General features: G+C 39.6%; 193 protein-coding genes, 1 other RNA gene, 10 pseudogenes and 1 riboswitch. Of the genes and pseudogenes, 48 read left to right on the top strand and 156 right to left on the bottom strand.

Features of this window, described 5'->3' with window-relative positions; translation table 11 throughout:
• From G593_RS21710 to G593_RS0104705, 5 genes and pseudogenes are all read right to left on the bottom strand, one after another.
• A pseudogene (locus G593_RS21710) lies at nucleotides 1–95 on the bottom strand (IS200/IS605 family transposase); the annotation flags it as partial.
• Nucleotides 96–171: 76 nt separating this feature from the next.
• A pseudogene (locus G593_RS20055) lies at nucleotides 172–362 on the bottom strand (hypothetical protein); the annotation flags it as partial.
• A gap of 40 nt (nucleotides 363–402) precedes the next feature.
• Nucleotides 403–882, bottom strand: coding sequence for a GNAT family N-acetyltransferase (locus tag G593_RS0104715; protein ID WP_022279769.1), 480 nt, complete (start codon nucleotides 880–882; stop codon nucleotides 403–405).
• Between the two features lie 62 nt (nucleotides 883–944).
• Nucleotides 945–1,436 (bottom strand): HD domain-containing protein, encoded by a 492-nt coding sequence (locus G593_RS0104710; protein WP_029730942.1) that lies wholly within the window; start codon nucleotides 1,434–1,436, stop codon nucleotides 945–947.
• Nucleotides 1,437–1,503: 67 nt separating this feature from the next.
• Nucleotides 1,504–2,196, bottom strand: a complete 693-nt coding sequence (locus G593_RS0104705; RefSeq protein ID WP_005341358.1) for a Crp/Fnr family transcriptional regulator — start codon at nucleotides 2,194–2,196, stop codon at nucleotides 1,504–1,506.
• 98 nt (nucleotides 2,197–2,294) lie between these two features.
• Between G593_RS0104705 and G593_RS0104700 the strand changes: the two genes are divergently transcribed.
• The 3 genes from G593_RS0104700 (at nucleotide 2,295) to G593_RS0104690 (ending at nucleotide 5,353) form a co-directional block, all read left to right on the top strand.
• The gene (locus G593_RS0104700; RefSeq protein WP_029730941.1) at nucleotides 2,295–3,014 is read left to right on the top strand and encodes a 4Fe-4S binding protein; all 720 of its coding nucleotides are present in this window, start codon (nucleotides 2,295–2,297) and stop codon (nucleotides 3,012–3,014) included.
• Between the two features lie 17 nt (nucleotides 3,015–3,031).
• Nucleotides 3,032–4,636 carry a hydroxylamine reductase gene (gene hcp, locus G593_RS0104695; RefSeq protein WP_029730940.1) on the top strand — a complete coding sequence of 535 codons (1,605 nt, stop codon included), beginning with the start codon at nucleotides 3,032–3,034 and terminating at the stop codon, nucleotides 4,634–4,636.
• 342 nt (nucleotides 4,637–4,978) lie between these two features.
• Complete coding sequence (locus G593_RS0104690; RefSeq protein WP_029730939.1) at nucleotides 4,979–5,353, top strand: metal-dependent transcriptional regulator; 375 nt, start codon at nucleotides 4,979–4,981, stop codon at nucleotides 5,351–5,353.
• A gap of 134 nt (nucleotides 5,354–5,487) precedes the next feature.
• Here G593_RS0104690 and G593_RS0104685 read toward each other — a convergent pair whose 3' ends face one another.
• The 3 genes from G593_RS0104685 to G593_RS0104675 all read right to left on the bottom strand — a co-directional run bounded on the left by G593_RS0104685 (nucleotide 5,488) and on the right by G593_RS0104675 (nucleotide 9,752).
• Complete coding sequence (locus G593_RS0104685; RefSeq protein WP_005330927.1) at nucleotides 5,488–5,733, bottom strand: hypothetical protein; 246 nt, start codon at nucleotides 5,731–5,733, stop codon at nucleotides 5,488–5,490.
• 184 nt (nucleotides 5,734–5,917) lie between these two features.
• A complete protein-coding gene (locus G593_RS0104680) occupies nucleotides 5,918–8,737 on the bottom strand; it encodes a YfhO family protein (protein ID WP_049946459.1) in 2,820 nt (939 codons plus the stop codon).
• Nucleotides 8,706–9,752, bottom strand: coding sequence for a glycosyltransferase family 2 protein (locus tag G593_RS0104675; RefSeq protein ID WP_044994039.1), 1,047 nt, complete (start codon nucleotides 9,750–9,752; stop codon nucleotides 8,706–8,708). Before G593_RS0104675 ends, G593_RS0104680 begins: the two co-directional genes overlap by 32 nt.
• A 190-nt stretch (nucleotides 9,753–9,942) precedes the next feature.
• Between G593_RS0104675 and G593_RS0104670 the strand changes: the two genes are divergently transcribed.
• From G593_RS0104670 to G593_RS0104660, 3 genes are all read left to right on the top strand, one after another.
• Entirely contained in the window at nucleotides 9,943–10,716 is a 774-nt protein-coding gene (locus G593_RS0104670) for a response regulator transcription factor (protein ID WP_005341346.1), read from the top strand.
• A gap of 32 nt (nucleotides 10,717–10,748) precedes the next feature.
• Nucleotides 10,749–12,176, top strand: a complete 1,428-nt coding sequence (locus tag G593_RS0104665; RefSeq protein WP_029730936.1) for a HAMP domain-containing sensor histidine kinase — start codon at nucleotides 10,749–10,751, stop codon at nucleotides 12,174–12,176.
• Nucleotides 12,177–12,432: 256 nt separating this feature from the next.
• Complete coding sequence (locus G593_RS0104660) at nucleotides 12,433–13,296, top strand: phosphoribosylaminoimidazolesuccinocarboxamide synthase (protein WP_005341341.1); 864 nt, start codon at nucleotides 12,433–12,435, stop codon at nucleotides 13,294–13,296.
• Between the two features lie 44 nt (nucleotides 13,297–13,340).
• Here the strand turns inward: G593_RS0104660 and G593_RS0104655 are convergent, their stop codons facing one another.
• Together G593_RS0104655 and G593_RS0104650 are read right to left on the bottom strand one after the other, a co-directional pair.
• Nucleotides 13,341–13,592 carry a hypothetical protein gene (locus G593_RS0104655; protein WP_029730935.1) on the bottom strand — a complete coding sequence of 84 codons (252 nt, stop codon included), beginning with the start codon at nucleotides 13,590–13,592 and terminating at the stop codon, nucleotides 13,341–13,343.
• 210 nt (nucleotides 13,593–13,802) lie between these two features.
• Nucleotides 13,803–15,179 carry a sodium-dependent transporter gene (locus G593_RS0104650; protein ID WP_022279731.1) on the bottom strand — a complete coding sequence of 459 codons (1,377 nt, stop codon included), beginning with the start codon at nucleotides 15,177–15,179 and terminating at the stop codon, nucleotides 13,803–13,805.
• A gap of 713 nt (nucleotides 15,180–15,892) precedes the next feature.
• On the opposite strand from G593_RS0104650, the gene G593_RS0104645 reads away from it, so the two are divergent.
• The 14 genes from G593_RS0104645 (at nucleotide 15,893) to G593_RS0104580 (ending at nucleotide 28,742) form a co-directional block, all read left to right on the top strand.
• On the top strand, nucleotides 15,893–18,901 hold the full coding sequence (locus tag G593_RS0104645) for an SrtB-anchored collagen-binding adhesin (RefSeq protein WP_044994036.1): 3,009 nt from the start codon (nucleotides 15,893–15,895) through the stop codon (nucleotides 18,899–18,901).
• Between the two features lie 83 nt (nucleotides 18,902–18,984).
• Nucleotides 18,985–19,131: a hypothetical protein gene (locus tag G593_RS20710; RefSeq protein WP_242827032.1), complete on the top strand. Its 147-nt coding sequence runs from the start codon at nucleotides 18,985–18,987 to the stop codon at nucleotides 19,129–19,131.
• A 58-nt stretch (nucleotides 19,132–19,189) separates the two neighbouring features.
• On the top strand, nucleotides 19,190–19,615 hold the full coding sequence (locus G593_RS0104635; protein WP_029730932.1) for a hypothetical protein: 426 nt from the start codon (nucleotides 19,190–19,192) through the stop codon (nucleotides 19,613–19,615).
• Between the two features lie 31 nt (nucleotides 19,616–19,646).
• Nucleotides 19,647–19,877 (top strand): hypothetical protein, encoded by a 231-nt coding sequence (locus tag G593_RS0104630; protein ID WP_029730931.1) that lies wholly within the window; start codon nucleotides 19,647–19,649, stop codon nucleotides 19,875–19,877.
• Nucleotides 19,878–20,043: 166 nt separating this feature from the next.
• Entirely contained in the window at nucleotides 20,044–20,814 is a 771-nt protein-coding gene (locus G593_RS0104625; protein ID WP_029730930.1) for an ABC transporter ATP-binding protein, read from the top strand.
• Complete coding sequence (locus G593_RS0104620) at nucleotides 20,804–22,780, top strand: ABC transporter permease (protein WP_029730929.1); 1,977 nt, start codon at nucleotides 20,804–20,806, stop codon at nucleotides 22,778–22,780. The genes G593_RS0104625 and G593_RS0104620 overlap by 11 nt, the downstream gene beginning before the upstream one ends.
• A 58-nt stretch (nucleotides 22,781–22,838) precedes the next feature.
• Nucleotides 22,839–23,498: a response regulator transcription factor gene (locus tag G593_RS0104615; protein WP_009261831.1), complete on the top strand. Its 660-nt coding sequence runs from the start codon at nucleotides 22,839–22,841 to the stop codon at nucleotides 23,496–23,498.
• Nucleotides 23,495–24,499, top strand: coding sequence for a sensor histidine kinase (locus G593_RS0104610; protein ID WP_029730928.1), 1,005 nt, complete (start codon nucleotides 23,495–23,497; stop codon nucleotides 24,497–24,499). Before G593_RS0104615 ends, G593_RS0104610 begins: the two co-directional genes overlap by 4 nt.
• Before the next feature lie 293 nt (nucleotides 24,500–24,792).
• The gene (locus G593_RS0104605; protein WP_009261829.1) at nucleotides 24,793–25,212 is read left to right on the top strand and encodes an RNA polymerase sigma factor; all 420 of its coding nucleotides are present in this window, start codon (nucleotides 24,793–24,795) and stop codon (nucleotides 25,210–25,212) included.
• A 1-nt stretch (nucleotide 25,213) separates the two neighbouring features.
• On the top strand, nucleotides 25,214–25,462 hold the full coding sequence (locus tag G593_RS0104600) for a helix-turn-helix domain-containing protein (RefSeq protein ID WP_029730927.1): 249 nt from the start codon (nucleotides 25,214–25,216) through the stop codon (nucleotides 25,460–25,462).
• Between the two features lie 435 nt (nucleotides 25,463–25,897).
• Complete coding sequence (locus tag G593_RS0104595) at nucleotides 25,898–26,092, top strand: hypothetical protein (RefSeq protein ID WP_004614488.1); 195 nt, start codon at nucleotides 25,898–25,900, stop codon at nucleotides 26,090–26,092.
• A 104-nt stretch (nucleotides 26,093–26,196) separates the two neighbouring features.
• Nucleotides 26,197–27,417 (top strand): tyrosine-type recombinase/integrase, encoded by a 1,221-nt coding sequence (locus G593_RS0104590; protein WP_009243513.1) that lies wholly within the window; start codon nucleotides 26,197–26,199, stop codon nucleotides 27,415–27,417.
• A 300-nt stretch (nucleotides 27,418–27,717) separates the two neighbouring features.
• On the top strand, nucleotides 27,718–28,140 hold the full coding sequence (locus tag G593_RS0104585; protein ID WP_005330910.1) for an Hsp20/alpha crystallin family protein: 423 nt from the start codon (nucleotides 27,718–27,720) through the stop codon (nucleotides 28,138–28,140).
• A 143-nt stretch (nucleotides 28,141–28,283) separates the two neighbouring features.
• Nucleotides 28,284–28,742: an Hsp20/alpha crystallin family protein gene (locus G593_RS0104580; protein WP_005330909.1), complete on the top strand. Its 459-nt coding sequence runs from the start codon at nucleotides 28,284–28,286 to the stop codon at nucleotides 28,740–28,742.
• A 187-nt stretch (nucleotides 28,743–28,929) separates the two neighbouring features.
• On the opposite strand, the gene G593_RS0104575 is transcribed toward G593_RS0104580, so the two are convergent.
• The 5 genes and pseudogenes from G593_RS0104575 to G593_RS0104555 all read right to left on the bottom strand — a co-directional run bounded on the left by G593_RS0104575 (nucleotide 28,930) and on the right by G593_RS0104555 (nucleotide 32,021).
• Nucleotides 28,930–29,562: an HD domain-containing protein gene (locus tag G593_RS0104575; RefSeq protein ID WP_005330907.1), complete on the bottom strand. Its 633-nt coding sequence runs from the start codon at nucleotides 29,560–29,562 to the stop codon at nucleotides 28,930–28,932.
• A 57-nt stretch (nucleotides 29,563–29,619) separates the two neighbouring features.
• On the bottom strand, nucleotides 29,620–30,990 hold the full coding sequence (locus G593_RS0104570) for a PhoH family protein (RefSeq protein WP_029730926.1): 1,371 nt from the start codon (nucleotides 30,988–30,990) through the stop codon (nucleotides 29,620–29,622).
• A gap of 116 nt (nucleotides 30,991–31,106) precedes the next feature.
• Nucleotides 31,107–31,406 (bottom strand): annotated as a pseudogene (locus G593_RS0104565) (peptide deformylase); the annotation flags it as partial.
• Complete coding sequence (locus G593_RS0104560) at nucleotides 31,378–31,689, bottom strand: winged helix-turn-helix transcriptional regulator (RefSeq protein WP_029730924.1); 312 nt, start codon at nucleotides 31,687–31,689, stop codon at nucleotides 31,378–31,380. The gene G593_RS0104560 and the pseudogene G593_RS0104565, both read right to left, overlap by 29 nt.
• Before the next feature lie 2 nt (nucleotides 31,690–31,691).
• Nucleotides 31,692–32,021, bottom strand: coding sequence for a cytochrome c biogenesis protein (locus G593_RS0104555; protein ID WP_029730923.1), 330 nt, complete (start codon nucleotides 32,019–32,021; stop codon nucleotides 31,692–31,694).
• 611 nt (nucleotides 32,022–32,632) lie between these two features.
• Here G593_RS0104555 and G593_RS0104545 point away from each other — a divergent pair.
• Nucleotides 32,633–33,961: an MATE family efflux transporter gene (locus tag G593_RS0104545; RefSeq protein ID WP_005341312.1), complete on the top strand. Its 1,329-nt coding sequence runs from the start codon at nucleotides 32,633–32,635 to the stop codon at nucleotides 33,959–33,961.
• Between the two features lie 66 nt (nucleotides 33,962–34,027).
• On the opposite strand, the gene G593_RS0104540 is transcribed toward G593_RS0104545, so the two are convergent.
• The 10 genes from G593_RS0104540 to G593_RS0104485 form a co-directional block, all read right to left on the bottom strand.
• The gene (locus G593_RS0104540; protein WP_005341311.1) at nucleotides 34,028–34,642 is read right to left on the bottom strand and encodes an AAA family ATPase; all 615 of its coding nucleotides are present in this window, start codon (nucleotides 34,640–34,642) and stop codon (nucleotides 34,028–34,030) included.
• 139 nt (nucleotides 34,643–34,781) lie between these two features.
• On the bottom strand, nucleotides 34,782–35,492 hold the full coding sequence (locus tag G593_RS0104535) for an ABC transporter ATP-binding protein (protein WP_005330898.1): 711 nt from the start codon (nucleotides 35,490–35,492) through the stop codon (nucleotides 34,782–34,784).
• A gap of 50 nt (nucleotides 35,493–35,542) precedes the next feature.
• Nucleotides 35,543–36,304, bottom strand: coding sequence for an ABC transporter ATP-binding protein (locus G593_RS0104530; RefSeq protein ID WP_005330896.1), 762 nt, complete (start codon nucleotides 36,302–36,304; stop codon nucleotides 35,543–35,545).
• A gap of 1 nt (nucleotide 36,305) precedes the next feature.
• Nucleotides 36,306–37,373, bottom strand: coding sequence for a branched-chain amino acid ABC transporter permease (locus G593_RS0104525; protein ID WP_029730922.1), 1,068 nt, complete (start codon nucleotides 37,371–37,373; stop codon nucleotides 36,306–36,308).
• Between the two features lie 9 nt (nucleotides 37,374–37,382).
• The gene (locus tag G593_RS0104520) at nucleotides 37,383–38,267 is read right to left on the bottom strand and encodes a branched-chain amino acid ABC transporter permease (protein WP_022278793.1); all 885 of its coding nucleotides are present in this window, start codon (nucleotides 38,265–38,267) and stop codon (nucleotides 37,383–37,385) included.
• A 150-nt stretch (nucleotides 38,268–38,417) separates the two neighbouring features.
• Nucleotides 38,418–39,590, bottom strand: a complete 1,173-nt coding sequence (locus G593_RS0104515) for an ABC transporter substrate-binding protein (protein WP_022278792.1) — start codon at nucleotides 39,588–39,590, stop codon at nucleotides 38,418–38,420.
• A gap of 302 nt (nucleotides 39,591–39,892) precedes the next feature.
• Nucleotides 39,893–40,525: an ECF transporter S component gene (locus G593_RS0104505; RefSeq protein ID WP_022278791.1), complete on the bottom strand. Its 633-nt coding sequence runs from the start codon at nucleotides 40,523–40,525 to the stop codon at nucleotides 39,893–39,895.
• Between the two features lie 217 nt (nucleotides 40,526–40,742).
• Nucleotides 40,743–40,872: riboswitch (FMN riboswitch) on the bottom strand.
• 64 nt (nucleotides 40,873–40,936) lie between these two features.
• Entirely contained in the window at nucleotides 40,937–44,374 is a 3,438-nt protein-coding gene (locus G593_RS0104500) for a pyruvate carboxylase (protein ID WP_029730921.1), read from the bottom strand.
• 620 nt (nucleotides 44,375–44,994) lie between these two features.
• Entirely contained in the window at nucleotides 44,995–46,008 is a 1,014-nt protein-coding gene (locus G593_RS0104490) for a DUF3878 family protein (RefSeq protein WP_005335732.1), read from the bottom strand.
• The gene (locus G593_RS0104485; RefSeq protein WP_044994028.1) at nucleotides 45,956–47,119 is read right to left on the bottom strand and encodes a transglutaminase domain-containing protein; all 1,164 of its coding nucleotides are present in this window, start codon (nucleotides 47,117–47,119) and stop codon (nucleotides 45,956–45,958) included. Before G593_RS0104485 ends, G593_RS0104490 begins: the two co-directional genes overlap by 53 nt.
• A gap of 248 nt (nucleotides 47,120–47,367) precedes the next feature.
• On the opposite strand from G593_RS0104485, the gene G593_RS0104480 reads away from it, so the two are divergent.
• Together G593_RS0104480 and G593_RS0104475 are read left to right on the top strand one after the other, a co-directional pair.
• Nucleotides 47,368–48,042: a thiamine phosphate synthase gene (locus G593_RS0104480; RefSeq protein WP_029730918.1), complete on the top strand. Its 675-nt coding sequence runs from the start codon at nucleotides 47,368–47,370 to the stop codon at nucleotides 48,040–48,042.
• Between the two features lie 239 nt (nucleotides 48,043–48,281).
• The gene (locus G593_RS0104475) at nucleotides 48,282–49,289 is read left to right on the top strand and encodes a PD-(D/E)XK nuclease family transposase (protein ID WP_005341298.1); all 1,008 of its coding nucleotides are present in this window, start codon (nucleotides 48,282–48,284) and stop codon (nucleotides 49,287–49,289) included.
• A 128-nt stretch (nucleotides 49,290–49,417) separates the two neighbouring features.
• On the opposite strand, the gene G593_RS0104470 is transcribed toward G593_RS0104475, so the two are convergent.
• A complete protein-coding gene (locus G593_RS0104470) occupies nucleotides 49,418–50,080 on the bottom strand; it encodes a VanZ family protein (RefSeq protein ID WP_005341296.1) in 663 nt (220 codons plus the stop codon).
• A 457-nt stretch (nucleotides 50,081–50,537) separates the two neighbouring features.
• Here G593_RS0104470 and G593_RS0104465 point away from each other — a divergent pair, with 457 nt between their 5' ends.
• Together G593_RS0104465 and G593_RS0104460 are read left to right on the top strand one after the other, a co-directional pair.
• A complete protein-coding gene (locus G593_RS0104465; protein WP_029730916.1) occupies nucleotides 50,538–51,917 on the top strand; it encodes an aldehyde dehydrogenase in 1,380 nt (459 codons plus the stop codon).
• A 160-nt stretch (nucleotides 51,918–52,077) separates the two neighbouring features.
• Complete coding sequence (locus tag G593_RS0104460) at nucleotides 52,078–52,602, top strand: ECF transporter S component (protein ID WP_005335742.1); 525 nt, start codon at nucleotides 52,078–52,080, stop codon at nucleotides 52,600–52,602.
• Nucleotides 52,603–52,673: 71 nt separating this feature from the next.
• On the opposite strand, the pseudogene G593_RS0104455 reads toward G593_RS0104460, so the two are convergent.
• From G593_RS0104455 to G593_RS0104445, 3 genes and pseudogenes are all read right to left on the bottom strand, one after another.
• Nucleotides 52,674–53,186: pseudogene (locus G593_RS0104455) on the bottom strand (ATP-binding cassette domain-containing protein); the annotation flags it as partial.
• A 113-nt stretch (nucleotides 53,187–53,299) separates the two neighbouring features.
• A complete protein-coding gene (locus tag G593_RS0104450; protein ID WP_005341288.1) occupies nucleotides 53,300–54,460 on the bottom strand; it encodes a sensor histidine kinase in 1,161 nt (386 codons plus the stop codon).
• Nucleotides 54,457–55,143 carry a response regulator transcription factor gene (locus tag G593_RS0104445; RefSeq protein ID WP_005335748.1) on the bottom strand — a complete coding sequence of 229 codons (687 nt, stop codon included), beginning with the start codon at nucleotides 55,141–55,143 and terminating at the stop codon, nucleotides 54,457–54,459. The genes G593_RS0104450 and G593_RS0104445 overlap by 4 nt, the downstream gene beginning before the upstream one ends.
• Nucleotides 55,144–55,269: 126 nt before the next feature.
• Here G593_RS0104445 and G593_RS20705 point away from each other — a divergent pair, with 126 nt between their 5' ends.
• The 3 genes from G593_RS20705 to G593_RS0104430 are packed head-to-tail and all read left to right on the top strand — an operon-like array spanning nucleotide 55,270 to nucleotide 57,227.
• The gene (locus G593_RS20705) at nucleotides 55,270–55,380 is read left to right on the top strand and encodes a CD1871A family CXXC motif-containing protein (RefSeq protein ID WP_173785556.1); all 111 of its coding nucleotides are present in this window, start codon (nucleotides 55,270–55,272) and stop codon (nucleotides 55,378–55,380) included.
• Nucleotides 55,373–56,281 carry a 4Fe-4S binding protein gene (locus G593_RS0104435; protein ID WP_005341285.1) on the top strand — a complete coding sequence of 303 codons (909 nt, stop codon included), beginning with the start codon at nucleotides 55,373–55,375 and terminating at the stop codon, nucleotides 56,279–56,281. Before G593_RS20705 ends, G593_RS0104435 begins: the two co-directional genes overlap by 8 nt.
• 40 nt (nucleotides 56,282–56,321) lie before the next feature.
• Nucleotides 56,322–57,227: a TlpA disulfide reductase family protein gene (locus tag G593_RS0104430; RefSeq protein ID WP_005341284.1), complete on the top strand. Its 906-nt coding sequence runs from the start codon at nucleotides 56,322–56,324 to the stop codon at nucleotides 57,225–57,227.
• Nucleotides 57,228–57,441: 214 nt separating this feature from the next.
• On the opposite strand, the gene G593_RS0104420 is transcribed toward G593_RS0104430, so the two are convergent.
• From G593_RS0104420 to G593_RS0104395, 6 genes are all read right to left on the bottom strand, one after another.
• Nucleotides 57,442–58,416, bottom strand: a complete 975-nt coding sequence (locus G593_RS0104420; protein ID WP_005341282.1) for a PfkB family carbohydrate kinase — start codon at nucleotides 58,414–58,416, stop codon at nucleotides 57,442–57,444.
• 2 nt (nucleotides 58,417–58,418) lie between these two features.
• Nucleotides 58,419–59,753: a glycoside hydrolase family 32 protein gene (locus G593_RS0104415; protein ID WP_029730914.1), complete on the bottom strand. Its 1,335-nt coding sequence runs from the start codon at nucleotides 59,751–59,753 to the stop codon at nucleotides 58,419–58,421.
• A 136-nt stretch (nucleotides 59,754–59,889) separates the two neighbouring features.
• Complete coding sequence (locus G593_RS0104410) at nucleotides 59,890–61,242, bottom strand: right-handed parallel beta-helix repeat-containing protein (protein WP_005341279.1); 1,353 nt, start codon at nucleotides 61,240–61,242, stop codon at nucleotides 59,890–59,892.
• 31 nt (nucleotides 61,243–61,273) lie between these two features.
• Nucleotides 61,274–62,104 carry a carbohydrate ABC transporter permease gene (locus G593_RS0104405; RefSeq protein WP_005341277.1) on the bottom strand — a complete coding sequence of 277 codons (831 nt, stop codon included), beginning with the start codon at nucleotides 62,102–62,104 and terminating at the stop codon, nucleotides 61,274–61,276.
• Nucleotides 62,105–62,128: 24 nt separating this feature from the next.
• Nucleotides 62,129–63,013 (bottom strand): carbohydrate ABC transporter permease, encoded by an 885-nt coding sequence (locus tag G593_RS0104400; protein WP_029730913.1) that lies wholly within the window; start codon nucleotides 63,011–63,013, stop codon nucleotides 62,129–62,131.
• Nucleotides 63,014–63,098: 85 nt separating this feature from the next.
• Nucleotides 63,099–64,325, bottom strand: coding sequence for an ABC transporter substrate-binding protein (locus G593_RS0104395; RefSeq protein WP_029730912.1), 1,227 nt, complete (start codon nucleotides 64,323–64,325; stop codon nucleotides 63,099–63,101).
• 296 nt (nucleotides 64,326–64,621) lie between these two features.
• On the opposite strand from G593_RS0104395, the gene G593_RS0104390 reads away from it, so the two are divergent.
• Nucleotides 64,622–65,602, top strand: coding sequence for a LacI family DNA-binding transcriptional regulator (locus G593_RS0104390; RefSeq protein ID WP_005341271.1), 981 nt, complete (start codon nucleotides 64,622–64,624; stop codon nucleotides 65,600–65,602).
• A gap of 159 nt (nucleotides 65,603–65,761) precedes the next feature.
• Here G593_RS0104390 and G593_RS18365 read toward each other — a convergent pair whose 3' ends face one another.
• The 6 genes and pseudogenes from G593_RS18365 to G593_RS0104355 all read right to left on the bottom strand — a co-directional run bounded on the left by G593_RS18365 (nucleotide 65,762) and on the right by G593_RS0104355 (nucleotide 68,532).
• The gene (locus G593_RS18365) at nucleotides 65,762–66,016 is read right to left on the bottom strand and encodes a DUF3791 domain-containing protein (protein ID WP_044994025.1); all 255 of its coding nucleotides are present in this window, start codon (nucleotides 66,014–66,016) and stop codon (nucleotides 65,762–65,764) included.
• 51 nt (nucleotides 66,017–66,067) lie between these two features.
• The gene (locus G593_RS0104380; RefSeq protein WP_029730910.1) at nucleotides 66,068–66,496 is read right to left on the bottom strand and encodes a hypothetical protein; all 429 of its coding nucleotides are present in this window, start codon (nucleotides 66,494–66,496) and stop codon (nucleotides 66,068–66,070) included.
• Between the two features lie 58 nt (nucleotides 66,497–66,554).
• A complete protein-coding gene (locus tag G593_RS0104375; protein ID WP_029730909.1) occupies nucleotides 66,555–67,181 on the bottom strand; it encodes an alpha/beta fold hydrolase in 627 nt (208 codons plus the stop codon).
• 348 nt (nucleotides 67,182–67,529) lie between these two features.
• Nucleotides 67,530–67,736: a helix-turn-helix domain-containing protein gene (locus G593_RS0104365; RefSeq protein ID WP_005341250.1), complete on the bottom strand. Its 207-nt coding sequence runs from the start codon at nucleotides 67,734–67,736 to the stop codon at nucleotides 67,530–67,532.
• Nucleotides 67,737–67,881: 145 nt separating this feature from the next.
• Nucleotides 67,882–68,261, bottom strand: a pseudogene (locus G593_RS18360) (single-stranded DNA-binding protein).
• Nucleotides 68,233–68,532, bottom strand: a complete 300-nt coding sequence (locus G593_RS0104355) for a hypothetical protein (RefSeq protein WP_242827031.1) — start codon at nucleotides 68,530–68,532, stop codon at nucleotides 68,233–68,235. Before G593_RS0104355 ends, G593_RS18360 begins: the two are co-directional and overlap by 29 nt.
• A gap of 946 nt (nucleotides 68,533–69,478) precedes the next feature.
• Between G593_RS0104355 and G593_RS20700 the strand changes: the two genes are divergently transcribed.
• Nucleotides 69,479–69,679 (top strand): hypothetical protein, encoded by a 201-nt coding sequence (locus G593_RS20700; protein WP_242827030.1) that lies wholly within the window; start codon nucleotides 69,479–69,481, stop codon nucleotides 69,677–69,679.
• A gap of 391 nt (nucleotides 69,680–70,070) precedes the next feature.
• On the top strand, nucleotides 70,071–70,610 hold the full coding sequence (locus G593_RS18355) for an IS110 family transposase (protein ID WP_242827029.1): 540 nt from the start codon (nucleotides 70,071–70,073) through the stop codon (nucleotides 70,608–70,610).
• Nucleotides 70,611–70,643: 33 nt separating this feature from the next.
• Here the strand turns inward: G593_RS18355 and G593_RS0104335 are convergent, their stop codons facing one another.
• The 14 genes and pseudogenes from G593_RS0104335 to G593_RS0104280 form a co-directional block, all read right to left on the bottom strand.
• Nucleotides 70,644–71,018 (bottom strand): hypothetical protein, encoded by a 375-nt coding sequence (locus G593_RS0104335; protein ID WP_029730907.1) that lies wholly within the window; start codon nucleotides 71,016–71,018, stop codon nucleotides 70,644–70,646.
• A 415-nt stretch (nucleotides 71,019–71,433) separates the two neighbouring features.
• A pseudogene (locus G593_RS18350) lies at nucleotides 71,434–72,846 on the bottom strand (relaxase/mobilization nuclease domain-containing protein).
• Between the two features lie 100 nt (nucleotides 72,847–72,946).
• Entirely contained in the window at nucleotides 72,947–73,576 is a 630-nt protein-coding gene (locus G593_RS0104325) for an RloB family protein (protein WP_029730906.1), read from the bottom strand.
• Nucleotides 73,576–74,742, bottom strand: coding sequence for an AAA family ATPase (locus G593_RS0104320; RefSeq protein WP_005341167.1), 1,167 nt, complete (start codon nucleotides 74,740–74,742; stop codon nucleotides 73,576–73,578). Before G593_RS0104320 ends, G593_RS0104325 begins: the two co-directional genes overlap by 1 nt.
• A 205-nt stretch (nucleotides 74,743–74,947) precedes the next feature.
• Nucleotides 74,948–75,247 (bottom strand): CD1845 family protein, encoded by a 300-nt coding sequence (locus tag G593_RS0104315; protein WP_029730905.1) that lies wholly within the window; start codon nucleotides 75,245–75,247, stop codon nucleotides 74,948–74,950.
• Nucleotides 75,244–75,546 carry a hypothetical protein gene (locus G593_RS0104310; RefSeq protein ID WP_005341163.1) on the bottom strand — a complete coding sequence of 101 codons (303 nt, stop codon included), beginning with the start codon at nucleotides 75,544–75,546 and terminating at the stop codon, nucleotides 75,244–75,246. Before G593_RS0104310 ends, G593_RS0104315 begins: the two co-directional genes overlap by 4 nt.
• 134 nt (nucleotides 75,547–75,680) lie before the next feature.
• Nucleotides 75,681–75,809 (bottom strand): annotated as a pseudogene (locus G593_RS20695) (ABC transporter ATP-binding protein); the annotation flags it as partial.
• 120 nt (nucleotides 75,810–75,929) lie between these two features.
• Nucleotides 75,930–76,232, bottom strand: coding sequence for a tyrosine-type recombinase/integrase (locus tag G593_RS0104305; RefSeq protein WP_029730904.1), 303 nt, complete (start codon nucleotides 76,230–76,232; stop codon nucleotides 75,930–75,932).
• Between the two features lie 326 nt (nucleotides 76,233–76,558).
• Nucleotides 76,559–77,650: a rolling circle replication-associated protein gene (locus G593_RS0104300; RefSeq protein WP_196801956.1), complete on the bottom strand. Its 1,092-nt coding sequence runs from the start codon at nucleotides 77,648–77,650 to the stop codon at nucleotides 76,559–76,561.
• A 370-nt stretch (nucleotides 77,651–78,020) separates the two neighbouring features.
• Entirely contained in the window at nucleotides 78,021–78,203 is a 183-nt protein-coding gene (locus G593_RS21705) for a hypothetical protein (protein WP_029730901.1), read from the bottom strand.
• A gap of 15 nt (nucleotides 78,204–78,218) precedes the next feature.
• Nucleotides 78,219–78,286: hammerhead ribozyme type II (locus G593_RS21700), an RNA gene on the bottom strand.
• Nucleotides 78,286–78,546, bottom strand: a complete 261-nt coding sequence (locus G593_RS0104290; protein ID WP_029730899.1) for a DUF6874 family protein — start codon at nucleotides 78,544–78,546, stop codon at nucleotides 78,286–78,288. Before G593_RS0104290 ends, G593_RS21700 begins: the two co-directional genes overlap by 1 nt.
• Nucleotides 78,543–78,764, bottom strand: a complete 222-nt coding sequence (locus tag G593_RS0104285) for a hypothetical protein (RefSeq protein WP_029730898.1) — start codon at nucleotides 78,762–78,764, stop codon at nucleotides 78,543–78,545. Before G593_RS0104285 ends, G593_RS0104290 begins: the two co-directional genes overlap by 4 nt.
• 248 nt (nucleotides 78,765–79,012) lie before the next feature.
• Nucleotides 79,013–79,243, bottom strand: coding sequence for a hypothetical protein (locus tag G593_RS0104280; protein ID WP_155961776.1), 231 nt, complete (start codon nucleotides 79,241–79,243; stop codon nucleotides 79,013–79,015).
• Between the two features lie 90 nt (nucleotides 79,244–79,333).
• Here G593_RS0104280 and G593_RS0104275 point away from each other — a divergent pair, with 90 nt between their 5' ends.
• Nucleotides 79,334–79,549: a hypothetical protein gene (locus tag G593_RS0104275; RefSeq protein WP_029730896.1), complete on the top strand. Its 216-nt coding sequence runs from the start codon at nucleotides 79,334–79,336 to the stop codon at nucleotides 79,547–79,549.
• Here G593_RS0104275 and G593_RS20045 read toward each other — a convergent pair.
• On the bottom strand, nucleotides 79,546–79,719 hold the full coding sequence (locus G593_RS20045; RefSeq protein ID WP_155961774.1) for a hypothetical protein: 174 nt from the start codon (nucleotides 79,717–79,719) through the stop codon (nucleotides 79,546–79,548). The genes G593_RS0104275 and G593_RS20045 overlap by 4 nt on opposite strands.
• Nucleotides 79,720–79,877: 158 nt before the next feature.
• On the opposite strand from G593_RS20045, the gene G593_RS0104265 reads away from it, so the two are divergent.
• The gene (locus tag G593_RS0104265; RefSeq protein WP_029730895.1) at nucleotides 79,878–80,246 is read left to right on the top strand and encodes a helix-turn-helix domain-containing protein; all 369 of its coding nucleotides are present in this window, start codon (nucleotides 79,878–79,880) and stop codon (nucleotides 80,244–80,246) included.
• Between the two features lie 278 nt (nucleotides 80,247–80,524).
• Here the strand turns inward: G593_RS0104265 and G593_RS0104260 are convergent, their stop codons facing one another.
• On the bottom strand, nucleotides 80,525–80,722 hold the full coding sequence (locus tag G593_RS0104260) for a helix-turn-helix domain-containing protein (protein ID WP_029730894.1): 198 nt from the start codon (nucleotides 80,720–80,722) through the stop codon (nucleotides 80,525–80,527).
• A gap of 217 nt (nucleotides 80,723–80,939) precedes the next feature.
• On the opposite strand from G593_RS0104260, the gene G593_RS0104255 reads away from it, so the two are divergent.
• Together G593_RS0104255 and G593_RS0104250 are read left to right on the top strand one after the other, a co-directional pair.
• On the top strand, nucleotides 80,940–81,992 hold the full coding sequence (locus G593_RS0104255; RefSeq protein ID WP_029730893.1) for a tyrosine-type recombinase/integrase: 1,053 nt from the start codon (nucleotides 80,940–80,942) through the stop codon (nucleotides 81,990–81,992).
• Between the two features lie 11 nt (nucleotides 81,993–82,003).
• Nucleotides 82,004–82,342, top strand: coding sequence for a hypothetical protein (locus G593_RS0104250; RefSeq protein WP_029730892.1), 339 nt, complete (start codon nucleotides 82,004–82,006; stop codon nucleotides 82,340–82,342).
• A gap of 217 nt (nucleotides 82,343–82,559) precedes the next feature.
• Here the strand turns inward: G593_RS0104250 and rpsI are convergent, their stop codons facing one another.
• Together rpsI and rplM are read right to left on the bottom strand one after the other, a co-directional pair.
• Nucleotides 82,560–82,952, bottom strand: a complete 393-nt coding sequence (gene rpsI / locus G593_RS0104245; protein ID WP_005335953.1) for a 30S ribosomal protein S9 — start codon at nucleotides 82,950–82,952, stop codon at nucleotides 82,560–82,562.
• A gap of 26 nt (nucleotides 82,953–82,978) precedes the next feature.
• Nucleotides 82,979–83,407 carry a 50S ribosomal protein L13 gene (rplM, locus tag G593_RS0104240; protein ID WP_022278613.1) on the bottom strand — a complete coding sequence of 143 codons (429 nt, stop codon included), beginning with the start codon at nucleotides 83,405–83,407 and terminating at the stop codon, nucleotides 82,979–82,981.
• Nucleotides 83,408–83,781: 374 nt separating this feature from the next.
• On the opposite strand from rplM, the gene G593_RS0104235 reads away from it, so the two are divergent.
• Both G593_RS0104235 and G593_RS0104230 read left to right on the top strand, forming a co-directional pair.
• Nucleotides 83,782–85,143: an MATE family efflux transporter gene (locus G593_RS0104235; protein ID WP_029730891.1), complete on the top strand. Its 1,362-nt coding sequence runs from the start codon at nucleotides 83,782–83,784 to the stop codon at nucleotides 85,141–85,143.
• Nucleotides 85,144–85,145: 2 nt separating this feature from the next.
• Nucleotides 85,146–86,453 carry an alpha-amylase family glycosyl hydrolase gene (locus G593_RS0104230; RefSeq protein WP_029730890.1) on the top strand — a complete coding sequence of 436 codons (1,308 nt, stop codon included), beginning with the start codon at nucleotides 85,146–85,148 and terminating at the stop codon, nucleotides 86,451–86,453.
• Between the two features lie 81 nt (nucleotides 86,454–86,534).
• Here the strand turns inward: G593_RS0104230 and G593_RS0104225 are convergent, their stop codons facing one another.
• The 8 genes from G593_RS0104225 to G593_RS0104190 all read right to left on the bottom strand — a co-directional run bounded on the left by G593_RS0104225 (nucleotide 86,535) and on the right by G593_RS0104190 (nucleotide 94,765).
• Entirely contained in the window at nucleotides 86,535–87,845 is a 1,311-nt protein-coding gene (locus G593_RS0104225) for an O-acetylhomoserine aminocarboxypropyltransferase/cysteine synthase family protein (RefSeq protein WP_029730889.1), read from the bottom strand.
• A gap of 264 nt (nucleotides 87,846–88,109) precedes the next feature.
• Nucleotides 88,110–89,063 carry a LysR family transcriptional regulator gene (locus G593_RS0104220; RefSeq protein WP_005341157.1) on the bottom strand — a complete coding sequence of 318 codons (954 nt, stop codon included), beginning with the start codon at nucleotides 89,061–89,063 and terminating at the stop codon, nucleotides 88,110–88,112.
• A gap of 23 nt (nucleotides 89,064–89,086) precedes the next feature.
• Nucleotides 89,087–89,524, bottom strand: a complete 438-nt coding sequence (locus G593_RS0104215) for an RrF2 family transcriptional regulator (protein WP_029730888.1) — start codon at nucleotides 89,522–89,524, stop codon at nucleotides 89,087–89,089.
• Nucleotides 89,524–90,030 (bottom strand): flavin reductase family protein, encoded by a 507-nt coding sequence (locus G593_RS0104210; RefSeq protein ID WP_005335968.1) that lies wholly within the window; start codon nucleotides 90,028–90,030, stop codon nucleotides 89,524–89,526. The genes G593_RS0104215 and G593_RS0104210 overlap by 1 nt, the downstream gene beginning before the upstream one ends.
• Nucleotides 90,031–90,046: 16 nt before the next feature.
• On the bottom strand, nucleotides 90,047–90,847 hold the full coding sequence (locus G593_RS0104205; RefSeq protein ID WP_029730887.1) for a zinc ribbon domain-containing protein: 801 nt from the start codon (nucleotides 90,845–90,847) through the stop codon (nucleotides 90,047–90,049).
• A gap of 83 nt (nucleotides 90,848–90,930) precedes the next feature.
• On the bottom strand, nucleotides 90,931–92,154 hold the full coding sequence (tyrS, locus tag G593_RS0104200; RefSeq protein WP_005335975.1) for a tyrosine--tRNA ligase: 1,224 nt from the start codon (nucleotides 92,152–92,154) through the stop codon (nucleotides 90,931–90,933).
• A gap of 532 nt (nucleotides 92,155–92,686) precedes the next feature.
• Nucleotides 92,687–93,634: a TIGR03943 family putative permease subunit gene (locus tag G593_RS0104195; RefSeq protein WP_029730886.1), complete on the bottom strand. Its 948-nt coding sequence runs from the start codon at nucleotides 93,632–93,634 to the stop codon at nucleotides 92,687–92,689.
• A 27-nt stretch (nucleotides 93,635–93,661) separates the two neighbouring features.
• Complete coding sequence (locus G593_RS0104190) at nucleotides 93,662–94,765, bottom strand: CobW family GTP-binding protein (RefSeq protein WP_029730885.1); 1,104 nt, start codon at nucleotides 94,763–94,765, stop codon at nucleotides 93,662–93,664.
• A 269-nt stretch (nucleotides 94,766–95,034) separates the two neighbouring features.
• On the opposite strand from G593_RS0104190, the gene G593_RS0104185 reads away from it, so the two are divergent.
• Nucleotides 95,035–96,309, top strand: a complete 1,275-nt coding sequence (locus tag G593_RS0104185) for a double-cubane-cluster-containing anaerobic reductase (protein ID WP_029730884.1) — start codon at nucleotides 95,035–95,037, stop codon at nucleotides 96,307–96,309.
• A complete protein-coding gene (locus tag G593_RS0104180) occupies nucleotides 96,309–96,587 on the top strand; it encodes a DUF3343 domain-containing protein (protein WP_005335984.1) in 279 nt (92 codons plus the stop codon). The genes G593_RS0104185 and G593_RS0104180 overlap by 1 nt, the downstream gene beginning before the upstream one ends.
• Nucleotides 96,588–96,705: 118 nt before the next feature.
• On the opposite strand, the gene G593_RS0104175 is transcribed toward G593_RS0104180, so the two are convergent.
• From G593_RS0104175 to G593_RS0104145, 7 genes are all read right to left on the bottom strand, one after another.
• Nucleotides 96,706–98,688, bottom strand: a complete 1,983-nt coding sequence (locus G593_RS0104175; protein ID WP_022279236.1) for a sodium-translocating pyrophosphatase — start codon at nucleotides 98,686–98,688, stop codon at nucleotides 96,706–96,708.
• A gap of 127 nt (nucleotides 98,689–98,815) precedes the next feature.
• Nucleotides 98,816–99,616, bottom strand: coding sequence for a tRNA pseudouridine(38-40) synthase TruA (gene truA / locus G593_RS0104170; RefSeq protein WP_029730883.1), 801 nt, complete (start codon nucleotides 99,614–99,616; stop codon nucleotides 98,816–98,818).
• A 16-nt stretch (nucleotides 99,617–99,632) separates the two neighbouring features.
• On the bottom strand, nucleotides 99,633–100,457 hold the full coding sequence (locus tag G593_RS0104165) for an energy-coupling factor transporter transmembrane component T family protein (protein ID WP_029730882.1): 825 nt from the start codon (nucleotides 100,455–100,457) through the stop codon (nucleotides 99,633–99,635).
• A 46-nt stretch (nucleotides 100,458–100,503) separates the two neighbouring features.
• Complete coding sequence (locus G593_RS0104160; protein ID WP_029730881.1) at nucleotides 100,504–101,355, bottom strand: energy-coupling factor transporter ATPase; 852 nt, start codon at nucleotides 101,353–101,355, stop codon at nucleotides 100,504–100,506.
• Nucleotides 101,340–102,191 carry an energy-coupling factor transporter ATPase gene (locus G593_RS0104155; protein WP_005335990.1) on the bottom strand — a complete coding sequence of 284 codons (852 nt, stop codon included), beginning with the start codon at nucleotides 102,189–102,191 and terminating at the stop codon, nucleotides 101,340–101,342. Before G593_RS0104155 ends, G593_RS0104160 begins: the two co-directional genes overlap by 16 nt.
• Nucleotides 102,192–102,233: 42 nt before the next feature.
• Entirely contained in the window at nucleotides 102,234–102,752 is a 519-nt protein-coding gene (locus G593_RS0104150; protein ID WP_005335991.1) for a peptidylprolyl isomerase, read from the bottom strand.
• A gap of 217 nt (nucleotides 102,753–102,969) precedes the next feature.
• The gene (locus G593_RS0104145; protein WP_029730879.1) at nucleotides 102,970–103,596 is read right to left on the bottom strand and encodes a hypothetical protein; all 627 of its coding nucleotides are present in this window, start codon (nucleotides 103,594–103,596) and stop codon (nucleotides 102,970–102,972) included.
• Between the two features lie 320 nt (nucleotides 103,597–103,916).
• Between G593_RS0104145 and proC the strand changes: the two genes are divergently transcribed.
• A complete protein-coding gene (proC, locus tag G593_RS0104140; RefSeq protein WP_029730878.1) occupies nucleotides 103,917–104,711 on the top strand; it encodes a pyrroline-5-carboxylate reductase in 795 nt (264 codons plus the stop codon).
• Nucleotides 104,712–104,992: 281 nt separating this feature from the next.
• Here proC and G593_RS0104135 read toward each other — a convergent pair whose 3' ends face one another.
• Nucleotides 104,993–105,550: an HD domain-containing protein gene (locus G593_RS0104135; protein ID WP_029730877.1), complete on the bottom strand. Its 558-nt coding sequence runs from the start codon at nucleotides 105,548–105,550 to the stop codon at nucleotides 104,993–104,995.
• Nucleotides 105,551–105,789: 239 nt separating this feature from the next.
• On the opposite strand from G593_RS0104135, the gene G593_RS0104130 reads away from it, so the two are divergent.
• Complete coding sequence (locus G593_RS0104130; protein WP_029730876.1) at nucleotides 105,790–106,527, top strand: SDR family NAD(P)-dependent oxidoreductase; 738 nt, start codon at nucleotides 105,790–105,792, stop codon at nucleotides 106,525–106,527.
• 68 nt (nucleotides 106,528–106,595) lie between these two features.
• On the opposite strand, the gene G593_RS0104125 is transcribed toward G593_RS0104130, so the two are convergent.
• Nucleotides 106,596–107,396 (bottom strand): SDR family NAD(P)-dependent oxidoreductase, encoded by an 801-nt coding sequence (locus G593_RS0104125; protein ID WP_029730874.1) that lies wholly within the window; start codon nucleotides 107,394–107,396, stop codon nucleotides 106,596–106,598.
• 330 nt (nucleotides 107,397–107,726) lie between these two features.
• Nucleotides 107,727–109,271, bottom strand: a complete 1,545-nt coding sequence (gene putP, locus G593_RS0104120) for a sodium/proline symporter PutP (RefSeq protein ID WP_029730873.1) — start codon at nucleotides 109,269–109,271, stop codon at nucleotides 107,727–107,729.
• A 312-nt stretch (nucleotides 109,272–109,583) separates the two neighbouring features.
• Here putP and G593_RS0104115 point away from each other — a divergent pair, with 312 nt between their 5' ends.
• Nucleotides 109,584–110,165 carry a 50S ribosomal protein L25 gene (locus G593_RS0104115; RefSeq protein ID WP_029730872.1) on the top strand — a complete coding sequence of 194 codons (582 nt, stop codon included), beginning with the start codon at nucleotides 109,584–109,586 and terminating at the stop codon, nucleotides 110,163–110,165.
• Between the two features lie 357 nt (nucleotides 110,166–110,522).
• Here the strand turns inward: G593_RS0104115 and glmS are convergent, their stop codons facing one another.
• From glmS to G593_RS0104085, 7 genes are all read right to left on the bottom strand, one after another.
• Nucleotides 110,523–112,361: a glutamine--fructose-6-phosphate transaminase (isomerizing) gene (gene glmS / locus G593_RS0104110; RefSeq protein ID WP_029730871.1), complete on the bottom strand. Its 1,839-nt coding sequence runs from the start codon at nucleotides 112,359–112,361 to the stop codon at nucleotides 110,523–110,525.
• A gap of 269 nt (nucleotides 112,362–112,630) precedes the next feature.
• On the bottom strand, nucleotides 112,631–113,293 hold the full coding sequence (locus tag G593_RS0104105; RefSeq protein ID WP_242827028.1) for a Wadjet anti-phage system protein JetD domain-containing protein: 663 nt from the start codon (nucleotides 113,291–113,293) through the stop codon (nucleotides 112,631–112,633).
• Nucleotides 113,293–113,505 (bottom strand): sugar transferase, encoded by a 213-nt coding sequence (locus G593_RS19275; protein ID WP_330360794.1) that lies wholly within the window; start codon nucleotides 113,503–113,505, stop codon nucleotides 113,293–113,295. The genes G593_RS0104105 and G593_RS19275 overlap by 1 nt, the downstream gene beginning before the upstream one ends.
• 116 nt (nucleotides 113,506–113,621) lie before the next feature.
• A complete protein-coding gene (locus tag G593_RS0104100; RefSeq protein ID WP_114001415.1) occupies nucleotides 113,622–113,993 on the bottom strand; it encodes a hypothetical protein in 372 nt (123 codons plus the stop codon).
• A gap of 40 nt (nucleotides 113,994–114,033) precedes the next feature.
• Nucleotides 114,034–114,750: a hypothetical protein gene (locus G593_RS0104095; RefSeq protein WP_049946458.1), complete on the bottom strand. Its 717-nt coding sequence runs from the start codon at nucleotides 114,748–114,750 to the stop codon at nucleotides 114,034–114,036.
• Entirely contained in the window at nucleotides 114,743–116,596 is a 1,854-nt protein-coding gene (locus tag G593_RS0104090; RefSeq protein WP_049946457.1) for a recombinase family protein, read from the bottom strand. The genes G593_RS0104095 and G593_RS0104090 overlap by 8 nt, the downstream gene beginning before the upstream one ends.
• Complete coding sequence (locus G593_RS0104085) at nucleotides 116,593–117,564, bottom strand: AAA family ATPase (RefSeq protein ID WP_021860393.1); 972 nt, start codon at nucleotides 117,562–117,564, stop codon at nucleotides 116,593–116,595. Before G593_RS0104085 ends, G593_RS0104090 begins: the two co-directional genes overlap by 4 nt.
• 178 nt (nucleotides 117,565–117,742) lie before the next feature.
• Here G593_RS0104085 and G593_RS0104080 point away from each other — a divergent pair, with 178 nt between their 5' ends.
• The gene (locus G593_RS0104080) at nucleotides 117,743–118,096 is read left to right on the top strand and encodes a helix-turn-helix domain-containing protein (RefSeq protein ID WP_021860392.1); all 354 of its coding nucleotides are present in this window, start codon (nucleotides 117,743–117,745) and stop codon (nucleotides 118,094–118,096) included.
• A gap of 112 nt (nucleotides 118,097–118,208) precedes the next feature.
• Here the strand turns inward: G593_RS0104080 and G593_RS19005 are convergent, their stop codons facing one another.
• The 3 genes from G593_RS19005 to G593_RS0104065 all read right to left on the bottom strand — a co-directional run bounded on the left by G593_RS19005 (nucleotide 118,209) and on the right by G593_RS0104065 (nucleotide 120,463).
• The gene (locus G593_RS19005; RefSeq protein ID WP_049946456.1) at nucleotides 118,209–119,018 is read right to left on the bottom strand and encodes an HNH endonuclease; all 810 of its coding nucleotides are present in this window, start codon (nucleotides 119,016–119,018) and stop codon (nucleotides 118,209–118,211) included.
• 143 nt (nucleotides 119,019–119,161) lie between these two features.
• The gene (locus tag G593_RS0104070; RefSeq protein WP_021860390.1) at nucleotides 119,162–119,515 is read right to left on the bottom strand and encodes a hypothetical protein; all 354 of its coding nucleotides are present in this window, start codon (nucleotides 119,513–119,515) and stop codon (nucleotides 119,162–119,164) included.
• A gap of 12 nt (nucleotides 119,516–119,527) precedes the next feature.
• Nucleotides 119,528–120,463, bottom strand: a complete 936-nt coding sequence (locus G593_RS0104065; protein ID WP_029730863.1) for a ParM/StbA family protein — start codon at nucleotides 120,461–120,463, stop codon at nucleotides 119,528–119,530.
• Between the two features lie 253 nt (nucleotides 120,464–120,716).
• Between G593_RS0104065 and G593_RS0104060 the strand changes: the two genes are divergently transcribed.
• On the top strand, nucleotides 120,717–121,340 hold the full coding sequence (locus G593_RS0104060) for a helix-turn-helix domain-containing protein (protein WP_081646485.1): 624 nt from the start codon (nucleotides 120,717–120,719) through the stop codon (nucleotides 121,338–121,340).
• A gap of 97 nt (nucleotides 121,341–121,437) precedes the next feature.
• On the opposite strand, the gene G593_RS0104055 is transcribed toward G593_RS0104060, so the two are convergent.
• The 7 genes from G593_RS0104055 to G593_RS0104020 all read right to left on the bottom strand — a co-directional run bounded on the left by G593_RS0104055 (nucleotide 121,438) and on the right by G593_RS0104020 (nucleotide 130,090).
• Nucleotides 121,438–122,757 carry a hypothetical protein gene (locus G593_RS0104055; RefSeq protein WP_029730861.1) on the bottom strand — a complete coding sequence of 440 codons (1,320 nt, stop codon included), beginning with the start codon at nucleotides 122,755–122,757 and terminating at the stop codon, nucleotides 121,438–121,440.
• Nucleotides 122,758–122,880: 123 nt separating this feature from the next.
• The gene (locus G593_RS0104050) at nucleotides 122,881–123,216 is read right to left on the bottom strand and encodes a DUF6050 family protein (RefSeq protein ID WP_029730860.1); all 336 of its coding nucleotides are present in this window, start codon (nucleotides 123,214–123,216) and stop codon (nucleotides 122,881–122,883) included.
• Nucleotides 123,213–124,823 carry a recombinase family protein gene (locus G593_RS0104045; RefSeq protein ID WP_029730859.1) on the bottom strand — a complete coding sequence of 537 codons (1,611 nt, stop codon included), beginning with the start codon at nucleotides 124,821–124,823 and terminating at the stop codon, nucleotides 123,213–123,215. Before G593_RS0104045 ends, G593_RS0104050 begins: the two co-directional genes overlap by 4 nt.
• Nucleotides 124,816–126,510, bottom strand: coding sequence for a recombinase family protein (locus G593_RS0104040; RefSeq protein ID WP_029730858.1), 1,695 nt, complete (start codon nucleotides 126,508–126,510; stop codon nucleotides 124,816–124,818). Before G593_RS0104040 ends, G593_RS0104045 begins: the two co-directional genes overlap by 8 nt.
• A 2-nt stretch (nucleotides 126,511–126,512) precedes the next feature.
• Nucleotides 126,513–128,012 carry a recombinase family protein gene (locus tag G593_RS0104035; RefSeq protein WP_029730857.1) on the bottom strand — a complete coding sequence of 500 codons (1,500 nt, stop codon included), beginning with the start codon at nucleotides 128,010–128,012 and terminating at the stop codon, nucleotides 126,513–126,515.
• Complete coding sequence (locus G593_RS0104030; protein WP_029730856.1) at nucleotides 128,000–129,655, bottom strand: recombinase family protein; 1,656 nt, start codon at nucleotides 129,653–129,655, stop codon at nucleotides 128,000–128,002. Before G593_RS0104030 ends, G593_RS0104035 begins: the two co-directional genes overlap by 13 nt.
• Before the next feature lie 174 nt (nucleotides 129,656–129,829).
• Nucleotides 129,830–130,090 (bottom strand): DUF6870 family protein, encoded by a 261-nt coding sequence (locus G593_RS0104020; RefSeq protein ID WP_044994015.1) that lies wholly within the window; start codon nucleotides 130,088–130,090, stop codon nucleotides 129,830–129,832.
• Between the two features lie 362 nt (nucleotides 130,091–130,452).
• On the opposite strand from G593_RS0104020, the gene G593_RS0104015 reads away from it, so the two are divergent.
• The gene (locus G593_RS0104015; protein WP_029730854.1) at nucleotides 130,453–130,842 is read left to right on the top strand and encodes a plasmid mobilization protein; all 390 of its coding nucleotides are present in this window, start codon (nucleotides 130,453–130,455) and stop codon (nucleotides 130,840–130,842) included.
• Nucleotides 130,814–132,466: a relaxase/mobilization nuclease domain-containing protein gene (locus tag G593_RS0104010; protein WP_029730853.1), complete on the top strand. Its 1,653-nt coding sequence runs from the start codon at nucleotides 130,814–130,816 to the stop codon at nucleotides 132,464–132,466. The genes G593_RS0104015 and G593_RS0104010 overlap by 29 nt, the downstream gene beginning before the upstream one ends.
• Before the next feature lie 63 nt (nucleotides 132,467–132,529).
• Here G593_RS0104010 and G593_RS0104005 read toward each other — a convergent pair whose 3' ends face one another.
• A complete protein-coding gene (locus tag G593_RS0104005) occupies nucleotides 132,530–132,967 on the bottom strand; it encodes a hypothetical protein (RefSeq protein ID WP_049946455.1) in 438 nt (145 codons plus the stop codon).
• Nucleotides 132,968–133,070: 103 nt separating this feature from the next.
• Here G593_RS0104005 and G593_RS0104000 point away from each other — a divergent pair, with 103 nt between their 5' ends.
• Nucleotides 133,071–133,271, top strand: a complete 201-nt coding sequence (locus tag G593_RS0104000; protein WP_029730851.1) for a helix-turn-helix domain-containing protein — start codon at nucleotides 133,071–133,073, stop codon at nucleotides 133,269–133,271.
• Between the two features lie 85 nt (nucleotides 133,272–133,356).
• On the opposite strand, the gene G593_RS0103995 is transcribed toward G593_RS0104000, so the two are convergent.
• The 30 genes and pseudogenes from G593_RS0103995 to G593_RS20030 all read right to left on the bottom strand — a co-directional run bounded on the left by G593_RS0103995 (nucleotide 133,357) and on the right by G593_RS20030 (nucleotide 178,327).
• Nucleotides 133,357–134,208 carry a YodL domain-containing protein gene (locus G593_RS0103995; RefSeq protein ID WP_029730850.1) on the bottom strand — a complete coding sequence of 284 codons (852 nt, stop codon included), beginning with the start codon at nucleotides 134,206–134,208 and terminating at the stop codon, nucleotides 133,357–133,359.
• Nucleotides 134,205–134,438 (bottom strand): transposon-transfer assisting family protein, encoded by a 234-nt coding sequence (locus tag G593_RS0103990; RefSeq protein WP_029730849.1) that lies wholly within the window; start codon nucleotides 134,436–134,438, stop codon nucleotides 134,205–134,207. The genes G593_RS0103995 and G593_RS0103990 overlap by 4 nt, the downstream gene beginning before the upstream one ends.
• Nucleotides 134,435–139,171, bottom strand: coding sequence for a DUF3849 domain-containing protein (locus tag G593_RS0103985; RefSeq protein WP_029730848.1), 4,737 nt, complete (start codon nucleotides 139,169–139,171; stop codon nucleotides 134,435–134,437). The genes G593_RS0103990 and G593_RS0103985 overlap by 4 nt, the downstream gene beginning before the upstream one ends.
• A gap of 59 nt (nucleotides 139,172–139,230) precedes the next feature.
• Nucleotides 139,231–140,379 (bottom strand): hypothetical protein, encoded by a 1,149-nt coding sequence (locus tag G593_RS0103980; protein WP_330360788.1) that lies wholly within the window; start codon nucleotides 140,377–140,379, stop codon nucleotides 139,231–139,233.
• Nucleotides 140,380–140,416: 37 nt separating this feature from the next.
• Nucleotides 140,417–142,054: a group II intron reverse transcriptase/maturase gene (gene ltrA / locus G593_RS0103975; RefSeq protein ID WP_029730846.1), complete on the bottom strand. Its 1,638-nt coding sequence runs from the start codon at nucleotides 142,052–142,054 to the stop codon at nucleotides 140,417–140,419.
• A 598-nt stretch (nucleotides 142,055–142,652) separates the two neighbouring features.
• Nucleotides 142,653–150,059: an Eco57I restriction-modification methylase domain-containing protein gene (locus tag G593_RS21695; RefSeq protein WP_330360787.1), complete on the bottom strand. Its 7,407-nt coding sequence runs from the start codon at nucleotides 150,057–150,059 to the stop codon at nucleotides 142,653–142,655.
• A gap of 27 nt (nucleotides 150,060–150,086) precedes the next feature.
• The gene (locus G593_RS0103965; RefSeq protein WP_029730844.1) at nucleotides 150,087–152,201 is read right to left on the bottom strand and encodes a type IA DNA topoisomerase; all 2,115 of its coding nucleotides are present in this window, start codon (nucleotides 152,199–152,201) and stop codon (nucleotides 150,087–150,089) included.
• 72 nt (nucleotides 152,202–152,273) lie between these two features.
• Nucleotides 152,274–152,939 (bottom strand): CD1107 family mobile element protein, encoded by a 666-nt coding sequence (locus G593_RS0103960; RefSeq protein WP_029730843.1) that lies wholly within the window; start codon nucleotides 152,937–152,939, stop codon nucleotides 152,274–152,276.
• Nucleotides 152,929–153,264 carry a DUF4315 family protein gene (locus G593_RS0103955; RefSeq protein WP_029730842.1) on the bottom strand — a complete coding sequence of 112 codons (336 nt, stop codon included), beginning with the start codon at nucleotides 153,262–153,264 and terminating at the stop codon, nucleotides 152,929–152,931. Before G593_RS0103955 ends, G593_RS0103960 begins: the two co-directional genes overlap by 11 nt.
• Before the next feature lie 16 nt (nucleotides 153,265–153,280).
• Nucleotides 153,281–155,710, bottom strand: a complete 2,430-nt coding sequence (locus G593_RS0103950; protein WP_029730841.1) for a C40 family peptidase — start codon at nucleotides 155,708–155,710, stop codon at nucleotides 153,281–153,283.
• A 5-nt stretch (nucleotides 155,711–155,715) separates the two neighbouring features.
• Nucleotides 155,716–156,162, bottom strand: coding sequence for a hypothetical protein (locus G593_RS0103945; RefSeq protein ID WP_029730840.1), 447 nt, complete (start codon nucleotides 156,160–156,162; stop codon nucleotides 155,716–155,718).
• Entirely contained in the window at nucleotides 156,131–156,922 is a 792-nt protein-coding gene (srtB, locus tag G593_RS0103940; RefSeq protein WP_029730839.1) for a class B sortase, read from the bottom strand. The genes G593_RS0103945 and srtB (G593_RS0103940) overlap by 32 nt, the downstream gene beginning before the upstream one ends.
• A gap of 16 nt (nucleotides 156,923–156,938) precedes the next feature.
• The gene (locus G593_RS0103935) at nucleotides 156,939–159,362 is read right to left on the bottom strand and encodes a VirB4-like conjugal transfer ATPase, CD1110 family (protein ID WP_330360793.1); all 2,424 of its coding nucleotides are present in this window, start codon (nucleotides 159,360–159,362) and stop codon (nucleotides 156,939–156,941) included.
• 382 nt (nucleotides 159,363–159,744) lie between these two features.
• Nucleotides 159,745–160,113 (bottom strand): PrgI family protein, encoded by a 369-nt coding sequence (locus G593_RS0103930; RefSeq protein WP_029730837.1) that lies wholly within the window; start codon nucleotides 160,111–160,113, stop codon nucleotides 159,745–159,747.
• A 24-nt stretch (nucleotides 160,114–160,137) separates the two neighbouring features.
• Complete coding sequence (locus G593_RS0103925; RefSeq protein WP_029730836.1) at nucleotides 160,138–161,007, bottom strand: VirB6/TrbL-like conjugal transfer protein, CD1112 family; 870 nt, start codon at nucleotides 161,005–161,007, stop codon at nucleotides 160,138–160,140.
• A 27-nt stretch (nucleotides 161,008–161,034) separates the two neighbouring features.
• Nucleotides 161,035–161,130 (bottom strand): annotated as a pseudogene (locus G593_RS19260) (Maff2 family mobile element protein); the annotation flags it as partial.
• 149 nt (nucleotides 161,131–161,279) lie between these two features.
• The gene (gene ltrA / locus G593_RS0103920; RefSeq protein ID WP_029730835.1) at nucleotides 161,280–163,166 is read right to left on the bottom strand and encodes a group II intron reverse transcriptase/maturase; all 1,887 of its coding nucleotides are present in this window, start codon (nucleotides 163,164–163,166) and stop codon (nucleotides 161,280–161,282) included.
• A gap of 722 nt (nucleotides 163,167–163,888) precedes the next feature.
• Nucleotides 163,889–164,017, bottom strand: a pseudogene (locus tag G593_RS19255) (Maff2 family mobile element protein); the annotation flags it as partial.
• Nucleotides 164,018–164,164: 147 nt separating this feature from the next.
• Entirely contained in the window at nucleotides 164,165–166,021 is a 1,857-nt protein-coding gene (locus tag G593_RS0103910; protein WP_442852369.1) for a VirD4-like conjugal transfer protein, CD1115 family, read from the bottom strand.
• Between the two features lie 77 nt (nucleotides 166,022–166,098).
• The gene (locus G593_RS0103905) at nucleotides 166,099–166,617 is read right to left on the bottom strand and encodes a PcfB family protein (protein ID WP_029730832.1); all 519 of its coding nucleotides are present in this window, start codon (nucleotides 166,615–166,617) and stop codon (nucleotides 166,099–166,101) included.
• A 31-nt stretch (nucleotides 166,618–166,648) separates the two neighbouring features.
• Nucleotides 166,649–167,488, bottom strand: a complete 840-nt coding sequence (locus G593_RS0103900) for a DUF6017 domain-containing protein (protein ID WP_255348523.1) — start codon at nucleotides 167,486–167,488, stop codon at nucleotides 166,649–166,651.
• A gap of 61 nt (nucleotides 167,489–167,549) precedes the next feature.
• Nucleotides 167,550–167,792 (bottom strand): hypothetical protein, encoded by a 243-nt coding sequence (locus G593_RS0103895; protein WP_029730830.1) that lies wholly within the window; start codon nucleotides 167,790–167,792, stop codon nucleotides 167,550–167,552.
• Nucleotides 167,782–167,928 (bottom strand): hypothetical protein, encoded by a 147-nt coding sequence (locus G593_RS20470; RefSeq protein WP_172677208.1) that lies wholly within the window; start codon nucleotides 167,926–167,928, stop codon nucleotides 167,782–167,784. Before G593_RS20470 ends, G593_RS0103895 begins: the two co-directional genes overlap by 11 nt.
• 94 nt (nucleotides 167,929–168,022) lie before the next feature.
• Entirely contained in the window at nucleotides 168,023–173,917 is a 5,895-nt protein-coding gene (locus G593_RS0103885) for a SpaA isopeptide-forming pilin-related protein (protein WP_029730829.1), read from the bottom strand.
• 470 nt (nucleotides 173,918–174,387) lie between these two features.
• Nucleotides 174,388–175,113, bottom strand: a complete 726-nt coding sequence (locus G593_RS19000) for a sigma-70 family RNA polymerase sigma factor (RefSeq protein WP_049946453.1) — start codon at nucleotides 175,111–175,113, stop codon at nucleotides 174,388–174,390.
• Nucleotides 175,114–175,221: 108 nt separating this feature from the next.
• Nucleotides 175,222–175,359 (bottom strand): hypothetical protein, encoded by a 138-nt coding sequence (locus G593_RS20465; protein ID WP_181974012.1) that lies wholly within the window; start codon nucleotides 175,357–175,359, stop codon nucleotides 175,222–175,224.
• A gap of 186 nt (nucleotides 175,360–175,545) precedes the next feature.
• Nucleotides 175,546–175,722 (bottom strand): hypothetical protein, encoded by a 177-nt coding sequence (locus G593_RS20035; RefSeq protein WP_155961773.1) that lies wholly within the window; start codon nucleotides 175,720–175,722, stop codon nucleotides 175,546–175,548.
• Nucleotides 175,723–175,827: 105 nt separating this feature from the next.
• A complete protein-coding gene (locus tag G593_RS0103865) occupies nucleotides 175,828–177,048 on the bottom strand; it encodes a hypothetical protein (protein WP_029730827.1) in 1,221 nt (406 codons plus the stop codon).
• Between the two features lie 161 nt (nucleotides 177,049–177,209).
• A complete protein-coding gene (locus G593_RS18995) occupies nucleotides 177,210–177,545 on the bottom strand; it encodes a helix-turn-helix transcriptional regulator (RefSeq protein ID WP_029730825.1) in 336 nt (111 codons plus the stop codon).
• A gap of 572 nt (nucleotides 177,546–178,117) precedes the next feature.
• Nucleotides 178,118–178,327, bottom strand: coding sequence for a hypothetical protein (locus G593_RS20030; RefSeq protein ID WP_147332461.1), 210 nt, complete (start codon nucleotides 178,325–178,327; stop codon nucleotides 178,118–178,120).
• Nucleotides 178,328–178,877: 550 nt separating this feature from the next.
• Here G593_RS20030 and G593_RS0103840 point away from each other — a divergent pair.
• Complete coding sequence (locus G593_RS0103840; protein ID WP_029730824.1) at nucleotides 178,878–179,885, top strand: helix-turn-helix domain-containing protein; 1,008 nt, start codon at nucleotides 178,878–178,880, stop codon at nucleotides 179,883–179,885.
• A gap of 10 nt (nucleotides 179,886–179,895) precedes the next feature.
• Here G593_RS0103840 and G593_RS0103835 read toward each other — a convergent pair whose 3' ends face one another.
• From G593_RS0103835 to G593_RS0103690, 31 genes and pseudogenes are all read right to left on the bottom strand, one after another.
• Nucleotides 179,896–180,432, bottom strand: coding sequence for a VanZ family protein (locus G593_RS0103835; RefSeq protein WP_029730823.1), 537 nt, complete (start codon nucleotides 180,430–180,432; stop codon nucleotides 179,896–179,898).
• A complete protein-coding gene (locus tag G593_RS0103830) occupies nucleotides 180,401–181,132 on the bottom strand; it encodes a hypothetical protein (RefSeq protein WP_029730822.1) in 732 nt (243 codons plus the stop codon). The genes G593_RS0103835 and G593_RS0103830 overlap by 32 nt, the downstream gene beginning before the upstream one ends.
• Nucleotides 181,101–181,223 (bottom strand): hypothetical protein, encoded by a 123-nt coding sequence (locus tag G593_RS21085; RefSeq protein WP_255348522.1) that lies wholly within the window; start codon nucleotides 181,221–181,223, stop codon nucleotides 181,101–181,103. The genes G593_RS0103830 and G593_RS21085 overlap by 32 nt, the downstream gene beginning before the upstream one ends.
• 346 nt (nucleotides 181,224–181,569) lie before the next feature.
• Nucleotides 181,570–182,211 (bottom strand): TRADD-N-associated membrane domain-containing protein, encoded by a 642-nt coding sequence (locus tag G593_RS0103820; RefSeq protein ID WP_029730820.1) that lies wholly within the window; start codon nucleotides 182,209–182,211, stop codon nucleotides 181,570–181,572.
• A 3-nt stretch (nucleotides 182,212–182,214) separates the two neighbouring features.
• A complete protein-coding gene (locus G593_RS0103815) occupies nucleotides 182,215–183,453 on the bottom strand; it encodes a nucleotide sugar dehydrogenase (RefSeq protein WP_029730818.1) in 1,239 nt (412 codons plus the stop codon).
• A gap of 16 nt (nucleotides 183,454–183,469) precedes the next feature.
• The gene (locus G593_RS0103810) at nucleotides 183,470–184,666 is read right to left on the bottom strand and encodes a polysaccharide biosynthesis C-terminal domain-containing protein (RefSeq protein ID WP_029730817.1); all 1,197 of its coding nucleotides are present in this window, start codon (nucleotides 184,664–184,666) and stop codon (nucleotides 183,470–183,472) included.
• Between the two features lie 50 nt (nucleotides 184,667–184,716).
• Entirely contained in the window at nucleotides 184,717–185,895 is a 1,179-nt protein-coding gene (gene wecB / locus G593_RS0103805; RefSeq protein WP_029730816.1) for a non-hydrolyzing UDP-N-acetylglucosamine 2-epimerase, read from the bottom strand.
• Nucleotides 185,896–185,921: 26 nt separating this feature from the next.
• A complete protein-coding gene (locus G593_RS0103800; protein WP_029730815.1) occupies nucleotides 185,922–186,965 on the bottom strand; it encodes a polysaccharide biosynthesis protein in 1,044 nt (347 codons plus the stop codon).
• Nucleotides 186,962–188,245: a lipopolysaccharide biosynthesis protein gene (locus G593_RS0103795; protein WP_029730814.1), complete on the bottom strand. Its 1,284-nt coding sequence runs from the start codon at nucleotides 188,243–188,245 to the stop codon at nucleotides 186,962–186,964. Before G593_RS0103795 ends, G593_RS0103800 begins: the two co-directional genes overlap by 4 nt.
• 12 nt (nucleotides 188,246–188,257) lie before the next feature.
• Nucleotides 188,258–188,818, bottom strand: a complete 561-nt coding sequence (locus G593_RS0103790; RefSeq protein ID WP_029730811.1) for an acyltransferase — start codon at nucleotides 188,816–188,818, stop codon at nucleotides 188,258–188,260.
• Complete coding sequence (locus G593_RS0103785) at nucleotides 188,815–190,182, bottom strand: O-antigen polymerase (protein ID WP_029730810.1); 1,368 nt, start codon at nucleotides 190,180–190,182, stop codon at nucleotides 188,815–188,817. The genes G593_RS0103790 and G593_RS0103785 overlap by 4 nt, the downstream gene beginning before the upstream one ends.
• Nucleotides 190,182–191,321: a glycosyltransferase family 4 protein gene (locus G593_RS0103780; protein ID WP_029730809.1), complete on the bottom strand. Its 1,140-nt coding sequence runs from the start codon at nucleotides 191,319–191,321 to the stop codon at nucleotides 190,182–190,184. Before G593_RS0103780 ends, G593_RS0103785 begins: the two co-directional genes overlap by 1 nt.
• A gap of 24 nt (nucleotides 191,322–191,345) precedes the next feature.
• Nucleotides 191,346–192,512 (bottom strand): glycosyltransferase family 4 protein, encoded by a 1,167-nt coding sequence (locus tag G593_RS0103775; protein ID WP_029730808.1) that lies wholly within the window; start codon nucleotides 192,510–192,512, stop codon nucleotides 191,346–191,348.
• A 22-nt stretch (nucleotides 192,513–192,534) separates the two neighbouring features.
• A complete protein-coding gene (locus tag G593_RS0103770) occupies nucleotides 192,535–193,521 on the bottom strand; it encodes a peptidoglycan bridge formation glycyltransferase FemA/FemB family protein (protein ID WP_029730807.1) in 987 nt (328 codons plus the stop codon).
• A gap of 12 nt (nucleotides 193,522–193,533) precedes the next feature.
• Entirely contained in the window at nucleotides 193,534–194,544 is a 1,011-nt protein-coding gene (locus G593_RS0103765; protein WP_029730806.1) for a hypothetical protein, read from the bottom strand.
• Between the two features lie 4 nt (nucleotides 194,545–194,548).
• Nucleotides 194,549–195,253 (bottom strand): GNAT family N-acetyltransferase, encoded by a 705-nt coding sequence (locus tag G593_RS0103760; protein ID WP_081646481.1) that lies wholly within the window; start codon nucleotides 195,251–195,253, stop codon nucleotides 194,549–194,551.
• 13 nt (nucleotides 195,254–195,266) lie between these two features.
• Nucleotides 195,267–195,539 carry a hypothetical protein gene (locus tag G593_RS0103755; protein WP_029730803.1) on the bottom strand — a complete coding sequence of 91 codons (273 nt, stop codon included), beginning with the start codon at nucleotides 195,537–195,539 and terminating at the stop codon, nucleotides 195,267–195,269.
• A 1-nt stretch (nucleotide 195,540) separates the two neighbouring features.
• Nucleotides 195,541–196,200 carry a sugar transferase gene (locus tag G593_RS0103750; protein WP_044994006.1) on the bottom strand — a complete coding sequence of 220 codons (660 nt, stop codon included), beginning with the start codon at nucleotides 196,198–196,200 and terminating at the stop codon, nucleotides 195,541–195,543.
• A 19-nt stretch (nucleotides 196,201–196,219) separates the two neighbouring features.
• Nucleotides 196,220–197,503: a DegT/DnrJ/EryC1/StrS family aminotransferase gene (locus G593_RS0103745; protein WP_029730801.1), complete on the bottom strand. Its 1,284-nt coding sequence runs from the start codon at nucleotides 197,501–197,503 to the stop codon at nucleotides 196,220–196,222.
• A 43-nt stretch (nucleotides 197,504–197,546) separates the two neighbouring features.
• A complete protein-coding gene (locus tag G593_RS0103740) occupies nucleotides 197,547–199,493 on the bottom strand; it encodes a polysaccharide biosynthesis protein (RefSeq protein WP_242827026.1) in 1,947 nt (648 codons plus the stop codon).
• Between the two features lie 58 nt (nucleotides 199,494–199,551).
• Nucleotides 199,552–200,061 (bottom strand): hypothetical protein, encoded by a 510-nt coding sequence (locus tag G593_RS0103735; protein WP_029730798.1) that lies wholly within the window; start codon nucleotides 200,059–200,061, stop codon nucleotides 199,552–199,554.
• A gap of 279 nt (nucleotides 200,062–200,340) precedes the next feature.
• Nucleotides 200,341–200,691 (bottom strand): annotated as a pseudogene (locus tag G593_RS0103730) (sugar transferase); the annotation flags it as partial.
• Between the two features lie 153 nt (nucleotides 200,692–200,844).
• Nucleotides 200,845–202,128, bottom strand: coding sequence for a DegT/DnrJ/EryC1/StrS family aminotransferase (locus tag G593_RS0103725; protein WP_029730796.1), 1,284 nt, complete (start codon nucleotides 202,126–202,128; stop codon nucleotides 200,845–200,847).
• Between the two features lie 420 nt (nucleotides 202,129–202,548).
• The gene (locus tag G593_RS0103720) at nucleotides 202,549–204,567 is read right to left on the bottom strand and encodes a polysaccharide biosynthesis protein (RefSeq protein ID WP_029730795.1); all 2,019 of its coding nucleotides are present in this window, start codon (nucleotides 204,565–204,567) and stop codon (nucleotides 202,549–202,551) included.
• Nucleotides 204,568–204,756: 189 nt separating this feature from the next.
• Complete coding sequence (locus G593_RS0103715; RefSeq protein ID WP_029730793.1) at nucleotides 204,757–205,422, bottom strand: LPXTG cell wall anchor domain-containing protein; 666 nt, start codon at nucleotides 205,420–205,422, stop codon at nucleotides 204,757–204,759.
• Between the two features lie 23 nt (nucleotides 205,423–205,445).
• Nucleotides 205,446–206,195, bottom strand: a complete 750-nt coding sequence (gene srtB / locus G593_RS0103710) for a class B sortase (protein WP_029730792.1) — start codon at nucleotides 206,193–206,195, stop codon at nucleotides 205,446–205,448.
• 48 nt (nucleotides 206,196–206,243) lie between these two features.
• Nucleotides 206,244–207,179 (bottom strand): LCP family glycopolymer transferase, encoded by a 936-nt coding sequence (locus G593_RS0103705; protein WP_081646479.1) that lies wholly within the window; start codon nucleotides 207,177–207,179, stop codon nucleotides 206,244–206,246.
• A gap of 74 nt (nucleotides 207,180–207,253) precedes the next feature.
• Nucleotides 207,254–207,598, bottom strand: a complete 345-nt coding sequence (locus G593_RS20685; RefSeq protein ID WP_081646478.1) for a hypothetical protein — start codon at nucleotides 207,596–207,598, stop codon at nucleotides 207,254–207,256.
• A gap of 21 nt (nucleotides 207,599–207,619) precedes the next feature.
• Nucleotides 207,620–208,441: a CpsD/CapB family tyrosine-protein kinase gene (locus G593_RS0103700; protein WP_029730790.1), complete on the bottom strand. Its 822-nt coding sequence runs from the start codon at nucleotides 208,439–208,441 to the stop codon at nucleotides 207,620–207,622.
• Complete coding sequence (locus G593_RS0103695) at nucleotides 208,383–209,132, bottom strand: YveK family protein (protein WP_029730789.1); 750 nt, start codon at nucleotides 209,130–209,132, stop codon at nucleotides 208,383–208,385. Before G593_RS0103695 ends, G593_RS0103700 begins: the two co-directional genes overlap by 59 nt.
• 191 nt (nucleotides 209,133–209,323) lie before the next feature.
• Nucleotides 209,324–210,064, bottom strand: a complete 741-nt coding sequence (locus G593_RS0103690; RefSeq protein WP_005336076.1) for a CpsB/CapC family capsule biosynthesis tyrosine phosphatase — start codon at nucleotides 210,062–210,064, stop codon at nucleotides 209,324–209,326.
• Between the last annotated feature and the right edge of the window lie 465 nt (nucleotides 210,065–210,529).

Genomic DNA, 210,529 nt, shown 5'->3' with positions numbered 1-210,529 from the left:
CTCGAAACCAGTAATTTCTTCCTATATTTACAGACAAAAATAATGTGATATTGTAATAGGTATTTGTGTCTGTTTTTAGATTTCCATGTTCCCATGCCATGAGTATACAATAATTTCTGATTTTTGGCTACCTTAACCCACCGTCTAAAGCCAGTGGGATTGCGGTAGCCTTATTTCAAGATTAACACTGATACGATCTGCAAGATATCCTGCTGATGCAATCAGCTCGTCCGAAGCAACAATAACGTCTCGCACATCTTCTCCATCGTATAAGTCGGCAGCCCGCTTGATGTACATGCCACATCATATTTTGCTGCGTCAGCAAGAATCTGCAGCGTTTGTATATGATCATTCGAAAAAATATCGTAATAGTCTTATTTCCATGTTTTCTATTTCTGCATATTATTTTTCTACCAATATATATTCCATTTGTCTTTCTTTCGTTCGCATTCCCATTTTTTCATAAAATTTCTCTGCTGAAGTATTTCCCGCCCATACATTCAATGTCACTTCATAGCACCCTATCTGTTTCGCTTCATTTTTTACATATTCAAACAGACTTTCGCCAACATGCTGACCTCGAACCTCTTGACTGACACAAAGATCATCAATAAAAAACGTCTTAAACGGAACCATGTTGTTTGAAAAAGGCTGCTCTTGTAATTGACAAAATGCATACCCTACACAAACATCATCCTCATCCACCGCAACATATATTGGCTTTTCTTTATGTTTCAAAAGCTCTCTCAATTCGTCTATCGTATATTTGGTCGTGCCCGGAATAAAAATATCAGGCCTTATATCTGCATGAATTTGTAACACTTGCTCTAATAACTCTAAAATTCTCGGAATATCTTTTTCTTTCGCTTTTCTGATAATCATTTTTACCTCCATCCATTCTCATTCTTCTGCAAAACATTTATCTACTGTTCGTTTATCACGCTCTATCTTGTTATATCAAACATTTCCCTGCAAATCATTTTTCCACATGATGTTTTGAAAATATTATGATAGGCTTTTAAAGCCGCTTCTTTCGATAAACCATCTTCCATAATATTCACCAGGAAATCAGCCTCTACCAATATCTGATAATCTATACCATCAATATTATTATACGTATGATGATGTGCAATCAAATACTGCACCCGCTCCGATACCTCTTGTTCAAATTCTAATTTTCTAAGCAGCTTTTCTGCTATTGCAGGACCTTCTTTTTCTTGTAGTTTTCCATTGCAATCACCATATTTTTCTTCACAGAAATGAATTCCAATATCATGTGTCAAAGCTGCTGCTTCAATGGTAAACAAACATTTCTTATCTACATTTTCCGTTTCTGCTATCAATTTTGCATAACTATGCACTTTACAAAAATGTTGAATTCTCTTTGAATCTCCTCTATATAACTCAATCATTGCTAAATGTAATTTATTTATCATCTAAAATTTCCTCCTCTTGCACATTATAATAATTCTCAAATTAATCCTATATTTCCCTTGATATCCATCACATTTTCCTTGTTGAATCCATATCATTAGAAACCATTAATTCAAAATGCTTTCGATTTGTTTTTATAAAACCTTCTTTTTGTAACTTTGATATCTCCGTAGACATTGCTGCACGGTCAATACAAAGATAATCTGCTAACTGCTGCCGGTCAAAAGGAATATCAAAGGATAAAGATGAATGTCTGATGGATTCGGCTGACAGATATGACAATAGTTTATCTCTTGTCGTTCGCTTGCCAACATGTGTGATCTTATCGTTCAAGATCAGTATCTTATTTGCCAGGACACTGACCAGGTTACGAATCAACTTCTGATGATGCTCGCATGCAGTTGGACAAGTAACCAGAAGCTTCTGAACATTTAGGAAAATAATTTCACAGTCCTCATCTGCTACCACACTGATATTCAAAACAGCACCCGGACTTGCCGCATATGGTTCTCCGAAAAAATCACCGGCATGACATTTTGATAAAATATTTCGATGCCCCCAAAGGTCTTCCTGGATAACAAGAACACAGCCTGACACCACAAGTCCCATTACTTCTGTAGAATCTGCTGCTCTGAAAATATAAGAATCTCTCTCTTTTGAAACTGTTGTTGCCTCTACACAGTGCAATATGGATAATATCTCGTCATCCGTAAGACCTTTAAAGAAAGGACTGTTCCTTAAAATGGGTAAAAATTTTTTCAAAATTGTTCCTCCTGTTGGAAATCAAACATACAAGTTGCATTTATTATACTATGATTCTAACAGAAATAAAAATTTTATGCTATAGACGGAGGGTAAAAATGATAAGAAAGATTATTCGAATTGATAAAGAAAAATGTAATGGATGCGGTGCCTGTGCAGATGCCTGTCATGAAGGTGCCATTGACATCATTAACGGAAAAGCAGAATTGGTAAGAGAACATTTCTGTGACGGGCTTGGTGATTGTCTCCCGGAATGTCCTACAGGTGCCATTTCTTTTGAAGAAAGAGAGGCTCCTGCATATGATGAAGAAGCCGTAAAAGAAGCGCAGAAAAAAGTATTTGCCAAAAATCAGGCAATGTCTACACACACCGGCTGTCCTGGTTCTAGAAGTATGCAGATTCAGCGATCCGAAACACCTGAAACCATAAAATCAACTCCAAGCGTAGAGCAGCTATCAAAACTTCAGAACTGGCCAGTACAGATTAAACTGGCACCTGTAAGTGCACCATATTTTGACGGCGCAAAACTATTAATCGCAGCCGATTGTACTGCTTATGCATATGCAAGCTTTCATCAGGATTTTATTCGGAATAAGGTAACATTAATCGGCTGTCCTAAATTAGATCAGGTAGATTATAGCGAGAAATTGACTGCAATTATTCAAAATAACAACATTCAAAGTGTAACCATCGTAAGGATGGAAGTTCCTTGCTGTGGTGGTCTGGAGATAGCAGCAAAAAAAGCGCTTCAGGATAGTGGAAAATTCTTACCATGGCAGGTTATAACGATAAGTATTGATGGGAAAATTATGGAATAAAAAAGGAGAATACAATAATGGATAAGAAAATGTTTTGCTTTCAGTGTGAGCAGACCGTCGGATGCGCCGGATGTACAGGAAATGCCGGGGTCTGTGGAAAAAAGGCAGATACAGCCAGATTACAGGATGAACTGACGGGTGCCTTGATTGGTCTTGCAAGAGCTGTCGATAGTACAACAGCTATTTCCAAAAGAACCGGACAGGTCATAATTGAAGGGCTGTTTACCACAGTTACAAATGTAAATTTTGACGATGTCTCAATTGAAAACATGATACAAAAAGTCCGAGCTGAAAAAGAAAGACTGGTTCCTGACTGCAGCAAATGTCAATCACCTTACGGTAAAACAGACGAATACGATATGCAACAGCTGTGGAATGCCAACGAAGATATACGCTCTTTGAAATCTCTGATTCTTTTCGGAATTCGTGGAATGGCTGCCTATGCCTATCATGCAAATGTTCTGAATTATGAAGATACTGAAGTGAATCGCTTCTTCTGTGAAGCATTATTTAAGATTGGTTATGAAGAAAGTGCAGATGCACTGCTTCCTACAGTACTAAAAGTAGGAGAAATCAACCTGAAGTGTATGGCACTTCTTGATAAGGCAAATACAGAAACCTATGGGACACCAGAACCAACCAATGTTACACTTACAATAGAAAAGGGACCATTTATTGTTGTAACCGGACATGATTTGAAAGACCTGCAGCTTTTACTTGAACAGACAAAGGGAAAAGGAATCAACATCTATACTCATGGTGAAATGCTCCCTGCCCATGCCTATCCACTCTTAAAAAAATTCTCACACTTAAAAGGGAATTTTGGAACCGCATGGCAGAATCAGCAAAAAGAATTTGATCATCTTCCAGCTCCGATTCTCTACACCACCAACTGTCTGATGCCGCCAAAAAGCAGTTATGCTGACAGAGTATTTACAACAGAAACGGTTGCCTTCCCCGGTGCTGTTCATATTGATGAGAAGAAAGATTTTACGCCGGTTATTGAAAAAGCGCTGGAACTTGGTGGTTACAAGGAAGATCAGGTACTCACCGGCATCAATGGCGGTACAAAAGTGACAACCGGTTTTGGTCATGCAGCCATCCTGTCCCATGCAAACACTGTAATTGAAGCAGTAAAATCAGGTGCAATCCGTCATTTCTTTCTGGTTGCCGGCTGTGATGGTGCTAAACCTGGACGAAACTATTACACAGAATTTGTAAAACAGACACCTTCTGACAGTATTGTCCTTACTCTGGCATGCGGAAAATTCCGTTTCAACGATCTCGATCTTGGAGAAATCGGTGGTCTGCCGCGACTGATGGATATGGGGCAGTGTAATGATGCTTATGGTGCGATTCAGGTTGCTGTAGCACTTGCAGATGCATTTGGATGCTCCGTAAATGAACTTCCGCTTTCCTTCGTTCTCTCCTGGTACGAACAGAAGGCCGTCTGCATCCTGTTAACACTTTTACACCTGGGTATCAAGAACATTCGTCTTGGTCCTTCTCTTCCGGCATTTTTGTCTCCTAATATTTTGAATTTTCTGGTAGAAAATTACGGTATAGCACCTATCACCACGCCGGAAGAAGACATCAAAACACTGATGAATTACAACAAATAAATTTCTTCAAATCTCTATGGAATCAACGAAGCCGATACAGGATTCAAAAATCCTGCATCGGCTTTATGATCAGATTACTTCTGTTTCTTTTTTTACCTCAAAATACTGCTTTAAAAAAATGTGCCTGACCATACTCGAATGCCTCATAAAACAAATTGTAAAATCCCCGGTCGTTTCCCGGAAGAAAAATTCTCATGGTTTCCGTCAGTGAGAAATTTCTTGAAATTTATTATCAGTTCAATTCCTCCAATAGAAATTGAACAACTTCCCATTTTATGATATAATTTCTAATATAATTCCAACGGACAGGGGATTATTTTACCGCAAAGCGAGGTGTTTATTATGGTAATACGTGAATCTGCAGAAGATTATCTGGAAACAATACTGGTTCTGAAAAACAGACTTGGAAATGTCAGGTCAATTGATATTGCACATGAGCTTTCTTTTTCTAAGCCGAGTGTCAGTGTTGCAATGAAGAATCTTCGATTAAATAATTATATTACTGTTGATGAAAATGGTTATATCAACCTGACAGACAGTGGTATGGCAATTGCCGGGAAAATTTACGAACGTCACACATTCCTGACAAGTTTTCTGACTTCAATTGGGGTGGATCCGGAAACTGCCGCTGAAGATGCATGTAAGATTGAGCATGTCATCAGCTCAGAGAGTTTTTCCGCTTTAAAAAAGTACCTCTCAGATAATGAGAACAACTAATTGTTCTGTATAAGCTGCATGAACGAAATAACCGTTAATAAAAAACAACAAAATCAAAAAATCCGGATTTTTCGCAGTCCTCACTAACCATGTGATATTACGCAAATCCGGATTTTTATATTTTTTCTTACACCTTATGGTTGGAATCCACCTTCAAAACCTGCAAATGAAAGTTCGCATTTGCCACCCAGACGGCTACAGATATTCAATGCACGTGTCATAACCTCTGGATACTGCTGATCCTTCGTGTCCACGAACAGATACTTATTATCTTCTGTGATTCTTGCTGTCTGAACATTTTCCAGTTCATTAATCTCGTTCAAAATTGCGGTTGCCATATCATCTGTGATTTTCTTAGATAAACGATAATATCTTCCCATGTTAGATTCCCTCTTTCCTATATGATTCGAGACTCACTGGCGGTGTCGGTCAAATGATTTCAGGCTCATCTGACGTATTTAGCACTCGCTAACTTCTCTTTTAAATTTACCACTTTCATTTTTTTGTGTCAACCAGTCAGGAACCCTCAATTTTCATTTTTTTCCTTTTTTCCCTTAGATTTTCTCACATATTCTGCTTTGTTTTCTTTTGTAATTCTCTATGTTCTAACACAGATAAAATAAGAAATCCCATCATTCCGACAAAGGACATCACTTTTCCTGCTGCCATCCCCGGTGCATGGTATGTGATGACAATGTTATGCTCTCCTGCCTTCATCTTACAGCCAAGGAACGCTGTATTTACTTTCTCACTTTTTACATTTTTTCCATCAACCTGAATTTTGAATCCGGAATCGTATGGAATCGAAGTAATCAGATATCCTGACTTTTGCATTGTCAGATTTCCGGCAATTACGTTTCCCTTTGTCTTTGTGCTATTTTGTAAAAACTCTGATTCGTAAAGCTCTGTTCCCGGCAACGGTGCTATATATGCTTCCACATCAGACAGATTATATTTTCCTTTGCTAAATGTAACCTCTACCTGATTTTCATCACCCTCAAGTGCCACTGCATAAGTAAACGTTGTGTTATCATTATAATAGACCCGCTGCTTAGCGCTCAGTTTATTACGATTGCCATCCACCCAGATTGTCAGATCTTTTGAGGGTTTCAGATTCTTGACCTTGAACCGAAGCAATAAAACTCTGTTACCAGAATCTGTTTTTGTTTCATTCGCAACGTTTGTGTTTTCACCGGCATTCACTGTATTCACTGAATTTATGTCTATCTGGCTCACAATCTCTGCTTTTACTTTTGTATCCTTTTTGGCAAAAATATGATATCCACCGTCTGTCTCGGAAATACAGGAGTTTTCCCCAAATTGCAGTACTGCGTTGTGCAAATTGTCCACCGCCTCTATACTGTCCGTCTGCTTCGTGGCACTCTCCGGCACAACTGCCTTCTGAAGAAGCGTTGTCTGATTATATGGATAGTCCAACTTATCATAATTTTTCTCACTCATAACCTGGCTTGTTCCATAGATGATCGAAGCTGCACTTTCATTTTCATAAATCTTCCACTCCCCCGACTTTCCAAGAAGCCTGACACCTTTCATCTTAGACTTTGTAACAATGTATTTTTCGCCCATGAATCTCGCATAAATCGGATTTGACTCCTCAGACTGCATCAGGAAATTCCGGTAAGGCTGTTCCAGCCCAAATGTATCCTTTCTAAAATTCTGGTAGGTCTTATTATAGGAAGAAGAATAGATGGAAGAAATGTACTGATCTGTGTTCCACACACGATTTAAATTTGCTGCATTTTCATCGTCATTGCCAAGCTGGACTGTCCGGTAAAATCCTCCATCTTTTTTTGCCTCATCGGTTGCTGTCTGAATTGCATCTGTGATTTTAGAATCTGTTACCTGTTTATAAAATGTTGTATCCAGCATCTCCTGTTTTTCTTTGGCATACTGATTATCAAATACTGCCAGAAATACCGCCATAGAACCTGCTAAAATTAAAACTGTTCCTCTAATTCTCCAGGTTGTCTTCCTTCGTTTTCTCCACACTTCTTTTATCACACCTATTGCAAGATAACAACCAAACATAATCTGAGATTCTGTCATCAAAAATGGCCACAGATTTCCCATTCCTTCCTGGTTTCTTCCTATATAGATAAGTTCCATCGTGACAACATATGGAATACAGCCGCCCCACGAAAACTCTTCACAGCTCACCTTCTTTAAATACATGGCAAGCATATAGCAAAAAAGCGGAATTAACGGGATCAGTGCCTTGTCCCTCAGATAAAGTCCCCCATTTAAAATGTATACAAAAACCGGCACGCCTGCGACAATGGCAATGATCCACGCCATTACGCTGTCACTCCATCTTCGCCTGAACATGGTCGCAACAAGCACCGTCAGCATCAACGTTCCGAATCCCAGACCATACGGTGAATAAAAAACTCCTGACAATCTAAGTTGTGGAAAGAAAAGTCCTTTCAGGATTTTTGTTGCATTTCCACTTCCAAGCAATACCGACAGACTTTCTGCATTCGCGCTGCCTCCGGAAGATTCACCGGAACTTCTTCCAATCAATGCAAGGGCTGTCGGCACAAGAAGGACTCCGCTTGCCAGTACTGCAAAAATCATAGGCAGAAGAAATCTCACGCCCTCGCACAGAAACCCTTTTACTGTGGCACGCTCATTTTTTCCTTCCAGTTTTCGTCCGTAACAATGAATTCCATAGATTACCAACGCCAGCATTCCTCCGATACTGAAGTAAAAGCTGGTCATGATCATAAGAAATGTACTGCCTGCCAAAAGCCCTGAACGCCTTTTTTCAAAGTATCTGTCCACGCCCATCATAGCCAGGATTAAAAATGGCATGTAATTAACAAACATAATCTGGCTGTAGGACTGGCAGATCATAGGCCCCGTCAGCAAAAAAATAACAGCCACAGCGAAGCTGACAGCTCTGCCAAATCCTTTTCGATTCAGCCACAGATACAATAAAAGCACCGAAGCCATCAAGCATAGCATTTCCATAACAATAACATACGTAGACATTTTCACAAAAGGCAATGCGTAGGACAACAAAAATAACGGACTGTAAAGTCCATAATATGAATAATTATATATGTTCTGTCCTCCGCCCAGGTTCATAGCGAATTCCGGGAATAGATTTCCCGTCTCATAAAACTGTTTTCTGAAATAATCCGGAATAACACTGTGCTGGCTGATCCAGTCCACCTTCGATCCAAATACTCCCCATCTGAGGCAAAACATCCAGCAGAAAAATAATGTCAGTGCTGCAAGTATTACATACCCTGCATAATACAGATATTTTGACATCGTTGTTTCTTCATTATTATGCAGATGCACCGGCTTTGTTGTTCCAACATTTTGATTATGCAGACGCTTTGACTGTCTTGTCTTCATGAGATTCCTCCCCGGATTTCTTTTCTCGCATTACAGCATTCACACCGCTTCCCACAAAGCTGTCTCCTGCTGCTTTTCCTGCCGTCTGAACTTTACTTTCTTTCAATATAAATATCGGACGGTGCTTCGTCTCCAGATATGTCTTAGCCAGATACTCTCCCACGATTCCAAGACAGAACAGTTGAACCCCGCTCACCAAAAAGATAATACATACCATTGACGGCCAGCCTGCAACCGGATCGCCCCAAATTAATGTCCGTACTATGATTACTGCAATCATAATAAATGCCAACACGCAGAACCCTACTCCCATAACAGATGCCAGGGACAAAGGTGCTACTGAAAATCCGGTAATTCCTTCCAGCGAATAAGAAAATAGTTTCCGAAGAGACCATTTTGTTTCTCCTGCCGAACGCTCCACGTTTTGGAATTCCAGCCATTTTGTACGGAATCCGACCCAGCCGAAAATTCCCTTCGAGAAACGATTATATTCACTCATTTCCAATACGGCGTCCACCATAATCCGTTTCATCAGCCGATAATCTCTTGCACCATTGACAATTTCTGTCTTGGAAATGCTGTTAATAAACTTATAAAATGACTCAGATAAGAAGGAGCGGATTTTTGGCTCTCCGGTTCTGGTGGCACGTCTTGTTGCAACACTGTCATAAGGTTCTTCCTTCAAAATACGATACATTTCCGGAAGAAGTCCAGGTGGATCCTGGAGATCTACGTCCATCGTTGCCACATAGTCTCCACTTGCATGTTTAAGCCCCGCGTATATAGCTGCTTCTTTTCCAAAGTTTCTGGAGAAAGATAAATATTCACATCTTCCATCTTTTGCATTTAATTGTTTCAATATTTCTAAAGTCTTGTCGCTGGAACCATCGTCCACGAAAAGGATCTCAAAGGAAATCTCTGACAGCTCGCCCATGACGCGCTTCATCTCCCGATAATACACCGGCAACGCTTCCTCTTCGTTAAAACACGGAACCACAATACTGATTCTGTCCATTTTGCATACCTCCATAAATTCAGTCCCTGCAGAAGACACTACTCATCATCTCTGCTTTATCATTCAGTATGCCCAAAGTTTAACACTCATCCCTTAAGAAAATGCCTAATTAAATCTTAAAGTTTCTTAAGAAGATTTTTTATTTTTTCTAAACTCCTGTATAATAGATCTATCGAAAGGAGTTATTTCTATGGATAAGACTTGTATTTTAATCGTAGATGACAACCCGGAAATCCGGGAAATTATAAATGTGCTGCTTGGTGGGGAAGGTTTCGAAGTATCTGAAGCGGCAAATGGGGCGCAGGCACTTACACTCATTGAGCAGCAGGATTTCGACCTGATTATTCTGGATATTATGATGCCGGGGCCAAATGGCTATCAGACATGCCGGAAAATCCGGGAACTGAGCAATGCGCCAATTCTGTTTTTAAGTGCCCGCACAAAGGAAAGCGATAAGACACTTGGCTTTTCCAGTGGTGGTGATGATTATCTGGCAAAACCATTTTCCTACAACGAACTGATCAGCCGGAGCAAGGCATTGATTCGGCGTTACCAGGTATACAAAGGGAAAAATGAAAGCGGCAATCAAAGTGTCAATAGTGCTTCTGTTAATCCGACTGCTGATCCAATATCTAGTACATCGAATGCTTCTGACTCCAGGCATCGTATCCTGCTCTTTCATGATCTGGAAATAAACCAGACTGTCCGGGAGGTTCATAAAAATGGGCAGCTTTTAGACCTTACAGAAACGGAATACTCCATGTTGGAACTGCTGGTCGCGAACCGCCACCAGACATTTTCTGCCCAGCGTCTTTTTGAGTCTGTCTGGCAGGAGCCTTATTACTACGGTGCAAATAATACTGTCACCGTACATATTCGAAACTTACGCTCCAAAGTGGAGGATAATCCCGGTAATCCTGAACTAATTAAAACAGTCTGGGGAAAAGGGTATCGTTGCGACTAATAATTTTCATTCAGTAACAATGAGGTAACAACATGAAAAAAAAATTCAGTACCATGAAATTACAGAACCGTTTTCTTTTGATCTTGCTTCTGGCTCTGACGATTTCTGCAACATTATTCGAACTGCTTTGGCTAAATAAATGGACTCTGGTAAACTGGACAGGCAATTTTGAAATTTTACAGTCCCAGATTGATGACGAAGATTTCTGGACGAAATTGGACGAAACTGCACAAAATTTATCACTTCCAGAATCCTCAGACGATGAATCTGCCGCAAAAGCAATTAAACCCCTTCTAGATCTGGCAGATAAATACACAAGCATTTATCTTTACGAACAGGAGGATGGCCTTTATATTACAGGACAATATGCAAAAATTATGGACGAAAAGCATTCCGGTTTCCGGACTTTTTTCGATCTTGGATACAGGTTAACTGATGGGGAAGGGGAAGATTTTCGTCAAGGGTATCTCCAATTTCAAAACGGAAAAGCTCAAGTCGTTGTTGCCAATTACCAGCGTGCCCTTTTCATTTACCCTTATATGTTTCTTTCGCTACTTTTAAGTGTCCTGGTCTTTCTTGGAATCGTCCTGTTCTTCATGAACCGGAAGATGCGCGAAGTACTGGCTCTGGAGCAGGAAATTTTGCTGATGTCCACAGGGGATCTGACCCACCCGGTTCCGCAATATAGTAAAGATGAAATTGGCATTTTGGCAAATGAGTTGAATCATCTTCGTATCTCTTTAAATGAAAATATTGTCCGTGAGCAAGAAAGCCGAAAAGCAAATCAGGATCTGATCACAGCACTCTCCCATGATTTACGGACGCCACTTACAATTCTGACCGGATATCTGGAAGTATTAAAGCTTGGAAGAACTCCTGAAAAGCAGGAGGATTATCTGGACCGGTGTCTGAAAAAAGCTTCCGATATTAAAGAACTGACGGATCAAATGTTCAGTTACGCCCTTGTTTCCGAAGAGCAGGAAACTCCTGACATGTCCTGGCTGTCTACCGATTACATTTTTCAATGTATTCAGGAAAATTGCGATTTCATTAGTCTGGCCGGATTTACGACAAATGTTAAAATTCCAGAAGTGACTGGTATTCTGCTCAGCGACAAAACAATGATCAATCGCATTTTTACCAATCTGTTCTCTAATATTTTAAAATATGGAGACAAAGGAACTCCGGTCATCATCCGCAGTTCCGTCCGTAAACAGCGCTTTACTGTGACTGTTTCCAATGCAATCAAGCAAGAACATTCTGATGTCGGAAGCAGCAATATCGGACTTCGTAATGTCCAGCGGATGATGCAGATGATGGACGGCGAAATGCTTCTGACAAAGAAAACATCATCAGACAGCCCGGGAACCCATAACATTTCTCAGAAAACAAGTTCAGCCTTCGCCTCTGAAAATGTATCCGGAGTCTTTGAAGTTATACTTTGGTTCCCACTCCGATGACATGCTCTGACCTGCTGTTTTTCTAACAAGCGGAATATCAACTATCGATTGTTGAAAAATATGTCTCATTAGATAAGCTGCGTTTATAAATGCTTACAATATTGTTTTATAATCCTTATAAAACAGCATGAATTTTCATGTTTTGAAGCAATTAGCTATTGTTTTTTGTAATAAAATCTGCTTAACTTATAAGTAGGCGATATAAACCACGCCAGGATAACCCGAATAAAATTATTGATAATAGTGAGGTATTAAGATGAAACCAATCAAAGAAGGAAAAGTACGTGAAATCTATGATAACGGTGACAGCCTGATTATGGTTGCTACGGACCGCATCAGCTGTTTTGATGTGATTCTTAATAACGTCGTTACAAAAAAAGGAACTGTTCTAACTCAGATGTCCAAGTTCTGGTTCAATCTGACAAAAGACATTATTCCAAACCATATGATCTCTACTGATGTAAAAGATATGCCTGAGTTCTTCCAGAAACCAGAGTTCGATGGCAACAGTATGATGTGCCGCAAGCTTGAAATGCTTCCAATCGAGTGCATTGTCCGCGGATACATTACAGGAAGCGGATGGGCAAGCTATAAAGAAAATGGAACAGTCTGCGGAATCACTCTTCCGGAAGGATTAAAAGAGTCCGACAAACTTCCAGAACCAATCTACACACCATCTACAAAAGCTGAGATTGGTGACCACGACGAGAATATTTCCTATGAGCAGAGCATTGCTCATCTTGAAAAATACTTCCCTGGAAAAGGCGAAGAGTATGCCAAGAAGCTTCGCGATTACACCATCGCTCTTTATAAGAAATGTGCGGACTACGCACTGACACGCGGTATCATCATTGCTGATACAAAATTTGAATTCGGTCTTGATGAGAACGGTAACATGGTACTTGGTGACGAGATGCTCACACCAGACAGCTCCCGTTTCTGGCCAGCAGATAGTTATGAGCCGGGTCATGGACAGCCGTCCTTCGACAAGCAGTTCGCCCGTGACTGGCTGAAAGCAAATCCGGATAATGACTGGACCCTTCCGGATGAAATCGTCGAGAAAACAATCGACAAATACTTACAGAGCTATGAGATGTTAACTGGAGAAAAATTAGCTTAATGCAAAAGAATTACATTTACCGTGGGGGCTTTTACTTAGTAGGATTACTGGTACTGGCCCTCGGTATCTCTCTCTAACACATGTGTTAGACCGCGATAACACCAGGAAGCTACAGCTTGGTTAAAGTGCCACATTATGCTATAAATATATGCCCCAACAGTATCCCCTGATCCTGAATAATGATTTTCTACTACTAGTCCATAATACTTAGAATCCTCTTCCGGTATATTCTCATTGTAAACCTCTGTCATATCTGCGCCTTCTATATCCAATATTTCTTCCCAGTCAATTCCCATAGTAAAGTGCTCCTTTTCTTACGTACTTTCTTGATTTGTTAAGCTTATTTTATCATACCATAATACTGGTCTGTAATCTATGTGGATTTAACCTGCCAAGCATTTCTTTTATGTGAAAATAGAATTCTCCTCAAAATAAAATAATCCCATAGCAGATACTATCACGCGTGTACCTGCCAGGGATGATTTTATGGTATATAAATTACATATTTACATGGAAATCCAGCCAAATGCGTTTGCCACGGAACTTGCCAGAATAATCATAGCAAAAATCGGGCAGAGATATTTAATCATGACTACAAATATCTTCTTTCTGCGGAACGCAGCTTCCCCATGTCTGATTTCCTCTTCTATGCGGTCTATGCCAACTACTTTTGATACAAATATACTTGTCATCATAGCTGCGATTGGCATCATCACTGAATTTGTCAGGAAATCAAAGAAATCCAGGAACTGCATTCCAATGATTTCTACAAATGCCAGCGGTCCATATCCAAGACAGGATAATGTTCCAAGGGCAATCATTATAATTCCGATTACGGCTGTAGATTTTCTTCGGCTCCAGCCAATCTCATCTTCAAAGGTTGAAACTGCACTTTCTGTCAGCGCAATAGAACTTGTCACTGCTGCAAATAATACCAACAGGAAGAATAAAATTCCTACAACTGTTCCAAATCCCATATTTGCAAATACTTTCGGGATTGTAATGAACATCAATGCCGGACCTGCCTGCAGTGTATCCGGATCTCCTCCGGAAAATGCAAAAACTGCCGGAATAATCATAAGTCCTGCCATAATTGCAATTGCTGTATCGAATACTTCTACATTTCTTGTAGAATCTTCAATGGAACTGTCTTTTTTCATATAAGAGCCAAATGTAATCAGAATACCCATAGCAATAGACAGGGAATAGAACATCTGTCCCATAGCTGTCACAACCGTCATCCATGAAAAGTTCTTCAGATTCGGCACGAGAAAATATTTCACTCCTGCCATAGCTCCTGGTCTTGTCACCGAATAAATCGCAATAATGACAGACAGAACGACCAAAATCGGCATCATGAACTTTGAAACTCTTTCGATTCCATTTCTCACACCTGCATAGATGATCGACAATGTGAACATACAGAAAATTACAAAACAGATTTCTGTCGATGCTCCATTTGAAATGAATTCAGAAAAATATCCATCTGCCGCCAGTTTTGTACCATTTCCCTTCACATACTCAATCAGATACTTAATGACCCAGCCTCCGATCACGGAATAATATGGTACGATCAGCACTGGAATGATTGCATTGATCCAGCCTCCAAAGGAGAGCCACCCCGCTTTCTTTCCAAATGCTTTAAATGCTCCTACAGGACTTTTTCTTGTCATACGTCCCAAAGCTGATTCGGCAACAATCATTGTGTAACCGAATGTCAATGCGAGCAAAATATAAATAAGAAGAAAAATTCCTCCACCATACTTTGCTGCAAGATACGGGAATCTCCAAATATTTCCCAATCCTACTGATGCACCCGCCGCAGACAGTACGAAACCTATCTTCCCCGAAAAGGTGCTTCTTTTGTTCTTTTGTGTTTCCATCTCTCTTTTACCTCTGATCTGCTCTTATTGCAGATCAGGCTTTCCCTTTCTCACGCCCAAAGCCTCTATGCCCTGGCTTTAAATTAATCCCGGCTATTCTTGATTTATCTTTTGCCGTATTGATTCATTTTATCATAAATCACACCTTTTATCTAGTGTAGAAAGCAGTGTATTTCTGCGATGTATTCAGTATAATCATATTGTTCTGTCGAATAAAATACTGTATAATGAAATTCATCTGAAAACGAAAGGGATTTGAAAACATGGACACAAAAGAATATGTTGGAAAAGCAGCAAAAAAATATTAACATTGAAAATAAGAGGTTACAGCATTGAAAATTCAGTGCCACAACCTCTTATTTTTATCCAAAAAAACAGTTCACAGATTTTTCACAAAATAATTAGCACTCACCTCTTGTTATTACAGCGTAGCTTTTGTCTTAGTTCATAGAGTGCCGTAAAGTGCCTATTTACAGGCTTTTCACGGGTTTTATGAATTTATCACATTTCATCAAAAATCGTCAATATACAAAAAATTGGTGTCAAAATTGGTGTCAAATAACCTTAATTTGATATTTGATGAATAACACATCAGTATAAAAAATTGAATATTTTATAGATATGGAACGCCTAACATGACGTTCCTTTTCTATTTCCAGCCGTTCTTATTGGACGGCTATTTTATTACCCAAAATGAAAGGAGCATTAGATTTATGAAAAAGATGTTAAAACGATTGTGTACGGGCTTCTTAGCTCTTGCAACTGTCGTTACTGCTTTACCAACTACACCCGTTCATGCAGAAAACAAGCAATACTGGACGGAAAGTGCAGAGCGTGTCGGTATCATTGAAAAAGTAATGAATGACGGTTCTATCGGTTCTACATTCAATGAGGGCATGATGAAAGTTGAGGGCGAAACTGCCTATTGTATTGACATTAACACAGATTTTAAGAATGGCTACAAGACCAGAGCTGACCCAAGTTCACGCATGAGTGCCGACCAGATTTCAGATGTGGCGTTATCCTTAGAGTATGTCAAACAGTATAGCGAAGCTCACAAGGAACTGAACTACAAGCAAGTCTATCTGTTGGAACAATGTGTTGTTTGGCAGAGATTGAGCGTACATCTTGGCTGGCAATGCGATAACGTGCGAGCTTCTTATGATGAAATTCCAAAGGCAACGCAGGACGAAGTTTTTGCTGGTGTAAAAGCCTTTGTCAAAGAGAATAAAGGACGCTATGAATGTGGCGGTTATATCTACTCTGGCGAGGGGCAGGAATTAGGGCAATTCTGGGCGAAACTGAATGTCGGAAATGCGAAACTGCAAAAGACTTCCAGTAATGCCAGCATTACAGACGGTAACGGGAATTACTCAATCACTGGTGCAACCTACGATGTCTTTTCTGATAAGGACTGCACAAAACAGCTTGCCACCCTTACGACTGATGAAAACGGAAATACGGGCGTTGTAGAGGTAACGGCTGGCACAGTTTATATCAAGGAATTATCCGCACCAGCAGGATATAAAGTGGATAAAACAGTCTATCCATTGACAATCAAAGCTGGCGAAACAGCGACCTTAAAAGTATCTGATACACCGAAAGTAACAGACACTTTGATTGAGCTTTTCAAAATAGATATGGAAACACAGAAAGACAATCCGCAGGGGAACGCTTTTCTAGCAGGTGCGGAATTTACATGGAAGTATTATGCAGGCTTCTATAATAAAGACAATCTCCCTGCCGAAGCTACAAGAACATGGGTTACAAAGACAATTACTGAAACATACAGCGACGGGACAACCCACTACATCACAAAATTAGCGGACGCTTACAAGGTATCTGGCGACAGCTTCTATATGCAGGACGGAAAAGCCGTTCTTCCACTTGGGACGCTAACCATTGAGGAAACAAAAGCACCAAATGGCTATTTATTAGACGGTGCATATATGCAGGCTGGCGATAAGTCCGAACAGATTAAGGGCTTATACCTTACACAGATTACCGAGGACGGCGACCTTGCCGTACTATCTGGAAGTAACCAGTTTTCCGTATCAGACAAGGTTATCCGTGGCGGTGTGAAAATTCAGAAACGAGATTTAGAAACGGGCGATACAAAGCCACAAGGAAGTGCCACTTTGAAAGATACTGCCTTTGACATCATTTCCTTAAATGATAATTCTGTTTTAGTTGAGGGAAAGCTATACAAGAAAAATGAAGTGGTAAAAACAATCCATACAGACCTTGAGGGTATCGCTTCTACTTCTGCTGACCTTTTACCTTATGGAGAATTCCGTATCGTTGAAAGTGAAGCTCCCGACGGTTACTTAACTGACGGTGCAAAACCGATTGATTTTACAATCACAGAAAATGGAAAAATCGTGGACTTAACCGACGAAGCCCATTCTATCTATAATCAGATTAAGCGTGGGGATATTGAGGGCGTAAAAATCGGTGCAGGCACACACAAGCGTCTTGCTGATGTTCCGTTTAGGATCACAAGCAAGACGACTGGGGAAAGTCATGTTGTGGTAACTGATGATAACGGGCAATTCTCCACTTCTGCTGACTGGGCTTCCCATAAGCACAATACCAACGCAGGCAAGACCAGCGAGGACGGTGTATGGTTTGGGACTTCTGAACCAGACGACAGCAAGGGTGCGTTGCCTTACGATACTTACATCATTGAAGAATTGAAATGTGAAAGCAACAAAGGTTTTGAGCTTATCCCACCATTTGAAATCGTGGTATCAAGAAATAATCTTGTGATTGATTTAGGAACGCTGACTGATGAATACGAAAAAGAAATCTCTATCCATACCACAGCGACCAGCAAGGACGGCGAAAAGACTATCCTTGCAGGAAAAGAGGTAACAATCGTTGATACAGTCAAATTAGACGGTTTGAAGAAAGGCACAAAATATCAGCTTGTAGGCTGGCAAATGCTGAAAGAAGAAAATGCCGAGTTTATCATTGACGGAAAGCGTGTAGAAAACGACTATACCTTTGTCGCTGATGATGAAGCTATGAACGTGGAAATTGCTTATACATTCAATGCGTCCGAGCTTGGCGGTAAAAATCTGGTAACATTCGAGGAATTATACGATTTAAGCAATCCAGAAGAACCCGTAAAAGTTGCGGAACACAAGGACATTGAGGACGACGGGCAAACCGTATTGATTACAGAGCGTATCATCAAAATTCATACGACTGCTACCGATAAGGACGGCAACAAAGAGCTTGAAGCAGGAAAAGAGGTAACAATCCTTGATACCGTAACCTTAGAGGGCTTAGAAGTCGGTACACAGTACAAACTTGTGGGCTGGCAGATGTTGAAAGAAGAAAATGCCGAACTTCTAATCAATGGAAAGCGTGTGGAAAATGATTATACATTTACTGCTGACAGCGAAACTATGAAAGTGGAAGTTGCCTTTACCTTTGACGCTACTTCCCTTGACGGAAAACAGCTTGTAACTTTTGAAGAATTGTACGATTTCAGCAATCCAGACGAACCGAAGAAAGTTACCGAGCATAAGAATATTGAAGATAAGGGACAGACGATTACCTTTAAGGGAAAGCCAGAAGTCCCAGAAGAACCAGAGAAACCCGAAACACCACAGACACCAGAAAAGCCTAGCAGACCTAGCGACAGTCCCAAAACGGGCGATAACACCAACCTTTACGGACTGCTTCTCATATACAACTTTTGCATAACAAAATGATGAAAAATGATATAGATTACAAAGTAAATGTAATGGACGAACGCAATATATCAATTAAAGAAAAGTCGGGAAATATCACGAATATGATTACTATGGTACTATTAAGTATTGCAACAGTTATATTTATTTCATTTGATTATTTAATTCCAGCAATTATTACGGGAGTGATTATTGCCGTACAACCGATTGTTTTAATTATAGTTAGCAATATGATTGAGAAAAAAATGTGAGCTAAAGGTATATTGATTTGCTATAAGTCTTTAGTTCTATATAGGAGAGGAAAAATAAATGAAGAAAAAATTACCATTTATCATTGAAATTATTATAGGCATAATCTTTATATGTTTTGGATATTTCGTTATTGATACTGACTATTACTCTACACTTTTTTATGCAATAGGGCTTGGTTTAGCTTTTGCTTCATGTATTCAATTATTTAAAATCTGTTATTATGAAATGCCAAAAAATAAAGAAAAGTTGGAAAGTATAAATAGAGAAAATCACATCAATAGTGTTGATGAAAGAAAAATATTTTTAAGAATGAAAGCTGGTTCTTTAGTGTATCAGTTAATGACTTTTGTGTACTTGTTTGTTGCTTTTGTCCTTGCATTACTTCATGTGGAAGCATGGATTATAGGAATTATATTTGGTTTATTTCTACTACAAACTTTTTTAGGAATTGTTCTATATAAACATTTTGAAAAACATTTTTAAAACATTCGATAAATTGTGATGAGGAAATACTATGCTAGGACTTAAAAAGCAAGATATAAAAAAAGCATTGAAAGCTGGTGCAAAAGCTGGCGGTGTATCATTGGCTGATGTTCGGGCGGATATTGAAGCAACGATTGATGAAGCTATGAACAGTAACGACCCAAAAGTGCAGGCAAATTTTAAAAAGTATTTTGGAAATAAACGCCCTACACCAGAGGAATACATTTATACCATTACGAAAAAGACAAAGGTAAAATTATAATAAAAGGGTCGTGGAAATGCTTCACAGAATTGTGATCTGCATTATCACGGCTCTTTTATTCTCTGTTTACTTTCAAAACTGTAAGTGTAATTGAATACTGCCCTTGCTATAATTTAATTGTATTCCAAAACAAATAAATGTGGCAGGAAGAAAGGAGCGATTTTTAATGGAACACATTTTAAATTTAGAGCAAGTAAAAAAATACTACGGGGGTAACTCTGGAAATATCACAAAGGCAGTAGACGGTATTTCTATGTATGTAGACAAGGGCGAATTTGTCGCAATAATGGGAGCTAGTGGTTCTGGAAAGACTACCCTATTAAACTGTATCTCTACGATTGATACTGTAACCAGCGGACACATTACAGTCAACAATCAAGATATTACCAAAATCAAAGATAAAGATTTTGCTGATTTCAGACGTGAAAATCTAGGGTTCATTTTTCAAGATTTCAACCTTTTAGATACTTTAACGATTGAAGAAAACATTTCTTTGTCATTGGTAATCAACAAACAGAACCCTGCTGATATTGAGAAAAGGGTTCATGCTATCGCTGATAAATTGGGTATTCGTGATATTTTATCAAAATTTCCTTACGAAGTTTCGGGCGGACAAAAACAGCGTTGTGCTTGTGCAAGAGCTTTAATCAATGAACCAAAGCTGATTTTAGCCGACGAACCGACGGGAGCTTTGGACTCAAAATCTTCCAGATTGTTACTGGAAACAATGTCTGACATCAATAAGAAAATGCAGGCTACTATTTTAATGGTAACACATGACCCGTTTAGTGCGTCTTTTTGTAAACGTATTTTGTTCTTGAAAGACGGTAAGCTATTCAATGAAATTTTCAGAGGGGAAAAAAGCAGAAAAGATTTCTTCAATGAAATACTGGATATATTAACCTTGCTCGGAGGTGAAGTGGGAAATGTTAGGTAAATTGGCGGTTAGAAATACAAAAAGAAATTTAAAGGATTATTTGATTTATCTGATAACCATTACAATTTCATTTTCACTCATACTGGCATTTAATCTTATAGCAAGTTCTGATGAAGTTGTAAAGCTATCATCTGGTATGGACTCATTCAAGAATGTTCTAACTTTTGTAAATATCATTATTGTATTTGTTGTGTGTTTCTTGATTAACTATACGACAAGGTTCATGTTTGAGAAACGAAGTAAAGAATTTGGAACATATATGCTTCTTGGGATAAAGAAAAAAGAAGTTGCACGTCTACTTGTCATGGAGAATATATTATTAGGCTTTTTAGCACTTATACTAGCTATTCCACTTGGTTTTCTGTTTAGCCAGTTTGTGTCATTAGTCATTGTAAAATTATTAGGTATTCCAGAGGTTATATTCATTTCATTAAACCTTTTTTCCGTAGGGTTACTTGTAATTTACTTTTTGGCAATATATGTATTGGTTTTACTTAACCTTTTACGAAGAATAAGAAAAATGACGGTACATGATTTTCTTTACTTTGATAAACAGAATGAAAAGAAAATGTTCCGTAATAATAAAAAAAGAAACATTATCTTTATGGTTAGTGCTGTACTGGGGGTTTCCTCACTTCTGCTTTGGAACTCACGTTGCAGTTTTGAAAATTTCAGTGATGAGTCAACTATGACTTATTTAATGATTTGCGTGATTATGTTAATAATCAGTATTTATGGTATTTCTGCAACTTGTGCGGATATGTTATTATCAATTCTACTAAAAAGTAAAAAAATGAAATATCAAAATGACAACCTATTTGTAACAAGAACTTTTGCGTCGAAGGCAAGAACAATGAGTTTTACATTCGGAACGCTTTCTATGCTGATATTACTTTCCTTGCTATGTCTGAATTTTTCCAGTATCTATAAAGGTTTATATCAGACGAGCATTGAATTAACCTCTCCTTATGATGTAGAAGTTTTTGATTGGACACAACCTTTTGATGATTATAAAGAATATCTTGATGTTATAGATGAAGATTATACAATCAAGGAAACCATTGAATATAATGTTTATAAAGAACCTAAACATCAAATACAAGATTATTACGATGTGCAGTTTTATGATTATGACCCAGTAATGAAGTTAAGTGATTATAACAGATTATTGAAATTACGAAATATGAATACTGTTGAATTAACAGAAGATGAGTATTTCCTTGTAACTGATAGTCAACTATTATACAAAGTTGAAGATAATGCTGATATGCAGACCATTCAATTTGCTAACAATGAACTTCGCTTAAAAGGGATTGATACAAAATCTTTTTGGTACAGTATGAATAATACAGGAAGATTTACAGTCATTGTTCCTGATGAATATGTGCAGGGATTAGAAATATCAGAAGAACATTTAATTGTTGATACAAAAGAAGAAACGACTGCAAAATTAAAAGAAAAGATAGATACAGAATTAAAGCATTTATTGGTGGTAGAAGATGAAGACGGGACAACTCATAATGAATATTATAGAGTATCAGTAAGAGGTACTGTTATAGAAGAACAAAATACTATGACTGCTATCATGGCAAGTATCTGTTTATATATTGCTTTTATTTTAATCTCTGCTGTGGGAACAATTCTTGCTGTGCAATCTTTAAGTGATGCTACTAAATACAAATATCGCTATCAGACTTTGCGAAGATTAGGAGTAAATGACAAGTCATTGTTTAAGACAATCAAAAAACAATTATTGATATTATTTGGAATTCCAGTTGTTTATTCGGTTATTGCAAGTTTCTGTATGTTAGCTTCACTTAACAATGTTTATAACGTTCTTTTGGCAAATGAATTTATCTACCTGTTCTATTTTGCTGGTGGTTTGGCGATTTTCTTCTTTATCTATGGTATTTATTGGATTGCGACGTATATCGGTTTCAAACGAAATATCAATGAGGAGAGTTAGATTTTTCTAGCTCTCCTGCTGTGGAATTATTATAATGGTAAATCAAGGGGGTGTTGAAATGAGAATAGCGATTATCGAAGATGATGAAATCACTCGTTTGGAGCTTTCTAAACTATTGAACACACAAGGATATGAAACAGTTTTATTGACTGACTTTGGAAATCTGACAGAGGAATTAAAGCAATATTCCATAGAACTGGTTCTGCTTGATATTAACCTGCCGTATGAGAATGGCTACGAAGTATGCAGGAAAATAAAACAAGTCATGCCAGTACCTATTATCTTTGTAACAAGCAGAGATACAAATGCTGACGAATTGAAAAGTATTCAAGTGGGTGGGATTGACTTCATCACAAAGCCGTATGACACGCTTATTCTTCTTGAGAAGATCAAGCGTGCATTGCAGTTGTCAAACCCGAATAATTTCCGTGAGCTTGTCAAAAAAGATTGTACCCTTGATTTACATTTATCCATTCTGAAGTATCAAGAGAAAAGCATTGAACTGACAAGAAATGAATTTCGTATTTTATACTACTTCTTTATGAACGAAGATAAAGTTATTAGCAAAGAAGAACTATTGGAAAAGCTGTGGAACGACAAATATTATTTAGACGAAAATGTATTACTGGTTAATATGACTCGTCTAAAAAAGAAAATGAAAGAAATCGGGATTGTTCATTTATTGGAAAATATACGAGGAAAGGGTTGGAAACTGTGAGCTTTTTTACATTTTTAGAAGAAAAAATAACAGAGATATTATTTCAGCTTTTCTTTCTTGCCGTAGTAGCATTTCTCTTGATTTTCTACGGTGTAGATACGCTGTTTGTTGTATCGTTGGTAATTCTGTTCATCAGCATACAAGGGCTTTTTCAATGGTGTTTGTATCGGAAGAAACGTAACGCTTCACAACATATTATTGATTTAGTAGACGGACTGGAAGAAACCTATTATATTGCAGACGTTTTACCAAAGCCAAAAGAATTTCAAAATAAAGCCTATTGCTACGCACTAAAAAAAGCCTGCAAATCTATGAATGATGAAATCGGCAAAATCACAGAGGAAAAGCAGGACTATCAAGAATATGTGGAAAGTTTCGTCCATGAAATTAAAATACCGATAGGAGCATTGTCTTTGACGTTTGACAATACAAAAAATTACACATTAAAAAAAGAAACAGACAAAATATTTCAGTTAGTGGAACAAATGCTCTACTATGCAAGAAGCGAAAATACGGAAAAGGACTATTTTGTAAAACAGTTGCAGTTAGACGAAGTGATACATAATGTCATTCTGAAATTCCGTCATTCGCTTATGGAAAGAAAAGCAATTATCAATATCCATGACATAGAAAATGTCATTTATACTGATGAAAAATGGCTGACATTCATTCTATCTCAAATCGTGCAAAATGCGATTAAGTATTTTGATAAGCAAGAAAATAAACTGACGATATACAGTCAAGACAATGGTACAAATATATTGCTTGTGATTGAAGATAATGGTTGTGGAATAAAAGCGTCTGATTTATCCCGTGTATTTGAAAAAGGTTTTACGGGTTCAAATAGAAACAAGGCAAATGCAACGGGTATGGGACTGTATCTATCGAAAAAATTATGCGATAGGTTGGGCTTGAAATTGGATATTGCTTCTACGGAAAAAGAATATACAAGACTGACCATTACATTTCCAAAAGGAACAGTTCATAATTTTTCAGAGTAATTTGAAAACCATGCCAACATTGATACGGTGCTTTAAGGGGGCTTGCATTATGGAAAGCTTTAAGTACAATTCTTTGCAATCAAATTCCACCTAATAGCACACTATTAAAAATTGAATATGTTTTAGCTTTAAAGGCTCGTACAGACTATATGTTTTGTGCGGGCTTTTTTCATACTCGAAAAAAATTTAAAAATTTTTCAAAAGAGGTCATTAAATCACACCTTTCATTCCCTATATGGTGCGGAAAGAGGGATAAACACTTTTCAAATCATAGTGGAAAGGGGGTGAGATTGATGAAACCGTCTGACTTCCAGAAAACAGTTCAATGTCGCTTTGAAAGTTGTTTGAAGAAAGTTGTCCGTCATGTTGTAAAGGACTACCAACAAGGATTGAAACGACGAAAAGATAAAGAAATTCCATTCTGTGAACTTCCAGAAATTTTCGTTGAAAATTTTGCTGTGTGGGACGACTACGAAACAGATTATACAATCTTTTCAGTATGTGGCATTGATATTCGTGTCCTTGATGATGAGCTGGCAGAAGCCTTGAAAAAACTTCCAGAAAGAAAGAGAAATACTCTGTTAATGTATTACTTCTTGGAAATGACAGAAAGTGAAATTGCCAACTTACAAAAGATTACGCAAAGCGGTGTATTTAGAAACCGACATCATGCTTTGGAAACTATGAAAAAAATACTAAAGGAGAAGCAGTAAAATGAAGCAAACATTTAAGAAGCCGTCCTACTATTTGCTTTCGCAAGCAATGGACGGGTACGAAAAAGCGATTGAAAAAATACTGGCATTTTATGACCCGTACATATCAAAGTGCTGTTTGCGTCCACTCTATGATGAATACGGCAATGTCTATATTGTTGTAGATATGGAGTTAAAGGGACTTATCCGAGAAGCACTTATCAAAATGATTTTAGGGTTTGATATTGCCTTAGAAATCGAAGAAGAATAAGCAGTTTTTAGCAGAGCATGGTTTAATGTCCCCCTCTTTCCTGCTCTGCCCTGCTTTTACATGAAAGCAACACGCTTTCGCCACAGCTCTTTGACAACTGAATAAAGCAGACAGATACGTTTGTGAGATAGCGAGCCACGGGGACTGTACGCCACGACCTTTCCAAAAGAAAGCGAGCGACCCACGCAGTGATCCGAGAGCGACTGTTGGAAAAGTCGTTTTGCCACGACCTATCCTCACAGAATAATGATACGTCCGCATGGTGCGGTTCTGCCCACAAGAATGGGAATAGTTGAGATACTAATGGAGCTTTCCAAAGCCGTCTGTCTGCTTATGTAACTTATAAATAGACACACAGTAAAGGGGGGTGTTACATTATGTTAAATACTGATGTGTTAAATGATGTGATGTTCCAGCGAGGTAAGGTGTTGGAATATGAATAAAACGAAGATAAGAGCAACGGAACAGCCGATTGCTGTTGATATAGAGGGACTGTCTGCTATGTTATCTTGTGGTCGTGCTACTGCAAGAAAGATTGGCGAGCAGGCAGGAGCAAAAATTGTGATAGGTCGCAGGGTTCTTTATTCCATAGAAAAAGTCAAGAAATACTTGTTATATTTGGAAGAATAGAGCGATTTTCTATTTATGTTCTCTGGCGTGTGTACTATAATAAGAAAGGACAAAGCACGCTGTGAGAACAAGAAAAGAGGCTTTTTCAGAAAGGAATGGTTCTCATGGCAATTAGTAGAAAAGACCCAAAAGGAAGAAAATTAAGAGAGGGCGAAAACTGGCGTAATGATGGAAGATACAGTTATCGTTATACAGATGTAAGAACAGGCAAGAGATTGACAGTCTATGCACAAGATTTACCAGAGCTTCGAGAAAAAGAGAAGCAGATTGCAAAAGATATGGAAGATAATATATTGACAGACGGAGCAATCAAAAAAATGACGCTTAACACGTTGTTTGAGCGTTATATGGCAACTCGTGAGCTGGCTGATACTACAAGAGTTAGTTATGTTCGTGCTTGGGAAAACAGAGTAAAAGACGAGATTGGAAATATTAAAGTTGTTCAGCTTTTACCCTCACATATTAAAGCGTATTATGCGAAACTTTCCAAAGCTGGATATGCTTATTCTACAATCAAGTATATTCACAACCTGCTTTATCCTGCATTAGAAATGGCTGTTGATGATGATATTATCCGAAAGAACCCTGCAAAAAGTTCCATTAGTGATTATGGAAAACCAGCAGAGGAAAAAGAAGCCTTAACAGTTTCTCAACAAGAAAAGTTTATGGAGTTTGTAAAACAGAGCAATGTCTATAACACATATTATCCTATGTTTACCATAATGATTGGTACGGGGTTAAGGTGTGGGGAGCTTATTGGTCTTACATGGAAAGATATAAACATCAAGGCAAAAACGGTTAATGTAGACCACCAGCTCATTTATAAGAATTTAGGCGACGGTTGCAAGTTCCATATCTCAACACCAAAAACGGAGTCGGGTATTCGTATTATACCTATGACACAAGAAGTTGCAAAAGCCTTTGAGGAACAAAGGAAAATCAATTTTATGCTTGCAAAGGATAAGAGCATTGAGGTGGACGGGTATTCGGGGTTTGTCTTTACAGCAAAATCGGGCAGACCGCTTATGCCGAATGGCGTAAATAGTGTTTTATACAACATTGTAGACGCATATAACAAAACCGAAGTAGAGAGAGCAAAAAAAGAGCATAGGAAAGCAGAGCTGTTACCAAAGTTTTCAGCTCATGTAATGCGTCACACAGCTTGTACCAGAATGGCAGAGTGCCGTATGGACGTAAAAGTTCTTCAATATATTATGGGACACGCTCATATAGATGTAACAATGGAAGTGTATAACCATATTGGAGAGCTGACAAGGATTGAAAATGAGATTGCAAGACTAGATAGTATGGTGTTAAATGCTTGACACCACAAAAAGAAAAATTGGTGTCAAATTGGTGTCAAAACAGAAAAAATCACAATTTCAAAAGAAATAAGATACTGCAAACCATTGATTTTAAAGGGTTTGCAAAAAAATAACAAAAATATTAGCACTCAGCCCTTGACAGTGCTAATAATAGGTGCTATATTACAGTTAGAACAAAGGAAGGGGAACAAAAGAAAGATAAGATTCCTGATCCGAAAGGTTCTGGTACACAACACATCGGATTTCTCCGACAGTGCTTAAATATATTTTATGAATGTCTTTTGAAAGGAGATATGACTTATGATGTTACCTAGTATTTTTGGAGAAAACTTATTGGACAATTGGTTTGATGATGGTTGGAATTCATGGGATTACAGCAATACAAGCCTCATGAACACAGACATTAAAGAGAATGATAATGATTATGAACTGACGATGAATCTTCCAGGTGTTAAAAAAGAAGATGTCACAGCAGAGCTGAAAGATGGTTACTTAACAATCCATGCTACATCTAATCAGAACAAAGATGAGAAAGATGAAGATGGCAAATATATCCGCCGTGAGCGTTACAGTGGTTCCTGCAACCGTAGCTTCTATGTTGGAGATGCTGTTACAGAGGAAGATATTAAGGCCAGCTTCGAGAATGGTACTTTGAAGATGACAATTCCTAAGAAGGAAGCAAAGGCTGTACCGGAGAAGAAATTCATTTCCATTGAAGGATAATTTCACAGCAAAACTGTATACAAGTTTTAGATTTGTTACACCTTCTTTGTAACCGTGGCGGTTCAAAAGAACCGCCTGCGGATCACATAGATGAGTAATTTGATTATAACGATTTTAGTATATATTTTTAGGAGGAATGACTTATGTTACCTAGCATTTTTAATGATAATTTATTTGATGATTTCTTTAACTTTCCATTTTACGATGACAAAGCAGAGCGTCGTGCAGAGAAAAAACTTTACGGACATCATGCTCACAACCTTATGAAAACTGACATCAAAGAGAAAAAAGACGGTTATGAGTTAGAGATGGATCTTCCGGGCTTTAAGAAAGATGAAATCACCGCTGAATTGAAAGACGGTTACATGACCATCAGTGCAGCAAAAGGTTTGGATCAGGACGAACAGGAGAAAGATACCGGACGTTATCTTCGTCGTGAGCGTTACGCCGGTGCCTGCCAGAGAACTTTCTATGTTGGAGAAGATGTTACAGAAGAGGATATCAAGGCTGAGTTCAAACACGGTATCTTGAAACTCTTCATTCCAAAGAAAGAAGCAAAACCAGCTGAACCAGAGAAAAAATTCATCTCCATTGAAGGATAATTTTCTCTCCCATTGAGAGTGTTTTCCTGTGAGATAGAATTTTCTCATAAATGTAATTTCCCCTCTTACCGGAAGAACCTGTCACTGGCAGGTTCTTCCAGATGCTTCGGCAACGAAAAGAAGTGTCACATCCCACAGTGGCACTTCTTTTTATTTACATTTTATTTGCACTTTTTATTCTTTATAATCAACAGATTTTATTTCCATTGGCTTTCATCTTAAATTTTAACCCCAGTATTTCTGCTGCTCTTTTACACATCAGCATGCGCTGCAGAAATATTTCAAAATAATCTAAAATAGAGCATATTTCTTCATCAAGTTCAATTTCCAATAAGATTACTTTTTTCTCAACATTAACCTGAAGACTGGAGGCAACTGCCGCATAATTAACACGATCGTGCATATCAAAATTCTCTTTGATCGGATTCCTTACACGGTTTCTTCTGACATCTGTCTTATCTGCCAGGATCAATGCCGCAGAAACAGCATCTACTGCAGTCCCAGTTTGTTCATCATGCTGACCGATTGCACTGACAATTGCCGCGATATCTTCATCTGGAAACTTCCATTCCCGAAGCAGCTGAAATGCCATCAGGGCAGAACTATGTGCATGATCTACACGGTTGACACAATTTCCCATATCATGCATATATCCTGCAATTTGGGCAAGTTCTACTGTATGTTCGTTATATCCTAATTTTTCCAAAATTTCTCCTGCTGTCTCGGCAACTTTTACTGCATGTCCTCTGGAATGTTCTGTATATCCTAAGATTCCTAAAACTCTATTTCCCTGTTCAATATATGCATTCACCTCCGGCATCTTTTTGATCGATTTATAAGTTATTTTATCCAATTTAAATATGTTCCCTTCTGTTATTTATAATCTTCGAATTGCGTCCATCGCCAGTTCCGATCGCTCACATTCTTCTGTTGACATCGTAATCTGATAGCAAAGCGGACTTCCTTTCATATACTCCGATGCATAACTGAGACCATTCGTTCTCTCATCAAGAAATGGGCGGTCAATCTGATTCGGATCTCCAAGCAACACAATTTTCGTTCCTTTTCCGGCTCTTGTAATAATTCCTTTCACCTGATTTGGTGTCATATTCTGAGCTTCATCGATGATTAAATATGTATTTACAAATGAACGTCCTCTTATAAAATTCATTGCTTCAGCCTGTATGATTCCTCTGGCAAATATTTCTTCTATTTTTCCTTGAAGTTCCTGTTCATCTTGATAACGAGCTTCCTCATCAGAATCAATTAACTGCTCCAGATTATCCATGATTGGGCGCATTAGCGGTGATATCTTCTCCTGCTCATCTCCCGGCAAAAATCCAATATCCGAATCAAACTGTGCATTCGGTCTGCAAATCAGAATTCTGCGATATTCCCCCGTCGGATTATTCAAGATCTTCTCCAGACCAACTGCGAGAGAATAAAATGTCTTAGCCGTGCCTGCCATACCTTTTACAATCACAAGCGGTGCCTCATCAGCCGGTTTCATAAGTGCTTCCTGAAGGAAATACTGACCTGAGTTTCTTGGCTTCACTCCATATGGTAAACTCTTTTTGTATTTTAAAGGCACAACTTTCTTACCTTCCACTCTTCCAAGATGTGTTTTCTTCAACGACTGATCTGCTTTTAAAATAACAAATTCATTTTCTACAAGTTCCGGTTGAATTTTATTTCCCATTTCATCTGACAAATATAATTCTTTGACAGAAACTCCTTTTTTCTTAAAATCTTTGAACTTATCCTCCGCTACAAAGCATTGTTGTCTGCCACTATACTGTTCTTCCTCTGCAATTACCTGCTCTGTACTAAAATCCTGCGCCTCAATCCCCATAATCTGAGCTTTTATTCGAAGCACCAGATCCTTTGTCACAAGTACTACTGGTTTTTCCTCATCAGAAATCCCTTTGCAGACTTTCAAAATCCTGTTATCCGCTTTATCTTCCGGCAAACTTTCAGGGAGTTCCACTCCGACACAATTAGCCTCGACTCTTAAAAAACCACCATTTTCCAACTCTACTCCCTTTAACAAGTCACCTTTCATTCGAAGCTTTTCTAAGAAACGTATGGCCCGTCTGGCATTTGCCCCTTTTTCACCTTCTGCTTTCTTGAGTCCGTCCAATTCTTCCAGTACGACCAATGGTAAAATAACCCGGTTTTCTTCAAAACACTGACATGCATACGGCGCCTGAATCAATATATTAGTATCAATCACATACGATTTAATCATCAACATCTCTCCTGCTCTGCATTTTCAAACTTATTCTGCAAGTTGTCGACCTTGCATCATCTAATATAACAAGGGAATATTGATTTTATTTCATGATTGTGTAAAATACGCGTAAATTAAATTACAATCCCGTTACAATGATCTATCTCATGCTGAATAATCTGTGCAATCCAACCAGTATATTTCTGACGCTGTTTTTTCCAGTTCATGTCCTGATACTCGAGTTCAATCTCCTGATATCTGGTACATGGACGCACGCCAATCAGTGACAAACATCCTTCTTCTGTCTGATAAGAACCACTTTTCTTCACAATTCTCGGATTGAACATGGCAACATTCATAAATCCCATATTCGCTGCAATAATCCGCTTCTTGACACCGATCATGTTAGCTGCCATACCGACACAGCCCTTCCGTCAACATCTGAAACCATTCATTCTCAGTAAGTTCCAGAAACTCAGCTACTATTCCATAATATCCGCTATAATCACCCAGCCCCACGTGTGGTCTGCTCTGCCTGATTAGTCCGTACCACTCATAATTCTCATTACGGCAGCACAAATCCTTCATATAAGGCGAATTATAAAGATAATGATTCACTGTGCTTCTGTCTTTATTCAGTTTCTTAGCAATCTCCCGTGCTTTAATTCCATCGCCAGAGGCAATCAGGGCATAAATGTCCCGTTCAATGATATCCATGATTAAAAGCTTGTCCTCCAAAGTGGAATCACATTAATAACAGGCTCTTCATACGGATGAACTGTCTTCACCGCTTCGATTGTCTTATCAACATTTTCTGTATATACTGTAACCTCCACTTTTAACTCCGGCTCACAACTGATTTCTCCGTTCGTCCCTATATATGGATTACAGCCGTCAAGCGGACGCCAATAACCAGTTACCGGACTCACCGACATACAGGAATCATAATTGCCGATGTGTCCCGCATCAACCTCCTGGAGAGCTTTCTGTAAGACTTCCAGGTGCGATGGCGGAAGAAAGATTTCTAATTTACAATACTTAAAGTCCATGGAAATACCTCTTTTGTTATTCTTATAGTTTATCCTTATTGTATCATAATAAGAATATCCCGTCTTCCATTTACACGTACAATCATCAGGCAATCATCATTATTTAATTAAGCCTCCTGATCATAATAATTATCCGGTTCTTTCACACATGTAACCTTCCGCCCAATTTCAAAAGGATTTTATCTAATCCTCCATATATTCTCTATAATCTACTTCACTTGCGAATAACATATATCTTCCTTGCACTAATCCCATGTAACCTTCTGATGTTGCATATCCTTTCATATTCTTCATCCTCCTTAGACATAATCTGTAATTTATATAGTTTCCATTGTCTCTTTGCTTTCTTATATCTATAGTTTACAGATTTAGATGTCCTATAAAAATGACAGGTTGACGTATAAAAATCTTTATGCTATTCTTATCTCGCTAAATCTGATTAATGTTTCGGATTCAAAGTAACATTTACAAAATACATATTCTAAAAACTACAGTGTGGACTTTTTCAGTTCAACTTTTTTTCGCCGCACAATTATAGACTTTTTATAATTGTACGGCTTTTTGTATGCCCGAAATAATTCGGTTAACATATTTTTAAGGAGGAAATATTTATGAATGATACATTTATGAAAGAAAAGCCGATTCTGCCTCTTTTGACTTCTATGGCGCTTCCTATGGTCATTTCAATGTTGGTGAACTCGCTTTATAATATTGTAGATAGTTTTTTCGTAGCTCAGATCAATGAGCAGGCAATGGCTGCCCTGTCACTGGTTTTTCCGGTACAGAACTTTGTGAATGCGACTGCCATTGGATTTGGCGTCGGAATCAACGCTATGATCGCATTCCATCTCGGAGCTGGCAATAAAGAAAATGCAAATGCTTCCGCAACTCACGGAATGATTCTTTCAGTGATACATGGATTTCTTGCTCTGATCATCAGCATTGCAATTATGCCAACATTTTTAGGAGCATTTACGAAAGATGAAAATGTTATAAAACTTGGATTAGAATATTCCAGAATTGTGTTTTTGTTCGCGCCAGTGATTATGATCAGTCTGGCTTTTGAGAAAATATTTCAGGCTGTAGGACGAATGAATGAGACGATGTTTGCACTTTTATGCGGCTGTATTTCCAATATCATACTGGATCCGCTGCTGATTTTCGGAATTGGATTCTTCCCAAAACTCGGAATTAAAGGTGCTGCGCTTGCAACCGGCATCGGACAGATTATTACTGTAATTGTTTATCTAATCTATTATGTGAAGAAGCCACTTCCGGTAAAGCTAAAAAAATCTTGTCTGCCCCTTCAACGATCCTTGGATTTTAGGCTCTACACAATTGGCGTACCAGCCATTTTAAACCTGGCTCTGCCTTCATTTTTAGTATCATTTCTTAATGGTGTTCTCTCCGCCTACTCCGACATTTACGTCGTAGTGCTTGGAATTTACTACAAATTGCAGACGTTCCTTTATCTTCCGGCAAGTGGAATTGTCCAGGGAATGCGTCCAGTCATTGGTTACAACTATGGTGCCGGAGAAATGGAGCGCGTAAGAAAAATTTTCCGTCTGGCGCTGCTTATGTGTGGTGGAATCATGACAGGCGGAACACTTCTGTGTCTGTTTTTTGCAAATGGTCTTATCGGAATGTTCACTACGAATCCTGAAACAATTCAGGCGGGCGGTCTTGCACTTCGCATTATCAGCTCCGGATTTATTGTTTCCAGTATCTCCGTTACTGCTTCCGGCGCACTGGAAGGCCTCGGAAAAGGGGTACAGTCACTGCTCATTTCTCTGATGCGTTATGTAGTTATCATTATGCCGGCGGCCTTTATTTTAAGCCGTATCCGGGGTGCTGTCGGAGTATGGAATGCATTCTGGATCACAGAACTTATCAGCGCAATAGCTTCTGTGTGGATCTATAGAAAAAGTCTGAAACACTAAATTGGGGACACCCTGAATCGTTGATGGGGACGTAACACTTTTGCAAAGTGCTACGTCCCCATCTTACTATTTTATCTTGATATAAGATTCAATCAACTCTACTGTCTTCTCAAATCCAAGTTTTCCGCTGTTGATGCACAGGTCATAATTTTCTGCATCATCCCAGCTTCTTCCTGTGTGATAATGATAGAAGTCTGAACGGTATTTGTTGGTTCGTTCGATGTATTTCTCCATCTCTTTTTCGCTCATGCTGACACGCTCTAATGCGGATTTCATCTGGAAATCGTGATCTGCATGAACGTATACGCTGATCATGTCCGGATCGTCTTTTAAGACAAAGTCAGCGCATCGTCCGATCAATACACAAGAACCTTCTGCTGCGTATTTTTTAATGATCTCAGCTTCGTAGTTAAAGAGATTCTGATCCGATGTAAATTCTTTGCTTTCCGGTGGAAGGAGTTCTCCGCTATATACGTTGGTGGATAGCAGGAATTTCGGTAACCTTTTCAGGCGTTCATCTCGTGCATTGAACATACTCTCATTAATACCACTTTCCTCGGAGGCACGCTGCAGGATTTCTCTGCTGTAGCATGGAATTCCGAGTTTTTCTGCCAGCATGTACCCGATGGTCTTTCCACCGCTTCCATACTGTCTGTTGATTGTTATTACTACTCTTTTCATAGCAATTCCCCCAATCTTTTTCTGTTACTTATATTCTATATGTAACATCTCATTTATGCAAGTCTTGCTCTAACAAGCCTCAATCTGAAACTCATAGAAGAAAACATTACTCTTCCCTGAACTTCTACACATTTGCCATCTATTCACCAAGATATGCCTTCTTAACTGCATCGTCGTTCATCAGCTCTTTTGCATCTCCGCTGAGCAAGATTTTACCTGTCTCTAATACATAGGCGCGGTCTGCGATTTCCAATGCTTTCTTCGCATTCTGCTCTACGAGAAGTACTGTCGTTCCCGTTTTTCTTACTTCTTTGATAATGTCAAAGATCTCGTTTACAAAGATTGGTGAAAGTCCCATGGAAGGCTCGTCCATGACGATCAGTTTCGGTTTTGACATAAGCGCCCGTCCCATTGCCAGCATCTGCTGCTCGCCACCGGAGAGTGTTCCGGCTCTCTGGTCTTTTCTTTCTTTCAAACGAGGGAATCTCTCATAGACCATAGCAAGCGTCTGTTCAATCTCCTCTTTGTCTTTTCTTGTGTATGCACCCATTTTCAGATTCTGGTATACGCTCAGATCTGCAAATACACGACGTCCTTCCGGTACGTGTGCGACTCCCATGTATACAATTTTGTGAGCAGGCACTTTTGTAATATCCTGTCCCTCAAATGTTACAGTTCCTTTCTTTGACGGAAGAAGACCTGTAATTGTATGAAGTGTGGTTGTCTTTCCGGCTCCATTTGCTCCGATAAGAGCCACAACTTCTCCTTGGTTTACTTCAAACGAAATGCCTTTGATTGCCTGGATCATTCCGTAATATACTTCCAAATCCTTTACTTCAAGCATTGCCATATTCTTATTTCCTCCTGTCTGGCTTTTCTTTACGTTTGTTTCCGGTTCTCTTATTCATCTCCAAGATATGCAGAAATAACTTCAGGGTTATTCAACACATCTGCTGTTTTTCCCTGTGCCAGTACCTGACCGAAATTCAGAACTGTCAGTTCTTCGCAAATTCCGGATACCAGTTTCATGTCATGCTCGATCAGAAGTATTGTCATTCCAAAATGTTCTCTCACGAACTGGATCGTCTCCATCAGTTCTCCCGTCTCATTCGGGTTCATACCTGCGGCAGGCTCGTCCAGAAGAAGAAGCTTCGGCTCTGTTGCCATAGCACGGGCAATCTCCAGCTTTCTCTGCTTACCATATGGAAGGTTCGTTGCCAGCACATCTGCTTCACCGTCAAGATCAAAAACCTTCAAGATTTCCATAGCCTTCTCGTCCATGGCTTTCTCTACTTTTTTGTATTTTGGAAGCCGTAAGATTCCTTCCAGTGTAGAATATTTATAGTGATTGTGAAGTCCTACTTTTACATTATCAAGTACTGATAACTGCTTGAACAGACGGATATTCTGAAATGTTCTTGCAATACCTGCTTTGTTGATGTCAATCGTCTTCTTACCTGTAATATCCTCGCCATCCAGTTTGATAATTCCCTCATTTGGCTTATACACACCTGTCAGAAGGTTGAATACCGTTGTTTTACCGGCTCCGTTCGGTCCGATCAGTCCGTAAAGTTCCCCTTTTTCGATCTGCATTTCAAACCCGTCTACTGCACGCAGTCCTCCGAAGGAAATGGACAGATTTTTTACATCTAATAATGCCATCTTATGCTTCCTCCTTTACTGCTTTTTTCTGTTTGAATTTTGCCAAATGTTTTTCTCTCCACTCAATTGCTTTCGGAGCCCAGTTAAAGAGCATCATGACAATCAATACAATTGCGTAAATCAGCATACGGTAATTGGACAGCCCACGCAGAAGTTCCGGAAGCAGTGTCAGGATTGCTGCTGCAATAATAGAACCTCTCACACTTCCAATGCCTCCCAGAACAACAAATACAAGAATCATGATAGACATGTTGTAACCAAAGTTCTGTGGTGTTGCCATCAGCGATGACAGATTATGTGAGTAAAGCACTCCAGCCATTCCTGCAATTGCTGCAGACAGAGAAAATGCAATCAGTTTATATTTTGTTATATTGATTCCTACGGATTCTGCTGCAATACGGTCATCACGAACCGCCATGATCGCGCGTCCGGTTCTGGAGCTGATCAGATTCAGAACAATGACAAGTGTGATCAGAATTAATATAAATCCAATAGTAAATGTACTGTCTTTCGGTGTTCCGCTGATTCCCTGTGGTCCGTTCAGAAGAATCTTTCCATCCGGCTCCATGTTCAAAGACACGGAATCCTTCATTGAAAAATGGAATCCTTTAGAATCTTTGCCAATATAAAAGACATTAATTACATTTTTAATAATCTCGCCAAACGCCAGTGTTACGATTGCCAGGTAATCTCCGTTCAGACGAAGTACCGGAATTCCAATTAGGATTCCGAAAATTCCTGCGCACACTGCTCCGAGCAGAAGAGCAATCATGAATCTTAAAAGATTCGGCTCAATGACACCTTTCATGCATTTAGAGAAAAATGCACTTGTAAATGCTCCGATACACATGAATCCGGCATGTCCAAGGCTCAGTTCTCCAAGAAAACCTACGACCAGGTTCAGAGAAATTGCCAAAATGATGTAAGTACAGATTGGTACAAGTAATCCTGTAAATAAGCTAGACAGGCTTCCACTTGTAACAAGTACCTGGATTACTGCGTAAACTACGATTACCATAAGATATGTAATCATGTTGTTTTTTGTTGTTTTATTCATATTCTTTAACATTCCTGCCACCTACACTTTCTCCTGGATATTCTTACCAAGAATTCCAGTAGGTTTTACAAGAAGTACCACGATCAGAACTGCAAATACGATTGCATCTGCAAGCTGTGAAGAAATGTATGCTTTTCCGAGAATCTCAATGATTCCAAGAATAATTCCTCCTATCAGCGCTCCCGGTACAGAACCGATTCCACCAAATACAGCTGCTACGAACGCCTTGATACCAGGCATGGAACCTGTATAAGGTGTCAGGCTTGGGTATGCAGAGCAGAGCAGTACACCTGCGATTGCAGCAAGTGCGGATCCGATTGCAAATGTCATGGAAATAGTCTTATTTACATTAATTCCCATAAGCTGTGCTGCACCTTTGTCCTCGGATACAGCCAACATTGCCTGACCTGCTTTTGTCTTATTAATAAACAGCATCAGACCTGCCATAATAACAATACATAGTACAATTGTCAGGATGGTTGTTCCTGTAATTGTAAGCTTTCCACCTGCCAGTTTTAAGTTCGGCAATTGGATGACTTCTGGAAATGATTTCGTATTAGAACCAAAAATCAGAAGTGCCAGGTTCTGAAGCAGGTAGCTGACACCGATTGCTGTAATCAGAACTGCCAGTGGAGATGCCGCATTACGAAGCGGGCGATAAGCAACTCCTTCAATTACAATTCCAAAAATTGTGCAGGCGATCGTCGCAATAATGATTGCAACAATTGGATTCAGACCTGTGCCTGTCACACAAGTCAATACGATATATGCTCCGACCATAATAACGTCACCATGGGCGAAGTTCAACATCTTAGCAATACCGTATACCATGGTATAGCCAAGAGCGATGATCGCATATACACTTCCAAGGCTGATACCATTAATGAGATAAGATATAAAACTCATTTTTCTTCTCCTTCCTTTAACTAAAATTTTTACCTCTCAATTATAATGATGTTGGGGGCAAAAGCCCCAACTATGATGCAATATGTGAGAAAGGCTGCCACAGCAATTCTGTAGCAGCCGCTTATCACTATTTTAACTTATCGGGCTGAATTAGTCCATGGATACATATACACCATTTTCAATCTTAACACCCTTAGGTGCCTTGTTCGGCTCACCGTTCTTCTCCCATGTGATTCCGTCTACACCTGTCAGACCGTCAATCTTGATCTTTGTCATAGCGTCCATCAATTTGTCGCACATCTCTGAGTAATCCATATCCGGTGTTACATCCGCTTCCTCTGCTGCAGCTTTGATAGCGTAAATTGCATCATATGCATCTGCTGCAAACTGAATTGGTGTATCGCCGTATTTATCTTCATATGCTTTTGTGAATGCCTGAGTCTTCTCATCCTGTGCATCAGATGCATAAGGTGTCAGAAGCATCGTTCCCTCTGCAAGAGATTTATCAAATCCCTCTACACCAAGGATTCCGTCAAGTCCATCACATCCAAAGAATGTCGGATGATAATCTAACTTAGCTGCCTGCTGTAAGATAGCAGATGCTTCCTGATAGTAGATTGGAAGGAATACAAGATCAGCTCCTGATGACTGTGCCTTCTTTAACTGTACAGAAAAGTCTGTCTTATTATCTGCTGTAAATGCTTCTGCTGCTACAACATCAAGGCCTTCTTTCTTAGCCTCTGCTGCGAAGTTTGTGTAAATTCCATTAGAATATACATCGGAGCTGTTATAAATAACTGCTATCTTTGTTGCAAGTTTGTTCTTTGCAATGTACTCTGCAGATTTTGTTCCCTGTTCAGGATCTGAGAAACAAAGGCGGAATACGTTGTCGTGATCCTCAACGCTCTCTACTGCTGTTCCGGAAGGTGTGATCTGGAACATGTGATCACTGTCTGTCTCAGATGCTACTGCTGTACAAGAACCAGATGTTACAGTTCCCATAAGAATCTGCATACCCCAGTCTTTCAGAGTATTGTAAGCATTCACAGCTTTCTCTGCATCTGCCTGATCATCTTCTGTCTTGAACTCAACCTGCTTACCATTGATTCCACCATTTTTATTAATCTCTTCTACAGCAAGCTTTGCACCGTTGTCTACTGCTTCACCATATGCTGCTGCATCTCCTGTCATCGGTCCGATTCCACCAATTTTAAATACATCTGATTTTGAATCTGAGCTTCCGCTCTTAGAACCACAGCCTGCCATCATGCTGACTGCCAGTGCTGATACTAATACAGCACTTACAACTTTTTTAAATTTCATAATTCCTATCCTCCAACTCTGTTTTTGTATTGACCTTATAATATCTCCTTCTTTTCCGTCTGTCAATGAAATTTTTAGATTTCACTCTGTTTTTTTATCAGTACAATCTTTTTACATAATAGAAAATAGCAGGTAAACATATCGCTTTCAATGTCATATTTAAGCTCTGACATTGAGTGCCATATATCCACCTGCTATTTTTTAATATTTTCCTTCTATATAATGATGTTGGAACAAAACCCCCACTGATACAAGCTTGTTTCTCACCACCTATAGAGGCGGGAGTCATCTCCCAGCTGATATTATCTCATTTTCAGAATCGGACTGATCTTCTTGTAGATCAGAAGTACTACAGCGGATACCATTGCACCTTTCAAAAGGTTAAATGGTGCTACTGCAAATACGACAAATGTAAGTAAATTCGTAATATGACCATTTACTGCTGTTCCCATTCCTACCAACGCATCGATTGGCATGCTAAATGCTTTTGCATAAGCCGGAAGTAATACATATGCATTTAAAAAGCAACCGATAAATGCCATAAATACAGTTCCTGCTGCCATTCCGATCATTGCACTTTTTCTGGAGTGTTTTGCTTTATAGATCCATGCTGCCGGAAGGATAAAGGCACAACCAATTGCAAAGTTGGCAATATCACCGACACCTGCTGTAGATGTTCCACTGATCAGAAGATGTAATACGATTTTAATAAGTTCGATCATTGCTCCTGCTGCCGGTCCCATTGCAAAGCAGCCGATCAGTGCCGGAACTTCGCTGAAATCAATCTTGTAAAATGCCGGTGCAAATGGAAGCGGTATTTCAAATGCCATTAAAATAACTGCAATTGCCCCCAGCATTCCCACCTGGGTAATGAATCTTACTTTTGACATACCTGCTGTGTTTGACTTGTTCTGTGTTGCTACATTTGTACTCATTTCTTTCTCTCCTTTTTATCTGCGGTGTGTCTGAGCTGTGCAAATGAAAACCTCAGGCACTGCCCTCTTTTATTTTAAGTAAGAAAGAATACTTCTTTTGGAACTATGCTTCTTTAGAATGTATCACTAAAAAAGGTCCGCCGAACCTTTTTGTCGTATGCTTGACAACACAAAATCCCCCGACGCTTACGCTTCGGGGGATTGACATACATTCACCATAATTCTTCTCTCATCCAGACTTTACTGTCGGTTCCGGAATCTCACCAGATCAGCCACTGCATACACTTACACAGCGGGTCGCGGACTTTACCGCCGGTTGGGAATTACACCCTGCCCCGAAGAATCTCTCTTATCTGTATTTGATTATAATCCTCTGATTAGTCCTTTTCAAGACTTTTTTCAAAAATCTTTTTACTGGAAGGACATCATCAAATCGTCCTGATGCACTGTTTCACCTGGTTTTACATAAATCTTGTCTACAACACCTTCGATCGTAGATACAACAATTGTCTCCATCTTCATAGCTTCCAGAGTAAGAAGCGGTGTATTGACTTTGACCGGATCTCCCTCTTTGACAAGGACATTTCCTACGATACCTGGGATATTTGCTCCAAGCTGTTTCGGATTGGACTTGCTTGCCTTAAGCTTACGATCTGTCTTGATCTCCAGTTTCTTATCCAGAATCTTGACGTTACGGATAGATCCATTTACCTGGAACATCAATGTACGGTATCCGTCCTCGTCCGGCTCGCTTGCTTCCAGATATTTGATCAGAAGTTCCTTTCCTTCGCCAATCTTCAAGTTAGTCTCCTCACCCTTTCTAAGGCCATAGAAGTATACGTGACTTTCCAATCTTGTAACATCATTGTAAATCTCAAAGTGTTCGCAATAGTCCTCATATACCTTCGGATACAGCGCATAGCTGACTGCTTTCTTGCACATATCTGCTTCTGAGCGATCCTCATAATGATATTTCTCGCACAGATCCTTCTTAATCTGATCCAGATCAACTGCCGGGAGAAGTGCACCTGGACGTTCTGTCAGTGGTTTAATATCTTTCAGGACAATCTTCTGCAGCTCCTTCGGGAATCCACCATACGGCTGTCCCATCATACCCTGGAAATAAGATACGACGGAATCCGGATAGGATAATCCGGCACCTTCTGTCAGAATATTATCTTTTGTCAGGCCATTCTTGTACATAAAGATAGCCAGATCACCGACTGCCTTGGAAGTTGGAGTTACTTTTACGATGTTTCCAAGCAGATCATTGGCGTCTTTGTAAAGTCCCTTGATTGCTTCAAAATCATCCGGTGATCCCATACTTGTTACCTGTGCAAGCAAGTTGGAGTACTGTCCTCCTGGAATCTCATATTTGTAAATCTCTGTGTTTGGAGATTTCATATCACTTTCAAATGGTGCATATACTTCACGCACACGGCTGTAGTAGTGACTTAATTCTGTCAGTTCCTCCGGCTTCAGGCCTGTGTCACGTCTTGTTCCACGAAGTGCCTCTGCTACTGCGTTCATAGACGGCTGACTGGTCAGTGATGACATAGACTCAATTGCCAGGTCGACAATATCTACGCCGGCTTCTGCCGCCATCATAACAGTACTTACACCATTTCCCGTGGAATCGTGTGTATGCAAATGTAATGGTACATGAAGTTCTCTCTTCAGTGTGCTGATCAGTTCTTTTGCTGCCAGCGGCTTCAGAAGTCCTGCCATATCCTTGATCGCAATAGAATGGCATCCTAAAGACTCCAGTTCTTTCGCCATCTTCACATAATAATCTAATGTATACTTTGTCTCGTTCGGACTTGTAATATCTCCTGTATAGCAGATTGCACCTTCAACGATCTTTCCAGTCTTAAGTGCCTCCTCGATTGGCAGTTTCATAGTCTCGATCCAGTTCAGACTGTCAAAAATACGGAATACATCGATTCCATTCTCTGCTGAAATCTGAATGAACTCTTTTACAAGGTTGTCCGGATAGTTGCTGTATCCAACGGCATTGGACGCACGAAGCAACATCTGGATCAATGTATTCGGCATACGCTCTCTTAAAGTTGTCAGACGTTTCCACGGTGACTCCTTCAGGAATCGGTACGCTGTATCAAATGTAGCACCTCCCCATGCCTCTACTGAAAATGCGTTCTGCATAAATGCATTTGTCGCATAAGCGGCACCGCACAGATCTTTGCTACGCATACGTGTTGCCACCAGTGACTGCTGCGCATCACGCATACTTGTATCTGTAACATAAAGCTTTTCTTCTTTTAAAATCTTCTGCATGTAGCCTTCTGCACCAAATTTTAAAAATTCATCTCTTGCACCATAGACCGGTTTATCATGGTCAAATGTCGGCAGAATACGGTTATCGAACTGTTTCTTCTTACCCATGTCAGAATTGATGATACGATCACCGATAAACTCAATGATCTTAGTCGCACGGTTCAGGCTGTGTGTCAGGCGGAATAACTCCGGTGTCTCCTCGATAAATGTTGTGTAACACTGACCGGACTGGAATGTCGGGTGGTTCAGCACATTGATCAGGAACGGAATATTTGTCTTAACTCCACGGATACGCATCTCCTGAAGGGCACGCTCGGATTTTCTCACTGCGCCTGCAAAGGTACGGTCATGAGAAATAATCTTTACAAGCAGACTGTCATAGTGTGGTGATACAACGGCTCCGACATATGCACAGCCACCGTCCAGACGGATACCATTACCGGAACCGGAACGATATACTGTCATCTCACCTGTATCCGGCAGGAAGTTATTTGCCGGATCTTCAGAAGTAACACGAGTCTGAATAGAATATCCGTTACATGTAACATCTTCCTGTGATTTAATATGTATCTCCTCTGAATCAAGAGCATATCCTTCTGCAACCAGGATCTGAGCCTGCACGATATCAATTCCTGTCACCATCTCACTGACTGTATGCTCTACCTGAATACGAGGGTTCATTTCAATAAAGTATGGATTGTTATCTCTGTCTACCAGAAACTCCAGTGTTCCTGCATTAACATATCCAACATTTTTACAAAGACGGATTGCTGCATCAAAAATCTTCTCTCTTGTCTCGTCTGGAATGGTAAATGCCGGCGCATACTCTACGACCTTCTGATGACGTCTCTGCACAGAGCAGTCACGGTCGAACAGATGCACAACATTGCCGTAATTATCTCCGATTACCTGAACCTCAATATGCTTTGGTCCTTTCAGATACTTCTCAACGAAAATCATATCATCACCGAAAGCTTTTTTAGATTCATTTCTCGCCTCGTTGAATTCTTTTTCCAGATCAGCCGGATCATTGACAATACGCATACCGCGTCCGCCACCACCGTTGGAAGCTTTCAGCATAATCGGATATCCGACCATGTCTGCGATCTTCGCTGCCTCTTCATAAGATTTCATCGCGTGATCTACTCCAGGGATGATCGGTACATCTGCTGCAATGGCAATCTGTTTGGAAGAAATCTTATCTCCCATTGCTCTCATAATATCACTGGAAGGTCCAATAAATGTAATGCCATTCTGTTCACATGCATCTACAAACTCCGGATTCTCTGACAGGAACCCATATCCAGGATGGATTGCATCTACGCCTGCATTCAGTGCGATCTTAATAATTGTATCAATATCAAGATATGCATCGATCGGTCCTTTATCAGGATTCAGGGGATAGGATTCGTCTGCTTTGGAACGGAAAAGAGCGTATCTGTCTTCCTTAGAATAAATGCTGACTGTCACAATTCCGAGCTCATTGAGCGCGCGGAATACTCGAATGGCGATTTCCCCACGGTTCGCCACCAGAACTTTCTTGAACTGTTTCATTGTCTTCTTCCTCTCTTTTTTTATTGGTTTGCAATTAGCCTTTTTCTCTCTAATCCCACGGGCAATTACAACTTGACCAAAAAGTCGCATGATAGTTCATCTGCCCCACACGGATTACATGCACTTTTGATTTAGTTTACAGGATTTTTCTGAGAAATGCAAGATAAAAATATGACAACTTCATTTTTCAACAATAGTTAAGAAAATAACAATGGAATTTGCAAGATTTTAAATTATAAATTTCATTTTAGCCTCTTTTTTTCCCTTTTTCTTGTCTATAACAGATAAAAATTGCATCAAAACTTTTCTTTTCCATGATTCACACTTTTTTAACAATCTAAACACAAATCGAAAACATTTTTTCATTATTATATAGACATCAGCAAGAGAGATGCTGAGATATAAATAACTATTTTCTTTTTCATACTTTTTCCTTTGAGAGTCTTCCGGTGGGAGGGCTCTTTTTATTATGTAAAGAATGTTCGAATTTTCTCTGTTAATGCAGTGTCCCGCGGCCATGCTCCAGCGTATACGTGATTTTTTAAATTAGTTTTTGTTACAAAATATAAAGAGGCGAATCTCTATATCATTCATAAATTGTCTTGCATTAAATTTATAAATTAATTTATTCTTCTGACATTGACGCCCCTGTTTTTTCCCTGCCACTTATAAATCATGAGATAAACCTTATAGTCGAGTTCGTCTTGTGCGGTGACGAATGGCTCTTCTCTTAGTACCTCGGATTTGATTCCCTGCTGATAAAGTTCTGCCTGCTCTTTTTTTGCCTGACTGATAAGTTTCTGATGTCTTTCATCAGCTTCTTTTCCGAAACTCCGGTTTGGATAGTTTGCGGCTTCTTGTTTGAGTTTTTCTGTCAGAAGTTCTATGAAGCGTACATGTTTTGTCTGATGTAATTTTACGGCTATGTAACGACTCATTCTCATACCATGATGTTTCCGGTAATATTTTAATAACTTTATCATGCTTTTATCGTCTGCTTCTTCTGCGAATTCTTCCATGACTGTGATTGCCTCTTCTGACGGCTGCCACGGATTATCTTTTGGTACAATATATTGATCCGGCACTGCCGGGTAACAGCAGTAATTGAGTGGCGGGAACTGTTCTAACATTGCCAGTTTCTGTTCTGTCGGTGTGCAGAATTCCGGTCCCAGATATTCTAATTTGTCCCGTAAAATTGCAATGCGATATTCCAGTTGTCTTAAGTATTCGTACCCTTCCACCCAGAAATGTCCGATTTCTCCATAATTGTATAAATGTACTTCCACTGACAGCGACTGGTAAAAGAGCGTTACAACGGAATCGTCCTGATGTACCACAAGCACATATTCTCCATTTTCATAGGTAACTGATGCATCCAGTGGTCCTTCATAATCGTCCTGATAAATTCCGGTCATTCGCGCACCGTGAAATACAAGAAAACTTTCCACTGCATCGTTCATCATATAAACCAGTTTATACTCTGGCAGAAGTAATTCGAACTGATCTTGTTCCAAAAGTTCTTCCAGCATCTCCAAAGCTCTCTCCTGACTAATCTGGTACGCCTGATTTTCCACATTTTCTTTATTCTTTTGCTCTGCTTTCCACACATTTTCTGTGCTTTTCTCTGTTTCCAATTATCTCTCGCTCTCCTTCATTGGCATCTTCCATCACAACTTTCGTTTCTCTGATCATGCCTTCCGGCAGTTCCTGATACTCCACCCTCAAGACTGCCTGTGCCCAGTTCAGACTAATCTGAGGCTGTTTATTTTTCTCACGTCCGGCTCTCTCGATTTCTTCCAGAAGTTCTTTTAACACTTCTTTGGTCAGATAGCCGCCTCGCCAGTGAAAGGTCAGCACGCGTCCTTTCTTCGCTGCCTGAAGCGACCGCTTGTATACATCTTCTATCTTTGTAAATGACAGTTTCTTTTCTTTATAATAGTAGCGTCCGCCCTCGTTGCATGCTGGAGCCGGATACAACAGTGGTTCGTGATCCCGGAAAATGTTTTTATCATCCAGGTTAAAATAATCGTACCTGAAATCCATCTGTTCTGCTTTTCCGGCTTTGTTCTTTCCCGATGTGTTGCGTGGAGTTTTGTTTTCCGGTTTCTGATTTTCTTTTTTCTCATAATTGCCAAGCGTATTGTCAAATGTTACGTCCAGGTGATAATACTGTCCGTCAATCTTTACGATATTCCATGTATGACGGTACTTAATCCCTTTTTCCGGATTATTTCCACACACTGCGATCATACACCAGATTCCAAGGACATCACACAATACCTTCACGGATTTTGCAATTCCTTCACATACGCCTACCCCATGCCCTAAAGGTCCGATAATCTCATGGGAATAAGGTTTTTTCAGCTTATCATAATGTATACTTTCACATAAAAAGTCGTGTATATATTTTTCCTTGCCCCACTGGGAAAATGTTTTCGCTTCTCTTGTGATTTTCTCTACTCGGGCTGTCATGGCTTTCTGATGTTCTTTTATCTTTGCTTTTTCAAATAAATATTCCGGCACAAAAATCAGATTGGGAGAATCGTTGTAATATTTATACTTATAGCCTGTTGCCCAGAAAATTTCCGGATGATCCAGCCGGAGCTTGAAAAAGACATTATAAAGTGCCTCACCCTCCAGTCTTGGGATCTGAATCTCTTCATCTATATTTAAAAATCCCTGATACAAGGCATGATAAACTGCCTGTTCTATTTTATTCATCCTATTATAATAGTACTGTTCCATGTAATTTCCCGTAATCCTTTTCTATCATTTCAAGTTTTTGTCACTAATAATGATTGCGAGTTTTCTGTCACACGCAAATTCAAGTCGAACATTGCAACTAGAGTATAACATATATTATGAATATTTTCGTGTTTCTTTGAAGCATACATTGACATTCCATATCAGACTTTTTATACTGGGAAATGTAAATTTCAAAGAAGAGCTTATGTAATAGGCTGTGAGGAGTTTTCAGAAAGTAGGAATCCAATATGAACTGTAATGATTCTATGATAAATAATTCTATTCTCAAGAAGAGGAATGATACTGGCAAAAATTTCCAAATCCTTGCTATTTCAAACCGACATCTCTGCAATCAACCTTTTGAAGACCAGATTAAACGGGTCTGCGAATGGCACCCGGACGCTCTCGTTCTTAGAGAAAAGGATCTGCCAGAAGACGAATACAAAGCATTAGCAAAAAGTATTCTGGATATCTGTAAAGCTTACGATGTCCCATGTATCTTACATACTTACTGGAAAGCAGCGCTGGAACTTGGACATGATGCCATTCATTTGCCACTGCCTCTGTTACGGGAGTTGTCTGCCGAGTCGCAGAAGCATTTACAAAGTCAGAATTCGACAATCTCGCAGAGTTTTCATGTTACGGACTTCCATAAAATCGGCACATCTGTTCATTCTGTCGAGGATGCCATGGAAGCAGAACGGCTCGGTGCGACCTATGTGACAGCCGGACACATTTTCACAACAGATTGTAAGAAAGGCCTGCCGCCACGTGGACTTGATTTTTTGAAAAATGTCTGTGATGCAGTCACGATTCCTGTCTACGGAATCGGCGGAATAAAATTTGACCCGCAGCAATGGAACAGCCTGAAAAAACAAGGTGCCTGCGGCGGGTGTATTATGTCAGGAATGATGCAGCTTTAAAACTGCATCTTTTTTATTGTGTAAACGACGACTGACATTCTCAATAACATCTTGTATTCTTTCCCTTTCCATGTTATCCTATATCCACATTTACAGAAACGTATTCTGCGAATCTGCAAAAGTTTCAAGCCTTCGGGCATCTTGATTTCGGTGTTTCATTTTCGAAACTGTTACCCGATATGAAGAGAACATTCGCAACTGTCAACTATTTTCAATTTATTTCTTAGGAGGAATCGCCTATGACAAACAAACTGCAACAATATTTTCCAATGCTTCGTACACGGGAAGAAACACTTCACAAAATCGAGCACCGGCCAAATTTACGACACATCTTTTACAGTTGGTCCGAAAAAGCACAGAATGAATTTCTTGACTTCACTTCCGGCGCAAAAGGTGTAAAAATGATGTATGATTTCGCAAGTAAAGAACTTCTTAATCCGGAGACTCATCGGGAACGGGTAAATGAATTTCTTTCCTTGCTTCTTGGACAACCTGTAAAAATCCTTGAAGTTCTTCCTAATGACGGAACAAGGCTTGCCGATGAATCTACATTGTTAATCACGGATATTGTCGTTGAACTTTCTGATAGCAGCATTGTAAATCTGGAAATTCAAAAAATCGGGTATGATTTTCCCGGACAGCGAAGTGCCTGCTACTCTGCTGATCTTCTACTTCGTCAGTATAAACGAGTCCAACAGAAAAACAGCCTGAAAGACTCTCATGCCAAAGTTCATTATAAAGATATCAAAAATGTTTACACCATTGTGTTGTTTGAGAAAAGTCCAAAATCATTTTATAAATATCCAAATGTTTTCCTACATCATTTTGAACAATGTTCCGATACTAGACTAGAACTTGATTTATTGCAAAAATATCTCTTTGTACCTCTTGACATTTTCAAAGAAATTAAGCACAATGAAAGTATACCAATAAACTTAAAAGACCGACGGGAAGCATGGCTGGCATTCTTGTGTATGGATGATCCGGAAGACATTCTTGTAATTCTGGAGCAATACCCGGACTTTAAAGAATGCTATGAACAAGTCTATGAAATTTGTCGGAATATCGAGGAGGTAATGTCCATGTTTTCAAAAGAATTGGCTGAATTAGACCGCAATACAACTGAATTTATGATAGACAGAATGCAAAAGGAAATTGATCAGCAAGCTGAGAAATTAAAAGAAAAAGATCGTATTATTGCTGAACTGCAGGCAACTAATGAGAGCCTTAAAAAGAGAAAAATCTAGTTAAAAATCAAAGTAAGTTCCTTAAGAAAAGGGCGAACTGTTTTTTGCAGTTCGCTCTTTTACATATCTCTCTATACATCTCCAACACTTTTATTTTTCAAAATGTTTTTTCAGAAATAACTTTCCAGTTATTGCACATATGGATTATACAGAAAGAACGCTCCGGAAAAAGCCAGCGCCAGATATATCATTGGTTCCCATTTTCTTCCATCAGCCTCTATTGGATTTTCCACATGTCCATCACCTTTTTCTTTCTGTTTTCCACAAACTAACACATAAATACCTCTCCAGATCAGATATCCTGCGCACGCGCCGATCGTATTTGCAAGCAGATCATCAATATCTGTTGCACGCGCGTTAAATATCTGAGAAATTTCAATTGTTAACGACAGTAAAAATCCTGTGACTGTGACATTTGTTATATTTCTGCATTGCTTCCATATACATGGTATCAACAGCCCAAGCGGCAGAAACATGATTATATTTAACACAAACCCCATGCCCAATCCTGCCAGTGGATTCCAGTTATATCCACCACTGATGGCACCTTTAAGTCTTACAATGTCTGCCAACAGGCCAATCCCTGTCACTTTAAATACCGCCCACAGATAAACGAGCATTACATAAACTCCAAAATAATATTTTGCAGGCACACGTCTGGAATTTTGCTTTGCTTTGATTTCCATTAGTCCCTGATATATCAGACACGGCAGCAGCAGCGTAAGAAGCAGATAACCACTGTACATAAAATCCTCAACTATATAAATATATAAAATCCTCACATAATCCATAACATTTTCTCTCCTTTTTCCAGCCTTTATCTTCACACCTGATATATTAGAATACATTTCTTAACAACTTCTTTAGAATATTCTTAATATTCTCTGTAGCTTTAACCCATGCCTGTATCATGCAGTCCGATAACATCAACATTTCTTTCAATTTGTTTCTTGAATTATCAGACAAATGCATCTATCATAATCATATAAATATGATGCCAGGGTCAAAAGGTCTTTCATCCACATGAGCTTGCTCATAAGTGGATGAAAGACCTTGGGACGCGCCCCAATATGAGCCTAAAAGTGGGATGACAATCCCACGATATGCGAATAATTGGGAGGATTGTGGGAGTGCAAAGCACGGAACAATCCGTAGGCATCATACTTGCAGTCCAGCAAACCAGAGCTGTATTTGGGGGATCAATTACAAATTTAAAAATGAATTCAATTATATAGGAGGGCTTTTCTTATGACACAGGCTGAAATCAAACAACTGATTCAGAAACAGCGGACTTTTTTTCATTCCGATGCTACGCTTGATGTAGAATATCGTATACATGCACTTCAAAAATTAAAAGCATGCATCTTAAAATATGAAAATGAAATGAATATCGCAATCCGTGCAGATTTGGGAAAATGTGCTTTTGAAAGCTACATGTGCGAGACTGGTCTCGTCTTAAGCGAACTGACTTACATGCTGAAACATACACGCAAATTTTCGAAAGAGCGCACAGTCAGGACTCCACTGGCACAGTTTCACTCCAGGAGCTATCAAAAACCGTCCCCGTATGGTGTCACACTGATTATGAGTCCATGGAATTATCCGTTCATGCTCACCATAGAGCCGTTGATCGATGCGCTGGCAGCAGGAAATACCGCAATCCTGAAGCCAAGTGCCTATTCTGCACATACTACTGCTCTGATCAGCCGTATGATCCAGGAATGCTTCGATGAAAAATATGTGGCCGTTGTCACAGGTGGGCGCGAGGAAAATAATTTCTTGCTAAATGAACATTTTGACTACATCTTCTTTACCGGAAGCCAGGAAGTAGGGAAAGAAGTGATGCGGCATGCTTCCAACCATCTGACTCCAATCACCCTTGAGCTCGGTGGTAAAAGCCCTTGCATCGTTCATAAAAGTGCCGATATCAAACTTGCTGCTAAACGTATTGTTTTTGGTAAATTTTTAAATTGTGGGCAGACATGTGTTGCTCCTGATTACATTTACTGCGACCGCACAGTCAAAGATAAACTTATAAAAGAATTGAAAAAACAGATTCAAAAACAATATAGTAAACAGCCTCTGGCACATAAAGAATATGGCAAAATTATCAATTTAAAACATTTTGACCGGCTGCTTGGACTAATTGATTACGACAAAGTGGTCTATGGCGGCACTTTCGACCATCACACTTTACAGATCGAGCCAACAATCATGGACAACGTCACCTTTGCGGACGCTGTCATGCAGGAAGAAATCTTCGGACCGGTTCTTCCAATCCTGACTTACGATTCTATCAGCGAAGCCGTGAATAATATCCGTGCCATGTCCCATCCGCTTGCACTTTATATTTTCGCAGGAGATACACATGTAGAGGAAAATGTAATTGCAAGAATCGGGTTCGGCGGAGGCTGCATTAACGATACACTGATTCACCTTGCCACAAGCGAAATGCCTTTCGGCGGATTTGGCGAAAGCGGCATGGGCAGTTACCACGGAAAGACCGGATTTGATACATTTACACATTACAAAAGTATTGTGGATAAGAAGACCTGGCTGGATCTTCCAATACGATATCAGCCTTACAAGAAGATAAATAATAAGTTGTTACATATGTTTCTAAAATAAATGCTATCTAAAAACAACAGACCAGTTTACAGTTCTCCCATAAATCCACAAACTGGCCTGTTGTTTTTTATCAGAATTGGACCTTTATATCAAGCCATGAGTGTTGTACAGTAGGTTCAATCGAAAGATAAGTAATCATATAAGGAAAGAGGTTTTTACTATGAATTCAAATTTGAAAAAAATTGTGATGACAGCACTTTTTGCTGCACTTGCATGTGTTGCCACCATGTCTATCCGTATTCCAACACCTGGAACAGGCGGATATATACATCCAGGTGATGCAATCGTAATCCTGTCAGGAGTTGTTCTTGGACCAAGTTATGGACTGTTGGCAGCCGGTATCGGTTCCGCAATGTCAGACCTCCTCGGTGGATATTTTGTATACGTTCCGATTACATTTGTAATCAAAGGACTGATTGCTCTGTTTTCAGGACTTGTTTACCAGAAAATTGCAAAAGATTCCAAATCACGTTATGTAGCAGTGCTTCTCGGTGGCGTGATTGATATCGTACTGGTAGCCGGTGGATATTTTATCTGTGAATTTTTCCTTTATGGATCATCTGCAGCAGCAAGTATTCCAGCCAATATTATTCAGGGAGTCGGTGGACTGATTATCTCCTTCGTACTGTACCCGGTATTAATGGCAATTCCAGATGTAAAACAGCTCACATATAAGACAAAATAAATCCATTGGGGACGTAGTAAACTTTAAAAGTACTACGTCTCCATCATTCATTATCGGTGTCCCTTTTAGAACACTTTCGTTCTCTGACCTCCGCTTAAATCTGTGACATCGCGTTCCAGTCCGAGATCCAGAAGTCCAAGTGCTCTTGCTACCTCTTCTACTTTTGCATCGATGGTGTAGAAATCATGTAAAGTCAGCTCATCCTGAATCGTTCCCAGTTCTTCCATCAACTGCTCCATCTGCTCTGAATCTGCGTCTCCAAGCTGGTCACAGATTTCATTCATGCGCTGCTCTTTTTGAAGAAGTGGATCAAATGCTGACTTTAATACGCCGCCGATTGTCATTCCCTTTTCCAGTACTGCATGCTGATCCAGATATCCTGCATGGACATTCTTTGACCATTCTACTTTTCCTTCATCCGGCATCAGCTTTCCAGTCACAATATTCATAAATGTGGACTTTCCTTCACCGTTAGCTCCTACAAGTCCGATATGTTCCCCTTTTAAAAAACGGAATGAAACATCTGAGAAAATTGCCCTGTCACCAAAGCCATGAGTAAGATGTTCAACATTTAAAATACTCATTTTTACTTTCTCCTTTATCTGCAAAAATTGTTCATTTTATTACGATTAAAAATCATCTCAATAATTGTTCATTTTATTACGATTAAAAATCATCTCAATAATTGTTCATTTTATTACTGATTGAAAATCACCTCAAGGATTGTACCTCCCGACGGATTGGACTTAACTGTAATACTGCCATCATGCACTCTCACGATCTCATGGACCAGTGCAAGTCCCAGTCCTACACCGCCAAGCTTTCGGCTTCTGGACTTATCCACGCGAAAGAATGGTTCAAATACACGCTCCCTGAGCTCTTTCGGGATTCCACTTCCTGTATCCGCTACTGACAGGCAAATGTGTTTTTGCTCCTTATATGCAGTTACTGTAACCTGTCCACCTGAATGATTATATTTTATAGCATTTTCAACAAGATTATATACCAGCCTGTAAATAAGAATATCACTTCCAACCATCGTTATATCCTTACATTTCCCAATAAGTTTTATATTCTTTTCCTGTGCAAGAGGTTCCAAATCCTCCAACACCTCATCAACAAGGTCATCCATGATAATTTGTTCATCCCGGCCTACCGTCTGAAGCTCACTCATATCGAGAAGTGTCTTTACCATCTTGCCAAGCCTGTCATTTTGTTCCGTCACCATCTTTATCATCTGTAAGGTGTCTGCATCACTGCCTGGATGCTGGGTGGAGTGATATAGGTCAAGCTGTACCTGCATTAAAGATAATGGGGTGCGAAGCTCATGTGCTGCATTTGCAGTAAATTGTCTCTGTACCTCAAATGCATCCTGAAGGCGTTCAAGCATCTTGTTATATGAAACACTAAGCTGATTCAGTTCTTTAATCTTGCTTTCTTCGATTCGCGAGTCTGCCAGATTTTGTATCTGCACCTCTTCTATTTTATCAGAAAACTCACGGAGTGGTTTGAGTGCGTGTCCACTTATAAAATATGTAGCTACCCCGCCAAGAATCGCCAATAAAGCTGAAATTACCAAACTGTTTTTTCTGTAGTCTTCCTTATTATTGTACACTTGAACAGAAAAATCATTTGCGAACTCATCCCACTTATCCTCTGGTATGCTAATATATATTTCTTCTGAATCATTTCCACTATTGTCTGCACTATCATCGCCCTGCGCATTAACAGCCTTCTGCAAAGAATCTATATAATACACACCATTTTTATAGACAAACATCGTCAGACACCCACATATGATTGCAATACACAATGTAGTGATACAGGTAAGTCTCCACTGCAGTGACATCTTTTTCATCGATCGGACTCCTCTCGTATTTTATACCCTTCTCCCACCTTGTTCATGATTACATCATGTCCAAGCACTGCTTTAAGCTTTCTTCTTAGTGAAGACATATGTACTCGGATAGCTCCACTAAAGCTATCCACGGAGGCATCCCAGACATGCTCCATCAATTCCTCCTGGCTTACCGGTCTGCCCAGATTAAGAAGCAGATATTCCAAAATACCTTTTTCTTTTCTTGTCAGGGAAATCTTTATTTCCTTTGCATATGCCTCACGCTTTATCGTGTCAAACTTAATATCGCCGCTTTCCAGGCATACATCCTTTTGTACAAATTTCCTTCTTGTCAGACTTCTGATACGAGCCTCAAGCTCCTGTAGATGGAACGGCTTTTCCATATAATCATTCGCACCAGCATCCAGCCCTTCGACCTTATCTGCAATCTGCCCTCTTGCCGATAATATAAGGACCTTTGTCTCCTCATTGCTCTGTCTTAGTTCCTTTAGGATTTCCATCCCATCCATGCCTGGCAGATTCAGATCCAGAACAACCAAATCATAATTCTCTGTCAGAATGCATTCCAGCGCTTCTTCCCCATCATAACAAGTATCCACCTCATACCCGGCATCATACAGACTTTTCGCAATTGCATCACATATTTGTTTTTCATCTTCAACTATTAATAATCTCAAAATCATTCCACCTTCTTCTTAACGAAAATTTCACACCAACTATTGTATAATACTGAAGTCAGCTGGTCAACAAATACAACAAACGAAAGGAGTAACAAAATCTTGAAGTGCAGAAAAATATCTCAATTTGTAATGCTCATCACGGGTATCTCTATGATTTGCTATGGTGCGTTCAGAGGTGAAGGAGACGTCGTACTTGGCAAAGCAATAAAATTATGTCTGGAGTGTGTCGGAATTGGATAAAAAAACGAAATTACTATCAAAAAGAGTTGCCAAAATACGCGGATGGATACAGGCAGTTGCCACATTACTTACCAATATTCATATTTCCAATTTATTTAAGGGTAAAATATATCAAGGCAAAATCAAAACTGTATGTGTGCCGGGATTAAACTGCTATTCCTGTCCTGCTGCGACAGGATCCTGCCCCATTGGAGCCTTTCAGGCGGTTATCGGATCCTCCAGATTTAAATTTTCATACTACATAACCGGTTTTTTCATTCTGCTCGGTGTGACACTCGGAAGATTTATCTGTGGTTTTTTATGCCCGTTTGGCTGGTTTCAGGATTTACTTCATAAAATCCCCGGAAAAAAATTTTCCACAGCCCGTCTGAAACCGCTAAGATACCTGAAATATATAATCCTCATTGTTTTCGTTATTCTTCTGCCATTGTTTGTAACGAACTCTATAGGGATGGGGGATCCATTCTTCTGTAAATACATTTGCCCACAAGGTGTTTTGGAAGGAGCCATACCACTGTCACTTGGAAATACTGCTATAAGGTCTGCACTTGGAACACTTTTTTCTTTTAAATGCTTTATTTTAATTACAGTTGTTGTGCTGAGTATTTTGTTTTACAGACCGTTCTGTAAATGGATCTGTCCTCTTGGAGCGATCTATTCATTATTTAATAAGATCAGCTTTCTTAATATTAAGGTTGAAGGCAGCAAATGTGTCGGATGCAATCTATGTTCAAAGGCATGTAAAATGGATATTGATGTGTGCAAGACTCCAAATCATCCAGAATGTATACGATGCGGGGCTTGCATCAAGGCTTGTCCAAAAGATGCGATTCAATATCAGTTTCTGGGAAAAACATGCCCCAAAAAAGAACAGCAGCAGTCAACCATAACCAACCGGTAACTATTCATTTTATTACTATTATTTTAAGGAGCAATTATTTATGAAAACAAAAAGAACATTTCTCTCTATTTTAACACTTTGCATAGCATTATTATTTACAGCATGTAGCGGGAAAGGAACTGCAGGCACAGAATCTTCGAATACCAAGACTGAATCCGGCTCAGAATCTGCAGACGATTCCAACTCTAAACTGAATGATTTATATCAGCAGGAAAATCAGATCTTCGCAGATCACAAAGATGTATGGGACAAAGCATTTGGCATGATGAATAAAAGTGATGCGGATCCAAATGGAAATTATGCGGACTCTCTGGCTGCCACTATTGAATCAAACAAGGAGTCTTTTACAGATGACGAGCTGAAAACACTGACCGCTGATATTGAAACTATCCGAAAAATCGAGGAACAGATAGCTGAGATTGAAAAGAAAAATACAGGATCTGATAACACCGATCAGAAAAACAGTTCCAAAGGCGCATCTCCTTTCAAGAATTTCTCTGGTCAGGATTATGATGGGAATTCTGTTGATGAAAGCCTGTTTTCCAAAAATGCAGTAACTGTCATCAATTTCTGGTTCACCGGCTGCAAACCTTGTGTTGCCGAATTATCTAAACTTAACGAATTAAACGATGCAATCAAATCAATGGGTGGAGAAGTTGTAGGTATCAACACAGAAACCTTCGACGGAAACAAAACTGCTATAAAAGAAGCAAAGACTATTCTCGAAAAGCAGGGTGCTAAATATCGCAATCTTTCCATTGACTCTTCTTCAGATGCAGGGAAATATGCGTCCGATATTATGGCATTTCCTACAACAATACTGGTCGATAGAAATGGTAATATTGTAGGTGATCCGATGCTCGGCGGAATTGATAATCAAGACAACTATGATACTTTGATGAAACAGATTCAATCTGTAATTGATGCAGACAGCACAAACAAATAATTCCATTCAAAGACAGGATAAAACTACAGTTGTTTTATCCTGTCTTTGATTAAAAAACCCCAGAAACACAAAGTTCCTGGGGTTTGATATGCATTCTGTTGTTCCAAACAATTAACGTTTACGTAACCGAAAACAGCGGAAAAATCGAGCATATTTCAGACACAGCTGCTGTGCCTTTTCTGCAGTGAGATTATTTTCTTCCACATCCTCCGTATCAAAACTGATGAATTGCATTTCTACCAACATCAATTAGATCTACAATTTCTCTCCGTTCAGGCATAGAACAAATTGCACCTTTTTTTGTTGTAACTAGAGCCGCACCTGCATTCGCAAAGATAAGCATTTCTCTCAAATGATCCTCTGTCAAGTTGTTAATATCGTGTTCCAAAATATATGCCAAGGAACACCCGCAAAAAGTATCTCCCGCTCCTGTTGTTTCTATCGCTGATACCTGAAATCCTTTTTCTTCTATCCTAAAGTCTTTATAGTAAGCTCTACTCCCCTTTTTCCCCATAGTAAGAAGAATCAATGGTATCTCATATTTATTCTGTAAATATAAGACTCCTTGGTCATAATCCTCTATTCCTGTAATAAACTGAATCTCATTATCGGATATCTTTAGAATGTCACATTGCTCAAATCCATATTCCATCTGCTTTTTTGCCTCTTCCAAGGATTCCCAAAGAGGCTCCCTCAAGTTCGGATCAAAAGAAATCAGAGATCCATTCTTCTTTGCAGCTTTAACAGCTTTTTTTGTTGCATTCCGAACATTTTCATGTGTCATGGACAAAGTACCAAAATGGAAAATCTTTGTAGACTGAACAAACGTGTCATCTACCTCGTCTTCTGTAAGCATCATATCTGCACCTGGATTCCGATAAAAGGAAAATGCTCTGTCTCCGTCTGGAAATGTATGTACAAATGCAAGCGTTGTGTTCACATTTTTATCTACTTTTAGTTCCTTTGATGAAATTCCCACTCGTTCGATCGTTCCCTTTAGCATCGCACCAAACATATCGTTTCCAACCTTTCCTATAAAGGCTGTTTTTTTCCCCAGCTTTGCCAATATAGCAAGCACATTGCATGGCGCGCCTCCGGGATTGGCTTCAAAAAGCATATTTCCCTGATCACTTGTTCCATTATTCGTAAAATCGACCAGTAATTCTCCTAAAGCAATTACATCATACATTTTTACACCTCCGATACCTCTGTTCCTTCCAACGTGTACATTTCATATTTCACATTCCCCTGTTGATGAATATCAGTGCCTAGGTTGTAAACACAATTGGATATTATATATTCTCCGTCATTTACAAAAACTTCAATTAGATTCGGATCCACATATACATCTATCTGGAATCCGTCTTTTAAATCAGGAGTGGAAAATTCTGTTTGCATTTCCCATGAAGTATCTACCAGCCTACCTCTGTCCGTATGGATCTTGTTTCCTTTTCTTGTAATTTGATATCCTCCAATATCAACAGTCTCCCCATCCTCTAATGAAAATGATACTCTGTATCCATTTTCATCCGCTTCATCCGGGCTGTTAATCTTTTTGGAAAAAGCATTTCTTATATTAGGATGTACACGAAAATAAATATGATCATTTTTCACCTCAATAACCCTTGGAATGCATTGCATCCCGCTCCATTGTCCGTCAACCGGCTTTGGCATACGTAACCATGCTAGCAGGACTCTTCTGCCCGCTTCATCCACAGTAGTCTGAGGCGCATAAAGATCCAGTCCATAATCCAAATATTGATATGTTTCTGGCATCTCCATATGGCATGTTTCTTTCTGAAACATGACTTTCATACAGATTGACTGGTCAGAATAAGATTTCCCTCCTTTATTAAAATCCATCGGGGAAAAAATTAAAATCTGTTCTCCATCTGTTTGAAAATAATCAGGGCACTCCCACATCCAGCCGAAACCGTTATCTTTTGTGACAAAATTCATGTATGTCCAATTTTTCTTGTCCGTACTTTTAAAAAACAATAGCTTTCCCTGCTTATTATTAATCGTACTTCCAAGAACCATATACCATCCGTCATCTTCTTTCCAGACTTTGGGATCTCTTGTATGCCGTGCATCTCCGATCTCACTGTTATTAAAAACCGGAATAACAGTTTTTTTATCTTTTATGTTATCAAAATGATATCCATCTTCTGATGTGATCAGCATTTGTGCCGAAACAAACTGTTCGTCTAGAAACAAATTAATATCTTCAGGATTTTCCACTAAATATCTTACACCAGTATAATATAAATATAATTTACCCTCATCTTCAACGGCACTCCCTGAAAAGCAGCCATCTCTATCATCCGTTTTACTGGGAAATACTGCAATTCCCTGATACTCCCAGTTTACCAGATTATCACTCACCACATGAGCCCAATGCATCCTTCCCCATCTAGCTTCATATGGAAAACACTGATAAAATAAATGATATTTACCCTTATAGTAGATGAAACCATTTGGATCATTCATCCAGTGCCTGTTCGCTTTTACATGTATTTTCTGCATACTCTTTCTTCCTCCGGAAATTATATACTTTATTGTTTCAATAACAGCATTTAATAAAAAGACTGGCATCGAACTCTCTGTCAGTCTTTTTGCAATTATCTTTTACCATTGTTTAAGTATTATGTTGTCCCATATCTTAATCTCCCAAAGCAGGTGTCGGTCTGAAAACATTTACGGTTCTATCTAAAATCACTTGTTTTTCATTTCCCGAATCAAGAATCGTATTATTAGTCGCTTCTTGCTCAACCAATACATAAACTACCGACATCTCCCGGATATTATTTAATGATGTCAAAGCGTCTACCTGTGACGAATAGCAAGAGTCAGATGCATCTTGCAACTCGTTTTCAATATCACAAGTAGCTACGATATGATTATTTGAAATATAGTTCCCTCTTCCAGAAGCAATACGTATAATCACAGGCATTGCATCTAGAGGCTTGATATATCTCCTTTGAATCGTTTCTGAAATATGATTTGCAACTATAGAATTATTATTTCCATTTATACACAAAAGACCGTAACTGTCATCCAAACCATTGTCATTATCTAACATCGGTTTCCACGGCTCATTGTCTCTTAAGAAATGATTAGAGGAGATCATATTTTCAGAACAATTATCTTCTAACGAAAGCATTCCAGGGTAAAACGAATGAAACCTATTGTTTGAAATAATCGATTTTGCTACATTTTGAAAACACACACTACTTTTTCCTCTTGGGAAAACATTGTTGTTACTGATCAAAAGACCACCAAAACTTTGCGCCAAGATTGAATACCCATTATACCCTGCACCGATCAGGTTATCTGTAATTTTAGAAGCCTGTCCCCAACCACGTAGTTCAATACAGTTGCCGCATTCTGCAATAAAATTGTCATGGATTGACAATGCATCTGCATGATAAATAACAACCCCATGTTCTAAATATACAAATCCCATTCCTGTGATACGAAATGAATCTTGAGCACTTGCTATGTAAATTCCTGTCTTCCCATTAATATATGTATTCTCCGGATCATTTTTTTTGGTGCCATCATCTTCAAAATGTAATCCATCAATACAGAAATTTTCAAATTCAACAGAGCTAATCCTAGGATTTCCATCTCTTTCCACGTAAAATGCAGCTCCGTCTTTCTCCGATGCATGATTACCAGACAGTTCCACCAGAATACGGCTCCCTCCCGGCCATACCTCATGCAGGTCTTTCCATTCATCTTGCGGCAGATTATATCGGATACTGGAAGAGACAAAACCATGTCCCGATCCCATGATTTTTAGGTAACTGATGTCAATTACCACTTGTGTATGCAGATGATAATCGCCCGGTGGAATATATATTACTGCTCCCGGCTTTCCTCCTTCTTTAACATCCGAGTCTGTTTGCCTGCTTTTGATGTCCGCGATCATGCTGTTGATCACTTCTCCAATATCTTCATACGGATTTCCCGTCTCCCATTTTGTAACATCGTAATAATTGTTACATTTCATTCATAAATCCTCCTGTCTGTTTCTATCATCCCTATCCCTTCACAGCTCCGGCTGTCATTCCCTGTACAATATATTTCTGAACAGCCAGAGAAATAATCATAACAGGAAAACTAAACAAAAATGCTCCTGCACACATCGGACCTAAATCCAGATTATACGCTGATAAAAAGCCCGCTAAGCCAACAGTAAACGTCTTTGCATTTGTGCTGGTGAGCAATAACGCAACAAGAAAATCGTTCCATGCCAAAAACAATGTGAATATAAATGCAGTCGCTAAACCTGGTTTACAGATTGGAAGGATTACTTTCCTGAATGTCTGCAGACTGCTAGCCCCATCAATATAAGCCGCTTCGTCCAGCGTTGAAGGTATTCCTTCAAAGAAACTCAACATTGTCCACATAACAAATGGCATGTTAATTGCTGCATATACCAGTATTAAAGCAATTTTTGTATCATATAATCCCAAATTGCATATCAGTTCATAAATAGGCACCACGATACTTGAAGTAGGTATCATTTTTAAACACAAGACCAGAACCACTAACAAAATTGACAATTTTGCACCTGAACGCTGAATCGCATATGCCGCAAGAGATCCTAAGATCAGTGCAATAATCGTACTGAGTAACGCAGTACTCAGACTATTGAAAAGAAATTTAAAAACATCCATTCTTTCCAGCAAACCCGAAAAATTTTCAACTGAAAAGTTTTTAGGGAAAAAACTTGGTGGAACTGCGATTACTTCTGAACCCGGTTTAAAAGAGCAACAAATCACATATATATACGGAAAAAGCCAGCCTATTGTCAGAACCACTGATAATATGATCCCTATCTTTTTTCCTATTTCACTCTTTTTCTTCACTTTTATGCCTCCTATCCCAATCAACTAACCATTCTTTTTCTTCGGATTCCACAAGCTCTGCATAAATACCAGCGTGAATACTACTAAAACTACAATAAATACAACTGCCATCGCACTTGCATAACCAATGTCGTTATATCTTGTCAATGTCTTATATATAATAATACTGATCGTTTCTGAAGAACTGTTCGGTCCACCTTCTGTCATTGCCCAGATAATGTCAAATGTTCTGGCCGCATCAATGATCCTTACAGACAACGCCGTCAATAAAACTGGTTTGATGACTGGTAATTTGATTGCAAATATCTGCTGTAATTTGTTTGCACCATCTATTTTTGCTGCCTCCAGCATGCTACTGTCCAACCCCTGTAGTCCCGCTAAGATCATCAACATCATAAATGGTGTTGTCAACCAGATGTCTGCAATACAACAAGCTAATAATGACCATTTTTCATCCGCAAGCCAGAGAATATCACTGCTACTTGATAAGATTCCTACTCGTGCCAGCAGTTCATTGACAATTCCAAAGCTTGAACTCATCATCAATTTCCATGTAAGACCAGCTACCAGTGGCGCTATCATAAGAGGCGCCATAAGAAATGAGCGGATCACTTTACTACCTTTATAATCCAATTCAAAAAACAGTGCAAATAATAGTCCCATCACTGTTTCGATTCCTACGGCAACAATGATATAGATGAGAGTATTTTTTAATTGTTTCAAAAAGCCGCCGGCTGTAAATGCATGAATATAGTTTTCTAAACCGATAAATGTTTTATCTCCCGTAATGCCAATCTCAAAAAAACTGTCTATGACCATCTTGAATATAGGATATATCAGGAATGCACCCATAAATACCGCACCCGGAAGGAAGAATAATAATAAGGTTTTTTTTGAAATCAATCTCATTTTTACCACCTTTTAACTAGAAAGGTATTCTTGACAAGATTGACTCCTCAAGAATCCCTTTCTACAATTACGTAATCTATGTTTACTACTTTCCAATTGCCTCTATTTCAGCCTTTGCTGACTCCAGTGTTTCATTGATATCAGCTCCTCCCAAAGTAGATTCTACAACACCTACCAGCACTTCTTCGATCTGTGGCCATGTCTTTACCATAGGTCTTGCCTGAGACTGCTTTGAATTCAACGTTTCCAGAACCGCGGTTGTATGTTCATTTCCTGCTTCCTTTCCTTTTTCTTCGTATACAGAAGTCCTTCCCGCAATTTTTAATGTAAGATCCATGTAGTCTTCATTATGTTCATACATGAATTCTACATATTTTTGTGCCATTTCCTTATTTTTAGAATCCTTCATAACGCATTCATACCAAGGACCTGTTGTTGCACCAATTCCTGCACTTCCTGCAATCATCGGTGCACATCCAACTTTATCTGCGCCTAATGCCGCAACAGCCGCCGGATATTGATGACTCCAGTTTAACTGCATGGCGATTTTTCCATTAGTAAAAAGTTCCTGAGACTCTGTCGCTGCTGTAGATAAGGAGTCTGACGGTGTATAATCTGCATTTGCATTTTCAACCATAAAGTTTAATGCATCCACATAAGCCTGATCTGTTATATTTACATTACCTTCTTTGTCAAACACAAGCCCGTCTGCGCCTGCCTGACATGCAAAGTCAAGGAAGGAGCATACCGCATCGGTTCCGCTTCCAAAAACTGTAGTCCCGTACATCTCATCTGTTGAAAGTTCCTGGGAAAGCTTCTGATACTCTTCCCAAGTTTTTGGTACCTTGTTTTCTGGAATAAGATCTTTTCTGTAAATGAGAATTTTAGAATTTACCCACATAGGGTATCCAAGAAGATTTCCATCAATCGTACCACTCTCTTCTAGTGTCGGAAGAAAATCACTTGTGTCAGCATCTTTTAATGGTTCAATTGCGCCTGCAAAAGCTGCCAGCCACACTACATCCATACACGCCACATCATGAGTTGCTTGTTTTGCCTTTATTTCAGTTGAAAGTTTATCATACATTCCCGTATAAGCAACTGCATCTACAACCACCTCACAGCCAGTTTCCTCTTTAAATTCTGCTGCCGTTTCTTTCGCAAGTGCTTCAGCCGGAGAACCACTTTCTACAAGCACTGTGATACTGTTTTTATTGGATGCTTGTTTTTTCCCACCGTTTGCTCCACATCCAACCAACATTGATCCAACCATCGACATTACAAGAATACTTGCAATAATTTTTCTTTTCATCTTTATACCTCCATTCGTTTTGTTTATTGATATTCTATAATGTGAAAATTTATATGTCAATCGTTTTCATTATTGTTTCATCAGTTTCCATATTTTTCACAAATCAAAAGTTTTGTTTTTAGATGTTTTTCACAATATCTCTCTATATATCCTTCTATTTTTTAGTTTTATGAAATTTTTTTTCATTTTATCTTTCCTTTTTCTGAAAATCGTGTTATATTTATTTTCATAAGATTTCTATCTTATGCTATGCAATTTTCATACTAAGATATATATTATAATCACGAGGTGAGTATATGGATAAAGTTAAGATCACAGATATTGCAAAACAAAGCAAAGTATCTCCAACTACGGTTTCGCGATATTTTAATCATCCTGAACTTTTATCACAAGAAACACAAACTAAAATAGAAGATGCAATCCAAAAACTGAACTATAAGCAAGATCATCTTGCCAGAATTCTTGTAACTGGAGAATCGAATCTCGTAGGAGTTATCTTTCCACATTTACATTTAAGCTTTTACACAGAACTACTAAATCAGTTGATCAAATATGCAAAAGAAAAAGGATACCATTTAATCGTCTACACTTCCAACAACTCCAAATCGGAAGAATTACAACTTATCCAAAATCTTTTGTCCTATAGGGTCAAAGGGCTGATTCTATTAAGTCACCTCTTGTCTCCTCAAGAAATAGAAGAGCTTCCTGTACCTGTTATTACTATCGAACGTACAGGTGGAAATTATAAACAGATTAACAATGATAATTTTACTGGCGGAAAACTAGCCGCAGAGCTTTTAATCCAAAATGACTGCGATGTTTTTATCCATATCAATAATGACTATCAGGAAAATTGGCCTTCTTTCAAACGTATATTAGGGTTTGAATTCGGAATAAAAGATCGCTGTTATGAACGTATTGTAGAAAATAATTTTACTGATCCCTATACTTCAAAAGCAGAAAGTACAATGCAAAAAGTAGTTCAAAACTTACTAACCAAATATCCAAACAAAAAAATAGGGGTTTTTTGTTCTAATGACGATATAGCCAACCTCTTTGAACGTGAGTGTATCAAACAGGATTTTGATGTTCCAAATATGGTTAAACTAATTGGTTATGATAATTCTCCTGTATCAAACTATGCTGTTTATCCTATCACTTCAATTGATCAGAATATTTCGCTCATGGCTCAAGTAGCAATTCAGTCACTAGATAACTATATTCCCTGTGAAACCATCGTTCCAGCTATTTTAGTCAAAAAAAATACAACACTATGATACTTAACCCTGAATTACTCACTGCTGTTCTGTGAATGATTCAGGGTTAAATACTAGAAATACAAAAACAGGCAAACTATCGGTATCGGCTATACAGTATTTGATACAAAATTGGGTATTGCTATAGAGTGTTTCTTATATAAGAAAGAGTAAGCTTCTCTAACTGTTTTTCTGTTCTTCTATTAGATCTCCCTGTTTGAAAATACGGTCTGAATTATTTGCAAATTCTGTAATGTCTTCAAGCACAGCTTCATCCCCCTCACAATGAAAAATCCCATAGCATTTTTCTATATATCCAAGAACATCCGCTTCTTTAAACAAGTGGATAATCTGTTCAACAGGTAAATGCCACTCTTCTGAAGCAAGCCGGATTAGTCTTGTTTGCATGAAAGTAATCTCTGTTTTCTCACTCATAATGAATCCTCCTAATTTCTTGGTCAGTAATACTGGAATTTTCTACTCTTATCAATAACCCCAAGTCATCAGATTCCATTCTCCGCCTTCACTCCGTGCAAGCCACCATGACCAAGTGTATTCTTCGTTAGCTTCCCATGCACCGCCACCTTTTTCCGGCGAACGGAAACTGCTTTCAAATGCAATACATTGCGTAAAGGCTTCTTTATTATCATCCGTTCTTAAATTGTTCATCCATTCAATGTTATCTGCATTGTTGCATTCTTCATCCGGCATATAAGAAAGGCTATGCAATTCACAGCCCTCAAACGAAGCGAACTGCTTTTTTATAATCTCAATGGCAGAGTCTATTTCTTCTTTTGAATAAACGAAAGATGCTCCATAATCAATTTCCACTTTTGATGTATCGCCGTTCTTTCCGCATCCGGCAAAGAGAAGAACCAGCACAATGCAAAGCATTACGGTTATAATCTTTTTCATAGTGAATACCTCCAAATACCGTTTTTTCGTTCTCTGCGACTTCCCGATAAACGGGAAGTTAATTGATACTATCATAAAATCTTTGCAACACGATTGCCAACTCTTCCGGAGCTTCTATGTTTGCTTCATGACCTGTTTTCATAAGTTCATGGAAGTTGGAATTGTTCAAATAATGGCAAAGTTCTTTTGCAGTTTTTTTGTTTGCATTGTCCTTCTCTCCACAAGCGATTAATACCGGACAAGACACCTTATGAAGTGAGTCGCTGAAATCTAATTCAGCCATCGTACCACATAGGTTAATAACATCTGCTTTTTTGAAGCCCATTTTATTGAATGCCGAATTCGGCATAAGATGAAACAACATATTCTGAACTTTTAATAATTTTTTTGGCATTTTATATTGTGCTGCAATTAATACGAGTGCCTTTACTTTATCCGGGTGGTCTATCGCATAATTAAGTGTCAAAACAGCTCCCAGAGAAAGCCCACATAAGACAATTTCTTCATTCTCCTTGTCGCATTCTGATGAGAATGCTGAATATAATTCCTTATATGTAGCAGCTTTCCCTTCTAACATCTCTGATAAACTCAAACTGCGACTGCTTTTCGATACTTTCGTTTCTTTTATTACTCTATTCCAACTGTCTGGTTTTTGCCCTAGTCCATGCAAATATAAATACTTCATATATTGTCACCCTTCAAATTTATATTTCATGCTTTCTATCACTTTATATGTCTGTATCTGAAATATTCAGCCACAAACTTTATCGGGGATAGGCACTTGTGCCGCAAGGGGAAACTCCCCTTGTACGAAATCTCTGATTTCGCTGTATTTTCCGGATTGAGATTTCTCAAAACCGGGAGCAGCACCGCAGGTCGCACGATACAGGCAGATGAAATTGCCTGTATAGAAGTGCGCTCTTAGCTTTGCTAAGAGATTTATGCCGTATCCGGCGTGTTATCTTTTTTCAATTTCTTTTTTCGACTTCTGAAGCATTCTGCCAGTTTTAATAATTTGACATGTCTTCTCTTGTTACTCATCATCTGTAAATTCCATCATCTCATCAACGGTGCAGTCCAGCTTCTTGCAAATCTTCTCAATCGTTTCCATTGATACATACTGATTTTTTCCCATCCTTGCAAGAATGTTTCCGCTGATCCCGGTAAGGTACTGCATCTCTATCCGCTTCATATTTTTATCTATGAGCATTTTCCATAACCTGTTATAACTTACGCCCATAAGCTACCTCCATCTTTTCGTTTAAACATATTTTGATTATATCACGATTTCGTTAGGTTGAATATCTTTAGTTTTTGATATCTTCTGTAAAATGGAAAAGAGGATGCCTAAGCAAAAGGCAACCTCTCAATCCATTTAATCCTGATTAATCAAATGGAATCTCACCATCTGGTGCTTCCATGAATCCATCCTTATCTGTGTTCCTGACGAATCTGCACCGGCACCGTTATCCTTGTTCTGAGCAAATTCATGTTCTTCCACAATCACATCTGTGGTATAAATCATCTTTCCGTCCTTGTCCTTATAACTGCCGGTACAGATACGACCGCCAATCACAATTCTCATTCCCTTGTGGAGATATCTCTGTGCAAACTCTGCACTTTTTCCAAATGTGACACAGGAAATAAAATCTGCTTCCTGTTCACCGTCACGTTTATATCTTCTGTTCACTGCCAGTGTATATCTTGCTACTGCCATATCATTGTCCTTTCCGCAGCTATGCTGCCATTGTATATTCTTCATCATCTACTTCACAGTCTGGCATAAACATTGCACATGCTTCCGGTGGAGTGGTATCATCCGGTGAAAACATTCTCCGGATCATTTCATACATAATCGGATACCGATATGCAATTTCCTCTCTTGCAAGGAATCTGCATACTCTATAAAGATTCTTTTTCATCTCTGCATCCGTTACAAGCATGGCGGCCAGATGGATTCTCTCCCTCGTATAAATCAGATTCGGGCATCCAAACCAGTTAATCAGCTGCATTTCTTTCATTTTCAGTTCTGTCATAAACTGCTCCTTTCCAGGCATCTCGCCCTGTAAACATTGTTTTCAGTTCCGTTATTCCGGCGGTCTTGCGTGCGTTTCCCTGTCACCCGCAGTCGTCTCGGACTGCCTCTGCCTGCATAGCAGGTCACTGACCATAAGGCTTTGGTCAGCCGCCCATCATCGGGAGTGTCATTATGATTCCGCTTGCTCTCAGAAAAAGAAAGGTCATGGCAGAACTCCTGGTAGGCTTCCAGGGTGCACTTATCGGTTGTCACGGTTCCGACGAAGGAACATTCCAAAACGTCCTCTGATTACTAAAGTCAAATGACTTAGCAGAATGCAAAAAATTCGTGATATTTTTTTGCATTTTTATCATTTTTTCTTTTACTTTTGTTAGTCCCTTCACTTACTCTGTATTTGGAGAGCTAAAAGCGGACATGATTTTGAAAAATTATGAAAAAGTTTTGTTCCTCTACCTATAAAGCTTTTGAAAGTATATTTACCAACCCCTTTTTGCAAGTTTTTTTCGCAAAAATGAAATATTCCCTCACTAATAGCAAGTTTCAGAGGGCATTTGGACGGTATTTTCGCAGAAAAAATCATTTTTCTACTAATCACACGTGGGAACTTGAAGAATGTCAGATTATTTTTTAGAAAATCAAAAAAGAAGCACCAACTTTTATAGTTAGTGCCTGCCTTATGTCTCTATTGATTCTGAAAAACTCCTGTGGTAAATCCACAGGAGTGCTCGTCATCTTCTTTATTCCATTTTCTTCTTTCTTAAGATTAACCATCTAGTGATTACTGTTACCGAAGCGATCAGCGTAATCACATACTACATATCATTCCAGCTTTTGAGAATGGACAGACTGAGGAAGCAGCAGACTTCTTTCATGCACTGAAAAGCATAACCGCTCCACACAACAACAATTATTTCACTTCCGGCTTTCTGACACTCGGACTGGCATTGAGAGATTCCAAAGTAATTATCTATGGAATTGATGAAAAACAGGGAACAACACAGGTAATCCCTTACGAATATGATTGCGAATCAGGCGCTTATATCCAGAATGAACATCTGGCATATAGCAGACAGGATAGCTTTTTCCGAGAAGCCACGAAAGAAGCGGTCTATCGGAAAATGCAACCCGACAGAAGTAACCCATAAGATAAACAAGAGGCCTTGCAAGGTTTTCTTTCAAGTTGTTTCCCCGAAGGGATTGCAGCGAAGCTGCTTAAGGGCTCTGTCGCCATTACAGATAGTACCCAGTGCCATATGGCGAAAAGTAACTCCTGCCGCTGTCCCTTCGGCATGATCTCCGTTCCATCTATTTTTCAAAAATCCTCTGCATCGGATTTTGTGGAAATATAATAATAGACAAAATAAAAGGCACTAACTTTATACGGTTAATGCCATTTCCTTTATTCATTCACATTTTCAAATGCTTCCTGTGTATTTGAGAATCCCATTCCTTTCACCGTTTCAGATAACTGCGATACGATGATAATCGATGGTGGACATCATGGTATCAGACTTTAGGAAAGGGAGGTACAACCCCATGAAAATTTATGTAGGCATTGATATTGCCAAACTCAACCATTTCGCCGCTGCGATTTCTTCCGACGGTGAAATAATTCTTGAGCCGTTCAAATTCACTAACGACGCTGATGGCTTCCAACTGCTGGTCTCTAAGCTCGAATCATTCGACAAGAACAGCATCATCATCGGTCTTGAGTCAACGGCACACTACGGTGACAACCTTGTTCGATACCTTGTTGCTGAGTTTTACCAAGTGTGTGTGTTGAACCCCATCAAAACCTGTCAGATGCGTAAAAATAACATTCGCAAAACTAAGACAGATAAGGTCGACACTTATGTGATTGCTAAAACTCTTATGATGCAAGACAACCTGAGATTCGTCAGTTTCTTTGATCTCGATATGATGGATCTGAAGGCTTTGGGACGTTTCCGGCAGAAAACCATAAAGCAACGTACCCGGTTGAAAATCCAACTGACAACCTATGTTGTCAGGTATGCCCGGAAATTCAATACTTTTTCAAATCCGGTCTGCATCAGCACGTTGTCTATGCTTTATTAAAAGAAGCCCCTTCTCAAACTCTTACTTATACTTTTATTTTACTATTCTTTCAATTTTTACCGTTTCACCATCAATATTATACTTAAAAAAATAAAATTTAATAACATTTCCTTCTGATACTTGTTCTAGATCACCTTTACACTTAGTACAATCTAAACTAACTTTTGTCGTATCAAAAAATAGACTACTTTCTTCCTTCTCATTTAGTTCTATTAAAAGTGTATCAAAAGTTTTCTCTACAACAACCCCACTCAAATGAAACCAATGAGCATTATCATCTCCACTAGAACGCAACTCCATATTTTGACGATTCTCCTTAAAAACATTTCCTTTTACACCAAGCACAATTAATACTATTGCAAACAAAAGTATGATTAACAAAATCAATCGTTTAAAAATTTTTCTCATAAATATCATTCTTCCTTAGATTATATATTTACTTTAATTATATATCTTATTTCCTATTTTATCTATATTTTTATGTTTATTTAAAATATTGCATTCTATTTCATTTTTATCAAAATATTTTCAAACAAATCCAAACAAAGAATCTAGGGTCAAATTTCGGTCAAATCAGGATAAATAAATATAACACTTTATATGTAAGTCAATTTTAAAAAAGTCTGTAATTCCAGCCTTTACAACACTTTGTAACACAATATAAACCATTTATCTCTATATAATGTATAACGATAATGTATAACGATTGTAACTGTTCAGAACCCCATTCTGTGGCTGCGCGGTCTCCGTTCCACTCCGGTCGGCACTAAACGGACATCCCCCGGATGTCCAGTGCCTGCGAACGCTTTTGACCAGGACCAGCTTACCGCTGGCCGTGGTCTTTTTCTTTTTCAACATCCTGTTCTACCTCCATTTTCAGCACTCGATCTACATTTGCCTTTGCCGTTAAAAGCTCCCGCATTTCCTTACGGGAACGCCGGTACTCGGCATAGGTCTTTTTCTTTTCTTCCAGCAATTTCGCGTACTCTGTCTGCAACTCTTTGACCTTTGGCAGCTTCTTGACGCCCATCTCATCAAAGGCATTCTTAGCAGCCTGGTGGAGCAGAATTTCTTCCTCATGTTCCTCCCGGAATTTCTTAGAGTAACCCGCCTTGCGGTATGCCACATAGATCTCACGGGTCTTGGCATAATTTACGATGTGAGTACGCAGAACAGCGATCTCTGCCATGCGCTTTTCAGCCGCTTTGATCTGCGCCGAAAGATCATTGTGATGTGCCGTGGCAGCCGCAGCCTTTTCTTCCAAAACTGCATACTCCAGCAGATTGTTCTCTGACAGGTAATTCATGGTCTGCGCCATTTGTTTCAGATTAAAAACTTTAGCCCATCGAGCATAGCCAACACCTTTTCCAGCCTGCAATTTTGCCTGAATGTCCACCAGCAGATTGACCTTCGGCGGCTCTGCCTGTGTGACTGTTTTCTTTCGCGGGGTATGTGCTTTCTTCCCTAAGAGAACTGCCCGCAAATCTTCCAATCCATATCCTTCGCCCAGACTGTCCATGCGGGCGGCTTTCTCCCAACCAGAGAGCTTCAGTCGATACGATTTTCCGCGCTTTGAGACTTCGCAACCATACTCCTGCAACAGCTTCAGCAGTTCTTCAAAGTCAGCAGGACTTTGTGATAATGCGTTGTCAATCGCCACACGAAGCAGCTCTCGGTGAGAGGACTTTGCCTAATCGCCCAACCATTTGTTATAGCTCTTTCCGTGAGGTTTCGGATTCTCTACAATGGACACTTCATTCTCAATACAGATGGTGTCACTTAGCCGGCGAACCGCCTTGGTGCTGCCCCAAAAGTTTCGGAATTTCCGGTCATATTCTAAGCTGACCGATGACCAGATAATGTGATTATGAATGTGCGACTTGTCTATGTGAGTGCAGACCACAAAGGCATGATTGCCTTTAGTAAAACGCTTTGCAAATTCTACGCCCAGCCAGTTTGCTTCTTCCGGGGTAATCTCACCAGGGCGGAAGGACTGGCGCACATGATAGGCAATCACATCATCTGTACCACGCACTCGTCCGGTAGCGGCAATGTACTGCCGCTTTGCCAGAAGGAACTCCGCATCCGCAGTCCGGCTGTCACACGCATAGCCGGTAATGAGCCTGCCGTTATCTGTTTTCTTTGGATTGGCCACATAGTCGATGATGTCACTGATCGCCCGACTCTCTGTGCGGCCTTTGCCGACATGAAGCGGCATGATTCTTGTAGTTGCCATAATGCTTCCTCCTCTCCAAACACAAAAGCTGCCACCCAACGAATTTTTATCGTCGAAGTGACAGCTTTCTGTCATTATGCACACCTTTGTAATGGTGCTTTTATGTTCTTTTACTATTCAAAAATTCAACCAGCTCATAGACTGTCGTTACCGGATTACTATCTCGGCAGATCACATCAACCTGATCTCTGGTTAATCTCTCCACTCGTTCTTTTGCGTACTGAATAGCTTCTGGCTGATGTTCCTGCAATTTTTCAAAAACGTCCACACTTTTTCCGTAATTTTCCAAATATCCTTTGTTTTTCAAGATGTCAATTACCGTAGCGGAATCTTTCAAATATCCATTCCGTTTTTCAAAATGGAGCAGATACCAATATTCAAATGCCGGATTGGAATATGCGATTTTGTACCCATGCTTCTCCGAATAGGAAATTGCAGCTTGAAGCTCAGAGTCTTTATTATCATCACAGTCAAATACACACCAAAGCTGATCTCCGTCTTTCGGATAATAATCTGCTTGAGAGATCAGAGATTTTGCGTGTTTCACCAAATGTTCCGCCGCTTTATGTTTTGATGGAATTGGGATAATATCCACCAGGCAGTTTCGTGAACGAAAATGTTTGAAATAAAGTGTCTCTGTTTCTTTTCCTTCGCAGATGATATAAACAATCGGTTTACGCTTACGCCGCTTAACTTTGTTCGGGTCATACTCTTTTCGCATCTTGCTCATCAGGCGTCACCTCCGATAAAAGGGATTGCACCAAACCGTCCCTGAAGATAACCCTTACGCACATTTTCTCCTTTTCTTGGAGAGAAAGATGCCAACGAGTAAAGCTCTGTTGCACAAGTCTCATCATTCTTTTCAGCAAACCAAATCTGATCTCTACGGAAGAAATTCAAGTCAAGTAGCATTGCATCGTGTGTTGTAAAAATCAGCTGCGCTCCCTTTGTATTGACAGCCTTATCCTGCACCATTTCAATCAGCCTTCTGGTTAAAAGAGGATGCAGACTATCCTCAATTTCATCAACAACTAAAAGTGCGCCGTTTTCAAGTGCCTGCAACCATCCTCCAATGCGGGCAAAAAAGTGTTGTGTACCGACAGATTCCTGCTCCATTAAAAGCTGGAAGTATTCTGTTGTACCATCCTCGTTAATAATTCGATGTGTTGTCGTAATAACCGGAATTTTACCGGAAGTGTTCTTGATTGTAACATCGGTAATTCCAAGATCGGCAAGCAGCAATTCCTTTAAGATTCGAGCTTTCTTATCATCACCACTGGCAATCTGGGCAACAGTTTCTGAGGTAGCTGGTTCTTCATCCATCAAGAATGTCAACTTTTCCAGGAACCACCGATAAGCATTTTCCGTCTGAGGCAGATTCCAGTCATTAGAAGATACCAGATAGAGCTTATTGTCTGGTGTTCGATTGCTCAGAGTTACCTGCTCATTTACATTTTCCCGGAACTCATATACTCCGTTTTCTCTTGAAAAGATTAAGGCTTCACGACCATTTGGCCAATGGTAAAGATACTCTTTATAAATCTTCTTTGCATCAAAAGAAAAACCGTATGTGTAACGAACTCCCTGAAAAATAAATACCATCTCAAAAGACGTCGGTTCCTTTGTTCCGCCAAACGGCTCCCACGGCAACTTTTGTCCCTTAGAAACTTTTGCTGCATTTCCTACAACCATTTCTTTCATTGTCATCATTGCGTGTAATACGTTACTTTTTCCGGCTGCATTGGCACCGTAAATCGCAAGTACGGGCAACAATGCCTTCTTTTCATCTGGATGAAGCAGATATTCTTCAAATGACTTATCCTTAGAGGCCGCAAAACTGATTACGGCACTGTTCTTTATTGACCTGTGATTTTCAACTGTAAACTGAATCAACATAATTGAATACCTCCATTCTCAGTATTCGTATTTTCAGCCACTATTATAACAGTTAAAAATGCTTTGGTCAATATTTATAGCTTGTTTTTGCAGTTTTTCTGCAAAATTTATGAATAAATTCTTTCTCAACCATTTTTCACAAAATATTTATCGTACTATAACCACACCATCTTAGTCAGTGACCAAGATTGTGAGTAAGATACCTTCACCCATACACCCTGTCCTGAATTGCATATTTCAAATCCTGCACCTTACCCAACAGCCAGATCGCCGCAAGCGGCAATCCCATCGGGCTAATCAAAAAAGCTATAACCAGCAAAATCACACCATTTTGCGGGGAATAGGTAATAATCACAGCCACGCCAAGCAGAGCAATTATCGTGCTGAGCAGACCAAGCACCAGACCGGATATGTAGATCAGCCCCGTACAAAGCCAGACAAAAAGCGTCAACACCAAAATGACCGGTGCAGTTACGATCATCAGCAGACATTTCAAAATCTTCATTCCTGTTCCTCCTTCCAACGCTCCAGATGCCGTTTGCACAGGGCATCCGCTTCTCTCTCATCATCTTCCGTCACTTCCCGTTTTCCTTTGGTCAGTTCAATCTCCAGATAAGTCCGGTAATCATCGGCTAAGAGGTCGAACAGTTCCTTGGGAGTATGGCACACCTCGCCAGAGCAATAGTGAAAATCTTGGTCAAATTCAACTCTTACACATCCATGGCGGCTGATATAAACTTCTATGGTCTCGTCTGCGGTCAGGTAATCCGTAAAAATCTCCAGCACCTTTTCAAAGGTCAGCATCTGTTTTCACTCCTTTACTACGCTTCTTATTCTACTCATATTATCCGGTGCGGACAGGCAAAAGACAAGGATACAGACAAAAAGAAATAGCGGAGGAAGGTGCGGCGAAGAAACGCCGTTCCTCCCTCCGCAAATGGAGTATCTATCCCTGTTATGAAAGTTTGGAGAGTTTCTATGGAGAGGGTCACACCATCCAAGGCTCTGGTAATGTCCGGCTCTGTGCCATAATATTTTTTCAGTTCAGTCGTTTGCAAAATTCTCATAAAGAACACCATCCTTTCTTTTTGATAAACCCATTGTAACGACCAAACCTCACAGAAATGTCACGAGCCACAAAAAATTTCCGCTAAATTCGACCCCAAATGTCACAAGTCTGTGACATTTCAATTTTTGAGGCGTGTCGGCGCTACTTTCGGAGCAGGAAAACAGAAAAGGTTGAGCCTTTCCCAACTTCCGATACAAGCCTCTTTCACAGAGTCTGATAATTGGATATATCGGTCACGGTCAGTTTTGGCTTCACGGATTGTAAGAATCCCATCTTCGAGATTTACATCCTTATAGCGAAGACCAACAACTTCAGACACACGAAGTCCACAGCCATAGAGAATACGAAATATCACAGGTAGCGCCAGATGCATGTTTCTTGCAACCTCCCGAGGTTCTGTTTCATCAGCGGCTTTTATCACAGATACTATCCCCTCTACCTTTTGCTTCCGTAGACATACGTTTCCACTTGTTAAGCATATCTTTGATTTCGGATTATTCTAACCTTGCTTACAGCGATTTGCAATATATTGACATTAGACCCTTTTCCCATTGGTGCTTCGGGATACTATGGTCTCAGCTGACTCCTAGGTATGAACTTTTTATCGCACGTACAAGTTGTACGCTACCTAGGCCTCCCAAGGTAAGACACAAGTCTTTCACCGCACAACCTCTGGATTTACTCTCTTGGCGTTACGTTTACCTTTTGGGCTTCGATTTGTTTCGCAATCTTGCCCGCCATTTAGTCTCATATCCAGTTTCTGTTCGTAGGCTCAACGGTTTTGCTACACCACTTCCTCCCCCTAAACATTGCTGTCTTCTTGCCGTTGTCACTACCATGTGAACCATTAAGACGACCGCCAGTGTCATGAGAATCCTCATGCCGATTTGGTTGTGTCGTCTTGCCTGCTTTCGTGTCATCTTTGTTCCTCCGTTTCCTCATTCTCGCTCGGATGTAGAACATCCCATTGAAATCGTTATAATAAACACCGGAATCCGTGAAATCATATTCCGGATACCATTTGAGCATCTGTTCTCTGATTGTCTCTGCATCTCTGACAAATCCGTCCACATACTTCCCGATAGGCTTGTACGTTCCGGAGGATGCCAGTGGTCTCTTTGAATGGACTTTCCGGATGCGAGGCTGTTTGAGATTCTGCGAGGAGTTCCATCTCTTTTCCCCTTTCTTTCTGTCCTTTTCTTTGGTGATGTAGTTCGACAATCCTGTGAGACCATATTCATCCTTGTCCAGTCGCCTCGTTTCATTCCTGCGACCCTTTTTCCATGTGGATTCAACCGTGTCCATGTCGAGCAGTCCATCCATCACGAGATGATGATGCCATCGGATTTCTGCATCCGGAGACCATTCCGTGATGTATATGTATTTTGCCGGAGGCAGTTCCCTCTTTTTCCTCTGATAGTTCACCCTCCGGATGTAGTTCTGCATGTTCTTGACCGCCTCATTCATGTCCTGCGGTTCTTTCCCTGCTCCGTATGTCAATGTGACCCAAATGTCAGAATCACCGAAATTCTCATTGAGCAGGCGTTCCACATATTTGCGAGCATTCTTGTCATTGAGGTTCTTTTGTGCTTTGGAGTTATCTCTTTTGATTCTGCCCTCCACCGGAACATCATCCATCTTTTTGAACTCCGGATATATTTCCACCTCGAACTGCTCACCTGCACGAATCTCTTTCAAGGCATACACACACTTGAATCTGTTCTTGAGCATCTGTTCCACGAAATACTCGTGCAGGTCATTGATGCTCTTGTTGAATGCTGCCTCGTAGTCATAAGGGATGAACGTCATCCCCCTCTTTTTCTTCTTGCTTTTATCCACCTACCACATACGTCCTTTCATGCCTGTCCACATTTATCCGGATAGTTTTTCGTTGACTTGTTACTATCTATTACAAGGTCGAAAAAACCATGAAAAACCCTTGATTTCTGCGGACTTTCCCTCGTTTTTTGTTGACGTATGAGCCAGTGTTTGATATAATATTTATAGGTTTAATCACTGACTGATACGTCTTTGATACTTGGGAATTGGCTGCAACCGATTCCCTTTTTCTTTGCTCTTTTTTGGGAGGTATGGCTGCAACCACGCCTCCCGATTTTCATGCCCTGCATATTCTATTTTCAAAGGCTCACGCCTCTTGTTCCCTGCTGCCCTGCCATTGCTGACAGGGCGTTGTCTTTACCTGCTGCCATTACGCTGTCGCAACTGCATCCTGTCTCTGTTCCCATCTCTGACGCTCCTCCATGATTCCGCTTTCTTTTCCGCTTTCATAGGCAGTCATGCACATCACCGCATAACCTTTCGCATCACTGGACTGGATTTCCGTGAACTTTCTTGCCATTCTTTCAATGATTGCTTTCTTTTCTTCTGACATGTGGTTTCCTCCTCTCATGACCTGTCTCGTCAGTGCGTGGCGGTCAATCTCACGCAGACGGATGACCTGCATCCGTTTCGACTTACCCTGCAAATCTCGGAACAAACAATCCGAACTCTGTTGCCGGAAATTCCGACCGGATAATATTGTTCTGTATTCCACAAAAATCATGTGCAAAGTTGAAATCATCCGCTTTCAACCAGTCCTCAAGTCTCAAGTTGAATTTTTTATCTGCACTTTCCACATCCATCATCGCACCCATCCGGTCGCTTTGTGTGATACCTGCTGCCTCTGCTCTTTCACATATCTCTGCATACAACATATATTTTTCTCTTTTTGTCATGACTGTTTTCCTCCTCGAATCCTCTCAAGTTCTTTCTCTATGTTCTTTCCGGAATAATCTGCGAGCAACTTCTCTGAAATGTGATATGTCCAAATTGACGACATCTGAATCGCCGTGCCGATTGGGAGTTTTCCCTGCTGCATCGCAATCCGGACGAACTGCGGTGACACATTGAGGATTGCTGCTGCCTCTGCTGTCAATATTCTCCCGACTTCCATGCTGTTCCCTCCTTTGGTGGTTCTCTCGGTCTGTTCATGACCTCACCTCTGTTCCGGCGTATGTGTACCGTGCTGTGACTTTTCGCCTTAAAAAATCACTGAAAACCTGTCATCCATCCACTCACTTTCTAGCAGGTGAGACCGCTGCCATGTTTCACACGGTATCCCGATGATGTCTTTCGGCTTGCCATCGTCAGAGCGTCGGTCGCCATCCGGACGCTGACGGAGGTTGATTCCTCCGTTTCGGCTTATATGAAAATGAACAGTTTATCGTTGTTAAAATTCAAAACTTTCTTGACTTCGGTCATCTTGATTCTGTATGTGTCATTCGCCATCGTCTCGCATGGATGGAGGAAATTTTCAACCTTGCCGGAAAAAATAACACTTTCACCTGCGTCGTCAATGATTGTCACCTCTGAAATGTCATACTTGCTCATGTATCCGTTTATAACTTTCAAAACCTTTTTCTTTTTCTCCATTCTGTTTCCCTCCTGTTCTGCTTGCCCTGCTGTCTCTCCTGCCGTATAATGAACGTGCATACATTTCCAACTGACAGGAGGTGAAACAGCATGGCGAACATTGATTTTGAGTTCGATTTTGAAACTGCTCTTTCCGAGGCTTATCACGACGATGAAATCTATCAAGACATTTCTGATATTGCAAAAGGTCTTGATGGAAAATTCATCAAAACAGAGGATGCCATCCGGAAACTAATCAAAATCAATTCATCTGTACTCGCTAAAGTTCTTAAAAAATATAATCATGAACTTCTTAATGAACTTTAGTTCTGTGGGGATTCTTCGGAATCCCTTTTTTCTTTCGCTTTTGTCGAAAGAATCATCTTGCGTAACTTGTCCATTTCATTTTCGAGTTTGTACTGTGCATCTGTTACACGCTCCATCTGTGCGAGGATGCTCTTGTCATCAATTTCAATTTCTGCCGGAACACAAATCATTTTTCTCACCTCCTGTTTTCTCTGTTCTGGGTCGAGTTTATTCTGTACTCTGTCTTGATATTACTGTACTCTGTCCAGTTTGTCAATACTTTTTTGAAATTTTCTTGACTCTGTCCAATTTTCATGATATTTTATAGGCAAGTGAGGAGGTGAATCGAATGAATGAGCGTCTCAAATTATTAAGAAAGACCTTGAAAATCAGTCAAGAGGAGTTTGGAAATCGTCTCGGCATCACCGGAGGAGGTATTTCTAAATTAGAAAAAGGCGACCGTAACATCACAGAGCAGATGGTCAAATCAATCTGTCGTGAGTTCGGCTGTGATTATGAGTGGTTCACAAAAGGTGAGGGTGAAATGTTTGTCGATTCCGACGACGACATCATGGAAACCATTGACCGCATCATGCTCGGCGAGAATGAGTTCCATAAAAACCTGTTCAAGACATTCGCTCGACTGGACGAGGATGAACTGCTCGCCCTCGAACGAATCATTGATAAATTCATAGAAGTGAAAAAAGAAAAATACTGACGGTCTTATCAACCGCCAGTCTCGTGGGTGTAGAGATACGAAACGAATTTGTATATCCTTTTGAGGGTCTTTTCGCTGCGTATCTTTCCGACTATCTCGATGATGTACTCTCTGTACTTGATAGCAACCACCCCTTTCCTGTTCAATCCACTCCTGCGAGGGAGTGACAAACTGAATTATACCACCGATTTCCACGATTGTGGAAATTTTGCAGTGCATTTCCATAATCATGGAAATATTTGCACCGTTCGCCTTTTGGCGTATGTACTGTGATATAATTATTTGTATTCGGATTCAAACAGGTCGGTGATTTTAACATCCAGTGCAATGGCAATCATTTCGAGTTGAAATAATGTCGGAGACACCTTTCCGTTTTCGATGTTGTTGAGCGTAGATTTTCCGAGACCGGATTTCTTTGCCAACTCCATCAAGGTGAGACCCTTTTCGGTTCTCGCCTCCCATGTCAAAATCTTCATCGTCCTCACCTCCTCTCCATGAGGAAAGTGTAAACGATGTGAAATTTGGACAAAAAAAGAGCGACCACCGCTGCAACGGTAATCGCTCCGAGAAACATCTATCTCATGCCCTGCAAAAAGCACTCGATGAATGAATCCTGCAATCATCATTCTACCATAAAACCGTGCTTTTTGCACTGGTTTTATTTTTTATACTCTTTTTTAGGATGGTGATTTTATGAAACTTCCGAACGGATTCGGGTCGGTCTATAAGTTGTCCGGAAATCGCCGGAATCCTTATGTTGCCAAAAAGACAAAAGGATGGGAAATCGACCCCGAAACAGGCAAGACCAAACAGTTATATATAACAGTCGGATACTACCCGACACGCAAAGAGGCATTGACTGCCCTCGCAGAGTTCAACGCAAATCCGTATGACGTGAACGCTGCAAAGGTCACTTTCGAGGATGTATATGAGAGATGGAGTTCAGAACACTTTCCGACCGTCAGTGATTCCAACGTGAAAGGATATAAAGCAGCATATCTCCTCTGCGATAAAATTGCACGGATGCGGTTCGTGGATGTGAAACTTGACCACCTGCAAATGATTGTCGATGAATCCGGCAAGAATTATCCAACACTCCGGAAACTCAAAATCCTGCTCGGTCTGATGTATAAATACGCAGTGATTCACGAAATCATTCCGAAAGAACGGAATCTCGTTGAGTATCTGAACATCAAAAACGCAGGCAATCCGAACGCATACAACCGAGAGCCTTTCTCAAAGGCAGAGGTGAAAAGATTGTGGGATGTCAAAGACACGAATGTGTATTATACCGTCATCCTCATGCTGATATATTCCGGATGCCGAATCGGTGAGATGTTGGATTTGAAAAAGGAAAACGTGAACCTTGAGGAGAGATATTTCAAAATCGTGGAATCAAAGACGGAGGCAGGCATCCGCACCGCTCCGATTGCCGAAAAGATATATCCATTTTTTGAATACTGGTACAACCTCAACGATTGCGAATATCTGCTCTCTACTCCGGACGGCAAACATTTCAAATACCGGAATTATTATGATAGTTACTGGACACCGTTGGTTGCTCCTCTCGGTATGGAACACCGACCGCACGACACACGTCACACATGTATTTCGATGCTGACCGTCGCCGGAGTATCCGACAAGGTCATCAAGAAAATTGTTGGTCATAAAGGACAGAGCGTCACAGAGGTCGTATATACTCATTTTGAAATTGAGGAACTGATTGACGCAATCAATCGTATATAGTGAGGTGTGCCATGAATAGAACTGAATACAAAAATAAATTCTACAAAGAACATTATGACCGGATTCCTCTCGCAGTACCGAAAAGAATGAAAGAGGTCATCAAGCAACTTGCATCCGACAAAGGAATGTCTGTCAATGCCTATATTCAAGACCTCGTCAGAAAAGACCAGTGTGGCATGTTCGACACGATGCAGATTGCAGAGAAAAACAGGGAAATGATTTCCGGTATCACCGGAAACATGCACGACGGATATGACATCATTTTCAAGGACGGTCATTTCTGCCACTGTCGCACAAAGAAAGATGTCCGGTCATGTATCATTGAATATTGCAGCAAAAAGGGCGATTGAATCATCCTTTTTTCTTTATCAGAAATTGTCTTGCACAAGATTCCGAAAGTCTTGCACAAGACCACTTTTCCGGTGTTAGTTACCTGTCAGTTACTTGTAAGTTACCGGAGAAATTTGAGGCTTTTTTGTGCTGTTTCATGTAGTTCCGGAAAATAAGGAAAACCCCGAAAACACAGTGTTTTCGGGGTTTGTTGTTCTTTTCTGATATTCGATTGAATTATCGCTTGCTGAACTGTGGTGCGCGACGAGCTGCTTTGAGACCGTATTTCTTACGCTCTTTCATACGTGGGTCACGTGTAAGGTATCCAGCTTTCTTGAGAACTGGTCTGTACTCAGAATCTGCCTCAAGAAGTGCTCTGGCGATACCATGACGGATTGCTCCAGCCTGTCCTGTGTATCCGCCACCTTTTACGTTAACGATTACATCAAATTTGTCTGCTGTCTCTGTAGCAACTAATGGCTGACGAACAACAACTTTTAATGTCTCAAGTCCGAGATACTCATCGATATCTCTTTTATTGATTGTAATATTACCTGTTCCTGGTACAAGGTAAACTCTTGCAACTGATTTTTTTCTTCTTCCTGTTCCGTAGAATTTTGCTTTAGCCACTGTAATGTCCTCCTTTCAACCTTTCCTTAAAATGTAAGCTCAACTGGCTTCTGAGCCTGCTGCTCATGATCCGGTCCAGCATATACATGAAGCTTCTTAATCATAGATCTTCCTAAAGGTCCTTTTGGAAGCATTCCTTTAACTGCGAGTTCGATAACCTTCTCTGGTTTCTTAGCCATCATCTCTGCTAATGTAGTCTCTTTCATTCCTCCTACATACTCAGAGTGATTGTAATAAATCTTCTGGTTCATCTTCTTACCTGTTACGTTAATCTTCTCAGCGTTAACAACGATTACATAATCACCTGTGTCAACGTGTGGTGTGAACTGAGGTTTGTTCTTACCTCTTAAAACCTTAGCAACTTCTGATGCAAGGCGTCCTAATGTATATCCTGTAGCGTCAACTACATACCATTTTCTTTCAATCTTATCTGGATTAGCCATATAAGTCTTCATGGAATTCCCTCCTGTAATTCTTTAACGTTTATTTTTTTGCTTCTCTATCGAAATCAACATGATTCCGGGGCTTTGGCCTCATGCTGTTTCTTCTTTTGCCATACTGTCATATTATATTATACTGACCCGTGTGTGTCAACCATTTTCAATACTTTTTCCGAACTTTTTCCGAACTTTTTTACACCTCTTTTCTCATGTTTTCAGTCTCTGATTCTATCTTTTTCTTTATTTTCTGATATTTCTTTCTATTACTTCTATATCTTTCTTTTCGCATTCATGGTATCATAGTTGGGAGGTTTTGACTCAATATCATAACTTATGATTGTTTTTTTGCGGCAATATCATTGCTATTTTTTCTTGGGGGAATTATTGATATGCAAAAGAAAATTGACCTGATAAATGGTCCTATTTTATCTTCACTTACAAAACTTGCTCTTCCTATCATGGCAACTTCGCTGATCCAGATGGCTTATAATATGATCGACATGATCTGGATCGGACGCCTGGGAAGTTCCGCTGTCGCTTCTGTCGGCGCTGCCGGCATGTATATGTGGCTTTCTAACGGACTTGTTACTTTAACAAGAATGGGAGGTCAGGTTCACGTTGGTCATGCAGTTGGTGCCGGGCGCACAGACTCTGCGGGGCGTTATGCCGCCACTACATTTCAGATGACGCTTCTTCTTGGCGTTTTGTATGGAATGGTATGTACGATTTTTTCCAAACCTTTGATTGCTTTCTTTCATTTGACAAGCACATCGGTTATAAATGATGCTGTCAGCTACCTGATGATTACATGTGGGCTTGTAATATTTTCATTCTTAAATCAGATATTTACCGGACTGTTTACTGCTATCGGAAATAGTCATCCCGCCTTTCTTTCTACCAGCGTAGGACTTGTTATCAACATCATTCTGGATCCGCTTCTGATTTTCGGGATCGGTCCATTTCCTGCATTAAAAGTTACGGGAGCAGCCATTGCGACGATCATTGCACAAATGGTTGTTACACTGCTTTTTTTATTTTTTGCAAGCCAAGACCAGATTCTGTTTCACCATATTCATTTACTGCAAGCTCCAGATTCTAAGAAAGCTTCAGAAATTTTTCGGCTCGGACTTCCTTCCTGTCTGCAGAGTCTTGTATTTACTGGCATTTCCATGACCATAGCAAGACTGGTTGCCGGATATGGTGATGCTGCAGTTGCCGTACAAAAAGTCGGCGCGCAGATTGAATCGATTTCCTGGATGACTTCAGATGGTTTTGCCTCTGCCGTCAATTCCTTTATTGCTCAGAATCACGGTGCCGGAAAAGAAGACAGGATCCATGCCGGATATCGATCCGCTCTGAAAATCGTACTTCCGTGGGGTCTTTTCTGCACCATACTTTTGGTATGCTTTCCGACTCCGATTTTTAAGATTTTCATCACAGAACCTGATGTTATCCCGATGGGAATCAGCTACTTGATGATCCTTGGTTTTTCTCAATTATTTACCAGCCTGGAGATTACAACCTCCGGTGCATTTTGTGGTTATGGCAGGACACTGCCACCTTCCATTACCGGAATTACTTTGAATCTGCTTCGAATTCCGATGGCACTTGCACTGACTGCAACGTCACTGGCACTTAGCGGAATCTGGTGGAGCATTTCCATCACTTCTATTTTAAAGGGCTTGATTCTATTTATCTGGTTCCAAATTACTATAAAAAAAATAATATTACATAAAGAAAGAAGGTCATAATTATGTGGACTTATAACAGTGTATTTTATCAAATTTATCCGATTGGGTTCTGTGGTGCTCCAGTGCACAATGATGGTGTAACGGTTCCCCGCATCCGCAAGATCATGGAATGGTCCGATTATCTAAAAGACCTCGGTGTAGATTCCATTTTATTAAATCCAATCTTTGATTCCGACAATCATGGATATGACACAAGAGATTTTCGAAAAATCGACTGCCGGCTTGGCACAAACGAAGATTTTTCAGATGTCTGCAAGGATTTGCATGATCACGATATCAAGATTGTACTGGACGGTGTGTTTAATCATGTCGGCCGTGGATTTTGGGCATTTCGTGATGTCCAGGAAAAGAAATGGGACTCTCCATATAAGGATTGGTTCCACATTCGTTTTGATGGTAACAGTTGTTATAACGATGGATTCTGGTATGAAGGATGGGAAGGACATTTTGAACTGGTCAAATTAAATCTCCAAAATCCGGCAGTGGTCGATTATCTTTTGGACTGTGTCCGCTTCTGGATTGATACTTTTGACATCGATGGACTCAGGCTTGATGTTGCATACTGCCTGGACCGCGAATTTATGAAACGTCTGCGACAGTTCACTCAGGAATTAAAGCCCGATTTTGCCTTGATTGGAGAAGTTCTTTTCGGAGATTATAACCAGATTGTCAATGATGAAATGCTTCACAGTTGCACGAATTACGAATGTTATAAAGGACTTTATTCCAGCTTCAATTGCATGAATCTTTTTGAAATCGCACATTCCCTGAACCGCCAGTTTGGACCAGAGGATTGGTGCATTTACTGCGGAAAGCATCTTATGACTTTTGCTGACAACCACGATGTCACAAGACTCGCCAGCATCCTGACTAACCCGGCACATATTCCGCTGGCATACGGTCTGCTTCTTGGTATGCCAGGCATACCATGCCTTTATTATGGAAGTGAATGGGGCGAAAAAGGCGAGAAAGCACCAGACAATGATTATGCACTTCGCCCATGTTTTGATGCACCAAAACCAAATGAACTCACAAAATTCATTAAAAAATTAATCCAGATCCGTCAAAACAGTGATGCACTCTGCAATGGCTCTTATCGAAATGTAGTGATCCAGAATCATCAACTCATATTCGAGCGTTGCTCAGAAAAAGAACGTATACTGGTCACTGTCAATGCATCTGACTCACCCTATACCGCATGGCATCAGGAATTGAATGGAACGGTCCATGACCTGATCAGTGATACAGAAATTCATATGGACGGAAAATTAGAAATTCCACCATATAGTACGATGTACTTGAAATTTTAATAAGTTCTGCCCTGCGTAAAATTGAATTGGGGACGTAGTCAATCATTGATTATCTACATCCCCAATTCATGTGAGATAGGGCTATTTTACTGCCTTGAATGCTTCATCAAGGTCTTGGATAATGTCGTCAATATTTTCAGTACCGACAGAAAGTCTGATCGTGTTTGGTTTGATTCCCTGGTCTAACAGTTCTTCTTCCGTGCACTGGCTATGTGTTGTTGTTGCCGGATGGATTACAAGTGATTTAACATCGGCTACATTTGCAAGGAGTGAGAAGAGCTCCAAATTATCGATAAAGTCTTTTGCTTTCTGTGCATCTCCTTTGATTTCGAATGTGAAGATAGATCCTCCACCGTTCGGGAAGTATTTCTTGTAAAGTTCCTGCTGCTCTGGATCTGTGGATACAGATGGGTGATTTACATGCTCTACCTGCGGATGGTTGTTCAAGTATTCTACAACTTTCAGTGCATTCTGTACATGACGCTCTACACGAAGTGAAAGTGTCTCAAGTCCCTGTAAGAACAGGAATGAATGGAATGGTGAAATTGTTGCACCTGTATCACGAAGCAGGATTGCGCGGATCTTTGTAACAAATGCTGCGGCTCCAACTGCTTTTGTGAAGCTGATTCCGTGATAACTTGGGTTTGGTTCTGTCAGTGAAGGGAATTTTCCCGATGCTTCCCAGTCAAATTTTCCTCCGTCTACAATGACTCCACCGATTGTTGTTCCGTGTCCACCGATGAATTTTGTTGCGGAATGTACAACGATGTCAGCACCGTACTCGATTGGTCTTACAAGATAAGGTGTTGCAAATGTGTTGTCTACTACCAACGGTACTTTATGTGCATGTGCAATTTTTGCATATTTTTCTACATCTACTACATCTGAGTTCGGATTTCCAAGTGTCTCAATGAATAATGCTTTTGTATTTTCCTGGAATGCTGCCTCAACCTCTTCCTCATTAAAAATATCAACAAATGTTGTTGTGATTCCATACTGTGGAAGTGTGTGTTCTAATAAGTTGAAGGATCCACCATAAATGTTTTTAGCCGCTACGATGTGGTCACCATTCTGTGCCAGGTTCTCGATTGTATATGTAATTGCGGCAGCTCCGGAAGCAACTGCAAGTGCTGCAACGCCGCCTTCCAGTGCTGCGATTCTCTTTTCGAATACATCTTCTGTCGGGTTTGTCAGACGTCCGTAAATGTTACCAGCATCTGCCAGACCAAATCTTGCTGCTGCATGATCGCTGTTGCGGAATACATAAGATGATGTCTGGTAAATCGGAACTGCTCTTGCATCTGTAACCGGGTCCGGCTGCTCCTGTCCTACATGTAACTGCAATGTCTCAAATTTAAATTTTCTGTTCTCTCTTGTAATTTTTTCACTCATAATCCCTATCTCCTTTTCTTCTGCTAAATCTCTATTCACCTTGCCAACAAGCTTACTCATTTTATTGCTTACTTGTTTTACTGGCGTGTTTTTGCAGATTGCTCTGCTATTTTCATTGTTTCTATCAAACACATTTCCTATCTGTTTGATAGGTATATAATAGCATGATAATTCCTACCTGTCTAATATGTAAAAAAGAAAGCCGGCTATAAGTAATTCCTATAGTCAGCTTCCTGTATCTTTCTCATATTTTCATCTTCACTTCTAGCTCTGCTTTTGATCCGCTTTTATATCTTCCACGCCACGGATGTCCATGCCCATAGCTTTGTATTTTCGGATTTCTTCCAGATATTTCTGTCCCAAAGGACTAAGCGCCACACCCTTTCGCTTCAGATAACCAATCGTCATATGCTCATTGGATTTCAGCTTCACTGCACAGTAATCTTCACCGTTGAGTCCCTCACATATAATGCCACAGCAAAGTGTGTATGCATTCAACCCTACCATGAGATTTAAAAGGGTCGCCCGGTCATTCGCCCGGATCAGGCGCTTGTATTCGTAAGTACTTAACACTTCCTCTGCAAAATAGAACGAATTATAATTCCCCTGCTCAAATGCAAGACACGGGTATTCTTCCAGTTCTTCTATGGAAATCTCTTCCTTATTTGCAAGAGGATGCCCTTTCCAAAGATAAACATAGACACCACAGTCCAAAATTGGATGAAATTCCAGATCAGACTCCTTAATCATCTTCGTCAATACCTTCTGATTAAAATCATTGATATAAATAATTCCTATCTCGCTGCGGAATTCCTTTACATCTTCAATGACTTCATATGTTTTCGTCTCACGGACCGCAAACTCGTACTCATCCATGCCAAACTGTCTGACCATTTCCACAAATGCATTGACTGCAAATGTATAATGCTGCATAGACACTCCGAATTTTTTCTTTACATTTTTACGTTCGATATAATGAGACTCAATCAGTTCATATTGTTCTACAACTTGTCTTGCGTATCCCAGAAATTCGATTCCTTCCTGGGTAACCGACACCCCTCGGTTGCTTCGCTTGAATAACTCTGCTCCAATCTCTGTCTCCAGCTCTTTGACCGCCTGCGACAAACTTGGCTGCGAGATAAAAAGTGCTTTTGATGCCTCATTCATAGACCCGGTATCTGCAATTGTAATCACGTATCTTAACTGTGTCAGTGTCATATCTTACACTCCTGTCTTACGTTTTAGCCTTCTTTGCATATTGGGTTTTCAATGTCTTCATTTTTCATCAGATCTGCAAGAGTAAATCGATCCGTGTACTCTATGATCACATCCCAAAGACCTTCCCAAAACTTCACTGTCCTACACTGTTCATAATGTTTGCATGCATTTGGCTCATCTTCAATGCAGCCTACCGGAGCCAGACTGCCTTCTGCTGCCCGTAAAATCTCTCCAGCTGTATATTCTTCTGGTTTTTTTGCCAGCATATAACCACCGTTATTTCCACGAAAACTCTTTACATATCCTGATTTCGTGAGGATCGGCATGATCTGCTCCATATATTTCAGTGTAATCCCCTGTCGCTTTGAAATATCTTTTAAGCGAATATATCCGCCTGTGTTATGCTCTGCAAGATCGATCATAATCCGAAGTGCATATCTTCCTTTTGTTGAAACTTTCATTATTTCACCAGTACTTTCTCGATTTCTGCCATGTACATTATGTGGTAATCTTTCTCCGGATACCATCTCTCATCGTTTTCCGGTGCATCAAAGCACTCTGGTTTCATTTCCTGATGATATAACTTCTTACATACAAAAATCATCTCTGCTTCTTCCACTCCTGTTGTTCCGTCGACCGGATAAGGATGAAGTCCGGCTGCCGCCCACTTATCCTCCACATCACGTCCACTGACTGTTCCACAGTAGTTCAGCGCTTTACGCTCCTCCTCCGGGAGAAATGATAACGTAAAGTGATCCGTCTGATCTACAAATTCTTTTGTATAACGGTTTGGTCGGATATATGCGGTTGCAACATTCTTTCCCCACATAATACCAAGACCTCCCCAGCTTGCTGTCATCGTGTTTGACTTCTTCTCATCTCCTGCTGTAATCAGCATCCACTGTTTACTTATCTTCTTAAATGGGTTAAATTCAAGACTTTCAATTGGTACTTCATGAAATGCCATATTTCATTCACTCCTTTTATTCTTCAGTTCCATAAACTTGCACTTCTGCAATACAAGTGTCATTCCAGCTCGTCTTGAGACCTCTGTATACCTGCTCAATAATCAGCTTAAGTTCAGAGGTTTTACATGTATCTGAAAATGTGACCCAGTATTCTTTTTTTTCATCTGAAAATGTAACTTTCCGAATGAAATGGTCGGTCTGAATATCCAGTTCTTTCGGTCTGTTATTCTGCTCATACGCAGCATCATCTTCCCAGCTTCCAAGTTTCAGTGCAAGATACTTTACCGTATATGTTTTTTCAAATTTAAGTGTAAGATTTTCACCCTGTCCGTATCCTGCTACATCTTCCTGCCACGACGTCACTTCCTGACCGTCAATTGCTTTCTCGGCTGTGTTATCATCAAGTTCTGAACTCGCCTTGGAAGATACAGGCTGAATCTGTACATAAGAATCAAGATCCACAGGAGTTGCTTCGTCTACAGAAATTGTAATCTCAGCTTCTTTTTCATCTTCCTGTTCCTGCCGTTCTTCCTTCTTTCGTTCTGTCTCGTTTTTCTTCTTATTTGCCTCTATTGTCTTCTGATCCGGCAGTGCATCTTTCGAATCTGCAGTCAGCTCACTTTGCGTCTCACTGACCTGTTTTTCGAACGCATGGTAACCGGTCTGTGCAACAACAGAGCCAAGCACGACTCCAGCCAGCGCAACGCCGCCTATCATGATCCATGTCCTTGATTTCTTTTTTTCCAGTTTGTACCCACAATGTGGGCAGTAAGATTCTCCATCGTTAATCGGTTTGTCACATCTTGGACACTTCATAGGCTCCACCCTCTACTTATGATAATATTTACCTTTATAATGTTGGGGCAAAAGTCCCCAACATCATTTTATATAATTATATTTTATTTTACAATGACCTTGCGGAAATTTTTCTTTCCTTTTTTCAGAACGATTCCTTCTCCGCCAAAATCTTCTCCGGCAAATGTGTGGGCAATATCTGTGATTTTCTCTCCATCTACAGACACTCCACCTTGCTGTACTGCACGGCGTGCTTCAGATTTGGAAGCTGTCAGACCGCATTTTACAAGCAGTGTCATAATATCAATGTTGCCATCTGTAAGATCAGCCTCTGTAAGTTCTGTCTTAGGCATATCTGCTGCAGCACCTGTACTAAATAATGCCTTTGCAGCCTCCTGTGCTTTTTTAGCCTCTTCTTCACCATGAACAAGACTTGTCAGCTCAAATGCAAGGATTTCTTTCGCTTTGTTAAGCTCTGCTCCTTCCCATTTATCCATTGCGTCAATCTCTTCTAACGGAAGGAATGTCAGCATACGGATACATTTGAGAACGTCAGCATCTCCTACATTTCTCCAATACTGGTAAAACTCAAATGGGGAAGTCTTGTTTGGATCAAGCCATACCGCACCGCTCTGTGTTTTGCCCATCTTCTTTCCTTCGGAGTTCAGAAGCAGTGTAATTGTCATAGCAGAAGCATCTTTTCCAAGTTTACGACGAATCAACTCTGTACCTGCAAGCATATTGCTCCACTGATCATCTCCGCCAAATTCCAGATTACAGCCGTATTTTTGGAACAACTCATAGAAATCATACGCCTGCATGATCATGTAGTTGAACTCGAGGAAGCTAAGTCCTTTTTCCATTCTCTGCTTGTAACACTCTGCTGTCAGCATACGGTTTACAGAAAAATGCGGACCAATTTCGCGAAGGACTTCTATATAGTTCAGCCCAAGAAGCCAGTCTGCATTATTAACCATAAGTGCTTTCCCATCTGAGAAATCGATGAAACGGCTCATCTGCTTTTTAAAGCAATCACAGTTATGCTGGATCTGCTCTGGAGTCATCATACTTCTCATATCTGTTCTTCCAGATGGATCTCCGATGTATCCTGTTCCCCCACCGATCAGAGCAATTGGTTTATTGCCTGCTTCCTGCAGACGCTTCATCAGACACAGTGCCATAAAATGTCCTACGTGAAGGCTGTCCGCCGTCGGATCAAATCCAATATAAAATGTTGCTTTTCCATTGTTTACTAAATCTCTGATTCTTTCTTCATCTGTTACCTGAGCGATCAGACCTCTCGCCTGTAACTCTTCATAAATTCCCATGATTTTCTCTCCTTTATCTCATTCATATTTTTATAAGGACGATATGTTGGTTCTTATTCGCGCGAGTGCGCATCCTGCCGGAGGCTTTTTTATATAATAGGAAATGCAATTTCCTATTATATAAAAACGTCCTTGTCCGCTACCGGACAAGGACGACATATATCGTGGTACCACCTTATTTTACTGACAGCTTACGCCTGCCAGCCTCGTTAAGCCGCATTCACGGCTTAAGCACGTTAACGGGTGCTTCTCGTCACAGCCTACTCGTCCCTGCCTCAGAATACATTTCTCTTACGTTCTTTTTAATTGTACGTCTCCTCATTCTGCATGGTTCTGGATTTCGGTGTGCAGCTTTGGGATGTATTCGTAGTCTCTTCCTTCGTGCGCCTCTCACCTGCCGGCTGCTCTCTGTACGGGTGTATCCACCACTACTTCTTCCCTTCATAGCCTTTGCATATTGGTTATATTTTCTTTACCCTGCTGTTATGCTAACTGATTTGACATGCTTTGTCAAGCAGATTGTGTAATACATTTATCCAAGATATACATAATCCTGTTCCGGTGCCTCGGCCGGTTCAATGTGCATCAAATACAGTACCGGCTGCTCCGGTGCAAATGGCTCTGTCGGCTCAAAGGAATATCTTACACGAACACGATACCATTTCTGCATCTGGATATTTGTAACTTTTGGAATCTTACACGGATATCCATACAGACGGACATCATCTGCACAGCAGGTCATAATTTTTCTGACAGGAACGAACATATCATTCTTCATTCCTTTCGGACGAAATGCCTGTGCGACAAACTCAATCTCTTTATCCATATACTGGTCTGGATGATCATATGCATCTACATACCAGATTCCAAAGTCTTCATCTTCAATTTTAATTGGATTTTCCTTAATATCAAATGGCAGGTCTTCAGCTGTCGGCTGAATGATCTTGCCGTCCATTCCTTCAAATATCAACTGTGCCATTGGATTCTGTACCTTAAGTGCACGTCTGAATCCGGAACGATCCACACCTTCCGGGCAACGGTTGATAATAATAAGCTCTGACTCGGTAAGCTGCTCCATCAACATATTTCTCATGTTTTTCAGGTACATATCCAGTGTCGTTCCATTAACAGTAGAATAAATTCCCTGAATCTGCCATTTGCGTGGGTACTTAAGCTGTAACAAATCTTCCAGCTTCCACATTCCATTGTATTCAATGACAACCTGCGCCGGATGATAGTTCTTCTCGCAGTTTGTAAAAAATGCTGCATTTAACTGCTCAAATTTATCTATCTTTAAAAGCACCATATCATTTTCTTCCAGATATTCCTTGGAATATTCTTCCTCACCTTCTTCACAAAGAATCAGAAGTGTAAGTCCCGGTTCGATCCATTCCTGCTCCATCAAAGTATCTTTGACAAGCAACGTCTTTCCACTGTCCAGAAATCCGGTACATATATATACTGGTGTTGGTTCCATCATTGTTTTTGCTGCTCCTTTATATCTTTACTATTGTACATGGAATAATTTAGCCAGTTCGTCTTCTTTGAGATCTGTTCCAATTACAACCATACGTCCTGCATAATCAGCATTTCCATCTCTGACCTCATACTCCTGCGGAACAAGATCAAACTGCTTCCAGTTACCGTCTGTCATCTGGATAATTCCTTTGGAACGAAGGATTGTTCCATACGCATCTGTCTCAGACAATGCTTTCAATAAGTAATCCAGCTCTTCCTCTGTGTACTTGTGCGCAGTTTCCTTACCCCAGCTTGTGAACACTTCATCCGCATGGTGATGATGGTGGTGGCCACATCCACAACTACACTCCTCATCATGGTCATGATGATGCTCATGGTGATGACCGCATCCACACTCCTCGTCATGGTCATGGTGATGCTCATGGTGGTGGCCGCATCCGCACTCCTCGTCATGATCGTGATGATGCTCATGGTGATGGCCGCATGTACACTCCTCGTCATGGTCATGATGATGCTCAAATAATCCTTCGATCTCTGCACCGTGCTCGAGAGCGTGACGGATTGCGTCTCCGCTCAGCTGATCCCACGGTGTGGAAATGATTGTAGCCTTGTCATTCTTCTCTCTTAAAAGATGTACACAAGCCTCTATCTTCTCGTCTGTCATATTCTGAGTTCTGCTGATTACGATTGTCGATGCATGCTCCACCTGGTTCTCGAAAAACTCTCCAAAGTTGTCCAGGTACATTTTCGCTTTCTTTCCATCTACAACTGTAATTCTTCCTTCTATTTCAATGTCTGCATCTTCTTTTACATTTTCAATCGCTGCTGCAACATCAGAAAGTTTGCCGACTCCTGATGGCTCAATAATTACGTGATCCGGGTGATACTCATCCAGTACTTTTTTAAGTGCTACACTAAAATCTCCGACCAGTGTACAGCAGATGCAGCCTGAGTTCATTTCAGTAATCTCGATTCCTGCATCCTGAAGAAATCCACCGTCAATACCAATCTCACCAAATTCATTTTCAATCAGCACAAGCTTCTCGCCTGCGAAAACTTTTTCAATCAGTTCTTTAATAAATGTAGTCTTTCCGGCTCCAAGGAATCCAGATATAATGTCAACTTTTGTCACGTTTATTACCTCTCTTCGATATTAAATACAAAAATATGTTCCGTTTTTTATATTAACACAAAAAATGTTGTGTTTCAAGGCTATGTAAGCCAAAACTAACCTATTTATTTTTTCTATAAGAGTTCATCATTTATAGTTATTTTGCACAATCTTGCGTATGCATTGACTAACCTATTCGTTATTTCTTACAATAATCACATAGGATTAATCGCAATGAATGTTTGATTCTAACAATCAAAGAGTCAATGTCAAAGAGGAGGAATAATAACATGGCTGATTATGTAAAAATGTGGGAAGACCTTGGAATGGATATCAATAATCACGACAATCTCTGTCAGGTTCTTCCAACAGCAGTTGGGGATGTATTTATGACACAGGAGAACCGACCGAAAGCAATGGATTTCTGGGATATGGTCATTGCTGAGGTACATGGTATCCGCCCGGCTGAATTAATTGAGGAGCAGAAAAAAGGACGCAAAGTATTCGGAACATTTTGCGTATATGTACCAGATGAAGTTGTCATCGCTGCTAATGGTATTGTGACCGGACTCTGTGGTGGTTCCCAGTTCTGGGTTCCGGACGGAGAAAAAGTCCTGCCGAAAAATATGTGCCCGCTTGTAAAAGCTTCTGTTGGTGCAAGACTTGGACGTACCTGCCCATTCTTCCGTATTGCAGACATGTATGTCGGGGAAACTACATGCGATGGCAAAAAGAAAGCTTATGAAATTCTTGGGAAAGACGTTCCGATGCATATTATGGATGTTCCTCAGATGAAACGCGAAAAAGATATTGTAAAATGGAAAGATGAAATTGCTGATTTTGCAAAAGTTGTAGAAGATTTCACTGGTAACAAAGTAACACCGGAAAAGCTTGCTGAGGCAATCAAGATCTGTAACGAAAAACGAAAAGCAATGCAGAGAGTTTATGATTGCAGAAAGTCAAAATGTCTGCCAATCTCCGGACGTGATGCTCTGCTTATGACTCAGATTTCCTTCTTTGATGATCCGGTACGTTGTGCTCAGATGTGTAACCGCCTGGCTGACGAACTGGAGCAGCGCATCAAAGATGGTGTATCTGTCGTTCCGGAAGGAACAAAACGTATCCTGATCACAGGAACACCTCTTGCAGTTCCAAACTGGAAATTACACAACATCATTGAGACAAGCGGCGCTGCTGTTGTCTGTGAAGAGATGTGTACCGGAACAAGATACTTCGAAAACCTTGTGGATGAATCTGGCGAGACACTGGACGAGCAGTTCATGAATCTGTCCAGACGTTACATGAAGACAAACTGTGCTTGCTTTACACCGAACACCGGACGTATCGATGACATTCTCCGCATGGTAGATGAATACCAGGTAGATGGAGTCATCGACTGCAGCCTCATATTCTGCTGCCTGTATGATACAGAGAAACGCGCAGTTGCTGAAGCATTAAAAGAAAAGAACATTCCGGTTCTCTCTCTGGAAACAGATTACACCGATACAGATGCTGAACAGCTCCGTACAAGAATCGGTGCATTTGTGGAGATGTTAAGCAAATAATGGAAGATAAAAACGAACATATCCGCTATTACATACTCTTTGATAATCACACCCAGGGGATGATGCTCCACGAACTTCTGTGCGATCACGATATCCCGAATCGTATCGCACCGGCCCCTCGGGCGACAGATGGCAAAGCCGCCTGCGGAATGGCGCTTCTGATACATCCTGATGATATTGAAGCTGCCAGAACATGCATCGAAGAGAACAACGCAGAATATGTCAGCATCGTTCCATTAGAGAACCAACTTCATAAAAAGAGAGACCGATATTGTTAATTGGGGACACCCTTAATCAATAATGGGGCCGTAGTATTTTATTGAAATACTATGGCCCCAATTGCGTAAAAAACGAGACATTTTTCAATGCCTCGTTTCTTTAATCTCATAATATGTATTACAGTAATCCACCAATTGATAAGAATAATGGTGCGAATACGAGAGATACTACTGTCATAAGTTTGATCAGGATGTTGATTGACGGTCCTGAAGTATCCTTGAACGGATCTCCTACTGTATCACCAACAACGGCTGCTTTGTGAGCCTCGCTTCCTTTTCCACCGTGATGTCCTGTCTCGATGTACTTCTTAGCGTTATCCCATGCTCCACCTGCGTTGGACATGAAGATTGCCATAAGAACTCCTGTTACAAGAGCTCCTGCAAGAAGTCCGCCAAGAGCCTCAACGCCAAGAACGATACCTACAACCAATGGAGCTGCTACTGCCATAACTCCTGGAAGAAGCATCTCGTGAAGAGCTGCTGTTGTAGAAATTCCTACACATGACTTGTAGTCCGGTTTCTCCTCACCTTTCATGATGCCCGGTTTCTCACGGAACTGACGTCTAACTTCCTCGATCATCTTGTAAGCTGCTTTAGATACTGACTCCATTGTAAATGCAGAGAACAGGAATGTAAGCATACCACCGATGAAGATACCGATGATTACTTTGTAATCAAGGATACTGATGGAATCAAGTTTAACTGCCTGTGCGTATGATACAAACAGTGCAAGTGCTGTAAGAGCTGCAGATCCGATAGCGAATCCTTTACCCATAGCTGCTGTTGTGTTACCAACAGAGTCAAGTTTGTCTGTGATGTCACGAACTGACTCCTCAAGACCAGACATCTCTGCAATACCACCGGCATTGTCAGCAATCGGTCCATAAGCATCAACTGCAACAGTGATACCTGTTGTTGAAAGCATACCTACGGCTGCAAGAGCAATTCCGTAAAGTCCAAATGTCTGATATGAAATAAAGATAGCTACACAGATCAGAAGAAGCGGGATAGCTGTTGATTTCATACCAACTGCAAGTCCACTGATGATTGTTGTAGCTGCACCTGTCTCAGACTGCTCTCCGATTCCCTGAACCGGTTTGTAATCTGCAGATGTGTAGTACTCTGTAATATTACCAATGATAACGCCGACAACCAGACCAGCGATTACTGCGATTGCTGCGTTCATGTTTCCAAATAATGTCCAGCTAAGTGCCAGAGATACGATGATAACTAATGCTGCAGATACATAGCTTCCTCTTGTAAGAGCTTTCTGCGGGTTAGAGTTCTCATCACCTTTTACAAAGAATGTAGCAATGATAGAAGCGATCAGTCCACATCCGGAAATAGCCAGTGGGAATAATACTCCTTCTACAGCTGCCACACCAACACCAAGTGTCAGAGCAGATACTAATGATCCAACATATGACTCGAACAGGTCAGCACCCATTCCTGCTACGTCACCTACGTTATCTCCAACGTTGTCAGCGATAACTGCCGGGTTACGCGGGTCATCCTCTGGAATACCAGCCTCAACTTTACCTACAAGGTCAGCTCCAACGTCAGCTGCCTTTGTATAGATTCCTCCACCTACACGTGCGAAAAGCGCGATAGATGAAGCACCAAGACTGAATCCAAATAATACGTCTGTGTTCTTAGTAAAAATGTAAACAAGGCTGACACCAAGCGCACCAAGTCCTGCTACACACATTCCCATAACTGCTCCGCCTGAGAATGCAATTGAAAGAGCTTTGTTCATTCCGTGCTCTTTTGCAGCGTTAGCTGTTCTAACGTTAGCTTTTGTAGCAACTGTCATTCCGCAGTATCCTGCGATTGTTGAGAACAGCGCTCCAACTACGAAACAAATAGCTTCAATCCAGTTTTGAATTCCTACTCCGATCAGTACGAAAAGTACTACAACGAAGATAACAAGAATCTTGTACTCTGCACCTAAGAATGCACGAGCACCTTCAGCGATTGCATCTGCAATCTCTTTCATTCTGTCAGTTCCAGCGTCCATTTTGCTTACTTTATTTGCAAGGTATGCAGCAAATAACAAAGCTACTACAGCCGCAACCGGAACCAGATACATGTAATTGTCCATTGTCCAATCCCTCCATAGAATTATATATCCTAGATAGTTTATCACAGAGTTCTTAATAATTCAAAGAAAAAATACAAATTTCTTATTTTTTTCTTACGTTTTTCTTATATTCTTCTGTTGAAAGCGTTTACAGTGGATAATCTATTGATACAAGCACCAGTCCATTCGGCGGTGCTGTTATTCCCTCGGAAGTATGTTCCTTCGCCTCCAGAATATCTCTGATCTTTTCTGGTTCATAGAATCCACGCCCCACACGGATCAACGTTCCGGCAATGATACGAACCATATTATATAGGAAGCCGTTTCCCGTTACACGAATAACGATTTCTTTTTCATTTTCTAAATTTGAATTTTCCCATCCCCAATTCGAAGCCCGGAACTTATCCATCGGAATCTCTTTAATTGTTATTTCATGCACTGTACGCACAGTATCTTTCGCATTAGTCCGTACATTGCAGAAGCTTGCAAAATCATGCTCCCCTAAAATGTATTTCGCACCTTGTCTCATCTTTTCCACATCTAAATCGAAAGAAACGAAGGTGCTGTACCGGTTTTTCAGCGGATTTCTCACCTTCGCGTTATAAATGTGATATTCATATGTTTTGGATATCTCGTTCTGATATCTCGGATGCCAATCTATCTGCACTTCGTCAGATCTTACGATCACAATATCTTCCGGCATCTTCTGATTCAGTGCATATGCGAACCGGTCTCCCGGAATCCGGGATTCTGTATCAAAAACGGCTACATTTCCAAGTGCATGTACTCCGGAATCTGTCCGGCTTGCACCTATGATCCGGATATCTTCTCCGGTCAGTTTACTGATCTGTCTATTTAGGATTTCTTCTATTGTAATACCGTTCGGCTGAATCTGCCAGCCACAGTAATTGGTACCGTCATAGGCAACTACTATCCGAATTCTTCTCACTCTTCAAAACCTCCTGTTAAAAAATCCAGATATGAAACGGTACATATCTTCCAATCACGAATACTGCTGCCACATAAAGAATCACAATTGCATAGGCCACACGGTCACGGCTCACATAACGAAGTGGTTTCATCTTCGTACGTCCTTCTCCTCCGTGGTAGCATCTTGCCTCCATCGCCATGGCAAGGTCATTTGCATGGCGGAACGCAGATACAAAAAGCGGTACAAGGATTGGAATCATAGCTTTTGCTCTTTGAAGCATATTTCCACTTTCAAAATCTGCACCTCTGGCAATCTGTGCCTTCATAATCTTGTCCGTCTCCTCCAGAAGAATCGGGATAAAGCGAAGTGCTATAGACATTGTCATAGCGATCTCGTGAACCGGAATATGAATTTTGTTCAACGGTCCAAGCAGCTTCTCAATAGCATCTGTCAGCTCATTCGGCGTCGTTGTAAATGTCATTAATGATGATCCAATAATCAGATAAATCAATCGGATCGCCATATACACCGCATTTACCAGTCCTTCTTCTGTGATTGTAAAGATCCACCAGTGAACTAATGTGTCACCGCCTCTTGTCAGGAACAACTGAAATAATACCGTCAACATCAAAATCATGATAATCGGCTTCAGACCTTTCACAATATAACCAAACGGTACTTTTGACAAACGTACTACCATCACAAGAAATGCGGTCGCAATGATGTATCCTGGAATACTCCGAAACAGGAATAATGAAATCAAGAATAAAAGTGTGGATACAACCTTCACTCTTGGATCCAGTCTGTGCAATATACTTTTTGCCGGATAATATTGTCCTATTGTAATGTCTCGAATCATTTTTTATATCTCCAATATCTATTTACAAGCCTTTTATCTTTTTTTGCTATTGTCTTCCTAATGCATGCATAATCTCATCTGCTGCCTCTTCTACAGTTGTAGCAGTCACACCTACCGGGAATCCTTTCATTTTCAGATCATGCATAATGTATGTCACCTGCGGTGCTGCAAGTCCGACCTTCTCCAGTTCCTGATAATGTGCGAACACGTTTTTCGGGGTATCGTTATACATCACTTCACCACTGTTCATCACAATCAACCGATCCGCATATCTGGCGATATCCTCCATACTATGGGAAACCAGAATAACCGTCAGATCCGATTCCTTGTGCAGATATGCAATCTGATCCAGAATCTCGTCGCGCCCCTTCGGATCTAATCCCGCAGTCGGCTCGTCCAGTACAAGCACCTTCGGACGCATGGCCAGTACCCCGGCAATTGCAACTCTTCGCTTCTGCCCTCCTGAGAGTTCAAATGGTGATGATTTATAATATTTTTCTTTTAATCCTACAAGCTTCAATGCCTCCAGCGCCCGTGCCTCACACTCTTGCTGTGACAATCCCTGATTCTTCGGTCCAAAACACACATCCGTCAGCACATCTATTTCAAATAACTGATGCTCCGGATATTGAAACACAAGTCCCACCTGGCTTCTGAGTGCCCGCATATCGTACCCATCCTGGTAAATGTTCTCTCCATTATAATAGATGGCTCCGCTTGTTCCTTTGATCAGTCCATTCAGATGCTGGATCAGCGTAGACTTTCCGGAACCTGTATGTCCGATGATCCCCACAAATTCTCCATGTGGAATCTCCAGGCAAATGTCTTTTAACGCATGTTTTTCGTAGGCTGTGCCTTCACTGTATACATAATTCAAATGTTCTATTTTAATTGACATAATGCCTCCACCAGTTCTTCCTTCGTCAAAATTCCATCCGGAATGTCAAGTCCTCGTTTCTTAAGCTCGTCCGCAAGAATCGTCACCTGCGGAACATCTAATCTGTAGTGCTTCAATGTATCGACCTGAGAGAAGATTTCTTTCGGTGTTCCTTCCATCACTACATGCCCGTGATCCATAACATAAATCTTGTCTGCATCGACCACTTCTTCCATATAATGTGTGATCAGTATAACCGTAACTTTCTTCTGCTCTCTTAACTTCTGCACTGTTTTTAAAACTTCTTTTCTCCCCATCGGGTCCAGCATAGCTGTCGGCTCATCAAGAACGATGCATTTCGGCTCCATAGCGATGACCCCGGCAATTGCTACACGCTGCTTCTGTCCACCGGAAAGCTTATTTGGTGAATGATGCCGGTAAGAAATCATTCCAACAGATTTCAAACTGTCTTCTACACGTTTCCAGATTTCGTCGGTTGGTACGCCCAGATTCTCCGGGCCAAATCCAACATCTTCCTCCACGACCGTTCCGATAATCTGATTGTCTGGATTCTGAAAAACCATGCCCGCACTCTGTCTTACATTCCACAGCTCGTTCGGATCTTTTGTGTCACGTCCGTCTACCCACATCGTTCCATCCGTTGGCACAAGAAGCGCATTTATATGTTTTGCAAATGTGGACTTTCCTGAACCGTTATGACCAAGAATTGCAATAAACTGCCCTTCTTTCACATCGATATCCACCTCATCGATTGCCCGGGACTTGCCGATAATATTGCCATCTTCATCCCGTTTGTCATATTCAAATACCAGCTTGTCTGTCTGTATCATATCCATGGGCTTTTTGTGCCTCCTCTAATTTAACTGTTTACTTTTATCTTAAACTCTCTCCGGAGCCGGGTATTCTACTCCCATTGTGTCTACCGTAACTTTTTTCATCTTCTGCTCTTCCAGTGGTCTGTCACTGTAATCGGTTGCTGTCTCAGCAATTTTATTTACAATATCCATTCCTTCTGTAATCTTACCAAATGCAGCGTAAGCTCCGTCCAGATGCGGGGAATTCTTGTGCATAATGAAGAACTGGGAACCTGCTGAATCCGGATGCATTGCTCTTGCCATAGAAAGAACACCCTCTGTGTGTCTTAAATCATTTGCAAAACCATTCTGTGAGAACTCGCCTTTGATCGTGTATCCCGGACCGCCCATGCCTGTTCCATCCGGGCATCCGCCCTGGATCATGAATCCACGAATCACTCTGTGGAAGATGAGTCCGTCATAGAATCCGTTCTGAACCAGTGAAATAAAGTTGTTCACTGTGTTCGGAGCAATTTCCGGATATAATTCTGCTTTCATAATGTCACCGTTTTCCATTTCAAATGTTACGATTGGATTTGCCATGTTGTATACCTCTTTCTTCTATATTTTTATTTTAATTTTTCTCAGATTGTTGGAAATTACCCGAAAAGCGAATCGAAATTTGCAGTCATTCTGTTCCCGGTAATTTTCGAAAATCCTGAGTAATATTGTAGCGTAGGTTAGGTGTATCGTCAATATTTCCTGATACTGATATATATATTCTATATCTGAAATCTGGATGGTCAAACACGTTGCCTAATTAATTGTAGTGTGGTGTAAGGCGTATGAGGCCTCCTTTTTCTTCGCAGCCGGTGTTCCAGAAGTCTTCGAGTTCGAAGGTGTCGCTTTCCCCATAAGTTGCTGTTTTGATGTACATTTTTCCATCTTTTTCTTCGTATCCGGTGAGCAGGAACCAATGCCAGATATAGTCTTTGTAGGCTTCGTTCTGATGGCGCAAAAGCAGGTACGGTACAGGAATGTCCTGATCTAGTTGTTCTTTAATAAATATAGCTGCTTCCTGCCATGTATGATCACCACAGAATTCTTCCATCCCGATGTAAATATCCGTGTGTTTCGCTTCATTCACATCTTGAATATATCGTTCAAGACCTTCCACGAACCAGCTAAGCTTCCGTACACCGCCAGCACGTGGTTTGAGGTAAGGTTTCATGATCTGGCTGAATGCCTTATAATCTTCTTTTGTAAGGCATTCTATATTGAATGGATAAAGCGGCTTCATCTTTTCATTCTGAAGTCCGAAATAAATGCAACTGTCGCATGCGGTCGCTGCAGCACAGCCACCCATATGCATAATCAGATTCGTGAACCAGTCCTGATTGCCTCCGTAGCACCCTTCTATTGTAAAATAATCCAGTTCTTTTTTCATATTCAGTCACTTCCTAACCAAATTTCTATATATTTTCACTTAATTTCAAAAATGCAAATGCAAAAATTATTTCTTGTATATTATATCCAACTCTGTCACTTCCTACAAGAGCGAGTCTTACAATGTCATCCCTGCCAAAACGCGCAAGAGCGATTCCTTTAACTTCGGATTGACTTCATTTTTCCAGAATGCTATTATTTTCCTAAGATGCCTGGAAAATGATTACCAAACGAATCTTAGCAATACGGCTAAACTACACATTTTCCACCCGGAAATGAACGAACATGGGCAAGGCAAATAATAAGAAAGAAGGAATCACTATGAAATTAGGTTTTATCGGCACTGGAAATATGGCGTCTGCTATTATGGGCGGTATTATAAAGAATCAGATCATCCCTGCAAATGATATTATCGGAGCAGATGTCATGGAAGCTGGACGCGAGCGTGTAAAAGAGCAGTTCAAAATTCAGGTAACTGCTGACAACCATGAAGTCATCAATCGTTCTGATATTGTCATTTTATCTGTAAAGCCGCAGTTCTATGCAGAGATAATTGCCGAAATCAAAAATGATGTTCGTGAAGATCAGATCATTATCACAATCGCACCAGGCAAAACTTTGGCGTGGTTAAAGGAACAGTTTGGTAAAAATGTAAAAATTGTCCGTACAATGCCAAATACTCCGGCGCTTGTGGGAGCAGGTATGACTGCCGCATGCCCGAATGAATATATGACAAAAGAAGAGATTGCTTATGTCCTCACACTTCTGGAGAGTTTCGGACGCGTTGAGATCATTCCAGAGCGCCTGATGGACACCGTCGTTTCTGTTAGCGGAAGCTCCCCGGCTTATATATTTATGTTTATCGAAGCTATGGCTGATGCAGCCGTTTCCGGTGGTATGCCAAGAGCTCAGGCTTACCAGTTCGCTGCCCAGGCAGTTCTTGGAAGCGCGAAAATGGTTCTGGAAACCGGAAAGCATCCAGGTGAGTTAAAAGATATGGTATGTTCCCCGGCAGGAACAACTATTGAAGCTGTCCGTGTCCTGGAAGAAAAAGGCTTCCGCAGCTCCGTAATCGAAGCCATGAAAACTTGCGAAGAACTTTCCAGGAGCATGTAAAAAATTTCTTATAAATTTTTAGGCTAAAAATTACGGTTAAAAATTTTCTTATAAAAAATTTTTTATTTTGTAAAAATGTCTTGATATTATCATAATTTTGCAATATAATTTAATCAAATTTTTATTGTATTATTAATTTTACCCAACCCAAATTTTAAGTGCGAACAGCACTTAATCAAACGTTGTGGTCGCCCGGTTCCTCAATTAACTTGGCAACAACAAAAAGGAGACGCTTCAGATTCTATTATAAATCTGAAGCGTCTCCTTTTTACACAGCTATATCAGATGTGAGATGACTCATCTATCCCAAAATTCTTATCTACCAGATAACTGTACTCGCGAAATGCTTCTTCCTGCTCAAATCCTTCGCGCAGAGATTCCCGCAATCCTTTGTAATACCAGCCAATCGTGTTCTTTTCTTTCATTCGGAAACGATTCCACAACTCTTCTCCCATGACCGGATAATCCCTGTCGATATCACGGATATTAGAAAGCTTGTCTGCCAGACCAATCATACGCACCTCATACGGTGCATATTTTAAATGCTCAATCGTATGACTCTTGCGCTCAAACCATGTTTTTGACTTGTCTTCGCTCTCCTGATCCACCAGCGCTGCCACACGCTCAGAAAACTCCTGCGCCAGTACTTCCCGTGTAATTCCCTGGCAATCCTCGATTGTATCATGCAAAAGCGCTGCACTAATAATCTCCTCATCAAAAGTCAGTGTTGCGACAATCTCACCCACCTCCAATGGATGAACAATATACGGTCTTTTCGTCCCTTTTCGGAACTGCCCCTCATGTGCCTTTGTAGCAAATGCAATCGCACGAGCGACCATCTGCCCTTTCTTTTCTAATTCGTTCAAAATTTTATCCCCATATTCGCTGCCAGTCAACCGTCTTATTGATAAGTTCTATATTACAAGCGTGCTTATCAACTATTATTTAAATAATAGCATCTCGTTCTTCAAATATCAATAATTCCAGTATATAATAAATATAAATATGTATTTATAAGATGATGTTGTGGATTTTTGCCTCAACTGTAATGCATAAAAACATTTTCCTGGAGGTCATTATGTCTGAATATACACAAAAATATGCATTTGTTACCGGCTCTTCCCGTGGCATCGGACGTGCAATCGCCCTTCGACTCGCGGCTGAGGGCTATCATATCTTCCTGAACTGTTCCCGCTCTTTTGACGCACTGGAAGAAACCAGACAAGAAATTGAAAAGATTGGCACATGTACACTGGTGCCAGGTGACATTGGAAATCCTGATACTGTACAGAAAATCTTCCATACGATCGCTGAGACCTGTGACCATCTGGATGTACTGGTAAACAATGCCGGGATTTCCCACATCGGGCTTCTCATGGATATGACTGATGAAGACTGGGACAAGGTGCTTTCCAGTAATCTCTCCTCCGTCTTCTACTGCTGCCGCGCTGCCATTCCTCCTATGCTGTCACACGGAAGCGGAAGGATCATCAACATTTCCTCCATGTGGGGCGTAAACGGTGCATCCTGTGAAGCGGCTTACTCTGCTTCCAAAGCCGGTGTCGGCGGGCTCACCCAGGCACTTGCCAAAGAACTGGCAAGAAGTAAAATTCCAGTCAATGCTCTTGCATGTGGTGTCATCGATACCGAAATGAATAAACAATTAGACGAAGCAGAGCGGGCAGAACTTGCGGAAGATATCCCTGCCGGACGCTTCGCCACCCCTGAAGAAGTTGCTGAAATGGTGTGGAAACTAATCTGCGCGCCAGAATATCTCACCGGACAGATCGTCACATTTGACGGGGGATACTTATAAAGAAAAAAGATGCACGACTGCAGAATTTTTTTCTGCGATCATGCATCTTTTTATTGATAAATTCTTATTTATGGTCTCTGACCCATTCCACCTTCCAGTGTCAGTGTCTCACCACTCATATATTTGAAGTCAGGAGATGCAAGCTGTACACACACTCTTCCGATCTCTTTCTCTGCGTCTGCATAGTGACCTGCCGGCGGCATCTTTACATTTGCCTTAAATGCGTCCGGATAAGCCTGCTCGAATTTTTCAAGCTGTGCAGTCCATGCAAGCGGGCATACGATGTTGACATTGATTCCGTCCGGTCCCCACTCAGTTGCTGCAACTCTTGTCAGTCCACGGATTCCTTCTTTTGCCGCTGCATATGCACACTGACCATAATTACCGAAAAGTCCCGCACCGGAAGCAAAGTTGATAACGCTTCCTTTTGTCTCTTTCAAGTATGGGTAGCATGCCTGCATATAATAAAATACTGCATACAATCCTGAATACATTGCCAGATTGAACTGTTCCTGCGTATGATCTGCCAGTGTAACTCCGGATGCAGAAGCCTGTGCATTGTTGATCAGCACATCGATTCGCCCAAATGTATCGATTGCCTGTTTCACAACATTGTCAACAACTGCTTTATTGTCTGCGCCTGCAGATACGTCTGCCTGTACCGGAAGTACTTTTATTCCGTACAGTCTCTCTAATTCTTCTTTTGCATCTGTCAGTTTCTGCACATTACGTCCTGTAATAACAAGATTTGCCCCTTCTTTTGCATATGCAGTTGCGATTCCATATCCGATAGATCCACATCTGCCATCACTTAACACCGTGCGTCCCGCTCCTGTGATGATCGCTGTCTTACCTGTTAAAAATCCCATATTTCCTTCTCCTTTCAGTAAGCCTTTTCTTGTATAACGTACCATATCACATTTTTACACTCAATTCAATATTACTTTACTATTTTTCGCAATTTTCTATAAATAATACGATTGATAGTTAAAAAACAAACTTTTTTCATCAAATTGAGTCAATATTATATCAAATATAGATGATTTAACACTTCCTGCTATGTAACTAAAAAAGGTCCACCGGACCTTTTTGTCGTATGCTTGGCAACGAAAAAGGCGCCATACAGCCAATGTCATGAAGTTAACATTAGCCATATAGCGACCTTATATTTACATTTCTTATTATTTACACTTCTATTCTTACATATCTTTTTCTTCGTATTTTTTATATTCATCAAACTGCGCAAGAATTGTCTCGTCCGGTGCTTTTGTAACCATACTGACGATTACGATAAAGCACAGGCTGATAACAAATCCGACTAACAAAGAATAAATTCCTGTTGCATTTCCGATTGTCTGTCCATTTACAATTGGAAGATAATCCCAGATCAGCACAGTCGCTGCTCCGGACACCAGTCCTGCCACAGCTCCCGGAAGATTCGTTCTGCGCCAGAAGAGGCTCATAACGACAAGCGGACCAAATGCTGCTCCAAGTCCTGCCCATGCATCAGATACCAGGTCCATGATAGAACTGTTCGGATCCCATGCAATGAAAAATGCTACTACAGCTACGCCAAATGTTGTCAGACGTGCTACGTTTAATACCTTCTTATCAGAAGCTTCCGGATTCAGAATGTTCTGGTAAATGTCTTTAGATACGGAAGAAGAACATACCAGAAGCTGTGAATCTGCAGTTGACATTACAGCTGCCAGAATTCCACAGATAAATAATCCTGCAATAAATGGAATCGGAGTCTTTTCGATGAAAATCTTCTGGATCATCTCAATAAATACTGACTCTGCTGACGGTGCTCCCTCTGTTACTCCGAGAATCTCCGGATAGAGAAAAGCACGTCCGAGCAGTCCGATCGCAATCGTAAATCCAAGGGAAAGTACAACCCACACAATTGCAATTGCCGAAGATTTCTTCAGTTCTTTCTCACTGCGGATTGCCATAAAACGAATCAGGATATGTGGCATACCACAATATCCAAGTCCCCATGCCATATTAGAAATAATCTCTACCGCTGTGATCGGATGATCTCCATTATATGTAAAGCTTAAGTAATTGTCCGGATTCACTCCTGTATTTGCAAGCATGTTATGAAAATCACCACCTACAAATCCCCATGTCAGCACCGGTACTGCAAGAATTGCAATCAACATCAGTAATCCCTGGAAGAAATCTGTAGAACACACTGCAAGAAATCCTCCCATAAATGTGTAGATCAGAATAACTGCAGCACCCAGAAATAAAGCTATATGGTAATCCAATCCAAATACAGTGTTAAAAAGCTTACCTCCGCTTGCCAGCGCGGAAGCTGTATATACCAGAAAGAATATGACGATAATAACTGAAGAAATACCAAGTAAAATCTTCTTTTCATCGTGATAACGGTTTCCGAAAAATTCCGGAAGTGTCATAGAATTTCCCGCTACAATTGTATATGCACGAAGTGGTCTTGCGATAATAAGCCAGTTAGCAATCGTTCCAAGTCCAAGTCCTACGGCGATCCATGCCTGCCCGGTTCCAAGTGCATACACAGAGCCCGGAAGTCCCATCAGCAACCAGCCGCTCATGTCAGATGCCTGTGCAGACATCGCAGCTACCGGAGCGGAAAGTCCTCGTCCTCCGAGGAAGAAATCGTCTGCCCCCTTCGTCTGTCTCATGCTCCAGATTCCAATTCCGATCATTCCCAAAAGATAGACGCCAAATGCAATTAATATAGATACTGTTGTTGTCATGTTCTCTCTCCTTTTCTATAATCAAAGAACGCTCTCACTTTCGAGAGCATTGTATTAATTATACTAAAAAATGAATATTTGTCAATATATGCTTTCTTGCCCGTTAACGTCACCTGGTAACGACCTGGTAACATTATTCATCTGTTTCATCCGTTATACATGAAACATCAGGTCTTAGTGCTTTGTCTATTTTGCACAATCTTTTTCTCTGTTTTTATATTTTTTTGGTTAATCATAATATTGCGCGGGTGCTATACTACAGTTGTAACAGATAGAACTCATAAAATTATTCAGACTTGGAGGAAAAGATAAATGAATACTTTAAAAGCTGAAAAAAGAACACTTGCCGTAAAAGCAAAAAAATTAAGAAGAGAGGGCTATGTTACCGGTAACGTATTCGGCAAAGAGATGAAAGAGTCCATTCCAGTAAAAATGGATGCTGCCGCAGTTGACCGCCTGCTTAAGACGAGCAATAAAGGAAGCCAGATCATGTTGGATATTGACGGCGAATCCCACAATGTATTAATCAAAGAGGTTGATTATAACCCATTAAAAGGCAGAGTAGATGAGATGGATTTCCAGGCTCTTGTCAAAGATGAAGTTGTACATTCTGTTGCAGAGATTGTTCTTGTAAACCATGACAAACTTGAATCTGGTGTATTGCAGCAACAGTTAGAGGAAGTTTCTTATAAAGCACTTCCATCTGCACTTGTTGACAAAGTTGAAATTGATGTAGCAGAACTCCGTATCGGCGATACGATTAAAGTAAAAGATCTGTCACTTGCACAGGATAAAGATGTCCACCTGGTTACAGATCCTGAGACAACTGTTGTTACTGTAACTGAATCACATATTGCAGTTGCTGATGACGAAGACAGTGAAGAGGCTGAGTAATCCCAGTATTGGATTATTTTCAAATTGAACATTTTGTATCTGAACAGATATCATAATTGAAATTTGTCAGACACTCATAAAAAATGAAGGCTCCTTAAATGGGAGGCTTCATTTTTTATAAAGAGGACATAGCATTTTAATTCAAGTCGAACATCCGTGAGACTTGGCGCATGATTCTGGTCAGCAAAGCTGACATATTCCTATCAGAATCACTGCGCATCCTCGCGGAGCATTTATCTCAGTCGGAGATCGGACTCCCACTGAGACAAATTTGCTACTACTCACCACCTGAAGGTGGGAGTCTTCTCGACTGAGATAAACACTATGTCCTCAATTAACATTCTTATTCTATTATTCTTATTCCACTGTTACACTCTTTGCAAGGTTTCTCGGCTTATCTACGTCTAATCCCTTTGCCACGCTCACATAATATCCCATCAACTGTAATGGAATAACTGCAAGTGATGTTGCAAAATGTGGATCTGTCTTTGGAATATAAACAGTGAAATCTGCTGTATCCTCAATATTGTAATGACCAAATGTAGTCAATCCCATAAGGTACGCTCCACGGCTCTTACATTCTACCATATTGCTGACTGTCTTCTCATAGAGATCTGGCTGTGTCAGCACTCCGATTACCAGTGTTCCATCTTCAATCAGAGAAATGGTTCCGTGTTTCAATTCTCCTGCTGCATATGCCTCAGAATGGATATAACTGATTTCTTTCATCTTCAGGCTGCCTTCCAGACTGATTGCATAATCAATTCCTCTTCCTACGAAAAATGCGTCTTTTGCATTAGCCTGTTTTGCTGCGAACCACTGGATTCTCTCTTTATCTGCAATAATCTTATTGATCTTATCCGGAATTGTCTGCAGCTCTTCAATATATCCTGTATACTGTTCTTCCGTAATCTGTCCACGAACCTTTGCAAACTGAATTGCAAGTGCATAAGTTGCGATCAACTGTGTGCTGTAAGCTTTTGTTGTAGCTACAGAAATCTCCGGTCCTGCCAGTGTATAGAATACGTTGTCTGCTTCTCTTGCGATAGAAGATCCGATCACATTTACAATACCAAGTGTCTTAATTCCCATCTCCTTAGATTCGCGGAGTGCTGCAAGGCTGTCTGCAGTCTCTCCGGACTGGCTGATGATAATGACCAGACCTTTTGGATCTAAGATTGGATTACGATAACGGAATTCGCTTGCCAGTTCCACACGTACCGGAATTCTTGCCAGGTCTTCGATGACATACTGTGCTGCCATACCTACGTGATAAGCAGATCCGCATGCTACGATATAAATCTGGCTGATCTCTTTCATCTCCTCTTCGGATAATCCTACTTCCGATAAATCAATCGCTCCATTTTTCAGGACAGAATTCAAAGTGTCAGAAACTGCTTTTGGCTGCTCATGGATCTCTTTCATCATGAAATGCTCGAATCCAGCCTTTTCAGCTGCTTCTGCATCCCACTCGACCGTCTTCAACTCTTTCTGAATCTCGTCTCCGTCCAGATTGTAAAATGTAATCTCTCCTTTTCTTACGCGGGCCATCTCAAGATTTCCGATGTAATACACATTTCTTGTATATTTCAGAATAGCCGGAACATCAGATGCGATGTAAGAATTCTCACCATCTACACCAAGTATCATCGGGCTGTCTTTTCTTGCCACATAAATCTCTCCCGGATAATCCTTAAACATCATTGCCAGTGCATAAGAACCACGAATACGGATCAATGCATGATTGATTGCATCAACCGGTGTACCAAGATATTTCTTATAATAATAGTCAACTAATTTTACAGCAACTTCTGTATCTGTTGCTGAGTAAAAAGAATAACCTTTACGGATCAGCTTATCTTTCAGTTCCTGATAGTTCTCTATAATACCATTGTGAACTGCTACAACATTGCCATCATCACTGATGTGCGGATGTGCATTTGTCTCAGATGGCTCTCCATGAGTCGCCCATCTTGTATGTCCGATACCACATGTTCCAGGTACAGATTCTCCGCCATTCGTCTTCTCAGACAGAACTTTCAGACGGCCTTTTGCTTTAATTACTTCTGTCTCTTTCTCTCCATCTCTTACTGCGATTCCTGCCGAATCATATCCTCGGTACTCCAACTTAGAAAGACCATCCAACAGAATTGGTGCTGCCTGCATATCACCTGTAAATCCTACAATCCCACACATACTATAACTCCTTTCACTGCGTCTCTTGTATATGTACACTTCAAGACTCCCTCGTGAGCCCCGATACGAAATCCAGTATCTAAAAAAGCTTTTTTGCGACCAGATTCCTCTTATTTGTCATTATATAGTCAATTCTACAATCCGTGTAAGTATACCATAGAAGCTGCGCTGGCGCAAGAGATGAAGCTGATTCAAATCTATCTTTGTAATTGAATTTGCTTTGCCAGAGTGTATATAATATGATGACTGTCGATGAGATCGAGACATTTTTATACTAACATCTCCTGCTCGATTTCCATCTTATTTTCCAATATACACTGTTTCAGTACTTCTAATTTACCGGCATTCAATGCTTCTAACTTTTTCTGCTTTTTGCTGCATAGCTTAATCCCTTTTTCCTTTTCCAACGCTGCCTTATAAGAGGGAACGTCCATCTTCCATGGAATCAGATTTGGAAAAATATTCTTTTCATTATACAAAAAAATCTGTATTCCACCGTAATCCATATCTCCCCAATGATAACACTGGATTTCTTCCGGTGCTGTCTTCATTAACATTTGCAAAAAGCGAACTTCCTTTGGCGAAAAGTAGCCATGACAAAAGATATATAGAACTTTTGGATCATATTCCATGCTTTCATAATTCGCTTTATTCTCAATCACAATGATTTTTTCAACACTATTTCGTAAGTTTGGTACGGCATGCTCTAATGTCTGTGCATTAAGTACCGTTCCATAATAATTCAAGGAAGTGTCGATTTTCTTCTCTATCGCTGTGCCATTTCGATCTGTCATGCAATACTCCACGGCACCTTTCCATTCTAATGTCTGGGAATAACTTAATATTCCATGTGCTGCCAGTATCTCATCATCTGACATGCCTTCTTCATATTGCGGAGAGTATTTCAAAGCTTCGATGGTTAATAATATCATTAAAACTCTAGTGACACTTTTTGAATATACTTCAAATCCCAATCTAATTTATCTTCCCATTTAATCGCATTTCTTCCATTTACTTGTGCTAATCCACTTAATCCGGGTTTCGCAGTATGACGCATACGTTGTTCATTAGTCATAAAAACCATATCTCTAACGAGTTGCGGACGAGGTCCACAAACTGAAAGAGTTCCTCCTGATGTAAAGATAGAAACAACTTTTTTTCAGAGAAAATTTTTCATCACCACACCATGCAATCACCCTCAAAAACAGCACAAAAAAAGAACCTCTGATCTCTCAGAAGTCCCTATTTTACGCTGTTTTCTTAAAATTCTTCCACTGTCAGCACCGTTGCCTGCTTCATATCAAATTCCACCAGATTGTACTCTGAATGGCATATACCCGTCAAACGATACGTCTTTTCTGTATCCCATTCGCACGTTTTCCATATCATTCGCAGCATTGGCACACTGCTGATCTTAAATTCCCAATTTTCCGGGTTATATTTAGGCACACGAAAACACTCTGCTTCTTTTCTGGCACATGCCTGTACCACCAATCCCCGCTTTTCAGGGTTAAACAAAAATCGTATGTACTTTGGTTCGCCCAATGCCACTATCGTTGAATGAAAAATCCGTATTTTCCCCCATTTTTGGCATAGCGAAATCCCTGGTATCACAATATTATGTTCCTGCACACTGATACCTCCCATCTTTAGGGCAGACTTTCCCCTTTGTCTATTTTCCTGTTGTAAATTCTGCATAACCATCCAGCATATTTATTTCCAGTGCTTTCCTATGTTCTTCCACTGGTAAACCAAAAGAATCTTTCCATTCCTTTGGATAAAATGGTATACGGTTCTTTCTCTTTATTTCTTCTGCTGAACATTCAGTATCTGTATCACTTGATGCTGTTTCTTCTATATTATTAGCATTTTCAATAGTAGTCTGACTTTCTGTGTCTTTTTTCGCTCTTTTCCCTTTAATATCCAGGAATATCTCCGTTTCCATCAAGTCAAACACATAAATTGTTTCATCTTCAAAAGTAATCTTGTGTCCCAAAATCTTATATCGGCAATCCAGATTCCATCCCATCATTTCATACATCATTGCAGAGAAGATTTTGTTTGTCATTTTTCTGCTTTTACGCTTATCTGGCTTTGCCACACACCAACGAAGTGCATCTTTATCATTTTCCTCACATTTTCGGACAACCATTCTCTTATTATCCTGGTTCACAAGTATCTGTATGTAAACTGCATCCTCTAAACCAGCGATGCAGGCTGTATTAAATGTCACACTATCTCTCCGGATCACGACAGCCGGTTCCCTTAAATGAGCAAACAGTTCTCGTCTGACAACCTGATACCCCTCATAACTAAAATCCTTTGCCAACTCGATTGCTTTCTGATCAACAATTTCTTTTTCGTCCGTATACTCCGCTGTATCATGCATAATTAGCACACCTCATTTTATCTATCAATTTCTCTGCTGACTCCAACAGATCATCAAGAACTTCTCTGGTTATAATCTCCATCCCTTCAACAGTTGTTGCAGGGCGCAGTATATCCCAGTTTCCTCTATATGCCACTCTCTGTAAAAATACTGTTCTATTTGTAGACTCTCCAAAATTATATGTCCAGGCTTCCGGATAAAGTATCTTCTTTACTGGCTTTTGAGCTTCTTCTGGCTTTTTCTCCACTTCTTCCGCAGATTGTTCTGCATTTTTCTCCTGTACAAGCACTTCTGGTTCTTCTAACTCAAAAATCATTACCTGCTCATCTGCACTACCACAAAACTGTCCACGCAATTTATACTTGCATTCTTTATTCCATCCCATAAGCTCATATAATGGCTCTGAAAATCCTTTACAGCTTTTTGGAAGCACCGCCCATCGTCCATCTCGTATAGTTCCCCATTTTATAGCATTTATGCTGCTTCTTTCGCATGGACGAACTGCAATACACTTTTCCACAGAATTAAAAAGCAATTCTACATACTCTACATCTTCAAATTTCTTCAAACAAGCTGTATTAAATACAATTTTCCCCGAAGAAATCGTTACTGCCGGATCAAATCTTGTTGAAAAGAACTGCGCCCTCACAATTTCGTAACCACTTAAATCAAATCCTCGGTTTTCCGTTTTCTCTGCACAAATTTCATTATTGTTTTCAGAATAAGCACTTAATGATGCCTTTTCATAATCTGCTGACGAAAATCCATTCCATGCACGATTTACAGGCACAAAGCCTTTTAAAGCTCCCTGATCCACTACCTGTAAAGTTGGCAATGGATACCCTTTTTTCATATATTTGCTTGCATCCAGCATTTTTTGCGCTGCATTATAAATCTCCCGGCTCACAATAGCTTCATGGTGATCGGTCTGTCTATATTGGTTCCGATCATGGTTATTTTTCTTTGATTTATGATCCAGGTAATTAGGTGTAAAAGTTTTTCTTGATAAAACATCCCCACAATGCCTTTCATTGCGTAGAACATTTACAACTGTACTTCCTGTCCACTTTGTATTTCCTAATTTAGTTTTACGTCCTAAATCCATCAAAATTTCAGCAATTTCAGAAGTAGGAAAGCCACTCAGGAACAGATAATAACACAAGCGAACCGTATCTGCTTCCGACTCATTAATAACTAAATTCCCATCCTCGTCCTTATCATAACCTAAGAGTTTGGGTGTCAGAAATATTCCTCTTGAAAACCGTTGTTCAATAGAAATATTCATAATTTCACTTTTCGTATGTGATTCTTCCTGTGCTGCTGCCGATAACACTGCAAGCATCATTTCGCTCGTATTATCAAGTGTGTAAATATGCTCTGTTTCAAAAAATACGCCTACCTGCGGTTTCATATTTGCTAATTCACGAACTTTAGCAATACAATCCACGATATTTCTGGCAAATCGTGATACACTTTTGGTAACTATTAAATCTATTTTCCCTACTTTACAATCCTCGATCATACGATTAAATTCATCCCTATGCTGTAAAGATGTGCCGGAAATTCCCTCATCCGCATATATCCCAACCAGTGTCCACCCTGCATGTTCCTTTATCATATCTTCATAATGATTTTTCTGCAGTTCATATGAAGATGTCTGATTGGCATCATCTGTAGACACACGGCAATAAGCACACACCCTTTTGGTGCCTGCATCTTCAAATAATTTTTCTTTCTGTTTCGCAGGAATGAACTCTAATTCGCTGCGATCCACGCCCTTATACCTTGCACGAATCTTTTCTTTCCGTTCTTCCTGGCTTGCAGCATGTTTTTCCTGTTCGTTCATATGCTGTCCCCCACTTCCATATGCCAGTACCAGATTTTACCTTTTTTATATGCTTTTATTTCAGCAATTTTCTTTGCTTCCTGTACCGTTCTTTTTGCAATACCATACTCTTTCATTTTTTCATAAATATAGGTACTTGCTAAATCTTCTACTGATAACAGTTTTTGCAGATATTCTACAGCAATATCTTTCTTTCCTGTGCTTTTCTCAACATTAAGCAACTCTTCCACATTTATCTGGCATTTTCCAATCCATCGAAACCCTTTTTTCTTATCCAGTTCAAACCCTATTGGTTCTCCTTCTGGTGCAAGACTTGATTTTACCGGAAACATATACCGTTTCCAAGGTTCTTCTTTATCTCTGGATACCATAAGAATGCTTCTCGCTGCTGCCGCAATGTCAATACTGCCTAATCCTCTGTATAATTGGTTTCCACCACCACTTTTGTTCATGTGTCCAACTAATACTATTGCACAATTAGTTTCTGCTGCCACCTTGGATAACTTTGATAAGATTTCTCGCATTTTTACTGCATTTGTCATATTTCCATTGTGACCGATAAATGCCTGTATCGGATCAAGCACAACCATTTTCGCACTGATCTGTATAATAGCATTTCTTATACGTTCATCTTCCAGTGTCAATTCATCATTATCTTCCTTTATGAATGCAACCTTACTACAATCAGCCCCAGCCTGTTCCAGCCTTGGTTTTATCGTATCTCCTTTTCCATCTTCTGAACACTGATATATTACCATCTCTGGCTTTTTTATCTTCTGTCCATCTGGCAAATATCCGCCTTTTGTTAGTATCGCTGCAACATGAATAATCAGTGTTGACTTACCCTCTCCCGGATCTCCCTGCAACATTGTAATCTTCCCACAGGGAATATATGGGTACCATACCCATTCCACCTCCGAGGCTTTCACATTTGAATAAAATTCAACACCCGTATTTATACTTTCCAAATTTGATGCCCCCGGTGTCTTTTGCTCTTTTTTCTACTACATGTGAATAATTGCATTAAACTTCTACTTATGTTTCATTATAATATATCTTTTTTGGGAATACAATAAGGAATATCAAATGTGTGTGGAGTTTCGCAATAAATCTTAACTAATAGTCAAAGTCTAGGAGGTGACAGGTTTGGAAGTAGAAATTGATTATCTTGCTATCGGTAAAAGGATCCGCACTGCACGTCTGTCAAAAAAAATGACTCAGGAAACACTTTCAAATATGATCGACGTTGCCCCTACCTATGTCAGCAGTATCGAAAACGGACATACCAAATTAAGCCTTGCAACATTGCTCGGCATTGCTCAAAGCCTTGATACTACTGTAGATCAGCTTTTATATGACAATACGCCTGTACTGGTTTCAAAATTTGATGCCGATATAAAAGAGCTTACTTCTGATTGTAGCAATCAGGAAAAAGAATTTTTACTGGAAATTATAAAATCAACCAAAACTGCATTACGCAACTACAAACCAGGCAAATAATTTAAGGGCGCAGAAACTTTATTATTTCTGCACCCTTCTTTTATACTTTTGCGGTCTTGCTTCCTTGCGATGTTGTCCATTACGATTTTATATTGTAGTTTATTCCGTCAGTTTAAGCTGAATACATAGAATATAGTATATCATCTGTTTCCTTTTTAATCTTTCTTAAATTATCTATATTCTTAGAAATCATATTAAAAAATGAAGACCAATAATTATTAGCCATTCCTATACCATCATCATAATATTGGAATGTTGTCAAATTTATATATTCATTCAACAATTCTACTACTTGTTTTCCCAAGTCAAGAGAATGTTGATTTAGCGCCTCATAAAGATCATCCCTTTTTTCAAGATATTTATTTATGTGAAGCAATTCTTCTTCATACATAAAATGATGATCATCTATTTCATTTTGTAAATCAATCGGATTAGAAAAAGATTGTGCAAAATTCATTTTCCAATATTTATATGAATATTCCAACAAATCATGGAAGCAATCAGTTGCATACTTGACCTGCTTTAATGCTTCCTTTTTCCTTTCCATCTGCTGGCTTTGAAAAGAAACTATATCTTCTCCCTTCAGACGTCGTTCTTGTTCATATTCCGCTATCATCTTCCACTTTAGCAATTCTTCTACTGGATATTCGTCTGGACTTTTATCAATTAATGTGTGACAAGCACTACATAACCATATTCCATTATTTATAGATTCTCTTTCTTCTTTTGTCATTCTCGCATCATATCTTGCGCCCTTTGGTGATGCTCCTAAAATGTGGGCGGCTTCACCTATTGATAATCGTTTATCTCCCTCTCTATGAGGACCTAATGTTTCCCTTCTACAATTTGGATTTGAACATCTGCCCCCAACACGTTCACAAAGAATTGTCTTAATACGTTCTGAAAAATCAGCTTCTCTCATATGCAACTTCCTCTTTCTATAATTCCAAGGTCCCCTTAGTTACAAAGGATTTAAACTTATTCTATCATATCCCACTATAACAAAAAAGCATAAAAATACCGCCAAACAGACTTATTCTATGTTCAGCGGTACTTCGATACATTTTAAATTTCGTTTTCAAATATTGACATTCCTGCAAGCATCATATCCTCATCCATATCCAGATTATCACTATCTTCTGGCTCTGTTTCCTCGACTTCTCGACAACTCGTTCCGCCCATTGATTTTTCTATTTCTAACAAAAACTCCTTGTCTTGAAGTAACTGTTTTTTGATAGCGTCTATGCTCACTGCTCCTGTGTATGTTCCTGTTCCTGCTTCTCCATTCTTCATCCACGCCTGAACCAATTCTGTCACAAGTGCTGTCTTGCATCTTTTCTTGGTTTTTAAGTATTCTCCTGCTTCTCTCTGACGTTCATCATCTTCATTAAATATCAATACAACCTTAATCTGTCCCATGACCAGCACCTCCTACCCTCTCCGCAGACGTGCTGTTGTCAGTTTTTCATATCCAATCGCATTCGCCCGGACGTCATCAATAAATTCCACATATTTAAATTCCGGGGAATTTTCAATCTGTTTTCTGAGTAAAAGACTTCCTCCACCAAGAAAGACCGCCGGATTTGTTCTAAAGTCGGTTACATGGGTATGTAGTTTATTGATAATTCTCTGTAACCAGTTTTCTGCCATTCGCTGAATTTCCAGTATGATTTTTTCATCTAATATGGTTTCTTCCTGCATTAAAACCTGTTCTACATCTGACGAATCCAAATGAATGCCATAGTTCTGTTGAATCGCATTGGATATTTCAGACCGTAGAACAGCCATACCGGAACGATCACTGACACGAACTGATAAATCCGGTTTTCCATTTCTGATTACCAAAAGGTCAACTGTTCCATCCCCAATATCAATACAGTTTACCGTTCTATATTTCTTCAAAAGACTTGCCTTAAAACACATGACTGCTGCAAAATTCTGTGGGCTGACAAATACATCTTTTAAATAGAAATTAACGGATTTTCCATTCATCTTAAAACTGATTCCATGTTTTGCATGATCTAAGAAATATTTCTTAAATGAAGTTGCCTGCTGACCGTAATCTGCGGGTGGCAATCCCACGCCAAGCACTACATCTTTTCCCGTTAATGTAATTCCTTTATTACGAGCTTCCATTGCAAGAGCATATAATGTGAGAATAAAGTAATCATCATCTACTGTCTTATCAGCTTTAAACGGCATTTTTGTATCTGACAGGGTATAATATGTTCCCTGATACTCCAAAATATCTTCATTCATAAAGCGTCCCGGTTCAGACACATATCTGACAAGTCCACATGGGAAGCATACATTCTCTCCCTTCATATTTCCATTTCCATGATCAATTCCAAAAATGATTTCTGTCATCGCTTTTTCCTCCTGTTTTTTAACTGTACTTTAAGTTGCACTAACATATATTTTTGTTCCAAAATTGCTTCTATTTAAGTATCACTTAACTCATTCTTGCTATCACTTTTGTATGTCTTGTTCTACTTAAATATTACTTTTGTATGTGTTTTTAATATATACCATACATTTGTATGTGTCAATACATTTTTATATATTTTTGTGTATTTAACAGTAAAAAATATGTTATAATCCCTTTATGGAGGTAGCGATAATGACCGTTGGCGAAAAAATCAAATACTTTAGAACTATGCATGGGTTCACTCAGGAACAACTTGTACAGGCTACTGGTTTAAGCATAAGCACTTTGCAAAAATACGAGTCTGATGAACGCAAGCCCAAGCCGGAGCAACTCTTGAAAATATCACAGGCCCTGGGCATTAGTATCAATATTTTTATGGATTTTGATATTCATACAGTTTCCGATCTGCTCTCACTTATATTTAAAATGAACGAGCAACTGGATTTAAACTTTGATTCTCAGAAAGATACAAACGGAAATATCATTCCTGACACCCTTACTCTTTCATTCAAAAATCAAATAATCAATCAGAAGCTCAGCACTTACGTTTCTTTCTTAAACAAAATGACCGGCTCTGAAAGGGAACAATATACTCAAACGCTTCAGGAATTAGAGAATCAGCTTCTTAATGACAATACAGAAATTCACAAGACTGCTCCTGCGAGTAATTCCACTAATAACATACCGGATTCCACTTTTTCAGATCCGTCTTATCAGAAAATACAAAACCTGTTATCTGATTGCACACCGCAAGAAATGGAATGGATCTTAAAATCTCTTCAACTCATAAAAGACTGTCTGCGTGACACTAAATAATTTTCGGAGGATTTCTTATCACTATTACAGAAAATGATTATAGAAAAAAATTTGAGGGAAGCGTCACAAAACGTTTCCCTCACTCATCATGTATAGTCTATTTTTTTAGATCTTCCAAAATTTTTTCTACATTAATTCCAATTCCGTTTAATTGTGGTTGCAGGATCAGATACTTTCTCAATGGACTTAGCTTATTAAGCAGTCGCATGATTTTACCACTTTTCTTTTCTAATTCTAACTCTAATTCTTTCAAGTAAAACTTATAATATGGAACTTCTATATTTGTTTCCTTGATATAACGCTTGATCAGTTCTATACTGTCGTTATCATTAAGCTGTATAGCTGCATTGCCTACAATTATAAGAAAGTCTATGCTATCGGCTCCCATATCTTCAAATTCCACACTCTCCAGATACTCTTTCAGATTTTTGATTTTCTTTTGTTCTACCAAACAATCCAACAAATATATCTGTGCAAATGCTGTTTTTGCATACTCAAGACTTGTGCAAAAATCCTGTTCTGCAACTTCATAATTTCCCATTTTCCAGTATGTATAGGCAATGTCAGAATAATATTTTACCTTTCCGGCTTCAGTAAACTTTTTAATGTTCATTTTTTCACGCACATGCAATGCTTTTTCCAGCCACTTTACGTCTGGATCAAAGTTATGATACATTTCATACATCATTGCAATAACATCCTGCGAATACACTTCATCTTCTGTATATAAATCTTCTTTTTCCAGTTCTGCCATCACTTCATCTGCAATCTTTTTCGCACTTGTATTATCAGAAACCAATGCAAGCTGTATTGCCTTATCAAATTTATATTTCAATTTCATTAAGGAACTATCCGTCTTTTCAATCAAAATATCATCCAATTTAAGCAGCTCCGTTAATTGTCCTGACGGTAAAATGACAGACCGCAACAGTTCCAACATTCTCTGGTCTGTATGTACATCCACTTTTGTATTTTTTACAATAGCCTCAATCTGCTCTGAGAATTTTCCCTTATCATTATTCAGTTCATAATACAATAGCTGGTAATATTCACATTCATTCTTCCAGTCCTCTGCATCCACCAATCCTTTTATAAATTCAAATCGTTCTCCCCAGTTATCTGTATTTCCTTTTGGTATGCAGTGAAAAATACGATCTGCCAACTCCGATAGTGCATTTACATCTTTATGTAACACAAATCTTCCAATTACAGGGTTATCCTTCAATATTCTGTTCGTATGCTTTCTTACATCTTCCAGATAATCAGAAAGCATCGCCACAGCTACATAATACGCTTTAATATAATTTTTGCTGTCGATTTCTTTTTTATAATTCTCTATTCCCTGTCCACTAAACGGTTTACAACACATGGAATACAAGCGTCCTGAACCACACAGGCATTTTTCATCATCTAACATATCTCATTTCTCCCATTGATTTATTGATTGATATTTTATCACATCTTCCGCATCATATAAATGGCAAAATAAAACCACAGGCATATCACTTTACACCTGTGGTCATATTTCATACTATTATTTTTAGCAAGTCCTTTTATGTATCGCCACAATCTTGCTAATTGGAAATCCCACCATATACCATACCGCCCGGATTCCAAGCCATGCTGCAATCACACAACCAAATATCCCGCCTACAATTACGCACAGAGCAACCATTCCAAGGATACCGGATAAATCCCAATGCCAGGGAATTATAATAAACATATGTGGGATTCCCACTGGCACTCCGTAAACCAGCATAAATCTGAACCAGTCAATTTCCCCATCCACCATATAAATATATTTTCCAATCCATCCAAGCAGAAGCAGCCCTGCAAATACTAAGATTCCTTTACATACAAAATTTTTAAATGTCATGCTTCCTTTACCCCTTTCTGGTATTTTTCTATTGCTTTCATCAGAACATCATCAAAACTGAATACTATCTCTATCCTCTTTTTATCATATACATAAACTGTATCAATCGTGGCATTTACAAGTTCTTTTGTAATCTTCTCATGCTGCATTTCCCCTTCCAGTAATTCAACAGCAGATGCCACTTTACTTTTATATGCTTCTTCCTCCGCCGATAAACGTGTGAGTGTTTCTATCTCTGCCTGTATGCCATTCATTCGATCCGTAATCTGCATTTTTTTCATCATATACTTTTCTTTCGTTATAATACCTTCCGCATACGATTCATACTGACGTATTCTCTCACTTTTTAACACATTACTCTCAGCCTCTAGCTGTTTTATCTTTTTTCTTCTGACACTATCCAAATTAGTTGTCTTTTCCTCAAAATCCAACTGTATAGCATCCAATACATAAAGGACACGTTTTAAAGCATACCATACATGCCCTTCTATAATTGAAACAGAAACCATTTCGTCTGAACACTTGGCAAATTTTCCTGTCATCTTTTTATGTGGACAATATACCCTGTCATTAGCACCGGATTCCATCAATACCATTGATCGTCTGCAATTCCCACATCTGACTTTTCCTTTCAATGCAAACTTTCTTGTACCCCGGTAATCTGGTTTTTTCATAAATGCGATAGTTGCCTTTGCTATTTCATATTCTTTCTCTGACACGATTGCCGGATGAACATTTTTTGTAATAACCACATCTTTATCCCTCGATTTTCTGGTTACTTTACTGCCAACCGCAATACTTTGTCGTTTTCCCTGCACTAAAGCTCCTGTATATTCATATCTTCCAAGAATGGCTCGAACCATGCCACAATCCCACAGAATTTCCGACTCTGGCATTTTTTGATTATATCCATAATGCGTAAGACCATTCTCTTTATTATATCTTCCCGGCGTAGGAATCTTTTGCTCATTCATGTAATATGAAATCTGAGAAGTATTACATCCCTCAATTGCTTTATCAAAAACCATTCTTACATACTTTCCAGCTACCGAATCTATCAGCCATTCTCCAGTTTCTTTATTTCGCAAATATCCGAATGGAGGCTTCCCACCAGTCCATTGACCATTTCTCCATTTCACTCTCAATGCACTTTTCAGCTTTTTAGAAATGTCTTTGCTATAAAGGTTGTTGACCAAGTTGTGAATTGCCATATCCATTCCCATAGTTTTTCCTAAATAATCATTGCTGTCATAATTATTGTTTAATGAGATAAAACGGATTCCCAGTATTGGAAGTACTTGCTCCAGATAATCTCCTACACCAATATAATCTCTGCCAAATCGTGAAAAATCTTTTACAATAATCGTATCTATTTTCCCAGTTTTCGCATCCTCTATCATGCGTTTAAACGCCGGACGTTCAAAATTAGTTCCCGAATAACCGTCATCCACATACTCTATATATTCATCTGACAGATCATCCCTGTCCTGAACAAAATTTACAAGAAGCGTTCTCTGGTTATCAATACTGTTACTTTCATCCTTATTGTCTTTTCCCAAATCTCCATCTGCAATAGATAACCTCAGATACAATCCATTCTTACGCACTTTTAACACCCTCTATCAATTCTGTTATCTGTTTATATTTATCATCACACTTGAAGCACACATGAATGCTTCCGTTTTTATATATCTCCACATATTCTACAAGTTCCTGTACCAGTGCTTCATTGAAGCTCCTGTCAGAAAGATACTGCTCCAAGTTGCTGACCATATTCATATATCTGTCAGTTTTTTTCTCCAACATTCTTTGATTCTGTTTTGCAATTTGCAAATCATCCCTCAGATTTTGTAACTCCCGGATATAACGCTCTTTCATCATATCGAAGTCCTCTTTTTCTACAATCCCACCTACATAGTCCTCATACAATACAGTGTTCTTTTCTTCTGCCTGCGCTATTTTTCTTTCCAACATTCGCACTTTTGCACCTGCTTCATAAAAAGCATTTTTCTCACTGGAATCACTTTTCAATTTTTGTAACAGCTTTTTTCTGTCACACATACTTCTTATAAGAATCTGAATTTGATCCATCACAAGTATCTTCAGCAGATTTTCTTCTATCTTCTGACTGCAATAATTATTCGTATAATTTTGAGCAGAACAGGTATAATAAATTCCTACTTTCTCCATTGTCTTATAATTATGGGTATAGCGGACACAATACATTGGACGTCCACAATCTCCACATCGAACCATACCGGGAAAACAGTCTTTGTATTTTTCTCTGTCCTCCATATATTTTAAATGCCAGTTTCTTGTGACCTTTTTTATTTTATTTGACCTTTCCTGCAGTTCTTCATAATCATCCCTTGCGATCATCGGCGTATGCATATCTCTCTGAACATTCCAGTCCTCCGGCGAAGTTCTATACTGCTTTATCCCTTTATACAATGACTGCTTCAACTTTCCGGTTACAATATCTCCAACATATGTAGGGTTATTCACAATCTTATCTACTGTATCCGTTCTCCACTTTGTCTGTTCTAACGGAACAGTCAATACACCAGTTTTTTCTCTTTGTCCAGGTGTTGCAATTCCCATGAGATTTAATCTATCTGCAATTTTCTTTTTGCTGACTCCCATCATATACCACTGAAATATCATCCTTACAAATGGTGCAACCTCTTCATCAACAATCTGTCTGTGCCTGTCCTCTGAACGGACATATCCAAATGCTACTTTTGATAAAGTAATATTTCCCTTTTTTCGCTGTGCATCTTTTGCAGCCAGAATCTTTTTTGACATATCTTTTGCATACATGGCATTAACCATATTTTTTAATGGAACACTGATGTTTTCCCTGTCCTCTTTTCTGGAACTGTCATAATCATCTGTAATTGCGATAAACCTTACATTTAACCTTGGTAAAATCGTTTCCAGATAATATCCTGTTTCCAGATAGTCCCTGCCAAAACGTGATAAGTCTTTTACAACAATACACTGAATCTTTCCTGACCGGACATCTTCCATAAGTTTCAAGAAGCCTGGTCGTTCAAAATTAGTTCCGCTAAATCCATTGTCTATATATGTACCTGCCAATTTTAAATCCGGATGCTCCTCTATGAACTTTTCAACCAGCATTTGTTGTACAACTAAAGTTTCGTCCGTTTCATTTCCACCATTTTCAACAGATAATCGAATATACGCTCCGGTATCTATCAGATTCTCACAGTTTTCTATAATCTGATTACTAACAGCCTCAACATTTTTATTTCTTCTGCTTTTCCTTGCCATTGCTATTCCTCCATCCATTCTTCTGGAAAATAATTCTTCCAGTTCTGCATTGTCAGGTATACATGCACATCTCTTAAATCTGAAACAATTATTTTATCTACCCATTTTTTAACATGTTGACTTTCCAGCTTCTCCGGTAACTCTTCCCTTTGAAATGTTTTTATCCATTCATTTTCCTCGCTATAAGCCTTTTTCATATTTGCAAGCCTGTCCATCAGTCCTTCAAAATCGTTTTCATACATTTGCAACTGCGCCTGTATTTCTTCTTTTTTCTCCTGATATTCTGTCTGACCAATCTCATAGTCCCGGAATTTTTCATATAAAGGAATACGGTCTTTCTCTACCTGCTCCATTTCCTGGAATATCATCCATGCCTTTTCTGAATATTGCTGAGTCTCTTTCTGTAATAGCTGTTGCATTTTTTCTGTCTGCAAATATGCTTTCATTTTTTCAGCCATATCCATTTCCAGAGAAATTGCATTTTTTACTGCCTCTGTAACCTTAGCTTCTTCTATATAAATTTTTCTTTTCTTTGGTAATTCACTCATCTGCGGATTGAACACAAAAGCAACGTCACCACTTCGGAAATTTCTCAGGTACAACGGCTTTCCAGTTGCTTCATCATAGATTTTTCTTACATATGGCCCCGGCTTCCCACCTATGATATTATCTGTAGTTGTTCGACTTTTAATAAGTCTTCTAGCCTGTTCAAAAACTCCTTCATCTAGTATTGGTGTTATTGAAAGCGTACAAACTTCTCCGTTGATTGTTTTCTGCCAATAGCCATCATATGCTGTACACTCTAAAATCCTCCGCAAAGCACCTTCGCTCCACTTATTTTCATAATGCGGCCAGTGCTTATGCCCCACTCTCGCATTATGTACCATTGGAGATTCTTCTCCTCGCTCATTCAGAATGGCTACTATCTTTTTTATAGAGATTTCTGCCAATGTCATTTGAAATATCTCCCGTACAATCTTCGCAGCCTCTTCCTCGACAATTAATTCTTTTCTATCTTCTGAAAGTATGTATCCATATTTTTCATCGTGAACTGTATAATATCCCTCTACCTGTTCACGAATCGCATATTCACGCATACTCTTTACCTGTACCGCAATTTTCTCTTTTCTGAAATACTCGTCTATTTCTTCCCTGCTTTTTCCAATACTGCAAAAATCGCTCTGTACTATCGCAAAGTGAAGTCCCGCCGGAAAGAATGTTTTAACCAGTACATCTTCCGCACAGGAAATATATTTTCCGCAACGGTCAACACTATCTACTACCACCATATCAAATTTACGGTTAATCCCATCTGCCGTCATTTCTTCAAAAGCTGTATTTTCATTTTCATCCTTTTTCCGGTCACTGTATTTTGCTACCAGCTTCCAACCATGTGATTGTATATAGTTCTGAATATGTTCATTCTGCTGTTGGATAATATCTGATGGAATTTTCTTTGTATTTTTGCACGATGTAGTCCTTGTATAACTTACGCACCGCATTTAAATCTACCTTCCCTTTCTTCCATTTCCCGAATATTCTGAGCTGCTTCCGTCATTTCCTGTATTTCGTCTGCATACTTAAAGCAAATTTCCAGACGGTCTTTTCCATACACAATGATTTTATCAATCAGAGTAACTACCGCTTTACGATCAAGCTGTGTAATATTCTGATAATACTTGAAATCCTCAATCCAAGGGTGTTCCCGTTTTCCCTCCGCAGATACCTTTTCTTTCCTCTGCTCTAATTCACGTTCTGCTTTTTCCGCATTATGCAGCTTGTCTGTAAATCTCCGATTATACTCATGGTATTCTTCTCTCGTCACAATGTTATCTAACATATCCTGATACAACCGGGTTTTTAAATCTTTATACTTCTCTACTTCCTCATGCAGAACCACCAACTGCTTTTCCAGTGAATCCAGTTCTGTCTTTTTATAATTTTTCATTCCACTGTTCTGAATGATATTCTCCGCATTTACCAATAAGGCAATCTGCCTTTGTATAGCATCCAAAACAACTTTATGAACCGTCTTTTCACTAATCAGATGTGAACTGCATCCATCTCCGTTTTTATATGTAGAACAATGGTAGTAATAATACCGCTTTCCATTTTTTGTTGTGCTTCTCTTCACCATGTTCTGCCCGCAATCTCCACAGCGCAAAAATCCCGAAAAAATATATACGGATTCTTCCTCTGGTGCTGTGCGAGTATCCAGTTCCATCAATGACTGTACATACTGAAATATTTCCTCTGCAATAATCGCTTCATGCGTTTTCTCTACACGAATCCAGTTTTCTTCTGCTACTGGTCTGCACTCTTTTACTTTATAGTTGATTTTACGATTCTTTCCCTGAACCATTGTTCCTGTATATAACTCATTTGTCAAAATGCGATTTACAGTTGTGACCGCCCATTTAGGCTTGGCTCCTGAACGAAATCCACTATTATAATTCATACCACAGCTTCGTTTATATTCCATTGGTGGAAGCACTCCCATTTCATTCAGCTTCTCTGCAATCCTTTGAGGACTGTAACCGTCCATTTTCAGATTGAAAATATATCGGACTATATCTGCTGCATATTCATCTATAATGAGATGATTTTTATTCTCTGGATCTTTCTGATAGCCATACCCGGCAAAGCTGCCAATAAACTGTCCATTTTTTCTTTTTACATCTAACTGACTTCGGATTTTAATTGAGATGTCCCTGCAATAAGCATCATTTATCAGATTCTTAAAAGGAACAATGATCTGGTCTGCATCATCCGATTCTGCTGCACTGTCATAATGATCTGTAACTGCAATAAACCTTACTCCAAGAAACGGAAATATCTTTTCTAGGTATCTTCCTGTTTCAATATAGTTTCTTCCCAGTCTGGATAAATCCTTGACGATAATACAGTTGATTTTCTTTTTCTTCACATCCTCAAGCAATCGCTTAAATGCAGGACGTTCAAAATTTGTTCCACTGTAACCATCATCAACATATTCATCGACCAACGTGATCTCTGGGTGCTGTTTTACAAAATCGTTAATCAGACTTCTTTGATTGCGGATACTATCACTTTCCAATTTATCTCCGTCTTCTCTGGAGAGTCTGAGATAGTCCGCTGCTAATATAGACTTTTGATTGAAATACATAAAGCCATCAACCTCCTAATTTACTATGCCATCCGGCAGTGTAAACCAAGAAATTCATGGCTTCTTGAATGCTTTTAAATTTTGACCCAACACCATATTAACATAACTTCTGGCTCACTGCTATACCTTTTTTCATTCTTTTTAAATTTCTTTCCATCCTGTTTTTCTTCATTTTCATAACGAGATACACCTGCTCAGGCTTTCTTCCAGTGTACATTTTCCAGTAAAACTTATTTTTACCGCTACTCCATGGGAGATATAGCAATACGGATTTTTAATCTGCCTAATATAATCTGCAATCCGTTCCTCCTGTGGCAGTTCTGTTTGTATCTGCACCTGCTCTATATCTACCAGACTGCTTGTGTCTACCGTTCTAATATCTATCTCTGCCATCTCCTGCATTTCTTCTGGTGTTGGTAATTCTTTCTCTGCCATTTTTACACCTCCCGGAAAAAATTACTTCTACCTATAAAGCTCGGCAGAGGGTATTTACCAACCTGCATTTCGTGTTTTTTTATTTTTTTCATTTTGAGGGTTGGTAAACAGGCTTTCCAAAGCCTTATTAGTAGAGGGATTTCTTTCTTAGAGCAAGTTTCGCCCTGGCTGCCAGAAACCCGGTTCCCGGATTCTGACAGCAGGCAACTTGATGGGGATTTTGCTCCCCATACCCTCAAGCACAATCAATGATTGTTTCATTGGTTCCCATTTGCATGGTCACAGCGTAATAATTTTTTATTACTTAACTTTCACAGCAGACTGTGAATTTTACTTACAAAAACAACTGGAGGATTAAAAATATGGCAAGACCAAAAAAGGAAGAAATGTATCGTAACCATCGTATTACCGTTCGTTTCACTGAAACAGAATTTTCAATTATCGAAACTGCCGCCAAACAAGCTAATATGTCATTGGCTTCTTATGTGCGAACACAAGTTTTAAAAGGAAAAGTACAGACCAAAATTGAAATAGTTGCTGATGTTCCAGAAATAAAGAAACTGCTCGCAGAGTTTGGAAAGATAGGCAGCAACCTCAATCAGATTGCAAAATATTTTAACCAGGGCGGCATTCTTTCTCAAGAAATGCGTGGAGAAATAAATAAGCGACTTCGAGATTTATACGAAATGAAATATAAGGTAATGGAAATGGCAGGTGACTTTCATGGCAATACTGAAACATATCGCAAGTAAAAATGCAGATTATGGAGAAGCTGAACGTTATCTGATTTTTCAGCATGACGAATATACGCAGAAACCCATTCTTGATGAAAACGGTCATATGCTCATTCGTGAGGAATATTACCTTGACGGTATAAACTGCGATCCATTTACCTTTGCAGCAGAATGTCAGGAAACAAATGCTTATTTTCATAAGAACCAATCTTACAATGAAATTAAGTCCCACCACTATATCATCAGCTTCGATCCTAAAGACCGGGACGAACATGGATTGACCGGAGAACTGGCACAGCAGCTTGGCGTAGAATATGCCAAAAAGAACTTTCCCGGACACCAGGCACTTGTCTGTACCCACACTGACGGTCATAATGGCAGTGGCAATATTCATGTGCATATCGTAATCAACAGCATACGCAAATATGACACTGAGCCTCAGCCCTATATGGAATTTGACCGGGATTCCAAAGCTGGATATAAACATCATCTTTCCGATAGATACCGAATCTATTTGAAGCAAAAAGTCATGGATATGTGTACCGCCAATGGGTTGAACCAGGTAGACCTTCTAACACCTGCGGAAAGGAAAATATCTGAAAAAGAGTACTGGGCAAAACGCAGAGGACAGAAAAATCTCGATAAACACAATACAGAACTTGAAAAAAAAGGACTGACTCCAAGGCAGACTACTTTTCAAACCGAGAAGCAATATCTTCGTGATGCGATTGATACGGTTGCTTCACAGGCAACATCGCAAGAAGAATTTTCCAGATTGCTGTCCAAAAAATATAATATTACATTCAAAGTCAGTCGTGGCAGATACAGCTACCTGCATCCCAACCGCAGTAAATACATTACTGGAAGAAGCCTTGGTACACTTTATGAGGAAAAACATCTTCTGCAAATATTTCAGGAAAATTCTACCGCACAGATTACTAAAAATCCAGTTCCTGATATTTCCCAAGTTGTTAATTCCTTAACTCAACCAGTTTCTCCCCACACTGCTACAACTGCCGAAGCTCCACATACTTTCCTCTTTATAAAATCTGATTTGCGGTTGGTAACAGATTTGCAACATTGTATTAAAGCACAGCAAAGTCAGGCGTATGCTCAAAAAGTAAAACTGTCTAACCTGAAAATGATGGCTCAGACAGTTGCCTATATACAGGAGCATGGCTTTCAATCCAAAGAAGATTTAGATGCAGCTCTTTCCGATGCCTCTGCTCAAAGCACTGATGCCAGAAATACTCTCAAAACCACAGAGGATACTTTGAAGAATGTCAATGAACAGATTCATTATACCGGACAGTATCTTGCCAATAAATCCATATATTCTGATTACCGCAAAAGTCGGAACAAAGAAAAATTTTACGATGATCACCGGGCAGAACTTACACTCTATGAATCTGCCCTCCGAATACTCAAAGAAAAATCACAGGGCAATAAACTTCCTACATTAAAAATGCTGCGTGAAGAAAAGAATCGCTTAACAGAATTACAGGCAGTGCAACGTGAGGATTTTAATGCCCGGCGTGAATATGAACGAGAACTCCGCACAGTATGTTCCAATGTAGATATTATTCTTGGAACCTCACAAGTTCAAAATCGCCAGCGTGAACATACACAAGAAAAATCATAACCAACTTCTTTCATAAAAAATAGAGGTTCTTCCATAAAGCCAGGGAAGCAAACCTCTATTTCTTTATTCTACCTTTTCTCCATCTACATATAATATAAATTTTTCAGGGTTGTGGATAATATCATATTCCCCATTTTCTTCATCTAATAAATACGCTATCTCACAGAATTGCTTATTATCGTTAAGGTCTTTTTCTGTCTTATATACACTAATCTGTAATTCTGTCGGGTATACCATATCATACGAAAACTTTATAGACTGAAAAGAATTTTCCCGGCACATTTTTATAATCTGTTTTGCCAGTTCCTCTTTATCAGCAATTTCCTCTTGATTTGCTACAACCGTTAAATGTTCCGTAGTGTTAAATCTCGTACTATTAACTGCATCTGGAATCTCCGAAAGTTCCTCCGACTGTGCTTTATGAAATCCACTACATATGCACATCACGCATATAAAGCAAACGACTACCAGTACAATTCCTTTTGTTCTCTGCTTTTTCAATCCATCTCCTCCTCATAGATATGGGTTCCGAAAACAGAACCTTTGTTACTTTCTATCTTAACCCTATAATGAGGGAAAGACAAGAAAAAGGTGGAGATAGCCGTTGATTAAATATGATAAATTGTGGCTTACCATGCAGGAAAGAGGTATTACAAAGTACACACTTCATAAAGAATACCATTTCAGTAAGTCCCTGATACACCGCTTGCAGAATAATGAGGGTGTCAGTATGAACACCATCAATACACTCTGTAATATTCTGGATTGTAAAATTGAAGATATTGCAACGCACTACAAAGACTAGCCTTAACCGAAGCATTCGTCACTGGCCAGTCTTTTTATATGTGAAAAAAGAAGCCAGCCACAACAAAGTGACCAGCTTCTCATTTTTATTTTTTTGTACGTTCCATATCTTGTCCCATTACCTGCTGCATAGCTTTCTGTCCACTGCGCCTTGCGACTTCTTCCTTTTTCTCGTTCAATTTTGCAAGGATAGATTCTTTGGGACGATTCTTTTTCTCTTTCGGTGCTGCATTATTTTTAAGTCCGTCAATCATATTGTAATTTGCTTCCTCTGTAATTTCCGCACTTCTCAGGTATTCCCCATTTTCCAGATACTTCTGCCAGTTATCCAGTTTCGGTTTACTATTTCCTGTCTGTTCCTGCACCGGCGGATGCAGAGAATCAAGAATCTTCTGTTTTACCGCATCATCAAATCCATTATATGTGCTATCTACAATCACTTTGCCATCCTGGTTCAAGACTACATACGCAACATCTTTCCCATACTGCTCATGTTCCATAAGGAAATAATTCTTGCCTTCTACCAGCAGATAATCTATTACTTCCCATGATCCGTCTTTTCCCTCTATTTCATAGCCAACCGTATCCTTCGTAAGTCCACCGTTTTCCGAAGATGCAACTTTCATAAAATCAGAAATCTCTATAAAAGCATCTTTATTTACATAGTAAACAGTCATGATACCATTATCATTCAAGATCATCACGTCACTGGTATTGATTGCATGACCTTTATAATTATGTGGTTGTTTCTTCTCCAGCTCCTTTTTTATCTGCTCTGGCGTTTCTCCCGATTTCATTGTTCCAAGATACACCTGTTCATAATTTTTCACCTGCACAGGAATCTGATCCTGTGCAAGTTCTTCATAGGTACGGAAAAGAAGGTTTCTCAATTCCGGCTTCTTTTTTAACTGATAAACTGCAAACTGACTTCTACTCATTCTCCATCCACCTCCAAGTCTGCTTTATAAATCTCTACGGTTCTTTCCAGCTCTTTGTATCCTTCATCGCTAAGATAATACAGCTTCTGGATTGTTGTAAATATCAGATACTTCATATCTTCATCCAGATAGGAAAAAATTTCATCCATAGCATTCATTGTTTGAATCCTGTCACCCGCATCAAAAATCGCAACAGCAATATATTCATCTTCCTCAAATCTTACCATCATAATGACACCTCTCCCTTCTTATGTGTTCTGGATTTTTCTTTCGTTACAGTCTGTTCCTGCTCTTTTATTTTTGCCTGACGTTCCCGGAGTGCCTGAAGAACAGATTCTTTTCTGCTCTTTGGATGTGAAACATTATCTTTCTGTATAGGCTTATCTCCAACTGCCTGTTCTGTTCTTTTTGTAAGTTCCTGCTTCCTGGCAAAATATTTTTCCACATCATCCATTGCTTTCTGAACTAATGGACTTTCCTTATAGTGTTTAATCATCTCCACTCCTTCCCTGTCAACTTTTCCAAGTCGCATAAGATCATACGGTCCGTCATAATCACTTCCATCGTGCAGTTCAAATCCAACACCTTTTATCCCATTCATACGTTCAGCGGGAATGGTTTCATAAATGTGTAAGGCTTCTTCCAAAGTAAGATTTTCGTGGTACTCACCCATAACTGGAAATTCCATGCACTCTGCAACATAAAAAGTGATCGTGGCTTCTGTCTGCTCCTGCTCTAACGGTCTAGTAAAAATAGAGAGTGTTTCTGCATTTTCCAGACGTGAAAGTAATGACCGGGCAGTAATTACATCACTGTCTATATTCGATTCTTTTGACACCTCAGTCAGCCAGTCTTTTAAACCAGCTGTCTCCCTGTGCAAAATATCTTCTGTGATTTTCTCGACCTGTTCGTCCCTATTTTCAACAGTATCCTTATATTCATAAGTATCATACTCGTAACTAAAATTATCCAAGTCCACTGCGAGTTTCCTGATTTCCTGCTGATCAAGATAGGCTTCCGATTCCTTTATATACTCTGCCAAAGTAATTCTTTCTTCTAAGATTGGGTTAATGTCTACTTTAATGCCTGCTATTGCCATACCATACGAATTCAATTCATTAAAAAAACTATCCTCTCGAATATTTCCTCGATAAGAAAGCACCACATCAAGATCAGAATCCGCACGATACAGGTCATCTCTGCTTCTGGAACCATGTACTCTCGCCCCAATCAATGTAACTTCATTTTCCAGTCCCATTTCTTCCAGAACAGCTCTTGCATGAAATAAAACTTCATATTCAATTTCTGCCCTGTCCATCCCATTCAATGCTGTTTCACATCTGCCAAGTTCCGAAGTGAATCGAACATCTCCACTGGCCAGCACTTCTTTAGAATGACTGATTACCTTATCCCGAAACTCCCTGTCATCAACTTTTACACATTCAACATCTTCCAATCCTTCATTTTTCAAGCTGGCATACATTGCTTTCTGAATAGAATCTTCTGGATTCCCACAGGCATCTCCTGAAATTTCATGAAGTTCCTGATCATAAACCAGGTATTTATAGCCATCCTCCGTCGGTTGCACTGTTAAATACATACCAGACATTTTAAATTGTACGGTTATTCCCTCATAACTTTTTAATGCCGCTTCCCTGTCATAACCATCAAAAAAAGCCTTTGGGCAAGTACGTTCAAATTGTATCTTCTCCAGTCTCTCTTCTTCTGCATATTCAATTTCTGCATACATTTCTTCATAATCCATCACGCTTGCATCTTCTATCGAAAGTCCATCCTCTTCCAAAATATTCTCCATTGCTTCAGTAATAGAAATAGTCGGATCATCATAAACGCCGCCATCCAGTTCCAGATAATCTTTATCATAGAATGTATAATCATAACCATCTTCTACCGTCTGAATTGTAAAATACTGATCTCCAATCTGGTATGCTATCTCTGTATCATGCACTGCCAGACTGTTTCCTATTTCTTTAAAAGTATTGTATATCTGCGGATTCAGCCATCCTTCCACTTCCTGGCAATCATAAATCAATGTATCTATTCCATTCTTACACTGAATAAAATCAAGACTACCTCGCAACGGTGCTGTATTTTCAATTCCAAGAGCTTTCATTTTATGATTAGGCAGAGAGTAATATGCTCCAAGGGCAGCTCCCAAATCCTTATATCGCTCGATCTTCATCCCACCTTTTGCTGCCAGATCTTCGATCACATAATATTGGTCAATATAATGATTTTCTGGCATTTTCAGGTCAATGCCATTATTTTCTCTGACTTTATGTATCTCGAAAAAGCTGAATTTCTGTTCTTCACCCCGCAGATTCTGTCCGATCAGTGTCGGCTCCCATGTATCTGTACTGATTGGCTGCTGTTCCATGATTTTCATAACTGTTCCGTCTGCTAAGATGACTGTTGCCTGGTCTGGAAGATCTATCAGGTCATACACCGTTGCACCATTTTCTTCCAGATATTCTGAAATAGCTTCCCTGGCTCCTTCATCAAATCCATGCCAGATGTCCTCTGCCACCAGTGTCCCATTTTCCGATACGATAATATCTGCCACGTCCTGACCGTATTCCTCATTTCGCATCTGGAAGAATCGCTCCCCATGATATGTTTTCATATCCATCGCATACCAGGTGCCTGTATGTCCTTCTGCTTCATACCCTCTTGTAGTTTCAGTGATATGCTGATTTTTTACACCAAGCACTTTTTCCAATTTCCGGGTGCGGATTTCGTTTCTTGCCATGTCAATAAAACCATTTAGGACTGCCGGATGGCTGCTCACAATATAGTCCCTGTTCAGATCCATTCCCCGACTGATATTTTCCGGAATATCAATGCCATCTGCCCACCGTTTATTGCCATCAGAAAATCTTCCATCATAGGAAAGCTGTTTCAATGTATTTGCCAGAACAAATGCAACCCGTTCTTCCCCGTATTTTTCAAACACGCCTACTGCAGCATCTGGATTTAAACGCATACCATCGAATCCCTCTGTGATTGCCTGTTCAATTGCATTTTTACAGTCAATGTTCAGTTTTCTGGAATCCAGGTAAGCATCTACATTTCTCTCCTGCATAGCCTTTTCCAAAGTTCCCATATAAACTTCCGGATATGCTTTTACTGGATTGGCATTTAACATTTCAGCTCTCTGTGCTACAAAGTCCGGCAGTTCTGTAAATCCAAAAGAATCTACATAGTATGCGGTTAATCTGCCGCCCCGGTTCATAATGATCACATCACTGACTGACATGGAATGCCCGGTAAAATCGTTTGGTCGTTCTATATTAAAACGCTCAAAGAGATTATCCAGTGTCGTAGCCTCTCTCAGTCTTTCACTGTAAACCATCTGATAGTCTTTGCCATCTACGGTAAATCCCATTTCTTTTGCCGCTTCCAGACTTAAAAACTGATACCCTCTTTCTTCCTGTCTACTGTTGATCTGGTAAATTCCATAGCGGTTTCCATCACTTTCTAAAAGAAGTGTTTCTTTGATTTTTGCTTTTTCTTCCGGTGTCATAACCGTTTCCTGACTTCTCCGGTAATTTTCCCATTCAAATTTCGTCACTCCGAATAATCCGTCATGCTGTAAAATATCCAGTTCCAGATTCATAATTCTTTGCAACTGTTCCTGACCGCCAACTGCTCCGGTCAGTCCATAAACCGTTACTCCCTCATGGTGCAATTCCACTGCCCGTTCCCTGGTAAGCGGAAGCATACTTTCTGAATAAAATCCGGCTTCATGCAATTCTGATAAACCGATCATCGAATCCGGCAGACTGTCAATCTGTTTCTCCGCTTCTCCAATCAGTTTTAGTACCGCTTCTCTGTTTCCATCCAGAATAGATTCAGCAAGGCTCTCTGCCAGTTTTTCCGTTGCTTCCCTATTATCCAGTCTATAAGCAAAATTCACGATAAGGTTCCTCTGGTCATTACTGAAAATCGTCCGTTCCTGTTCAAGCCGGTTGATGGTCTGCTCCGCATACTGCATGGCACTCAATTCTTCTATCTGCTCCACAACAGTTACTTCCTGCTCTGGTCTTTCGACCTGAAGTTCCTTGAGTTTTTCCTCAATCTGTCCGATCATATCAGCAGAAGTCTTACGAATGGTGTCCATAGAAGCACGAAGCTCTTTCATATTTTTACCGGAAGACCAGCTCGCAATATAGGAAAAGGAATACTCTGATGTATCCAGTCCAAAATGGTTGCATACCACATAAGCAACACTTTCAGCTTCCACTTCCCTTGTAAGCTGGTCTTTTACAATGCCCTCCGCTTCCATCTGGTCACGATCATGCAATACTGCATGTGCCGTTTCATGCACCGCTGTTTTCATGGTCTGTGCTTCACTCATGCCAGGCTGGATAGCAATATATTTATCGACAAGCTGATAAAAGCCTTTCGCCTCCCCATCAATCTCAAGAAAGCGGATAGGAACCGGGGCAACCCTTTTTAATGCTTCCATAAAATCATGGTAGATCAGAATATCCCCCTCCAGTTCTGATACCTCAAATTCTGGAATTGGTTCTCCTGTGGTCTGGCTGACATCAAATACTGTCGTGACCCGGAATTTTGTAATAACACGCTCTATTACTTCTGTTTCCGGCTGTCCATCTTTCCCAATCACAATCTCTCCTGTTTCCGGATCAGTCTTTTCAATCTCCTGTTTCTCTTTATATGGAGCCGGGGCAATAATCTGGATGCCTTTTTCTCCCCTTTTTACCTGCCGGTTAAATTTCTTCTGCCATGCCTGATACCCCGCTACCAGTGTTGCTTCCGGTTTTTGCATGGCGATCAGCAATGTATTATTGAAACTGTAATTATGGAACTTTGCCATTGTGTTCAGATATTCCGTATATTTTTCTGATGTGAATATTTCTGCAACACCCTGTTCCAACTGCTCTGTAATCTGCTTTAACTGTTCTTCTCTGTTTGCCATAATCAAATCCTCCATAGAAAAATCCCGCCAAAGCTCTGGTCACTCTGACGGGATATCCTTTATAACTCCTGTTCGTGTTTCTTTTTTGGTTTCTGCTGTGTTTCGCCTGTCTGCTCCTGCTGTTTCTGTTCTTTTAGTCTTTCCAGAACAGACGTTTTATGAACACTGTCTGCGATTCTGTCCTGACGTTCCTCTGGCACGTTTACTTCCGGGTTTTCCCCGATGCCCTCATCTGCCAGAAGATTTTCTCCCCCTTTCTCATCCATGTTGAGCATGGCATTTAATTCTGCCAGACGTTCCATTTTTTCACTCAGTTCCGCTTCTTTCGGGAATGGCTTCTGTACCTCTTCCTGTGCAGTCTTTAACTGCTGTTGTACCGTTTCCAGATTCTGCTCGGTATCTGCCAGCTTTTTCCCGATTGCAGAAAGTGCATTATGAATCCTCTGGATATTGCCCAGAGTATCCTTTCCGAACTCAATCTTATAAGAACATTTTCCCTTGATCGTCATGGTATAAGTATTCGACAGGAAATTATATTCTGAAGAAAGTGCAAAACCATGATATTCTCCAATCTGCCCGGCTGATTTTACGGACTTCAAACCGGATGCTGCTGAAATGAGTGCAACTCCCGCTTCCTTTTTATCGGTATACAGCTTTCCACCGACTGTCATTGCAAAGTGGTCATTATCCTGTAAATCTACTTCTTTTACCACATCTGCATCCACACGCATACCGGCAATTTTCTCCTTCAATGCTGCAATCTGTACCGGATACCGCTTTGCAATATCCGATTCCAGACGATAGATCTGACTGGTGTGGTTTGCTTTCAGAAGTTTCAGTTTACTTACCTGCACATCCAGATCCATTTTTTCTTTGATGTACTCGTTTCCTGTTGCCAGTGCTTTGATCTCTGCATAGGACAGGGCTGTATCATCTACATCTTCACAGGCACGCACCGGGGATTTACTGGTCATGATCTGTGAAATAAACTTCTGCTTGTTTTCCAGAATCTGCCACATGTACGAATCAAACGTATTTTCCGTTACATACCGGAAGATTTTTACCTTGTCATTCTGGTTTCCCTGCCTGAGAATACGTCCCTCCTGCTGTTCCAGATCTGACGGTTTGTCGAGTAGGTCAGCGGTATTACTACCGCCTTCCCCTCTAAGAACCGTGCGTGAGAGTTTCCCCTCACACGGCTCAAGCAATTCAAAGCATCTACCAATATAGATGCCGGCTAGTCAACTAACGGTTTTGTTTGTAACACTTATCATGCACAAGATAACGGACAGTCTGACCGCTTACTTTCTTTTCTCGTACATTCCATTGTGTTTCAGCAGTAATCTCTTGCCCACATATCGGACACTTCCTCTCCTGCTTATTCCACATATAAAGCAAAGATTTTCTCCCCTTGAGGGACATTAGCATCTTATACGTCATCCGTTCTTCAAAATACTCCTTCCATTCTCTATCAAAAGGATTGGCTTCACTGACAATCTTTTTATGTCGCATAATTTTCGTCTCAAATGCCAGCTTTAATGGGAAAATATCCTCTTTTCCATTTTTGTTTAAGACAACTAAAAATCGCCAATTCCTGTTCTTATAGTGGTGGAAATATTTCTTTAAAACCCAAGGTTTTCCCTTTTTCGGATGTCGTCTTTTCGCCCACTGCCACAATTTGCGGAATATCTGGTCATCCACTCTTTGGAATGTCTTTGATGACGCTCCGCACCTGTAATAATTCGCCCACCCTGTTATCTTTGGATTTAAGAGCCTTATCAATGTTTCCTGCTTGCAAGATTTATTACTATCTATCGTATAGCGGATTCCATCTAAAAATTTCTTTACACATTTCTTTGACGGTTGTGTTAACAGAACGCCTTTAAACTTTCTGATGTTAAAGCCAAGAAAATCAAATCCGTCACCAATGTGTGTGATAACCGTTTTTTCCTCCGATAATTCCAGTCCTCTTTCCGCAAGAAACTCAACCAGCATTGGTTTAATTTCTCTTTCCAAAACTTCTTTTTCTGCACTTGTGATGATGAAGTCATCTGCATAACGCACCAGATTTACCATAGGAGAATAATGCTTTCCTTTACGGCAGATGCGTTTGTATTTCTGTGCAAGAATCGGCTGAATACCGTCCAATGTCATGTTTGCAAGTGTTGGTGAAATAATTCCACCCTGCATCGTTCCTTCTTCGGTTTTGAACAATTCCCCCTTAAAGATAACTCCGCATTTTAACCATTTCTTCAATATCACTTTATCCGTTGGAATATTTGCAAGCAGCCAATCATGGCTGATATGGTCAAAACACCCTTTAATATCTCCTTCTAAAATCCATTGCGGAGAATATCCATGTGATAGAACCGTATGGCATTGCTGAATTGCATCCTGACAGCATCTTTCTTTTCTGAATCCATAAGAATGTGCATCCGCTGTCATTTCTGCAAGCGGTTCAAGTGCCATCAAATATAACGCCTGCATTGCTCTGTCTTTCATTGTTGGTATCCCTAGTGGACGCAGCTTTCCATTCGCTTTCTTAATAAATACTCTGCGTAATGGCTGTGGCTTATAACCGTTCCTCTTTAAATCCAGAACAGCTTCATACTTTGCTTTGTCAGTAGACCATAAAACTCCGTCTACTCCAGATGTTTTCTTACCTTCGTTAGTTGTCACTCTTTTTACAGCAATCGCTTTCGCCGCAAAAGAATGTGTCAGCGTCCACTGCAAAGCCTGTACTTTGCCGTGTCTGCCTTCTTTTCTAGCCTTTACAATACGTTCTTGTAGCTTTTTAACCTGTGCTTCACATTTCTTCCAGTCAATAGATTTCCATGCAAACTCATGGTCAGTAGCCGCACACGTTGTTTGATTAACGTTCATTTGCTTTGCTCCTTTCAAAAGTTCTATAAGTTTCTTGTAAAGAATTACCTACCGTAGAAGTCTGCACCCTTTCGGGTTAGGGCAAATCTTGAACCCCTATCCATTCCATTACAGAATGGCATTCGCTTTTTCTACAATCCCATACCTGCACTTCTATCGGTTTTCCTTACGGAAAACTTTCCTGTAAAAAAAACAGGAGAAATACAGGCTTACCTTGTTTCACATAGATAACAACGAGTAGGTTAGGCTCTGTCTCATCCACCGGCGGTGCTTCTATCCGTGTAATCCTACCATGGAGAGGATTAACCGACCGCTTCCCATTTTGGGCTGGAGCCTATCAGCATCTTTGGCTCTTTGGACTTTACGATGTTTAATTAACAGTTCACGTATGTTAGCCATACTACTCAAGCCTTGCTCCCTAACCGCATTGATGCTCGCAGATTCGCTTCTGCCTCACGGCTTCGGCTTTACCACTTACGTGGAGGGCTACTTTGTCATGCCAGCTTCCCAACACCGTCATTGCTTCTGATGCAGGTGGCACTAGGCTACCGCTAACGGAATAGCGGGTTTAATCAATATTTCGTTGTTAAACAATTATCTATGCGACTTCAAGTCGCACCCAAGGGCAGTCCAGATGATGCAGTGCAAGTAGTCTGTCCTGGACGTTGGTACCAGCACCGAGTTTTGGAGTGGAACCCATCAAGATTCTTACCTGCCCGGCCCGCACCTTTGCAAACAGCTCCGCTTTTTTCACCTCCGTATTGTACTCATGGATAAATGCGATCTGCTCTTTCGGGATTCCCCGTTCCACCAGCTTATTTCTCACATCATCATAAACATTGAATGTTCCGTCAGTTTTCGGTGTGCTGAGGTCACAGAAAATCAGCTGGGTAGCCTGTGTATCTTTTCCGTCCTCCCATACCTGGAAAGCATTCTCCACGCAGGCATTTACCTTGCTTTCCCCTGCATCTGGCAGCATATCATTTAAAAGCCTCTGGTCTAATGCACATTTTCTTCCATCATTGGTAATTTTGAGCATGTTATCTACCCTTGGATCTACCGCACCTCCCCTAACCTGCTCTGCACGTTCTGAAAATGCTTCCACCATTTCTTTCTGCTCATCGCTCGGTTTTAATACTTCATTGATATATTCTGCTTCCGGTACAGGAAGATTCAACATGTCCGCAGTCTGAATATCTGCTGTTTCCTTAAATATGGAAATCAGTTCCGGAAGATTAAAAAAACGGGCAAATCGTGTTTTTGCACGATAGCCCGTCCCTTCCGGTGACAATTCGATTGCTGTAACTGTTTCTCCAAAAGTCGCTGCCCACGAATCAAAATGTCCCATTCCCATATTCATTAAAGTATCATACTGGAGGTATCTCATAATGGTGTATAATTCGGTCATACTGTTTGATACGGGTGTTCCCGTTGCAAACGTGATTCCTTTTCCCCCGGTAATCTCATCCATGTACCTGCATTTCATAAACATATCTGAACTTTTCTGTGCATCGGTCTGTGAAATGCCTGCCACATTCCGCATTTTAGTGTATAAAAAAAGATTTTTGTAATAATGTGACTCGTCCACAAACAGCCTGTCCACGCCTAACTGCTCAAAAGTCACAACATCATCCTTTCGTGTCTGGTCATTTAATTTTTCCAGTTTTGCTTTCAGGGTTTTCTTCGTCTTTTCCATCTGTTTAACGGTATACTGCTCCCCGACCTGCGTCTTTGCTGATTCAATAGAAAATGTAATATCTGCAATCTGATCTTCCAGCAATGCAATCTGTCTTTCCCTGGAAAGCGGGATTTTCTCGAACTGGCTGTGTCCAATAATGACCGCATCATAATCCCCTGTTGCGATTCTGGAACAGAACCGTTTTCTGTTTGCCGGTTCAAAGTCTTTCTTCGTTGCCACCAGAATATTTGCTCCCGGATATAAGCGTAAAAAATCACTTCCCCACTGTTCCAGTAAATGGTTTGGAACCACATAAAGGCTCTTTTGTGCCAGTCCCAGACGCTTGCTCTCCATACCGGCTGCGATCATCTGGAATGTCTTACCTGCACCTACGCAGTGTGCGAGCAGTGTATTATTTCCATAAAGGATATGTGCCACTGCATTTTTCTGATGCTCCATCAGCTTAATTTCCGGATTCATTCCGACAAACTGGATATGACTGCCATCATATTCTCTTGGTCTTACACTGTTAAACCGTTCATTATAAATTTTGCAGAGCGTTTCCCGTCGGCTCATATCCTTAAAAATCCACTCTTTAAATTCCTCCCGGATCAGTTCCTGCTTCTGCTGCGCCAGAGTAGTTTCTTTTCGGTTCAGTACCCGGTGTTCCCCATCCGCATCATGTATTGTGTCATAAATTTTTGTGTCACGCAGATTCAGTGCATCCTCCAACAAGCGATAAGCATTTGCCCTCTGTGTTCCATAAGTTGATGTGGAAAGTGGATTATTGCTGCTATCCACATTCTTTCCCTTTACATTCCACTGTCCAGTCACTTCCGCATACTGCACTTTAATACGCTCATAATTGATATGGTGTCGTGGTGTATGGAATGTTTCTGCCATGAACTCTGTAATATAGTCCGGAGAAATCCATGTTGCACCAAGCCTTGCTTCAATCTCGGAAGCATCCAGGTCTTTCGGCTGTACCCGTTCCAGTGCCTGCACATTGACCATATATTCCGGATGGTTTTCTGCAAACTGCCTTGCAACGTTCAGCTTCTCCCTGACATTCCCGGAAAGATACTCGTCGGATGGCTCCCATTTATCTGTAAGCGGATTTTTGAAGATAACACCTGTAAGCTCCTCTGTGACCTCTTCCTCTGTTTTCCCTGTAAGCTCCATCATATAAGGAATATCCACTTTCGCCTTTTCCCCTATAGATACCGCCAGTGCCTCACTTGCAGTATCTACCGATGTTACCGGCTCTGCCCTGCGGATCGTCCTTTTCGTAAATATGTCTGCTTTCCGCTTCAACTCGCCCTTTTCATCCAGAAATTCAAGGGAAGTCAAAAGGCAATAGCTGCTGTCCATGCTGAACGCTCTTTTATTTGCATTGCTGCTGAGTAGTCCATACTTGGCAGTAAAACTGTCATAAACCTGATTCAACTCAGCCTGTAAGCTGGCAACCTCTTCATCACTGCATTCATCCAACTGCCGTTCCAAAAGCCTGTTTGTTGCATCCCGGATGGCAACCATACCTCTGACACGTTCGCCTGTCACAACGGGAAGTTCCATCTTATTCATAGCAGAATTTTCCCTGTAATAAATATTCTCTCCGACAAGTGCAAAGCTGAAGTTCTTAATGTTCGGATCTGCCGGTATGGATACCACCTTTTCTTCCAATTCCGTATCCGAAATCTCCTGCTCTGTAATAGTTCCCTGGATATGCTTTACCGCTTCTTTTAACTGCTCTGCCAGATCTGCTCCCTCTTTTGCCTTTACCGTCACTTCCTGTTTTCCGTACTGGGTACTTTCTGTTGTGAAATCCCCAAGCACCATTTTCGGATGATCTGCAAAATAGGAATTGACTGTATAGCCTTCTGACGTGGTTTTTAACTGTACCCAGTCTGGCTCTGTGATTGCAGCCCTGTCCCTTTTCTGGAAAAACAGAATATCCGCAACCACACTGGTATTGGCATTTCTCTGGAAAGCATTGTTCGGTAAGCGGATTGCCCCTAGCAGATCTGCCCGGTTTGCAAAATACTGTCGGACTTCCGGATTCTGTTTATCCATTGTACCGCTTGATGTAACAACTGCCACCACTCCTCCCGGACGTACCAGGTCTAAGGATTTTGCAATAAAATAATCATGAATCATAAAATGGTATCTGTCATACTTGCGGTCACTGACCTGATATGCCCCAAACGGTACATTTCCAATCACACAGTCAAAAAAACTGTCCGGGTAACTGGTTTCCTCAAATCCCTGTACTGCAATCCTGTTCTTCTGGTAAAGCTGTTTCGCGATCTGCCCGGAAACCGGATCAAGCTCCACGCCGTACATATTTGCAGCACTCATGCTTTCCGGTAAAAGTCCCATAAAGTTACCAACTCCACAGGATGGCTCCAGGATATTTCCCTGTTTCAGTCCCATATTTCCAAGTGCTTCATACATAGCCTTGATAACCGTCGGAGAAGTATAAAAGGCATTCAACGTTGATGCCCTTGCTGCACTGTATTCTTCTGGCGTGAGGACTCCTTTTAACTGCGTGTATTCCTCTGCCCAGGCACTGTTTCTTTCTTCAAAAGCCTGTGGAATACCGCCCCATCCAACATATCTTGACAACACTTCCTGTTCTTCCGATGTTGCTAATCTCTGCTCCTGTTCCAGTTCCTTCAGCAGCCGGATAGCTTCCATATTTGCTTTAAACTTTGCTTTCGGACCGCCAGCACCAAGGTCATCGTCTGTAATATGGAAATTATGAGGTTCCTGTTCCTGCACCTGTTCATTCTGCAGATATGGTAAAAATTCTCCCTCATAGCCAAACAGTTCGTTCTCCCCTGGAATATAATTTCGTCCGGTTTCCATACACCGGAAAATATCAGCTTTTGATGAACCACTCGCTTCGTAGAATCCTGCATAGGAATATAAAATATCATCTTCTCGCTCGTAGGTAGTCAAGTGCAATTCTGTATTTCCTCTTGTCTGGTTTACCAGTTCTTTCCCTTCCAGACCTTGCGGAAGAATCCCCACTGCTTCAAAATGATACCCCTGATATTCAAATACATTCTCGTCCCACTGTTCCTGTACAATTACAGATTCCGGCTCAGATTCTGATTCTTGTAAATCCAGTTCCTGTCGTACTCTGGTAATTTCTTCTGGATTCATGACATGATCTGTATATGGCTCGATCATATCCTCCTGCCATCTGTCATTATCATTCCAGATTTTTTCTGAAATGTCAGAAACCAACTGTATCTGTTCCGGTGAAAAGTCTGGATTCAGTACTGGTTCTAACATACGCTCCTGTTCAGCCAGCTTTCGGATAACAGCCATCTGTTCCTCGGAAAAATCCTCTACAGATTTTCCAACTGTATCCATACTGTCATAGATCAGTTCGCCTACACGACTTTTTAATACATAATCATCCTCATAAAAGCCATCTTCCCACAATTCTTTTGCTTCTTCAAAGGACATATGCGGATCTGCCTCTGGTTCTTCATTTTGTATCTCTTCCACTTCTGCAGCTGATTCTTCTACTTCCGGTTCTTCCGTAATTTCCTCTGGTTCAGAATTACTCATAATGTCAAATAAAGACATCTGGTATCCTGTCAAACCTTCCGTCTGCTCTGCTACTTCCTGTGCCGGGAAAATCGTATAGCTGCCCTCCACATACTGATGTACTTCTGTTAAAAGCTGTAATTTCTTCTCATAAGTTTCATTTACTGATTCAAAATCCAATGGCAGCATTGCCAGTGCATCGTCCATCGCCTGTAACAGTTTCTGTGCCTGTTCCGAATCATTCAGCATAGCAGGTAATTCTTTTTTTGCTTCTTCATTGAAGAAATCCTGTTTAAATGGACGCTCAATTTCTTCTGGCAGTCTTGCATAAAAGCTGATCACTTTCCCTGCAATTCGTTCCCTTTCATAATCTGGCATACGGGAATAATCAGCAGAATGTAAAAACTGTTGATTATCAATCAGATAACCGACTCTTTTCGCCACTTTTGCCCAGGGAAGCAACACCGAAGTATCTGGATTCCCATAGGTTCCTCTCTCCAGTTTCAACCCTTTTCCGTCATAATCTGCATGGGAATTATCTGCACCACATAAAGCGTGGCTACAACCACCTGTACCGTATTTTTCCTTAATAAAATCTGTTCTCGCTTTATCATCTTCATTCAGAAGATAAAACGAATAGGTAGAAAGCCTGCCATCAGAATAAGGGCCTCCACCGGCAAGAAAAGCGTCTATTTCATCCTGAGTAATAAACACCTTATGTTCCTGCCATGTAAAGCCATCCCTTGCACTGTATGGAACCACTTCTACTGCAAATTTCTGGAACTGACTGGATATTCTGACTGGGTTATAGGTACGGAACCGCATAATGCTTCTATCTTCCTCATAAGCCATTGCCAGTCCTTCCAGACGCTCATTCATATCTGACAGCCACTGTGAATCTGACAACTTTTCTTCCAGATAATCTGTTATTTCCGGATAAATACTGCGAAGATATGGTAAATCCTCTTCATCAAAAACAAGTTCCGCTACACCCTCTGCCATATCCGCTTTCATATAGGCAAGTGCCTGGGCATGTTCCTTTACTGCGTTCTCCCTTGCAACATCGAGTACAGACTGCGGTGCATATTCACCCTGTTTCAAAAGCTGATGGATACGTCCACTCACATCTTCCCAGGATAAAAACACCTTATCCAGAATCTGATCTGTAACCGTATGTCCTACTGCAATCTGCAATCCGGTTTCATCAAACCAGACCGAATACTCCATACCATTGATTTCAAAGCCTTTTCCACCAGTCCCATACTCCCGCTTCACAAACTCCGTATATTCCTCCGGTGTCTGTTCGCTCATAAAATTATAGATAATACGAAGCTGGCTCTTACTTCGGTTTCCTCCGGTTCTTAAAACCTCATCGACCACTTCACTTGGAATGGCAATCTCTCCTGCATAAAGGGCAGCTACTCTGTTTTCAATTTCTCGTTTCTGTTCATTTACAGACGGAAGTTTTGGCAAAGATAAAGCAGAGGCAATTTCTTCCTCTGCTTTACTTAACTGATCTTCACTTGTATCTTCAATTAACTGTATACCAATTCCGTCAAGATGCTCTCTTCCGCTGTTGCCGTCAGACTGTTCATATGTGCTGCCCACGCCATCGGGTTCTCCTCTTTCGACGGTGCCGGATTCTTCTCCAACAGTTTCTCCATCAGTACTTCCAATCTCTCCTGTGCCGCTTTCTCGATCTCCTCCAGATGGCTGTTCAATTTCCCGGTCAGCAACAGGCTCTGGTACAGGCTGTTCTTGTACTCCTTCAGAAATGTCCTCCGCAACATTCCGTATTTCCCGATCTGTGCTTCTGTTTCCTGAATTGTCAGGTTTGGAAACAGATAATCCCCTTTTCGATGATATGTCAGTGCCATACTCATTTCCTCCTTCATTTTCCTGTGAATATTCTTTTTCTGTAATAGTATCGTTGTTTTCTTTGCTTTCACGAATTAACGTGTTAAAGTTATTATAATTCCTTTCTTCTGAATTTTCAATACCTTTTTTCATTTCTTCTAATGAAATGCGATGTACATATCTTCCAATATCCACCAGAACTGATTCACTCGCTCTGCTTGTGGCATTTCCAATGAATGTCAGCACAGAGAGGCAATTGTAATCTGTAATATGTACAAAATCCATTTCCTCCTGCCGTTCCATTGGATCAAGTCCGCATCTGGAAGCAAGTGTATAATAAATGCTGTCCGTCAACAGACTTCGGAACTCACTGCGGATGGTATCTTCCTCCAGTTCTTCCAGATAGGTTCCCTCTGTCACATACAACAGACCATCCAGATACTCCTCCAGATTTTCCTCCACCATATACCTAGCGGTTGCCATCAAAGCGTCAGAAAGATTTTTCGTATCTTTCGCTTCCAATCCATAAACTTCTTCCAGGTGAAGCAATACCTCTTCCTGCTGTTCTTCCTGTAGTTTCCACAGATACGGTGTTCTTCCACCATTTACCATATGGGTATCCTGAACATCGAATACATATCGAAGTCTTGTTTTCTGCGTGGTTTCATCTATAAGGGCAATTCCTTTTGCCCCTCTGTTTACCCACCGGAACATTTTTTGATTCCATAATTCCAGCGACGCACAGGCAGTTGCCTGTGGACGCTGTGCATGAATCAGAAGCTGATCCATAAATGGGTATCGGTATAATCTGGCTGCGGTATCCAGATAGTTCATCCAGTCCCTGGGCGAACTGCTGATACTGGATGCATGTGCTTCTGCAAGACCTCTTATATCTTCCAATCGAGCCATAACCTTATTCCTCCTTCCGTCAGTTCTTTATTTTTTCTTTTTGTTGCTGTTTGTTTTCTTTTTAGGAAATTCCAGACTGAATCTGGCTTTTCCATCTTCCACCCCAAGTACAAGGTCAGCATCAAATTTGCTGTCTTTTTTCTTGGAATACAGTCCTTTTATATGAGTACGTCCCCTTTTCAGAAGCTCCACAGCCATCTTTTTATCCATTGATTTTTTCATACTTTCCAGAAACCTATTTGACTTCCATAAAGCAAACGGACAGCTTCTGTCAGAACAGTAATAATTGCTCTTACCCTCATATACATCGGAACCGCATATTGGACATTTCCCGATTACTTCCCTTGCAGTCTGAAAACGACTTCGTTCTTCTTCCGGAATCGCCCTGCATACAGAAAGGATCTCAGTAATCATAGATACAATCCCATCCATAAATTCATCATCCCGAACTTTTCCCTTTTCCATCATCAGAAGCTGATTCTCCCATTCTGCTGTCAGGCTTGCAGATTTCAGATTCTCCGTCATTACATGAATCAGCTCACAGCCTGCCGCCGTAGGAAGAATCTGTTTTCCTTTACGTTCTGCATACCCGGAAGATACCAGTTTCTCAATAATATTAGCTCTGGTTGCCGGTGTCCCAAGTCCCTTTTTCTCTGTTTCAGAATCAAATTCCTTATTTCCCGCTGTTTCCATCGCAGCAAGCAGAGTATCTTCGGTAAACATCTTCGGTGGGGAAGTGTAATGGGTACTCTTCTCTGCTTTCACAGAAACAAGAATCATTCCCTCCTCATACACTTCTGGAAGTCCTGTCTTATTATCTGGTTCATCAGATTTCTTATCCTTCACACAATATTTCCGAAAGGCTTCTTCCACTTCTTTAAATCCCATCTGCACAGGCAGCTTTCCTTTCGTAGCAAATTCATGTTCTTTGCACTGTACAGAAATTTCAGTCTGCTCATAAAGGTAATCTTCTCCGGTTGCCTGTACAAGCTGCTGTCCAATCAGCATCATAAGATTTTTCTTTCCATCTGAAAGTCCTCCCATACCTTTTTCTACTGCCTCTTTTGTCAGCAGGATTGCATGGTGGTCTGATACTTTTGTATTATTGATTACACGCTCTGCATTTCCTCCAGACTGTTCAGATTTCAAAAATGGGAGAAAATCTGTCATTTCATCTACAAGTGTTTCTACCGTTTCTTTCATATCTTCCGTTACATACTGGCTATCCGTTCTCGGATATGTAACCATCTTTTCCTCATACAGTTCCTGCAGCATATCCAGTGTTTTCTGAGCGGTGTATCCAAAATAACGGTTCGCCTCTCTCTGCAGACTGGTCAGATCATAAAGTTTCGGCGGTGAAATTCGTTTCTGCGCCTTTTTTACTTTTGTAACCATTGCTTCTTCCCCATCACAAAGTTTTCTTAATTCGTCTGCTTCTGCTTCAGACTGGATATTTTCTGATGTTACTGTAAGTTTCCCATCTGACAGAGAAACCTTATAATAGGCTTCTTTCTTGAAATGCTCGATTTTCTCTTTTCTTTCTGTCAGCATGGAAAGCGTTGGTGTCTGTACCCTGCCGACCACCAGGCGTTTAAAATATCTGGTTGTATAGGCTCTCGTTGCGTTCATTCCGATCAGCCAGTCTGCCTGCGCTCTGCACACCGCAGCATTACAAAGACCTGCGTATTCTTTCCCGTCCTTTAAGGTCTGGAAGCCTTTCTGAATTGCTTCATCTTCCATTGAACTGATCCACAGACGCTTCACTGGTTTTTGACAGCCTGCCAGATCATAAACTCTTTTAAAAATCAGTTCTCCCTCTCGCCCGGCGTCACAGCCATTGACCAGATACGCCACATCTTCCCGATTCATTAAGCTGCACAATACTTCAAACTGCTTCTTTTTATCCTCTGATACCTGCACTTTCCATACTTCCGGGATGATCGGTAAATCCTCAAACTGCCATTTTTCATATTTTTCATCATAAATTTCTGGTGGTGCATATTCTGCCAGATGTCCCAGGCACCAACTGACAATGCAACTGTTCCCCTCCAGATAGCCGTCCTCTCTCTGATATGCAGATAAATTCTTTGCAAGGCTCTGTGCTACACTTGGTTTCTCTGCAATCACTAAAAATTTTGCCATATTTTTCTCCTGTTCCTGTCAAAAAGGCAGTCCCAAAAGAACTGCCCTTTCTCCATACCTTATGATTTTTTGTTATTTCTGCTGATTCTCTGCATTTTCTTCATCTTCATTGATGTAACTGTCATCAGCAAATTCCAGACCTTCCTCTACAATGCCGTCCTCTTTTTTCTTTCTCAATTTTCCAAAAGCGAACATGCCAAGACCACCCAATGCCAGCGTTGCAACTGCTCCCAAAGCAATCCATCCAATCATCTTGTTAATGCCAGATTCCTGCTTTACCTCTGTTTCCGGCTGTGCTGTAGTTTCCGGTTCTGGTGTTGTAGTCGTTTCTGGAAGAACAACCGCAGATTCCTCTTTCTTTTCCGTTTCTTTGGTTTCATCTAAGAACTCTGCCAGGTCATTTTCATCCACAAGTGACATCATGTACACATTTTCAGAAGTACCGGAACGGTCAATGACCATATAAAAGGTATTTCCATTCTTTGTCTGTACAGTCAGAAACTGCTTGGTATTGTCATTCTCCTTATCATCCACAAGCTGTCCGTTTCCCGGTGTAGAAAACGGTGTTCCTTCTGTGGCAGGCTGCTCTGCAGGCTGTTCTTCTATGACCTGCTCTGTTGCTTCGGTCTGCTCTGCATTTTCATTTGCCTGTGCAAAAGCAGTCACACTGGCAGAACCAATCAGCATCGTAGCTGACAGCATGACCATCAAAATTTTTTTCATTACCTTATTCTTCATCTTCCAAATCCTCACTTTCTTCTACCTGTCCGGTTGCCACATTTCTCTCCAGACTTTCTTCTTTCTTTGCGTCTGTTTCGGAACTGTCCATAGAGAGATTGCCCTCCTCATCAAACTGCATGGTAACTGTTCCGTTCTGAATCCCATCCAGAAAAGTCAGCATCTCTCGGCTGTCCATTTTCATGGAACGGATCGCCTTGATGATTTCTGCATCCTCCATCTGCTTTTTCTGGATTTTTAGTTTCTTTACATATTCCTGTAATTCCAGAATCTTATCTTCAGTTTTCTGAATATCATCCAGAACCTTTTTTAATCGCATGTTCATATTCCATCACTCCCTTCTAATGAAGCCTTCCAAATGCCATAAAGTGTTGCTGCCAGTAAGAGCTTGCAATGCTCGTATACTGAATCGGGTTTCCACAATGGATCATCATATTATTTCCTACATAAATTCCAACATGGCTCGCTCCCGGCGTATCATAAGTTCCCTGGAAAAAGATCAGATCTCCTGGCTTTGCATCAGATGGAGATACATAGGAACAATAAGACCGAAGCCCATCTGCCGTTGTTCTTCCTACATTCCAGCCATTTCCGCAGTTATTGATTACCCAACATACGAAACCGGAACAATCAAAACTGGTAGATGGAGATGCACCGCCCCACACATACGGATAACCCAGATATTTTTCTGCTTCCCGAATCATCTTGGCAAACTGCGGATCAGAAAGTGCTTCTGCCGGAATATCATATCCAAAGCCTGCCCCGCCTGTCGGAATTGAGTTAAGGTCAAACAGATAATCACGATTTCCATAGTATTTGTTGTAAGCGTCATACTGCTCCTGTTCCTTATCTGTCATACGGTTTCTTAAAACTGCATCCAGATTATGGTTCGTGAGTGTTACATCCAAACGGTTCACTTCTCTTGTCGTTGTTACTTCTACTTCCTGACTTCCGTTGCTGTCTGCTATGTACGCTTCCCAGGTCTGATGCCCATGTGCTGATGCAGAAGCATGATCACCATAATATACATCAAACTGAACACCATATTTTGCAAATGCTCCCGTATCTTCTACTACATATTCCACTCCATTCATAATGACATGGGTTCCCATAGGCACAAATGGATTGGAAGCATCTACTGCAATCGTATGATTAGCCTGTGGATATGCGCCACTTGCAGTCGGACCACCACTCCACTGCCCGCAACAGATTGAACAGTTACAATATCCGCTGGTTACCACCTGTCCCAGTGATTCCCCAACCCTGACCTTTTTCTTTTCTGTTACAGTTTCTCGTGTCGAGTCCGTATACAACCCATACTGTTCCTTAAAAATCTCCTGGATCTCATCTGCAACCTCTGCATAGGTAAAACCGCCATACTTGACTGTCAAGTAAGAAATAAGTTGATACGGGTTGTGTCCAATCTCATCAATCTGGAACTGGAACTCATCATAGTCGGAATGGTTTGCCTTCATCTGATTGATCTGCTCATTCAGTGCATTTTCCAATGCTACATAAGCATTTTCCGCAGCATAAATATCTTCATCCTCACTGGAATAACTGGTAGAAATAATGGCATTGGAACCTCCCTGGAATAATGCAGCGCAACTTGACAGACTCGTTGCCATCAATGCAAAAAGCAGAACCATAACTCCTATCGTCAGAAGGATATTCCGGTTCTGCGCCACAATCTCCTTGACTGCTGCCTTGGCTTTCTCCGTAAATCGCTGTGCATTTACAAACACTGCATCTTTCGTAGCCTTTCCCTGTTTCGCAGCCTGATACTGTTTCTGGTAACGCTTTTTCTGCAGTAATTTCTTTAAGGCAGACTGTTTTTTCTGCTCTGCTTCTTTCTGAACCGCCTTTTTTGCCTCATTGGAAGCACTAGTTCCAAACTGCAAGCGGGATTTTTCCATTTCTTCCAGCACAGATTCCCTTAACCGGTTATTTCTCTGCCGGTTCTCTTTTAACCGTTCCCGGACGTAAATTGACTTTCTTGCAAGACTTTCTCCCGCAAGTTCCATTTGCTCTGCTGCATCAAGAGCCGCATTATCGTCGGTATCCTCTCTGATCTTTTTCTGACCATAGGCAGATGCCGTTTCAGAAACAACGGTTGCACCCTTTCTTGCCATTCCACTGCCTGGAATCATACCTTTGCCTTCATCTTCAAAGGAAAGACGGAATTTTGATTTCTTCTGTTCTTTTAGCGTCTGTTCCCTTTTCGTCTTGCCTTTGATCTCTTCCCGAAAATCTTCCATTGATTTTTCATCAACTTCTGACTTTTCATGGTAGCGTTTCTGCTCTTTTGCTGCATAGGCTGTGACCATCTTTTTCTTTCGGCTCTGCCTGTCTGGTTCCGGTGTTTCAGAATCACGTTCAGCATCCTGTCCCGGATGTCCCCGGATACTTTCTTTACGAAGTCTGGAACGTGAAACAGACGGAGATTTCTCCCCGTCTGCCTTATCCTCACTCATTTCTGAGTTTTCCATTTCATCCGCATCCGCAATTTTTTCCTGTTCCAGAAAAGCGTGTCTTGACTGTAACCTGTGTTTTCCCTCTGTTCCTTCCTCTACTGGTTCTTCTGCAGTATGAGCTTTTCTTGCCTTTCCAAAATCCAGCTCCTGTTCCCTGTGTCCGGCTGTTTTCTTCTCATCTGCCTCGCGTCTGGTAATTCGCTTCTCCTTTTTACTGCGAAGATTTTCTTCCCGAAGTCCATCCCGGCTCATCTTCTGGACAGTTTTATCCCTTGCTTTATATTCATGCTCCTGCATGGTCATCATCTCCTGATTTCATAATTTTTGTTCAGAAACGTGTTCCATCTGTTTTCAATGGCAATCGCCTTATCCTTTAATTTCACTGAAACATCAGAAAGACCACTCTGTAACTCTCGCCCCTGCGTATCTGCAAGCAGAGCCAATGAATCCATTACTTCTAACAGACCAGCAATACAAAGCATATCCTTATGCGCCATTTCTAAAAGTGATCTTTCAGATTCCCCATAAGCCCAGTAGTCTTCGCTGTCCCAGTCCCAGATACCTCCTGTTCTTGCTTTATCTGGTTTAGAATCCGGCTCTACACTGTCCTGCTCATTATCAAAAAAATCATTTTCATCGCACTTAATTTTCTCTTCCGGTTCTTCCATATCACTTATCTCATCAAACCAGTCCTTCGTCAGATCTTCGTAGCCAAATTCAAATTCTTCCGGTTCTTTCTCGGCTTTCATTTTGCTGAATTTTTTTTGCAACCACGACCATACGCCCATTCCGCTGTGAATATTCGCATGTGGACAATGTAAGCAGCTTGTCCCCATATTCTGCTGTGATTCCGGTTTCATAGATTGCTTTTCGCTTAATTTCTCTAATAAAGTACTCATAATCTGCCCCTTTCTGTGCTTTTATAAAACTGTAATAGTTAAAGTCATTTCCGGTATAAACCGGTGTTGTAAATGCTGATAATATCTGATACTGTTCATTTCCCCATATGGTACGGAACAGGATTGTTGGATGCTCCTCATAAAATCCCTTGTCTTTATATTTTTCAAGATCAGCAAACATCTTCCCACTGTTCATATGATGCCCATAGATAATCAGGTTGTCTGAATCTCCCGGCACACATTCCTCAGCAAGAAACAGACAGCCATTTGCTGAGTAGTCCCCATTAAAATCCCGATGCAGATAATAATTCTTATCTCCGGGCCTGTACATAACTGGGTAGTCTATCTTTGTTCCCTCAATCGTAAGCCACCCAATACAATCTGGATTTTCCTCATGCAATGCCAGTATTCCAGCATCTACTTCTATAAAAGAATCGCCGGAAGAATTTTCTCCCGGCTCGTCCTCTTTCTCCTGCATAAGTTCCTGCAACTCTTGCTGTAACTGATTGTCCTGTCTTTCCTGTATGAACATTCCCATCAGAAAGTAAATACTGATAGTAAGTAAAATAATCGAAACAATCATCAATATTCCTGCTATAAACCGCCTCACTCTGCCACTCCTCCTGTTAATCGTCCCTGTCTTTGATGCCAAGTTTTTCACGTTTTTCCACATCTTCCGGTTTCGATGACATTAACGCATACAGCATAAGAGAATTATCAAATCTGTCCTTAAACGGAATAATTGTATTTCCATAAAAAATCAAGCCTTCTCCTGCTCCACTGTTTGTCACATAGGAAAGCTGATGCGGAGAGATGTTAAGCTGTTTGGCAAGAATCTGTCTGTCCCCGGATGCCTGGTTAAGCATCAGAATAAAATCAGAGTTTTCAAAGATGTTCTCGATTTCTCTTGAAGCAAGCAGGTCTTTTACATTCTGTGTGATACCAGTCGGAATACCGCCCCACTTACGGAACCTCTTCCAGATTTCCACGCTATATGCTGCTGTCTGTTCTTCTTTCAGCAGCAAGTGAAACTCATCAATGTAATATCTGGTAGATTTATGTGCAGCACGATTGACTGTTACCCTGTTCCAGACCTGATCCTGAACAATCAGCATACCAAGTTTTTTAAGTTGCTTACCAAGGTCTTTAATGTCGAAACATACCAGACGGTTATTCAACTCAACATTCGTGCGATGGTTGAATACTTTAAGAGAACCATTAACATAGATTTCCAGTGCCGTTGCCAGACGCTGTGACTCTGGTTCTTCCTGCTTGCGAAGCAGATTGTATAAATCCTCCAGTATCGGCATCTTCTCTGGAACCGGATCTGCAAGATAGTCCTGATATACCAAGCGGACACAACGGTCAATAATCGTCTTTTCTACTGGCTCCAAGCCATTCTTCCCACCTACTACCAGTTCACAAAGTGAAAGAATAAAATCTGATTTCAGAGATAACGGATCGTCATCATCCGCATAATTGGTGTTAATATCCATCGGATTGATATAATCATGACTAGTTGGCGAAATACGAACAACCTGTCCATTGAATGCCCGGACTATGGGAAAATACTCGCCTTCTGGATCACAGATAATAATATCGTCCTTTGTCACGATAAAAACATTGGTAATTTCACGTTTTGCCGCAAAGGACTTACCAGCTCCCGGAGTACCCACGATCAAGCCATTCGGGTTTTTCAGTTTCTTCCTGTCAGCCATAATCAGGTTGTTAGACAAGGCATTCAGACCGTAGTAAATGGATTCTCCACCCATAAATAATTCCTGTGTCGTGAACGGAACAAAAATCGCTGTTGAAGTTGTCGTTAATGCTCTTTTAATAGGAATCCAGTTTTTTCCAAGTGGCAGACTGCTCATAAGTCCCGGTTCCTGCTGATAATCAAGCCTCTTTAATGCACAATTATATTTCTGTGCAATACCTGCGGTCTGAAATACCACATTTTCCAGTTCCTGTTTATTTTTTGCAGTATTTAAAAACACCACCGTCACAAGAAACATTCTCTCATTCCTGGATTGCAAATCTTCCAGAAGCCTCTTTGCTTCCCCTCCGTAAGTATTCAAATCAGACGGGATAATATCCATATCATATCCGGAACGAACTGCTTTTTTCTGCTCCTCAATTTTCATCCTGTTAATATCTGTAACCTTTGCTTTTACCAACTTAATCGCTTTCATCTGGTCGATGGACTGGATGTGAAGATTCACAAGCAGATTGCAGTCCATTTCCAGAAATTCCGCAAGCATTTTATCAGTCAGCTCCGGTGCCAAAATCTGCAGGTAGGATACTGCCCCGATAGTATCTCCCATCTGAAAATCTTTTCCGTTCTTAAACACAAAACTGGATGGTGCGATATAGTCCTTGGTATTCAGTCCGGTACGCAGCACATCGTCATAGCTGAACCGGAACGGAACTTTATTGTCCTGGTTGAACGTTTCATACATAATCTGCAAACGCTCCACGCCATTCAACGGATAAGCAGACACCCCTAATACCTTAAAGTTATTGAGAATATCCGTTTCGATACGCTCCAGTTTCGGTTTTGCTTCCCGGATATTGTCTGCTTCGATTCCAAATGTAAGATACTTTGTTCTGACAAGACCATTATTTCCCTTTGCCAAATGGTTTCTGAGCATCTGAGCAAACTCCATACGCAGATCATCAAAACTGTCATTCTGCTTCTTAATGCGAATCACATCTTCATATTCTGCCATATTGCTGTGATGATTGATAAAGGACAACTGGAAATGAATCGTACTGTCAAAATAGTTCAGGAAATCACACCAGTTTTCAAAAATCGCATTTTTATCTTCGTTCTGTGCCAACTGATAGTTAATATCATAAAAACGGATGGTCTTGGAATAATAACCATCTTCCACACGACAGATACCGTCTTTTCCCATTTCTCTGTATGGAATAGACTGTTGTGCGGTAATCTTCTTTTCTTTATTTCCACCACTCGTATTCCTGTTTACTTTTTTTACAGCTCCCTTTTTACCATTGGATTTTACAGAAGATGACACTGCTGGTTTCATCTTCTTTTTATATTTATTCTCTTTTTTCGCCTGTTTCTTTGCTGCTTTTTCTTCACGAGCTGCTAGCTTTGCCTCCTGCTTTGCACGTTTTTTATCTTCTTTTTCGTGTGCCTTATGAAGTTTTGCTTCATACTTCTGTGCTTTTTCCCAGGCTCGCTGCTCTCGTCTGCTTAATTTACGTCTTGGTCTGCGGATACCCCGATGTCGCTCCAGTGCTTCATACCCTGTAACCATAGGTACTCCCTTCAAACGCTGTCTGTCCTTGACAAAATCTTCTGCTTCATCCATGGCAAACACTGGTAAACCATCAGCAGAATCTGCTTCATCTAACCACCAGTCCTCTGGATAAGAAGCATCTTTGGCATGTTCTGGCAGCAATTTATCATTTTCTCTTCTTTCCACGAACTGTACCTCCCTTCGATTTTGTTATAATTTTTCTTTTCTCATACATATTTTCCACCTCATACTTTCGCAACGGAGGACGGATAAATTTTACTGTAATCATATTTTTCAGGACTTTTTCTAAAGGAAGTCCGTCTTTCTCATACATGGCAAACAAAAAAGCCGGAAGCATCAACAAACACATTCCGGTTGCCGCATTACTTGAACCAATCAATCCTCTTGCCAGGAAATAAAATGGAAGCCCTACTGCCGCTGCAATGCCAAGACAGATAAGCTGACGTTTTGTGAGGTTCAGAATAATCTTATTTTTAACTTTCGTCAGATCTTTGGGTACTGATACAAAAGCCATTTTCTATCATCTCCTTTTTTATATTTAATGTGTGTTAAACACACTCTTTGAGAAATTGGCTGTTTTCATAAGGCTGAAGCAAAGTACAACCGTATAAGCCATTACACTGAGCAATGCTGTATGCACGTTATCTGATACCTGTATATTAGCAACCAGTACGGAATAAATGCCCACACACACCATGATAAAAAATCCCTGGAATGCCAATGCGAACAATCCTCTTAAGTAATTGCTGCCAATCTGTCCCCATTCCCGATTGCTCATTGTTGCAAACGGAATTGCACCGATTGACGAATACAAGTAAATCTCAATCATACGTCCATAAAGAATGACCGTTATAAAAACGGAAATAACCTTTAAACACAGGCTTGCCAGAAGTGTTTCCAGTGCCAGTATGACCAGTTCCCCTACTTCCATTGATTCCATTGCCGTTTCCATTGAAGTGACCACCGAATCAATATTAATTGCTGTCTGATGATTGATCACTCCTGCTGCCCGGTTCACTACATTCTGTCCCACATCAAAAATTGCCATAGTAATTGTGAATGCATTACTTACGAACCAGACTGCAACCCACATTTTAAAAAAATATTTGAAGAACATCCATGTATCAATGTCATGCATGTTGTTCTTCTCTGTGAGCATGGAAATCAGCTCATAACACAGCACAAAGGTTATAATCATCCCGGCAATCGGCACGATCACAGAATCTGACAGATTCTGAATCAGACTAAATATACTGCCATTCCATCCCTGGGGCGTTTGCCCAACCTGACTTGCAATATCACCGGTTTTTTCATTTACATCGGTAAACATGTTCGTCAGGTTTGAGCTGACCATGCCTGTAAGGAGGTTACGCATCCATTCTTCTATGGACTCAAAAATCTTATCCATGCGTGTTCTCCTTTCTTACTGCCCCGGCTAAAATAAATTCGCCAGTAATGGTACAAGCTGTGTACCGATTAAAACGACACCTCCACCTGCCATAAGCTGCTTGATTCCCTGTGACTTCGCACCCGATAGCGATAGGTAATCCTTTGAAGTTATCTCCGGATTTTCCCCCGCTCCACACCGTGCATGCGACTTTCACCGCACACGGCGCTCCATCGAATTCAGCCGTCCAGGGCTTTTAAACACAACTTACACACTTCGTTACAGCATTAAATTCAAAGAGTAATAGGTGGCATTTCCGCCATAGTACGAAGTTTGTTAAGCTTTTCTATTTGTTTATTGTCAAGATTTAAGGATTTCAGGTACTTCTCAATCGTAGGTTCTGAAGAAGCATGGATAAGGATATGAACCGCTTTGCTGACAAGAATAAGATTTGCGTATTCATCCGAACCGCCATTGCTTACCGGTACTTTATGGTGGCAGTGAATATCGTGGGAATTCATCGGAATTCCTGTCACTGCACATTTACCATACTGTGCCGCATACAAAGAAATACGGTTATCCGCATATTCAATGGTTCTGCCCTTTACAGGATTTCTCATCAGCCATAACATTGTAGCTGTGTCAATTGCAAGATTCTTATGAATCTGTTCCCGACCTTTGACCGTATATTTATTGATGGATTTCCTTTTATGCTGGGCATTCTTTGACTGGACATATCCCAGTGGAACCACCGGACGTCCATGAAGGAACCTCATCTGTCTGCTTGCTCCATACTTTTCTTTAATGAACCCATTTCTGAGCTGTCCCTTTTTGGATAAGTCGCCTTTCAGTCTGTTTCTGAGCTGTTTGTTGATACTGAAGGCAAGTCTGCTGAAGTCATGAGATACTTCTGTAGAAATACAATAGTATTCATGAAGTCCGGCAACTACAGAGTTATATTTCTGAAGCTGCATGAACTGAGCATTATCATCTGACGAATGAGCCAGTTCCTTTACTTCTTCCGAGACTTTTTCATGCGCCTTTTTGTATGCTTTATCGCTCATATGAGACCGAACCACATATTTCTTACCCTTTTTACGGACTTTCAGCTTGAACCCGAGAAAATCAGAATACTGTCTTTTGAGATTAACTACTTTGGATTTGTCAGGGCTGATTTCCAGCCCCAACCTGTCCTTTAGCCATAACTCTGTTGCCTTGTATGCTCTGACAGCATCCTCATGTGTTGCGCAGAAAATTTTAAAATCATCTGCGTACCGAACTGCATGCATCTCTTTTAATCTGCTCCGGCGCAGAGCCCTGTAGGCGTGGCTCTTAATCTCTGTTCCCTGCGCATTGCTCCTTGTTTTGAATTTTGTCTTTGTTGGCATCTGCTCCCACTGGGAAGCAATCCACCAATCCAGTTCATTCAATACGATGTTTGCAAGCAATGGCGACAAAATACCGCCTTGCGGGGTACCCCGTGTGGGATATGTTTTCTCCCCATTTGGCAGAACAACAGGTGCTTTCAGCATCTCTTTTATAATGCATAACAGCTTTTTGTCCCGGATTCCCAATGCCCATATCTGACGAATCAGCTTTGTATGGCTGATATTATCAAAGAAGCCTTTAATATCGAGGTCAACCACATGGTACAGATGCTGTACCTGTATCAGCCTCATGCATTGCGCAATAGCAGTCTCAGCGGAACGGTTCGGGCGGAACCCGTTGGAGTTCTCACTGAATTTTGCTTCACATATCGGCTCCATGACCTGCAAAATACATTGCTGTACGATCCGATCTACGATAGTTGGAATTCCCAGAGGTCTGGTCTTTCCATTGGGCTTTGGTATCTCCATTCGCCTTACGGGTCGTGGATGATAATTACTGAATTGTTTCCGTATGAGACGGACGTATTCTTCCTCGCTTAACTTTGCAAGGTCGGCTATCGTCCTTTTATCCACTCCCGAAGTATCACTTCCTGTATTCTTCTTTATCGTTCTGTATGCAAGCTTGATATTTTCTTCACTCTCGATGATTTCCATCAGATGGTTGAAGGTTTTATCTTTCTTACTTTCTGCATACAGCCTGTCAAAAGTACCTTCCATGTCGTAATACTCTGAGTTGCGGATTTTTCTCTGTTTACTTTTCCTTTCTTGCTGCCCCGAAGTCAACACAGGCATCCTCTCCCTTCGGTTTGGATTTTCTTTGTCATACTCGAAGCTGTGTTTGTTGTGTTTTCATTTTCTTTGCTGAATTCGACTTGTGGCTATCCCTCCACCGCTTACTTATTCACGGCTTCACAGGTACTGTGCCACTACTCTCACTGGAATAAAGAATGGTTATTGCCCTCTCGCGAAGGTATTCCCATCCACCACATCACTGGCTTGCAACCGCCTCCGTGTTCCCAGCTTTCCACGTTCCGATATTCCTATCATTGGATATCTTTAGGTTCTTCCTCTAAGCCTGTATCTGGTCATGCATAACCGCACCGCCTGTAACGATGCATGGACTTTCATAACAACCAATTTTACTCGCCCACAGATACCACCATGAAAGGTGTACTGCCTTTCGACAGCATCAACGTTTAGACTCGTACATTCAGAATTTCGTCAGTATTTTCATACATTCTCACCATGGATATCCGACCCCCGGCATATAGGCAACACCATCCACCTCTGGACAGCTTTCGTGTCTGGTCTGGAAACCAGTCTTACGGTTGCTCTCTGCCGACTTCACCGAGCTCTATAAACTTTTGGAGAGAGCCGTTGCATGCTCCCCGCCATTCGGAGTATTAGGGTGGCGCTTCGGGACGTTACCCCCTCATTTCACCCATCGGAATATCAGTTCTCCAAAGTTTCGGGCTACAATTGCCCTTCGACTTTGTGCGCAAGCTTTTCACTTACGAACGTGTCGCACGATTATCATTACCATAACCTTCCAGAAGATTGATAACTCCCCAAACTGCAAGTCCTGCTCCGATTGCGACAACGAGTGTCTGTAAAATATTAATTGCTGATGTAAAAAACGCCATAATCTATGTTCTCCTTTCGTAACTCCTGTTTTTCATTGTGATTTTTTACTGGTTACTACTCGGAGGGTTCCGCCCTGATGGGCGGTCTTTCATGCTTGTGCATATCGCTACCTCCCAAAAGGGCATAAAAAAAGAGCTATGTATGTTTTACGTTACATGCCCTGTGCCTTCATTTTCATTATTTGATTGTTCTTCCAGTTCACTGCCTTCATACATATAAAGGTCGAACTGTTCTTCCGGATCTAACCGGGCTTCCATCTGATGTTTCATGTATTCTTCCACATGGAACTCATTCTTTTTATCATAATCGGATAACTGCTTATACCGTTTATGTTTTGTAATGTCAAATTTATCACTGTAAAACGGACGGACACCACGAAGCTGTAAAATACACTTGTTACCGTCCATGACTGCCAGTTCATCCCGACTCATCAATTCTTTTCCTGTTTTCTGATAGTTCAAACCGTAAGATCTGCTCTGTCCTCTTGTATCAGAAGTGTTATATAAGTCAATGGTTTCCTTACCCAGTGTTTCTGAAATTTCTTTCAGAGTGGTACTTTCCTTACCTCCCAGGAACAACATTGTGTCACAATTTCCCGTAATGGTTTCGGCTGCATCCTTGTAAATTGTCTTGAGCTGCGACTGGGACTGAAGTATAATGGAAGCAGAAATTTCCCTGCTTCGGATCGTTGCAATCAGCTTGTCAAACTTCGGAATCTGACCGATATTTGCGAACTCGTCACAAAGGATTCTCACATGATAAGGCAGTCTTCCATGATGAACATCATCGGCTCTGTCGCATAACAGATTGAAAAGCTGACTGTACATCATAGCAACCACAAAGTTAAAAGTATCGTCTGTATCCGAAATTACAATAAACAGTGCCGTTCTCTGATCTCCAATCATATCCAGTTCCATTTCATCATAAGAAGTCAGTTCCCTAAGTTCCGCAATATCAAACGGAGCAAGTCTGGCACCACAGCTAATCAAAATCGACTTCGCCGTTTTTCCTGCAGCCAGTTTGTATTTTTTATACTGCCTTACTGCAAAGTGGTTCGGCTCGTCCCTTTCCAACTCCTCAAATAACAGATCCACAGCATTTTTAAACTCTTCATCTTCTTCCCTGGTTTCACTGGCATTGATAAATTCCAGCAGGGTTGAGAAATTCTGTTCTTCTTCTGGTGCTTCATAATAGATATAACCAATCAAAGCACAATACAGCAGACGTTCCGCTTTCGTCCAGAAGTCTTCCGAGGATTTTTCTCCCTCACCCTTGGTATTTACCATGATCGTATTTACCAGTTTCAAAATATCTTTTTCTGAACGGATGTAATGAAATGGGTTATAGTGCATACTCTTGGCAAAATTGATGGTATTCAGCACCTTGATTTTATAAGGAGCCATTACCACTCTGCCATTTTTATCACGTAAAATCTTCCCATTTTTATCTTTCTTCGGTGTCCCTCGTGCTAACATTTTACCACATTCCACGATGATAGTCCCCTTTGGATCAGTTACCACAAAACTCACATTATCCGGCATCTGCATAAGCTGCGGTTTCACATAAAATCGAGTCTTTCCACTACCAGAACCTCCGATCACTATGACATTCTTGTTTCTGGCATACTTCGGTTTCTTTGGTCTGCTGTTCATGGTCAGACGTTCCGTTTGTGTCAGCAGAATATTATTCTCAAAGACCGGATCAATAAAAGGTGCTATATCCTTTTCATTTCCCCATCTGGCAGAACCATATTCCTCCCCCTGGCGAAACTTCTTTCCATTCTTTCCCTTGAAATATACCACTGCCCATATGCCAACTGCTGCGATTGTTCCCGCAACCAGACTTTTCAGCTTCATGCTTGGCAACAGCTTCTTAAAAGCTAATGGATAATTCATAAGAAGGACCATCAGCCTGTCTACTACTGTACTGCCCCTGCAATACTGATAAAGCCAGGTACATTTATTTACCACATAAAACACAATCACATACGGTATATGTAGCATAACATTTTTTATTACTTCCACATTCGGGGGACGCACCCGAAAACCTTTCAGTTTTTTCTTTATATTTTTTATCCCACTCATAATGTTGGCTCCTTCTGCTTCTCTTTTGATTTCTCCCGTTCTCTCTGTTTGTCCTGGTTACGGGCTGTGATTGCCTGCTGTAATTTCTTACGGACAGATGGTTTCTTGGTTTTATTCAGTGTCTTTCCGGTAAACTCCCGAAATGCTGCTGTCATCACCTCCACATCTCTCGCCTTAAAGAAAACAAAATATCTTGGTGGATCTACAGACTTATCACGTTTTAGGCTGAAATCAATACCATATTTTTTTGCAACCTTTTCAAAAGCCTTAATGTTATTATCTGTAATCTCAATGTTGGAAAGTTGAATATTCTGCTGTGTCAGCTTCTTTAAACTCTGCTTTCCATGATATTCTTTATCCGGAGGTGCCTTTGTCTGCTGTTTTCTTGCTTTCTCTGCTTTTTCTTTCTCCACTGCCGCCAGAAAACGCATCATTGCCTGTTTCAATAAACGGACTGTCACTTTTCCACCAGTGATACATAACGATACGGTTTTCTCATTTACTTCTTCCTGCAATAGAATCACTCCCTTCCTGAAAATCCAAAATTCATATATTCCCTTCGTACATATCATGCTGCACCAAAGATGAGTAATAATTGCTGATGGTCAGCGGTGCATTATATAATACTGCCAACAAATACTGACGCATATTTACTACTTTACTGGTATTTTCTTTCATGCAATGCAATACGAACCGAATATGCTCTGCATCCAGTTTTAAAAACTGGCTTTTTACTACGGATAAAGGTTTTCTGTCCCCTCCAATCCGTATAAACTCCTGTTCCGAACACACCACATCTACCATTAACCCCACAATCTCATCCAACATATGCCGGTTGAAATCATCTACGATATAGTCATATCCAATGTGTTCAAGGATAATCTGCTGATAAGCATTCCTTTCAGCTTCTTTCCTTTTCACTTCACTGGCATCTGAATAGAAAGAAAGATACTCTGTATCGTTATTCTCAGTATTACTATCCTCTATATCATTACCTGGCAGTTTACACCTGTCTGCATCGGTCATTTGTACCTTTCCTGAGAAGTCATTTTGACCTGTCCGGAAGTTCTCTTTGAACCGTTCTGGTGATACGCATTTTTTTACATAGATTCTATCGGGATTTCCCAATCCCTGTCTGACTCTCGTAATCAATCCGATTCCTTTCCGGTCATCCAGTTCCTTTAACAAGCACCGAACTTTTTTTACTCCACATCCCATAAGCCCTGCTATCTGCTCCTGCGAAAAATATATATACACTTTTCCCTCCGAATCCATCCACCGATTCTTCACAGATAACTGCATCCGGTCTAGCAATAGACCATACAACAACTTAGCTTCACAGGTCAGTTTTCCAAATACCGGACTGGTAAAGAGAATCTTGGGAATCCGATAGAACGTATACTGTTCTGCTTCCTCCCCGTAGTGATACGGGAATATGTATGTGTCCTTATCCAGATTGTTTTTTCCTCTGCTCTTTTAGAATTTTAGCCATGCAATAGCCAATACAGGGATTTCTTCCATACGGACAGCCTTTGCATGGAACCCAAAACCTGTGTGCCGGATCTGGATCAGGTGGCTTTTCAGGAAGCTGATAAAAGCATCTCATCTGCCTGCATTCCTTTTTCTTTTCATTCCAGAAATAACAATATTCACAGGATTTCGGCTTGTCCTCTGCATATCTAATCGCCATCGCTTTCTGACTCCTTTCTCCTGCTCAGTTTTTCCAACATCTGATCTTCCTGTGATGCTACTCTCAGACAGCAGTACATCACAAAATTAACTGCTGCAATAATTGCTACAACCGCTATAATTAATACCTGTTTCATAATACATTCTCCCTTCATTTTTCCTAGTATTAACCAGAAAGAGAGCATTTATGAATCTTTTTCGTCCATAAATGCCCTCTTAACTAACTGATTTTTATTTCTTCTTTCTTGCCACCCATACCGCTGACACTGCACCTGCCATACCTGCTACTGCAAGCAGAATCCAAAGCAGCATATGTGTATCATCTCCGGTTTTCGGTGTATCTGTTACCTGTGTAGATGGTGTTTCCGGTGTTGATGTTTCTTCCGGTTTTACCTCATCTTTCATCACAACTTTCTGAATCTCCCCGGTATCTTCCACTGTGAACTTCACGTCCTCAGCTACCAGATAGCCCTCAGGGGCAGACTCTTCCCGAAGTGTATACTCCCCGATCGGAAGCATTTCAATGTAATGCGTTTTTTCCTCAGAAGTCCAGCTCTCTACCGTTTTACCGTCTTTGTCGAGAATTGTCAGTTTTGCGCCCGGCAGTTCTTTACCAGAAATATCCGTCTTGGAGATTTCCACCTTGGTCACATCGTCTTTCATCTCGATTTTCTGTGCTTCTGCGTTATCTTTAACGGTAAATGTAATGCTTTCCGCTGTCACAAAACCGTCTGCCGGTTTTGTTTCTGTCAGGGTATACTTCTGTCCGACTACCAGTTCTTTGATGATATGAGCTTCTTTGCCGGAAGTCCAGGAATCTACAACCTTACCGCTTTCATCCGTTACCTGTAACTTGGCACCTTCCAGCTCTTTCCCGTCTGTCAGGGAAGTCTTGGTAATCTCGATTACTGTCGGTTCATCCTCAAAAGTAAAGGAGTATGATACTTTTTCCTTTTCTGCACCTTCGTACTCAAATGTAAACTCCTGTGTTTCATCCGTCGTTGCAAATCCAGGTGCCGGGGAAGTTTCCTTGATATAATACTCAAAACCAATCGGTAAATCTGCTGTAAAAGTCAGTTTGCCTTCTTTATCCGTTGCCAGTTCTTCAATCACAGTATCCGCTTCCAGAATAACTTTTCCGTCTGCTCCTGTAATATCATTCTTAGCACAAAGGGCAAATACTGCACCTTCCAGTACACGATCAGAATCTTTCTCTTTTTTCACAACTTCCACTTCCGCTTTCTGGCGGTTATTCTGCCAGTCAGCAGAGTAAGTGACTTCTGCAGTATCCTGGTCACGATATGTCAGGTCAATCTCTCTTGCCTCATTATCCAGTACAAAACCATCCACTGTAGCTTTTTCTTTGACATAATATTTGCCAAGAGGAAGTCCGGATAACTTTGCAATGCCGGTATCATCCGTTGTAATGGTTGCTACCAGTTCGTCTTTTTTATAATAATCTTCACTTTCTCCGTCAGCAGATTTCACGTCCTCTAAAGTAAATACTTCAAAGGTAACATCTTTCAGACTGCCTGTTACATACTGGAATAAATGGCTGATCCATCCTCCAACAGAATCCAATGCCGTTACTTTATCCAGAAACTCTCCATTTTTATTGATGATGATCGTTCCTGTCGGCACATCATCTTTCATTTCTACTTCCTGGATTCCCCCGGTATCCTCAATCGTAAAAGTGATCTCTTCTGCCTTGAGGTATCCATAAGGAGCTATTTCTTCCCTGAGAGTATAGGTTTCCCCTACAGTAAGCCGTTCAATCATATGCTGCTCACCTTTTACAGACTTCCATGTATCAACTACATTTCCATCTTTGTCCAGTACCGTAAGAGTCGCACCAGATAATTCCACGCCAGTAGTCAGGTCAGACTTGGAAACCACAACTTTGGTAGGCTGATTTTTAAATATAGAAGATAACTGTACAACCTTAACCTCCTGTCCCTGGTACTCTGCCTTTACTTCCAGAACTTCATCTGAAGATACATAGCCATTCGGTGCTGCCAGTTCTTTGATATAATACTCTCCAAATGGCAGATCCTGTGTAAATACAGCCTTTCCATCTTCTCCGGAAACAGCTTTTCCAAGAAGTGAGTCTGCTTTCACAATCACAGTTCCATGAGCTTCTATGTCATTCTTCGCATAAAGTCCAAATTCTGCCCCTGCAACTGCTTTTTCTGTATCAGCATCCTGTTTTACCACCGAAATTTCTACCTTCTGACGTTCATTCTCAAAAGTAGCTGTCTGTTCAATGACAGGTGTTTCCTGATCTTTGTAAGTAAAAGTGACTGTCTGTGCTTCGCTGTTTAAAACAAATCCTGTTGGCGCAGACGTTTCCACAATCTTATAACTTCCAAGCGGAAGATTCTTCAAGACCGCTTTTCCATCTTTATCGGTTGTAACAGTTTTCACCAGTGTTCCGGCTGCATATTCCAGAATACGATTTCCATTGTCATCTTTCTGGAAGTCAGCAGTATAAATATCCTCCGCAGCATAAATAGCAAACTCTGCTCCTTCCAGATTTTCTATCTGATATGTAAAATCATCCTTGAATCCTTCCAGAACTTCGCCCTTTTTCACGATAGTCAGTTCTCCCTTAACTGGATGGTTCTCATAAATTGCTTCAATGATCACATCCCCGGAAGTTCCATCCATCTGATATGCAGTATTAGAATCAACTGTTACCTCATAATAATTTTTATTCAGCGTGTAACCGAACGGGGCATTTACTTCCTCAATACGGTAATTTCCGATTTTCAGATTCTGCGGAAGAATCAAATATCCCTGCTCATCTGTAAAATAAGATTTGTGCTTAACCGTTGTCGGATAGGTTGTAACCTGCTCCACATACTTCTTATGATCCAGGTCATAAATCTTAAACTCTGTATTTTTCTGTAATACTGGTTTCTTAGTTTCATCATCCTGTTTGATGATTTTCAGCTTCGCTTCAAACTCATCATCCAGAAGTACTCTCCACGTCTGTGGCTGGTTCGGATTATTCTCAGTGATACGCACCGTAAAATCATCTACCGGAGTATAATTGTGAGGTGTTGTAGTTTCACGCACAATATAAGTTCCATATGGAAGTGCGATACTGCAAGCATAACCCTTTTCATCTGTGAACATTTCTGTTGCACCATTCTCCCCAATCACAACTGGTGTCGCAGAAGCAAAATCATAGCTTCCGTCTGCTTTCATTGTCAGGGAAGATTCCAGATATGCCGTAAATCCTGCACCTTTTAACAGATCAGCGTCTGTTTTTCCATTATTGGCTGCTTTGATGATCTGGAATGGCTGTTTCATTACCTGCTCTAATGAAATGCAGTCACGTTTAACCTCTGCTACCAAGTCGCCTTCATAATTGCAGACCAGATCATGTTCCGTTTCATCTGCAAGATAACCCACTGACGGACTGATTTCTTTCACATAGTAGTCTCCAAGATACAAGCCTTCCACAGAAGCCTGTCCATTCTTATCTGTCGTAAAAGCAGCCACCTGCTCCCCGACTTTATAAATCACGCCGGTAATACCATCCGGGTGAACAATATCATTACGGGCGTACAGTCCATAAACTGCTTTTTCCAGTGTCGCATCTCCCTGCGCAACCGCCTGTTTTGTTTCCGCATCTCTCTTTTCCAGAGAAATCTTAGCTTTGACTCTCTCATTTACAAATGTATGAGTGAATGAAACTTTCGGCTCACTGTCACTGGTATATGAGAACTTAAATGTATAAACATCTTTAGAATTTCTCAAATATCCCTGTGGTGCCTGTTCCTCTTTGACTACATAAGAAAATCCAATCGGAATATCTGCATTAAATACCGCTTTTCCATCTGCTCCTGTCGTTGATTTTTCAATCAGTGTGCCTTTCTTCACTACTACATTTCCGTCTGCGTTGGCAATATCACTGCCAGCATACAGGGCAAACACACCGCCAGATAACGGATTTTCGGTATCCTTGTCTTTCTTTACAACACTCACATCTGTCTTCTGTCTGTCATTTGTGAATGTCACATCAGAAAAGACTACCTCCACGCTCTGTCCTGCATAGGAAAGTGTAACTGTTTTTTCCTCTCCGGCATTATAAAAGTTCTCCGGTGCCTGCATTTCTTTGACAACATAAGTTCCAAGATGCAGATTTTTCAGGATACATGCCCCATTTTCATCTGTCGAAAGGTTTTCTTTCACAAGATCGCCTTTGCTGTAAATCTTCGCACCATAGGCAGAGAAAATATCCTCTCCGGCATATACGTTATAAACAGCACCTTTCTGACGTCTGTTTTCATACTGGAATACTGTACCATTCTCGCTGACATCTGCCCCTGCAAGAACCTGTCCTTCTTTATATACAGTCAATTCGCCAAGCTGCTCTTTATCCGGTACCGTTGTTGTCGTGGTCTTACTTGCTACCAGCTTCACATTGTAAGCGGTTGTATTTACCACATAACCTTTCGGTGCTGAGATTTCTTTCAGATATACGGTATCCTGTGTTTTTACAATCGTTGCAGAAGATTTGCCATTGCTGTCTGTTTCCGGCATTGTAGTAATCAGATTTTTGCAATCTGGATCACTGTAAATACCAAACACTGCTCCTGCAAGGTTTACATCTGCTGCTGAATCTTTCTTCATAACTTCTACAGTTGCAAGTTCAATCCAGGATACTTTAAAATCCACGTATTTTTCATCATCCACGCCTTCGCCAAACACCAATGCCAGATCCTGATTTCCAGATCCTGTAGAAATCTTATAAGCTGAATAATCTTTAGTAATGCTTCCTTTCATTGTTGTAGACCAGCTCTCTGCCACATCACTTACCTGTGTCAGTGGTGCTGACAGATAAAACTTCGTACCACCGCAGATTTCTACATTTGCTCCAGCTTTACTTGTTTTTCCTGTTGACAGGTTATGAAGTTTTACACCTGCCGGAAGTTTCATAGTAATTGTCTGTAATGCATCTGCCTTAAACGTTATATCCTTTGTTCTCTGACTGTTACCGTCTACATAGGCTTTTACGTTTGCATCTGAAAAAGACATTGCCACTGATGGAATATCCGGTTGAGAAACGCAATAATTATAAAGTTTCTTTGCAAGATTCTGTGCAGTGCTGTTTGCACCTGAAAAAGCGTCCCCGCTACCATTTGCATAAGATGCTGCAAGGTGTACCAGAATAAATCTGGCTCCGGCACTTAAATTTCCATATCCATTCTCTTCTGTGAAAAATCCATCATCTCCAGAAGCTTTTGTGCCATAATAACATACCTTAGCAAGTGCTTTTCCATCTCCTACCTTATTAATTGTATAAGTTCCACTTCCTGGTCCCGGCTTGGATGGCTGTACACAGTATGCTGTGGCAGATACATTACCAAATTTCACAGTATACTGATAAGTAAGGTAACTACCATATCCATAATCTGCGTAACGATACATGGTTCCCCTTGTAACAGAAACCTGCTGTGAACTTCTTGCATTTCCTGCAGAAGCCATAAAGGTTACGGTTTCTCCTGCATCCATTGCATACAGATCAATTCCATTTGTTTCTGCCTGTTCCAGCACTTCAGACACCGTAAGTTCAGTTTCCGTATCAACTGTATTTTCCTGGTGCGACTCTGAATCGTCATCACTCTGCTCTGTATCTCCAGTACCGCTGTCATCGTCAACTGCAATCTCAGAAGAACTCTCTGACTGCGTTTCTGTTTCAGGCTCTTTTACAGTGATATTTCTGCTGATTCTGTAAGACGGATGACCACTTACCGGCTCTACCGCATATACTGCCTTGTAGGTATCCGGTGTATGGGTATCAAACTCGGCTCCGGCTTCATTTTTTGCTTCATGGAATAAAATCTTCATTTTACTTTCATCCACTCCGTCAATACCGGACAGATCTACTTCCACTTCAAATTCCTGTCCATAGGCAAGTTCAATGTCATTTGCTGTTACAATTTCATCTGGATCAAGCGAATCCTGTACCTCTTTTAATTCCGGATACTGCTGCTCAAACGGTATTTCTTCCGGTTCTAATTCCGATGCTGAAACAGCTACCGGCTGAACGATTACAGATGCTAATGTAGCAACTGCCATGACTCCTGATAAGAATCTTTTGAACTTCATTTTCATTTTGACTTAATCCTCTCTTTCTTCACTTATCATCGTTTTTCTTTTCAGCAGGTCTGTACCTGCACTATTCAATCATTGGAACCACCTCCCGATGTTTTTGTTACTGATACCTGTACATTTCTGAAAAGATAACAGCACATGCATATGGCGGCACCTGCACTAAGCGAAGCACCGCCACATGGTATCTGCTGTCATCTCCAATAAATGGAAATAACAGTTTTAATAAGGATCAAGCATTTAAGCCGCAAGAGGCCGTTCCTTGTAAAAGTGCCTTTCAGCCGTTTCTCTTTCACGTTCTCTCCGAATCCTGGCCGCTGATTATTATGCGTAGCTGAGTTTCCGGGTATCCCCTCTTGCTATCTATATGAAATTGTCAAGGTACAAGTCCGGGCTTTTTCTTTTTGAAGAATTAACCCTTCACCTATAAAGCTCGGCATAGGGTGTTTACCAACCCCCTTTTGCAAACTTTTTTATTTTTTTCTCAGTTTCTTTTTCTCATTACTTTCTGCGAGTTCTTCTAAACTGGCTCTCAGCTTGGCAACTGCCTTATTTCTCATGTTGTTGACTGCTGCTGAACTGATTCCATGAATATCGGCGTATTCCTGATAAGTCTGTTTCTCAAAATAAAGGGCATAAATAAGTTCCTTCTGCTTATCCGTCAGCATATCCATCATGTTTTCTGTCATCATTTGCTGAACAATCATTTCCTCCATGTCCGGTGCCACACTCTCTCCAAGCTGCATTTCTTCCATAGCAGAAGATAAAGAAATACAGCGTTTCTGATTGCAGCTATCCAGATTGATGCTCAGGCGATCTTCTCCTCGAAGAACAAAACGCAGATACCACTCAGCCTCTTCAAAGTAAGATTCCGTCAGATTACATCCATATCCATTTCCAGCCACAGAAGAATAGCGATAACCGGAAATATCTTCGATAGGAAATACTGTTACCCGATTCTGTGCCTGATAGACCACATATCCGTTCTTATAAACAGTGATCGTGACTACGCCTACCTCGTTCTTAATAATCTTCTGAGCAACAACCGGGTATTTCCCCTCCCGTAAACTTTTACAGCTCGGTTTCTTTTCGCCTTTCTTTGGAGATTCCACCATTTCTTTCAGTTTTCTAAGTGTCAGCATGACAACCGCCTTTCTGCCTTTCGGCTCCGGGCTGTCAGCAGATAAAAAAAGCAGCAAAAAAAGACTCCGATCTGCCCGGTTTTTTTTTATACCGAGCGACTTGCGAAGCCTCTCCTTGCTGCTTTATGTATCAATCAGCTATACAGGGCACTCCCTGCACGCAGATTAATCAGCGTTCATGTTTTCATTTTCTACCGTAGTGTTTTCAGCTTTATCAGACTTTTCATCCAACAGGAAACTAAAATCTCCCATTGCGTCATAGGGCTGATGTGTGATAAATTCCAGATATTCTTCTCGGCTCATATTTTATTGCCTCCTCTCTTTTGATGATTATATTTTACCGAATCAACTCGCCTACCTCAGTACCACATACTGACCAATTTTTTCTAAAACAGTCCATATATGAACCTCAACATACAAAAAGCCTGAATAATTTGATGAACACGCATCAAATTACTCAGGCTCCGCTTAGCCCTATCGTCTGCCACTTCAGACAATAGCCTTTGTTTTTTTCACTTCATATACAATCCAGTTTCCATCTCGATCTTGCTTTACCTCCGCATTATTACCCTTTGCAGATATTCGCTTCAGCTTACTCAAGAGTTTCTGTTCTCTTTCAGCTTCCGACTTATTTCTATCGTAAATTTCCGCATTGCTATATGCCATATTCCAAATCTCCTTTCCTTATTGACTATGGCGTTATTATATAGCTAAACCGCTCCATTCACAATCCATCTTGCCAGACACTAATAAAATATAATCTGTCCAGCCTTAAAGCATTCCATATTCTTGTTTCTTTTCTACGGCATCTTTAATGTCCATTATTTCCTTTAAAGTCTGCTCATCCAATGTAAGATTCCCTGATTGTTCAAGTTTACACAAAATTTCTTGCTTTTCTTCCATACTTGCATCTTCTGTAAATCTGACTAATCTTTCATACTGTTCTGGTGTCATATCACTTTCATTTGATACCAACTGTGTCCTTGCAATTTTATCAATCGAATCTAATATCTTTTTCTCCAAATGATCATTCTCGTCGAACAAAGCTCTTGCTTTTCTTCGAATATATTTGTATCTTTTTAAATTTGATATGTTTTCTTCAACTTCCTGTAACCATAGCGTCAATTCGTTTCCTGGCATTGCCGTAATATCATACATTTTACTAGCAGCATATAAAGTAGGATAAAATATTTCCTCTTCCTCAGATATATATTCGTACTCTTTTCCTTCCAATAAGTTGGAAATTACATCAATTAATATATCCTGAAGCTGTTTATGCTTAAATAACCCTGTTTTGTTCTTAGCGTCCTGTTTTTCCTGTTCTGTTTTAGCAAATTCCTGTTTAATCAAGTTTATTCTGGCATTCCACTCATTCATCCACCTTCTGATAGCAACCAACCGGTCTAAAGTTTCTAACATCAACTGATATTGAATAGTATCATCTGAGTCCTGCATTGTAGCAAACATACCACGAACTTCATTATTTATTTTCTCTGTTAGAATATCCTCCAACCTTGCATTTAGAAACTGTGGTGCTGATTTTACCTGTTTCTTTATATCTTCATCCAAATATATTTCAACATTCTCTGCAAGCTGAGCTCGCAGACGCTGTTTCACGTCAATTCCCGCTTTGGGTTTCCCCTTTGCACCAAAAAAATCTGTATCGAACATTGCAACTAATAATTCCTGTATTTCCGGTTGAATAATATAAACATCTGTTCCGTCTACTGTTTTCATAAATTTCGAAGGTGTTATTTTCCCGTCACTCATTTTGCATAATTTTTCGATATATCTTTTGATTGTCTTATCACTTATAAAATCTCCCGCTGCTTTACATTCACCTAAATATATTCCAAATTGCTCCGCTGTCATTGGTTCTTTTGCAAACATCCTCTTTATATCTGTGAAACTTTTAGAGCTTTTCTTTGTTTCAACAGTGTTCTCGCATTCTTCGTTACGCACCTGCTTAGTATAATCACTTGTTCTTCCCATTTTTAACATACCCTCCGTTAGTATCTATTTTATTATTCATTATCGTTCATGAATCAAACATACAACAATTTTATATAATTTTCTCATCTAATAAAAGCTCCTTTATTGTCTTTTTCAAAAAAATAAAGGTCATTGACTTATTACTCTAAGTTCAATAACCTTTAATCATCAGACATTGCATCCAACATTGCTAGAATTGCTTTTATCGCCTTATTCATTTTCTTTTTATCCATGCTTAACAACTTTCGTACTATTTGCCAAATCCCAGAATCTTTACATAAATGTTCCTGCGGCACCACAGAGTTTAAGTCGGTTTTCAAACATTTTGCAATTCTGACCAGTGTATCTAAACGAGGGTTTCCATCACCAGCCTCTAACCGTTTGTAAGTTGACTCTCCTACCTCCGCATCTAAAGCAACCTTCTGTGTTGTAAGATTTAATTCATTTCTTCGTTCCCTTAATTGATTCCCAAAGATATTCTTTTCTTCATCTGTCAAACCGACTCACCTCCCTCTTGCGGACATAAAAACGCCTGATGATATGGTTGTTGTCCTTTAATAAACATCCCATATTCATCAGGCGTAGGTGATTATAGACTAATTCTATATCCCGATTTGCTCAGTATGAATTTCTTGTCTATGCATTTTTACTTTAACGATTGATCTGCACTTTGGGCATTTTATCTGTATGTTTCCCTCTGTATGTAAATCAATGTCAAATAATCTTTTGTTTTTGCATGTTGGGCACGCAACTGGTATAATGTCAACTTTTTGCATATTAGCCTCCTTCAGCAGAAAGCCAGCTAAAGGGAAAGTCAAAGCTGACCAAGTTTTCCAACAACAATAGATTGTTTAGCATTTCCAAGGTAGCGATGCTTATATTATACGAACATATGTTCTTTTTGTCAAATATTATGTTTATATTTTTCATCTGTTTCATCTGTTTTTTCATTTGTCATCCACTTCTTTTGTGGCAAAAAAATAAGCCGAAGCAAAATGGCATACCAATACCATTCTGCTCCGGCTTATCTCGCATTGCGGATAGCTCTTGTCCGGGCGATTATCCTTCTTTATTCAATTACTACTTTTCTACCACTCTGTTTAATAATGATGCATTTACAGTTTTCTCCGTAAAATGCTGCAATCATTTCTTTCATGGTGTAGACATCAAATCTGTTACCTCCACCTTTTACAGAAAAGGCGGGCTGTCCGTCTACCCAAACTTTGTCCCCTACTCGTACATTATACGTTCTCGTCCTTAATTCATTATTACCTCTCAAAGCTGTATACCTCTACTTACACTGACAGTGTACTTTCTCCATGTTTCTGTTATAGTATTGCTGATTTTTTAACGCTTTCATTGGATTTTTGTCCTACACCTCCTTGTGATTTTTCAATAAAGTGCTTGACATCCAATGTTTTCTGAGGTAGAATTAATAATGTCATGTTCGCATTACCTATATATTATCACTTTAATGTGATATAGTCATAGATAATGGCTCATGTCAGGATGAGATTCTGGTACAATCTCATAAATCAGAATAGTTGGTTAATAAAACAACTTTATTGATTTTCCAGTTATTGCAGAGACTTTCCCTAAAGGGGAAGTCTCTTTTTTGATTATACTCCCATATGTAATAAATGTCAATATTGCTTAAAGTTTTTGTAAAATCTTTCTTTATTTCCGTCACATTTACTTATTTTTTGATATTTGGTTACACCATTTTATTAATATTTTAATACGTCTATTATTTTACTGATTGACAGTGTGACACATTAATTCTATAATAGAACTGAAACAGAATTACATAATAAAGTGAGGGATCGTCGATGAATAATCAAGAATATGTAAAGAAAATTGTTTCTTATATCCGTTCATACATGGAACAAAATAACATTACTCAAAAAAAGCTAGAATCTTTATGTAAAGAAAAAGATGTTGCGGTATCTCAGGGTACTATTTCAAATATTTTTGCCAAACCCTCCTCAGCACGTCTTTCCACTTTAATCAATATATGTGACGGACTGGATATTAGCCTTTCCTCTCTCATGAAGAATATTGAGCTTTCACAAAAGCTACCAGATCCTTCCTCTAACTTGATGATTTATGATACTTCTGATCCTTCATATAGAGGCTATTTCAAAAAATACTTTATCTATTTTTTAAGTACAGACGAAAAAAATAATGGCGAACTTGTTCATGGTGAACTTGATTTCAAAAATCGTAACGCTCCATCTCCATGTGAAGCATCACTGGAACTCTATACTGGCGAGCCTGAACCAGACACAAACATATCACGCACTAAATCATACACCGGAGATATGGTAATCTCACGAGTCGGATGCATATATTGCAATTTAGTTTCTTACGAGTACGGAGATATATGGACGCTTGCCTTTAATCATCTTCAGCTTAACATCCATTCATTTATCGGAGCCATAGGGTGCGGCATCACTTCAGCTTCTGGAAGTAAGCGTTTTCCTACTATACATAAGGTCTTCCTTAGTTCTACGGAACTCAGTGAAGAACAGCAGCGTTATGTCAGTGGATTGCTTCGATTATATCGTGATGAAATTACAATTTCTAAGAAACAGTTAAATGCTTTTATGAATCATTCCGGTTTAGACCTAAAATTCAAAAGTAATATTGAGCGAGCTTTGACAACACCAGAAACGTTCTATAATATACCCATCAATATGATTCAACCACCTGTTCCAAATGAAAAATACGCACAAGAACTATCTTTACTGTTGCAATACTCTTCTATGCCATGCAACGATAAAATTACCAAAGATGAAACAGATCTCGCACCATGCATCATAAGTCCCGGCAAATAGCAACCGGGGCTTATTTATTTTTTCTCCATACATTCATTATATAATTCGTTACCATGCTGCCAAGCATACACCCCAGTCCATTGTGAATCATATCATCCCATTCAAATAAACCACGCATAAAAATCAACTGACTGAACTCTATTATTGCGGATACCAATATTCCTATTACCAGAGCCTGATACCACTTCACTTTATGATTTGCAATTATGGGAAGCAAGACTCCGACTGGCAATAACAATATACAATTCAGCAAATTCTCTTTTAATAACGTCCAATCATGATAGCGAATAATATCTCTCCATGACCAGAATGGTACTAATTCATACTGCCGAATAGTTCCCGTCCTAGTAAATACAGTTGAGCCAAACACAGTTCCCAGGAACACCACCAATGCCAACACTGCTGCTGCCAGAATTATGCTCAGTTTCTTTCTGTGTACACACACTGCCATTGCTATGCATACCAGTATCAATACTCCCACAAAAGCCAATATTTCATATCTTGACCATTGCTTATTATATGTTGTCCATATCTGGTAAATGTCCATTCAATTTCCTTTCTGTATCAATCAATCCAAATCTCAAAAACATCGGATACAAATAACTAACACCGAATACTCCTAATTTTTTCGGTCCGCTTATATTCCCATTCTTCTCCAGCGCCACTTTTAGAGCAATTTTCACACTACTTCTCGTTATACATTTTTTCTTTCGATTAATCTGTATTTCATTTCCGTTTACAGCATATTGAAATCGTAATCCTTTTACCGTTTTAAAGGAATATCCTGAAAATTTTTCAATCGTACTCCACAAATACTTCTCCACACATTCCAAGGAAGCCCCCTTACATATCTGTAATTGCTCAACGGCTTGCTTTCTTTTCCTATACACTCTACAGCGCTCTGCGTAAAGACTAAGTTCATCTACATTATAGATCATTTTGGTATATGGCAGATAGGAATGTACAGATGACCTGCTCAAACCAGTTGCCTTCATTATTTCTGGAATACTCATTCCTTGTTCTCGCATTAAGTTAATCTGCTGACTATTTTCAGTATGATATACACCTGCAGTAATCAATATTTTTCGTGTTTTCATCAATGTAATGCTAAATTCTTCTGATACTTGCCTTAACGAAATACCTGATCCATCAGCCATTCCCGAAGTATATGCCTCTACAATACAATTCTGGAACTGCTCCATTATTCTGTTCTGATTATATCCTGGTTTCTTTTTTGTTCTTCCCATTTTTCTTTACACCACTGCTATGATTACTTTTATTTCTATTTTTCTCTCTTTTATATTCATCCCATGCATCCACTGCCTCTATCCCTGCCATCCATAGCACCAGGGTATTCGCTCGAAGTGTTATCCCTAAATGCTTCAGCATAAATGGTTCCGGCAGGAGCGAAAGCAAAAAAATCATCAATAGCATATATGCTTTAAATAATTTGATGATATCCCTCCGCATATGTTTTCTCAAAAAACAATATCCTAAAACATAAAATATAATCACACCTGCCTTAAAGCATACTTTCATACTTTTTCCTTTTTTCGTGTCAATCCAATCATATTATACTGATGCTCTGGCACCTGTCAGTACCAGAGCATTTAATAAGAATAGGTGCTACCTGCTGTTCCCGGTAAAATCGACTATTCCACGCTTATTTTATCTCACATAAATACTATTGTTTATTTGCATAGGGATTTTCGAAAATATGATCTATTAATTTTCCATATTGTTCACTTCTATTTTCTTCCGGTATCATTTCGATAATTTGCAAAGCAATTAAATATTTCTCGGTTGCCTCCAATCGTTTGTGGTACTTTCCAAGTTGTTTAGAAGTTTCCCTATACATCCAAAAGTAAAGACCAGATACAATCTCTACTATCGCTCCAGATAGACCAGCCATAAATGATGCTGAATTATTTCCACCTAATAAAAATAGAACGACTGCCAAAACAAAAAGCATAAATCCTGCAAAGCATGAGAACATAGCTGCTGAGAAAGATTTTCTGATTTGCTGTTTACAGATAACATAGAACTCCTTCAATTCTTTTAAATTTTCAAACATTAAAGTCCTAATATCCTGATTCTCTTCTTTGCTTTTTTCAGTTAAAATATTCAGATCTTTGATAGCTTCTGAAACCTCTTTGGCTTCCCTTTCTGCAGCTAACTCATCTGTTTTTACTTTCGTTTTATACAGAGTATGTATTGATTTTATTATCCAGATAATTCCCAAACACCATGTAATCGGTGATGAGACTGGTGATTCACAATACTGCACTATCAGCTTATATATAAATTGCAATGCATTCCAAAACATTTTTTAATCTCTGCCATACAAATCTCTTGTATATACTTTGTCTTTCACATCATCCAAGCAACTATCATATCTATTTGCGATGATTGCCTGGCTCTGTTCTTTAAATTTGTCCAAATCATTCACAACCTTGCTTCCAAAGAAAGTGCTTCCATCTTCCAGTGTTGGCTCATAAATAATCACAGATGCCCCTTTGGCTTTGATTCTCTTCATAACTCCCTGTATAGAAGACTGGCGGAAATTATCTGAATTTGACTTCATAGTAAGACGGTATACACCAATTGCAACCTCTTTTTCCATGGAAGCATCATATGTATTCTCATCTCCATAAGCATAATATCCAGCTTTCTGTAACACACGATCTGCTATGAAATCTTTCCTTGTTCTGTTAGACTCAACGATTGCAGACATCATATTCTGAGGAACATCTGCATAATTTGCCAGAAGCTGTTTTGTGTCTTTCGGTAAGCAATATCCACCATAACCAAATGACGGATTATTATAATGTGATCCAATTCTTGGATCAAGACACACACCGTTAATGATCTGCTGTGTATTCAACCCTTTCATTTCGGCATATGTGTCGAGCTCATTAAAATATGATACTCTGAGAGCCAAATATGTATTAGCAAATAACTTCACTGCTTCCGCTTCTGTAAATCCCATAATCAAAGTATCAATATTCTCTTTAATAGCACCTTCCTGTAATAATCCGGCAAATGTGTTCGCAGCTTTTACAAGTCTAGCATTTTCAATATCTGTTCCCACAATAATTCTGGATGGGTACAGATTATCATATAATGCTTTTGACTCTCGTAAAAATTCCGGACTGAAGATAATATTATCACAATGGAATTTCTCTCTAATGCTTGCAGTATACCCTACCGGAATTGTAGATTTAATTACCATAATTGCATTTGGGTTATATTCAATAACCAGCTTAATTACAGCTTCTACCGCTGATGTATCAAAAAAATTTTTCTTACTATCATAATTCGTAGGTGCAGCAATAACTACGAAATCTGCATCCTTATATGCAGCCTCTGCATCTAACGTAGCTGTCAGATTTAACTCTTTTTCCTTTAAGTATTTTTCAATATATTCATCCTGAATAGGACTGATTCTTTTATTGATCTTCTCTACCTTTTCCGGAACAATATCAACTGCCATTACCTCATGATTTTGAGATAACAATGTGGCAATAGATAGTCCCACATATCCTGTTCCTGCTACTGCTATTTTCATATTACTCCTCCCAATACTATACTTCTTCAAAAAATGTGTCCGGTCTTTCTGGATTAAAGATTTCATTACACGTCATAACAGTCACAAGATTTTCTGTTTCACTCAAGTTGATAATATTATGTGTCCAGCCTGGAATCATATGTATAGCCTCGATTTTATCTCCACTTACTTCAAATTCCACTTTTTCTCCTGTATTAATATTACGTTCCTGAATCAATCCATGCCCTGCTACAACAATAAAAAGTTCCCATTTCGAGTTATGCCAATGCTGCCCTTTGGTAATTCCCGGTCTGCTGATATTAATTGACACCTGACCGCAATCCTGTGTATGTACTAATTCCGTAAAACTTCCACGACCATCCACATTCATTTTTAATGCATATTTGAATTTTTCAGTTGGCAAATATGTCAAATATAAGCTATATAATTTCTTTGCAAAAGAACCCTCCGGCATTTTAGGCATCATAAGCGTCGTTGGTTGTTCTTTAAATTGCTGCAATAAGTCCACGATTTCTCCCAATGTAACTTTATGTGTTACTGGAACGCAGCAATATTTTCCATCTTCTTTTATAACCGTTTCCACACCATCAAATTCACAGTGCTTCTCTTTCCCCTCTATCAGGTCAAACATGCCTTCTACTAAATCATCAATGTACAATAATTCCAATTCTGTACTACTGTTATTTACCGTAAATTCTTCATCATTTGCTACTGCCCAACAGAAAGTTGATACTGCAGAATTATATTTCGGTCTGGAATGTCCCATCAAATTAGGAAAACGGTATACGGCAACCTTAGCTCCTGTTTCATTTGCATAATCAAAAAACAATTCCTCGCCTGCCTTTTTTGAACGTCCATATTCTGAGTTTCCAAAACGTCCTGCAAGTGTAGCCTGTATTGATGAAGAGAGCATAATCGTTGCTTTATTATTATACTTCTTTAATGTATTCAGTAAATCAGAGGCAAATCCAAAATTTCCTTTCATAAAATCTTCTGGATTTTCAGGACGATTTACTCCCGCTAGATTAAATACAAAATCAGCATTCTGACAATACTGTTCTAATTCTTCTGGTGTTGAATCAAGATCATACTCATATATATCTTCTATTGAAATATTCGGTCTTGTCCTATTTTTGTTATCCCGGATATTTTTTAAATTATTTACTAGGGCAGTGCCTACCATGCCTTTTGCACCTGTTACCAAAATATTCATATAACTCACATCCTTGTTCTATTTATTATAGAATCAGTATAACGTTCCATTTACACTTCTTTTCTCCAAACCATTTTATTAACAACACCAGTATAACTCTGAATAATCTTTACAACTTTTGAACTAACATTTTCTTCAATATAATCTGGAACCGGGATACCATAATCTCCTGCTCTGTTCATTTCGACTGCAGTATCAACAGACTGTAACAATCCTTTTTCATCGATTCCTGAAAGAATAAAACATGCTTTATCCAATGCTTCCGGACGTTCTGTTGATGTACGGATACATACAGCAGGGAATGGATGCCCAACCGATGTAAAGAAGCTACTCTCTTCTGGTAATGTTCCAGAATCTGACACTACTGCAAACGCATTCATCTGCAGACAGTTATAATCGTGGAACCCAAGTGGCTCATGCTGAATCACTCTCGGATCAAGTTTAAATCCTGTGGATTCAATTCTCTTTTTACTTCTTGGATGGCAAGAGTATAAAATTGGCATATCATACTTCTCTGCCATCTTGTTGATTGCATTAAATAGAGATAAGAAATTCTTTTCTGTATCAATATTTTCCTCTCGATGTGCTGACAGCAAAATATATTTCCCTTTTTCCAATCCAAGTTTGCTATGAATGTCTGATGCTTCAATTTCTGCTAAATTGTTACGTAATACCTCTGCCATAGGTGATCCAGTCACATATGTACGCTCCTTTGGCAAACCACAATCCGCTAAATATCTGCGTGCGTGTTCAGAATATGCCATGTTCACATCAGAAATAATATCTACAATACGTCTGTTTGTTTCTTCAGGCAGACACTCATCTTTACAACGATTACCTGCCTCCATGTGAAAAATCGGAATATGCAATCTTTTAGCACCAATTACCGACAAACAGCTATTAGTATCTCCAAGAACCAGTACTGCATCTGGTTTAATCTCAGCCATCAATTTGTAACTCTGTGCAATAATATTTCCACATGTTTCTCCAAGATCTGCTCCTACAGCATTCAAATATACTTCCGGGTTTTCCAACTTTAAGTCCTTAAAAAACACACCATTTAAGTTATAATCATAATTCTGTCCTGTATGCGCCAGAATCACATCAAAGTACTTACGGGTTTTATTAATTACAGCAGCCAAGCGGATAATTTCCGGTCTTGTTCCTACAATAATTAACAATTTTAACTTTCCATTTTCTTTCCACTTTATATCTTTATAATCAGACATTTTTCTATACCTCTATATGTATCATCTTATTTTTCATTCATTTTCATTAATTCAATCTGTATATATTCCAAAGAAGCAATCTTCTCTTTTGTTTCTTCCAAATTCAATCGTTTAGTGTTATTAGAATTAAACTCTGTCAGGGTATTTCTCTTCTCATCACCATCTTTAAAATATTTATCATAATTCAAACCTCGATTATCAGCCGGAACACGATAAAAATTTCCCATATCAATAGCTTTAGCACATTCTTCATTTGTAAGAAGTGTTTCATACATCTTCTCTCCATGACGAATACCAATTACCTTAATATCCTCTTTCTTGCCACCAAACAACTCGCACACTGCTTCAGCCTGTGTCTGAATTGTACAAGCTGGAGCTTTCTGAATCAGAAGATCTCCATTCTCGCCATGCTCAAATGCAAATAATACAAGATCAACCGCTTCTTCCAGACTCATAATAAAACGTGTCATAGATGGCTCTGTCAGAGTAATCGGATTTCCCTGCTTAATCTGATCAATCCAAAGTGGGATAACTGATCCACGACTGCACATAACATTTCCATAACGAGTACAACAAATCTTTGTTTTTCCAGACATTCTGGATTTTGCAACCGCAACTTTTTCCTCGATTGCTTTTGTAATTCCCATTGCATTAATTGGGTAAGCTGCCTTATCTGTTGATAAACAAATAACAGACTCTACCCCTTCCTCAATCGCTGCTGTAAGCACATTCTCTGTTCCAATAACATTTGTACGAACTGCTTCCATCGGGAAGAACTCACATGATGGCACCTGTTTTAAAGCTGCTGCATGAAAGATGTAATCTACTCCTGGCATTGCTCCTCTTACAGATTGCAAATCACGAACATCTCCAATATAAAACTTGATTTTATCAGCTACTTCCGGCATTCTCGCTTGAAAATCATGTCTCATATCATCTTGTTTCTTTTCATCTCGTGAAAAAATACGAATCTCACCAATATCTGTTTTAAGGAAACGATTTAAAACCGCATTCCCAAATGAACCCGTTCCACCAGTTATCATTAATGTTTTTCCTTTAAATAAACTCATTTGTCTACACTCCTTACTTTTTTATCATAATTTTTGCACACAACTATATATCCTAATAACATTAGTAAATATACTACTGTATACCCCATATTCATCAATTTTAGATATGTTGTTACTTCTGTCTCCAACATACGACATACTATGTAACTTAGTCCAGCTGACACAATTAATAAAATATTCAAAATCAATTCAAAATTCTGTTTTTTAAATACCGTATATACTCCTGCAAAAGATGTTGCTACTAACCTAACTGCATACATCACACAAAGGCATCTAATATACTCTCCAGCAATTCGATACCCCTTTCCAAAAACAATTTCAGAAAGTCTTGGCGCAATAAAATATAGTATTCCGAAGCCTAGCACAGATATCATGGATAAAACTACGATTACTGACATCAAAGTTTTTAAAACAGGTTTGCTATTAGAAACATTCTCACTTATCCTTTGGTAGCACACTTTACTAACATTGGAAGTAATAAAAACTATTGGTATATCCAATATTCTTGCTCCTGCTGAATAGTATCCCAGTACCTTTGCTGAAAAAAGTGCTGTAATTGAAATTGTAACAAGCGAAGATGAAAAACTATTAATAAATTGTGCAGGAACCAAATATAATATTTGCCTTTTCCCCTTTATCAACACTACTTCTTTAAATTTTTGAGCAGTTATTCTTGGGCGTTCTTTCAGTTTCTTTATATAATTCTTCATCTGAATGTTTAATCCAAACAAAGGTGAAATAGCATACCCCATAGATAATGAAAAAACTCCCAGAGAAAGAAAACCTGATCCAACTTGAATAATTGCTCGAATAGCTTCTCTAATAATTGCAATTATAGAAATTGTTTTGTACTCTTTATAACGATTCAAATAACTAATAAATAAAAATCTAAGTCCATTCGTAAATACAAGTATGGGTACAATATATATTATTATTCCATATTTATTAAAAATATTATTATCAGTTATCTGATACCCTACTGCTATCACAAGCGCATATATTAATGAAATAAATACATTAATGATAATACATGCATCTGTTATATACTGAGCCTCTTTATCATCTGATTCTGATACAATCAGCATGTCTAATTTCAACGATGCTACTGGAATAATCATTGTCGCAAGAGAAATTATATATGTATAAATTCCCAGTGTTTCGGCAGGAAATATACGTGTTAGAATTGGTTGCGCTACTATATTAATCATTTGTGCTAATACAGTACCTAATCCCATATGAATTATACCAATCCATATGCTATTTGATTTTACGTTACGCAATGTGTAATCTCCTTATAACGTCTTTATAATTCTAGCTGGATTGCCTACTACAACACAGTGTCCTTGTTCAAAACTTTTCGTTACTACAGAACCAGCTCCCACAATTGTATTTTCTCCTAATACAACTCCAGGCAATATTACCGCATTCATTCCAATCCAGCATCTATCTCCAATATATACTGGCTTTCCTTCTGTATGTAAATCAGGATTGTTCAGATCATGATTTGCTGTAATAATTCCAACATTTTGTGCAATCCATACATTTTTTCCTATTGTTAAACTTTCAAATCCCTGAAAATAGCATCCACTGTTTTGAAAAACATTCAGTGAACTATTATCAAATTTAATATTGCCCCCCCCCAAAATATTACATTGAGGATTGACTGGCCAATAAACTCCCTGCCTATGCATGCTGATTATGTGCGGTAAACTTCGAATACACCACCAAAATCCCATTCTTTTTTCATCAAAATATTTTCCATTTAAATATTCTTCTTTATAAAACAATGAAAGAAATTTTTTCAAAATAATACCACTCGGTTTTCCATATATTATTTTTCTTATCAAACTCATAATTTTCTACCTCCAAAAGAAAACCTATCACTGCATAAATATGTTATTATACCAAGCACAATAATAAGTTCAAATAACTGAAAAATTCTTAATGTTGATAATTGAAAAGTGAATATTATCTGTGTATAAATCACTACGTTAAACAGACTATATGAATTATTCTTCATCTTTCTGTACGCATATCCATATATACCTCCTAACACAATCATTCCAACAAATAATCCAACAAGTCCAAAATTTGCATACATAGAGCCAAATGTTTCCAATGGATACGATGAACCATCCAAATTATCAAAAGACATAGGTGGAATTATATTGGTTCTCCCCTGACAAATAGAATATAAATAGGTGCCGTCATCAACAGGTGGCTTTCCCGGATATAATGATGATGGAATAATTGCTGTAATCAATCCAATAAATGATCTTCCCAACCACAATGCATGAGTTTTAAAATAATCAATTATGGTCATAAAAAAGCTCACATATGACTCACTTTGAATAGTTTCAAATATTCCTTCACTGGAATCTTTTGTAAAAGCTAATGGATTTTGTAAAAAAGCCTCAGCCGCACCTTCCGTTCTAAATTTAGACATCAATACAAAAAACAAATAAAGTGCTATTACTCCTAAAATATATCTCATTTTAAAAAAACGTTTTATATCAATTTTTTTAATTGTATAATGGTACAATAATAATGCTTCAATAAAAAGAATTAACAAGGCTTTTCTTCCACCTAACCCAGACATAAGCCCTGATATAATTATTAATAAAATAATTTTTATATTTAATCTTTTCTCTGTACCTTTATACGAATATATTATAAACAATACACCATAATCAACAAACGGTAATAACCATGACCAAAAATCAATATCTCTTGTTAAGCTTGTACGAAACTGTAAATGAGTAAAGAAATAGTATATTCCTCCTACTTGATTCATAATTTTAATAAACGCAACAAAACCTATAGCCCAAATTACAATTCCTATATATTTATATTTCTCTTGACCTCGAATATTAACTCTAGCTACATTTTCTTCTGAATATGTATTATATTCCTCAAAATTTCCAGATGATTTTCCTATTCTTAATTTTGTTCCAAATATAACTAAGTAGTAGCATATTGTTTGCAAAACCACATATTCACAAAATATTGAGTCGCTAGAAATTGCTTTTCTAATATAGGATTCTCTAATTGTGCTTGCACTATCAATATTTATATAAGTAAGTATTGGAAGCATTATATTTATTATATATAAAAATGTAAATAAATTATAAGGTGCTGCAATATCCTTATATCTTTTATGCGTTAATAACCATGTAATAAATGGCAATATAGCAAACAATCCTACTATCTCTCTCATTATCTTCTCTCCACTACTGCATTTTCGAAACCATTATAATATAATTCTTTCAATTCAGTTAAATTCAGTTTTTTTTCAATATAATTTAGTATATGCTTTTTGTATATTTTTTCCTGTTCACAGTTTGCATTCACAATAATTTGTATGGCTTCAATAAATTCTTTAGGATTTTCAAGTGCAATACTCCATCCGCCTTCGATATTATTAACATCCGTCCAAGGAGTCTGATCACTAATAATTACCGGACACCCCACCATTAAAGCTTCCGCAATAACATGTCCAAAATTTTCACTCAAAGTTGGAAACAAAAATGCATCATATCTTTTAAAAGTATCATGTACTTCGTCATGTGAAATTGATCCTTTATATTCCACTTTTATATTCTCAGGCAATCCAGCTATCTTTTTCCTGCATTCAGACCAGTATTGTTCATCTTCAAGAGAACCATAAATGTCAAACGTTACCTTCCCCTTTACATTGTGTAAATAATTTAACGCCATATGTAAATTTTTTTTTGGAACAATTCTCGATATAAAAATTAATCTTGCTTCTCCTTCTTTTTTGTCTACATATATATTTCTATCTTTAGGAATAGACGGAATGTTAGTCATAAAATGTACTCTTTCTTTATCAACAGCTAATATTTTTTGTATTGCTTCTGATTCTTCATCACTAGTAGATTGAAAATGTACATTTTTCAGCAAATTAAAAGTTCTCAAAAAAACAATATATGGTATTTTCTTATATTTCTTTTTAAAGGCCCCAGAACAAAGTTCTCCCCTAGGTGCAAGCATAACAGAGATATTATATTTCTTAGCCAATCTTAAACAAGGAATCACACAATATTGAAATAATCCCTGCAAATAAATAATATCTGGAGAAATTTCCTTTATAACTGCTTCAAATTTTTTATACCTATATTCTTTATCACTTAAATATAAAACCTTACAATTACCGCGATCATTCCAACCTGAATGAATGTTTGGATATACATTATTATTATCCATATCATGGTTGCTAGTAACTATAAAACAATCACACTCATCTTTAAGCAATGAGCAGAAATTATCTACACTCACCGGCGGTCCACCAAATTTTTGACCTGGGAAAAATCCTCCCATAATAATTAAAACTTTCATATTGTCCCTCATTTACATCAAATTTTATTCATTATAAAAATCTTCTATTTTATCAGCATTCAATTCCACATCAAATTCTCTTTTTAAAAATTCAAATCCATTTAAACCTTTTTTCTTCTGATTTTCTTTATTTTCACAGATTGTTTTTATGATTTTTTCTGCATCACTCAAATTTCTTGCATCACACCACCAACCACAATCATTATCAAGTATCATACCTTTAATATCTGTTGCTGTATCTGTAATTGCAAAAATAGGTTTTTTCAATTTCATATAGCTTTGCATTCTTGAAGGAACATTTGGAATTGTAAATCGTGGATCTAAGCTAATTAATCCAACATCTGCTGTCTGTAATAACTTTTCATATTCTTCCTGTGGAAGACGCCTATTAAACTTTAAATTTGCAGGTTTTTCATTTGTTACATATTCTATTATTTTTCCCTGTTCTGTTCCTCCGCCAACTATGATAAATTCTGCCTTAGAGTAACCTTTCAACCTACGAGAAAGATCAATCAAAAAAGAGATATTTTGTGGCTTTCCAAGATTACCTCCAAACATAAAAACTGTTTTATCTTCGTTAAATATCGTTTTCCCTGTAAAATCAATTTCAATGGAGTTCGGAAAAATATGTATTTTTTCTTTTTTGACCTCCGGATTATGCTTTAATACATATTCCAAATTCGCCTGAGACATACAACCAATATAATCAGAATATTTATAGTATTTCTTTTCTTGATTTCTAAAATACTTATATATTATACCAGTTTTGCTCATCATTCCTAAATCTACGGCATTTTGTGGAAAAATATCTTTTAGCATCAAAAAGGTTTTTGCATGATATTTTTCTTTACAAAATTTAACTACTCCTGCTAAGGTAACAGGTGGCGTTGCATACAATATTAAGTCAAAATTTTCTTTTGATAAATATTCTTTTATCGCCCGCTTTAAATAAGTTCCAATCATTATCTGATTTAAACCTTTTTTAAATAAATTCTGACTGAACGGATCTCCTGTTTTTACATCTAATACACTAAGTCCTGATTCTTGTTGTTGAAAAGTTGTATTTGTAATATTGGGTAAACTTCGTACTACCGTTATTTTGTGATTTCTTTTTAAAAGGCTATCTATTAAATCACAATATAAATCTTTACATCCTAATTCCAAGGACATTGATATAAATAAAATATTCATAATTTTTCTCCGATATTGTTATTTAAGCTCTGTATTTTGGGAAATAATCACTATCTATTTTGTGATTCAACTCTCCTTCTCTCTTTGCAACTAATTCATCGTACTTTTCTCTATCCCATATTTTCTTTCCAACATAAAAATCAAATTCAGTATTTTTCCCGTATTTCTTTTTGTAAGTATATAAAGAATCATCTTCTGCACTTGTTCTTCCACCACCATGATGTATGTATCTGTATCCATGCTCATGTCCCCAGCGTGCAGCTGTTGCCTCAAGCAAGGCTCCTGCATCTAAATCTAACATCTTCTGAGAACTTCCCAGTAAATGTGCATGCATCAGATCGCCCTCTATAAAATACATTTCACTTGCAATAATTTCATTTTCATAAATCAATTGAATTTCAAGCACTGATTTTCCTAAATACTTAATTATATATTCGTAATAACTATCTGGGAAATAATAATATGCATCGGCTTCATTTCTATCCATCGTTTCTTCATATAATTTTTTAAAGACCGACAAATCCTTTGGCTCTAAAATTGTTCTTACAGTCACACCATTTTTTTCTGCTTTTCTAATCTCTCGTCTTAAAGATTTTGAAAATTCAGCCTGAACAGGATCATCATAATCCTTCAAATTAGTACCTACAGTATGTCTTGAATATACAACATCATAGATTCCTTTAAAATCTAACGCATTTTCAAAAATCGGATGAAAACGAATAAATTCAGACACAATATTATTTTCAGTACAATATTCCGTAAAGTTCTTTTCAAACTGTGCCAATAATTTTTCTTTATCGTTACATTCTGTGATAATAGGACCGCCATATCCATATGGAGTTACAATATCATAATATTTTCTTTCAGTATTCATTTCAATTTCTCTTTTAATAAAAATATGTTCAATTTTTCCATACTCAGAATCGACTTCAAATGTTTCAAGTTTCCCATGTTCGGTATTTTCATACAGTTTTCCGTAATATACATTGTAATAAATATCTTTCTTCATTTTTAACCTCAACTACTTTTTCATATATTCTTTAATTAAACAGCTTATTTTTTTCATATCTTCAGTTGAATATCGCTGATCGCACACAATGCTTAATTCTTTTTCATAAATTTCTCTTGTCCTATTCGTCAATATATGATGTTTTGATATTGGCCAATGCACTGGACAATAGACTCCTTTACTAATGAGCATTTTTTTCAGTTTATCGCGACATTCAATAATGATTGGAACAAACAAAGGACAATCATTATCAGAAATTTCAGGGAAAAGCGCAATATCTGATATTGATTTCAAGAGTTCTTTCGCATTTTCCCTTCTCTTTTTTTTGATTTTATCAATATCTAATGTTTGAGCTGCTAATATATCTGCCCTTTCCGCATTATATACACCTTTTAAGTTGCATTCATCTAATACATCTTCAGCTTCTTCATATATTTCTAAATACCCTTTTGATTTTGTCAGTCCTTCAATATAATCACGCTTTTGCTTCATGGCTTGACGTCTCAAACTTACATACTTCTGATCAACTTCTCTGACAGGTATTTCATCTGTCCATTTTTCATTACTCCAAGCATATCCACCCGTATATATCCCCGTCCATTTTCTTAGACTTCCAAAATAATATGTTGCATCTTTATATTCTTTTATAAAAATAGAATGTGTCAAATCTCTTATAACAATGCCATTATAATTCGATAAATTATAACTTGATTCATAGCCAAAATAATCCATAGCCAAAATAACATCACATTCTTTGTCTATTTTTTGAACCAAACTTCCATTTTTCAATTCTATGTCATAAAAAGATATATCAAAATCATTTATAATGAAAGGGATAATCATGCTATCACAACACCACGATGGTAACGCAACAGAAGATACATCATACTTACTTTTAATATCATCAATAATAAAATTAAGTGCATTTTGCCCCGAAAGGAACCATTTTGTATCACTTGGAAATAAGCGATTTTTTTTAGTCGAATTATCAACTTTCCAAAATTCACTACCGATTTCTAACACTATTTCAAATCCCCTTTACTTTAGAAAAAGACATCAAATTGATATACTTTCCCCCTTTATATATTCTCGAACATAATGTTCCTTCTTTTTTAAATCCACATTTTTCAAACAATTTTATTGATGGTTGATTATATTCTAAAATTTCTGCATATATACAGTTCAAGCGCATTTCATTAAAAGCATACTTAACAATAGTATTCACTGCATCAGTACCATATCCTTTGCCTCTGTTATTTGCCACCGCTAATTTAACATGAACTTCAGCAGTTCCATTTTTCATATCAATATTACTTAATATTATTGTTCCTATTCCTGTTTTCTTTTCATCGTTTAATGCAATAATTGTTCTAAACACTGTATCATCATTTTTTTGATTTTCTATCCATTCGCATTGCATATCATATGAAACAGGATAAGAACTGCCACCCAACATATTTTCAGTATCAGGATCATTTATAATATCAAGTAATAAATCTGCATCATTTTTTTCTAATGCCCTAAGAATTACTTTTTCACCCTGTATTATCATTTCTGCACCTCTATCTTCCAATTTCTTTATCATTCGATAACTTTCCACCTCAAAACCTTGTTTTAAGTGGTATCTATATGATTGTTTATTTTCTTTTTCACAATTGGTATCTATAATATATATCTCTCTTGATATAGCAATTTTTTCCAGCATTTTTTGGAGCTTAGTTCCAACAGACATATTCTGATAAGATTCATTGACAGCTATGAAATAACTGTGTATCCGTTTCTGCCCCCCCCCAATTTATTTCATAAGCCCAATGAAAACCTACTAATACATTTTTGCAAAAAGCACCTAATAATATCGCACTTCCATCTTTGCAAAATTTAGACATATTTTCATAATACATTTCAGATATTTTTTCTCTTTTTTTATCCTCTTCAAAAAGTAACTTAAATAATTCAAGTATTTCTTTTTTTTGAGTTAAAATATCCTCTTCTTTTATTTCTCTATATAATATTTCCATTCTATTGTTCTCCATGCTTTATCTGATTTTGCCTGTACTCATCAAAATCCTGCAATGTAAAGCTACCGCAGGCTTCAATTCCAGTTCTTTTTACGACCGCTTTCACAGTTAAAAATATAATTTTCAAATCATTCCAAAAGGTTATTTTATTTACATATTTAACATCATACGCAAATCTTTCATCCCAATTAACGAAATTTCTCCCACTAACTTGAGCCAATCCAGTTAATCCCGGTCTTACATCATGACGATGCATTTCATATTCATTGTAATAAGGTAAATACTTTACCGCCAAAGGTCTTGGTCCAATTAGACTCATAGTGCCAATCAGTATACAAAAAACTTCTGGCAATTCATCTAAACTCGTACTTCTTAGCCATCTTCCAAAAGGAGTTAAACGTTGAGCATCCGGCAGCAATTCACCTTTTTCATCTCTATCATCTGTCATAGTACGGAATTTGTACAAATTAAAAATTTCACCATTTTTTCCTGGTCTAGGTTGCTTAAAAATAATCGGACTCCCTAATTTGAATCTCACTAAAAATGCAACTATAATAAATAGCCATCCAAAAAGGATAATTACAATCAATGAACATATAATATCTAAAATTCTTTTGACATATTTTTCATATATTCCATATGGTTTGTGTTTCTTTTCCATAGTTTTCATTCCTCTTTTTTTACATAAAGCAAGCTCTTATCACTTTTATTATTCTCTCCTGCTGCTCTACTGTCATTTTATTGTCACTTGGTAAGCATAGTCCTCTTGTAAAAATATCCATTCCTACATCAGCTACACCACCAGCAATGTAAGCATTTGATCTGGCACGTCCATTTCCATCTCTGACAACAAATGGATTTAAGCGATAAATCGGCTGCATATGCATCGGTTTCCAAATCGGACGTCCCTCTGCATTAATAGACGAGATAGCTTCCAGAATTTCTGTCGGGCAAGACTTTCCTGTTTCTTTTACATAGCACACGTCCTGCTCACCACGAACCTGTTTGCACATTGCTTCCTTATCAATAATCAGACAAGACAACCAGTAATTTGGTTCAGAATTTTCCAAATCCATTGGATTCATAGATACCGGCAGCCCTTTTAAGCCCTCTTTATATCTCTCAAAAATTGCTTTCTTCTGCGCAATATGCTCTTTCAGGTAAGGGAACTGTCCACGAACAACACCAGCAACCACATTACTCATACGATAGTTGTATCCCAGTTCTTCATGCTGATACCATGCAGCATTTTCTCTCGCCTGAGTAGACCACTTACGAACCTTATTTGCCGCTTCTTCATCATCTGTCAGGAAACATCCACCGGCACTACCGGTAATGATCTTATTTCCGTTAAACGAAATGGTGTTATATTTTCCAAACATACCTGTTTGCACGCCTTTATATGTAGCCCCCATAGATTCTGCTGCATCTTCTACTAAAATAGCTCCATGCTTTTTAATAACTGCATTTAACTCATCTACTTTACCCGGAGTTCCATAAAGATGGGCAACAACCACAACCTTTGTATCCGGATAAATTTCAAATGCTTTTTCTAATGCAACCGGATCCATGTTCCAAGTGTCATACTCTGTATCAATAAATACCGGCTCTCCGCCTTCATAAACTACCGGGTTTACAGTTGCATCAAAAGTCATATCAGAGCAAAATACTTTCTTTCCCTCTAATGCACCATGCCCAACCTTTGGCATACCATACGCTTCAATGCCTGCCAGTTTCATTGCCAGATGCAGAGAGGCTGTTCCTGCTGATAATGCAACTGCATATTTGCAACCGATATACTCACATGCCATTCTTTCTACTTCATTGATATTTTTACCAACAGTAGACATCCAGTTTGTTTCATACGCTTCTTTTACATATTCAATTTCCGGACCATGCATAGTCGGACTGCTCAGCCAAACTTTTGATTCAAATTTTTCAAAATTATTGTTCTCTTTAAACATATGTAATTACCTCTTTTATATCGTTCCATGTTGTGGTTATTTTTTATGCAATCTCTTTATTTACCTCTTCTGGTGTCTTAAATGTTGGTACAACACTTCGGAGAGCTTCTTTTGCAATCAAATCATCGCCAGTATCACAGGCCTCTCTAAGAACTTTGATTTTTTTGTAAATCTCTTCTTTATTTAAAGCTGTATCCCTTTCAATAAAAATCATGCTATTATCGGTCTTATCCAGTTCTTCTGTTTTAACCAATAATTCCTCATACAGTTTTTCTCCTGGTCTTAATCCTGTTTCAATAATTTCAATTCCCTGAACGCCAGATAAACGGATCATGTTCTCTGCCAAATCCATAATCTTTACCGGCTGTCCCATATCCAAAACAAATAATTCTCCGTTATTTGCAATAGCCCCACTCTGAAGAACAAGCTGTGATGCTTCCGGAATTGTCATGAAATATCTGATGATCCTCTTATCGGTAACTGTAACAGGACCGCCATTAGCAATCTGACGTTTAAAAAGCGGAATAACTGATCCTGCACTGCCAAGTACATTCCCAAATCGTGTTGCACTGTATTTTACTTTTCCATGTGTACTTGCACTCTGAACGATCATTTCGCACATTCTCTTTGTAGCACCCATGACATTGGTTGGATTCACCGCTTTATCTGTGGATACCATCATAAAGCGTTCTGCTCCATATTCTTCGCAAAGTTCTACCAGATTCTGTGTACCAAACACATTGTTATAGATAGCTTCTACACAGTTATGCTCCATCAGAGGAACATGTTTATGAGCTGCTGCATTGATAATGATCTGCGGATGATATTTTTCAAATACCCGTTCAAGTGCTTTTCTATGGGTAATGGAGCAAATTTCGATCTGTAAATCTAAGCTAGTTCCATACGCTATCTTCAATTCCTGCTGAACGTCATAAGCTCCATTCTCATAAATATCCAAAATAATGATTTTCTTTGGCTGCATTTTTGCCAACTGCCGGCACAGTTCAGAACCAATCGAACCGCCTCCGCCAGTGATCAGCACAATTTTATCCTTGTAGTATGCATTTGTTCTTTCATCAGAAACCACCATCGGTTTTCTGAATAAAAGTTCCTCAATATCAAATTCTCTAAGATGTCTTTTTCCTCCTGCAGCATACACAGTCGGGTAATCATATACTTTCAATTTATATCCTGCATCTTTGTAATAATCATAAAGTGCTTTCTTTTTCTTAGCGTCCATTGATGGGATTGCAAAAATAATTTCCTGTACCTCAAACTCTCCCAAACGCTTAAATGTTGCTTCATCTTCCGACCACACAGGAATTCCATGTATGTCACGTCCAACTTTTTCTTTATTAATGTCAATAAAACATCTCGGAATGTAAGCTGCTTCAGCATTATTTAACAGTTCTTCAGCTAAACTTACACCAACTCTGCCCGCACCAATAATTGCAACTTTTATCTTTTGAACTTCTTTTTCATTTCCTGCTTCAATTCCAGAAAAAGTATGTAATAATATGGAAAGAAACTTTCCTCTCGTCGTTTCTTGATTTCCACACTTATATGCATAACGATACATCATGCGAAGTGCCAAAGCTCCTAAAAGATTCAAACTAACTAATGAAAGCAATCTGGCAAATGTTATTTTTTGAACTGGAAGCAGGAGTTCCAGACCCAGATACACTATAAAAGCGATAGAATCAGTGAACAACAAGCGAATATAGCACTGGATACCACCATATCTCCACACTTGCCCATAAATTTTCCCCAAAAGACGTGCGCTAAAAATACACACGGCAGAAAGAGCAATCTGCTGAAAAACTCCAACAGTTGATAATTTATCCATTCCTCCATATAACACTAAAAGGATTAATGCAACTATTGCATATACAATCAAATCATATCCGACAAGCATCCAACGTATATTTGGTGTACTTTTTTGCTTGGTATGATTCATCTCCATATTTTTTTCATTCGTTTTACTATTCATTGCGTATCCCCCCCACGCACATTGAGAGGGCATCCTTTCCTATAACTTTTAATTCCGATTATTTCATTGTTAAGGGTTTAAATAAAACACTTCCCTGCTCTGTTTCAGTTCCTATATTTAACGCACTTGTACTTTTAACGATTGTTCCTGATTTTAATGTACAACTATCTCCAACAATGCAATATGGCTCTATCACAGAATTAGCTCCAATTACTGCTGCCTGTCCAATAGTAGTTCTACAGCCAATAACAACTCTTGGTTCAACAATACAACCTGGCAATAGATCAGCTGATGGAGAAATAGTAGAGTCCATATGAGCTAAGACTGGAATATTGTAAAGTGTCTCCAACTTTTTATTCCACTCAAGTCTTTCTGTTCCATCGTCACATGCAGCTATTGCACAGTTATATTCCGGATAAAAGCTTTCCACATCCTCCAGTTTTCCAATAGCTCCTTCTCTGTCATTATCTACAAAGGAGATTTCCTCAAAGCATCCCATTGACTCTGCTATCTCTTTCACATAATCTCCATATCTTTTAGAGGCTACAATTAATAATTTTCTTCCCATTTTCAACACACTCCTCATAATTATTTGTTTTTATTAGGTAAGTTCTTTAACACGACGACTAGCCTGTGAATGTTCTTATTAAAAAGATCATTCGCAGGCTAGGTCAAACCTCCTTATCATAATTTTTCAACTTATAGTGTGGGTCAAAATAAGCATCCAAGAAACCATTCTTTTATATTTGTTCCCCCGCTCAATCGACACAACACAAAGAAAAATTATCATAACAAAATTCGACTAAGCCAGCGAAACCCCTGTAAAATCAAGGTTTTTCTTGGTTGTTCCTATTATACCGCTATCTCCATTTAAAATATTGAACACCTCTGGTAATTCATCTAGGCTTGTACTTCTAAGCCATTTTCCAAATGAAGTTAAACGTTTTTCATCTGGTAATAAATCGCCATTCTCATCTTTTTCATCCGTCATTGTACGAAACTTATACATTTTGAAAATAGTTTCTTTTCCATCCTGATTAACTAATCCTGGACGATCTTGTGTAAACAATACCGGACTTCCTAATTGCATTCTAACCAAAATCGCTACTCCAATATATATTGGACTAAAACATATAATAGCGGCCAAAGCACAGACAATATCTATAACTCTTTTTATATACTTTTCATAGAACCCCATTTTTCTTAATGGTAAAGCCTCTATATTTTGAACTGTATATGAAGTTCTTTTTTCTTTTTTCTTCATTATGCATAACATCGTTGCAACTGCTCCCCCTACAGTTGCAACAATAACTCCTATTTTCTTTTTCAATAATCAATACTCCTCAAAGTACTATTCAAAACATTTCTTTATCACTTCAATAATTCTATCCTGTTGCTCTGCTGTAATTTTATTGTCACTTGGCAGGCATAAGCCTCTTGTAAAAATGTCCATTCCTACATCAGCCACTCCACCTGCAATATAAGCGTTTGATCTGGCACGACCATTTCCATCTCTTACAACAAATGGATTTAAGCGATAAATTGGCTGCATATGCATTGGCTTCCAGATTGGTCTTCCTTCTGCATTAATAGATGCAATTGCTTCCAGAATCTCCGTCGGGCAGGACTTTCCTGTTTCTTTTACATAGCATGCATCCTGCTCTCCACGAACCTGTTTGCACATTGCTTCCTTATCAATAATCAAGCAAGACAGCCAGTAATTTGGTTCAGAATTTTCCAAATCCATTGGATTCATAGATATCGGCAGCCCTTTTAAGCCCTCTTTATATCTCTCAAAAATTGCTTTCTTCTGCGCAATATGCTCTTTCAGGTAAGGAAACTGTCCACGAACAACACCAGCAACCACATTACTCATACGATAGTTGTATCCCAGTTCTTCATGCTGATACCATGCAGCATTTTCTCTCGCCTGAGTAGACCATTTACGAACTTTATTTGCAGCTTCTTCATCATTTGTCAGGAAGCAGCCACCTGAGCTACCTGTGATGATCTTGTTTCCATTGAAAGAGATTGTATTATATTTTCCAAATGTTCCTGTCTGAACACCTTTATATGTAGCTCCCATAGATTCAGCAGCATCTTCTACCAGAATCGCACCATGCTTTTTAATAATCGCATTCAGTTCTTCAATTTTTCCAGGTGTTCCATAAAGGTGTGCTGTGACTACTATCTTTGTATCCGGATAAATCTCAAAAGCCTTTTCCAACGCTACCGGATCCATATTCCAAGTATCATATTCTGTATCAATAAATACTGGTTCTCCACCCTCGTATACAATTGGATTTACAGTAGCATCGAATGTCATATCAGAACAAAATACTTTCTTTCCTTCTAATGCGCCATGCCCTACCTTTGGCATTCCATATGCTTCAATTCCTGCCAGCTTCATAGATAAATGCAAAGAAGCTGTTCCGGCAGATAATGCAACTGCATGTTTGCATCCAATATATTCGCAGGCAAGTCTTTCCACTTCATTGATATTCTTTCCAACTGTTGACATCCAGTTAGTTTCATATGCTTCTTTTACATATTCAATCTCTGGACCATGCATAGTCGGACTGCTTAACCAAATCTTTGATTCAAATTTTTCAAAATTATTGTTTTCTTTAAACATATTTAATTACCTCTTTTTATGTCCTCTTGTGATATGATTCTTTTATACAATTTTTTATTTAAATTCTTCTAACATCTTAAATATTATTACAACTCTGCATATTTCTTCTTTCACAATCAAATCATCTGCTATATTACCTGCATCTCTCTTTCGTATATAAAAGTACATTTGTGAATCTTATTTCTATAAAATACAAATAACCTGTAAGAATTCTCTTCCAGGCTATGATTGTTATTTGTCCTATGACACTTTTGGGCATATCCTGGAAAAGTAAAAATGATTAAGAGGAGGCATTTATGCCTCCCTTGTCATTTATTTTATTGCTATGCGCATAGAAATGCATTAAATATAAACAAACCTGAACAGCTGAATCCTGCGTAAACCACGTGATTCTGTAAAGTTCTTCAACTTATGCTGCCTTTAGAATATTGCTGCCTTCATTCCAGGCTTCTTATGTACTTCAACTTTGTCTTCTGCCTTTTCTTCCTGTTTTTCATTTGCAACATGGCAGTTGACTTCTTCCGGGCTCTTGAATGTTGGCACGACTTTTCTCATTGCCTGTTTTGCAATCAGATTGTCTCCACTGTCACAGGCTTCTCTGAGAATCTGCATCTTCTCTTCAATCTCTTCTTGGCTTAAGGCAGTATCTCTTTCGATGAAGATCATGCTGTTTTCAGTCTTGTCCAGTTCTTCTGTCTTCACAAGTAATTCTTCATACAGCTTCTCGCCTGGGCGAAGTCCTGTCTCCACAATCTCGATTCCCTCTACGCCGGATAAGCGGATCATATTTTCTGCAAGGTCTAGGATCTTCACTGGCTGTCCCATATCCAGAACAAAGAGTTCTCCGTTCTTAGCCATTGCTCCACTCTGTAATACAAGCTGTGATGCTTCTGGGATTGTCATAAAGTAACGAATAATTCTTTTATCTGTCACGGTTACTGGACCACCGTTGGCAATCTGACGCTTGAACAATGGAATGACGGATCCTGCACTTCCTAGTACATTTCCAAACCTTGTTGCACTATATTTTACTTTTCCATGAGTGCTTGCACTCTGTACAATCATCTCACACATTCTCTTTGTAGCACCCATAACATTGGTCGGATTCACGGCTTTGTCTGTAGATACCATCATAAATCGTTCTGCTTCATATTCCTCGCACAGCTCTACCAGGTTATAGGTACCAAATACGTTGTTGTAGATAGCTTCTACGCAGTTGTGTTCCATAAGCGGCACATGTTTGTGTGCAGCTGCATTGATCACAATCTGTGGATGATATGCCTCAAAGACCTTTTCCAGTGCTTTTCTGTGAGTAATGGAACAGATCTCGATCTGAAGCTTTAATTGATTTCCATAGGCAATCTTTAATTCCTGCTGTACATCATAAGCACCATTTTCATAAATATCCAAAATAATGATTTGCTTTGGATGCATCTTTGCAAGCTGGCGGCAAAGCTCTGATCCAATTGATCCGCCGCCTCCGGTAATGAGCACGACTTTATCTCTATAGTATGCATTTGTCTTTTCATCTGACATTACGATCGGCTTACGGAACAGTAACTCTTCTACATCGAACTCTCTTAGATTTCTCTTGCCTCCTGCCGCATACATCGTCGGATAATCGTAAACTTTTACTTTATATCCTGCATTTTTATAAAATTCATACAGTTTTTTCTTCTTTTCCGCTTTCATAGATGGAATCGCAAAGATAATCTCCTGAATTTCATAATCTGCAAGTTTTTTTACGGTTACATCATCTTCTGTCCATACCGGGATTCCGTGGATCTCTCGTCCGATCTTTTCCTTACTGACATCAATAAAGCATCTCGGTACATAGGAAGACTGCTCATTGCTGATAAGGTCTTCTGCCAGTCCGACTCCGACGCGTCCGGCACCTATGATTGCAACTTTAATCTTACGGTTTTCTTTCTCATCGCCAGGCTCGATTCCCGAAAAAAAGTATAGAACAGAATTCAGGAATTTTCCCCATTTGCTCTCCTGATTGCCACATTTATATGCATAGCGATATAACATACGGATTGCTAACGCTCCCAGTAAGTTCAGACATGACACGGAAAGCATTCTTGCAAATGTGATCTTTTCCACCGGCAGACATAATTCCATTAACAGATAGATGATGAATGCAATTGCATCTGTAAAAAGCAATCGGATATAGCACTGGATCCCGCCATATCTCCATACCTGTCCATAGATTTTTCCTGCCATTCTGACAGCGAAAATGCATCCTGCTGAAAGTACTACTTGTTGAAAGATACCACTTGTGGTAAGTTTGTCGTTTCCTTCATAAAGTACAAGCAATAAAACTGCTGCAATCAGATAAACTAACATATCATATACAATTAATATTCTTGGCATATGAAACTGTTTTTTATCCACTTGTTCTTTCAAATCTGTTTTTTCCTCATTCATCTTACTCATTCTTAAATTACTACCTTTAAATCCTTTTTACCGCTATCATTTGTTGCATTTTATCTTATCTATCGGTTTTACCTTATGATAGTTATTTTCAAATTCATTGTCTCGTTTATGTCATTCATTTCTCAAGCCCAAGAGAAGCTGACGTATAATGTTCATACTTCAGCTCCCCTAAGACCTAATATTTTTTAATTAAGCATTCTTTTTTCTGAATGCTACAACTGCTGCCGCTCCTAAAAGAACGACTGCTGCGCCAGCGAATGGCACTGTGTTTGTGGAATCAACACCTGTTTTTGGTGATGTTCCTGCTGTGTTTGTCACTGCCTGTGAAGCATCAACTTTCGCAATAATTGCGATTGGTGACAGATCCTGAACCTCAAATGTAAGCTCTTTATTGTTAAGATCTACATTAGATGGTGTAATAACTTCCCATACATTACGTGCAGTACTGAAGTGAAGTACTTTTACATCTGTCATTCCTTTTGTAAGTGCAGGTACAGATAATGTTACCTGATATCTTCCGTCTGCAAGCTGAACGCCACCATTAGTTGGTGTTACATCCATGAATGCAGTAACTAAAGACTCCCCTGCAAGATCTGATGCGATGCTGGATTCAGCTTTTGCAATATCATCCAGTTTCTTAGTTCCTGCATTGACGCCTTTAATCAGATCTGCTGCTGACTGATTAACTTTAGCAACATCTGCAATCTCACTCTGTGACATAGCTTCTACGTCATATTTTCCCTGAGCTGCTCCAGTTGCTGCCATTGTTGTTGTCTTACTTGCAGCGGATACACCTACAACCTGCATTGCGAATACTGTTACCAGCATAGCCAGGCTGATCAGTTTCTTCTTCATTGGTCTTTACCTCCTTTTCTTAATTATTGTTCTATAGATACTAGTACGGCTTGTACCAGGTATCTACGGTTGTCCATACCTGCATAGCAGGTAGATAGTGTGATGATCTTATCATCTGCAGTCACACTCGCTGCTGTATCAATATTCGACTTCATATCCCGGATACCGAATACCATATCCAGGTAAGCCTGGTAAATGTCTTTGTTATCAAAGTTAAAGCTTTGCAGCAGATGCCGGTTGTCATACAGGTATGCTGCAAAGATCTGGTAGTGCAAGATCTTGTCCGGCATGTAGATGATGACTTCTTTGTTCTGATCAAAGAAATCCCGGTCCATATATTGATGCAGACCGTCGAACATGGAACCATTTGCCATGCCGTGTCCGTAGATCACGGTGTTCGGATCTTCGAAAGTCTTCGTATTGTAATCCTCGGTAAAGATTGCTCCGGCTTTGTTCTCATCATGTTCCACACTGTGGTTCAGATAATAACTGTTATCTGTCCCGCTCTGTGCGATTGGATAGTCGATGACGGTTCCCGGTACTTTGATCCATGCATAAATGTCTGGATTCATGTTCTGTAATGTCTGGAAGTCGATTGGTATCTCGACGGTACTTTTTGGTGTCTCTTCCGGTTCTTCTGTCACGACTTTTTCTTTTATTTTTTCATATTCCTGCCCTGCATGGGCATCCTGATAATATTGGTAATATGCAATTCCTCCGCAGATCAGTCCGGCTGCTGCCAGTATCCCTGCTACGACGTATCGTTTTTTCATAATTCTATAGCCCCTTACGTCTTATTGCTCATTTGTCTGTTTTTTCATTTATTTTACTTCTTGATAGAATGTCTCCATAATCTTTGCATACAGAGCATCGTCATCTACGTGGTATTCATCGTAGGAAAGGCCTTGTGTTCCTTCTCCCGGAACGGTCCATTCTGTGTAGCCGTCTCCTTCATCTGCTGTCTGGAATAACTTCATCAGACGGTCTTCGCTGATATTTGTGACGGTATATGGTTTGATTGCCACGAACAGATTCGCTGCAAATTTTGCATTTTGTTTATAGCATTCTTTTGCCTTTTTTGAAAACGCATCTAAGAATGCTTTTTGGCGTTCCATCCGGTAGATGGCGCTCTGGCTTTCATCTACATCTCTGCTTCTGACAAATATTTCTGTATTTTCTTCGGTCAGTGTTACTTCTGCGCCTTCGGCAAATTCCGGATATTTATACTCCAGACTGTTATTTGGCACAGTCACTGTCAGACCTCCTACACTTTTTGCAAGCTCTGGAATCCCGTCCAAGTTCATGGCAAGATAACCCTGAATCGGAAGTCCGTAGAAGAGATTGGACACTGCTTCCTGTGTGAGTTTGCAGCTCTCGGCGCCTCCGTCTCCATATCCATAGGAGAGGCTGATGTGGTCTTTGGATTTTCCAAGGCTTTTCCCTTCCAGGTCAAAGCTTTCCACATCTGTCATCGTATCTCTCGGAATCGTGATCAGCGTCATTTCTTTCGTCTTGCGGTTCAGCGACAGCAGAAATAAGGCATCTGCCTGTCCTGCATCGGCTTTTCCGACTCTTGTCTCTGCCGGTGTACGCTTGTCTACTCCAAGTAATAAGTAGTTGCTGAGATTTTGATTATATTTGTAATTCTTTCCCTGCCAGGTGACAGTGTTGGAATCATCTGCTTCCGCGGTTGCTTCCGCACTTGCCGCTTCTGCTGCTTTCTTTTTTTGGATACCTGCGTATCCAAGACCTGCCACCGCAAGTACAGCTACGCCTGCGATAATGACTGCTGCGAATCTTCCCCGGCGTTTTCCTGATGCTTCTCTCTGTTCTAGTTCCCGTCTGTCTGATTCTCGCCTGTCTGATTCTCGCCTGCTTGATCTTCGCTGTTCTGATTTTTGTCTGCCTGACTGACGTTGTTCTGATCTTCGCTGTTCTGATTCCCGTCTGTCTGACTGGCGTTGTTCTGATCTTCGCTGTTCTGGTCCTCTGTCCATTTCTGATCTGATTTCTCCTTCTGAATCTCTTCCTGCGCCGCTTTCTTTAACTCACTGCTATTTGCAGCTTCTTTCTTATGATTGAAAAATAAAAGCGAACCTAATATCAGGAATAATACGATACATGCAATCAACAGCAGAGCATTCTGAACCTTCGGGTTCGTCTTTCTTTTCTTCATACTGTTCTTTACATTCCTTTCCTACGCATTTTCATGATTCTGGCCATAGCCATACTTACTTCCATAACTGTAATAGGAATAATATTTTTCTTTCTTTGTATCAACTTTATTCAGCACAGCTCCAAGCATATGTGTTCCACTCTTTTCCAACTGCTTGATTGCTTTCTGCGCTGCACGGTATCCTACAAATCCACTCTCGATTACAAGGATTGCTCCATCACATACCTTTCCAACGATGGCTGCATCTACTACACTTGCCATCGGCGGTGTATCGATCAGGACGTAGTCATATCTCTGCTTCAGCTCACCCATTAACTTGGCGAACACTCTTCCATTTAAAAGTTCGGATGGATTCGGAGCCATCGGTCCTGCAAAAATCATATCTACATTTTCATAATTCGTTCCATATAAAATATCGCGCACCGGTGCCTGTCCGCTTAAGTACTGGGACAGTCCCTTCACGTCACTATCCACGAAATATCTCTGCACAAGGACTGATTTTCGGATGTCCGCATCCAAAAAAACTGTCTTCTTGCCGACCATACCCATTTCCCTTGCGAGCTGGAAGGCAACATCACTCTTTCCCTCATTCGGGAAACAGCTTGTCACAAGGATCGTCTTAATATCCGCTCCTGCAAACTGGATATTTGTTCTCAGCGTCTTTAACGCCTCCTCGTAAAAGTAATTTGATTTACGAGGATCCGTCAGCTCCACCCGAAGCTTAGATGCCTTATTGTCACGGCGGGACATTGCCGCTTTTGCCTGCGCATTTGTATATGTAGTTCTAGCTTGCTTTTCGTTTTCCTGCATCATTTCTCTTTGACTTCTTCTTTCCTGATCCATTAATATAATCCTTTCTGTCCGGAATTACACTCAGTGTAGATAATCCCAGATATTTTTCTATATCTTCTTCAGACTTAATCGTATCGTCCATAATCGTGCGGACAACAATCACACCTGCGCACAGGATCATACCTGCCAGCACACCCATCACTGCCATCTTCGCCACGCCTGTATTCGATCTGGAAGTCGGAACCTCACCTTTTTCTATGATCTTAGGCGGTGTAACCTCCATCTTGTCTCCGATATACTCAGAAGCAACCTCTGACAGCTTGTCTACAATCTCCTTCGCCTGCTTGGCATCAGAATCCTCCACAGACAACTGCAGAATACGCGTATCGTCCTGGTTCGCAACTGTGATCATGTCCTTCAGCTGCTTATAGTCCATGTCCAAATCTAACTGGTCGATAACATCCGTAAGCACCGGACGGCTTGTGATCAAGATGGAATAGTCCTTGGTAAGCTGTGAGCCCATCTGCAGATCCGCCAGAGAACTAAGCGTCGTCTCCTTGGTCAGTACAAGCATCATGGAAGAAGATGTGTACAGCGGCTTCGCTAAGAATCCGGCATACGCACACGCAATACAGCCGAACAGCAGTCCCACTCCCAGGATCGCCAGTATCTTCGACTTGAGCACATAAAAGAGCTCCAGTAAGTCAATTTCCATCTCATCATTGTCGTAATTCTTTCCCATTAATCTGATTTCCTTTCTTGGGGGACGGGGTTTTGGGTTTTGGGGACGGAGGTTTTTTAAAAAAACCCCGTCCCCAATTGGACTTCTACCTGTCCCTCTTTGAATTGTGTGTATTTTTACCCTCCCATTTTCTAGGGTTTCTTTTATTTCTAACCTGTCCCTTTTTGAATTGTAAAAAATTTTGAAACAATTTATGTTTTAGGCTTGTGTGATCCGCGGTCATCTAATATTCTTCTTGCATTGCCTTGTATCAATGCCCATACATAGTCTTCAGACAGATTCTTGTTCAGCCACTTCTCAACGTGTTCTGTCTGTGGACTGCGTTCTCCGCTATTGTGCATATCTGTTCCCAGGTAATGGACCAGACCATCTTTCAGTTGTCGCTTACACCACTGTGCTGTATTATTATTCCATCCTCCATCTATAGAGCTGTAATTCATCTGGATTCTTGCTCCTGTATCAGCCAGCTCTTCCAGTCTGCCTTCTTCTCTTAACACATGATACCTTTCTACATGTGCCAAAATTGGGACATAACCTGCCATCTGCATCTGGCGCACTGCGCTGAATATCTTAGAGTAAGCTGTCCCCGGGAGGAATTCCAATAACACATATCTGCTATCTGCCAGCGTCAGAAGCTTTCCTTCCTTTAGTAACTGTCTTGTATCTACCGAATACATAATTTCCTGTCCCGGAAATACCGGAAGCCTGACTCCAAGTCGTTGATATGCCTGAATTCTGAACTTCTTACACAATGTTCGAATCTCCTGCACTCGTTCTACGGATGCATTACGGACTGAGCCATGTGGCGTTACGATCATACCTACAAAGTCCTGATTCAATGCCATGCGTAGCATCGCTAATGTCTCTTTCGGATTTGCAGATCCATCATCTATACCAGGTAGTATGTGACAGTGCATATCTATCTTTTTCATCTCTACTCCTGTATATGTATTGTATATAAATTTCACTTATTTTTTACAGCACAAATGCCACCTGATACTTTTGACATGTACACAAGGTGGGAAAATTATCAATCTGCGTTGTCACTATTTCATGCACTGCAAAAATAGTAACAGTTCAGCCTTCGGCTGAACTAAAATATAAAAAACAGAGAAATTTTATTTTTTGGAGGAAGAACTTATCCACAGTTTCTTCCTCATTTTTTTGAATATCCTTTATCTAACAGAACTATTAATTACATTTTGATTAAAATACTTTATTAGGAATAAATTTGGGCTATTTTTTGTGGACAACTATTCTTGATAAGTTGCTAAAATCAATTTTTATCCACCGTCATTTTGACGACAACGTTTTATAATAAATTTTTCTTTTTATTCGATTTCTGTTAAACTACTTTTATCGGAAATCGAAAGAAAAGGGGGAGAATCTTATGGGAC

Source organism: Dorea sp. AGR2135 (genome assembly GCF_000420885.1).
Lineage (GTDB): Bacteria > Bacillota > Clostridia > Lachnospirales > Lachnospiraceae > Dorea > Dorea formicigenerans.
The sequence above is the reverse complement of the archived record's forward strand: the minus strand, read 5'-3'. Positions and strand labels throughout refer to the sequence as shown.

Coding starts and splice junctions, on each gene's coding strand:
- G593_RS0104715 (WP_022279769.1), bottom strand. CDS start 882: ATGATTATCAGAAAAGCGAAAGAAAAAGATATTCCGAGAATTTTAGAG.
- G593_RS0104710 (WP_029730942.1), bottom strand. CDS start 1,436: ATGATAAATAAATTACATTTAGCAATGATTGAGTTATATAGAGGAGAT.
- G593_RS0104700 (WP_029730941.1), top strand. CDS start 2,295: ATGATAAGAAAGATTATTCGAATTGATAAAGAAAAATGTAATGGATGC.
- hcp (WP_029730940.1), top strand. CDS start 3,032: ATGGATAAGAAAATGTTTTGCTTTCAGTGTGAGCAGACCGTCGGATGC.
- G593_RS0104690 (WP_029730939.1), top strand. CDS start 4,979: ATGGTAATACGTGAATCTGCAGAAGATTATCTGGAAACAATACTGGTT.
- G593_RS0104685 (WP_005330927.1), bottom strand. CDS start 5,733: ATGGGAAGATATTATCGTTTATCTAAGAAAATCACAGATGATATGGCA.
- G593_RS0104680 (WP_049946459.1), bottom strand. CDS start 8,737: ATGAAGACAAGACAGTCAAAGCGTCTGCATAATCAAAATGTTGGAACA.
- G593_RS0104675 (WP_044994039.1), bottom strand. CDS start 9,752: ATGGACAGAATCAGTATTGTGGTTCCGTGTTTTAACGAAGAGGAAGCG.
- G593_RS0104670 (WP_005341346.1), top strand. CDS start 9,943: ATGGATAAGACTTGTATTTTAATCGTAGATGACAACCCGGAAATCCGG.
- G593_RS0104665 (WP_029730936.1), top strand. CDS start 10,749: ATGAAAAAAAAATTCAGTACCATGAAATTACAGAACCGTTTTCTTTTG.
- G593_RS0104660 (WP_005341341.1), top strand. CDS start 12,433: ATGAAACCAATCAAAGAAGGAAAAGTACGTGAAATCTATGATAACGGT.
- G593_RS0104655 (WP_029730935.1), bottom strand. CDS start 13,592: ATGGGAATTGACTGGGAAGAAATATTGGATATAGAAGGCGCAGATATG.
- G593_RS0104650 (WP_022279731.1), bottom strand. CDS start 15,179: ATGGAAACACAAAAGAACAAAAGAAGCACCTTTTCGGGGAAGATAGGT.
- G593_RS0104645 (WP_044994036.1), top strand. CDS start 15,893: ATGAAAAAGATGTTAAAACGATTGTGTACGGGCTTCTTAGCTCTTGCA.
- G593_RS20710 (WP_242827032.1), top strand. CDS start 18,985: ATGATTACTATGGTACTATTAAGTATTGCAACAGTTATATTTATTTCA.
- G593_RS0104635 (WP_029730932.1), top strand. CDS start 19,190: ATGAAGAAAAAATTACCATTTATCATTGAAATTATTATAGGCATAATC.
- G593_RS0104630 (WP_029730931.1), top strand. CDS start 19,647: ATGCTAGGACTTAAAAAGCAAGATATAAAAAAAGCATTGAAAGCTGGT.
- G593_RS0104625 (WP_029730930.1), top strand. CDS start 20,044: ATGGAACACATTTTAAATTTAGAGCAAGTAAAAAAATACTACGGGGGT.
- G593_RS0104620 (WP_029730929.1), top strand. CDS start 20,804: ATGTTAGGTAAATTGGCGGTTAGAAATACAAAAAGAAATTTAAAGGAT.
- G593_RS0104615 (WP_009261831.1), top strand. CDS start 22,839: ATGAGAATAGCGATTATCGAAGATGATGAAATCACTCGTTTGGAGCTT.
- G593_RS0104605 (WP_009261829.1), top strand. CDS start 24,793: ATGAAACCGTCTGACTTCCAGAAAACAGTTCAATGTCGCTTTGAAAGT.
- G593_RS0104600 (WP_029730927.1), top strand. CDS start 25,214: ATGAAGCAAACATTTAAGAAGCCGTCCTACTATTTGCTTTCGCAAGCA.
- G593_RS0104595 (WP_004614488.1), top strand. CDS start 25,898: ATGAATAAAACGAAGATAAGAGCAACGGAACAGCCGATTGCTGTTGAT.
- G593_RS0104590 (WP_009243513.1), top strand. CDS start 26,197: ATGGCAATTAGTAGAAAAGACCCAAAAGGAAGAAAATTAAGAGAGGGC.
- G593_RS0104585 (WP_005330910.1), top strand. CDS start 27,718: ATGATGTTACCTAGTATTTTTGGAGAAAACTTATTGGACAATTGGTTT.
- G593_RS0104580 (WP_005330909.1), top strand. CDS start 28,284: ATGTTACCTAGCATTTTTAATGATAATTTATTTGATGATTTCTTTAAC.
- G593_RS0104575 (WP_005330907.1), bottom strand. CDS start 29,562: ATGCCGGAGGTGAATGCATATATTGAACAGGGAAATAGAGTTTTAGGA.
- G593_RS0104570 (WP_029730926.1), bottom strand. CDS start 30,990: ATGATTAAATCGTATGTGATTGATACTAATATATTGATTCAGGCGCCG.
- G593_RS0104560 (WP_029730924.1), bottom strand. CDS start 31,689: ATGGATATCATTGAACGGGACATTTATGCCCTGATTGCCTCTGGCGAT.
- G593_RS0104555 (WP_029730923.1), bottom strand. CDS start 32,021: ATGGACTTTAAGTATTGTAAATTAGAAATCTTTCTTCCGCCATCGCAC.
- G593_RS0104545 (WP_005341312.1), top strand. CDS start 32,633: ATGAATGATACATTTATGAAAGAAAAGCCGATTCTGCCTCTTTTGACT.
- G593_RS0104540 (WP_005341311.1), bottom strand. CDS start 34,642: ATGAAAAGAGTAGTAATAACAATCAACAGACAGTATGGAAGCGGTGGA.
- G593_RS0104535 (WP_005330898.1), bottom strand. CDS start 35,492: ATGGCAATGCTTGAAGTAAAGGATTTGGAAGTATATTACGGAATGATC.
- G593_RS0104530 (WP_005330896.1), bottom strand. CDS start 36,304: ATGGCATTATTAGATGTAAAAAATCTGTCCATTTCCTTCGGAGGACTG.
- G593_RS0104525 (WP_029730922.1), bottom strand. CDS start 37,373: ATGTTAAAGAATATGAATAAAACAACAAAAAACAACATGATTACATAT.
- G593_RS0104520 (WP_022278793.1), bottom strand. CDS start 38,267: ATGAGTTTTATATCTTATCTCATTAATGGTATCAGCCTTGGAAGTGTA.
- G593_RS0104515 (WP_022278792.1), bottom strand. CDS start 39,590: ATGAAATTTAAAAAAGTTGTAAGTGCTGTATTAGTATCAGCACTGGCA.
- G593_RS0104505 (WP_022278791.1), bottom strand. CDS start 40,525: ATGAGTACAAATGTAGCAACACAGAACAAGTCAAACACAGCAGGTATG.
- G593_RS0104500 (WP_029730921.1), bottom strand. CDS start 44,374: ATGAAACAGTTCAAGAAAGTTCTGGTGGCGAACCGTGGGGAAATCGCC.
- G593_RS0104485 (WP_044994028.1), bottom strand. CDS start 47,119: ATGGAACAGTACTATTATAATAGGATGAATAAAATAGAACAGGCAGTT.
- G593_RS0104480 (WP_029730918.1), top strand. CDS start 47,368: ATGAACTGTAATGATTCTATGATAAATAATTCTATTCTCAAGAAGAGG.
- G593_RS0104475 (WP_005341298.1), top strand. CDS start 48,282: ATGACAAACAAACTGCAACAATATTTTCCAATGCTTCGTACACGGGAA.
- G593_RS0104470 (WP_005341296.1), bottom strand. CDS start 50,080: ATGGATTATGTGAGGATTTTATATATTTATATAGTTGAGGATTTTATG.
- G593_RS0104465 (WP_029730916.1), top strand. CDS start 50,538: ATGACACAGGCTGAAATCAAACAACTGATTCAGAAACAGCGGACTTTT.
- G593_RS0104460 (WP_005335742.1), top strand. CDS start 52,078: ATGAATTCAAATTTGAAAAAAATTGTGATGACAGCACTTTTTGCTGCA.
- G593_RS0104450 (WP_005341288.1), bottom strand. CDS start 54,460: ATGAAAAAGATGTCACTGCAGTGGAGACTTACCTGTATCACTACATTG.
- G593_RS0104445 (WP_005335748.1), bottom strand. CDS start 55,143: ATGATTTTGAGATTATTAATAGTTGAAGATGAAAAACAAATATGTGAT.
- G593_RS20705 (WP_173785556.1), top strand. CDS start 55,270: ATGCTCATCACGGGTATCTCTATGATTTGCTATGGTGCGTTCAGAGGT.
- G593_RS0104430 (WP_005341284.1), top strand. CDS start 56,322: ATGAAAACAAAAAGAACATTTCTCTCTATTTTAACACTTTGCATAGCA.
- G593_RS0104420 (WP_005341282.1), bottom strand. CDS start 58,416: ATGTATGATGTAATTGCTTTAGGAGAATTACTGGTCGATTTTACGAAT.
- G593_RS0104415 (WP_029730914.1), bottom strand. CDS start 59,753: ATGCAGAAAATACATGTAAAAGCGAACAGGCACTGGATGAATGATCCA.
- G593_RS0104410 (WP_005341279.1), bottom strand. CDS start 61,242: ATGAAATGTAACAATTATTACGATGTTACAAAATGGGAGACGGGAAAT.
- G593_RS0104400 (WP_029730913.1), bottom strand. CDS start 63,013: ATGAGATTGATTTCAAAAAAAACCTTATTATTATTCTTCCTTCCGGGT.
- G593_RS0104395 (WP_029730912.1), bottom strand. CDS start 64,325: ATGAAAAGAAAAATTATTGCAAGTATTCTTGTAATGTCGATGGTTGGA.
- G593_RS0104390 (WP_005341271.1), top strand. CDS start 64,622: ATGGATAAAGTTAAGATCACAGATATTGCAAAACAAAGCAAAGTATCT.
- G593_RS18365 (WP_044994025.1), bottom strand. CDS start 66,016: ATGAGTGAGAAAACAGAGATTACTTTCATGCAAACAAGACTAATCCGG.
- G593_RS0104380 (WP_029730910.1), bottom strand. CDS start 66,496: ATGAAAAAGATTATAACCGTAATGCTTTGCATTGTGCTGGTTCTTCTC.
- G593_RS0104375 (WP_029730909.1), bottom strand. CDS start 67,181: ATGAAGTATTTATATTTGCATGGACTAGGGCAAAAACCAGACAGTTGG.
- G593_RS0104365 (WP_005341250.1), bottom strand. CDS start 67,736: ATGGGCGTAAGTTATAACAGGTTATGGAAAATGCTCATAGATAAAAAT.
- G593_RS0104355 (WP_242827031.1), bottom strand. CDS start 68,532: ATGACAGAACTGAAAATGAAAGAAATGCAGCTGATTAACTGGTTTGGA.
- G593_RS18355 (WP_242827029.1), top strand. CDS start 70,071: ATGAAAATTTATGTAGGCATTGATATTGCCAAACTCAACCATTTCGCC.
- G593_RS0104335 (WP_029730907.1), bottom strand. CDS start 71,018: ATGAGAAAAATTTTTAAACGATTGATTTTGTTAATCATACTTTTGTTT.
- G593_RS0104325 (WP_029730906.1), bottom strand. CDS start 73,576: ATGAGCAAGATGCGAAAAGAGTATGACCCGAACAAAGTTAAGCGGCGT.
- G593_RS0104320 (WP_005341167.1), bottom strand. CDS start 74,742: ATGTTGATTCAGTTTACAGTTGAAAATCACAGGTCAATAAAGAACAGT.
- G593_RS0104315 (WP_029730905.1), bottom strand. CDS start 75,247: ATGAAGATTTTGAAATGTCTGCTGATGATCGTAACTGCACCGGTCATT.
- G593_RS0104310 (WP_005341163.1), bottom strand. CDS start 75,546: ATGCTGACCTTTGAAAAGGTGCTGGAGATTTTTACGGATTACCTGACC.
- G593_RS21705 (WP_029730901.1), bottom strand. CDS start 78,203: ATGTCAGAAGAAAAGAAAGCAATCATTGAAAGAATGGCAAGAAAGTTC.
- G593_RS0104290 (WP_029730899.1), bottom strand. CDS start 78,546: ATGACAAAAAGAGAAAAATATATGTTGTATGCAGAGATATGTGAAAGA.
- G593_RS0104285 (WP_029730898.1), bottom strand. CDS start 78,764: ATGGAAGTCGGGAGAATATTGACAGCAGAGGCAGCAGCAATCCTCAAT.
- G593_RS0104280 (WP_155961776.1), bottom strand. CDS start 79,243: ATGGAGAAAAAGAAAAAGGTTTTGAAAGTTATAAACGGATACATGAGC.
- G593_RS0104275 (WP_029730896.1), top strand. CDS start 79,334: ATGGCGAACATTGATTTTGAGTTCGATTTTGAAACTGCTCTTTCCGAG.
- G593_RS20045 (WP_155961774.1), bottom strand. CDS start 79,719: ATGATTTGTGTTCCGGCAGAAATTGAAATTGATGACAAGAGCATCCTC.
- G593_RS0104265 (WP_029730895.1), top strand. CDS start 79,878: ATGAATGAGCGTCTCAAATTATTAAGAAAGACCTTGAAAATCAGTCAA.
- G593_RS0104260 (WP_029730894.1), bottom strand. CDS start 80,722: ATGAAGATTTTGACATGGGAGGCGAGAACCGAAAAGGGTCTCACCTTG.
- G593_RS0104255 (WP_029730893.1), top strand. CDS start 80,940: ATGAAACTTCCGAACGGATTCGGGTCGGTCTATAAGTTGTCCGGAAAT.
- G593_RS0104250 (WP_029730892.1), top strand. CDS start 82,004: ATGAATAGAACTGAATACAAAAATAAATTCTACAAAGAACATTATGAC.
- rplM (WP_022278613.1), bottom strand. CDS start 83,407: ATGAAGACTTATATGGCTAATCCAGATAAGATTGAAAGAAAATGGTAT.
- G593_RS0104235 (WP_029730891.1), top strand. CDS start 83,782: ATGCAAAAGAAAATTGACCTGATAAATGGTCCTATTTTATCTTCACTT.
- G593_RS0104230 (WP_029730890.1), top strand. CDS start 85,146: ATGTGGACTTATAACAGTGTATTTTATCAAATTTATCCGATTGGGTTC.
- G593_RS0104225 (WP_029730889.1), bottom strand. CDS start 87,845: ATGAGTGAAAAAATTACAAGAGAGAACAGAAAATTTAAATTTGAGACA.
- G593_RS0104220 (WP_005341157.1), bottom strand. CDS start 89,063: ATGACACTGACACAGTTAAGATACGTGATTACAATTGCAGATACCGGG.
- G593_RS0104215 (WP_029730888.1), bottom strand. CDS start 89,524: ATGAAAGTTTCAACAAAAGGAAGATATGCACTTCGGATTATGATCGAT.
- G593_RS0104210 (WP_005335968.1), bottom strand. CDS start 90,030: ATGGCATTTCATGAAGTACCAATTGAAAGTCTTGAATTTAACCCATTT.
- G593_RS0104205 (WP_029730887.1), bottom strand. CDS start 90,847: ATGAAGTGTCCAAGATGTGACAAACCGATTAACGATGGAGAATCTTAC.
- tyrS (WP_005335975.1), bottom strand. CDS start 92,154: ATGGGAATTTATGAAGAGTTACAGGCGAGAGGTCTGATCGCTCAGGTA.
- G593_RS0104195 (WP_029730886.1), bottom strand. CDS start 93,634: ATGATGGAACCAACACCAGTATATATATGTACCGGATTTCTGGACAGT.
- G593_RS0104185 (WP_029730884.1), top strand. CDS start 95,035: ATGGCTGATTATGTAAAAATGTGGGAAGACCTTGGAATGGATATCAAT.
- G593_RS0104180 (WP_005335984.1), top strand. CDS start 96,309: ATGGAAGATAAAAACGAACATATCCGCTATTACATACTCTTTGATAAT.
- G593_RS0104175 (WP_022279236.1), bottom strand. CDS start 98,688: ATGGACAATTACATGTATCTGGTTCCGGTTGCGGCTGTAGTAGCTTTG.
- G593_RS0104165 (WP_029730882.1), bottom strand. CDS start 100,457: ATGATTCGAGACATTACAATAGGACAATATTATCCGGCAAAAAGTATA.
- G593_RS0104160 (WP_029730881.1), bottom strand. CDS start 101,355: ATGTCAATTAAAATAGAACATTTGAATTATGTATACAGTGAAGGCACA.
- G593_RS0104155 (WP_005335990.1), bottom strand. CDS start 102,191: ATGGATATGATACAGACAGACAAGCTGGTATTTGAATATGACAAACGG.
- G593_RS0104150 (WP_005335991.1), bottom strand. CDS start 102,752: ATGGCAAATCCAATCGTAACATTTGAAATGGAAAACGGTGACATTATG.
- G593_RS0104145 (WP_029730879.1), bottom strand. CDS start 103,596: ATGAAAAAAGAACTGGATTATTTTACAATAGAAGGGTGCTACGGAGGC.
- proC (WP_029730878.1), top strand. CDS start 103,917: ATGAAATTAGGTTTTATCGGCACTGGAAATATGGCGTCTGCTATTATG.
- G593_RS0104135 (WP_029730877.1), bottom strand. CDS start 105,550: ATGGTCGCTCGTGCGATTGCATTTGCTACAAAGGCACATGAGGGGCAG.
- G593_RS0104130 (WP_029730876.1), top strand. CDS start 105,790: ATGTCTGAATATACACAAAAATATGCATTTGTTACCGGCTCTTCCCGT.
- G593_RS0104125 (WP_029730874.1), bottom strand. CDS start 107,396: ATGGGATTTTTAACAGGTAAGACAGCGATCATCACAGGAGCGGGACGC.
- putP (WP_029730873.1), bottom strand. CDS start 109,271: ATGACAACAACAGTATCTATATTAATTGCATTTGGCGTCTATCTTTTG.
- G593_RS0104115 (WP_029730872.1), top strand. CDS start 109,584: ATGAATACTTTAAAAGCTGAAAAAAGAACACTTGCCGTAAAAGCAAAA.
- glmS (WP_029730871.1), bottom strand. CDS start 112,361: ATGTGTGGGATTGTAGGATTTACAGGTGATATGCAGGCAGCACCAATT.
- G593_RS0104105 (WP_242827028.1), bottom strand. CDS start 113,293: ATGATATTATTAACCATCGAAGCTTTGAAATACTCTCCGCAATATGAA.
- G593_RS0104095 (WP_049946458.1), bottom strand. CDS start 114,750: ATGCATGATACAGCGGAGTATACGGACGAAAAAGAAATTGTTGATCAG.
- G593_RS0104090 (WP_049946457.1), bottom strand. CDS start 116,596: ATGAACGAACAGGAAAAACATGCTGCAAGCCAGGAAGAACGGAAAGAA.
- G593_RS19005 (WP_049946456.1), bottom strand. CDS start 119,018: ATGAGAGAAGCTGATTTTTCAGAACGTATTAAGACAATTCTTTGTGAA.
- G593_RS0104070 (WP_021860390.1), bottom strand. CDS start 119,515: ATGGGACAGATTAAGGTTGTATTGATATTTAATGAAGATGATGAACGT.
- G593_RS0104065 (WP_029730863.1), bottom strand. CDS start 120,463: ATGACAGAAATCATTTTTGGAATTGATCATGGAAATGGAAATATGAAG.
- G593_RS0104060 (WP_081646485.1), top strand. CDS start 120,717: ATGACCGTTGGCGAAAAAATCAAATACTTTAGAACTATGCATGGGTTC.
- G593_RS0104055 (WP_029730861.1), bottom strand. CDS start 122,757: ATGTTAGATGATGAAAAATGCCTGTGTGGTTCAGGACGCTTGTATTCC.
- G593_RS0104050 (WP_029730860.1), bottom strand. CDS start 123,216: ATGACATTTAAAAATTTTGTATGTAAAGGAATCTTAGTATTTGCAGGG.
- G593_RS0104040 (WP_029730858.1), bottom strand. CDS start 126,510: ATGGCAAGGAAAAGCAGAAGAAATAAAAATGTTGAGGCTGTTAGTAAT.
- G593_RS0104035 (WP_029730857.1), bottom strand. CDS start 128,012: ATGCGGTGCGTAAGTTATACAAGGACTACATCGTGCAAAAATACAAAG.
- G593_RS0104030 (WP_029730856.1), bottom strand. CDS start 129,655: ATGTATTTCAATCAAAAGTCTATATTAGCAGCGGACTATCTCAGACTC.
- G593_RS0104020 (WP_044994015.1), bottom strand. CDS start 130,090: ATGGCAGAGAAAGAATTACCAACACCAGAAGAAATGCAGGAGATGGCA.
- G593_RS0104015 (WP_029730854.1), top strand. CDS start 130,453: ATGGCAAGACCAAAAAAGGAAGAAATGTATCGTAACCATCGTATTACC.
- G593_RS0104010 (WP_029730853.1), top strand. CDS start 130,814: ATGGCAATACTGAAACATATCGCAAGTAAAAATGCAGATTATGGAGAA.
- G593_RS0103995 (WP_029730850.1), bottom strand. CDS start 134,208: ATGAGTAGAAGTCAGTTTGCAGTTTATCAGTTAAAAAAGAAGCCGGAA.
- G593_RS0103990 (WP_029730849.1), bottom strand. CDS start 134,438: ATGATGGTAAGATTTGAGGAAGATGAATATATTGCTGTTGCGATTTTT.
- G593_RS0103985 (WP_029730848.1), bottom strand. CDS start 139,171: ATGGCAAACAGAGAAGAACAGTTAAAGCAGATTACAGAGCAGTTGGAA.
- ltrA (WP_029730846.1), bottom strand. CDS start 142,054: ATGAACGTTAATCAAACAACGTGTGCGGCTACTGACCATGAGTTTGCA.
- G593_RS21695 (WP_330360787.1), bottom strand. CDS start 150,059: ATGGCTCGATTGGAAGATATAAGAGGTCTTGCAGAAGCACATGCATCC.
- G593_RS0103965 (WP_029730844.1), bottom strand. CDS start 152,201: ATGGCAAAATTTTTAGTGATTGCAGAGAAACCAAGTGTAGCACAGAGC.
- G593_RS0103960 (WP_029730843.1), bottom strand. CDS start 152,939: ATGAAGAATAAGGTAATGAAAAAAATTTTGATGGTCATGCTGTCAGCT.
- G593_RS0103955 (WP_029730842.1), bottom strand. CDS start 153,264: ATGAACATGCGATTAAAAAAGGTTCTGGATGATATTCAGAAAACTGAA.
- G593_RS0103950 (WP_029730841.1), bottom strand. CDS start 155,710: ATGCAGGAGCATGAATATAAAGCAAGGGATAAAACTGTCCAGAAGATG.
- G593_RS0103945 (WP_029730840.1), bottom strand. CDS start 156,162: ATGAAAGCCGAGAAAGAACCGGAAGAATTTGAATTTGGCTACGAAGAT.
- G593_RS0103935 (WP_330360793.1), bottom strand. CDS start 159,362: ATGAAACCAGCAGTGTCATCTTCTGTAAAATCCAATGGTAAAAAGGGA.
- G593_RS0103930 (WP_029730837.1), bottom strand. CDS start 160,113: ATGGCTTTTGTATCAGTACCCAAAGATCTGACGAAAGTTAAAAATAAG.
- G593_RS0103925 (WP_029730836.1), bottom strand. CDS start 161,007: ATGGATAAGATTTTTGAGTCCATAGAAGAATGGATGCGTAACCTCCTT.
- ltrA (WP_029730835.1), bottom strand. CDS start 163,166: ATGCCTGTGTTGACTTCGGGGCAGCAAGAAAGGAAAAGTAAACAGAGA.
- G593_RS0103910 (WP_442852369.1), bottom strand. CDS start 166,021: ATGCTACATATACCGTATGTGATTGTGTTTTATGTGGTAAATAAATGT.
- G593_RS0103895 (WP_029730830.1), bottom strand. CDS start 167,792: ATGGCGATTAGATATGCAGAGGACAAGCCGAAATCCTGTGAATATTGT.
- G593_RS20470 (WP_172677208.1), bottom strand. CDS start 167,928: ATGAAACAGGTATTAATTATAGCGGTTGTAGCAATTATTGCAGCAGTT.
- G593_RS0103885 (WP_029730829.1), bottom strand. CDS start 173,917: ATGAAAATGAAGTTCAAAAGATTCTTATCAGGAGTCATGGCAGTTGCT.
- G593_RS20465 (WP_181974012.1), bottom strand. CDS start 175,359: ATGAGCCGAGAAGAATATCTGGAATTTATCACACATCAGCCCTATGAC.
- G593_RS20035 (WP_155961773.1), bottom strand. CDS start 175,722: ATGGCATATAGCAATGCGGAAATTTACGATAGAAATAAGTCGGAAGCT.
- G593_RS0103865 (WP_029730827.1), bottom strand. CDS start 177,048: ATGGGAAGAACAAGTGATTATACTAAGCAGGTGCGTAACGAAGAATGC.
- G593_RS0103840 (WP_029730824.1), top strand. CDS start 178,878: ATGAATAATCAAGAATATGTAAAGAAAATTGTTTCTTATATCCGTTCA.
- G593_RS0103835 (WP_029730823.1), bottom strand. CDS start 180,432: ATGGACATTTACCAGATATGGACAACATATAATAAGCAATGGTCAAGA.
- G593_RS0103830 (WP_029730822.1), bottom strand. CDS start 181,132: ATGGGAAGAACAAAAAAGAAACCAGGATATAATCAGAACAGAATAATG.
- G593_RS21085 (WP_255348522.1), bottom strand. CDS start 181,223: ATGGCAGGGATAGAGGCAGTGGATGCATGGGATGAATATAAAAGAGAG.
- G593_RS0103820 (WP_029730820.1), bottom strand. CDS start 182,211: ATGTTTTGGAATGCATTGCAATTTATATATAAGCTGATAGTGCAGTAT.
- G593_RS0103815 (WP_029730818.1), bottom strand. CDS start 183,453: ATGAAAATAGCAGTAGCAGGAACAGGATATGTGGGACTATCTATTGCC.
- G593_RS0103810 (WP_029730817.1), bottom strand. CDS start 184,666: ATGAATATTTTGGTAACAGGTGCAAAAGGCATGGTAGGCACTGCCCTA.
- wecB (WP_029730816.1), bottom strand. CDS start 185,895: ATGTCTGATTATAAAGATATAAAGTGGAAAGAAAATGGAAAGTTAAAA.
- G593_RS0103800 (WP_029730815.1), bottom strand. CDS start 186,965: ATGAGTTTATTTAAAGGAAAAACATTAATGATAACTGGTGGAACGGGT.
- G593_RS0103790 (WP_029730811.1), bottom strand. CDS start 188,818: ATGAGTTTGATAAGAAAAATAATATATGGAAAACCGAGTGGTATTATT.
- G593_RS0103785 (WP_029730810.1), bottom strand. CDS start 190,182: ATGAGAGAGATAGTAGGATTGTTTGCTATATTGCCATTTATTACATGG.
- G593_RS0103780 (WP_029730809.1), bottom strand. CDS start 191,321: ATGAAAGTTTTAATTATTATGGGAGGATTTTTCCCAGGTCAAAAATTT.
- G593_RS0103775 (WP_029730808.1), bottom strand. CDS start 192,512: ATGAATATTTTATTTATATCAATGTCCTTGGAATTAGGATGTAAAGAT.
- G593_RS0103770 (WP_029730807.1), bottom strand. CDS start 193,521: ATGAAGAAAGATATTTATTACAATGTATATTACGGAAAACTGTATGAA.
- G593_RS0103760 (WP_081646481.1), bottom strand. CDS start 195,253: ATGTCTGTTGGAACTAAGCTCCAAAAAATGCTGGAAAAAATTGCTATA.
- G593_RS0103755 (WP_029730803.1), bottom strand. CDS start 195,539: ATGGAAATATTATATAGAGAAATAAAAGAAGAGGATATTTTAACTCAA.
- G593_RS0103750 (WP_044994006.1), bottom strand. CDS start 196,200: ATGGAAAAGAAACACAAACCATATGGAATATATGAAAAATATGTCAAA.
- G593_RS0103745 (WP_029730801.1), bottom strand. CDS start 197,503: ATGTTTAAAGAGAACAATAATTTTGAAAAATTTGAATCAAAAGTTTGG.
- G593_RS0103740 (WP_242827026.1), bottom strand. CDS start 199,493: ATGAATAGTAAAACGAATGAAAAAAATATGGAGATGAATCATACCAAG.
- G593_RS0103735 (WP_029730798.1), bottom strand. CDS start 200,061: ATGGGAAGAAAATTATTAATTGTAGCCTCTAAAAGATATGGAGATTAT.
- G593_RS0103725 (WP_029730796.1), bottom strand. CDS start 202,128: ATGTTTAAAGAAAACAATAATTTTGAAAAATTTGAATCAAAGATTTGG.
- G593_RS0103720 (WP_029730795.1), bottom strand. CDS start 204,567: ATGAGTAAGATGAATGAGGAAAAAACAGATTTGAAAGAACAAGTGGAT.
- G593_RS0103715 (WP_029730793.1), bottom strand. CDS start 205,422: ATGAAGAAGAAACTGATCAGCCTGGCTATGCTGGTAACAGTATTCGCA.
- srtB (WP_029730792.1), bottom strand. CDS start 206,195: ATGAAAAAACGATACGTCGTAGCAGGGATACTGGCAGCAGCCGGACTG.
- G593_RS20685 (WP_081646478.1), bottom strand. CDS start 207,598: ATGAAGAAAAGAAAGACGAACCCGAAGGTTCAGAATGCTCTGCTGTTG.
- G593_RS0103700 (WP_029730790.1), bottom strand. CDS start 208,441: ATGGATCAGGAAAGAAGAAGTCAAAGAGAAATGATGCAGGAAAACGAA.
- G593_RS0103695 (WP_029730789.1), bottom strand. CDS start 209,132: ATGGGAAAGAATTACGACAATGATGAGATGGAAATTGACTTACTGGAG.
- G593_RS0103690 (WP_005336076.1), bottom strand. CDS start 210,064: ATGAAAAAGATAGATATGCACTGTCACATACTACCTGGTATAGATGAT.